Here is a 230,686-nt window from a genome sequence, read left to right on the forward strand (position 1 = left end):
ACAGAATTTCTTGACGACCATAGAGCATTGGAACCACCTGATCCCATCCCGAACTCAGCAGTGAAACGATGCATCGCCGATGGTAGTGTGGGGTTTCCCCATGTGAGAGTAGGTCATCGTCAAGATTAAATTCCGAAACCCCCATCTGCGAAGGCAGGTGGGGGTTTTGTCTTTAAGTAGAAGCTTCAAGTTTTTCGCTGATACGTCACCTGTTGACGGATCGGCTACAGAATTTCTTGACGACCATAGAGCATTGGAACCACCTGATCCCATCCCGAACTCAGCAGTGAAACGATGCATCGCCGATGGTAGTGTGGGGTTTCCCCATGTGAGAGTAGGTCATCGTCAAGATTGAATTCCGAAACCCCCGTCTGCTAGCGCAGGCGGGGGTTTTGTCTTTCTGGCTCCCGCCAGGTCTCAAGCCCTAAAGCTCACCCCCTGCGCAGCCGATAAAGGTCGGTAGAACGATACAAGAGTGATTGCAAGGTGCCATTGTCTTTTAGCCATCGACCCTGCACCATGCCGTTCCTGACCCCTGCCTTCTCGGACTGAACGCATTGGCGAGCCGTATGAACCTGCGCTGGATGCTGCGCCGCCTTGGGCTCGCCGTGCTGCTCGGTACGCTGCTGCTCGGCGGACTGCATGCCGATTGGGACTTCTCCCTGATCAGCCGCCGCGCCGAAGCCCTGTACGGGCCACTGGGGCAGGGCAAGCAACGTATCGATGCCTGGCAGCAATTGCTGGCCACCCAGAAGCAGCTGAGCGAAGTACAGCGCCTGCAGGTGGTCAATCTGTTCTTCAACCACCAGATACGCTACGCCGAAGACATCGACGTCTGGCATGTGGACGATTACTGGGCGACGCCCATCGAGGCCCTGTGGAAAGGTGCCGGCGATTGCGAAGACTACGCCATCGCCAAGTACTTCAGCCTCCGTCACCTGGGCATCCCCAGCGACAAGCTGCGCATCACCTACGTCAAGGCACTGCAGCAGAACCGCGCGCACATGGTACTGACCTATTATTCCAGTCCCACCGCGATGCCGTTGGTACTCGACAGCCTGATGGACGATATCAAGTTCGCCAACCAGCGGCCCGACCTGCTGCCGGTTTATTCCTTCAACGCCGAAGGCTTATGGCTGACCGGTGCGGCGGGTGATAAAAAGGTCGGTGATGCCAAGCGCCTGTCCCGCTGGCAGGATGTACTGAAAAAGATGACCGCAGAAGGCTTCCCCGTTGAACCCGAAAATTAATCAGGAGCACTGATGTCTCTGTTCAAACAATTGCTCATCGCCATTTGCCTGTTCCTGATTGTCGCCTTCAGTGGCAGCTTCATGGTCAGCCTCGAGAGCTCGCGCGCCCAGTACGTCAACCAGTTGCGGTCTCATGCCCAGGATGCCGCCACGGCCCTGGCGTTATCGTTGACGCCCAATATCGATGACCCGGCCATGGTCGAGTTGATGGTCAGCTCGATCTTCGACAGCGGTTATTATGCCAACATCAAGGTGGTCGACCTGAGCAACAACAAGGTCATGGTCGAACGCCATGCCGAACCGGGAGAGGGCGGTGTGCCCCACTGGTTCGTCAAGCTAATCGGCCTCGACCCCGCTGGTGGCGACGCCATCGTCAGCCGCGGCTGGCAGCAGGCCGCTCGGGTCGAGGTGGTCAGCCATCCGATGTTCGCCCTCGCCAAGTTATGGGACAGCGCCCTGGGCAGCCTGGGCTGGCTGCTACTGTGTGGTGCCGTCAGCGCCGTGCTGGGCGCTCTGCTGCTGCGTCGCCAGCTCAAGCCATTGGACTACATGGTCGAGCAATCCCATGCCATCGCCCGGCGCGAATTCCTCAGCCTGCAAGAGCTGCCGCGCACGCCGGAACTGGCCCGCGTCGTACAGGCCATGAACCAGATGGTCGAGAAACTCAAGGCGCTGTTTCGCGAAGAAAGCGAGCGTAGCGAGAAGCTGCGCATCGAGTCCTATCAGGACGGCCTCACGGGCCTCGCCAACCGCCGCTATTTCGACATGCAGCTCACCGCCCACGTCAGCAATATTGAAGAGGCCCGTGCGGGTTATCTGCTATTGCTGCGCGTCACTGACCTGGCCGGGCTCAACCAGCGCCTGGGTGGCCAGCGCACCGACGAATTGATCAAGGCCGTTGGCGAGCATCTGTCTCGCGCCTGTGCCAAGTACCCTGAGACACAGAATCTGGTGGCCCGCAGCCGCGGTGGCGAGTTCGCTGTGCTGGCCCCGGGCATGGTCCGCGCTGAAGCTCGGCAGTTCGCGCAACTGGTCGATGCCTCGCTCACCAGCCTGCACGAAACTGGCGCTACCGACATGGCCAGAGTGGCGTCCCTCGGTCTGGCCCCGTACAACCCCGGCGATTCGATCCAGGAGCTGCTGACACTGGCAGATCAGGCCCTTTCGCAGGCCGAAGCTCAAGGTGACAGCAACTGGGTGTGCCTGGCGCAAGACAGCTTGCCGGCCGTCATCGAAGACCATCACGCCTGGCACAGCTTGCTGGATCACGCCCTGGAACATGGCCGCTTCGAGCTGTACTTCCAGCCGGTGGTAGGTAGCAATGATCCGCAGCAGGTGATGCATCACAAGGTCATGTCGCGCCTGCGCGACGGCAAAGGCGGCACCGTTGCTGCGGGGCGCTTCCTGCCCTGGGTCGAACGCTTTGGCTGGTCGGCGCGTCTGGATCGCATGATGATCGAACTGGTGTTCAAGCACCTGCAGGAGCACGACCACCCACTCGCACTCAATCTCTCCGGTGCGACCCTGGCCGATCCGCACTCGCTCAACCGCGTCTATGACCTGCTGGCCCACTATCCCGCTCTGGGCAAGCGCCTGACCCTGGAAGTCGGTGAAGAACAGGTGCCGGAACAAGCGGCGCTCGAGCAGATCACCAAGCGCCTGCGCAGCCTCGGCTACAGCCTGAGCCTGCAGCGCTTTGGTGGCCGCTTCAGCATGATCGGCAACCTGGCCAACCTCGGCCTGGCGTACCTGAAAATCGACGGCAGCTACATCCGCGCGATTGATGAAGAAAGCCACAAGCGTCTGTTCATCGAAGCCATCCAGCGCGCTGCCCACAGCATCGATCTGCCGTTGATTGCCGAGCGCGTGGAGACGGAAGGGGAGATGCAGGTGATTCGCGAGATGGGCATCCAGGGTGTACAGGGCCGCCTGATCGGCGAGCCTGCGCCCTGGCAGTGAGACCGCGTCGCCTGCTTCGCTAGCAAGCTACACTCCCACAGCGTGAATCAATCCTGTGGGAGCACAGCTTGCTGGCGAAGAGGGCTGCACGGCTAGCGCATATTTCAGCGCTGCATGCCCCAGCGCTTCACCGTGACGCGTTCGAGGGTAGCGAACACCAGGTTCTCCACCAGCAGCCCGATCAAAATCACCACCGCCAGCCCAGCGAACACCTTGTCGGTGTACAGCTCGTTGCGGTTCTGGAAGATGTACCACCCCAGCCCGCCTTTACCGCCCGTGGCACCGAATACCAGCTCCGCCGCCACCAGCGTGCGCCAGGCAAATGCCCAGCCGATCTTGAGCCCTGACAGAATCGACGGCAACGCCGCCGGCACCAGGATCAGCGCCACGAAACGCACGCCCTTGAGCCCATAGTTGCGGCCGGCCATGCGCAGCGTATCGGACACGCCCAGGAAGCCCGTGTAGGTGTTCAGCGCCATGGTCCACAGCACCGAGTGCACGAGCACGAAAATCAGGCTGTTGTCGCCCAGGCCGAACCAAAGCAGCGCTAACGGCAGCAAGGCAATGGCAGGCAGTGGGTTGAACATCGACGTCAGGGTGCCCAGCAGATCACGGCCGAACTGGGTCGACACAGCCAGCGTCGTCAAGCCGAAGGCCAGCACGATACCAATCAGATAGCCCTTGATCAGCACCACCAGCGATACCGCCACCTTGGCCGGCAGCTCACCGCTCCACATGCCCTCGGCCAAGGCCTTGGCCGTCTGCAGAAAGCTCGGCAGCAGCAGATCGTTATCGGTATAGCGCGCGGCAACTTCCCAGGCGATGGCCAGCAGCACCAGGATCAGGCTCTTGCGCAACCAGCCTTGTTGCCAGAGGCGCTGCCACACGCTGATTTCTCGTTCCAGGGCGATGCCGCTCAGCGGCTCCAGAACGACCTCGTATTCCTGTCTCAGGGGATGGGTCATGGTCAGGTCTCCCCTGTCAGTAAGCGATACGGATGTCGGCGAAGTGCTCGATGGTTTCCGGCACGGGGGCCTGATCCTCATCGAACAGCAACCGGTGAATGCGCCGAGCGGTCGCCTGGAAGCCATCGCCACCCAGGCTGTGCATGTTGTACTGATGACTGTGCACCTCGGCACGCACGCGGCCGGGATGGGGCGACAGCAGCAGGATGCGATTACCCACCACCAGCGCCTCCTCGATCGAGTGCGTGACGAACAGCAGCGTGAAGCGCACTTCTTCCCACAACAGCAGCAGCTCTTCCTGCATCTTGCGCCGGGTCAGGGCATCCAGTGCAGCGAAAGGCTCGTCCATCAGCAGGATCTTGGGCTGCATGGCCAACGCGCGGGCAATGGCGACCCGTGCCTTCATACCGCCCGACAGCGTGTGCGGATAGGCATCGGCGAATCCGCCCAGGCCGACTTTGTCGAGATAGTGCAGGGCACGCTCTTCGGCTTCCATGCGCTTGAGGGTGCGCGATGCCAGGAGCGGAAACATGACGTTCTGCTTGACCGTTTTCCACGGCGGCAGCTGGTCGAATTCCTGAAAGACCACGATGCGGTCCGGGCCAGGTCCCTCGACTCGCTGGCCGTCGAGGCTGATCTGGCCTTCGGTGGGGCTATGAAAGCCGGCCACTGCCTTGAGCAGCGTCGACTTGCCACAACCCGAAGGGCCGAGCAGTACGAAACGGTCGCTGCGGTCGACTTCGAAACTGACCTGGTGGGTCGCCTGCACCACGCTGTGAGCAGTGCGGTATTGCAGACTGACGTTGTCGACTTGCAGCAGCGCTTGCGCGCGGGTATCAGGCGCGATGCTGGCCTCGTGGCCTTGCACAGGTGCGTTCATGGCGGATCAGCTCCCCTGCAGCGGTTTTTCATCCTGGAAGAAGTAATCTTTCCAGGACTCGGGCTTGTTCTTGATCGCACCGATGCGGTACATGAACTCGGCCAGTGGGTAAGTGCCCTTAGGCGTGATGCTGAATTCGAACTGCGGGTTGTCGATGATCTTCAGCAGTGCAGCGCGGTCGATCTTGGCGCCGGTCACGCGGATATAGGTATCGGCTGCTGCACCTTTGTCCTTCTGGGCGAAATCGGCGGCTTCAGCGAGCGCCTCGATGAACGCCTTGTAGGTCTTGGGATTCTTCTCGCGGAATTTCTCGGTGGCGAACAGTACGGTCGGCGAGTTCGGGCCCAGCAGATCGTTGGTGTTGAGCACCACATGCACGTTAGGGTTGGCCAGCTCTTGATCCTGGAACGGCGGGTTGGAGAAGTGGCCCGACAGTTCGGTGCCACCGGCGATCAGCGCGGCACTGGCGTCCGGGTGCGGCAGGGCGATGGTGTACTTGTCGAGTCGATCGAACGACTTGTCACCCCACTGCTTGGCGGCAGCGTATTGCAGGAAGCGCGACTGCACCGAGACACCCACGGCCGGAACAGCGATGCGGTCTTTCTCGGTGAAGTCGGCGATGGTCTTGACGTTGGGGTTGTTGCTTAACAGGTAGTAAGGGAAGTTGCCCAGCGACGCCACGGCCTTGACGTTCTGGCGGCCGTGGGTGCGGTCCCAGATGGTCAGCAGCGGGCCGACGCCGGCACCGGCGATATCGATGGAGCCGGACAGCAGCGCGTCGTTGACCGCCGAGCCGCCGGACAGCTGCATCCAGTCGACCTTGATGTCGATGCCTTCCTGCTTGCCGTACTTCTCGATCAGGTGCTGATCGCGCACCACGTTGAGCAGCAGATAGACGATGCCGAACTGTTCAGCGATGCGGATTTCGCCTTCAGCCTGCGCGGCGGCGGGGGCTACCAGGCTGCCGGCCACCAGGCTGACACCCAGGCCGATGGTCGCTGCCAGGCGATTGATACGTTTGAACATGGTTCAGCTCCTGAACGGGACAACCCCGGCGTAACGGCCGGGGTACAAAATAATGACGTGTGCTCGAGGGTCGCGAATCAGAACGGCGCGTCGCCCTGGATGGTGGTGCGCAGCAGCTTGCGGCGCATATGGCTCGGGCAGCCAGCGGCCAGGTGGATCAGGGAGCGGTTGTCCCAGAACACCATGTCGCCGTCCTGCCACTGATGGCGATGGATGTTTTCCGGACGCACGCTGTGGGCGTACAGCTCAGTGAGGATCTGCTGGCTCTCGTCTACCGGCAAGCCGACGATATTGGTCGTGAAACCCTCGCTGACGAACAGCGCCTTGCGCCCGGTTTCAGGATGGGTGCGCACGATCGGGTGGTCGACCACCTGCACCTGAGCCAGTTGCTCGGGGGTGAGGGTCGGACGCCAGTTGCCTTCGAATTTGGTCTCGCTGTAACGCGCGGTGTAGGAATGTGACGCTTTGCGTCCATCGATGGCCTCGCGCAATGCTTGCGGCAAGCCGTCGTAGGCTTTGTGCATATCGGCAAACAGCGTGTCGCCGCCTTCGGCTGGGAGCTCTTGGGCGTAGAGCATCGAGCCCAGGCTCGGCAGCTCTTTATAGGAAAGATCCGAGTGCCAGAATTTACCCGCATCGCCCAGGCCGATGGCTTGGCCGTTCTCGATGATGTTCGAGACGATGAGGATTTCCGGGTGATTGGCCAGCAGGAACTGCTTGAGCACGTGGATCTGCAGCACGCCGAAACGACGGCTGAAGTCGATCTGTTGCTGCGGGGTGATGTGCAGCCCGCGGAACACCACCACGTGATAGTCGAGGTGGGCGCGATGAATGCGCGCGAAGTCCTGGTCATTGACCGGCAGACTTAGGTCCAGGCCAATGATCTCGGCGCCGACGTTGCCGGCCAGGGGGCGGATTTCAAACGCTTGCTGGGCGCCTTGGAAGGCTGGCGCAGCGACAGAAGCCGAAGACATGATCGTTCTCCAAAAAACTTGCGCGACCCGGGGCAAGGTACGCTACGTGAGGAGAACTATAACGATCTAAAAAAAGGAAACTAAATACCGATTGGCGCTAAGCATAAAACCAAAAACAACGCGCAACCGCCGTGGGAGCGCGCAGCCCGCTCCCACCAGAAGCCCTGCCATCACCGCTCGTGCAGCGCCTCGGCCCGGGCACGGATGATCGGCTTGAGCAGATAGCTCAGCACGCTCTTCTTGCCGGTGATGATATCCACCGACGCCACCATCCCGGGGATGATCAGCAGCGGCTTTTCATCGGTGCCCAGGTGGCTCTTCTCGGTGCGCAAGGTGATCACGTAATAAGTGTTCTTCTTGTCCTCGTCCTGAATGGTGTCGGCGCCGATCTGTTCGAGCTTGGCCTTCAGGCCGCCATAGATGGTGTAGTCATAGGCGCTGAACTTGACGATCGCTTCCTGGCCCGGGTGCAGGAAGGCGATGTCCTGCGGACGAATACGCGCCTCCACCAGCAAGGTGTCGTCCAATGGCACCACTTCCACCAGGTCGCTGCCCGGCTGGATCACGCCGCCGACGGTGTTCACCAGCAACTGCTTGATGATGCCGCGCACGGGTGAGGTGACCATGGTCCGGCTGACCCGGTCTTCCAGGCCCTTGGATGTGGCCTGGGCCTTGTTGAGGTTGGTACGTGCTTCGTTGAGCTGGGTCAGGGCGTCACTGCGGAACTTGCCACGGGTCTCGTCGACCTTGCGCTGCACTTCATTGATAGCCGCCTGAGCGCGCGGAATCGCCAGCCCGGTGGAATCCATCTGCCCACGCGTCTCGACTTCCGAGCGCTTGAGCCGCAGCATTTCGACCGGCGACACCGCACCCTGAGCGACCAGCGGTTCGGACATGCCGATCTCCTGGCGCAACAGGCCGAGGCTGTTGCGGTACTGCTCCTGCTTGGACTGGTATTCGCGCAGTTCTTGCTGGCGCTGCACCAACTGCTGTTGCAGGCCGCCGATTTCATCGCCCAATTGCTGGCGACGGCTCTGGTACAGCGACTCTTCGTCGGCCGTCTGCTTGGGCGCACGCTGGCGCACATCAGCGGTGAAGTTCAGCGGCCGGCCGTCGACCTCGGCGCTCAGGCGCTCGACCCGCAGCTCGGCGGCCACGCGGTCGGCATCGGTCTCGCCGACGTTGGACTTGAAGCGCGTGTCATCGAGGCGGATCAACGGCGCACCGGCGTCGACGATCTCGCCTTCGTGCACGTAGATCTGCGCGACGATGCCGCCTTCCAGGTTCTGGATCTTCTGGACCTTCGACGAGGGGATGGCCTTGCCTTCGCCCTTGGTCACTTCATCGATCACCGCGAAGTGCGCCCACAGCACCAGGAAGGTAAAGAAGGCGATCACCGCCCAGATGGTCAGGCGCACGATGCGCGGGGCGTCATCGATGAGCGCCTTGTTGACCTCGGGCATCGGCTGGCCTTCGAGCGAAGGTTTGCCTTTGAAGTAGGCGCCAATACCGCCGGACTTAAGCAACATTGATCTGCCCCTTCTTCAGTGCTTCCATGACGGCGGCTTTCGGGCCGTCGGCAACGATTTGTCCGCGGTCGATCACCAACAGGCGGTCGACCAGCGACAGCAGCGAAGCACGGTGGGTCACCAGAACGACGGTCTTGTGTTCAACCACGGCTTGCAGGCGGGCCTTGAGGCGCTCCTCGCCAGTGTTGTCCATGGCGCTGGTGGGTTCGTCCAGCAGCAGGATCGGCGGATTGAGCAACAGTGCCCGCGCCAGCGCGACGTTCTGCCGCTGGCCGCCGGAAAGGTTCTGGCCGCGCTCGCCGACTTGCAGTTCATAGCCTTGCGGGTGCAGCCGGGCGAATTCATGTACGCCCGACAGCTCCGCTGCCTGTAGCACCTGCTCGTCCTCGACGTAGCGCGCACCGGTCACCAGGTTGTCGCGAAGGGTGCCGGCCAGCAGTTGGATGTCCTGCGGTACGTAACCGATGTTGTGGCGCAACTCGCTGATATCGATCTGCCGTACATCGACACCGTCCACCAGCAACTCGCCGCTGTCCGCTTCATACAAACCGACGATCAGTTTGGCCAGCGAGCTCTTGCCCGAGCCGCTGCGGCCGATGATGCCGATGCGCTCGCCCGGGCGAATCGACAGGTTGAGGCCGCGCAGCGCCTGGTTCTGCTGATTCGGATAGGTGAAGTCGAGATTGCGAAATTCGATAGCGCCCTGCAGCACCTGACGGCTCAATGGGCGCTCTTCGAAGTTGCGCTCCTGGGGCAGGTCCATCATCTGGTTGATCGAAACCATGGTCACCTTGGCTTGCTGATAACGGGTCAGCAGGCCGGACAGTTGGCTCAACGGGGTCAGGGCGCGAGTATTGAGCATGTAGCAGGCAATCAGGCCGCCCATGCTGAGGTTGCCAGCGATAATTTGATACACACCAAAGCAGATCAATACCACGCCGGCCAGTTGCTGAATCAGAAACGTCAGGTTCATTGCCAGTCCTGACAACACTTTGACGCGCAATTCCAGGCGGCTCATGGTGCCGATCGTCTGCTCCCAGTGGTACTGGCGCTCGCTTTCGGCGTTATTGACCTTGATGCCATCCAGACCCGACAAGGTTTCGATGACACTTGATTGACGCTCGGCGCCCAAGGCCATGGTGCGTTGCAGGGTTTCGGTGAGCGGTTTCTGTAGGAGATGACCGATTCCCAACGCCAGCGGGAAGGCCACGACCGGGATCCACACCAGATTGCCGCCCAGAATACCGATTACCAGCAGGATAAGCAGGGTGAAGGGCAGGTCGATCAGGCTGGTGAGGGTCAGCGACGTCAAAAAATCGCGCATGCCCTGGAATTCATGGATGTTCTGCGCATAGCTGCCGACCCGCGCCGGGCGGAATTTCATCGACATGCCGACGATGCGCTCGAACAGCGTGGCGGAGATGATCAGGTCGGTCTTCTTGCCGGCCAGGTCCAGGCACAGGCTGCGCATGCCCTTGAGCAGCAAGTCGAACAGATAGGCGCCACTGATGCCGATCGCCAGCACGAACAGCGTCGAGGTGGCCTGGTTGGGCACCACGCGGTCGTACACGTTCATCACGAACAGCGGTGCCGCCATCGCGATGATGTTGATGATCAGGCTGGCGGCGATCGCGTCTATATAGAGCCAGCGCGAGCGCTTGAGGGTGTCCTTGAACCACGATTTGGCGCGCGGGATGAGCGAGCCGTGGTTGACGTCGAATTTGTGCTGCGGCTGAGCGAAAAATACCCGACCGCTGTAGTCCTCGAGCAGCACGGCACGATCGACGCGCACCTCGCCACCGTCACTTTCTGACAATAAGAGACGCGCAGTGTCACCTTCCCAGCCCAGCAAGGTGGCGCAACGACCGTCGCGCAACAGCAGCAGGGCGGGCAGTGCAATAGAGGGGATTTGCTCGAGCTTGCGCACCAGCAACCGGCCCTGCAGGCCCGCGCGCGAGGCGGCGCGGTTCAGCAGGTCGGGGCTCAGACGCTGATTGGGCAGCGGCAGGCCAGTGGTCAGCATCGCCCGACTGGCCGGCTTTTGATGCAGGTAGCAGAGCGTCAGCAGACCATCGAGCAACGGATCGTCGTGCTGGCTGCGCGGATCATGACTGAGTTGAACTCGACTGGCTTCTGATTCCACGCGGCACGCTCACTTATACAAATTAACTAGCTGATTCCGTCAAGAATCAGTTCATGCCCGGCAGTTTTACTGTCGGTTTTGTTTCGTTTTGCACAACTGATGCCATCGGCGCCACGACGCCTTCACTTTGCAGCAATTGGCCCATTACAGCCTTGATGCGGTACTGGCTGAAATCCTTGAGGTTTTGCACTTCAGCCAGGCGGCGCTCGGCGGTGAAGGTTTCGTTTTCGCTGTCGAGCAAGTCGAGCAGGGTACGTTCACCCAGGCTGAACTGCTGCTGATAAGCGGTACGCACGCGGTTGCTGCGCTCGGCGTAGGACTTGGCGATCGGCAACTGCTGGGTGGCGTTGTTGTAAGCGTTCCAGGCCAGGCCCAGCTCTTCGTTCAGCTGACGCAGTGCGTTGTTGCGAATATCCAGGGCCTGGTTGGACAGGTACGACTTGGATTCCAGGTCCGCCTTGTTGGCGCCACCCGAGTACAGGTTGAAGCTCATGCGAACCATGGCCTGCCAGCCGTTGTAGTGGCCGTTTTCGCCGCTCACGTTGTTGTCGGCGTTTTTTTCCAGCTCTGCAGTGAAGCGCGGATAGAAGGTCGACTTGGCCGACGAGAACTGCTTCTCGGTGGCGGAAATATCGGCTTCGGCGGAGCGCAGTACCGGGCTGTTTTCGATCAACTGGTGACGGGCTTCGTCCAGCGTGGCGGGCATCTGCGCAAACGGTGCAGGCGCGGACAGCTGATCAGCTGGGGTGCCCACAGCGCTCAAGTAGTTGGTTTCGGCGTCGGCCAGGTTGGTCTGTTCTGTGATCAGGTTGTTGCGAGCCTGAGCCAGACGCGCGTCGGCCTGGTCGAGGTCGGCGGTACGGCCCACGCCACGGGAGGTGCGCAACTGGATCTGATCGTAAATGCGCTGGTGGTTGTCGAGGTTCAACTGCGCCAGGCGCACATATTCGCGGCGTACCAATACATCCAGGTAGACCTGGGCAACTGTAAGGCCGGTGCGTTCGCTCGTGCCCAGCAAAGAATAAGCACGAGAGTTGACGGTGGCTTGTTGACGCCCAACTTCGTTCTGCGTCGCAAAACCGTCGAATATCATTTGAGTGAGTCTAACGCTGGCTTCACCCCGATTGAGTGTGGTGTTGCCATCCCTGCCAGTTTCGGCACGGGTGGTCGGGGTGTCGGAACCCTCGCGACCATAGCCTGCCAGTACGTCAACCTTCGGCAAGTAGCCACCTTTGGCAGCCCGTAATTGGTAGTCGGCAGCGATGCGCGCGTTAACGCCGGCCTGGATTTCTGGATGGACCTCAATCGCCTGCTGCATGGCTTCTGGCAGGGTTTGTGCTTGAGCGTAGCCGGCCGCCAGAACAAAAGGGATGGCGGTGAAAAGGATGTTCGCGCGCATGAATGATTACTTCCCGAAGACGACGTATGCACCCCCGGGAAAAACCCACAGGGATTGGTAAATGGCGACCTTGCAATTCGTATATCGGAGATTCCACGCGGAACTTGATCACGAATTCTGGAAGCCGGTAATGCCACTTAAATATCAATGTGACATTACGCGGCGGATTGTTTAGGATGGCGCGACGAAGGTCAATAGATTGTCACAAAGTTAATCACGTTAAATTACCGACAATGTCTTGACGCCATTAAATTTCATACCTTTAGCATCGCTCATTGAAGAAACGACAAAAAATGTCGATAAGTTCACCGAGCAAATAGAACGGCATCCCCGGAGAGTTCCCCAATGAGCAGTGTTGTTGCCATCGTCAAAAGCATTGTTGGTCAAGTCATTGCAATTTCCCCAGAAGGGATCAAGCGCGTACTCATCGAGGGCGATCATCTGCTCGCCGGCGAGCGCATTGAGACCGGGGCTTCGGGTGCCGTATCGCTGCAACTGGCCGACGGCCGGGTGCTGGACGTTGGCCGTGACAGCCAATGGAGTGCCGCCAACCCGCAGATCAGCACGCAGGTAGGCGAAGGCGAGCAGGTCGCCGCTACGCAAGCGCCTTCGGCTGCCGAGCTGCAGCAAGCCATCGCTGACGGCGTCGACCCGACCAAAGCGTTCGAAGCGCCGGCGGCCGGTGTGACCCAGGTGACTGATGTCGGCCCTGGCGGCGAAGCCGGCGGCGGCCACTCGTTCGTGGTACTGGATGCGACGGCTGCGACCGTGGCGCCGACCATCGGCTTCAATACTGCGGGCCTGGACAATGGCGCCGCTGCCGGCAACGAGCAGGCCGAGGCGTTGCCGCTGCGCGCCTCGACCCTGACCCTGAGCGCGACCAGCTCAGTCGCTGAAACCGGCGGTGTGGTGACTTACACCGCGACCCTGACCCAGGCCCCGGTCAGCCCGCTGACCATTACCCTGTCCAACGGTCAGGTGATCACTATCGCGGCTGGCCAGCTGACCGGCTCGGTCAACGTGACCTTCGCCGATACCAACGATGTCTACCTCGACGCCCATACCGTCGCCGTGACCGTGACGGGTACGACTGGCGGTCAAGGTCTGGTGGTCACCACCGACCCTACCCCGGCCACCACCCTGGTCACCGATACCATCGATCCGACCCAGGTCAGCATCACCGCACCGAACGGCACCGTGACCGAAGGCACCTCGGTGACCTACACCATCAGCGTCGCCAACGCGCCGCAGACCAACCTGGTGCTGACGCTGTCCGATGGCAACACCGTGACCATCGCCGCCGGCAAGACCTCTGTCGATTACACCGTCAACGTCGGTGATGCCAACCATGGCGGCCGCGCTGATGACATCTATGCCCAAGGTACGACCACCACGACCCTGACCGTCACCGGTGTGGCCAATGGCGCCGAAGGTAATCTGGAGTCGGTCGTGACGACCGGCGCCACCGTGACCACCTCGATCGTCGACAACACTACCCCGACCCTGATCGGTTTCAGCGACCACACCGCCTCTGTCAACGAAGGCTCGGCCGCCACCTATACCGTCAACGTGCCGACCACCACCGCGCCGCTGACCCTGACCCTGAGCTACAGCGGCACCGCTGTTCCAGGCTCGGCCACTACCGATGGCACCGACGTCACGCCTGGCGGATCGAACATCACCTTCAGCAACATCGTCACCAACGCCGAGACCGGCATCACCACGGCGACCGTGACCGTCGTGCTGCCTGCCGGCCAGAACAGCTTCACGCTCGGCACCCTGACCGACAACCTGCTCGAAGGCACCGAAGGCGTGACCCTGACGCTGACCGGCGTCACCGGTGGCGGCCTGGAAAACCCGACGGTCGACAGCGCGCTGAGCACTGTCAATACCGATATCGTCGACCAGACCGTACCGACTGCCACCGGCACGGGCGGCAATACCACCACGGGCGCGGGCGGCGATTCGGTGGTCGGCTCTGAAGACACTCCAGTCAACCTGACCTGGGGCAACTTCAACGTCCAGCAGGCCGCCCCTGGCGAGACGCCGGATCTGGGCGTCAAGATCACCAGCATTCCTAGCGGCACCCTGGTGCTGACGGTCAACGGCGTTTCGACCACCGTTGCCGCAGGCGACATCATCACCAAGGCCGAGCTCGACAACGGCACCCTGGTCTTCACCCCGGCGGCCAACGCCGCGAGCACCGGTGCCGGTGCGGGTAGCGTGCAGGACCTGTACGGCGCGATCGACTTCCAGCCGGTCAACAATGCTTCTTCCGCCACACCGCTGCTGGGCGCGCAGGCCAGCATCGGCCTGGTGATCAACGCGGTGGCTGATACGCCTACGGTCACGGTCCCTGCCACGATCAGTGGCGCTGAAGATTCGGCGATCGCCATCACTGGCGTCAGCACCGCACTGGTCGACACCGACGGCTCGGAAACCCTGACCACCACCGTCAGCGGCCTGCCTGCCGGTTCGGTCATCACGTACCAGAACGCTGCTGGCGTCACCGTCACCAAGCCAGTCGCCACCGACGGCGCTACCACCGACATCACTGACGCCAACCTGGCGACTCTGGCCGTGACGCCGCCGCTGAACTACAACAGCCAGGCGAACGGCGACATCCAGCTGACCATCAGTTCGTACACTACTGAAAGCAGCAACGGCGCGACGTCCACCCCGAATACCCAGACGGTCACCCTGGTGGTGACGCCGGTCAACGACGCCCCGACTATCGACGCCCCGATCGCTCAGACCACAGCCGAAGACACGCCGCTGATCTTCTCGACGGCCAATGGCAATGCCATTACCGTGGCTGATGTGGACTCCGCCACCAGCCCGATCAAGGTCGACGTGACCGTCTCGGGCGGTGTTTTGGTCCTTGCCGATGGCACCACCAGCACGACTAACAGCGGTGTCGTGACCCTGACCGGCACCCCTGCACAGATCAATGCGCAGCTGGAAGGCGCGACCTTCACCCCGACCCTGAATTCGAACGACACCAACGGTTCTACCGCCGGCCTGTCGATCACGGTCAACGATCAAGGCAACACCGGCGCTGGCGGCCCGCTGACGGCTACCCAGGCCATCGCCATCGACGTCACCCCGGTCAACGATGCGCCGACCATCAGCGCGCCGACCACCCAGACAGTCGCTGAAGACACCCCGCTGATCTTCTCGGCAGCCAATGGCAACGCCATTACCGTCGCTGACGTGGACTCCGGCACCAGCCCGATCAAGGTCGACGTGACCGTGGCGGGCGGTACTTTGGTCCTGGCCGACGGCACCACCAGCGCTACCACCAACGGTGTGGTGACCCTTACTGGCACCCCTGCCGAGATCAACACCGCGCTGGAAGGGGCGACCTTCACCCCGATCCTGAACTCGAACGACACCAACGGTTCTACCGCCGGCCTGACGGTCTCGGTCAACGACCAAGGCAACACCGGTGCTGGCGGCCCGCTGACGGCTACCCAGCCCATCGCAATCGACGTCACCCCAGTCAACGACCCACCGGTCGCCAACAACGACATCGCCACTACGATTTCCGGCAGCCTGCAAGGTAACTACTACGGTTACCAGGAAGGTACCAATGGCCCCAACCTGGGTACCATCGAGCAAGCGCTGAATTTCATCGGCTCGCACGCGGCCAATGCCAGCTTCTCTTCGACGAACGTCAATTACGGTGGCCCTTACGCTGCCGAGACCTTCAGCACCAACTTGGGTACCACCACCAATTTGGGCAAGTTCCTGGGTACGGACAGCAGCTCGCTGACTTACGCCAATGGCACCACTCAAGCCACTACCTCGGACGCTATCGTCGAGCTGACCGGTAAAGTGACCATGGCCGCTGGCGACTACTCGCTGCGTGTCACTGCGGACGATGGTTACGTTGTCTATATCGATGGCAAGCAAGTGGCGGCCGTTGACGCCAACCAGCCCTCGACTACCGATACCTTCACTTTCGCGATCGCTACCAGCGGCGCACATGACATCCAGATCGTCTATTGGGATCAGGGCACCTTTGCGCAGCTCACTGTCGAGGTTGCATCTGTAACCGGTGGCGTCACTGGCGCTTATGGCGTTTTGGGTCAAACCGATGCTGCTTCGCTGTCGCACGAAACCCTGACTACCCTGGAAGATCAGCCACTGGTCATCAAGGCCGCGACCCTGCTGGCCAACGACACCGATGTCGATGGCGACGCATTGACTATCAACACCCTGCAGGGCACTGATGGGAAAACCCCTTCTGCGGTGACGGATGCCGCAGGCAACGTCGTGGGCACCGTGGTACTGGATGGCAACGGCGACGTGATCTTCACGCCGGCCAAGAACATCAATGGTCTGGTGACCTTCAGCTACACCGTCACCGATGGCCAGGCGACCTCCAACACCGCGATCGTCACGGTCAACGTGGTGGCGGTCAACGATGCGCCAACCATCAGCGCACCGGCTACTCAAACTGTCGCGGAAGACACCCCGCTGACCTTCTCGACGGCCAATGGCAACGCCATTACCGTCGCTGACGTGGATTCGGCCACTAGCCCGATCAAAGTCGATGTGACGGCAACGGGCGGTACTTTGGTCCTGGCGGACGGCACCTCCAGCGTGACCAACAATGGCGTGGTGACCCTGACCGGTACCCCTGCTCAGATCAACGCCCAGCTCGAAGGCGCGACCTTCACGCCAGCGCCGAACTTGAACGACGCCAACGGCACCGCTGGCCTGTCGATCTCGGTCAACGACCAAGGCAACACCGGCATCGGCGGCGCACTGACGACCACCCAAGGCATCACCATCGAAGTGACCCCGGTCAACGATGCGCCGACCGTCAGCATCGGTGGCGATGGCGTGACCGACAGCAGCGTGCGCTTCACCGAAAACGGTGGCGCCGTCGCGTTGGTGCAGAACGTACAGATCAGCGATGCCGCCGACCAGAACGTCAACATGAGCAAGGCCACCGTGGTGGTCGATGGCACCAAGGCCGGCGATGTCGTCACCTCGAGCCAGTTCAGCATCACCAGCTCCGACGCCAACGGCGTGATCTCCGGCACCAGTGCCGAAGGCATCACCATCACCCGGACCGGCTCGCTGGCAGATGGCTTCACCTACACCCTCAGCGGTGCCGGGACCATCACCGACTACAAAGCGCTGATCGAGTCGCTGACCTTCAACAACACCGTGGCCAACCCGGATTCGTCCGACCGCACCGTGTCGATCACCCTGACCGATGCGGGTGGTACCAACGTTACCGACGTCGCTCTGGATTCCAACACCGCTACCAGCACGATCAGCATCAACGATGCGCCGATCGCTGTCGCCGCACCGGCCGACGGCGCCAATGAAGACAATCTGGTCACCGTGCACCTGAGCGGTAGCGACAGCAACGCCGGCGGCTCGGTGGCCAGCTTCACCATCACCAGCGCGGCGGCCCACGGCACCTTCTATAGCGATGCCGCCGGCGCTCACGCCCTCGACCTGAGCCAGGCCATCGCCGCCACCAGCAACAGCGCAACGGTGTACTTCAAGCCGGACGCCAACTGGAGCGGTGACACCACCTTCAGCTACACCGCCACCGACAACGAAGGCGTGGTCAGCACCGTGCCGGCCACTCCGACCATTTCCGTGATTGCCGTGGCCGACGCCGCGATCATCACGGTGTTGCCGGCAGTGACCAGCCAGACTTTCAGCGGTGACGCAGTCGCTACGCTGTTGGGCGGCGGCAGCGGTGCTTCCGCGCAAGCCTTGGTCGATGCGCTGAACAAGGCCTCAGCCGCAGGCTCGGGCACTACCTCCCTGCCTGCCACCGCCAGCTTTGCTCAAGGCGATGTTGCGCCAGGTGTGGCCACCAAGATCGACTCCCAGGTCTACCTGGAGGCCGGCAAGACCTACACCTTCAGCGGCACCGCCGATGACAGCTTCGCGCTGACCATCAACGGCCAGCTCGTTGCCACCAGCCAATCCGGTACCTGGCAGATCAGCGGCAGCTACACGCCGGCCACCTCGGGCTACTACGACCTGAGCGCCTACCACTTCAACCAGGACGGTCCGGGCTACTACGGCGTGCAGGTCTCCGATGGCTCCAGCGCGCCTGTGGATCTGGGCAGCAGCGGCCTGGTGGTCGAGCCGGCCGCACTGAACACCGGTAACGAAGATTCGATCATCAAGCTCGCGCCGATGACCATCACGTTCCCGGACACTGACGGCTCGGAAACTCACGTCGTGACGCTGAAGGGCTTGCCGGAAGGCACCCTGGTCACCGACAGCCACGGCAACACCGGCACCGCGGACGCCAACGGCAACCTGGTCATCACCGGTTGGGACAGCTCTGCCCTGAGCTTGCAGACGCCGGCCAGCTACAACGGCAGCTTCACCGTGACCGTGCTGGCCGAGGCGACCGAACTCAGCAACGGCAGCTACGCGCCAAGCTCGGCCACGCTCAACGTCACCGTGGCACCGGTCAACGACGCCCCCGTGGTCGACCTGAACGGCACCGCCGTCGATGGCATCAATTACACCGCCGTTACCTTCGTCGAGAATGGCGGGCCGGTCAGCATCAGCAATAACCTGAGCATCACCGACCCGGATACCGGCACCAACCACGATGCCAATGGCAACGTGATCGTCAGCAACCTGCAGTCGGCCACCATCACCCTGACCGGCTACGTTGCTGGCGACGAGCTGACCGGCGTGCCAAGCAGCACCAACAGCATGCAGGTCAAGACCGAAGTCGTGCAGGTGGATGGCAAGGACGCGCTGCAGGTGACCATCACGGCCACCCTGACGCCGGCCGAATACCAGACGATCATTTCCCAGATCGGCTACCAGAGCACCAGCGAAACCCCAACCGCCGGCGTGCGCACCGTGACCGTTTCGGTCGTGGACGATGGCGGCCTGTCTTCTGCTGCGGCCCAGACCACCATCAACGTCACCCCGGTGAACGATGGCCTGAACGCTGTGACCAGCACCGTGACGGGCGCGGAAGACACCCCGCAAACCCTCAAGTGGGCCAGCTTCAGCACCGACGACAGCGACTTCAGCAATGCCAACATGGGCATCACCATCACCAAGCTGCCGGTCGCCGGTAGCCTGACTCTGGACGGCAACGCCGTTACCGTGGGCGAAGTGGTCAGCCGGGCCGATATCGAGGCCGGCAAGCTGGTCTTCACCCCGGCTGCCAACGAGTCGAGCGGTGGCACCGCTGGCGCCCTGGGCAACATGGGCACCGACTACGCGACCCTCGAGTTCGCGCCGACGCAAAGCACTACAGTCAATGGCGCCACCACCGTGCAGGTCGGCACCGCGGGCGTCTTGACCCTGGACGTCACGCCCGTAGCCGATACGCCGATCATCACCTTCGGCAGCGCTCGCGACGGGATCACCACGCACCTGTCCGATGTGCAGCTGGACGGCCAGAGCTGGAGCGGCAGCGTCCTCGTCGGCAGCTTGACCAACGACACCACCCCGACCGCCAACGGTTCGATTTTCGGCGGTGGCACCAGCGTCTGGAGCACCGGCAACTCGGTCAATGGCTCGGGCCAGGTCGAAGTCGGCCAGGTCGGCGTGTATGGCGCTGGCAACGGCACCACTCAGGTCATCGAGCTGGAGCGCAACGCGGGCGACCAGTCCAACCTGTACACCACCATCGACGCCAAGAACGGCGCGCTGTACACGGTGACGGTGGACTACGCACCGCGCGGCAGCGATTTCGCCGGCTCGCTGATCAACGTGATGTGGGGCAATACTGTCGTCGGTACGCTGAGCGCTACCACGGGCGGCCTGCAGTCCTACACCTTCAATATCCCGTCTTCGAGCACGGGCGATCAGGTGCTGAGCTTCCAGGCTGTCAATGCCGACGGCTCGAACGGCAGCGACAGCTACGGCGGCCTGTTGTCCAACATCACCGTCAGCGAAGTACTGAACCAGGGCCTGGAGGATCACGCGATCCTGCTGTCCAGCATCAATGCGGCGACCGTCGACACCGACGGCTCCGAAACCATGAAGATCACCCTCAAGGGTGCACCGGTAGGCTCGGTGATCACCGATGGCACCGCGGCCCACACGGTGACCATCACGGCCGCCAACGTTGGCAACGAGATCGACATCAGCGACTGGTCGCGCTCGACCATCACCCTGACCCCGCCGGCCAACTACAACAGCACTGACAACGGCGACATCAAGCTGATCGTCACCGCAACCTCCACCGACGGCGCGTCGGTGAGTGCACCCGTGACCGCCGAGCTGGACGTCAACGTCATCTCGGTCAACGATGCACCTGTGGTCGATCTCAACGGCGCGGCGGCGGGCACCGATACCGCTGCGGCCTACACCGAACATCAGGCCGCGATCAACATCGCTGGCGCCGACTTCACCATCACCGACGTCGACCAGGGCAGCACCGTCGGCTCGGCCACCATCAAGGTGACCAACATCGTCGCTGGCGATCTGTTGGCGCTCGACACCAACAGCGACGTGGCCAAGGCAGCTATCGCCGCCGGCCTGACCATCGCTCAGAATGCTACTACCGGTGTGATCACCATCACCGGCACCGCCACCCACGAAGTGTATGAAGACCTGATCAAGTCGATCACCTTCAGCAGCAACGGCGCGACGGTTTCGGGCACTCGCGACATCACCGTTTCGGTAAATGACGGCACCGGCGCAACGAACTCCGAATCCAATGTGGCGACCCTGGCGGTCAACGTGACCGCGGTCAACGATGCACCGACCATCACTGTCGTCGCCAACCCGATCACGGAAAACAGCGCCCACGGCAACGATGTGGCCGCGACCTTCACGACTGCCGATCCGGACAGCCCGAACCTGACCGTGAACTTCACCACCGGCACCAACGTCGATCAGTACTACGCCATCAGCGGCAACACCGTGGTGCTGACCGACAAAGGCGCGGCCTTCGTCAACGCGGGCAATGCACTGCCTGCTGTAGACCTGACCGTAAGCGACGGCACCCTGACCGGCAACGGCTCGGCAACTCCGCCAGTGACCTTCGTCAACGACGCCCCGGTTGTGGCCGATACCGGCAGTTCCTACACCGAAGGCGGCGCTGCCGTTGCCTTGGTCAACGGCTTCACCATCACCGACGAAGACAACAGCGTTGCTGGCAAGCAGATCCACGGCGCGACCATCACCCTGAGCAACTACCAGGGCACCGATGTACTGACCTCGAGCCACGTGGTGGGCGCAGTCGGCACCAGCGGCAGCACTGATGTCGCGGGCGTGACGTACAGCACCTCGATCAACGGCACCACGCTGACCATCACCCTGAGCGGCGATGCCAGCCACGCTGACTACCAGACGCTGATCAACTCGCTGCAATACAGCAGCACCAGCCAGAACCCGGACACCACGCCACGTACCGTGACCGTGCAAGTGACCGATACCGGCTTGAACAGCGACAACGTAGGTGATGCAGCGTCCAACGTCGCGACCAGCACCCTGAACATCACGGCAGTGGACAACGCGCCAGTCGTGACCGGCAGCAACGTCACCTTCACCGAAGGCGATGCAGCCAAATCGGCCGTGGGTACCTTGGCGATCACTGACGCCGATGACAGCACGCTGAGCAAGGTCGTCGTGACCCTGAGCAGCCTGCAGGCTGGCGACGTCGTCGCCATCGGCGCGCAGAACGGCATCAATGTCGCGGCCACCGGTTCGGTAGCCCAAGGCACCGTGACTTACACCTTGACCGGCACCGCCGATATCGCCGCCTACAAAGCGCTGATCTCGTCGATCACCTTCGCTGCACCGGGCGACAACCCAGTCGCGGGCACCCGTGACGTCTCGGTCGTCGCTACCGATAACGGCGGCAACACCACCACGCTGCTGACTGGTTCGGAAAGCAACAGCATCACCGTGGTGGCGGTCAACGATGCACCTATCGCGGTAAACGACGTTCCGGCCCTTAACATTGCCGGCCTGCAAGCCAACTACTACGGCTACGCGCAGAACAACACTACGCAACCGAACCTGGGCACGATCAAGCAGGCCACGGACTACATCGCCGCGCACACGCCGGATGTGACCTTCTCGGCGACCCAGCTGAACTATGCCGTCAATGGTCCATTGGGCAGCAGCGGCGACCTCGCGACGTTCCTTGGCACCAACGGGACTAACGCCACCAACGTTGTCGGCACTCAGCCGAACACCTCGGATGCGATCGTCGAACTGTTCGGCAAGGTCAACCTGAACGCCAACACCACCTACACCTTCAAAGTCACTGCGGATGACGGCTACACCGTCCTCATCGACGGCAAGGCGGTGGTTTCGGTCAGCCAGAACCAGAGCGCCACGTCGAATATCGGCACCTTCACGACCGGTAGCACCGCTGGCGCGCACGACATCCAGATCGTCTACTGGGATCAAGGTGGCGTCGCCAAACTGTTGGTGCAGGTGAGCACCGATGGCGGCAATACCTACAGCACCCTGGGCTCCACTGCGGGCACGCTGACGCACTCGACCCTGACCACGCTGGAAGAAACCCCGTTGGTGATCAAGGGCGCCGACTTGCTGAGCAACGACAGCGATCCTGATCATGACGTCATCAAGATCGACAGTGTGACTGCCACCAGCGACACCCATGGCACCGTGGTCTACAACGCTGCCACCGGCAACGTCGTGTACACGCCAGAGACCAACTACCAAGGCGCCGCGAGCTTCAGCTACACCATCAGCGATCCGAGTGGTTTGACCTCGACGGCGACCGTTACCGTCAATGTCGTCAACGTCAACGATGCGCCTGTGTTGGACTTGAGCCCGAGCAACACCACCACGGCCGATACCACCACCGGCTTCACCGAGAAAGGCGGTGCGGTTGCCATCGTGGCTAACGCTCTGATCACCGATGTCGACAGTGACAACCTGAGTGGCGCTACCGTCACCCTGACCAACGCCAAAGCATCTGATGTCCTGAACATTGGCAGCTCGACTTCGACCTCAGGTACCACCAACGGCATCACCTGGAACATCGTCAGCACACCGGCTACCGGCACTGCCAGCAGCATCGCCGTTACCCTGACCGGTACTGCAACCAAGGCGACGTATCAGAACCTGATCGACTCGATCACCTACAACAACACCAGCGCCAACCCTGACACCACGGCACGTTCGGTGACGGTTGTCGTGAAAGACGATGATGGCCTGGCGTCGAACACCGCGACTTCGGTGATCAGCGTCAGTGCGGTCAACGATGCACCGGTCGTGGCCGGCAGCAACGTGACCTTTACCGAAGGCGATGCCGCCAAATCGGCTGTCGGCGCCCTGGCGATCACCGATGCTGATGACAGCACCTTGAGCAAGGTCGTCGTGACCTTGACCAACCTGCAGGTTGGCGACGTTGTGGCCATCGGTGCGCAAAACGGCATCGCGGTCGCGGCTACCGGTTCGATCGCTAACGGCACCGTGACCTACACCCTGACCGGCACCGCTGATGTCGCCGCCTACAAAGCGCTGATCTCGTCGATCACCTTCGCGGCACCGGGTGATACGCCAGTTGCGGGTACTCGTAACGTCTCCGTGGTCGCTACTGACAATGGCGGCAACACCACTACCCTGCTGACTGGCTCGGAAAGCAACAGCATCACCGTGGTTGCAGTCAACGATGCACCCACCGCAGTCAACAGCACCATCACCGGTACTGAAGACACCGCCAAGGCCATCGCCTGGTCGACCTTCGGCGTCGCCGATGTCGACAGCCCGGCTTCGAGCCTGGGTATCGTCTTCACCGCGTTGCCAGCCAACGGCTCGGTGCAGTATCTGGTCGGTACCACCTGGGTCACCCTGACCGCTGCCGATCTGCAGGGTGGTTCAGCCGCCAAGGTGTTCACCTCGGCCAGCAGCCTGCAGTTCGTCCCGGCCCTCAACGAGTCGAGCAACGGCAACGTCGCCAATGGTGTGGGCAACAACCAGCATGACTACGCCCAGCTGAGCTTCCAGGCCACCGATGGCAGCGGTGCTGCCAACAATGGCCTCAGTGCGGTCAAGACCGTGACCATCGACCTCAATGCCGTGGCCGATGCGCCGACCTTGTCGGTCGCGCTGCCAACGCAGACGTCGACTGGCCTGCTATTGAGCACTTATGTGCTCGACAGCGCCGGCAAGACCACCTTCGGCACCAACGGTAACGGCATCACCGGTACCACGTTGACTGGCGACATCAACACCTACGCGGCCAGCCACACGGCGACCACGTCCGGCACGGTGGTGAAGGACTTCAACTCCACGCACACCACCGGTACCACTACCAGCAACAGCGTCACTGCGGGCACTGCGACCGAAGCCACCGGCCTGGTGTACCTGACCGCCGGCAAGGTCTACACCTTCAGCGGCACGGCGGATGACAGCTTCGCCGTGACCTTGGGTGGCAAGCTGGCCGCCACGGCGACCTGGGGCAACAATTCAGGTGCGATCACCGGCAGCTTCACGCCGACGGTATCGGGCTACTACACCCTGGATATCTACCACTACAATCAATCCGGCCCAGGCAACTACAACCTGCAGGTCTCGGTCGACGGTGCCGCCGCTACCAGCCTGTCCGGCAGCGGCCTGATCACCTACACCAGCACCGCCGATGCCGCGGCCAACGGTGTGACCTTGTCGGCGCTCAACGGCTCGAACGGCGAGGGCTTCTACACCGCCTCGTCGATCAACCACGGGATGGAAAACACCCTGATCAAGCTCAGCGCGATCACGGCGACCTTCTCCGACAACGATGGCTCGGAAACCCACAGCGTGACCTTGAGCGGCCTGCCAACAGGTACTCAGATCTACTCGGGTGCCACGGCGCTGACCGCGAACACGGACGGCACTTACACCGTGACCAACGCGGACCTGAGCAACCTGTCCCTGAAGGCTCCGACCAACTACGTCGGGACCATCACCGTAGTGGTCACCGGGACGTCGATCGAAGGCAGCAACAACAGCACCGCGTCGAGCCAGACCTCGTTCGTGGTCACCGTCGACCAGGCCAACTTCGCGCCGGCCATCGATCTCGACCTCAACAACAGCAGCGGTGCGACCAACAACGATTACGCCGTTGCCTACGCCACACCAGGCACGGCGGTATCGATCGCTGACACCGATGCGACCATTACCGATACCCAAGGTACCGGCACCGTCGCAGGCGCAACGATCACCTTGAACAGTGCGACGGCGGGCGACTCGCTGGCGTTCGGCACCTTGCCGAGCGGCATCACTGGCACCGTAGCGACGTCGGGCAGCAGCATCGTCGTGACCCTGAGCGGGACCGGGACTTACGCGGACTACCAGGCAGCCATCAAGGCGGTGACCTATAGCAACAACGGCTATGACACCACCAGCACTGGCACGCCAGCCGCGCAAAGCACCCGCACCGTCACCGTGACGGTCGATGACGGCACCGGTGCTCTGAATGCCAAGTCGGCGGCGGCAACTACCACTATTACCGTGGCGGCCGAGACCTTCGCCACGCAAACCGGTGGGGCGGGTACCGACACCCAGACGGCCTCCAGCGGCGCCAATACCATCATGGTCGGCGACGTCAGCGGCACCCAGTTGGTCAAGGGTGCCAGCTACAACCTGGCATTCATCGTCGATACCTCGGGGTCGATGAGCGGTACCGTTTCGGGCACGGGCAAGAGCGCACTCAGCGTCGCGATTTCCCAACTCACTCAAGTCTTCAATGATCTGAAGAGCAGCCTGACCGGCGACCATGCCGGTACGGTGAACGTGTTCCTGGAAAACTTCAGCACCAAGGTCGTCTCCACCGTCAGCGTCAACCTGGCGGATGCCAACGCGCTGGATACCTTGATCAATACGATGAAGAGCTATTCGGCCAGCGGTCGGACCGACTACGAAGCTGCGTTCCAGTCTGCCAATACCTGGTTCTCGACGCACACGACTACCGGTGTGACTAACCTGACCTACTTCATCACTGACGGTCAGCCCAACGAGTACCTGTCCAATGGGAATGCGGTTTCGGGCACCACCAGTGCAGCCGTGACCGCTGCGGCTGACGATTTCGCGACGCTCAAGGCCTCGTCTACGGTCTACGCCATTGGTCTGGGCAGCAGTGTCGATGGCACGACGCTGGCCAAGTTCGACACTGACGGCGTGATCCAGAACAACGTCAGCGCCAGCGACCTGGGCACTGCCATCCACAGCAGCACGGCGGCCGTACCCGCAGGTGATGACAGCGTGACGGGTTCGACCGGCAACGACATTCTGTTCGGCGACATGGTGACCTTCACCCCAACCAGCGGTACCGCGGTGGAAGGCGCAGAAGCACTGCGCGCCTATGTGACCTCGGCCACGAACAGCACCTCCAGCGTCAGTGATGAAACGCTGCACCAGTACATCACCAACCACATCACCGAGTTCAACGGTTCCATCGCCACCACGGCGGGCACCCTGAACGTCTCGACAACCGGTGGCAACGACACCCTGCTGGGCGGCGATGGCAATGACATCCTGTTCGGTCAGGGCGGTAACGACACGCTGCAGGGCGGCGCCGGCAACGACATCCTGCTCCCTGGCTCGGGTAACAATATCCTGTCGGGCGGCACTGGCGCAGACACCTTCATGTGGCTCAAAGGCGATACCGGTACCAACGTGATCAAGGACTTCAGCACCACCGAGGGCGATAAACTCGACCTGAGCGACCTGCTGCAGACCGCGACCGTCACCAACATCTCCGACTACATCAAGGCGACCACCGACAGCACGGGCACCACCCTGAGCATCAACAGTTCAGGCAAGATCGCCACGGCCGCGGCGGATGTCACCATCCACGTCGACAATGTGAGCTGGAGCAACGACACCATCAAGTCGCTGGTTGCCGGTACCGATCCGACTATCAAGGTCGATCACCACTGATAGACCAGACACCGCCCGCCCCGTCACAGGGGAGGGCGGCATCGGTAGCCGTAACTTTTGGGCCGGCTCCCACAGCCTCTGCCTTGCGCGGTGGCTGCGGGAGCCGGCTCTTTGGATTTTTACCCACCGGGCGCAGCGGCTTTGCGACCGTCCCAGAAACACCTATGCTGGTCAGCAGTTTCTTCCCGAGGTGAGCCATGTTCTACGTTCAGCGCGACGCAAACGGGCAGTTGTTGCGTGTGGAGGCGGCAGCCTATGCCGAAGCCAACGAGACGCTGCCAGCCGATAATCATGAGATCCAGACATGGTTCGCCAACGCGGCCATCGAGGGCAGCCTCAAGCAGCTCAAGCAGTCCGACCTGGACATGATCCGGGTACTGGACGACTTGATCCAGGTGCTCACCAGCAAGGGCGTGATCCGCGTCACCGACCTGCCGGAAGCGGCCCAGGCCAAGCTCACCGACCGCACCAATGCTCGGGAAGCGCTGGGTGGGTTGAGCCATTTGATCAATGATGAAGAGACTGGGTTGATCTGACCCTGCCTCAGCGACCTGTGCGTTAAACATATTGCAATACAAGGGGCGCAATGCCCCTTGGTTTCCTTGCCTAAACTCGGTTTCCCAGCCCTGAGTGCTTACAGGAATCCAGTAGATGCAATTGGATAAAAACAACGAAATCTCCCTTCAGCGCACGCTCATCGCCCCGTATCCCGATGCGACAGCCATCACCCTCGCGGTGGGCAGCGGCCAAGCGACCGCCAGTACCATCGCTGAGAGCTTTCTGGCGCGCATCGCCGAACACGAACCCCATGTGCAGGCCTTCGCCAGCTTTTCTGCGGACCGCGTGCGTCAGCAGGCAGCGCAATCGACCGGCGGGCCGCTGGCCGGGCTGACGGTGGGGGTCAAGGACATGTTCGATACCGTCGACTACCCCACAGAGTACTTTTCTCCCCTGTACCAAGGCCATCGTCCGGCGCGTGACGCCCATGTGGTGACGCTGCTGCGTCAAGCCGGTGCGGTCGTGATGGGCAAGACCCACACCACCGAGTTCGCCTATATGCACACCGGCCCGACCCGCAACCCTCATGATCTGCGCTGCACGCCTGGCAGTTCCAGTGCGGGATCGGCGGCCGGTATGGCGGCGGGCTTCTTTCCCGTGGCGCTGGGCACGCAGACGGCGGGTTCGTTGATCAAGCCGGCAGCCTTCTGTGGCGTGCATGCCTTCAAACCGTCTTTCGGGCTGGTATCTCTAGAGGGCATCAAGCCGCTGGCTCCCAGCTTCGACACGGTCGGCTGGTATGGCCGCTCGGTACGCGACCTGGCGCTGCTCGGGCGGGTATTGATCCCTGGCCTGCCGTCCGCGCCGACCGTGCGGTCCACGCTACACCTGGGTTTTTGTCGCACTTCGCGCTGGGACAGCGTCTCCCCTGACGTCCGCGAGGCTGCGCGGCAAGCCATGGCGCGATTGCGCGATGCGGGCAATCGCATTTCGGAAGTGGTGCTGCCTCCGCTGTTCGACACCGTCTTCACTGACCACGCATTGATCAACGACTGCGAAGGCGCCCGCTCGTTGGCCAAGGAATACGCCACCGACGCCTCGCGCATTAGCGCCTCCACTCGGGAAATGATCGAGCACGGACAGTCGATCGCCTGGGCCGCCGAGGCCGAAGCGAAGGCGCGCCTGGCCAAGCAGGCACCCGTGCTGGCGGATATCATTGGCGAGTACGACGCGTTGCTGTGTGTCAGTTGCCCAACGGTCGCGCTGGCGGGACTGGGCAGCACCGGGCCCTCGGACCTGATCAAGCTGTGGACCGCGTTTGGTCTGCCTCAGGTCAATCTGCCGCTGGACCGGGCGGCGGGGGAGTTGCCCGTTGGTCTGCAAGTCATCGGGGCCTTGCGCGACGATGCACAGCTGCTGGCGGCCGCCGCTGCTTTAGCACGAGACCTGACGTGGGTCAGGCCGTGATGGCGGGTTCGCCGGCGAGATAAAGCACCATTGCCGATAAGTGATGCAGGCAAATTGTAACTATTGACTACAAGCGCACCTTGCCGGAATATAGATAGTTAGCAAACTATGAATATCCATAGTCAACTCTCTGCCCATGACGCTCGGTCCATGAACCTCGACAAGCTCCATCTCAACATCAGCAGTGGCATGGTGGTCGCCGCGCGGCATTGGCGGCGGATCTGCCAGACCACGCTCGCCAACTATGGCATCTCCGAAGCCTGCGCCGTGCCGTTGCTGATCATCGTGCGGCTCGGCGACGGTGTGCGTCAGGTGGCCGTGGCCCAGGCGGCCGGCCTCGAAAGCCCATCGCTGGTGCGCCTGCTCGATCAGTTGTGCGGCTCGGGCTTCGTGGTGCGTACCGAAGATCCGACCGATCGTCGCGCCAAGGCCCTGAGCCTGACCGCCACGGGTCGCGAATTGGCCGAATCCATCGAGTCGGAGCTGGTACGCCTGCGTCGCGATGTACTCAAGGATATTGCCCCCGCCGATCTCGAGGCGGCCCTGCGCGTCGTTCGCGCCTTTGAAGAGGCCAGCCCGGGCCCGTTGGCGGATCTGTCTTGAAAGGATTCATGAGCGACATTCCGCCCCTCAAGGATTGGTTTTACGGCCTGCGCACCTTCATTGCCTCAATGCTGGCGCTGTACATCGGCATGCGCCTGGAAATGCCTCGGCCCTACTGGGCCATGGCGACCGTCTACATTGTCTCCAGCCCCTTCGTCGGGCCGACCAGTTCCAAGGCCGTGTACCGTGCAGTCGGGACCTTCCTCGGCGCGGCTGCGGCGGTGGTCTGTGTGCCGCTGTTCGGCCAGAGCCCCATATTGTTGTCGTGCATCGTGGCGTTCTGGACCGGGACGCTGCTGTTCATCTCGCTGCACGTGCGCACCGCCAACAGCTATGCGTTCATGCTCGCCGGTTACACCATGCCGCTGATCGCCTTTCCGGTGGTGGATAACCCCACAGCCGTATTCGATATCGCCTCGGCGCGCTTTCAGGAAATCTGCCTGGGCATCGTCTGTGCGGCGGTGGTGGGGGCGGTGTTCTGGCCCAGGCGCCTGGCGCCCGTGGTCGAAGGGGCAATCGGCAAGTGGTTCACCGAGGCCACGGCCTACAGCGCCCGCTTCCTTTCCCGCACCGTGAAGGCCGATGAGGTCGGCAGCCTGCGCGCCTCCATGGTGCCGACCTTCAATTCGCTGGAACTGATGATCGGCCAGTTGCCCCACGAAGGCTCTCGCCCGCAGTTGCTGCGTAATATCCAGGAATTGCGCGGACGCATGATTCACCTGCTGCCGGTCATCGATGCGCTGGACGATGCGCTGGTCGCCATCGAGCGGCGTACCCCTGAACTGGTCGACGCCATGGCGCCGTTGCTCGAACACTGCCTGCAATGGCTGGAGCAGACGGCCATCCGGCCCGACGAAACCGCCTGGCAGCAATTGCATGCGCGCATCGATGCGCTGCAGCCCGATGAGCAGGCGCTGGACGATCGTCGCCAGTTGCTGCTGTCCAATGCGCTGTTCCGGCTGACCGAATGGATCGACCTGTGGCAGGACTGCCGGTCGCTGGAGTTCGCCATTCGCACCGACAGTCGCGTGCCATGGCGGGCGGTCTACCGGCACTGGCGGCTGGGCCGCCTGAAGCCGTTCTACGATCGTGGCCTGATGCTCTATTCGGCGTCCACGGCCATTTCGGCAATCATCGTCGGCTCGCTGATATGGATTTACATGGGCTGGCAGGACGGCGGCAGCGCGGTGATTCTGGCGGGCGTTTCGTGCAGTTTTTTCGCAGCGATGGACGACCCTGCACCGCAGATCTATCGGTTCATGACCTGGACCGCCGTATCGGTCATCGCGGCCAGCCTTTATCTGTTTCTCATCTTGCCCATGGTTCACGATTTCCCGATGCTGGTGCTGGTGTTCGCGGTGCCGATGATCGCGGTGGGTACCCTGACGCTGCAGCCCAAGTTCTACCTGCCGACCTTGCTGTCGCTGGTGAATACCGCGACCTTCATCAGTTTGCAGGAAACCTACTCGGCGGATTTCTTCACCTTCATCAACTCCAACCTGGCAGGGCCGGTGGGGCTGGCGTTCGCCTTTGGCTGGACCATGATCATGCGCCCGTTCGGCACCGAGCTGGCGGCCAAGCGCTTGACCTATTTCAGCTGGAAGGACATCGCCGGCCTCAGCGAGCGCTCGACCCTGGCCAAGCAACGACGCACCGGCATCCGCATGCTCGATCGCCTGATGCAGCAGCTGCCGCGTCTGGCACAGACGGGGCAGGACACCGGTGCCGCCCTGCGTGACGTGCGCGTGGCGCTCAATCTGCTGGATATCCTGGCCTATGCGCCGCGAGTGCCGAACGAGTCGCGGCTGCTGTTGCGCCAGGTGTTGAAAGAGGTCGGCCGGTACTTCTCGGCGTGCCTCAAGGCGCGTGAACGAGTCCCGGCCCCCATGGGTCTGTTGATGACCATGGACCGTGCCCGCCGCGCGCTGAACGTGCAAGGTGTCGGCGTAGAGGGCGCGCAGGCGCGCGTTCATTTGTTGCACGCATTGAGTGGTTTGCGCCTGGCACTGTTACCTGGCGTGGAAGTCGTGATCGATGCAACGGAGGCCGAACAACATCCGCCGCACGGCCTCGATGGAGCCCCCCTATGATTGGTGAACTGGATGTCGGCGGGGTGTTCCTGCCAACGCTGCTGGTGATCATGGCGATCACCTACGGTGTGTTTCTGGTGGTACACGGCGTCTTGAACCGTGCCCATTTCTATCGCCTGGTCTGGCACCGGGCTTTATTCAACGTCGCTCTCTACGCTGTGCTGCTCGGCGCAGTGGATGCCATCTGCCGAAGCCTCATGACATGAAAAAACCCCTGCTGACCCTTGGCCGTCTGATTCTTACCTTGCTCGTCGTCGCCTTTGCCTGCGTGGTGGTATGGCGCATGGTCATGTACTACATGTACGCCCCCTGGACGCGCGACGGTCACATCCGTGCCGACGTGATCCAGGTCGCCCCGGACGTGTCCGGGCTGATCCAGGAAGTCGATGTGCGCGACAACCAGGTGGTCAAGCGCGGCGACGTGCTGTTCACCATCGACCAGGATCGCTTCAAGCTGGCCCTGCGCCAGGCCCAGGCCAGCCTGGCCGACCGCAAGGAAACCCTGGCCCAGGCACAACGCGAGAACAAGCGTAACCATGGCCTCGGCAATCTGGTGGCGCGCGAGCAACTGGAAGAAAGCCAGTCCCGCGAGTTGCGTGCGCAATCGGCGGTCAACGAAGCGCAGGTGGCGGTGGACGCCGCGCAGCTCAACCTCGACCGCTCGGTGATCCGCAGCCCGGTCGACGGCTTCCTCAACGACCGTGCGCCACGCGCCCACGAATTCGTCAGTGCCGGCCGCGCGGTGCTCTCGGTCGTGGACAGCGCCTCGTTCCACATCGAAGGCTATTTCGAAGAGACCAAGCTGTCGCAGATCCATGTCGGGCAGCAGGTCGATATCCGCATGATGGGCGATAACACGCGCCTGACAGGCCACGTGCAGAGCATCGTCGCCGGCATCGAAGACCGCGACCGCAGCGCTGGCAGCAACCTGCTGCCCAACGTCAACCCGGCGTTCAGCTGGGTGCGCCTGGCGCAGCGGATTCCGGTGCGCATCGCCTTCGACGACCTGCCCAAGGACTTCCGCATGATCGCGGGCCGTACGGCGACCGTGTCGATCATTGCCGATGGCGACGGCCATGGCGATGCGCACCCGGCAGGAGCGGCCCAATGAAAGCCGCTGGCAGTCTGAGTGTCTTGTGCCTGAGCTTGATGCTGGCCGCGTGTTCGACCGTCGGCCCCGATTACACGCTGCCCAAGAATGCCGCGATCAACCGCGCCGACCTGCAAGGCGATCTGGCCGGGGAAGACAGCAATGTGGTGTCGGCGCCGGTGCCGGCGGATTGGTGGCGGATGTACAACGATCCGCGCCTCGACGAGTTGGTGCACCAGGCAATGGCCTCCAACACCAATTTGCGCGTGGCGGCGGCGAACCTGAGCCGGGCGCAGTTTCAGGTCGATGAGGCCAATGCCGAAGGGGGCTTTACCACCTCCGCCAGTGGCGAAGTGCAGCGCGTGCAGGAATCGGGACAGGCGTTTCTGTTGACCGAAAAAGTACCGGTGGGCAACCTCGGTGCGTTCTCGATCAAGACCTCCTATCAGTTCGACCTGTGGGGCACGCTCAAGCGTGGCGTCGAGGCAGCCAATGCCAATGCCGATGCGGCGCAGGCAGCGGCCGATACCGCGCGCATTACCGTGGTCGCCGACGTGGTGCGGGCTTACACGCAGATCTGCGCGGCGAACGAGGAGCGCAATATCGCCCAGCAGTCGCTGGATCTGCAGCAAGAAGGTGTGCGCCTGGCGACGCGCCTGCGGGATGCCGGCCGCGGCGACGAAACCCAGGTGACACGCACGCAGACGCAATTCAAGTCCTTGCGCGCTGACCTGCCCAAGTATGAAGCCGCCCGCCAGACGGGGATGTTCCAGCTGTCGATGCTGCTGGCCAAGCCGCTGGCGCAACTGCCGGCCGGCACCGCCGATTGCGCCGAGCTGCCGCACATCGCGCAGGTGCTGCCGGTGGGCCAGGGTGCCGAGTTGCTCAAGCGTCGCCCAGACGTCCGCCAGGCCGAGCGCAAGCTGGCGGCGGCCACGGCGACTATCGGCGTGGCGACGGGGCAGTTGTATCCGGACATCAGTTTCGGCGCGACGGTGGGCACCGTGGGCCTGCTCGATTCGCTCAACGAGCCGTCGAGCAATCGCTGGGGCTTCGGCCCGCTGATCAACTGGACTGTACCGAGCAACGGCGCGCGTGCGCGGATTCACCTGGCCGAGGCCAACACCCAATTAGCCTTGGCGAACTTCGATAACACCGTGCTCAACGCCATCCGCGAAACCCAGACCGGCCTGGCGCAGTACACCGCTTTGCTGGACCGCCGCGACGCGTTGGCCGATGCGGCGACGTCGGCAAAACAGGCGGCCGACCAGACGCACCAGTTCTATATGTCCGGGCGTGAATCGTTCCTGGCGGATCTGCAGGCGACCCGGACTTACACCGACGTGCGCGCCCAGTTGGCGGCGGCGAACACTCAGGTGGCGATGCAGCAGATCAATCTGTTCCTGGCGCTGGGCGGAGGATGGCAGCAGCAGGGCAAGCCCTAGGATCTGCGTTGATTGAACTGACGCCGCCGGATGCGCAACCTTGTTCCCACAGGTGTACGACATTGGCTCTGTACACCGTGGGAGCAAGGTTGCGCGTTCGGCGGCGAAGAGGCCGGTAAATGCGCCGTGATTCTCAGCTCTGCCAAAGACTGAACAACCCCTTCGCCGCCTTTTGCACCCGCTCCGCTTCCCGCCCCACCGAAAACTCTCCGGCTTCGCGCCGCCGCCGATTCAGCTGCACATTCGCCGCGCTGTTGTAGCCCTCCAGCAGCAACCGCTGCAACGCTTGCAGATTCACCGGCGCCGGCAGCACCGACACTGCCACCACCTGCGGCAACCCCAACAGTTCGCGATTGAACGCCACCGCCTCGGCGATCACCGGCGCCTGCGGATCAGGGCTCAGCTTGTCGATCTGACTCAACACCCCGATCACCGTCGGCGGACGGTGATCGACATTCTTCGCCAAGGCAAACCAGTCATCCAATCGACGCCGCAGCTGTTGGTCCAGCGCTCGGGCCGGTTGATTGGCCTTGAGCACCCACAGCAACAGATCGCAGTCGCGGACCTGCTCAAACAGCAGCTTTTCGGTCTTGACCTCACCATTGAGCCCCGGCAGATCCACCAGCCGCAGCGCGGTATCGCCGTCGATACGGCAGTCATACACCTGCACCCCATCGGTGGCCGGCAGCGCGCTGACCTCGGCGCGCATGCCGCCGGTCAAGGCATTGATCAGCGATGACTTGCCCGCGCCCACCTGGCCAATGAAGCCGATCCGGATCGGCTCCAGTGGCGCGGCCAGCCGTTCGGCATCCTCGCGCCCGGCCTCGCTGGTTTTCAATTCGTCCTCGTCGAAGCGGAAATGCCCGCCGTACAAATCGATGGAGGCGCGCAACACCTCAAGCATCAACAGGTACTTGAGGCGTCCTTGCAGTTCATCACTCAGGCCGTGGAACACCTCGCCACGCAGCTGGCTGAGCACTTCGGCCATCAGCCCGTCCGGGGTGACCATGCGCAGCGCGCGGTAGGTGTTGAAGGCCTTCATGGCCCAGGGCCCGAAGCGGTCGAGGTGCTCGTTGACGGTCATCAAGGTCGACAGGCGCAGATGGTCGACCCCCGGCACATGGGTCTTGAGCACGCGCCGATAACGCCGGCTGACCTGCTCCACGATAGCCAGCAGCTCCGGAGCAGTAAACGCCCAGTGCGCGCGCTTGGAACCGCTGCGATACAGCTCGGCGACCCGGCGTATCACCTTCAAACCGTTGTCCGGCAGCTGTTGCCAGTCGGGGCTGGCGTTAAGGATGTCGAGCAGTTCGGGCAGCATCTGCTGGTGTATCTGTTGATCCCGCGCCAACCAGTAATCGGGGATTTTCGGCGCCTTTTGCGCGGCCTGTTCCACGGCTGGGGCGACCCGCGCGGTCATGCGCCGCCGGGCGATCCACAGGCCGACGCTGACCAACAGCGTGCTCACCAGCAGCGCCAGCAAAAACGCCAGCCAGTAGCCATAGCGAAACAGCCCATACAGCCCGAAGCCGGCCAGCAGCAACAGCGGAATGCCCAGCGACAGCAGAGCGAAGGGCATCAACCGATCGGACATCCGCGCCATGGCGGCCAAGCCGTTGACGGTTCTCTTCATGAAGGCTTCTCGTTGTTAGGCGTGTCAGTGGGTGGCTGTTCATCCCGGGCAACCGGCAAGATGTGCTCGAACGCCTGCTTGAACTGCGCGTTGATGACCTCGGATGACACCGTCTCGCCGCGCTTGGCCCGATAGAAGTACAGGCACGCCGCCCGCCCCAGCGCGTAGGTGTAGCAATAGCTGGCAACCGCCGCCGAAGCGCCCCCCACCGTTTGCCCATACACCGGGATCAACTTGACCAGCTGCCGCAGGCCCAGGCGCGAGGCGTATTGCAGGCCGAAGCCAGCGCCCATGGCGGTGCCGAATTCGGCCAGCAAGCGCTTGCTCCACACCAGGCCGTAGCGGTTGGCCAGGCTGTGGAGCATTTTCAGTTGCAGCGCCGGCACCGACACCAACCCCAGCGCAGGTACCGCATCGGTGGCCCCGGCCGCCCCGGCGTACCACATGATTTCACGCTTGAGCTGCTGGAAGTTCTGCTCCTCGACGTTGGCGTGGCCGCGATCGTCGAACAGTTCGGTGATGATCGGCAGGCGCTCGCCGAGTTTCTCAGTCAGGGCCGCCAAGCCATAGGGCTGACCGTCGATGCCGACGAAATCCACCGCTACGCTGTCGACCTCGCCCCACACCGCCTCGACCTGCTGCTGATTGTGGCAAATGCAGCGCTGGCGCTCGTCGCCATCCGCCACCTGCTGGATGCCGGTGTGCACCAGCAGCAAATCGCGGATCTTGCCCGAGCGGCGAATCTGCTTGAGCGCGCGCAGCACCTGGGATTGTTCAGGGTCTTCGGCTTTCATCACCACGATCAGGGCGTGGCTGGCGGCCTCGCAGTTGGCGATGTCTGCGCTGGCGTCGTAGTCGGCCTCGGCCAGGCCGCGGGTGTCCATGAACGCCAGCACCGGGGTCTGCGCCGGGAAGCGGTACTGCGCCGAGGTCAGGGTGCAGGGGCGAAAGCCCGAGCCCACTTCGATGCGGTCCAGGCCAGTGAGGGCGCGGATCAGCGAGGACTTGCCGGCGCCGGTCTTGCCCAGCAGCCACAGGGTCGGCAGGTGGTCGTCGCTGTGCGCGAAGGCGGCGCTCAGGTTCGGATCCCTGGCGGGGTTAAGGGTCCGGTAGAGGCGGTCGATCAAGCTCATCGGTTATCGGTCCTGTCTCGGCGGTCGAGGGGCATTCTAGCGCGCGGCACCCCCCGGAGCGGTGATGCCTGTGGCGCCATGCCGCAGTGGGGTGCGCAGTGGCCTTTTGACTTGGATCAACAGAAGCGCCCAAGGGTTGCTCGAAGATGCAACTACCTCATCGAGTATCTGTCATGGCAAGCCATTTCGCTTTTCTAAAAACCCCGCTGGCCCGCGAAATCGCTGTGATTGTGCTGGTCAAGCTGGCACTGCTCATGGGCATTCACACGCTGTGGTTCGCCACCCCGGCACCGCTCATGGACGAACGCGCTTCTGTTGCCCAGCACTTGCTGGGCGCTCCCACCGTCTTACCTGAGAAGAACCCGCAATGATCTCTGAATCAGTCGTCGACCTGTCTCGGCTGCAATTCGCCATGACTGCGCTCTATCACTTCCTGTTTGTGCCCCTGACCATCGGCATGGCGTTTTTGCTGGCGATCATGGAGTCGGTCTACGTCATGACCGGCAAGCAGGTGTACAAGGACATGACCCAGTTCTGGGGCAAATTGTTCGGCATCAATTTCGCCCTCGGGGTCACCACGGGGCTGACCATGGAGTTCCAGTTCGGCACCAACTGGGCCTACTACAGCCACTACGTAGGCGACATTTTCGGTGCACCGCTGGCAATCGAAGGGATGATGGCGTTCTTCCTCGAGTCGACCTTCATCGGCCTGTTCTTCTTCGGCTGGGAGCGCCTGAGCAAGGTCCAGCACCTGGGCGTGACCTGGCTGGTAGCGCTGGGCTCGAACCTGTCGGCGTTGTGGATTCTGATCGCCAATGGCTGGATGCAGAACCCGGTGGGCGCGGAGTTCAACTTCGTCACCCTGCGCATGGAGCTCACCAGCTTCAGCGCGCTGATCTTCAACCCGGTGGCCCAGGTGAAGTTCGTCCACACCGTGGCGTCGGGCTACGTGACCGGCGCGGTGTTCGTGCTGGCGATCTCCAGCTTCTACCTGCTGCGCGGGCGCGATGTCGGCTTTGCGCGGCGCTCGTTCGCCATCGCCTCGGCGTTCGGCATGGCCTCGATCCTGTCGGTGATCATCCTCGGTGACGAATCCGGCTACGAGATCGGCGACGTGCAGCAGACCAAGCTGGCAGCCATCGAGGCCGAGTGGGACACCGAGCCGGCTCCGGCTGCCTTTACCCTGTTCGGCTTGCCCAACCAGGCCGAGCAGCGCACCGACTATGCGGTCAAGATCCCCTACGTGATGGGCATTATCGCCACGCGCTCGGTGGACAAACAGGTCACCGGCATCAAGGACCTGGTGGTCGAGCACGAGCAACGGGTGCGCAACGGCATGCAGGCTTATGCACTGCTGACCCGACTGCGTGGCGGTGACCATAGCGGCCCGACCATAGCGGCCTTCGACGCGGTGAAGAGGGACCTGGGCTACGGCCTGCTGCTGAAGAAATACACCGACAAGGTGGTGGACGCCAGCGACGCGCAGATCAAGCAGGCAGCGCTGGATACCATCCCCGGCGTGGCGTCGATTTTCTGGACTTTCCGCCTGATGGTGCTGAGCGGCCTGTTGATGCTGGCGCTGTTCACCTGTGCCTTCTACGCCTCGGCGCGCAAAAACGAGCACCGCAAGCGCTGGCTGCTGAGATGGGCGGTGATCAGCCTGCCGCTGCCGTGGGTTGCTACTCAGACCGGCTGGTTCGTGGCCGAGCATGGGCGCCAGCCGTGGTCGATCGGCGAAGTGCTGCCTACGCATCTGTCGGCGTCCAGTTTGTCCGCCGGGGACATCTGGGGCTCGCTGCTGGCGCTGGTGGCGTTCTACACCGTGCTGCTGGTGATCGAGATGTACCTGATGATCAAGTTCGCGCGCCTGGGGCCGAGCAGCCTGCATACCGGTCGCTATCACTATGAGCAAGACGTCGCTGCCAAGCCTGCCGTGATCCTCAAGGGAGTTCCTCAACATGTTTGATTACCAGACACTCAAGCTGATCTGGTGGGTGCTGGTCGGCGTTCTGCTGATCGGTTTCGCCGTGACCGATGGCTTCGACCTCGGCGCCGCCATCCTCATGCCGCTGGTGGGCCGTAGCGACAAGGAGCGCCGCGTGGTGATCAACACCATCGCCCCGCACTGGGACGGCAACCAGGTCTGGCTGATTACCGCTGGGGCCGGCTTGTTCGCCGCCTGGCCGCTGGTGTATGGCGCGGCCTTCTCGGGGTTCTACTGGGCGTTGTTGCTGGTGCTGTTCGCGCTGTTCGTGCGGCCGGTGGGCTTCGACTACCGCAGTAAACTCGACAATACTCGCTGGCGCCAGAGCTGGGACTGGGGGCTGTTCGTCGGTGGCCTGGTGCCGTCGCTGGTGTTCGGCGTGGCCTTCGGCAACCTGCTGCTGGGCGTGCCGCTGGAGCTCGATGACAGCCTGCGTTCCAGCTATCACGGCAGCTTCTGGCAGTTGCTCGCACCGTTCGCGCTGCTGTGCGGCGTGGTCAGCCTGAGCATGCTGGCGATGCACGGCGGCAGCTGGCTGATGCTGCGCACCGAAGGCGCCATCGCCCAGCGCGCGCGGCGGGCGGTGCAGGTATTGGCGTTGGTGTTTCTCATCACCTTTCTGGGCGCAGGGCTGTGGCTGGCGCTGGGCGGTATCGATGGCATGGTGATTACCTCCAGCTTCGATCCATCGGCCGCACTCAATCCCTTGGACAAGACCGTAGTGACAGGCAATCCGGGCTGGCTGGGCAATTATCAACGTTACCCGATCACCGCCGTGGCGCCGCTGCTGGGCGTGCTGGGTGGCGTTTTGGCCTTGCTGGCCGCCAGTGGTCGTTCGTCACGGCTGGCGTTTCTGGGCAGCAGCCTGGCCATCGTTGGCGCGATCTGCACCGCGGGCTTCGCGCTGTTCCCGTTCATCATGCCGTCGACCTTCAACCCGGCCGCGAGCCTGACGATCTGGGACGCGGTGTCGAGCCGCCTGACGCTGACCATCATGCTGGTGGTGGCCGCCGTGTTCGTGCCGATCATCCTCTGCTACACCACCTGGTGTTACGTGAAAATGTGGGGCCGCACCACCACCGCGCATATCGAAGAAAACCCCTACGGACTTTATTGAGGAGCATTTGCCATGTGGTATTTCGCCTGGATTCTCGGCGTGTTGCTGGCTTGCAGCTTCGGCATCATCAACGCCCTGTGGCTGGAGGCGTCCAACTGCCTGGACGCGGGGCCTGATCATGCTGACTGAGGCGCGGTGTGCATGGCGCGGCGCCTGGAGTCGGGCGCTGTCGCTGCTGCTGTGCGTGCCGCTCAGCGTGGTGCTGCTGGTGCAGCCCACGCTGTTGCTGGACAGGCAGGGCGGCTATAGCCATGGCAGCCTGATGCTGGTGTTGTGGGGGGTGTCCATCGGCTATGTGCACGGCATGGGGTTCGACCCGCTGGCGTGGGCGTGGCGGTTGGCGTTTCAGCCGATACTGGGGTGGTGCCTGATGCTCCTCGGCTTTGCCCTGTTGCTGGCGCACTGATCCCTGTCTGGACTGGGGACGCACCACATTCCCCGATCCCAACCCCCCCATCCGCGCAGCCCGGGTGCCAGCCATTTATGCTATAGCTACGCCATCCCCCAATACCTCCACCCCCCAGGAGCCCCCATGTCCCAGGAAAAACCGCGCAGCGCCGCCACCGACCTCGTCCAGGCAGGCCGCTTTGCCGGCAGCGGTGACTGGCTGCCGGTCAACCCGCCCATCACCCGTGTCAGCACCGTGCTGTTCAAGGACCTGGAGGCCATACGCGCGGCCGAGCGCGCCGTCGGCGGCCCCACCCGTTCGCTCACCTATGGCGCCAACGGCAACCCCACCGCCTTCGCCCTGGAAGACGTGATCAACCGCCTCGAAGGCGCCCACGGCACCTGCCTGTACGCGACCGGCCTGGCCGCCGTGGCACAAATGTTCCAGTCCTTTCTGCGCCCCGGCGAGCACGTACTGATCACCGATGCCGTGTACACCCCGGTCCGGCGCCTGGCGCGCACCCTGCTCGACGCCTTCGACATCGAGTACGACTACTACGCCGCCGACGGCAGCGACATCGAATCGTTGATCAAACCCAACACCCGCATGATCTACGCCGAAGTACCGGGCTCCCTGGCCTTCGAGATGTGCGACCTGCCGGCGCTCTCGACGCTGTGCAAGGCCCGCGGCCTGCTGCTGGCGGTGGATAACTCCTGGGGCTCGGGCGTGCTGTACCGGCCACTGGAACTGGGTGCGGACATCTCGCTCATGGCCCTGACCAAATACGTCGGCGGCCATTCCGACGTGATGATGGGCAGCGTCAGCGTCACCGAGGCCCACTGGCCGGCGTTGAAAAAGATGTGCACCGCCGTCGGCAACACCGTCAGCCCCGACGACGCCTACCTCATCCTGCGCGGCGCCCGCTCCCTCTCAGCCCGCCTGGCGATGCATCAGGCAAACGCCATGCACGTGGCGTTGTGGTTGCAGCAACACCCGCAGGTCGCGCGGGTGATGTACCCTGCACTGCCTGAAGACCCTGGGCATGCCCTGTGGAAGCGCGACTGCCATGGCTGTAACGGATTGCTGAGTTTCGAATTCAAGGCCGTCGATCAAGCGCAGGTAGACGATTTCGTGAAAGCGCTGACGCTGTTTGGCGTGGGCTATTCGTGGGGTGGGTACGAGAGCCTGGTGACCCAGGTGGACCAACACGGCACGCGTTCGGTGGCGGATTGGTCAAAGGCTGGGCTGATGTTGCGGTTGCATGTGGGGCTGGAGGATCCGGATGAGTTGATTGCGGACCTGAGCAACGGCTTCGCCGCACTCGGGTAAGCCCAGCGCCTGCTCCGCAGGGGCCGACACGGCGCCACCGGCGCCGCGCGTCTCAACTCACCGCGTAATACTTGCGCACATACACCGTGCTTTTCCACGCACACGGCGTGCCTTGCGGCACAAACGCCGTGTCCCCTGGGCGCACTTGCACGATCGCGCCGTTATCGCCCGTCAGCGTGACCTCGCCTTCGATCACGTGCATCAATTCATGCACTTTGTGCGGCCGCGCGCTGCGCTGGTAAGGCGTCGAATCCCAGACACCGATGCGCAAGGTGCTGGCGCTGTCTTCGAACAGGTTGTGGGTTCGGCACTGGGGCTCGGGGCCGATCAGCACGCTGGCATCCGGCGGCGCCGAGGGGGTCAGGTGGGTCTGGGCAGCGAGTGCCACAACGCCAGGCTGGTCGACGCCAGTGGCCAAGGTGGCGACACAAAAGGCCCATTGGCTATCGACTGTCGCCTCCACCTGCACGGCCGTGCCGCGGCCGATCACGGCACTTTGGCCAACGCCTACTTCCAGGCGTTGGTCTGCGCTGCGCAGCACCACCACGCCTTGGTGGACCACCAGCATTTCGGTGAACGGATAGACCTCGATCAGCGCCGAGCCGTTGAACTGAACAGTACCGGCGGCGAATCCGCTATCGTCGACGAACACCGTCTTGCGCCCCTCGACGAAGGGATCCAGAGCGCTCAGGCGACCCGACAACGCCGGGGTTTCGACCGCGACGCCGTCGCCCCGTGCCAACAGCAAAACAGAGGGATGGGACATACACATGCTCCTGAAACGAAATCAGCCAATGGCCTGGGTAACCAAGGCGAATTGCTCGACGCCCTGAGTGGCGGCGGGGATCGCGCCCTTGCTCATCTGGGTGACGGTATCGACCTGCTTCAGCCCGGCCGCTTCCAGCCACGGCGCCAGGCCGCTGGCGGCGGGAATATCGATGCGCACGAAGGCATAAGGCACCTTGTGCAGCAGGGTTTCGATCAGGTGCTTGGCCTGCTCGGCATCCTGCGCGATCACCGGGCCGAGGCACAGGCCACGCCCGAAAGGGCGCAACAGGGCGAAGCCTTGCAGCTGGCCGGCCGCTTCGATACCCACGCCGTACTCGACGTCGGGCAGCAGGTCGTCCAGCACGGCGGCGCGGTCCAGGCCGCTGCCGGCATTGGCCAGCTCGATCAGCCGTGGCGCATCGCTGGCGCTCAGCGCGCGGCAGTGTTCGCCCGTCTTCAGTGCGGTGCTCGGCCCGGCGCCAGCGCTCGCTTGGCCCTGGCGTTGCTCGATCTGGCCGAAATCCTTGAAGCCCATTTTCGTGTACAACGGCGCGCCGGCCACGGTCGCATTGAGCACCGCCGTGCGCGGGCCGACGGTCTCGAGCGCCAGGTCCATCAAGCGTCGACCGATGCCTTGGCCTTGGTAGTCATCGCTGACGATCACCAGCCCGATAGTGGTGAAGTCGCCTTGATGGCAAGCGAACGAGCTGCCGATCAACCGGCCGTTGTCCTCAGCGACGAAACCCTGCGCCACGCGTTGCAGCATGGCCCAGTCTTCGAGTCGATGCGGCCACTTGAGCGCCACCGACAAGGCGTGAGCATTGGCCACATCGGCGGCGGTCATGGGGCGATAGTGAATAGCGCGACGTTGCGAAACCGACATGGCGGGTCTCCGTTCACAGATGGGCATAAGCGTTGAAAAGGCCTTCACGTGGTGCCTGTATCCCACCTGTTGCCAAGGGTGACAAGAGGCGCAAGGCGATTCGGCAGATTCCCCGATCCGCAGCCGACCAGACCACAGTAACTGCTTAAATGGACCGCAACGTCGGCAGCAAATGCTCTGGGTTTTTTTCTAGGATGGTGGCCTCGCTTTTCACCCGGCTGGAGTCCTTCATGGATAGCTTCGATCCTCGTCTTATCGCTGTGCGCAGCGCCCATTTCATTGGTGGGCAGTATCGCGAGGGGCCCGCGGGCATGGACGTCTCGCGGCCTTCCGATGGTCAGGTCTATGCCGAGCTGCCGGTGGCTGATGCGGCGCTGGTGGACGAGGCCGTGAGCACTGCCTGGCAGGCGTTCAAGACCAGCGACTGGGCCACCCGGCCACCCCGTGAGCGCGCCCGCGTGATGCGCCGCTGGGCCGATTTGATCGATGCGGACGGCGCCGTGCTCGGGCCGCTGGAAGCCGTGGGGTCGACCCGCCCGCACAAAGATGTGCTGGGCTGGGACATTCCCTATGTGGCCGAAGGCATCCGTTTTTTCGCCGAGCTGGCCGACAAGCACGGCGGTGAAGTCGCGGCCACGCAGACCGACCGCCTGGGCATGCAGATCGCCGAGCCTTACGGAGTGATTGCGGCGATCGCGCCGTGGAATTTCCCATTGAGCATGGCCTCCTGGAAGGTCGCCCCGGCGTTGGCCGCCGGTAACGCGGTGGTACTCAAGCCCTCCGAGCTGACGCCGTTCTCCAGCCTGCGCTTCGCCGAACTGGCGCTTCAGGCGGGCATCCCCGCCGGGATCTTCAACGTCGTGCAGGGCGATGGCCGCGTTACCGGCGATGCCCTGTGCCGCCATCCGCGAGTCGCCAAAGTCACCTTCACCGGCTCGACAGCCACGGGGTCGAGCATCATGTCCACCTGCGCGCTGGTCGGCCCCAAGCCGGTCACGCTGGAGTTGGGCGGCAAGAGCCCGCAATTGGTGTTCGCCGATGTGCCGGACCTCGCCAAGACCGCCCGCACCGTGGCCCTGGCCATTACCGGCAATGCCGGGCAGGTGTGCGTGTCTGGCTCGCGGCTGATCATCGAACGCTCGATCATGGCGCCCTTCGTCGAGCACCTGCAGGGTTATTTCAATGCACTCAAGCCAGGGCCGACCTGGTCACCGGACGCCACCTTGGCGCCGATCATTTCGCGCCTGCAGGCCACACGCATCGACGGCATCGTCCAGCGTGCGCGCCAGGCAGGCGCCGAAGTACTCAGCGGCGGCGGCCTGTTCGACGGCCTGGGCGGCGCCTATTACCAACCCACCCTGCTGGCCGGGGTGGACAACCACAACCCGGCGGTGTGTGAAGAGATCTTCGGCCCGGTGCTGACCCTTCAAGCGTTCGACAGCGAAGAACAAGCACTACAGCTGGCCGCCCACGACACCTACGGCCTGGCGGCCGGTGTGCACACCGCCGACCTTAACCGTGCTCTGCGCCTGATCCGCCAGCTCGAAGTCGGTACCGTGTGGGTCAACCGCTATGGGCGCAGCAACGACTACATCCTGCCCACGGGCGGCTACAAGCGCTCGGGCATCGGCAAGGATCTGGGCCGCGAAGCGTTCGAAGCCAACCTGCGATTCAAGAGCGTGCTGATCGATATCGGCTAAACATCCACAGGCTTTGCCCAAGCCTGCGTGGCCACGATTGACCCTACGGGTGCCTTGTTCGCAAGGCGCCCGTTTTTTCTTTCAGGCTGAAGCAGGTTCTGCGGTGAAACCGTCGCGTGCGCACAAAAAACGCCCCGAAAAGCGCCACAAAGGCGCATGAAACGTGGCGTTGCCCAAGCCTGGAGCGCCCCGCAAAGTCTGCTGAGGCCGGGCCGCAAAACGGTGGTTTCTATCAAGCAGCCAGCGCTTTCAACGCCATATGCTGATTTCACGGTGGTGTAATGAAGATGTGTTGCAGGGTGGCCATGGCCGCTCTGACCACGGCGCAGATGCTTGTCATGCCTTGACCTAAACGAACTTTCGGGACCGCACAACATGAGCTTTCTTCGACCTAAATTCATTACGTTCGACTGCTACGGTACGCTGACCAACTTCCACATGGGCACCATGACCCGCGAGCTGTTCGCCGACCGCGTACCGGCTGAGCAGATGGACCAGTTCGTCAAGGATTTCTCGGCGTATCGCCTGGATCAGGTCAAAGGCGACTGGATGCCCTACGACGAAATCATCAAGACCGCGCTGGCGCGGACCTGCAAGCGCTGGGGTGTGGCCTATCGCGACGAAGGCCAGCTCTACTACGACGCCGTTCCGACCTGGGGCCCGCACCCTGATGTGCCGGCAGGCCTGTCGAAAATCGCCGACAAGATCCCCTTGGTGATTTTCTCCAACGCCAGCGACAGCCAGATCATGTCCAACGTCGACATGCTCGGCGCACCGTTTCACAAGGTCTTCACGGCCGAGCAGGCACAAGCCTACAAGCCGCGTCTGGCAGCGTTCGAGTTCATGCTCGACAACCTTGGCTGCGGCCCGGAAGACATCTTGCATGTGTCCTCCAGCTTCCGTTACGACCTGTTCCCGGCCCACGACATGAAAATCAAGAACAAAGCCTTCGTCGCCCGCGGCCATGACGTACCGGCCAACGAGTTCTACGGCTACCGGCAGATCCCGGACATCGGTGGCCTGGCGGCTCTGGTCGGCCTCTGACAGCGTTGGCATCCGGCACTTTTCCGGGCTCCAGGCGAGCCACCCGAGGGAATGACATGCGAAGTGAATCCTACTGGCTCGATACCGCAGCGCCCTTTGTCGGCGCGCAAAGCGCAGCGGTCGAAGGGCAGGTCGATGTGGTGATCGTCGGCGGCGGGTTCACCGGCCTCTCGGCGGCGCGCGCCCTGGCCATGAAGGGCGCCAGTGTGGCGGTGCTCGAAGCCGGGCGCGTGATCGGCGAGGCGTCGGGGCGCAATGGCGGGCAGTGCAACACCGGCGTCGCGCAGGACTACGCGGCCCTGACCGCCAGCCTGGGCGCGGACCAAGCCCGTGCTTACTACAAGGCGTACGAAAGCGCAGTGCAAAGCGTCGTCACGGTGGTCGAGCAGGAGCACATTGCCTGCGACCTCAAGCGTAACGGCAAGCTGAAGCTGGCGGCCAAGGCCATGCATTACGACGGCATGGCGCGCACTTGCGAGCTGATTCGCCGTGAAGTGGATGCCGATGTCGAATTGCTGAGCGCCGAGCAGGCGCGCGCCGAGGTCGATTCCGCTGAATTTCATGGCGGCCTGTTGCAGCGCAATGGCGTGCAGATGCACGTTGGGCGCTTCGGTGTCGGTCTGGCCGAGGCGGCTGTACGCCACGGCGCTCAGGTGTACCAGGATGCCGCCGTCACTGGCTGGAAGGCCAACCCGGCGGGCTTCAAGGTCAATACCGCCAGGGGCTCGATCCAGGCGCGGCAGATTCTGCTTGCCACCGGGGCGTGCCAGCACGGCGGCCCAGGCTGGTATCGCCGGCGCATTGTCCCGGTCGGCAGCTTTGTGGTTGCCACCGAGGTACTGCCGCAAGCGCTGATCGATCAGTTGTTCGCCCATCAGCGCTCGTACGTCACCAGCCGTTTGATCGGCAATTATTTTCGCATCACCCCCGACAACCGCTTGCTGTTCGGCGGCCGGGCGCGGTTCGCCATGTCCAACAGCACCTCCGACGCCAAGAGCGGCAAGGTGCTGCGATCAGCCATGGTGCAGATGTTCCCGGCACTGGCCAACGTCAAGGTCGACTACTGCTGGGGCGGGCTGGTGGACATGACCTCCGACCGCCTGCCGCGGGCCGGCGAGCATGACGGCGTCTTCTACTCCATGGGTTACAGCGGCCACGGGGTACAGATGTCGGTGCACATGGGCCAGGTCATGGCTGATGTTCTGGACGGCAATCCAGCGGCCAATCCCTGGCGCGAACTCGACTGGCCAGCGGTGCCCGGCCACTTCGGCACACCCTGGTTCCTGCCGCTGGTGGGCGCGTACTACCGCTACCAGGACAGCCGCCACTGATCCCTGTTTGTTGCTTCACCGTCGTCGTTTGCGTTTCACGGACGCTCCGGTCAACCGAGAGCCACTCGGACAACCCCATTTTCGACAGGTAGAACTGATATGACTGACAACAAAGTCGACTCCCCACTGATCAGCGGCGAACACAGCCTGCGCGTCTTCGAAGGCCTCAATCGCGGCATGTCACGCCGCGATGCGTTGCGCATGCTGGGTGTCGCAGGCGTCGCGGCAGCGGGCGCCGGCAGCCTGTTCGGCGGCGCGGGCAATGTATTCGCCGACGAGTCGGCCACGCCAGTCAAGGGCAAACCCGGTGGGCGTATCCGGGTGGCCGGGATGTCCAGTTCCACTGCCGACACGCTGGACCCGGCCAAGGGCGCGCTGTCGACCGACTACGTGCGCCACTTCATGTTCTACAACGGCCTGACGCGGTTCGACAGTCATCTGGTGCCGCAACTGGAACTGGCCGAGCGCATCGACAATACCGACGCCACGGTGTGGATCATTACCCTGCGCAAGGACGTCACCTTCCATAACGGCAAGGCCCTGAGCGCCGCTGACGTGGTGTTCTCGCTGACCCGCCACAAAGACCCGGCCACCGGCTCCAAGGTCCTGCCGCTGATGGCGCAGATTACCGACGTCAAGGCCACCGGCCCGCTGGAGGTGCAGATCACCCTGAGCGCACCCAATGCCGAGTTGCCGTCGATCCTCGCGGTGTCGCACCTGCTGATCGTGCCCGAGGGCACCAGCGATTTCAGCCAGGGCATCGGCACCGGGCCGTTCAAGGTCAAGGAGTTCAAGCCGGGCGTGCGTTCCATCAGTGTGCGCAACCCCAACTACTGGAAGCCCGGCCTGCCGTATCTGGACGAGATCGAATTCATCGCCATCGCCGATGAGCCGTCGCGGGTCAACGCCCTGCTCTCGGGCGACGTGCACATGATCAACGAGGTCAACCCGCGCTCCACCCAGCGCATCGCGGCCAGCGCCAAACACCGCGTGGTCGATGCGCCATCGGGCAACTACACCGACCTGATCATTCGCCAGGACCAGATGCCTGGCCAGAACGCCGATTTCACCCAGGCCATGAAGTACCTGCTGGACCGCGAGCAGGTCAAATCCGCGGTGTTCCGAGGCTACGCGGTGGTCGGCAACGATCACCCGATCGCCCCAGGCTCGCGCTACCACAACGCCGATTTGCCCCAGCGCCCCTACGACCCGGACAAAGCCAAATTCCTCCTGAAAAAGGCCGGCATGGAAAGCATCACCATGCCGCTGGTCTGTTCGCCGGCCGCCACGGGCTCGGTCGACATCGCCGTGCTGCTCCAGCAGTCGGCCAAGGCGGCGGGCCTGACCCTCAACGTGAATCGCGTGCCGAGCGATGGGTATTGGTCCAACCACTGGATGAAGCACCCGCTCAGCTTCGGCAACATCAACCCGCGCCCGAACGCTGATGTGATCTTTTCGCAGTTTTTCCAGTCCTCCGCGCCGTGGAACGAGTCGGGTTGGAAAAACGACCAGTTCGACCAGTTGCTGATGCTCGCCCGCGGTGAAACCGACGACGCCAAGCGCACCAGGATGTACGCCGACATGCAGACACTGGTCAGCGACAACTGCGGCATCGGCATCCCGGTGTTCATCAGCAACATCGATGGCGTCGACCAGCGCATCAAGGGCTACAGTAGCAATCCGCTGGGCGGCTTCATGGGCTACATGTTCAGCGAGCAGGTGTGGCTGGACGCGTAATTGCAGCGGTGAACCGACGCGGAGGGCAAGCTCATGAATAGCAACACGCTGTGGCTGATCGGCAGGCGCTTCGGCGCCGCAATCGTGACGTTGTTGATCGTGTCGATGGTGGTGTTCGCCATCACTGCGGTATTGCCTGGGGACGCGGCGCAACAGTCCCTGGGGCAGTTCGCGACACCGGAGCAGGTGGCCGCGCTGCGGCTCAAGCTCGGGTTGGATCAGCCCGGTGTGGTGCGTTACCTGCATTGGCTGATGGGGTTGCTGAGTGGCGACCTGGGGCTGTCGGTGTCGAGCTCCACGCCCGTCAGTGAACTGATGGCCGGGCGCGTCCCCAATACCCTGATGCTGGCGGCGGTCACCGCGGTGGTTTCGGTGCCGGTGGCGCTGACCCTGGGCATCGGTTCGGCCATGGGCCGCGGCGGCCGCATCGACAGCTTTTTGAGCTTCGTCACCCTGGCGCTGGTGGCGGTGCCGGAGTTTCTGGTGGCCACGCTGGCGGTGCTGGTGTTTGCGGTCAACCTCGGCTGGTTGTCGGCGTTGTCCTACGCCAGCGAGATCACCTCGCCGTGGCAGTTCATGCGCACCTACGCCCTGCCGGTGATGACCCTGTGCTTTGTGATCGTCGCGCAAATGGCGCGCATGACCCGTGCAGCGGTCATCGATCAGCTGGACAGCCCCTACGTTGAAATGGCCCGCCTCAAGGGCGTCGGCCCCATCCGCATCGTGTTGCGCCATGCCTTGCCCAATGCCATCGGCCCGATTGCCAATGCGGTGGCGCTGAGCCTGTCGTACCTGCTGGGCGGGGTGGTGATCGTCGAGACCATTTTCAACTACCCCGGCATCGCCAGCCTGATGGTCGACGCGGTCACCAACCGCGACATGGCGCTGGTTCAGGCCTGCACCATGTTGTTCTGCACGGCGTACCTGGGGTTGGTGCTGCTGGCCGACCTGTGCGCGATTCTGTCCAACCCGAGGCTGAGAACCCAATGAACGAAGTCATTGTGAAATCGACGTCAGGTGGCCCTGGCACCCCAGACCTGGCCACCGGCAAAGTGGCGCGCAGCCCCTCGTGGCTGGGGTTGGTCGGTGCGTTGGTGTGCCTGGGCTGGCTGCTGGTGGCGATCTTCGGTCCCTGGCTGGCCCCGCACCCGGTGGGCGAAGTGGTGTCGGACACCATCTTCGATGTGCTCAGCCGCGCGCATCCCTTCGGCACCGATTACCTGGGGCGCGACATGCTCAGCCGGGTGTTGGTGGGGGCGCGCTTCACGGTCGGCCTGGCCTTGATCTCGGCCGTGCTTGCCAGCGGCCTTGGGACTATTTGCGCGTTGCTGTCGGTGGTCGCGCCTAAATGGCTGGACGAAATCATCAGCCGGTTGATGGACGCCTTTATCTCGATCCCCAGCAAGATGCTGGCGCTGATCATGGTGTCGGCATTCGGCTCTTCGGTGCTGTTGCTGATCTGCACGGCGGTGTTGAGTTTCTGCCCTGGCGCCTTTCGCATCGCCCGCAGCCTGGCGGTCAATATCGAGGCGCTGGAGTACGTTCAGGTGGCCCGCACCCGTGGCGAGCGGCGCTTGTACATTGCCTGTGTGGAGATCCTGCCGAACATGCTCAACCCGGTCCTCACCGACCTGGGCCTGCGCTTCGGCTTTATCGTGCTGTTGCTCAGCGGCATGAGCTTTCTGGGCTTGGGCGTACAACCGCCCGATGCCGATCTAGGCTCGCTGGTGCGCGAAAACATCGGCGGCCTCAATCAGGGCGCGCCGGCGTTGGTGATCCCGGCACTGGCCATCGGCACCCTGACGATTGGCGTCAACCTGTTCATCGACCGCATCTCGTCGCGCCGCAGCCGCCGTAGTGCAGGACACTGACATGACTGAACTGATCCGAGTGCAAGACCTGCGCGTGGTCGCCAGTGGCGAACGCGGCGAGGTCGAGATCGTCAAGGGCGTCAGCTTCGCCCTGGAGCAGGGCGAGGTGCTGGCGCTGATCGGCGAGTCCGGTTCCGGCAAGACCACCATCGCCCTGGCGCTGCTGGGGTATGCGCGGCGCGGCTGTCGGCTGGCCGGCGGCGTGGTGCAGGTAGGCGAACACAACATGCTCGGCCTGGGCGAAAGCACCCTGCAGCGTCTGCGCGGCAATCGCGTGTCGTATATCGCGCAAAGCGCGGCGGCGGCGTTCAATCCGGCCAAGAAGCTCATCGATCAAGTGATCGAGGGCGCGCTGATCCACGGCCTGGGCTCTCGCGACCAGTTGCAGGCCAAAGCCATCGGCTTGTTCCGCGACCTGGCCCTGCCCAACCCCGAGGGGATCGGCCAGCGCTATCCGCACCAGGTCTCGGGTGGGCAGTTGCAGCGCGTCATGGCGGCCATGGCGCTGATCAGCGATCCGCTGCTGGTGGTGCTCGACGAGCCCACCACGGCGTTGGACGTGACCACCCAGATTGATGTGCTGCTGGCGTTCAAGCGCGTGGTGCGCGAGCGTGGCGCCACGGCGGTGTACGTGTCACACGACCTGGCGGTAGTGGCGCAGATGGCCGACCAGATTGTAGTGCTCAACGGTGGCCGGATTGTCGAGCAGAGCGCCACCGCAACGCTGCTCAAGGCGCCCGCCGAGCCATACACCCGCAGCCTGCTGGCGGCGGCGCGCCCGGATGCGGTGCTGTCGCCCGGTAGCGAAAGGCCCCAGGACCGGCCGTTGCTGACCATCAAGGGCATGACCGCAGGCTACGGCAAGGCTGACCTGCAAGGCATGCCGATGATCCGCGTACTCGAAGACATCGACCTGACCATCCACCGTGGCCAGGCTATCGGTGTGATCGGCGAGTCGGGCTCCGGTAAATCGACCTTGGCGCGGGTGGTCGCCGGTTTGCTCAGCCCGGCCCGCGGCCAGTTGGCGTTTGACGGCGCGCCGCTGTCGGGCACCCTGGCCGGGCGCACTGACGATCAGTTCCGGCGCATCCAGATGGTGTTCCAGAACGCCGACACTGCGCTCAACCCGATGCACAGCATCAGCACCATTCTGTCGCGGCCATTGAAGATGTATTTCGGCCTCAAGGGTGCGCCGTTGCGCCAGCGCATCGATGAATTGCTCGACCTGGTGCGCTTGCCGCGGGACATCGCCGAGCGCCGCCCCAACGAGCTGTCCGGCGGTCAGAAGCAGCGCATCAATCTGGCCCGGGCGCTGGCGGCCAAGCCGGACCTGATCCTGTGCGACGAGGTCACCTCGGCCCTCGACACCGTGGTCGGTGCCGCGATCCTCGAGCTGTTGCGCGATCTGCGCCGCGAGCTGGGGGTGTCCTATCTGTTCATCAGTCACGACATCTCTACGGTGCGTGCGCTGTGCGATGACATCGTGGTGATGTACAGCGGCCACAAGGTCGAACAGGGCCGCCGCGAAGCGTTCAGCCGCCCGCCGTTCCATCCTTACACCGATCTGCTGGTGCATTCGGTGCCCGAGCTGCGCCAGGGCTGGCTGGAGCACTGCGGTACCCAGTGCGGTCCGTTGCCGAGCATAGGCGCGCCGGCCAACGTGCCCGAGCTGTGCACCTTCCTCAACCGCTGCCCGCAGCGCATCGACGGCCTGTGCAACAAGACCGCACCCGGCCGCCGGGTGATCGAGGGCGGCAGCGAAATCCTCTGCCACCGCGACAGCGTCGAACTGCAGGACACACAAGAACCTTTGAACAGCATGATCGTGGGAGCCTACGCATGAAAGGGCGATTCGCAAGACTCGGCGAGCGCGACCGCGCCACCGTCAGCCTGCTGGTCGATGGCATGCCCATCGAGGCGTTGCAGGGCGACACGCTGATGGTCGCACTCCTGACCCAGGGCGTCGCGCTGCGCGAGTCGGAGTTCGATTCCGGGCGCCGCGCCGGTTTCTGCCTGATGGGCGCCTGCCAGGACTGCTGGGTCTGGACCCGCAGCGGTGAACGCTTGCGTGCCTGCTCCAACGAAGTCCGCGAAGGGCAAGACATCATCACCACGCAACCGGAGGCGGTATGGCCACTGCACGGGTAGTCATCGTCGGCGCAGGGCCGGCCGGCACACGCTGCGCCGAAACCCTGCTGGCGGCCGGTATCACGCCCATCGTGGTGGACGAAAATCGCCGCGATGGCGGGCAGATCTATCGTCGTCAGCCCGAGGGCTTCACCCGCGATTACCAGGCGTTGTATGGCAGCGAGGCAGCCAAGGCCGAGGCGCTGCATCAGAGTTTCGACCGCCTGCGCGACCGCATCGATTATCGGCCGGACACCCTGGTGTGGAACCTCACGCCGGGGCAGTTGCATTGCCAGAGCCAGGGCCGGCATTCGGTCATCGAGTATGACGCGCTGATTTTATGCACCGGCGCGACTGACCGGCTGATGCCGCTGCCGGGCTGGCAACTGGCGGGCACCTACAGCCTCGGCGGGGCGCAGATCGCGCTCAAGGCGCAGTCGGTGTCCATCGGCCACAACGTGGTGTTCATGGGCAGCGGGCCGCTGTTGTATCTGGTCGCCAGCCAGTACCTCAAGGCCGGCGCACAGGTGGCGGCGGTGCTCGATACCTCGCCGCTGAGCAAGCGCATCAAGGCGTTGCCCAAGCTGCTGGCGCGTCCAACCGTGCTGCTCGAAGGTGCCCGGCTGCTGGCGCGCTTGTACCGGGGCAAGGTGCCGGTGCACTTGGGTGTGGCGCCGCAACAGGTGCTGGGCGATGCTCGCACCGGGGTCAGCGGCGTGCAATTCAAGACGGCCGACGGCCGCGAGGTGCAGCTGGACTGCGACGCCGTGGCCCTGGGATATCACTTGCGCCCGGAAACCCAGCTGGCCGATCTGGCGGGCTGCGATCTGCGTTTCGATGACGTGTCGGGGCAGTGGTTGCTGGCGGTCGATGACGAAGGGCGGACCTCGGTGAGCGGCGTTTATGCGGCCGGCGACGGTGCCAGGATTCGCGGCGCCGATGCCGCCGAACAGGCCGGGCGGCTGGCGGCGATGGCGCTGCTGCACGATCTGCAGCAGCCGGTGGACGCCACCGCCCGGCAAGCCTGCAGTCAGTCGCTGGCGGTGATGGAGCGCTTCCGAGTGGGGCTGGCTGAAGCCTTCCCCTGGCCCCAGGCGCAGGCCAAGGCGTTGCCTGATGACGCGATCGTTTGTCGCTGCGAGATGATCACCGCCGGTGAGCTGCGCGGCGTGGTGCGCGAAAAGGGCGCGTGCGAAGTGAATCGCGCCAAGGCCTTCAGCCGGGTGGGCATGGGCCGTTGCCAAGGCCGTTACTGCGCGCAGGGTGGGGCGGAAATCATCGCCGCCGAGGCCGGTGTGGCCGTCGAATCGGTCGGCCGCCAGCGTGGCCAGGCACCGGTCAAGCCGCTGTCGATGCGCATCGAAGAGGAGGTGTCATGAGCCCGCAAAAAAGTGATGTGTTGATTGTCGGCGGCGGCTTTATGGGCGCGGCGTCGGCGTTTTTCCTGCGCCAGCGCGGGCGCTCCGTGACCCTGCTGGAGCGCGATCAGATCGGCCAATACGCCAGCGGCGTGAACTTCGGCAACGTCAGGCGCCAAGGGCGGCACCTGGGCCAGCTCGACCTTGCCAATCGTTCGCTGGCCTTGTGGAAGCGCCTGCCGGAGCTGATCGGTGAAGACCTGGAGTTTCTCCCCAGCGGCCATATGCGGGTGTGTTACGACGAGGCCCACATTGAAGAATTGCATGCCTATGCCGCAGCCCCCGAAGCGCGCGAGCTGGACCTCGAGGTGATTGCCGGCAAGGCCCTGCATGAGCGTTTTCCCTTCCTGGGGCCAGAGGTCAAAGGCGGCTCTTATGCTCCCCACGATGGCCACGCCAACCCGCGTCTGGCCGCACCAGCCTTTGCCCGCGCCGCCGTCCGTGCCGGTGCTCGGGTCGAGGAACGTACCGAAGTGGCCGAGGTGCAGAAAGTCGGCGGCCAGTTCCACGTCACCACCACCGATGGGCAGGTGTTCATCGCCGAGCAACTGTTGATCACCGCCGGTGCCTGGGGCGCAAAGCTATCCCAACAGTTCGATGAGCCGGTACCGCTGGAAACCCACGGGCCGCAGATGGCGGTGACGGAACCGGTGCCCTATTCATTGCCGACGGTCATCGGCGTGTACACCCGAATCCCCGAAGAAGTGATCTATTTTCGCCAGATCGCCCGCGGCAACATTGTCATCGGTGGGGGCTATCGCAGCCGCCCCGACATGCTCAATCGGCGCGCCCTGGTCGAGCCGCGCAGCACCATCAATCAGATCGAACAGATGCGCAGGCTGCTGCCCGGGGCGGTGAACCTCAACATCATTCGGGTCTGGAGTGGTATCGAAAGCTACACGCCGGATTCGTTGCCGGTCATCAGCGCCAGCGGCAAGGTCGACGGCCTGTTCTATGCGTTTGGCTTCTGCGGCCATGGCTTTCAGCTCGGCCCTGCGGTGGGTGACGTGATGGCCGAGTTGATGAGCACTGGCCAGACCACCACCTCGATCGCGCCCTTCGACGTTCGTCGTTTCTCCACGGCCCGTGTGGGAGCGGGCTGCGTGTCCGGCGGCGAAGCCCTCCAGCCCCCCGCACCGCCCATACCTCTGGCCGGCGACCTGGCCAGCCTGCAACCGAGGAGCACCCTGTCATGAAAGCCCGTGTGAGCGACATCCTGAAACGCCTGATCGCCTTCGATACCGTGTCGAGCGAGTCGAACATGGCGCTCATCGAGTACGTGCGTGATGTGCTGGCCAGCAAAGGCATCGACGCGCTGATCGTCAAGGACGAGACCGGCCGCAAGGCCAACCTGTTCGCCAGCGTCGGGCCTCAGGGCACGCCGGGCATCGTGCTGTCGGGGCACACCGATGTGGTGCCCGCCGCAGGGCAGGCCTGGACCGTGCCGCCCTTCGAGGCCACCTTCAAGGATGGCCGGGTATACGGCCGCGGTACCTGCGACATGAAAGGCTTCATTGCCCTGGCCATCGACACGATGCTCGAGGCGGCTGACCTCGACCTGAACCGACCGCTGCAGCTGGCACTGTCTTACGACGAGGAAATCGGCTGCGTCGGCGTGCGGCGCCTGCTCGACGTGCTGGAAATGGCGCCGCTGCGCCCGTTCCTCTGCGTGGTGGGCGAGCCGACGCTGATGCAGTTCGCCGTCGGCCACAAGGGCAAGGCGTCGTACCGCACCTACTGCCGCGGCCAGGAGGCGCATTCCTCACTGGCGCCACGGGCGATCAATGCGATTCACCTGGCCAGCGATTTCATCTCGACGTTGCGCGACAGCCAGCGGCGCATCGAACAGCACGGCCAGCGCGACGAAGGCTACGACATCCCCTACAGCACCGTGCACATCGGCCGGATCGACGGCGGTAAAGCGCTGAATATCGTGCCCAACCTGTGCACGCTGGAATTCGAGTTCCGCAACCTGCCGGCCGATGATCCGCAGTTGCTGCTGGAGGAGTTGCGCGAGCGCGCCGAAGCGCTGGTCAGCGAAGCCCGGCAAGTGTCCAGCGTTGCCGCCATCGACATCGAGCTGATGAACGAGTACCCCGCGCTCGAGACCCACCCCAGCGTCGAGGCCGTACGGCTGCTGCACCGCTTTGCCGCGCCGGGCACCGAGCACATCAAGGTCTCGTTCGGCACCGAGGGCGGCTTGTTCGCCAATCGCCTCAACGTGCCGGTGGTGGTCTGCGGCCCGGGCTCGATCGAGCAGGCGCACAAGCCTGACGAATATATCGAGGACAGCCAGCTCGAAGCCGGCGAGCGATTCCTGCACACCCTGCTCGGCTCGTTGAAGCAGTAGAGCCTGCCGTGGGCGCGTGAATTTCAGCATCCCGCGCTGCTGGCGCACCGCTTTCAGCATCCTGCACCGAGGCGCCTGCATAGACTGGCAGTTGTCTCGGATCAGGACTCGATCATGCTCAAACATCAATTGAAAGATGCCAGCCTGCTGGTAGAACGCGCCTACGTGAACGGTCAGTGGATCAGCGCGCAGGACGGCGCCACGCTGGCGGTGATCGACCCCGCCACCGGCGAGTGCCTGGCCCATGTGCCGGCCATGCAGGGCGACGACACCCGCCTGGCCATCGCCGCTGCCGAGCGCGCCTGGCCGGCCTGGCGCGCCAAACCTGCGGCCGAGCGCGCGGCGCTGCTCGAGCGTTGGCATCAGGCCATGCTGGATAACGTCGACGATCTAGCCCTGATCATGACCCTAGAGCAAGGCAAGCCGCTCAACGAGGCCAAGGGCGAAATCCGCTATGGCGCCAGCTTCGTCAAATGGTTCGCCGAAGAAGCCCGCCGCAGCTACGGCCAAACCATCCCGTCGCCTGCCGCCGACCGCCGCCTGATGACCCTCAAGCAGCCGGTGGGCGTGTGCGCGGCCATCACCCCATGGAACTTCCCCAACGCCATGATCACGCGCAAATGCGCGCCGGCGCTGGCGGCGGGTTGCCCGATCATCGTCAAGCCCTCGGAACTGACCCCGCTGTCGGCGCTGGCGCTGGCAGTGCTGGCCGAGCGTGTCGGTATTCCCGCTGGCGTCTTCAACGTGATCACCGGCTTGCCCGCCGGAATCGGCGAGGAGCTCACCGGCAACCCCGCCGTGCGAAAGATTTCGTTCACCGGTTCGACCGCGGTCGGGCGTTTGTTGATGCGCCAGAGCGCCGAGCACATCAAGCGCTTGAGCCTGGAGCTGGGCGGCAATGCGCCGTTTATCGTGTTCGACGACGCCGACCTGGAGCAGGCCGTGGCCGGCATCATGCTCAGCAAGTTTCGCAACGCCGGCCAGACCTGCGTGTGTGCCAACCGCATCTTGGTGCAGAACGGCATCTATGAACGGTTCGCCCAGCGGCTGGTGGAGGAGGTCGGCAAGCTCAAGGTCGGCAACGGCCTGGAAGACGGCGTGACCATCGGCCCGCTGATCAACCCCGCCGCCGTCAGCAAGGTCGCGCGGCACATCGACGATGCCCTGAGCCAGGGCGCCAAGCTGCTGTGGGGCGGCATCCCGAGCGGCGACAGCCAATTCGTGCAGCCCACGGTGCTGGGCGATACCCACGCCGGCATGCTGTTGGCCAACGAAGAGACCTTCGGCCCGGTGGCGCCGCTGATGCGCTTTACCGACGAGGCCGAGGCGCTGGCGCTGGCCAATGCCACGCCTTACGGGCTGGGTGCCTATTATTTCACTCAGGACCTGCGTCGCTCGTGGCGCTTCGGTGAGGCGCTGGAGTTCGGCATGGTCGGGCTCAACACCGGAATCATCTCCATGGAAGTCGCACCGTTCGGCGGCATCAAACAGTCGGGCCTGGGCCGAGAAGGGTCGAGCCACGGGCTGGACGAGTACCTGGAGGTCAAGGCCTTCCACGTGGGTGGTCTATAACCTATTGCACGCTTCGATCGATTGGCTGAGGGCACAACAATAATGAGCAAGGTATTCAGGATCGCCGCAATCGCCGGCGATGGGATCGGCAAGGAAGTCATGCCCGAAGGGCTGCGCGTGCTTGATGCCGCAGTGCGCAAGTGGGGCCTGGCGCTGGAGGTCGAGGTGTTCGAGTGGGCGGACTGCGATTATTACCTCGCCCACGGGAAGATGATGCCGGATGACTGGTTCGCTCAGCTCAAGGGCTTCGACGCGATTTTCTTCGGCGCGGTCGGCTGGCCGGACAAGGTCCCGGACCACATCTCCCTGTGGGGGTCGCTGCTCAAATTCCGCCGCGACTTCGACCAGTACGTGAACATCCGCCCGGTGCGCTTGTTCCCTGGTGTGCCGTGCCCGTTGGCGGGGCGCGAGCCGGGCGACATCGACTTTGTGGTGGTGCGCGAAAACACCGAGGGCGAGTACTCGTCGGTCGGCGGCAAGATGTTCGAAGGCACCGAACACGAGTTCGTGCTGCAGGAGTCGGTGTTCACCCGGCGTGGCGTTGACCGCATCCTCAAGTTCGCCTTCGAGCTGGCGCAAACCCGGCCGCGCAAGCGTCTGACTTCGGCGACCAAATCCAATGGCATCTCCATCAGCATGCCGTATTGGGATGAGCGCACGGCGCTGATGGCCGCCAATTACCCCGAAATCACCTGGGACAAACAGCACATCGACATCCTCTGCGCGCGCTTCGTGTTGCAGCCGGATCGTTTCGATGTGGTAGTGGCCTCCAACCTGTTCGGCGATATCCTCTCCGACCTCGGGCCCGCCTGCGCCGGCACCATCGGTATCGCGCCGTCGGCCAACCTCGACCCGGAGCGGCGTTTCCCTTCGCTGTTCGAGCCGGTGCACGGCTCGGCGCCGGATATTTATGGGCGCAATATCGCCAACCCGATCGCGATGATCTGGTCGGCAGCGTTGATGCTGGATTTTCTCGGGCAGGACGACGCGCGTTATCGTGCGGCCCACGACGGCATTCTCGCGGCCATCGAGCAGGTCATCGCCAATGGGCCGACCACGCCTGATTTGGGCGGCACGGGGTCGACCCAGGCCGTGGGCGAGGCCATCGCGCAGGCGCTGTGACGCTCTGCGCCCGACGCGGCAATGGCCGACTCAGTAGCCGCGGATGCGGTCGACCTGGCCTTGCATCCGCTCGCCGCGTTCGAAGCGGCGGATGTTTTTCAGCAGCTCGGGGAAGGCGCTGTCGGGTTGCGTCATGGCGGCGATGTGTGGGGTGAGCAGGATGTTCGGGTGGCCCCAGAAGGGGTGATCCGGCGCCGCTGGCTCGTGCTGCAGCACGTCGAGTACGGCGGCGCTGAGCTGGCCGCTGTCGAGCGCGTCCAGCAAGTCGGCTTCGACCAGATGCTTGCCGCGGCCCATATTGATCAACGCCGCGCCGGGAGGCAGTTGCGCGAACAAGGCGCGGTCGAGGATGCCCTCGGTCTGCTCGGTCAACGGCAGGACGCACAGCAAGATATCGCACTGGCCAAGAAAGGCGGGCAACTGCTCGACGCCCGCGTGGCAGGTGACCCCTTCGATCTGATGCACGCTGCGCGCCCAGCCTGAGAGCTCAAAGCCGAAGGGCTTGAGGCTCGACAAAATATGCTGCGCCTGCAAACCCAGGCCCATGACCCCGATCCGGCGTTTGGCGGCCGGCACCAGCCGATGTGCTTGCCACTGGTGCTGCTGTTGCTGCTGGCGATACCGCAGCAAGTCGCGGTGCAGGCTCAGTACGGCCAGGCAGGCGTATTCGCACATGCCCTGGCTGATGCCCGGATCGAGCAGCCGTACCACCGGCAGGCTGACCGGCAGACGGCCCAGGTCCAATTGGTCGACCCCCGCGGACAAGGCAAACAGCACCTTGAGATTGGGCAGTCGTTGCTCCAGGTCTTCGGGCGCCTGCCAGGCGGCGAGGTAGTGAATGTCTTCAGGGTTGCCGATATCCGGCCACGCGCGCCATTCGATATCCGGGGCATGCTGGGCGAACAGCGCTCGCCACTGTTCACCGCGCACGGGGTCAGCTTTATAGAGGAGCGCCATGGGCATTTCCTGAGTCGAGAAAGAGTGCGCTTCATGATGCCCGAGTGGCAAAGCAGGATCGCCTGAATGGATGATCCAGGCGGCGCGCGAAGGCCCGTATTCGGGCCCGCTGCAGCAGATTCGACGGGCCCGATGGTGGCTGAAGGATTCTGCCGTTTGCCAGGGGTAAAACAGTGGATGTGGACGTCTGGGCGGGCAAGTTCGGCGTAGTCGATTGTGCCGAAGCTTTAACCTGAACAGCATCGCCACCCCCTGCCGATTGTCAGGACCCTTATGGAAATCGCCATGAACAGCAAAGTCGACGAAGCACCTCATTTTCTGCGCCTGCGTGATCAGTATGTTCCACGCGGCATTGTCACGGCCCACCCGTTGGTCATCGATCGCGCCCAAGGCTCCGAGTTGTGGGACGTGGACGGCAAGCGTTATCTGGACTTCGTCGGCGGCATCGGCGTGCTGAATATCGGGCACAACCACCCGAATGTGGTCAAAGCGGTGCAAACCCAGCTGACCAAGGTCTCTCACGCTTGTTTTCAGGTAGTTGCCTATCAGCCCTATATCGACCTGGCCAAGCGCCTGTCGCAGCTGATCGGGGGCGCACAACCGTACAAGGCGGTGCTGTTCACCTCCGGTGCCGAAGCGGTAGAAAATGCCGTCAAGATTGCCCGCGCCCACACGCAGCGCAGTGCGGTCATCGCCTTTCGAGGTGGCTTCCATGGCCGCACCTTGCTGGGCACCACGCTGACCGGCATGAGCCAGCCCTACAAGCAGAACTTCGGGCCGTTCGCGCCGGAGATCTTCCATACCCCGTACCCCAATGCGTATCGCGGGTTCAGCAGCGACATGGCCCTCGCCGCGCTGGATGAACTGCTGGCGACCCAGGTGGCGGCCGAGCGCGTGGCCGCGATCATCATCGAGCCGGTGCAGGGCGATGGCGGCTTCCTGCCCGCGCCCGTGGAGTTCCTGCAGGCCTTGCGCGCCTTGACCACCAAGCACGGCATCGTGCTGATTGTGGATGAAATCCAGACCGGCTTCGGCCGCACCGGCAAGATGTTCGGCTTCGAGCACGCGGGCATCGAGCCGGATCTGGTCACCGTCGCCAAGAGCCTGGCCGGTGGCTTGCCGCTCTCCGGGGTGGTCGGCCGCGCGCAGATCATGGATGCACCGCTGCCCGGCGGCTTGGGCGGCACCTATGGCGGCAACGCGCTGGCCTGCGCCGCAGCGTTGGCGGTGCTCGACACCTTTGAGCAAGAGCAACTGGTCGAGCGCGGCCAGCAACTCGGCGCTCGCTTGCGCGATGGCCTGCTGGCGTTGCAGGGGCGTTACCCGCAGATCGGCGACGTGCGCGCGACGGGCTTCATGGTCGCCATCGAGCTGATCAAGGACGACGATCAACGCAGCGCCGACGCCGATCTGACGCAGCGCTTGATCGACCAGGCCCGCGTGGGCGGGCTGCTGGTGATCAAGTGCGGGGTCTACCGCAACGTCCTGCGCTTCCTGGCGCCGTTGGTGACCACCGAAGCGCAGATCGACGAAGCCCTGCAGATTCTGTCGGCGGCCTTGGCACGCGTCTTGATCACCAAGTAGCCATCACTGCGCTGGCGCGGGGAGTGTTCTTCGCGCCGACGTGCACGCATTGAATGTTGGGCTGTATCGGAGGTTTGACTTGCCATGGGGCTGACTGAATATCGCGCACTGCTGATCGACTGCGATGAAGTATTGGTAGACCGCGACTCCGGGGTCTGGAGCGCCTTGCAGCCCTTGCTCGAAAGCCGCAGTGGCGCGTCTGACCGGGCGCAGATCCTGGCCGAGTACAAGACCGTGATCGGCGCACTTTATCCACGGTTCGACGAACTGGGCTTCAGCGGCTTGCTGTGCTTTGCCCACCGCCAGATGGCCGAACGCCTGGGCATCAAGGCCAGCTGGGAGGAGGGCATGACCTTCGCCCGCTCGGTGCCGACCTGGAGCGTGTTCGAGGATGCACCGGGGGCCATGCTGTACCTGCGCAAGTTCTACCGGCTGCTGGTGTTCGTGGACCGCGATGCCGAAGACCGCGGCGTGCTGTGCGAGCGCCTCGGCTTGATGCCTGACGACCTGCTGTCGCCCGCAGCCTACCCGATCGAGCGCACCGATTGGCTCAGCGCGCTGGACATCGATCCGCGCCATACCCTGCGCCTGTCTCGGCCACCGGCCAGCGCCATGGCCGACGGCGGCCTGTGCCTGATCCGCCGCGACCGCGCCGACCACCGCCAACCGTGCCCGGCCGACGTGTGCATCAGCAGCATGGCGGACCTTGTCCGACAACATCAGCTGTCTTTACGGCGCTGATTTTGCTAGAAGATTGACCACAACGAACGGCAGTGCAGAGGCGCGTAATGGAAGGCTTGGTCAAACTGGATCGCATTGACATCAATATCCTGGTCGAGCTGCAAAAGGATGGACGCATGACTAACGTCAGCCTCGCTGACGCGGTCGGGTTGTCCGCCAGCCCGTGCCTGCAACGGGTCAAACGCCTCGAGTCGGCCGGCTATATTTCCAGCTACAAGGCGCATCTGAACCTGGCGAAGATCACCGAATCGGTGACGGTGTTTACCGAAGTCTCGCTGAGCGATCATAAACGCGAGGATTTTGCCAAGTTCGAAGCGAATATCCGCCTGGTGGACGAGGTGCTGGAGTGTCATTTGATCAGCGGTGGGTATGACTATCTGGTGCGGTTCATGACCCGTAGCATTCAGCATTATCAGGATGTGATCGAGGAGTTGCTGGACAAGAATATCGGGATTTCGAAGTACTTCAGTTACATCGTGATCAAGTCGCCGGTGATGAAGGATGGGGTGCCGTTGAGGAAGTTGTTGCGGCATTGAAGGGGGGATTCGATCGAGGCTGCTTTAGCATTGGTCGAAGCCGTTCAAGATGGGGATGCTGCAGATGACAATACGCTGATCCGGTCGATGCCTGTAGCCTGTGAAGTTAGTGGTGAGCCTCAGCCTTTCGATGCTTGTGGGGGGGTGGTCGGATGGCCCACGACAAACGCGCTGAAACAAGCGCTGCCTCAAATTAAAAACTCAAAGATTGATAATAGCTTCACGGTCTCGGGCAGCTTTTGTTGAAGCAACTTATCGAGGTACTGCCTTGCGCTCAGTGGTGGCATTTTCAATGATGCACGCTGGCGCCTGGCAGCTTCCAGTACGGCTGCTTGATCTAGATCCCACAGATCGGCAATGAAGTCGTCAGGGTGCAAAGACTCTATATCGAAGGCTTCAAGGGTATTCTTGGGGAAATCCTTGAGGTTGAAAGTCACGATGACGGAAGCGTTGCACTTGATCGCTGCGGCTAGGACATGTCTGTCGTCTACATCGGGTAGCTTCAGGCCTTCGATCAGCTGTTCGTAGTCAGTGACCAAGCCGTCAGGCACAGCTGCATCCATCAGTGAGGACGTCCTGTCCAACTGTTCCCGGTTGAGCTCAGGGCGATTCACTAAAAGATTACGCTTCCACTCCTCATGGATTTGCTCTGACCACCGTGCGCGATACACACCGGTTAGCGCCAGATGCATCAGGAAATCACGCAGCGGGGCAGGGTAAAGCACGTTCGCATCATAAACCGCTGTGAACGGCGAACACCTCATTCGTATCCCATCCCCAGTTCCTGGGCTTGCGCCGCCAACTCGTCCATTGCCGAACGACTTGCGTGATCGCGCTTTTCCTTATACGCCATCAAGTCAGCGAATTTGACCCTGCGGTGGCGGCCCGTCTTCGTGTGGGGCAACGCACCTTCATCCAGCAGCTTCACCAGGTGTGGCCGGGAAACATTAAGGATGTCCGCGCCTTCCTGAGTGGTCAGCTCGGCATGAATCGGCACGACCTTGACGGCATTGCCTAGCGCCAGTTCGCTGAGGATTTCGCCGAGCAAGCGCAGAGCGAATGTCGGCAGTTCGACGATTTCACGATGCTGGCTCTCACCCACCAGTTCAATCTGTTGAGTTTCAAGCTTAGTGGACAGGAACGCGGCCAACTGGCGGCTTGACTCCACGGCGGCAGCAATTTCCTTCGCGTCAGGAAGCGCAGTGCGGGTGAGGTCGGCGGTGAACATGATCATCTCCATAAAGGCTGTATTGAGCTGTGACCGAGTGCACGTTCGCCAGCTACGAGGCCTTTATATTCGAAATCAAAGATAATCGCAATAAACGAAACGATCCTGTCATCAGAACCAGCCGCCCACAAAAAAGCCCTGACTCTTGCGAGCCAGGGCTTTTTTGTTTGCAATCAATGGTGCACCAGGCGGGATTCGAACCCACGACCCCTGCCTTCGGAGGGCAGTACTCTATCCAGCTGAGCTACTGGTGCAGCGCGGGCGCCATCATACCCATCTCGATACCCGTCGTCCATGGCGACGAACTGCACATCATTTCAGGATGTATGTGGTCAAACCCCACACAGTGAGTGGAAAAACCCACACCTGCCGCTACAATTGTTCTTTTTTTCGAACGGCCTATTGTCCTTTGGCCCCATAGATCCTAGGATTCGTTTGAGATTTCAAACGCTATTGTCTGGTCGCTGACGCCCTGCACCCACCTGTGCAAACCGTCGCTTCAGCCTGGGCACCTTTTCATATTTATCCTCGCGCCCGCCAACGGGTGCCGTTAAGGAAGCCGACATGCAGCTCAAAGATTCGTCCTTGTTCCGCCAGCAAGCCTATGTCGATGGTGCCTGGCTCGATGCGGACAGCGGTCAGACCATCAAGGTCAACAACCCAGCCACCAATGAAATCATCGGCACCGTGCCAAAAATGGGCGCCGCCGAGACTCGCCGTGCCATCGAGGCTGCCGACAAGGCGCTGCCGGCCTGGCGTGCTCTTACCGCTAAAGAGCGCTCGGGCAAGCTGCGTCGCTGGTACGAACTGATGCTCGAGAACCAGGACGACCTCGGCCGCCTGATGACACTGGAGCAGGGCAAGCCGCTGGCTGAGGCCAAGGGCGAGATCGCCTATGCCGCGTCGTTTATCGAGTGGTTTGCCGAGGAGGCCAAGCGCGTCTATGGCGACACCATTCCGGGCCACCAGCCGGACAAGCGCCTGATCGTGATCAAGCAGCCGATTGGCGTGACCGCGGCCATCACACCGTGGAACTTCCCGGCGGCGATGATCACCCGTAAAGCCGGCCCGGCGCTGGCCGCCGGTTGCACCATGGTGCTCAAGCCCGCGTCGCAAACGCCGTTCTCGGCGTTGGCTCTGGCTGAGCTGGCTGAGCGTGCCGGCATCCCTAAAGGTGTGTTCAGCGTAGTCACCGGCAGCGCCGGCGACATCGGCAGCGAGCTGACCAGCAACCCGATCGTGCGCAAACTGAGCTTCACCGGCTCGACCGAAATCGGTCGTCAGTTGATGGCCGAGTGCGCCAAGGACATCAAGAAAGTCTCGCTGGAGCTGGGTGGCAACGCGCCCTTCATCGTGTTCGACGACGCGGACCTGGATAAGGCCGTCGAAGGCGCGATTATCTCCAAGTACCGCAACAACGGCCAGACCTGCGTGTGCGCCAACCGCCTGTACGTGCAGGACGGCGTGTACGAAGCGTTCGCCGAGAAGCTCAAGGTTGCGGTGTCCAAGCTCAAGATCGGTAACGGCCTGGAAGACGGCATCACCACCGGCCCGCTGATCGACGACAAAGCCGTCGCCAAGGTCAAGGAACACATCGCCGACGCCCTGAGCAAAGGCGCCAAGGTGCTGACCGGTGGCAACGCGCTGGAAGGCAGTTTCTTCGAGCCGACCGTGCTGGTCAACGTCTCCAAGGACGCCGCCGTGGCCAAGGAAGAGACCTTCGGCCCACTGGCGCCGCTGTTCCGCTTTACCGATGAAGCCGAAGTCATCGCCATGGCCAACGATACCGAGTTCGGCCTGGCGTCGTACTTCTATGCCCGCGACCTGAGCCGCGTGTTCCGTGTGGCTGAAGCGCTGGAATACGGCATGGTTGGCATCAACACCGGCTTGATCTCCAACGAGGTCGCGCCGTTTGGTGGGATCAAGGCGTCGGGCCTGGGCCGTGAAGGCTCCAAGTACGGCATCGAGGACTATCTGGAAATCAAATACCTCTGCATTTCGGTCTGACCGGCAGCGGTAGTACCCACCCTTGGGGCGCGAGAGCGACGCTCCAAGGGCGTTTGGCCCGCACTATCATTTTCCAGTCGGGAGGCCGTGGCAGTCGATCATCGTATGCTGCCACCGTTGACCCTGGCTGTTTTCTCCTTGAACCACGCCGACCGATGAGCGGCGAATGAGGACATCATGAGCAAGACCAACGAATCCCTGATGCAGCGCCGCGTCGCTGCCGTACCCCGCGGCGTGGGCCAGATTCACCCGATCTTCGCCGAGTCGGCGCAGAACGCTACCGTGACTGACGTCGAAGGCCGCGAGTTCATCGACTTCGCCGGCGGTATTGCGGTGCTCAACACCGGCCACGTGCATCCAAAAGTGATCGCCGCCGTTGAGGCGCAACTGCACAAGCTCACCCACACCTGCTTTCAGGTGCTGGCGTACGAGCCGTACGTTGAAGTGTGCGAAAAAATCAACGCCAAGGTGCCGGGCGACTTCGCCAAGAAGACCCTGCTGGTGACCACCGGTTCGGAAGCGGTCGAGAACGCCGTCAAGATCGCCCGTGCCGCTACCGGCCGTGCTGGCGTGATCGCCTTCACCGGCGCTTACCACGGCCGCACCATGATGACCTTGGGCCTGACCGGTAAAGTCGTGCCGTACTCGGCCGGCATGGGCCTGATGCCCGGCGGTGTGTTCCGCGCCCTGTACCCGTGCGAGCTGCATGGCGTCAGCGTCGACGACTCCATCGCCAGCATCGAGCGCATCTTCAAAAACGATGCCGAGCCCAAGGACATCGCCGCGATCATCATCGAGCCGGTTCAGGGCGAGGGTGGTTTCTATGTGGCGCCGAAGGCGTTCATGACCCGCTTGCGCGCGCTGTGCGACCAGCACGGCATTCTGCTGATCGCCGACGAAGTACAGACCGGCGCTGGCCGTACGGGCACCTTCTTCGCCATGGAGCAAATGGGCGTGGTTGCTGACCTGACCACTTTCGCCAAGTCGATCGCGGGCGGCTTCCCGCTGGCCGGCGTGTGTGGCAAGGCCGAGTACATGGATGCCATCGCTCCAGGTGGCCTGGGCGGCACCTACGCTGGTAGCCCGATCGCCTGTGCGGCGGCGTTGGCGGTGATGGAGGTGTTCGAAGAAGAGCACCTGCTGGATCGCAGCAAGTCGGTGGGCGAGCTGATCGTCACCGAGCTCAAGGCGATTCAGGCCAAGTACCCGGTCATCGGCGATGTCCGTGCTCTGGGCGCGATGATCGCCATCGAGCTGTTCGAAGGCGGTGACAGCCACAAGCCGAACGCTGCAGCGGTGGCGCAGGTGGTCTCCAAGGCTCGCGACAAGGGCCTGATCCTGCTGTCCTGCGGCACTTACGGCAACGTGTTGCGCATTCTGGTGCCGCTGACCGCACCGGACGAGCAACTGAAGCAAGGCCTGGCCATCATCGAAGAGTGCTTCGCCGAACTGGCGTGAGTTCTCATCGTTGAATGAAAAAACCCGCTTCGGCGGGTTTTTTTTTGCACAAACGGCAATACCGGCCGTTAATAAGTAGATCAATAGCCTTTTGATTGCAGGGAGCGACTGAAGATGAGCGAAGAGTCGGTGACGGCGCCGCGAATACTGATTGCGGAGACCGACCCTTGGACCCGTGACCTCTTGACCCAGATTATCCTGACCGTGCGCTGCGACGCTGTGGTGGACATCTGCGAGAACGGTTTGCAGGCGGTGGCCAGGCTGGCGCAGCATCCCGATCTGGTGCTGGCCTCGCGCGAGCTTTCGGGCGTGGATGGGCTGGACCTGTTGCGCCACGCGCGGCGGACCCGGTCGGATCGCATCCTGCCGTTCATCCTGATCAGCAGCCGCAGCGACGCCGCCAGCGTGCGCGAGGCCTTGCCACTGGCGCCTACGGCGTATCTGACCAAACCCCTGAATGTCGAGTCACTGCGCCAACGCCTCGAAACCTTGCTGCTCAGCGGCGGCGCCCCGGTATTTTGTGAAGTGCCGGCGATCATGCCGGGGATGGTCCTCAATCGGTTTCTGGACAGCCGCCGCGAGCAGTCCGACGGTGCGCCGTTGTTGGCGGACGTGCAGGTGGCGGTCAAGCGCAGCCTGCAGGCTGATGGCTTGAACCTCAAGTTGCTGGAAGAAGAGGTGCGCGCCGATCCGCAGATCACTGCCGTGCTAATCGCTGCCGCCAACAGTGCCGCGCAGCACCGCGAAGGCCCGGCGCAAACCCTGTTGCAGGCCATGAACCGACTGGGCGCGACCCAGAGCATGAACCTGATCCTGGGCCTGACGCTCAAGCGGGCCGCACGGCTCACCGACCCGCGCCTGGCCGAGCCTGCCGAGCACTATTGGGACTTGTCGTTGCACACCGCTGAATACGGGCGCACGTTGGCGCGTTTGATGGGCCTCGACCAGGAACGTTGTTACTGCGCGGGGCTGCTGCACTGCCTAGGCGACCTGGCGCTGCTGCGCTGTCTGCAGGAATGGACCCTGGCCGGCGGTAGCCTTTCGGAAGAAGACATCCCCAACTCCCTGAAGCAATACGGTGCGGGTTTTGGCTCGGCGCTGCGCACGCGCTGGCGGCTGCCGCTGGAACTGCGCGAGCTGATCGCGGCGATCTACCAGTTGGGCGGCGGGGTGTATTCGCGTGATGCCTTGGCGATGAATCTGGCGGCGCAGATGGCTCGGCTCAAGCCGGGCGAGGATCTGGACGCGGTGATTAAAGGCAAGACCGCGCGGTTACTGAAGATCAGCCCGGTGGAGTTGCAGCGGATGCGACGTAGCTGAGCGCGTAGTGGCCTGATGGGCTGTGCGTCCCCAATGCTGTTCACTTTGCTTGCACAGGTAAACGACTGTGGGAGCAAGGCTTGCCCGCGAAGAGGCCGGGCACTGCCAGCCCGTCTCGATAAAGACTACGCCAGCACGATCTGATTCTTGCCCTGACGTTTGGCTTGGTACATTGCCGTATCCGCGCGAGAAAACAACGCGTCGAGCATCTCGTCTTCCGGGCTCAGATTGGTCAGGCCCTGGCTCACCGTCACGCCGTATTGCTTGCCGTTGTGGTTGAAGCTCAGACGCTGAATTTCGCGCTGCAGGCGTTCGGCAATCTGCTTGGCCATCTCTGGCGCACAGCCTGGGAATACCGCCGCGAACTCTTCGCCACCGATGCGCCCGAATAGATCGCCGCGGCGCAACGCGCCTTTGCCGCTCTCAGCGATACGCTGCAGCACCTGATCGCCCGCAGGGTGGCCGTAGGAGTCGTTGATGATCTTGAAGTCATCGATGTCCAGCAGCAGAAAGCCCATGGGCGTGCCGTCCAGCCTGGCCTGCTCGAACTCGCGATGGGCACACTCGAAGAAGTGCCGGCGGTTGCTGCTCTGGGTCAGCACGTCGGTGGTGGCCAGGCGTTGCAGCTCGCCTTCGAGGTGCTTCTTTTCGGTGATGTCCTCGGCGATTCCGACAACGATGACCTTGCTTGCATCCACTTGCTGATTGACGAAGCACTTGTCGCTGATCCAGCGCACTTGCCCGTCGGCGCGGATGATGCGGTATTCGCGGTCGACGACCGAGCCTTTCTCCAGCACCTCGGCCAGGGTACGTTCGGCGTAATCCAGGTCGTCAGGGTAGATGCTGTCGCGCCACTCGTTGTAGTCCGCCAGCAATAGTCCGGCCGAGCGCCCGAAAATGCGCTCGTAGGCCGGGCTGACATAGATCATCTGCTGGGTTTCCCAGTCGAACGCCCAGAGCACCGCATTGACGCTCACCAAGAGCGAGCTGAACAATTGCTCGCGCTCGCTCAGGCGTGCCACTTCCCCCTGAGCATGCATCAACGCCATCAATGTCTCAGCGGCTTCGGGCATCTGCTTGAACGGAATCGAATGCGGTTTTTTTATACCCATCATGGGTGCATCTCAAAAGGCGTGGGGTCTATGGCGAAATGCGCAAGCGATAGGCAGCCACGGCACTGCCCGCTGACACGGCGAGTATGTCCTGAGAGTAAAAAATTGTTACGAAGTTCCGACAGACGCCCCCTATTTACGGGGGCGTACCGATGGACGGCTCACGCCAGGGCAGGGCGCAGCGAGTAGGTTTTAAGCTGGGCGGCGAACTCGTGCAGCGATTGGATACCGCTGGTTTCAGCGTCCTGTACCCACTCCTTGATGGCGGCCAGCATGTCATGGCCGTTCGCGCTGGTTCGCGCCCAGATCAGCTGCAGTGCCAGGCGCTTCTCATAGATCACCTTGAGCGCGTGGCTGTGCTCCAGCATGCCCTGTATGCGCTGCTGGTGCCGATCATCGAGCAGGCTGGTTTCGCGCGACAGCAGGCGCTTGGCCCGGCGGAATTGGTGGCGCACCGACTGGTCGACGCGATCGAGTTCCTGTTGCACCAGCGGCGCGATCACCAGCTTGCGGTACTGCGCCATGATCTGGAATCGGTTGTTGAGGATGGCCATGGCGGTGTCCATGTCCAGGTGGCCCTTGCCTTCGACGCGGTGGGCGATCGGTGCCACGCGCTGCACCTTGGCCAGGCGCAGGGCGCTGAAGATGCGGATCCACATCCAGCCCATGTCGAATTCCCACTTGCGCACCGACAGCTTGGCCGAGTTCGGGTAGGTATGGTGGTTGTTGTGCAGCTCCTCGCCGCCCACGATGATGCCCCAGGGCACCAGATTGGTGGCGGCGTCACGGCACTCGAAGTTGCGATAGCCCATTGCGTGGCCCAGGCCGTTGATGACGCCGGCAGCCCAGAAGGGGATCCACATCATCTGCACGGCCCAGACGGTCAGGCCGAGCGCGCCGAACAAGGCGATATCGATGACCGCCATGATGGCGATGCCGCCCAGCTTGTAGCGGCTGTACAGGTTGCGTTCGATCCAGTCCTCGGGGCAGTTCTTGCCGTAGATACGCAGTGTTTCCGGGTTCTGCGCCTCGGCGCGATACAGCTCGGCGCCGGTGCGCAGAACCGTGCCCAGGCCCTTGATGACGGGGCTGTGCGGATCGTCGACGGTCTCGCACTTGGCGTGGTGCTTGCGGTGGATGGCAGTCCACTCGCGGGTATTCTGGCCCGTGGTCAACCACAGCCAGAAACGAAAGAAGTGCTTGAGCCCGGCATTGAGCTCCAACGAGCGGTGCGCCGAATAGCGATGCAGGTAGATCGTGACGCTGAGGATGGTCACGTGAGTCAGCAACAGGGTGATGGCCACCAGTTGCCAAGGCGATAAATCGAGAAAACCGTTGTACCACATAGGCAAGAAAGCCCTCGGTAGAAAGTGAAACCGTGACCGGCATTATCAACATGCGCCGGGATAAAACCAGTCGCGATTTTAAAGAATGGTGGCAGAATGTACGCTGCTTATAATCGCCGTTTCAGTGTAAGGGTTTTGCAACACAATGGCCGTACCCTCCCGAAATGCGCTGCGTGTAGCGCTGTCTTACCTTGCACTGTCGGTGCTCTGGTATGTGCTCACTGATCAAATATTGAGCAGATTTTTCGATGATTCCGTCCAAATTGCCCATGGGCAAATGATTAGCGGATATTTCTGGATCGTGCTCAGCGCCTTGGTGCTGCTGTTTGCGCGTTCCAGGCTGCTGCGTGACCTGGCTGCCGAGGGCTCCCAGCGTCGTGCCGAGCAAGACCGCCTGCGCATGGCCGCTGCGGTGTTCGACAGCACCCTTGAAGGCGTGCTGGTGACCAACGCTCAAGGCCAGATCGTGCACGTCAACCGAGCGTTCATGGACATCACCGGTTACTGCGCTGAAGAGGTTATCGGCTGCAATCCGAGCAAGTTCAAGTCCGGTCGTCATGATCCTGCCTTCTACCATCAACTGTTCGCCGATCTCGATGCCAAGGGCGAATGGCATGGCGAGATCTGGAATCGGCGCAAAAGCGGCGAAGTGTACCCGCAATGGCAGACCATCCGCGTCATCCGCACCCCGCGCGGCGCCATTACCCATTATGTCGCAGTGTTTTCCGATGTCAGCGCCAGCAAGCGCTCGGCGCAAGAGCTGACCCGCCTGGCGCATCACGACCCACTCACCGAGTTGCCCAATCGCCTGTTGTTCAGCGACCGCGTCGAGCAATCGTTGAGCGCGGCGCGGGCGCACAAGCGTGTTTGCGCGCTGTTGTTCATCGATCTCGATCATTTCCAGAGCGTCAACGATGGCCTCGGCCATGCGGCGGGTGATCGCCTGCTCAAGGCCGTCGCCCAGCGCCTGGAGGCGTTGATGGGTGAGAGCATGACCTTGGCGCGGCTGGGCGGCGACGAGTTTGCCGTGCTGATCGAGAGCTGTGTGCAGGTCGCCCAGGCCGCCGAAGTGGCGCAGCGCCTGGCAAACGCGCTCAAGGAGCCGTTCACGCTCGACCAGCAAACGCTGTTCGTGGGCGCCAGTGTGGGTATCAGCCTGTTCCCCGATGATGCCAGCAGCGCCGAGCAACTGCTGCGCAACGCCGATTCAGCACTGTTCAAGGCCAAGAACAGCGGCCGCGGCGGCTACGCCCTATATACCGAAGCGCTCACGGCCCACGCCCGCCAGCGTCTGGAGGTGGGCGCCGAACTGCGCCGGGCCTTGCAGCAGGAAGAACTGCGCGTCTATTACCAGCCGGTGCACGACCTCGGCAGCGGGGCCATGGTCGGCGTCGAGGCGCTGGTGCGCTGGATGCACCCGCAGCGCGGCCTGGTGCCGCCGATCGAGTTCATTCCGGTGGCCGAAGACAGCGGCTTGATCGTCGATATCGATCGTTGGGTCACGCGCCAGGCCTGCGAGCAGATGGTCGCCTGGCAGGCCCAAGGGCGAGCGCTGGCATTCGTTGCGGTCAATCTGTCGAGCCGGCTGTTCGGACACGCTGACCTGAATGCCGGGTTTGCCCAGGTCCTCGACAGCACCGGGCTGGACCCGGCGCTGCTGGAAGTGGAAGTGACGGAGAGCGCGGTCATGGACGACCCGGACCGTGCACTGGAGCAGTTGCACAGCTTGCGCGCGCTGGGCCTGCGCCTGGCGATCGATGATTTCGGCACCGGTTATTCGTCGTTGCTGCGCCTCAAGCGCCTGCCCGTGCACAAGCTGAAGATCGACCAGGGCTTCGTGGCCGGTCTTCCAGATGACGAAGACGATATCGCCATCGTCCGCGCCATCATCGCTCTGGCCCACAGCATGGGCTTACAGGTGCATGCCGAGGGCATCGAGCAGCCCGAGCAGGGCGAGTTCCTGCGCCGCCATGGCTGCGAACTTGGCCAGGGCTATGGCTTCGGTCGTCCTGTGCCTCCCGAGCAGCTTCAGTGGGCGCAGGCCTTGTAGCGACAGTAGCTGGCGGGCAGATTGAACAATGTTTATTTGGTTATATAAGCATTCTTAAATAGTCTTTTTAAGAATATCCCGCCTCTTTTATAGTTCGCTCAAGCCCTGCCTCAGCAGAGCACCCCTTGCCATAGGAGCATGATCATGAGCGCACCTCTGCGTAGTGTCGACGGACAGGACGAAGCCACCATCCTGCGTGAAATTCAAAGCGCGTTGCGCGATCTGCGCTTCGGTGCCGTGGAAATCACCGTGCACAACGCTCAGGTCGTGCAAATCGAGCGCAAGGAAAAATTCCGGCTTCAGCATCAGGGCAACAAGCCCAGCTGAGCCAATCGACTACCGTTTCACCCAAAGCGCCCATCAGAAGCGTGAACCACACTCCAGGAGCATCATTCATGTCGATTCGCCGTTATGCGTTGGCCGCCATCGCCAGCGCCGTATTTGCCGGTTCCGCCGTCGCCAAAGACTACGAGCTGCTGAACGTGTCCTATGACCCGACCCGCGAGCTGTACCAGGACTACAACGCCGAATTCACAAGCTTCTGGACCAAGGATCATCCTGGCGACACCGTCAAGATCCAGCAATCCCACGGTGGTTCGGGCAAGCAAGGGCGTTCGGTGATCGATGGTTTGCGCGCTGACGTGGTGACTTTGGCCCTGGCCGGTGACATCGACGAAATCGCCAAGCTCGGCAAGACCCTGCCCGAAAACTGGCAGACCCGCCTGCCGGATGCCAGCACCCCGTACACATCGACCATCGTGTTCCTGGTGCGCAAGGGCAACCCCAAAGGCATCAAGGACTGGGGCGATCTGACCAAGGACGGCGTTTCGGTCATCACGCCTAATCCAAAAACCTCGGGTGGCGCGCGCTGGAACTTCCTGGCGGCCTACGCCTACGGCCTGAAAGCCAACGGCGGTGACGAAACCAAGGCCAAGGAATACCTCAAGACCCTGTTCAAGCACGTCCCGGTGCTGGACACCGGTGCGCGTGGCTCGACCATCACTTTCGTCAACAACGGTCAGGGCGACGTCTTGCTGGCCTGGGAAAACGAAGCGCACCTGGCGCTGAAAGAAGACGGCGGCGACGCCAAGTTCGACATCGTCACCCCGTCGCTGTCGATCCTGGCCGAACCACCGGTCGCCGTGGTCGACAAGAACGCCGAGAAGAAGGGCAACGAAGAGATCGCCAAGGCGTACCTCGAGCACCTGTACAGCCCGGCCGGCCAGGAGATCGCAGCGAAGAACTTCTACCGCCCGCGTGACGAGAAGGTCGCGGCCAAATACGCTGCGCAATTCCCGAAACTCAACCTGGTGACTATCGACAAGGACTTCGGCGGCTGGAAAACTGCACAGCCGAAATTCTTCAACGATGGCGGGATTTTCGACCAGATCTATCAGGCGCAGTAATCAGCGCTTAGGCGGCTGGCCCCTTCGCGGTCAGAGACTGCTCCCACAGGCGTGTGCGTATCCTGTGGGAGCGGGCTCTCCCCCGCGAAGGGGCCAACGCGTAGCTGCAATCTGCCAAACCAAGGACCACTATGTCGCGTCGTATCTCCCCCGTCATACCCGGCTTCGGGCTGACGCTGGGCTACACCATCGTGTACCTCAGTCTGATTGTGTTGATTCCTCTGGCGGCGATGTTCATCCATGCCGCCCAGCTGACCTGGGACCAGTTCTGGACCATCGTCACCGCACCACGGGTGCTGGCGGCGCTCAAGTTGAGCTTTGGCACGGCGCTGGCCGCCGCCATCATCAACGGCATCATCGGCACCTTGCTGGCCTGGGTGCTGGTGCGTTACACCTTCCCCGGTCGCAAGATCATCGACGCCATGATCGACCTGCCATTCGCCCTGCCCACGGCCGTGGCCGGCATCGCGCTCACCGCGCTGTATTCGCCCAACGGCCTGGTCGGCCGCTTCGCCACCGACCTGGGCTTCAAGATCGCCTACTCGCCGCTCGGCATCACCCTTGCGCTCACTTTCGTGACCCTGCCGTTCGTGGTCCGCACCGTGCAACCAGTGCTCGCCGACATCCCCCGTGAAGTCGAAGAAGCCGCCGCCTGCCTGGGCGCCAAGCCGCTGCAGGTATTTCGCCACATCCTCGTGCCGGCCTTGCTGCCCGCCTGGCTGACCGGCTTCGCGCTGGCGTTGGCCCGGGGCGTGGGCGAGTACGGATCGGTGATCTTCATCGCCGGCAACATGCCGATGAAGACCGAGATCCTGCCGCTGCTGATCATGGTCAAGCTCGATCAATACGACTACACCGGCGCCACCGCCATCGGCGTGATGATGCTGGTGGTTTCCTTCATCATGTTGCTGCTGATCAACCTGCTGCAGCGGCGTATCGAAACCCCTTGAAGGAGCGCTGAACATGTCTTCGTCCACTACTTCGGCGGCCAATGCCGCGCGGCGTGGCAGCGTACTTTCACGGCGCATCCTGATCACCCTGGGCTGGCTGGTGTTCGCGCTGTTCCTGTTGCTGCCGCTGTTTATCGTGGTGTCCCAGGGGCTGAGTTCCGGCCTGGGCGCCTTCTTCACCGCTATCTTCGAGCCGGACGCGCTGTCGGCGCTGAAGCTGACCGTGCTGGCGGTGGTCATTTCGGTGCCGCTCAACTTGCTGTTCGGCGTGTGCGCGGCCTGGTGCGTGAGCAAGTACAGCTTCCGCGGCAAGACCATCCTGGTCACCCTGATCGACCTGCCGTTCTCGGTCTCGCCGGTGATCGCCGGCCTGGTCTACGTGTTGATGTTCGGCGCTCAGGGGTTGCTTGGGCCGTGGTTGCAGGATCACGACATCCAGATCGTCTTCGCCCTGCCGGGGATCGTGCTGGCGACCATCTTCGTCACTGTGCCCTTCGTCGCCCGCGAGCTGATCCCGCTGATGCAGGAGCAGGGCACTCAGGAAGAAGAGGCCGCGCGCCTGCTCGGTGCCAACGGCCTGCAGATGTTCTGGTACGTGACGGTGCCCAATATCAAGTGGGGCCTGATCTACGGCGTGGTGCTCTGCACGGCGCGGGCGATGGGCGAGTTCGGCGCGGTGTCGGTGGTGTCCGGGCACATCCGCGGGGTGACCAACACCTTGCCGCTGCACGTCGAGATCCTCTACAACGAATACAACCACGTGGCTGCGTTTGCAGTGGCCAGCCTGCTGCTGATCCTGGCGCTCTTCATCCTGCTGCTCAAGCAGTGGAGCGAGTCCCGTATTAACCGCCTGCGCAATAGCGCCGCGGAGGAATAAATCATGTCGATCGAAGTGCGTAACGTCAGCAAACGATTCAATGCCTTTCAGGCCCTCGACCGCATCGATCTGGACATCCAGAGCGGCGAGTTGGTGGCGCTGCTGGGGCCGTCGGGATGTGGCAAGACCACCCTGCTGCGTATCATCGCCGGGCTGGAGACGCCGGATCAGGGCAATATCGTCTTCCATGGCGAAGACGTCTCGGGCCATGACGTGCGCGATCGCAACGTCGGCTTCGTGTTCCAGCACTACGCCTTGTTCCGCCATATGACAGTGTTCGACAACGTCGCCTTCGGCCTGCGCATGAAGCCCAAGGCCGAGCGCCCCAACGAGACCCGCATTGCCGAGAAGGTCCACGAGCTGCTGAACATGGTGCAGCTCGACTGGCTGGCCGATCGATATCCCGAGCAATTGTCCGGTGGCCAACGCCAGCGTATCGCCCTGGCCCGCGCGCTGGCGGTGGAGCCCAAGGTACTGCTGCTCGACGAGCCCTTCGGCGCACTGGATGCCAAGGTGCGCAAGGAGCTGCGCCGCTGGCTGGCGCGCCTGCACGAAGACATCAACCTGACCTCGGTGTTCGTGACCCACGACCAGGAAGAAGCCATGGAAGTGGCGGACCGCATCGTGGTGATGAACAAGGGCAAGATCGAGCAGATCGGCTCGCCGGGGCAGGTCTACGAGAACCCGGCCAGCGATTTTGTCTATCACTTCCTCGGCGACTCCAACCGTCTGCATCTGGGCGGTGAAGAGCACGTGCTGTTCCGCCCCCACGAGGTGTCGCTGTCGCGCAGCGAGCTGGAAGACCACCACGCCGCCGAAGTACGCGATATCCGCCCACTGGGTGCGACGACGCGAGTGACGTTGAAGGTGGAAGGCCAGCCGGACTTGATCGAGGCTGAGGTGGTCAAGGATCACGACAGCCTGGTGGGCTTGGCGCGCGGCGAGACGTTGTTCTTCAAGCCGAAGGTGTGGCAGAAGGTTTCGGGTATCTAGGCAGGTTTGGTGGCGCCTGTGATGGCCACCTCGCCGCCGGAGCTGCGAGCCTGCTCCCACGGGTCTACAAGAAGCCTGTGGGGGCGGGCTATGCCCGCATGCCGTTATAACGGCTGATAAACTTTTTTATGTGATTTTTGGTTATTAATAAATAGCCTCTTATTCCTTAGAGAATATAAAACTCGCCCCTATACTAAGCCTCTGACAACGTATTTTTTTGGCAGGAGGCTCCCTCTCATGCGCAACGACTCCATCCGCTACCTGATCGTGCCGGGCTGGCAAGGCTCTGCCGATGATCATTGGCAGAGCCATTGGCAGCGCAGCCTGCCGAACAGCAGCCGTGTCGAGCAGGCCGACTGGATGACGCCGTCGTGCGCGGATTGGGTCGCGGCGCTCGAGCAGTCGATCATCGCCGCCGCCGGCCCGGTCATCCTCATCGCTCACAGCCTGGGCTGCATGGCCGTGGTGCACTGGGCTGCGCAGGCGCCTCGCGCACTGTTGCAGCAAGTCCAGGGTGTGCTGCTGGTGGCGCCGGCCGATGTCGAGCGTCCCAACTGCCCGCCAGCGCTGCAAAATTTCGCACCTATCCCACGGCACTTGCTGCCGTTCCCGAGCCAGGTGGTGAGCTCCGACAACGATGCGGCCATCAGCGCTACGCGGGCGATGGAACTTGCCCGTGACTGGGGTGCCGAAATCGGCATCCTCACCGGTGCCGGCCACATCAATGTCAAGTCCGGACATCAGCGCTGGGAGCAGGGGTTCGCCTACCTGTATCGCCTGCAAAGCCGTCTGGAGCAAGGGTCGCTGCGCCGCGCCTGACGCCACAAGGTTTTTCCAAAATTCGTTCTTATAACGCTGCCACCCCCATTGGGTGACGGCGGGAGTTTCCCATGAGTGTGCAAGACCTTTTCGCCCAGCCATTGCTGACCTTCCCCGATGCCGAAAAGAGCCCGTTGAGCATTCGTGCCAAGGCGCTGGTGTTTGTCGATCCACGCTCGCGGCAGCTGCGCGAGCAGCTCGAGACCCTGGCGCCGAAGTCGGTGCCGGTGCTCATCCACGGTGAAACAGGCACGGGCAAGGAACTGCTGGCCCGGCACATTCACCGTGGCAGCGATCGTGCCGGTCTGTTCGTGTCGGTCAATTGCGGGGCGATCAGCCCGACCTACGCCGATGCCGAATTGTTCGGGTATGCCGCCGGCGCCCACAGCGGCTCGGTCAGCAGCCGTGCCGGGTGGTTTGGTTCGGCCAACGGCGGCACCCTGTATCTGGACGAGATCGGTGATTTGCCGCTGGCCATCCAGACCAAACTGCTGGCCGCGCTGGAGAACCACGAAGTGACGCGGGTCGGTGCCCATCAGCCTAGCCCCGTGGACGTGCGCCTGGTGGCGGCCACCAGCATCGACCTGTCCAAGGCTGTGGCGGCGGGTAAATTCCACGAGCGCCTGCTTCGTTATCTGCACGAAGGTGTACTGGAGCTGCCGCCCTTGCGTGATCGCCCGGGCGACATCCCTTCGCTGGCCGAATATTTCCTCGGTATCTACAGCCAGCGCCTGGGCCTGGCGGTGCCGTTGATCAGCGATGCTGCGCAGCAATTGCTCGACCAGCACCCGTGGCCGGGGAACACTCGCGAGCTGGAGAACGTCATACATTTTGCCCTGCTGGTGAGCAGTGCCGACGTGATCCTGCCCGAGCACCTCAATCTGCCGATCGGGCTTGCTACAAAATAGATATAAGTACCTGATTAAAAGGTATTTCTGCATCGCTACCAGAGTCGGTATCGTCGCGCGCAAGCCAGCTCGCTGGCGCCCTTATAAAATCGAGATCATCCATGAAAAAGACTTTGTTGTTGACCGCTTTCGCCGCCGCTCTGTCCCTGGCAGGCTTCGCCCATGCCGGCGAAAAACTGGTGGTCGCGGCCACGCCGATCCCGCACGCCGAGATCCTCGAGCTGATCAAGCCGACCCTGGCCAAAGAAGGCGTGGACCTGGAAATCAAAGTCTTCACCGACTATGTGCAGCCGAACGTGCAGGTCGCCGAGAAGCATCTGGACGCCAACTACTTCCAGACCAAACCGTACCTGGACAACTTCAACAAAGGCAAAGGCACCAACCTGATCACCGTTGTCGGCGTGCACGTCGAACCCTTTGGCGGTTACTCGAAGAAGGTCACCAAACTGGCTGATCTGAAAGACGGCGCCACCGTGGCCATCCCTAACGAGGGCAGCAACAGCGGCCGCGCCTTGCTGCTGCTGCAAAAATCCGGCTTGATCACCCTGAAGGATCCGACCAACGCCCTGGCCACGCCGAAAGACATCGTCAAGAACGACAAGCACCTGAAGTTCAAGGAGCTTGAGTCGGCCATGCTGCCGCGCGTACTGGACCAGGTCGATCTGGACATGATCAACACCAACTACGCGCTGGAAGCGGGCCTGAACCCGGCCAAGGATGCGCTGGTGATCGAAGGCGCCGATTCGCCGTACGTGAACTTCCTGGTGGCACGTCCTGACAACCAGAACAGTGACGCCATCCAGAAGCTGGCCAAGGCGCTGACCAGCCCTGAGGTCAAAGCCTTCATCGCGGAAAAATACAAAGGCGCCGTACTGCCTGCGTTCTAAGCCTTTAGCCTGAACCCATATAGCGAGGGGGCTTGCCCCCGAAAGATCTTCGCCCTCCTCGGATTTTTGCAGGGAGGCGAGATTTTTCGGGGCAAGCCCCCTCGCTGCATCTGTATGGCGGATCCGCCAAAATTGGGTTCGTGCGTGTCATGCGTGCATAGCAAATGCTATAAGGAACCCTTTCAGCCCGCTCGCAGTCGCATAGTCACTGCGCGTCCCCCTCTCGATCATTTCAGCGCACGCAAAGGAGCCTGCATGGCTGTCTCTTTCTCACGGTGGCGGCTCGGCCTGTGCCTGGTCAGCCTCCTGGCCCTGTCTGCTTGCGACGATGCCCCGCCAGCGGCGCCCGAGCTGGTCCGCGTGCGGGTACAGCCGGTACAACCCGCCGATTTTGCCAGCACCGCCAACATGACCGGTGATATTCAGGCCCGCGTGCAGACTGAGCTGTCGTTCCGCGTGGGCGGCAAGATCGTCCAGCGCAAGGTCGATGTCGGCGATCGAGTCACCGCCAAGCAGGTGCTGGCGCAGCTCGACCCCAAGGACCTGCAGGTCAATGTCGATTCCGCCAAGGCCGAGGTCGGCGCCGAGCAGGCACGGGTCACGCAGGCCCAGGCCGCCTTCGAGCGTCAGGCCAAGTTGCTGCCCAAGGGCTACACCAGCCGCAGTGAATACGATTCCGCCCAGGCGTCGCTGCGCAGCAGCCAGAGCGCCCTGGCCGCTGCCAACGCGCAGCTGGCCAACGCCCGCGAGCAGCTGGGTTATACGGCGCTGGTGGCCGATGCGCCGGGCGTCATCACGGCACGCAAAGCCGAGGTCGGGCAGGTGGTGCAGGCTACCGCGCCGATCTTCAGCCTGGCCCGTGATGGCGAGCGCGATGCGGTCTTCAACGTTTACGAATCGCTGTTCGTGCAGCCACCCACCGATCAGCCCGTCACGGTCAGCTTGCTCGACAATCCGGCGATCAAAGCCACCGGCCGCATTCGTGAAATCACCCCAGCGGTCTCGGCCGACACCGGCACGCTGCAGGTCAAGGTGGCACTGTCGCAGGTGCCCGCGCAAATGCCACTGGGCGCGGTGGTCAGCGGCGCGCTGGTAGGCCAGGGCAAATCCAGCGTCTCGCTGCCGTGGGCGGCGTTGACCAAGGACGCCAAGGACCCTGCCGTGTGGCTGGTCGACAACGACAGCAAGGTCGCCCTGCAGCGGGTCACGGTGGGCCGTTACCTCACCGGCCAGGTGATCATCAGCGATGGCCTGGATCAAGGCCAGCGAGTGGTAGTCGCCGGGGGCCAGTTGCTGCACCCCGGCATGCAGGTTGAAGTGGCTGATGAGGTCAAGCAATGAAGCGGGCTCTACTGACCGGTTGTCTGTTGCTGTGCGCCTGCTCCAAGGAACAACCGCCACCCGAACCCGTGCGTCCGGTGCTGTCGATGCTGGTCAGCGCGCAGGATCAGGCTCAGCTGGGGCGCTTCGCTGGCACTATCGAGGCGCGCTATCAAAGTACCTTGGGCTTTCGCGTGGCCGGGCGCATCGCCCGCCGCGAAGTCGATGTCGGCGCTCAGGTGCAGGCCGATCAACTGCTGGCCGTGCTTGACCCCACCGACCAACAGAATCGCCTGCGCTCCAACCAAGGCGACCTGGCTCGGGTCGAGGCGCAATACATCAATGCCCAGGCCAATGCCCGTCGTCAGCAAGAGCTGTTCGACCGTGGCGTCGGCGCACAGGCCGGGCTGGACATCGCCCTGACCGACCTGAAAACCGCCAAGGCCTCCCGCGATCAAGCCCAGGCCGCCGTTAGCCAAGGCCGCGATCAGCTCAACTACAGCGAATTGCGCGCCGATCATGCGGCCATCGTCACCCAATGGCAGGCCGAGGCCGGGCAGACTGTCGCCGCGGGCCAGCAGATCGTCACCCTGGCGCGGCCGGACATCAAGGAAGCGGTCATCGACCTGCCTTCCGAGCTAGCCTCGCGCTTGCCGCTCGGCGTGCAGATGCAGGTCTCGGCGCAACTCGATCCCAGCCAGCAGACCACCGGCGTGGTGCGAGAAATCGAACCCCAGGCCGACAGCAGCACTCGCACCCGCCGTGCGCGGCTGACGCTGGCCGACACGCCCGCAGGCTTTCGCCTCGGCACGGCCATCAGTGTGACCCTCAGCTCGGCGATCGCGCCGCAGATCGAACTGCCGCTCAGCACCCTGCTCGAAACCGACGGCAAGACCCAGGTGTGGGTAATCGATCCGCAGGCCAGTACCGTGTCAGTGCGTGACGTTCAGGTGCTCTCGCGCAGTGCCGGCCTGGCGTTGATCGGCAACGGCGTCAAGCCCGGCGAGCGCGTGGTGACCGCCGGCGTCCACAGCCTCAAACCGGGCCAGAAAATAAAAATAGATGAGGAAGGCCCGCAATGAAAGGGAGCTTCAACCTGTCCGACTGGGCCATCAAGCACCAGTCGTTCGTGTGGTATCTGATGTTCGTCGGCCTGCTGATGGGGGTCTTCTCGTACCTCAATCTGGGCCGCGAGGAAGACCCGTCCTTCACCATCAAGACCATGGTCATCCAGACCCGCTGGCCCGGTGCGACTCAGGAAGAAACCCTCAAGCAGGTCACCGACCGCATCGAGAAGAAACTCGAAGAGCTGGACTCCCTCGACTACACCAAAAGCTATACCCGCCCTGGTGAGTCGACGGTGTTCGTGTATCTGCGCGACACCACCAACGCCAAGGCGATTCCGCAGATCTGGTACGAAGTGCGCAAGAAGATCGACGATATTCGCGGCGACTTCCCCCAAGGCCTGCAAGGGCCGGCCTTCAACGATGAATTCGGTGACGTGTTCGGTTCCATCTACGCCTTCACCGCCGACGGCATGAGCATGCGCCAGCTGCGCGATTACGTGGAGCAAGTGCGCAGCGACATCCGCTCGGTGCCCAACCTGGGCAAGGTGCAGATGATCGGCGCCCAGGACGAGGTGATCTACCTCAACTTCTCGACCCGCAAGCTGGCTGCGCTGGGCCTGGATCAGAACCAGGTCGTGCAGGCTCTGCAGGCGCAGAATGCGGTGACGCCGGCAGGGGTGATCGAGGCTGGACCGGAGCGCATCAGCGTGCGCACCTCGGGGCAGTTCAAGTCGGAAAAGGACCTGGAGAACGTCAACCTGCGGGTCAACGATCGCTTCTATCGTCTTGCCGATGTGGCCGAGATCGTGCGCGGCTACACCGATCCGCCCAAGCCGCTGTTCCGCTACAACGGCCAGCCAGCGATCGGCCTGGCCATCGCCATGCGCAAAGGTGGCAATATCCAGTCGTTCGGCAAGTCGCTGCACGAACGCATGACCGCGTCCACCGCCGACTTGCCGGTGGGCGTGGGCGTGCATGTGGTGTCCGATCAGGCCGAGGTGGTGGAGAAAGCCGTCGGCGGCTTTACCAGTGCGCTGTTCGAAGCGGTGGTCATCGTGCTGATCGTGAGTTTCATCAGCCTGGGCATGCGCGCCGGATTGGTGGTGGCCTGCTCGATCCCGCTGGTGCTGGCGATGGTGTTCGTGTTCATGGAATACAGCGGCATCACCATGCAGCGGATTTCCCTCGGAGCGCTGATCATTGCCCTCGGCCTGCTGGTGGACGACGCCATGATCACCGTGGAGATGATGGTCACTCGCCTCGAGAAGGGCGACACCCGTGAACAGGCGGCCACCTACGCCTATCACTCGACCGCCTTCCCGATGCTCACCGGCACGCTGGTGACGGTGGCGGGCTTCGTGCCCATCGGCCTCAACAACAGTTCCGCCGGGGAATACACCTTCACCCTGTTTGCGGTGATCGCCGTAGCGATGCTGGTGTCCTGGGCGGTGGCCGTGGTGTTTGCGCCGGTGATCGGCGTGCACATCCTCAGCAGCAAGAACGTCAAGCCCCATAGCGATGAGCCCGGGCGCATCGGCCGCGGTTTGAATCACGGCCTGCTGTTCGCCATGCGCCACCGCTGGCTGACGATCGGCTTCACCATCCTGTTGTTCGCCGTGGCGCTGTTTTGCATGCGCTTCGTGCAGAACCAGTTCTTCCCGTCGTCCGATCGGCCGGAAGTGCTGGTGGACCTCAATCTGCCGCAGAACGCCTCGATCAACGAGACCCGGCGCACCGTCGACCGGCTCGAAGCCACGCTCAAGGACGACCCGGACATCGCGCGCTGGAGCACCTACATCGGCCAGGGCGCGATTCGTTTCTATCTGCCGCTCGACCAGCAGCTTGAGAACCCCTATTACGCGCAGCTGATCATCGTCAGCAAGGGCCTGGAGGAGCGCGGCGCGTTGATGACCCGGTTGCGCGAGCGCCTGCGCAAGGATTTCGTCGGCATCGGCAGCTATGTGCAAACGCTGGAGATGGGCCCGCCGGTGGGCCGGCCGATCCAGTATCGGGTCAGCGGCAAGGACCTCGATCAGGTGCGCAAGCATGCTATTGAGTTGGGGGCCTTGCTGGACACCAATCAGCATGTCGCGGACACCATCTACGACTGGAACGAGCCCGGCAAGGTACTGCGCATTGATATCGCTCAGGACAAGGCCCGGCAACTGGGGCTGTCGTCCGAGGACGTGGCCAAGCTGATGAACAGCATCGTCAGCGGTGCGGCAGTCACTCAGGTCAACGACGATATCTACTTGGTCAACGTGGTCGGCCGCGCCGAGGATGCCGAGCGCAACTCGCCGGAAACCCTGCAGAACCTGCAGATCGTCACCCCCCGTGGCGTGTCGATCCCGCTGCTGGCGTTCGCGACCGTGCGCTACGAACTGGAGCAGCCGTTGGTGTGGCGCCGTGATCGGCACCCGACCATCACCCTCAAGGCAGCCGTGCGCGATCAGATCCAGCCGACCGACCTGGTGAACCAGCTCAAGCCGCAGATCGACAAGTTCGCCGCCGGCCTGCCGCCAGGCTACAAGGTGGCCACGGGCGGTACGGTGGAGGAGAGCGGCAAGGCGCAGGGCCCGATCGCCAGCGTGGTGCCGTTGATGCTGTTTTTGATGGCGACTTTCCTGATGATCCAACTGCACAGTGTGCAGAAGATGTTCCTGGTGGCCAGCGTGGCACCGCTGGGGCTGATCGGCGTGGTGCTTGCGCTGGTGCCGACCGGCACGCCCATGGGCTTCGTGGCGATTCTGGGGATCCTGGCGCTGATCGGCATCATCATCCGCAACTCGGTGATCCTGGTAACGCAGATCGACGAGTATGAGCGTGACGGCTACCTGCCTTGGGACGCGGTGCTGGAGGCAACCCAACACCGGCGCCGGCCGATCCTGCTGACGGCCGCAGCGGCCAGCCTGGGCATGATCCCTATCGCCCGCGAAGTGTTCTGGGGGCCGATGGCCTACGCGATGATCGGCGGCATTATCATCGCCACGCTACTGACGTTGCTGTTCCTGCCGGCGCTGTATGTGGCTTGGTATCGGATCAAGGAGCCGACAGAAGGCGAGCGTAAAGAGCAGCATCCAGCTAACGCCTGATCGCCTGCTGCCCCCGCTAACGGGGGCTTGCGCCCGATCCGGTGTCGATGCCGAGGTTGCTGGCACGATTGTTCGGCGCCGGACGCGCAGGCCCCTCGCTACAGGTCATGGCGGGTAATCAGCGGCGCCACACACTCGCCAGCCATGGCTGCTGCTCGCGCGGCAGCCCGGCGGGTCGGTAGTAGTGCTCCAGCTCGCTGAAACCGGCCGCGGTCAGCAGCGCGGTCCAGCTGGCCAGATCGTGATATGCGCCGTAGCGCTGGCCTTTCCAGCCTTCCTGATTGTCGCCCCGGGGGTTGGAGCTGAACAACGCTCCGCCTGGCTTGAGGGTGGCATGCAGCTGACGCAGGACCCTCGGCAGCTCCTGAGCCGGCACGTGGAACAGCGAGGCATTGGCGAAGATGCCGTCGAAACGCGCTTCAGGCAGATCCAGCTGCAAAAAATCCTGATGCCAGACCTCGCAGCCGCTGTCGGCGCGGGCCATTTCGGCGAAGCGCTCGGTGCCGTCGAGGCCGACGGCAACCTGGCCCAGGCGGGTGAAGGTCTGCAGGTCACGGCCAGGGCCGCAGCCGAAATCGAGGATGTGCCACGGGGCGGGGCCCTGCAGGTGACGCAACAGCGCCTCGATGTTCTGGCTGACGTCGTGGTCGCGCGTGCCTTGGCGGAAGTCTTCGGCAACCGCCTCGTAGTTGCTCAGGGTCGTGGTGGTGATGTGTTCGAGGTCTTGCGAGTCGAGTTTCATGGCGCTGTCGATGGCTGGGTGAAGTGGGGTAGATCATAGGGCAACAGACGTATACCGGGTGATTTCCTGTCGTGACATCGGGGGGATGTTCTGATGGCTTTGCGCAAGCTGTACCGGCCTCTTCGCGGGCAAGCCTCGCTCCCACAAGGATGCGTTGGCAGGGCAGCTTTGTGCCCGCAGGCTTTTGTGGCGTAATGTGTCATCCCCGTCGTGAGCACAGGAGTAGTCAACGTGAGTGATTCCCCTCAAGGCCGTGCTGGCCATTGGCACCTGAACGACATCGTCGCGCAACTGCGCAGCGCCCGCGAGCAGTGGCGCGGCCAGAACGGCCGTAGCTGTGGCGCCCAGGGTGGCCGCGAACTGCCCTCGCGCGATGCCATGGCAACGCTCCTCGAGCAGCTCTGCGGCGCGCTGTTCCCCATGCGCCTGGGGCCGGTGGACCTGCGCGAGGAGAGTGAAGACTTCTACGTCGGCCATACCCTGGATGCGGCCCTCAACGCCCTACTGGTGCAAGCGCGGCTCGAGTTGCGCTACGCCACCCGTCAGGAGCCTTGCAACAACGACGCGGTGGATGCCCAGGCGGTTAGCCTGGTCCAGGCTTTCGCGGCGGCGTTGCCAGGCTTGCGGCGCTTGCTCGACAGCGATGTGCTGGCGGCCTACCACGGTGATCCGGCGGCGCGCAGCGTCGACGAGGTACTGCTGTGCTATCCGGGGATACTGGCAGTGATTCATCATCGCGTGGCCCACCACCTGTACCGTGCGGGCTTGCCGTTGCTGGCGCGGATCAGTTCCGAGATCGCCCATTCCTCCACGGGTATCGACATCCACCCCGGCGCGCAGATCGGCGGCAGCTTCTTCATCGACCACGGTACGGGCGTAGTCATCGGCGAAACCGCCATCATCGGCGAGCGGGTGCGGATCTATCAGGCGGTGACCCTGGGCGCCAAGCGCTTCCCGGCCGACGAGTCGGGGCAGTTGCAGAAAGGCTGGCCGCGTCACCCGATCGTCGAAGATGACGTGGTGATCTACGCCGGCGCGACCATTCTGGGGCGCATCACCATCGGCAAGGGCTCGACCATCGGCGGCAACGTCTGGCTGACCCGCAGCGTGCCGGCGGGGAGCAACCTGACCCAGGCCAATCTGCAACATGACGATGGGACGCAGAGGTAGATTTGAGTTGAATGTACCGGCCTTATTGCGGGCCAGCTTTGCCTCCACGGTGTGAGCAGTTCGATTGCGCACCTGTGGGAGCAAGGCTGCGCGCTCGGCGGCGAAAAGGCTCTTGAAAACGGCGCAAATATCCGCCCGATACCTCACCACTCGGCCCGTCAATTAGGCCCTTGACCCCCTTTCATGTTTTAATTGAACGCTCGTTCAATATAAACATTGGTTCGCGATCCGCGTTCAACAGGAGGCCAACCCCGCAATGAGTGTTTCTTCTGCGCCCGCAAGCACCACCGTCCGCATGAACCCACCGGTGTTCTTTTTCGCCGCCAGTTTCATTCTGCTCTTCGGCATCATCGTCATCGCCTTCCCGCAAACTGCCGGGGCCTGGCTGGCCGCTGCGCAGAGCTGGGCGGCCAATACCGTTGGCTGGTATTACATGACCGCCATGACCCTGTACCTGATCTTCGTGGTCGGTACGGCGTTGTCCGGGTACGGCAAGCTCAAGCTGGGCGCCGATCATGACGAGCCCGAATTCAGCTATCTGTCCTGGGCCGGCATGTTGTTCGCTGCCGGTATCAGCATCACGCTGTTCTTCTTTTGTGTGTCCGAACCGCTGACCCACATGATGCACCCACCCCAAGGCGAGGGTGGCACCCAGGCTGCGGCGCGCCAGGCCATGCAGTTGGTTTTCCTGCACTGGGGCCTGCACGGCTGGGGTGTGTTCGCCTTCGTCGGCATGGCCCTGGCGTTTTTCGCCTATCGCCACAACCTGCCTTTGGCGCTGCGTTCGGCCCTGTATCCGCTGATCGGCAAGCGCATCAACGGTCCGATCGGCTATGCGGTCGACGGCTTCGCGATCATCGCCACGGTGTTCGGCCTGGGCGCCGACATGGGCTTCGGCGTGTTGCACCTCAACGCCGGGCTCGACTACCTGTTCGGCGTCGCCCACACCCATTGGGTGCAGTTGATCCTCATCACCTTGATGATGGGCGCGGCGATCATCGTCGCGGTGTCCGGCGTCGACAAGGGCGTGCGGGTGATGTCCGACATCAACATGCTGCTGGCCGTCGCGCTGCTGCTGTTCGTACTGTTCGCCGGACCAACCCAGCATCTGCTGACCACCTTGATTCAGAACGTCGGTGACTACCTGTCGGTGTTGCCAGCCAAGAGTTTCGACCTGTACGCCTACGACAAACCCAGCGAGTGGCTGGGCAACTGGACGGTGTTCTATTGGGCCTGGTGGATTGCGTGGGCGCCGTTCGTGGGGCTGTTCATCGCGCGGATCTCGCGCGGACGGACCATTCGCGAATTCGTCTTCGGGGTGCTGCTGATTCCGCTGGGCTTCACCTTGGCGTGGATGTCGATATTCGGTAACAGCGCCATCGAACTGGTACTTGGCCATGGCATGGCGGCGCTCGGTGACTCGGCGTTGGCGGATCCATCGAAGACCCTTTACCTGCTGCTTGAAACCTATCCGTGGAGCAAAACGGTGATCGCCGTCACGGTCTTCATCAGCTTCGTGTTCTTCGTTACTTCGGCCGACTCCGGCACCGTGGTGCTCTCGACCCTGTCGGCGCATGGCGGCAGCCCTGACGAAGACGGGCCGAAATGGCTGCGAGTGTTCTGGGGCGTGATGACTGCGCTGATCACCAGCGGCTTGCTGTTCGCCGGCAGTATCGATTCGCTCAAGTCCGCGGTTGTGCTGACCTCGCTACCGTTCTCGTTGATCCTGCTGGCGATGATGTGGGGGCTGCACAAGGCGTTTTATCTGGAGTCGCAGCGCAAGATCGCGCAGCTGTACTCGCTGGCGCCGGTGTCGACTTCGCGGCGTGCCAGTGGTGGCTGGCGTCAGCGCTTGAGCCAGGCCGTGCACTTCCCCTCGCGGGACGAGGTGTACCGGGTGATGGACACTCTGGTGCGGCCGGCGATTGCCGACGTGTCGGCGGTGTTCGTCGAGAAGGGCCTGAGCGTGGTGACCCAGGAAGACCCGAGTGCCGACAGCGTGATGCTGGAGGTGGGCCATGGCGAGGAACGGCCGTTCATCTATCAGGTGCTGATGCGCGGTTACTTCACGCCGTCGTTCGCCCGTGGCGGCATGGGTACGCGTGAGTTGAAGAACCGCCGCTACTATCGCGCCGAGGTGCATCTGAGCGAAGGCAGCCAGGATTACGATCTGGTGGGCTACAGCAAGGAGCAGGTGATCAACGATATTCTTGATCAGTACGAACGGCATTTGCAGTTCTTGCATCTTGTGCGCTGATCACTGCGGGTAACGATATTGCTGCGTGCCAGTGCCGGCCTCTTCGCGAGCAAGCTCGGCTCCCACAGGTGTACGACTCAAGGCCAGTCGCCGCTGTGGGAGCAAGGCTTGGCTCCCCCAGATGTACGGCTCAAGGCCCGCCGCCGCAGTGGGTGCAAGGCTGGCTCCCACAGTTGTACGGCTCAAGGCCAGCCGCCGCTGTGGGAGCAAGGCTTGCTCCCACAGGTGTACGGATCAAGGCCAGTCGCCGCAGTGGGAGCAAGGCTTGCTCCCACAGGTGCACGACTCAAGGCCAGCCGCCGCAGTGGGTTCAAGGCTGGCTCCCACAGTTGTGCGGCTCAAGGCCAGTCGCCGCTGTGGGAGCAAGGCTTGCTCCCACAGGTGTACGGCTCAAGGCCAGCCGCCGCAGTGGGAGCAAGGCTTGGCTCCCACAGGTGTACGGCTCAAGGCCAATCGCCGCTTTGGGAGCAAGGCTGGCTCCCACAGGTGTACGGCTCAAGGCAAGTCGCCGCTGTGGGAGCAAGGCTTGGCTCCCACAGGTGTACGGCTTAAGGCCAGTCGCCGCTGTGGGAGCAAGGCTTGCCCGCGAAGAGGCCGTGCGTTGCAGCGCATAGCCCACGGCGACCCGCTCTATTGGAGGCGACGCTGGTTAAACCAAGCCGCCATTGGCCCGCAGGATCTGCCCATTGATCCAGCCGCTGTCCGGGCCGGTCAAAAAGGCCACCACACCGGCGATGTCGTCCGGCTGGCCCAGGCGCTCCAGCGGTGGCATCTTCGCCAGGTTCTGGATCTGCTCCTCGCTCTTGCCGTTGAAGAACAAGTCCGTCGCCACCGGCCCCGGGGCGACCGCGTTGACCGTGATCCCGCGACCGCGCAGTTCCTTGGCGAATACCTGAGTCAGGGATTCCACCGCCGCCTTGCTGGCGATGTACACCGAGTAATTGGGCAGGTTCATGCCCACGGTGCTGCTGGAAAAATTGATGATCCGCCCGCCATCGTTCATTCGCGACGCTGCTTCACGCAGGGTGTTGAAGGTGCCGCGGGTGTTGATCGCGAAGGTCCTTTCATACAGCTCGTCGTCGGTTTCGGCCAATGCCACCATTTTCAGAATGCCGGCGTTGTTGACCAGCACATCGACCTTGCCCAACTGTTGCTCGGTCGTGTCGAACAGCGCCCGCACATCGCCGGCGCTGGCCACATCGGCCTTGACCGCAATCGCCTTGCCGCCCTTGGCCTGAACACTGGCCACCAGGGCTTCGGCCTCTGCCGCGCTGCTGGCGTAGTTGATCACTACAGCCAAACCTTCGCCGGCCAGGCGTTCGGCAATCACTGCGCCGATGCCACGGGAGGCGCCGGTCACAATCGCAACTTTCTGAGTCATGGAATATTCCTCGCGGTAAATGTGCGTTCAGCATCCCAGCTTTGGCGCCTTCGATAAACAGCCAGTGCGCTGGGTCGTCGTGGGAGAGGTGAAAATCCCATGACGACCTTTTCACAAATCGTTAGCTTGATAATGAAAAGTTCAACCCCTCCGTTTTTCTCAACTTTTCTGGGGAACTTTCAAGCTCTCGGCTGTCTCGGGGAAAAATCCTTTCAGCGGCAAAAAAAACAGGGTTTCGGCCCGCAAAATGGGAGATTGTCATATTGCTGCCATGAAGATGGCTTATTGAGCGTTCTATTTTTATGCGGCTAAAGCGCTAAAAATTATTCCTTTATTCTAAAATGATCTAATTTTTCAAAAACAGTCCTATGGTGAATTGTGAAAAATTCATTAGTCTGCATCCCCGGAGACCCGAACTTAGACGCGGGCCCGAGTTCGCCGCAAGGCTGACCACACATTTGAGTTTTGGTGGACATTGCGCGGGTGCAAACGATCACAGGGCACAAGACCCTGCCGCCAAAAACAAAAAAAATAGCAATTTCGAGGAGCAACACATGCGTAAGTCGAGTCTGGCCCTGGCCATTGCAGTAGGCGCACTGGCACAACAAGCAAGTGCAGCAGGTTTTCTTGAGGACAGCCACGCGTCGGTCAGTTCGCGTACCTTCTTTTTCCAGAACGACAACCGTGAAGCAGCTCCTGGCTCCAACGCGGACCAGCGCGAACTGGCTACCATCCTGCGTGCCGACTTCATCTCCGGCTACACCCAAGGCCTCGTAGGCTTCGGTCTGGACGTGACTGGCTTCCAGGCGTTCTACCTGGGCGGCGATAACAAGCACACTGCCAACAACAGCTTCTTCCCTGGCAAGGCTCAAGACGCAGACGACGCGTTCAGCGGTGCTGGCGCCAACGCCAAGGTCAAAATCTCGAAAACCGAGCTGAAACTGGGTAATGCCCTGGCACCTAACCTGCCAATCCTCGTGGCCAACGATGGTCGCGTAGCACCACAGATGTTCTCGGGTGGCCAAATCACTTCCAAGGACATCGATAACGTGACGCTGACTGCTGGTCAGTTGGGTCAGCAGCGCGGTCGTGCGTCCAGCAACTGGACTGGCATGAGCGTTAGTGGTGCGACCAAGGACAGCAACAAGTTCACCTTCGCCGGTGCTGACTGGAAAGTCACCAAAGACCTGACGCTGCAGTACTATTTCGCCAATCTGGAAGACTTCTACAAACAGAACTTCCTGGGTTTGCTGCACGTTTATCAGATCGACAAAGACCAGTCCTTCAAGACTGACCTGCGCTGGTTCAATACCACTGCCGATGGTGCGAACGCCGACCACACATCCGGCTATGCCTTCAACGGCAACGGTGGCTATCGTCGCGCCGATGGCGAGATCGACAACACCATGGGCATCGCCATGTTCACCTACACCATTGGTGGCCATTCGATCATGCTGGGTCACCAGCGTATTTCGGACAGCGGTGGCTTCTCGTACATGAACTCCGGCAGCATGACCGAAGGCACCGGCGCCACTACCGGTAACGGCGGCGTCAGCTTCTACTCGTTCACTGACTCCCTGATCAGCGGCTTCAACAAAGCTGGCGAGAACACCACTTTCGGTCAGTACAGCTATGACTTCGCTCGCCTGGGCGTCCCTGGCCTGAAAGCGTCCGCTGCCTACCTGTCCGGCAAGAACGCTCGTGAACTGCGCAATACCAATACCGGTGATGGCTCCGAGCACGAAACCGACCTGCGTGTGGACTACGTCGTACAGTCCGGTCCTCTCAAAGGCTTCGGTACCACGCTGCGTCAAGGCTACTTCAACAGCAACGAGAAGGCCGGTACCGCCGTCAAGCAAAACCAGACTCGCCTGATCTTCAACTACACCTACAACTTCTTCTAAGTCGTAGCGCGTAGCGAAAAACCCGCCCGGAGCGTGCTCCTGGCGGGTTTTTTTATTTCTGGCTGATGGTAAAGGTCGCGTGCGGGCAAGGGCTTTGCCCGCGAAAGCGCCAGTGGATCCACCGCGTGGGCTCAGATATGCCAGCGGGGTGGCGGAGATTCACGAGCAGAGCCCGCCCCGCAGAGATCACGGCATCGATCTCCACTTATGTTTTTCAGGAATATCCAAGGCACTATCCATTCCTTTTAAACCGCGCGGCTGCGAGGCACAGTGTCTCCACCCACTCAGGAGCCACGTTCATGACCATCCGCCTTGGCGACATCGCCCCCGACTTCCAGCAAGACTCAAGCGTTGGCCCGATCCAGTTCCACGAGTGGCTTGGCGACCAGTGGGGCGTGCTGTTTTCTCATCCTGCCGACTACACCCCCGTGTGCACCACCGAACTGGGCCTTACCGCCAAGCTCAAGGACGAATTCGCCCAGCGTGGCGTCAAGGCCATCGCCCTGTCCGTCGATCCGGTGGAGTCGCACCACGGCTGGATCAAGGACATCAACGAAACCCAGAACACCGTGGTCAACTTTCCGATCCTGGCCGACGCCGATCGCAAGGTGTCCGAGCTCTATGACCTGATCCATCCCAATGCCAGCGAGACCCTGACTGTGCGCTCGCTGTTCGTGATCGATCCGAACAAAAAGGTGCGTCTGATCATCACCTACCCGGCCAGTACCGGGCGCAACTTCAACGAAATTCTGCGCGTCATCGACTCGTTGCAGTTGACCGACAGCCACAAGGTGGCGACCCCGGCCAACTGGCAGGACGGCGATGAAGTGGTCATCGTGCCGTCGCTCAAAGACGAGGCCGAAATCGCCAAGCGCTTCCCTAAAGGCTATCGCGCCGTCAAACCGTATCTGCGTTTGACGCCGCAACCGAACCGTTGACAGGTAGGGTCTTCAGGGCGCTTCGGCGCCCTTTTTTTTATTCCGTTTTAGCGTGAGGCAGTGGATAAACATCGCATATAGCGTTAACGAATAACTAAATGAATAAATATGATTTATGGATATATATATTCAGCTGTTAAGGTTTCGTCCATCACAGCGTGTTCACAGAACCGCGGCAATTTGAAGGAAGCCTAGCGATGTTGGTTGTAGCGATCGGTGGTAGCCCAAGTCAACGTTCACGCTCCGGCGTATTGCTCGAGCGTGCCAAGCACACCCTGCAAGGCAAGGGCGTCGAAGTGGTGACCTTTCAAGTACGCGACTTCAATGCAGAAGACCTGTTGCACGCGCGTTTCGACAGCCCGCAAGTGCTCGACTTTCTGCAACTGGTCGAGAAGGCGGACGGCGTGATCGTCGCCACGCCGATCTACAAGGCCGCCTACTCCGGTGCCCTCAAGACGCTGCTGGACCTGCTGCCCGAACGTGCCTTGAGCGGCAAGGTGGTGTTGCCGATTGCCACCGGTGGCAGCATCGCTCACCTGCTGGCCGTCGACTATGCGCTCAAGCCGGTGCTGTCGGCGCTCAAGGCCCAGGAAACCCTGCAAGGCATTTTCGCCGACGACAGCCAGATCACTTACGGCGAGGGCACTGCCGCCGCCCAGTTGGAAGAACGCCTGGCAGAACGCTTTGAAGCGGTACTGACCGAATTTCACCAGACTATCGCCAGCCGCCCGAAACCCCTGGACCCTGGCTTGCTCAATGAACGTCTGCTCAGTGCTCGCTGGAGCATCTGAGCCGCCACACCCCTTGTAGCCATTGATGTACTCGCCGCTACGGTATCGCGGCGATCGGACCTCTACACCTGAAGGAAAGCAAAATGCGTAAAGTCTTGTTGCGTCGTGGTCTGGTCGCGCTGTTTGCCACGGCGGTGGCGCTGGGTGCAATAACCGAGGCCCAGGCCGAAACCCTGCGTATCGGTTATCAGAAATACGGCACCCTGGTGCTGCTCAAGGCCCGTGGCACTCTGGAGAAGCGTCTTGCCGATCAGGGTGTGGACGTCAAGTGGACCGAGTTCCCAGGTGGCCCACAGCTGCTCGAGGGCCTCAACGTCGGTTCCATCGATTTCGGCGTGACCGGCGAAACCCCGCCCGTGTTCGCCCAGGCGGCCAAGGCCGATCTGGTCTACGTCGCCAACGAGCCGCCCGCGCCAACCAGCGAAGCGATTCTGGTGCCCAAGGATTCGACCGTTAAATCGGTCGCCGACCTCAAGGGTAAAAAGGTCGCCCTCAATAAAGGCTCCAACGTCCACTACCTGCTGGTGCGTGCGCTGGAAGATGCCGGCCTGAAATACACCGATATCCAAACCGTGTATCTGGCGCCCGCCGATGCCCGCGCCGCGTTCGAGAAGGGCGCCGTGGATGCCTGGGTGATCTGGGACCCCTACCAGGCGGCCGCCGAGAAGCAACTGCAAGCGCGCACCCTCAAGGATGGCACCGGCCTGGTGGACAACAACCAGTTCTACCTGGCCACCCGCACCTTCGCCAAGGATCATCCGAAAGTGATCGAAGCCCTGGTGGACGAAGTGCGCAAGACCGGCGAATGGTCCAAGGCCAACCCCGAGCAAGTGACTGACGAGGTCGCGCCGCTGCTGGGCCTGCCGAAGGACATCACCCTGACCTCGGTCAAGCGCCAAGGCTTCGGTGCCCAGTACCTGACGCCGGCAGTGGTCGAGGCGCAGCAGAAAATCGCCGATACCTTTTACCAGCTCAAACTGATTCCTCAGCCTTTGGTGATCAAGGACGTGGTGTGGACGCCGCCGGTTGGCGTGGCCGCTGCCGGACAGTAATGCCTGCGCCGGAGCAGGTTCCGGCTTGAGCCCATCTATAAGGAGACAACTTCAATGAGCCTCAACATTTTCTGGTTCCTGCCCACCCACGGCGACGGTCATTATCTGGGTACCGCCGAAGGCGCTCGCGCCGTCGACCATGGTTATCTGCAACAGATCGCTCAAGCGGCCGATCGCCTTGGCTTCGGGGGTGTGCTGATCCCCACTGGCCGCTCGTGTGAAGATTCCTGGCTGGTGGCCGCTTCGCTGATTCCGGTGACTCAGCGCTTGAAATTCCTGGTGGCGCTGCGCCCCGGGATCATCTCGCCCACCGTGGCTGCGCGTCAGGCGGCGACCCTGGATCGCCTGTCCAATGGCCGCGCGCTGTTCAACCTGGTGACCGGGGGTGACCCTGAAGAATTGTCCGGTGACGGCCTGTTCCTGACCCACGAAGAACGCTACGAAGCCTCGGTGGAATTCACCCGCATCTGGCGCCGCGTGCTCGAAGGCGAAACCGTCGACTACGATGGCAAGCACATCACTGTCAAAGGCGCCAAGCTGCTCTATCAACCGGTGCAGCAACCACGTCCGCCGCTGTATTTCGGAGGTTCTTCGGACGCCGCTCAGGATCTCGCGGCCGAGCAGGTCGAGATGTACCTGACCTGGGGCGAGCCGCCGGCCGCCGTTGCCGAAAAAATCGCCCAGGTCCGGGAAAAGGCGGCGCGTCAGGGCCGTACCGTGCGCTTCGGCATTCGCTTGCACGTGATCGTGCGCGAGACCACCGAGGAGGCGTGGCGTGCCGCCGACAAACTGATCTCCCACGTCGATGACGCAACCATCGAGCGGGCGCAGAAGTCCCTCGCCCGTTACGACTCCGTGGGCCAGCAGCGTATGGCCGCCCTGCACGGCGGCGACCGCACCAAGCTGGAGGTCAGCCCCAACCTGTGGGCCGGCGTCGGCCTAGTGCGCACCGGTGCCGGCACTGCCCTGGTGGGCGATGGCCCGACCGTCGCGGCGCGGGTCAAGGAATACGCGGCATTGGGCATCGATACCTTTATTTTCTCCGGCTATCCGCACCTCGAAGAGTCCTACCGGGTTGCCGAGTTGCTGTTCCCCCATCTCGACGTGGCACCCTCCGAGCTGCCAGCGGGTGGGCGCGCTGTAACCGCCGCCGGTGAAGTGGTGGCCAACGATTACGCACCTGCTACCGCAAACGCGGCGCAGGGCTGAGGAATAGATAATGAGCAAGCCTGTTCATCCCTGGGTGCACCGTGTGGCGCCCTGGATCCTGCCGATATTGCTGCTCGGCAGCTGGCAACTGGCAGTCAGCGTCGGCTGGTTGTCGACGCGCATCCTGCCGGCCCCCAGCGCGGTCATCGAAGCCGGCGTTGCGCTGGTGCGCAGCGGTGAAATCTGGACCCATCTGGCAATCAGCGGCTATCGCGCCGGTGTCGGCTTTGTGATCGGTGGCACCATCGGTCTCGCCTTGGGCTTCATCACCGGCCTGTCGAAGTGGGGCGAACGCCTGCTCGACAGTTCGGTGCAGATGATTCGTAACGTCCCGCACTTGGCGCTGATTCCGCTGGTGATTCTGTGGTTCGGCATCGACGAGTCGGCGAAAATATTCCTCGTGGCGTTGGGCACGGTGTTTCCGATCTACCTCAACACCTATCACGGGATCCGCAACGTCGATCCGGCGCTGGTGGAGATGTCACGCAGCTACGGCCTGTCCGGCTTCAGCCTGTTCCGCCAGGTGATTCTGCCGGGTGCGCTGCCATCGATTCTGGTGGGTGTGCGCTTTGCGCTAGGCTTCATGTGGCTGACGCTGATCGTTGCCGAAACCATCTCGGCCAGTTCGGGTATCGGTTATCTGGCGATGAATGCCCGTGAATTTCTGCAGACCGACGTGGTGGTGCTGGCGATCGTCATGTACGCCATCCTCGGCAAGCTGGCTGATCTCGCGGCCCGCGGTCTGGAACGGGTGTGGCTGCGCTGGCACCCGGCTTATCAAGTCAAGGGAGGTGCGGCATGACCGTTCTCGCCGAACATTCCACGCAGTTGCTCAAGGGCATTCCCCTGGCGGTGCGCAAGTTGCGCAAGTCGTTTGGTCCGCGTCAGGTGCTCAAGGACATCGAGCTGCGTATTCCGGCCGGGCAGTTCGTGGCTATCGTCGGGCGCAGCGGTTGTGGCAAGAGCACCTTGCTGCGCCTGCTGGCCGGGCTCGACCAGCCGACCGAAGGCGAGTTGCTGGCCGGCAAGGCGCCGTTGAGCGATGCGCGTGAAGACACCCGATTGATGTTCCAGGAAGCACGTCTGCTGCCGTGGAAAAAGGTCATCGACAACGTCGGTCTGGGCCTTAAAGGCGACTGGCGGCCGAAGGCGCTGCAAGCGCTGGAAGCGGTGGGCCTGAGTGACCGGGCCAATGAGTGGCCAGCAGGGCTGTCCGGTGGACAGAAGCAGCGCGTGGCCTTGGCCCGTGCCCTGATTCACAAGCCGCGCCTGCTGTTGCTCGATGAGCCGCTGGGTGCACTGGATGCCCTGACCCGCATTGAAATGCAGCAGTTGATCGAGCGTCTGTGGCAAGAGCATGGTTTTACCGTGCTGCTGGTCACCCATGACGTCAGTGAAGCCGTAGCCGTAGCCGACCGGGTGATCTTGATCGAGGAGGGTGAAATCGGCCTCGATCTGCTGGTCGACTTGCCCCGTCCGCGCGCCCGGGGCGCCTATGCCTTGGCGGCGCTGGAAGCTGAAGTGCTTAAACGCGTGTTGTCGTTGCCCGGCACCCCGCCTGAACCCGAACCCCCTTCGCCCCTGCCTACGCAATTGCGTTGGGCTTATTGATCCAAACCTCAAATACAGGAAATACGCTCATGACTATCAAGGCAATCAACGTCCGTAACCAGTTCAAAGGCACCATCAAGGAAATCGTCGAAGGCGACGTGCTGTCCGAAATCGACGTCCAGACCGCATCGGGCATCGTGACTTCGGTGATCACCACTCGCTCGGTCAAAGAGCTGGAGCTGGTGGTAGGCAGCGAAGTGATCGCGTTCGTGAAGTCGACTGAAGTGTCTATCGCCAAATTGTGATGATGTGGTGATGTTGCTGGCCTCTTCGCGGGCAAGCCTTGCTCCCACAGGTGTAAGACTCACCACTGTGGGGGCATTGCTGTTGCCATGGATGTAAGACTCACCACTGTGGGTGCATTGCTGTTGCCATGGATGTAAGACTCACCACCGTGGGAGCAAAGCTTGCTCGCGAAGGGTCCTTCTGCCGCGCCATCATCTTCAAGCCCGCTTAGGCAGATAAGGCGGCAGATACAATCCCAGATACGCCTCGAATACCCGCATGCCTTCTTCGGCCATGCGCGGGGTTATTTCGCCATGCAACTGCACCGAGCGCGCGTACACCCGGTCCCCCAACTCCATTGCCAGCGCGAACACGTCGACTTCGTCGGTGAGCCGTGGCAGTTCGAAGTGACGATCGAACAGCTGCTGCATCAGGGCGCCCAGCTCCAGATCATGCTGCCGATCGGCCTGCATCACCTCGCTGAGTCCGTGCTGCGCCAGGATCAACTGCCGTGCGGCAGAGTCCTGGCTGTAGATAACCAGCATGCGCTGCTCCACCACTCGCGACAGATCCCGCCAGGTGCCCAGCGCCTGATGATCGATCGGTGCCTGCAGGCACGCGCGAAAGGCGGCGTGGATATCGGCGGTCAGCGCTTCGAGCAGCGCGGGCACGCTGGCGAAAAAGTGATAGACCGATGACGGCGGTATCTGCGCGCGCTCCGCGACGCCGTAGATCGACAGGCTGGCGACCCCTTCGCTGGCCAACAAGGCACGCGCCGCCGCCAGTATCGACTCGATCCGCGCCTGGCTGCGGGCGCGCGGCTTGCGGGGGGTAGCGGGGCGATTCATGGCGGCTCTCCTGGGCATGGCGGCTGCATTGTAGCGTCAAGCCGGGAGGATTCGGCGCTTTCCCTGCGGCGCTGGACGCTGAACGAACACGGCATCCAGGTCGCTGGTCTGTCCCAGCAGTGAGGCGCCCCAATGGTGCGAATGATGAATGTAGCGGCGGTACAGCAATGCCTGTTCGCTGGCGCTGAGGCTCGGCGCCGTGGCGTTGCCGCAGGCACTGGCCAGCAGTTTGGCGACGATGGGCTGCAGTTCCTCAGGGTACGCGGGCTGCGCCAGCGGTTCGAAGGGCACGCCCTCGGCCACTGCCAACTGGTGCATGGCCTGCAGATACAGGCGCGAGAGATCGTTGCGTACGCTGCGCCGGCCTTCGAGGGCCGCATGTACCTGGACCGCGTCGATACGGTCACCGCGCGTGCTGCTGTAGGTGTTTTTGGTCCAGGTGCGGATCTGCAGCTCGAAGCCATAGTCCGGCGGGTGGGTCGCGGGCTGGTCGAGCAGTGCGGCGGTGCGCAAATAGCTGGGTGCGCTTTCCAACGGCCGTTGGGGTGCGATGCAGCTGCCATCGGGGCGGGTCAGAATGAGCCGTTCTTCCATCAGCGGCGGATAGCCACCGCCGATATCGCCGTGGGCGCCGGGCACGGGCAGGTCATAGGCACCAGCGCTCGACAGCGCAAAGTTGTGCCGATGCTCATCGGCGGCCACCAGATGCACGATGCGTCGGGCCATGTTGTCGCGCAGTTGCAGGCACGGTTGAGCGCCAGGGCCCATGATCGCCGCGACGGTGTCGAACAGGCCCATGAAGCCGATGCGCAGGGGCGCGCGTTGCAGCGCCGGGGCAATGATCTTGCTCTTGTGTAGCGCTCGCCCCAGTGCGCCTTCGGGCCCGGCACACAGATCGTTGGCGAAATGCCGGGCGCAGGCGGCGCCACGGCTGAAGCCGAAGAGGTCGAGGGTCAGGCTGTCGATCTGACGGCCCGGGTGTTGGCTGGTCCAGGCTCGAAGCAGCTCGAGGGTGCCTTTGTGCGCTCGACCGATGGCCGCCTCCCAGCCCAGGCTGCCTTTGCCGGTCGCCATCGCGAAGAGCGAAGACTCCTCGTCCTCAGCGGTACCGATCCCTTCGATGTACAGGCGCAACTGGTGTTGCTCGGGCGCATGCGGGTACCGCGCGAACAGCTTGGCAACATTGCTGGCATCGTCGTTATGGGCGTGGGCGAGGTGGTTGCCGGTGCCGTCGAAGAAGACGCCCAGCTGCACGTGTGCGGGGGGAATAGTGTGGGACATGATGCGCTTCCATCAGGTGAGATGGCCGCATCGTAAAAGCTGGGGGAGCATGACAGAGGCGGCTGGGTCGCCGGCCACTGTAGGACGATTCGGTAGTGCTCTGTACTCTCGGAAATGATAGGTATTGCACTGGCTCTCTGTGGGAGTGAGCAGAGCCACTCCCACAGAGAGATTTGCAAGCAATCAAACCGTATGCAGGTACCAGTTGTACTCGAGGTCGGAGATCGAGTGCTCGAATTCTTCCAGCTCGCTCTCCTTGCAGGCGACGAAGATATCGATGTACTTCGGATCGATATAGCGCGCCATCACTTCGCTGTCGTCCAACTCGCGCAGTGCATCACGCAAGTTGTTGGGCAGGCTTTGCTCGTTCTGTTCGTACGAGTTGCCTTCGACCGGCGCGTTGGGCTCGATCTTGTTGGTCAGGCCATGGTGGATGCCCGCCAGCACGCCTGCCATCAGCAAGTACGGGTTGGCGTCGGCGCCCGCTACGCGATGCTCGATACGCACGGCATCGGCGCTGCCCGTCGGTACACGGATGGCTACGGTACGGTTGTCCAGGCCCCAGCAAGGCGAGTTGGGCACGTAGAACTGCGAGCCGAAGCGCCGGTACGAATTGACGTTCGGGCACAGGAAGGCCATTTGCGCCGGGAGGGTCTCGAGCACACCGCCGATCGCGTGACGCAATGCGGCGTTCTGCTCGGGATCCTCACTGGTGAAGATATTCTTGCCGTCCTTGTCGAGAATCGAAATGTGCACGTGCAGACCGTTGCCCGCCTGGCCAGGGTAAGGCTTGGCCATGAAGGTGGTGTCCATTTCATGGTCGTAGGCGATGTTCTTGATCAACCGCTTGAGCAACACCGCATAGTCGCAGGCCTTGATCGGGTCGGCCACGTGATGCAGGTTGACTTCGAATTGGGCCGGGGCGCTTTCCTTGACGATGGCGTCCGCTGGAATGCCTTGCTCCTTGGCACCTTCGAGGATGTCCTGAAGGCAATCGACGTACTCGTCGAGGTCATCGATCAAATAAACCTGAGTCGAATGTGGGCGCTTGCCGGAGATCGGCGAGCGAGGCGGCTGTGGACGGCCGTTCACGTTCTCCTGGTCGATCAGGTAGAACTCCAGCTCGAACGCGGCGCAGATGGTCATGCCCATTTCGTCGAACTTGGCCACTACCTGGCGCAACACTTCACGCGGATCGGCGAAAAAGGGCTCGCCTTCGAGCTCGTGCATGGTCATCAGCAGTTGCGCGGTGGGGCGCTTCTGCCAAGGCTCGTTGGACAGGGTGTCCGGGATCGGATAGCAGATGCGGTCCGCATCGCCGATGTCCAGGCCCAGGCCAGTGCTTTCGACCGTGGAACCGTTGATGTCCAGCGCGAAGAGCGACGCCGGCAGATTGATGCCTTTCTCGTAAACCTTGTGGAGACTGGTGCGCTCAATGCGCTTGCCGCGCACCACACCATTCATATCTGCAATCAGAAGGTCGACGTACAGAACCTCAGGATGTTCCTTAAGGAATGCGTTCGCTTCATTCAGCTGAACGGCACGCGGGGGTACCGACATGATGCAACACCTTTGTTGTTAAAAATATCAATCATTGGGCTACAGCTGGTTCAGTCAATCCGAAAGGACTGTTGAAGTCAAGCAAGCCCACTTTTGCCCTAAAAAAGCGCTGATTAGCCGATTTTGCCGCAATTCAGGGCGCGTATGACGCGTTTTATAACGATATAACCGGGATCGCGAACAGGGTCATTTACATTTGTAGCCGGGGTGTTGTGGAAAAAAATGAACAAGGCTAAGCTCGGCGGCAACCCATAACAGCAAGAATAACGGGGGATACCATGTCGCATCGGCCGTCGAACGGCGTCAACGGTTGCACTCTGCAGTTCAAATCTTTCTACCGTCACGCCCAGTGCGTTCGCCATCGGCGCACGACACCGCGATTCGCCCGGCAATGCGCTTGGGTGCGGGCATCGACCGCCTCTGCGGCCGATATCATTGACAGCCCGCTCAAGCCCGCCACTTTCACTCTAGAACCCTATCGCTGGATTGGCCAAGTCTGCATGACTGGCGCAGCGAATATTCGTGTCGCAGACCATACTACCCTATCCCCGGGCATCCGCGTGGCCCGTGCCAGAGCCGCTCGCGGCCGGCTCGCGGCGGCCTCGGGCCTGGGTTTTGCACTGTTCATGCAACAGCTGGTCACACAAAACACGCGGTAATGACGTATTTTTCAGCGCAGGGCTAATAGCCTTGAGCGTTAAGCAGAAGTTCTGCAGCACCCACCGACGCATCTGCGTCGAACAGCGCCCGCGCCGCCCATGGCCGGGCTTCTTGAAGTCCTGAGGTCTTTATGAGCGCCAACCTCGACCAGCTCACCGATTGGTTGAAACAGCACAAGATTACCGAAGTCGAATGCCTGATCAGCGACCTGACCGGTATCACCCGCGGCAAGATATCGCCGACCAACAAGTTCATCGCCGAGAAGGGCATGCGCTTGCCGGAGAGCGTACTGCTGCAGACGGTCACCGGTGATTACGTCGAAGACGACATCTACTACGAACTGCTCGACCCGGCCGATATCGACATGATCTGCCGCCCTGACGAGAACGCGGTGTTTCTCGTGCCCTGGGCCATCGAGCCGACGGCTCAGGTGATCCATGACACTTACGACAAGCAGGGCAACCCTATCGAGCTGTCGCCGCGCAACGTGCTCAAGAAAGTTCTCAAGCTCTATACCGACCGAGGCTGGCAGCCCATCGTCGCGCCGGAAATGGAGTTTTACCTGACCAAGCGCTGTGACGATCCGGACTTCCCGCTGCAGCCGCCAATCGGCCGTTCCGGGCGCCCCGAGACCGGCCGCCAGTCGTTCTCCATCGAGGCCGCCAACGAATTCGATCCGCTGTTCGAGGACGTCTACGACTGGTGCGAAGCCCAGAACCTGGACCTCGACACGCTGATTCACGAAGACGGCACGGCGCAGATGGAGATCAACTTCCGTCACGGCAATGCCCTGGCGCTGGCCGACCAGATTCTGGTGTTCAAGCGCACCATGCGCGAGGCCGCGCTCAAGCACAACGTCGCCGCCACCTTCATGGCCAAGCCCATGACCGGCGAGCCCGGCAGTGCCATGCATCTGCACCAGAGCATCGTCGACCTGAACACCGGCAAGAACATCTTCGCCAATGAAGACGGCAGCATGAGCGAGCTGTTCCTGCACCACATCGGCGGCCTGCAAAAATTCATCCCCGAGCTGCTGCCGCTGTTCGCCCCCAACGTCAACTCGTTCCGCCGCTTCCTGCCCGACACCTCGGCGCCGGTCAACGTCGAATGGGGCGTCGAAAACCGCACCGTGGGCTTGCGCGTCCCGGATGCCGTGCCGCAGAACCGTCGCGTCGAAAACCGCCTGCCGGGCGCCGATGCCAATCCCTACCTGGCCATCGCCGCCAGCTTGCTGTGTGGCTACATCGGCATGGTCGAAGGCCTCGCGCCGAGCGCACCGGTGCATGGCCGTGGCTACGAACGGCGCAACCTGCGCCTGCCGTTGACCATCGAAGACGCGCTGGAACGCATGGAAAACAGCAAGACCATCGAGAAATACCTCGGGCGCAAATTCATCATCGGCTACGTCGCCGCCAAGCGCGCCGAGCACGAAAACTTCAAGCGCGTGATCAGTTCGTGGGAACGCGAGTTCCTGCTGTTCGCCGTCTGATCGCAGCGGGCCCGCCTTGGCTGGCGGGCCTTTCACAAGGAGCCTGCAATGAGCGTCACCAGCAACCCGCAAACCCGTCAGTGGCAGGAGCTCAGCAGCGACCACCATCTGGCACCCTTCAGCGATTACCAGCAGCTCAAGGAGAAAGGCCCGAGGATCATCACCCACGCCAAGGGCGTGCACCTCTGGGACAGCGAAGGCCACAAGATTCTCGACGGCATGGCCGGGCTCTGGTGCGTGGCCATCGGCTACGGGCGTGACGAGCTGGCAGATGTCGCCGCCAGACAGATGCGCGAGCTGCCGTACTACAACCTGTTTTTCCAGACCGCTCACCCGCCGGTGCTGGAACTGGCCAAGGTGGTGGCCGAGCTGGCGCCTGCCGGCATGAGCCACGTGTTCTTTACCGGCTCCGGTTCCGAAGGCAACGATACTGTGCTGCGCCTGGTTCGCCATTACTGGGCGCTCAAGGGCCAGCCGCAGAAAAAAGTCATCATCAGCCGCATCAACGGTTACCACGGCTCCACCGTGGCTGGCGCCAGCCTGGGCGGCATGGTGGGCATGCATGAACAGGGCGACCTGCCGATCCCCGGCATCGTCCATATCGCGCAGCCGTACTGGTTTGGCGAAGGCGGCGACATGACCCCCGAGGCTTTCGGCATCTGGGCCGCGGAAGAGCTGGAAAAGAAAATCCTCGAGGTCGGCGAAGCAAACGTCGCGGCGTTCATCGCCGAGCCGATTCAGGGCGCCGGCGGCGTGATCATCCCGCCGGACAGCTACTGGCCGAAGATCAAGGAAATCCTCGCCAAGTACGACATCCTCTTCGTGGCCGACGAAGTGATCTGCGGTTTCGGCCGCACCGGCGAGTGGTTCGGCAGCGACTACTACGACCTGCAACCCGATCTCATGACCATCGCCAAGGGCCTGACCTCGGGCTATATCCCCATGGGCGGGGTGATCGTGCGCGACTTGGTGGTCAAGGTCATCAGCGAGGGCGGTGACTTCAACCACGGCTTCACCTATTCCGGGCATCCGGTAGCGGCGGCCGTGGCGCTGGAGAACATCCGCATCCTGCGCGACGAACAAATAGTCACCCGTGTCAAAGAAGAAACGGCACCCTATTTGCAAAAGCGTTTGCGCGAACTTGCTGACCACCCATTGGTGGGCGAAGTCCGCGGCCTGGGGCTGCTGGGGGCGATCGAACTGGTCCGTGACAAGGCCACTCGGGCCCGTTACGAAGGCTTGGGGGTCGGCATGATCTGCCGCCAGTTCTGCTTCGACAACGGCCTGATCATGCGGGCTGTCGGTGACACGATGATCATCGCGCCGTCGCTGGTGATTACCAAGGCTGAAATTGACGAGCTGCTCGACAAGGCACGCAAATGCCTCGACCTGACGCTCGAAGCGGTGAATGGCTAAATGCTAGGCTTGCCGGCGGGGCGCAAGGGTTGTTGGGGGCTCCCCGCTCGAACACACGTGATCGACCTAAAAGAATCTGGAGCATTACGCATGAAGAAATTTGGCAAGTCCCTCCTCGCCGTGTCCCTGCTGGGTGTGGTCGCTGGTGTCGCGCACGCTGACGATAAAATCCTGCACGTCTACAACTGGTCCGATTACATCGCGCCGGACACCACCAAGAAATTCGAGGCGGCGACAGGGATCAAGGTTGTCTACGACGTGTATGACAGCAACGAAACCCTTGAAGCCAAGTTGCTGGCCGGCAAATCCGGTTACGACATCGTCGTGCCGTCGAACAACTTCCTGGCCAAGCAGATCAAGGCCGGCGTGTACCTCGAACTGGACAAGTCCAAGCTGAGCAACTACGGCAACCTCAACAAGAACCTGCTCAAGGCCGTGGCCGTCAGCGACCCGGACAACAAGCACGCCTTCCCGTACCTGTGGGGCACCATCGGCATCGGCTACAACCCGGACAAGGTCAAGGCTGCGCTGGGCGACAACGCGCCGACCAATTCCTGGGACCTGCTGTTCAAGCCTGAATACGCCGACAAGCTCAAGGGCTGCGGCATCAGCTTCCTCGATTCACCCACCGAGATGCTGCCGATCGCGCTCAAGTACCTGGGCTACCCGACCGATTCCCAGGACAAGAAGCAGATCGAAGAAGCGAAGAACCTCTACATCAAGAACGTTCGCAAGGACGTCGCCTACTTCCACTCCTCCAAGTACATCTCTGACCTGGCCAACGGCAACATCTGCGTAGCCGTCGGTTATTCGGGTGACATCTTCCAGGCCAAGTCCCGTGCCGCCGAAGCCGGTGGCAAGGTCAAGATCAACTACAGCATTCCGAAAGAAGGTGCGGGCAGCTTCTATGACATGGTCGCCATTCCCAAGGATGCCGAAAACGTCGAGGGCGCCTACAAGTTCATGAACTTCCTGCTGCAGCCGGAAGTCATGGCGGAAATCTCCAACGCCGTTTCCTACCCGAACGGTAACGAGGCTGCGACTCCACTGGTCAACGAGGACATCCGCGAAGACAAGGGCATCTATCCACCGGCCGACGTGCAAGCCAAGCTGTACGCCATCGCCGACCTGCCTGCCGCTACCCAGCGCGAAATGACGCGTGCCTGGACGGCGATCAAGACCGGTAAATAAACCGGATTCGATCAATGGCCAGGCGCTTCGGTGCCTGGTCATTCAGGGTAAACAAGCAATTTTTTTTGCTGGAAGAGTTTTTCAAATGTACGGTACGCCGATTTTTGCAGTTCGGCCGGCCGAATGGCGCCTGACAACAGCACATTGAGAGGATCTCCCACTTGGCTATTTCTTTATTTCGCAAGGCATTGCTGGCAAGTGCCGGTCTGACGCTGGCCCTGAGCACCCAGGCCGCGCCCACCGTGCATATTTATAATTGGTCCGATTACATCGGCGAAACCACCCTGAGCGATTTTGAAAAAGCCACCGGCATCAAGCCGATCCAGGATGTGTTCGACTCCAACGAAACCCTCGAAGGCAAGCTGCTCGCCGGGCGTACCGGCTATGACGTGGTGGTGCCGTCCAACCACTTCCTGGGCAAGCAGATCAAGGCAGGGGCGTTCCAGAAGCTCGACCGCGCGCAGTTGCCCAACTGGCAGAACCTCGACCCGGCACTGATGAAGCGCCTCGAGGCCAACGACCCTGGCAACCAATATGCGGTGCCGTACCTGTGGGGCACCAACGGCATCGGCTATAACATCGACAAGGTCAAAAAGGCCCTGGGCGTCGACCACATCGATTCCTGGGCCGTGCTGTTCGAGCCTGAGAACATCAAGAAGCTCTCCAAGTGCGGCGTGGCCTTCCTCGATTCCGCCGACGAAATGATCCCGACGGTCCTCAACTACATGGGTCTGGATCCCAACAGCACCAACCCCGAAGACTACAAGAAGGTTGAAGCCAAGCTGATGGCCGTACGCCCGTACGTCACCTACTTCAACTCGTCCAAATACATCACCGACCTTGCCAATGGTGATATCTGCGTGGCTGCGGGCTTCTCGGGCGACGTATTTCAGGCCCGCGCACGTGCCAAGGAGGCCGGAAAGAACGTCAACATCGCCTACGCCATCCCCAAAGAGGGCGGTGCGCTGTGGTTCGACATGCTGGCCATCCCGGCGGACTCGCAAAACGTCAAGGAGGCCCACGCCTACATCAACTACATCCTGCAACCTGAGGTGATCGCCAAGGTCAGTGACTATGTGGGCTATGCCAACCCGACGCCGAAATCCATCGAGTTCATGGACGCCAAGGTGCACAGCGATCCGACCGTGTACCCGTCTCAGGCGGTGCTCGACAAGATGTACGTGAGCACTGAGTTGCCACCCAAGATTCAACGCGTCATGACCCGCAGCTGGACCAAGGTCAAGACCGGCAAGTAATAGCTATCGGCCTGCGCCAGGGCGCAGGCCACCCATTTGTGGAGAATCTCGTTAATGGCCGTTGCCTCCAGCGCCTATAAGAAAGCCCTCGAAGGCGACCGGACACCCAAGCAGGTGTTGGTCAAGATCGATCGGGTAACGAAGAAGTTCGATGAGACGATCGCCGTGGACGACGTGTCGCTGGAAATCAAAAAGGGCGAGATATTCGCCTTGCTCGGTGGATCGGGTTCCGGCAAGTCGACGCTGCTGCGCATGCTCGCCGGCTTCGAGCGGCCCACCGAAGGGCGGATCTTCCTCGACGGCGTCGATATCACCGACATGCCGCCGTACGAGCGTCCGATCAACATGATGTTTCAGTCCTACGCGCTGTTCCCGCACATGACCGTGGCGCAGAACATCGCCTTCGGCCTCAAGCAGGACAAGATCTCTTCCGCCGAAATCGACGCCCGGGTCGCGGAAATGCTGAAGCTGGTGCAGATGAGCCAGTACGCCAAGCGCAAACCCCATCAGCTATCGGGTGGCCAGCGTCAGCGCGTGGCCCTGGCCCGCTCGTTGGCCAAGCGCCCGAAACTGCTGCTGCTCGACGAGCCCATGGGCGCACTGGACAAGAAACTGCGTTCGCAGATGCAACTCGAACTGGTCGAGATCATCGAGCGCGTCGGCGTGACCTGCGTCATGGTGACCCACGACCAGGAAGAGGCCATGACCATGGCCCAACGCATCGCCATCATGCACTTGGGCTGGATCGCCCAGATCGGCAGCCCCATCGATATCTATGAAACCCCCACCAGCCGCCTGGTGTGCGAGTTCATCGGCAACGTCAACCTGTTCGACGGCGAAGTGATCGAGGACATGGAAGGCCACGCGCTGATCGCCAGCCCGGAGCTGGAACGCAGCATCTACGTAGGCCACGGCGTCAGCACCTCGGTGCAGGACAAGCGTGTGACCTACGCCATTCGCCCGGAAAAACTGCTGGTCACCACCACTCAGCCGGCCCACGAATACAACTGGTCGCGCGGCAAGGTCCACGACATCGCCTACCTGGGCGGTCATTCGGTTTTCCACGTGCAATTGCCCTGCGGCAAGCTGGTGCAGTCTTTCGTCGCCAACGCCGAGCGTCTGAGCGCACGACCGACCTGGGACGATGAAGTGTTCGTCTGGTGGGAGGATGACAGCGGCGTGGTACTGCGCTCATGACAGACCACTCCACTCTTAAGCGCCGCCTCGGCCGCCTGCTGCCCAACGGGCGTCAGGCGGTCATCGGCGTGCCGTTCATCTGGCTGTTCCTGTTCTTCATGCTGCCGTTCTTCATCGTCCTGAAGATCAGCTTCGCCGAAGCCGACGTGGCGATTCCGCCCTACACCGAAATCCTCACCTACCTCGACGACAAGCTGCAGATCGCCCTGAACATGGGCAACTACCTGCTGCTGAGCGGCGACGATCTGTACATCGATGCCTATCTGGGCTCGTTGAAGATGGCCTTTATCAGCACGCTGCTGTGCCTGTTGATCGGCTACCCGATGGCCTATGCCATGTCGACGGCCAAGAAGGAAAGCCAGACGGTCCTGTTGCTGTTGATCATGATGCCGACCTGGACCGCCATCCTCATTCGCGTCTACGCCTGGATGGGTATCCTCAGCAACAACGGTTTGCTCAACGGCTTTTTGATGTGGACAGGCATCACCAGCCAGCCGATCGAGATCCTCAACACCAACCTGGCGGTGTACATCGGCATTGTCTATTCGTACCTGCCTTTCATGATTCTGCCGCTGTTTGCCAACCTGGTGAAGCACGATCAAAGCTTGCTGGAGGCGGCCTCGGACCTGGGCTCGAGCACCTTCAACAGTTTCTGGAAGATTACCGTGCCGCTGTCCAAGAACGGCATCATCGCCGGCTGCATGCTGGTGTTCATTCCGGTGGTCGGCGAGTTCGTCATTCCTGAGCTGCTAGGCGGCCCGGAAACCCTGATGATCGGCCGCGTGCTGTGGCAAGAGTTCTTCAACAACCGCGACTGGCCGGTGGCGTCGGCGCTGGCGGTGGTGATGCTGGCGATCCTGATCATCCCGATCGTGCTGTTCAACCGCAGTCAGGCTAAGGAACTGGAGGGCAAGATATGAAAGGCTTCAAGTTCTCGCGGTTCATGCTGGTAGTGGGGCTGCTGTTCATCTATCTGCCCATGCTGATTCTGGTGATCTATTCGTTCAATGCCTCGCGGCTGGTGACGGTGTGGGGCGGCTGGTCGGTGAGCTGGTACACCGGTTTGCTCGACAACACGCAGTTGATCAGCTCGGTGGGCCGTTCGTTGCAGATCGCCGCGTGCACGGCGGTGTCGGCGGTCATCCTCGGCACCCTGGCGGCCTTTGTGCTGACGCGGGTGCCGCACTTCAAGGGGCGTACGCTGTTCGGCGGTATGGTCACCGCGCCGCTGGTGATGCCGGACGTGATCACCGGTCTTTCGTTGTTGCTGCTGTTCGTGGCGATGGCGCAGTGGATCGGCTGGCCGCAAGAGCGCGGGCTGATGACCATCTGGATCGCCCACACCACGTTTTGCACCGCGTATGTGGCGGTAGTGGTGTCGTCGCGCCTGCGCGAGCTGGACCTGTCCATCGAAGAGGCGGCCATGGACCTCGGCGCGCGGCCGTGGAAGGTGTTCCTGCTGATCACCATCCCGATGATCGCGCCGTCGCTGGCGGCGGGGGCGATGATGTCGTTCGCCTTGTCCCTCGACGACCTGGTACTGGCCAGTTTCGTCTCGGGGCCGGGCTCGACCACGTTGCCGATGGAAGTGTTCTCGGCGGTGCGCCTGGGCGTGAAGCCGGAGATCAACGCGGTCGCCAGCTTGATTTTGCTGGTGGTGTCGACTTTCACCTTTATCGTCTGGTATTTCACCCGCCGCTCCGAGCAGCAGAAACGCAAGGCGATCCAGCTGGCGATCGAGGAGAGCGCTGCAGGCGGCGATCTGAAACGCGATTCGCGGCGTGATCCATCGCAAAACACCGCTTGATTCCTGTCGCGAGGGGCTTGCCGCCGAATCGGGCGCAAGCCCCTCGCTACAGTGTTCGTTACGCTCTGGAAGCTTTTTATGCCCCCCGCTGCATTCGATCCCTACGCCTTGCGCACCCGTCTCAAGCCTTTACTGGAGCGCAGCTCGCTGTCGAGCCAGGCGCGCTATTACCAGCAGTTCTATGGACTGGATCTGGCCCATCGCGGCGACACGGTGGAGCGCCTGCTCGGGCAGATGAGGGTAGGGGCGTTCGACATCGTCACTCAGCTGTGGCTACCCGCTCGGCCGGTGGCGACGGTGTTTCTGCTGCATGGCTTCTACGACCATATGGGTTTGTACCGGCATGTGATCGACTGGGCGCTGGGGCAGCAATTCGCGGTGATCGCGTGCGATTTGCCGGGGCACGGTTTGTCCAGCGGGCCGCGTGCGAGCATCGATGACTTCGCCCACTACCAGCAGGTGTTGCACGCGCTGTTCGCCGAGGCCGAGCAGTTGCAACTGCCGCAGCCTTGGCATCTGTGTGGGCAGAGCACCGGTGGCGCCATCGCAATCGATCACTTGCTGCACTGCGGCTCGGACACGCCGATTGGCGGCCAGACTATATTGTTGGCGCCACTGGTGCGGCCGCGCGCATGGGGGTGGTCGAAGCTGAGCTACCGGCTGCTCAAGCCTTTCGTCTCGGGCATCGATCGGCGTTTCAGCGAGAACAGCAACGATCCGGCGTTCATGCCGTTTCTGCAGGCCGATCCGCTGCAGCCCTTGCGCCTGCCGACGGCCTGGGTGGGGGCGCTGGTGAAGTGGGTGGAGAGGATCGAAGCGGCACCGGTGTGTCATCGCTCGCCGCTGATTGTTCAGGGCGATGCCGATATGACCGTCGATTGGCAGCACAACCTGAAGGTGCTGAGCAGCAAGTTCGATCAGCCACGGGTGCTGATGCTGGCGAAGGCGAAGCATCACTTGGCCAATGAGTTGCCGCAGTTCAGGGAGGAGTATTTTCGGTTTCTTGGAGATGCGTTGGGCGGTAGGTGAACCAACGGCATCGATGTTGGCAATACCGGCCTCTTCGCGGGCAAGCCCTGCTTCCACAGGTGTACGGCTATCGAACTGTTAACACTGTGAGAGCAAGGCTTGCCCGCGAAGAGGCCGGTGCACGCCATGCAACTATCAGCCGCCAGTACCCGTTTGCCCCACCGCCAGCCCTGCACGAACCGCCGCCAGCGCGGCCTGGTAATAAGCCTTGCCCTCGGCCGATTCGGCAAAGGTCACGAACTCCTCCAGCTCCAGATCGCTCAGATCGCGATACACGTAGAGCAAGGTGTTGGGCAGTTCGGTACTGATCTGCTCCATCAGCCTTTGCCGCTGCCCATCGAGCATGCCCTGCGCCTGCCCGGCACCCAGCAGGCCAGGGATCATCTGGCTCAGGCTGTCGGCCGCCACGCCAGCGATGGCCAGGCTGACTTCGGCGCCGGCTTCGCGGGCGGGCAGGGCGGTGGCCAAGTGGCCGATGAGCAGCACGCGATCGTCGCTGGCCTGGATGTGCGGCAGGCCCTGAGCGTTCTTGGCCAATTGGTCCTTACGAGTCGCCAGCAGCTCGGCCGCCACGATCTTGTGCCCCAGCGGCGAATCGAAAAACGTCAGGGCGGGCAGCGGATCGACCAGCGTCTGGCGTAATTTGCCTTCGGCGCGGTTGTCCATGGCCTGGGCGGCGAAGCGCTTGTTGCTGTTGTTGACCAGTGCCTGGAACACCGCTGGCGGCAGGCTGTTGCTGTAGCGTTGCTGGGCAGCGGTGAGGGCATCGTTGAAATGCGCGCGTTGTTCTGGCCAGCCGGCGACCTTGTACAACTGGTCGTGGTTGTCTGCCCAGGCGGGCACGGTGCAGAACATGATGAGCAACAAACACAAACGACGCATAAAGACTCCTGTCGGCAGGCCGCTATTGTCCTTGGGCCGGCGTGGCTTTGTCGAGATTTGCAGGCAATCGATGCCCATGAAACATGTGCAGAACGTCGCCAGCCAAGTGGCGCTGTCTGTTTTGCGGGGTTGTGGATACTATGCGCGCCATGCCCATATCCCTTGATGCCCCTGTGCTGTTGCGCGTTGTCGATGACCTGGCCGAGCGTGGCTGGTCGCAGCAGAACCTCTTCCTGCCCCAGGGTCTGACCCTGGAACTGGCGGCTGAGTGCCGTAAACGTTCGCGTGCGGGTGAGTTGGCGCCCGCCGCGGTAGGACGCGGTGTCAGCCAGGAGGTGCGTGAAGGCATCCGCGGTGATCGCATCCAGTGGATCGAGCCCGGCGAATCCGCCCCGTGCGATGCATATCTGCACATCATGGACAGCCTGCGCGAGGTGCTCAATCGCAGCCTGTTCATGGGGCTGGAAGAGTTCGAGTGCCATTTTGCGCTTTATCCGCCGGGGGCGTTCTATCGTCGGCACGTGGACCGGTTTCGCGACGATGACAGCCGCATGGTGTCGGTGGTGCTGTACCTCAACACCGCCTGGGTACCAGGGGACGGTGGCGAATTGCGCCTCTATCTCAAGGGCGATGTTGCTCACGATGTAGCCCCCATTGGCGGCAGCCTGGTGGTGTTCCTGTCTGGGGACATGCCCCATGAAGTCCTCCCGGCCGAGCGAGATCGGCTGTCACTCACGGGCTGGTTCCGACGCCGCCCCAACGAGCCCTTTTGAGATGCACAAGATCCTCGTCAGTCGTTGCTTGCTAGGCCACCCGGTGCGTTATGACGGTGGCTCCAGCGGGCCATTCGATCGCTTGGCGGCCTGGCAGGCCGAAGGTCGGGTGGTGGGCCTGTGTCCTGAAGTGGCGGGCGGTTTGCCGACGCCGCGCCCCCCGGCCGAGATCCCCGGGGGCCAAGGCACGGCGGTGCTGGCCGGGGAGGCGCAGGTGTTGACCGTGCAGGGTGAGGATTTCACTGCAGCCTTTGTACGCGGCGCCGAGATCGCCTTGCGCCAGGTACGCGAGCAGGGCATTCGCATTGCCATCCTCAAGGCCAACAGCCCTTCGTGTGGCAATCGCGAGACTTACGATGGCTCTTTCAGTGGCGTGCGGGTGAGTGGCGAAGGGGTGACGGCGGCGCTGCTGCGCCGCGAGGGGGTGCAAGTGTTCAACGAGCATGAGCTTGAGGCGGCGCAATTGGCGCTGGCGCAATTGCTGTAATGGAGGGTGGCCTTTCGGGCCCCTTCACGAGCAAGCTTCGCTCCCGCAGGTCTATGAACGCTGTGGAGCAAGGCCTGCCCGCGAAAGGGCCGGCCCTGTTTGCACACATCACCGATGCTGACGATGGAAGCTGTCCATGAACTCCGTCAACTTCTGCGCCGCCTGCACTGACAGCGCGTTATAGATCGACGCCCGGACTCCGCCAATCGCCCGGTGTCCTTCCAGCCCCGAAAACCCTAGCGCCCGGCTCTGTTCAAAAAAAGCCTGCTGCAGTTGCGCATTGGGCAGATTGAACGCCACGTTCATGGTCGAGCGATCCGCGCGTGCCGCCCAGCCGCGATAGAAACCGTCGGCGTTGTCCAGGGCGCTGTACAGCAGCTCGGCCTTGCTGCGGTTGATCTGCGCCATTTTCTCCAGGCCGCCGACATCGTTGAGCAGCCAGCGGGTCACCAGCAGCACCACGTAAATGGCGAACACCGGTGGCGTATTAAGGTTCGAACGGGCCTCGATATGCTTGCGATAGTTAAGGAACGATGGCAAGTCATCCGACGCCTGCTGGGCGATCTCATCCTTGACCAGCACCACGGTCACGCCGGCCGGGCCGATGTTTTTCTGTGCGTGGGCGTAGATCACCGAAAACTTCTCGGCGTCGCAGGGCTTGGAGAGAAAGTCCGAAGACATGTCGCAGATACGCGGCACGTCATCGCGGCCCAGCACCCGATGAAACTGCAGACCTTCGACCGTTTCGTTGGCGACGTAATGCAGATAGGGCGCGTCAGCCGAAAAGCTCAGCTCGTCGTCGGTAGGCAGGCGATTGAAGCCGCAGGATTCGCCGCTCCAGATGGTCTTGACCGGACCTTCGCGGCGCGCTTCGGCAATCACCTTGCGGCTCCAGTAGCCCGAATCGATGTACTCGGCAGGGTGCTCCTTGCCGCGTAGCAAGGTCATGGGCACCATCGAAAACTGCTGAGTGGCGCCGCCCTGCAAGAACAGCACGTGATAGTTCTCGGACAGCCCCAGCAGCGTGCGGATATTGCGCTCGGCTTCGTCGACGACGGCGGCGAACCAGTCTGAGCGATGGCTGATGCCCAGAATCGAAAGCCCGGTTTCCGGCACCTCGACGATGGACTGTTGAACCTCTGCCAGCACACTCTCCGGCAAGGCCCCAGGGCCGCCGGAGAAATTCAGGGCATTGCGCGGATTCGTAGACATAACCAAGGGGGCTTCCAGATCAGGTAGTGATCCCCCTGGCATGATCTGCGGCGCGGCGCATGAGCAGGTCCCGGAGGGCGTTCTTTACTTTTTGCATGTGGTACTGCTTGTTCGGGAACACGCTCTCCAGGTCCATGGCGTGGATCACCATGGCTGGATCGATCTCGAACACCAACAACTCGCCGTCACGGGTCTCTGCGCAATCGATGCCGAGGTAGTCGAGCCCGGTACGCTCGGCAATCGCCTTCAGCGCGGCGCCGTGACGTGCCGCAAACGCCGGAAAATCGTCGAGGAACCGCGCTTCTTCCGCTCTGCGCTGCGGGTCTTCGTACATCCGGGCGTTGAGGTAGTGAATCATCCAATTTTCTGACGTTGCCATATGGCAGGCATAAGGTGTGCCATCAATGAGAAACACCCGGGCTTTTCTGAACAGGCCGTCGGCTTTGCTGTAGTCGACGAAGCGCGCGAGGAAGTATTCCTCGGCCTGTACACGGCCCAGGTAGCCATGCACGGCCTCGGCCGATTCGATGCGCTCCAGACCGTGCCCGCCGTGGGTGCCGACCGGGCGCAGGATGATCGGGAAATTGACACCTTGAGTCGCGGTGGCCAGTTCCACGGTGCCGGTGGCGATGGCCCGCAAGGTGTCCGGGGCGATGCGTTGCACCGGGCACATCACCAGGCCGGGTACACCTTGCATCAGCAGACTGGCGGTCTGGCGCTCCGATTGGGGGACGTGTTCGGGTGGATTGATGATCGGTCGCGGCCAGTTGGCCAGGGGCGACTCGAGCTGGGCAAGGGCCTCGAAAGTGCTGTCAGCGGCGCTGATGCCGACCAGCAGCACATCGTGCTCGGGAATCGGCGCCGTCAACGGGGTGCCGGGGCTGATGTAATAGTAGATGAGCTCGATATCGCTGTTTTCCAGCAGGCAGTCGATCGGCACGTTGGCCGACAGCTCGCCGGGGACCATCAGCATCAGCAGGGTCAGGCGCCGCGGTTGCTTGGGGGCAATGCGGTAGACCCGCTGCATTTCCAGCGCCCGGGCCTGAATCTGCAAGCCGAGCTCCTGCTCGTTCAGGCACAGCAGAATGGTCGAAAGATTCAGCCACAGCTCGGGATCGTCGGGGTGCAGTTGCGCCAGATCGAGCATTTCAGCGGCCTGCAGGCTGAAATCGATGCCGGCGATGCTCATGCGCAGGAACGGCGCCAGGCCGATGAAAGCGGTGGCCGGCGGGTGTTCCGGGGTCGGGGTGAAGGTGGTCAGGTGCAAAGTGATATCCCCGCAGCGGGCAGCGTTGGAAAAATGAAATGACTTTAGCATGTCGGCCGGACGGTACGGTTGCCGGGCTATTCGGAAGAGTCCTACGCTTTGCTCGGCGTTCTCTGACATCCATTCTTTGCGCATCGGACTACTCTCGCCGATTTGCGGGAGGCTGGCGATGCGCTGGATAGCAGCAATAGTGATTGGCGTACTGGTGAGTGGATGCGCGGGGGCGCAGCCGCCGGGACAGCATCAGTCGATCAATCGGCAGGGCAAGCCCGACCCTGGCGTCGATGCATGGGGTTCGGGTTCGGCCGACTGGTATCGCTGCCACTTCGAGCCGCACCTGAGCTGGTGCCCCACCGCCGGCGGCGAGGAATAAAAAAAGGAGGCCACCCGGGCCTCCCTTCTTCAACGCTGCAGAACAATCAGAACAGTACGCGGCAACGAATGGTGCCGTTGACCTGTTGCAGTTTTTCCTGCGCCAGATCGGAGTATTCGGCATCGACGTCGATGACGACGTAGCCGACTTTCTCGTTGGTCTGCAGGAACTGACTGGAGATGTTGATGCCGTTTTCGGCGAACACCTTGTTGATCTCGCTCAGCACGCCCGGGACGTTCTCGTGGATGTGCAGCAGGCGGTGCTTGCCAGGGTGAGCGGGCAGGGCCACTTCCGGGAAGTTGACCGACGACACCGACGTACCGTTGTCGCTGTACTTGACCAGTTTTTCCGCCACTTCCAGACCGATGTTGGCTTGGGCCTCAGCGGTGGAACCGCCGATGTGCGGGGTCAGGATGACGTTGTCGAGGCCACGCAGCGGGCTTTCGAAAATGTCATCGTTGGAGCGTGGCTCGACCGGGAACACGTCGATGGCGGCGCCGATCAGGTGCTTGTCCTTGATCGCGTCGGCCAGGGCGTTCAGCTCGACCACGGTGCCGCGGGCGGCGTTGATCAGGATCGCGCCTTTCTTCATCGAGCGGATTTCTTTCTCGCCGATCATCCATTGGGTCGATGGCAGTTCTGGCACGTGCAGCGAGACGATGTCGGCCAGGCCCAGCAACTCGGTCAGGCTGGCGACCTGGGTCGCGTTGCCCAGTGGCAGCTTGGTCAGCGGGTCGAAGAAGAACACTTGCATGCCCAGGCCTTCAGCCAGGACCGACAGTTGTGTGCCGATCGAGCCGTAGCCGACGATGCCCAGCTTCTTGCCGCGGATTTCGAAGGAGTTGGCCGCGCTTTTGATCCAACCGCCACGGTGGCAGGAAGCGTTTTTCTCGGGGATGCCGCGCAGCAGCAGGATGGCCTCGGCCAGCACCAACTCGGCCACCGAACGGGTGTTGGAGTACGGCGCGTTGAACACGGCGATGCCACGCTCGCGGGCGGCGTTCAGGTCCACCTGGTTGGTGCCGATGCAGAAGCAACCGACGGCCACCAGTTTTTTGGCGGCGTCGAACATTTCTTCGGTCAGCTGCGTGCGCGAGCGGATACCGATGAAATGAGCGTCAGCGATCTTTTCCTTGAGCTCGGCTTCAGGCAGCGACTTGGTGTGATATTCGATGCTGGAATAACCGGCGGCCTTGAGGACGTCGACGGCGGATTGATGGACGCCTTCGAGAAGAAGGAACTTGATCTTGCTCTTGTCGAGGGAAGTCTTGCTCATCTGCGTAAACCTGTGTCCCGGAGAAATTGGCAGTAAGTAAAGCGCGGCGCCAACGGCTCGAAGCTCGATTGGCGGGGGGCGTATGCTAGCATATGCACCCCGCAGAACGCCCATCCCTGGCACGTGAATACGGCTCAGGCTGACCATGAATCGTTTGAGAGTTCTATCGATGACCCATCCTGCCCTGATCGATGAGTTGATGAACCTGGTGGAGCCCGGCAAGGTCCTGACCGACGCTGCGTCTCTGGAAACATTCGGCAAGGACTGGACCAAACACTTTCCCCCGGCGCCCCTGGCTATCGTCTTCCCCAAGACCATCGACCAGGTCCAGGCGGTGGTGCGCTGGGCCAACGAGCGCAAGGTCGCCTTGGTGCCCTCGGGCGGTCGCACGGGGTTGTCAGCGGCGGCCGTGGCGGCCAACGGTGAAGTGGTGGTGTCGTTCGACTATATGAACCAGGTACTGGACTTCAATACCGTCGACCGCACCGTGGTCTGCCAGCCGGGGGTGGTTACCGAGCATCTGCAGAACCTCGCGCAAGAGCACAACCTTTATTACCCGGTAGATTTCGCCTCGGCGGGCTCCAGCCAGATTGGCGGCAATATCGGCACCAATGCCGGTGGTATCAAGGTCATTCGCTACGGCATGACCCGCAACTGGGTGGCGGGCATGAAGGTGGTGACCGGCAAGGGCGACCTGCTCGAACTGAACAAGGACCTGATCAAGAACGCCACCGGTTACGACCTTCGGCAGCTGTTCATCGGTGCCGAGGGCACTTTGGGCTTTGTGGTCGAGGCCACAATGCGCCTGGATCGCGCGCCCAAGAACCTCACCGCCATGGTGCTGGGGACCGCCGACTTCGATTCGATCATGCCGGTATTGCATGCGTTCCAGAACAAGCTGGATTTGACCGCGTTCGAGTTCTTTTCCGACAAGGCCCTGGCCAAGGTGCTGGGCCGCGGCGACGTGCCCAAGCCGTTCGAGTCCGACTGCCCGTTCTATGCGCTGCTGGAATTCGAAGCCACCACCGAAGAAGTTGCCAACGACGCGCTCGCCACGTTCGAGCATTGCGTGGAGCAGGGCTGGGTGGTCGATGGGGTGATGAGCCAGAGCGAGCAGCAGTTGCAGAATCTCTGGAAACTGCGCGAATACATCTCCGAAACCATCTCGCATTGGACGCCCTATAAGAACGACATTTCAGTGACTGTTTCAAAAGTCCCGGCGTTCTTGAAGGAGATTGACGCGATCGTCGGCGAATTCTATCCCGACTTCGAGATTGTCTGGTTCGGCCACATCGGCGACGGCAACCTGCACTTGAATATTCTCAAGCCAGACGGTTTGTCGAAGGACGAATTCTTCGCCAAGTGTGCCACGGTCAACAAGTGGGTATTCGAGACGGTGCAGAAGTACAACGGTTCGATATCCGCCGAACATGGCGTGGGCATGACCAAGCGCGATTATCTGACCTACAGCCGGTCGCCAATCGAAATCGAGTACATGAAGGCCATGAAAGCGGTGTTCGACCCCAACGGGATCATGAACCCCGGCAAGATTTTTGCTGTGCAAGACCACTAAGCGCATTGCTTCCAAGCATATTCCAGCAGGCAGAGGAGTCGTTCATGAGCTATCAACACCAGTACGCTGACGGGACCCGGATTCACTATCCGGTCGGGAAAGTGGTCTGCATCGGGCGCAACTACGCCGAACATGCCAAGGAACTGGATAACCCGGTACCTACCGAGCCGCTGCTGTTCATCAAGCCTGGCAGCTGTGTGGTGCCGTCGGAGGGTGGCTTCAAGGTGCCGACCGATCGTGGTTCAGTGCACTACGAAACCGAGATCGCCGTATTGCTGGGCAAGTCGCTGTCGACCAAACCCAGCGAAGAGGAAGTCCTGGACGCCATCAGTGGTTATGCCCCGGCGCTGGATCTGACCTTGCGCGATGTGCAATCGAAGCTCAAAGAAAAGGGCTTGCCGTGGGAAATCGCCAAGTCGTTTGACGGAGCCTGCGTGATTGCGCCGTTCGTGGCGGCCAGCACCTATAGTGATCTGACCGATATTCCGGTACGCCTGACCCTTAATGGCGCAGTGCGCCAGGACGGCAACAGCAGCCTGATGCTCAACCCGATCGTGCCGATGATCCAGTACATGGCGGCATGTTTTTCGCTGCAGGCCGGGGATGTGATCATGACCGGTACGCCAGCGGGCGTGGGGCCGTTGAATCCGGGGGATGAACTCGTCCTTGAGTTGCCAGGTGCCAGCAGCTTCGCTACGACGGTTTTGTAAGAACGACAGATTTGCGGGTCTCTTCGCCGCCAAACGCGCACCCCTGCTTCCACAGGTATCGGCACAGCCTGTGGGAGCAAAGCTTGCTCGCGAAGAGGCCAGTGGCGGGCGCTTACTTCTTCAGGGTTCTCACGCCCTCGGCAGTCCCTAGCAACAGCAGGTCCGCCGAACGTGCCGCAAAGAGGCCGTTGGTCACTACCCCGACGATCGCGTTGATCTGGCTTTCCAGCAGCACCGGATCGGTGATCTGCAGGTTGTGCACGTCAATGATGATATTGCCGTTGTCGGTCAGCACGCCGTCGCGATAGACCGGGTCGCCGCCCAGTTTGACCAGTTGGCGCGCCACGTGGCTGCGGGCCATGGGGATCACTTCGACCGGCAGCGGGAAGTTGCCCAGCACGGGCACCAGCTTGCTGGCATCGGCGATGCAGATAAAAGTCTTGGCCACGGCCGCGACGATCTTCTCGCGGGTCAGTGCAGCGCCGCCCCCCTTGATCAGGTTCAGGCCTTCATCGCTCTCGTCGGCGCCGTCGACATAGAACTCCAGGTCGCTCACCGTATTCAACTCGTATACCGGGATCCCGTGGCCCTTGAGACGCGCAGCGGTGGCTTCGGAGCTGGCCACGGCGCCGTCGAAAGCACCCTTGTGCAGCGCCAGGGCGTCGATGAAGCAGTTGGCGGTGGAGCCAGTGCCAACGCCCACGACGCTCTTGTCGTCGAGCTTGGGCAGAATGAAATCGACGGCGGCCTGGGCGACGGCCTGTTTGAGTTGGTCCTGGGTCATGCGGGCTCCGGAAGCGGGCAGGGTCTATCTGAGGGGGCGCATTATAGCCGTATCCGTTGGCTAAAACCCGGGCGCGTGTGGTCGTTACGCCAGGCGCTGGGTTAGACTCGCCGTCCTTGCAACCACCGCCAGCAGTGATTTTTTCCGATGCTCGAACAGTACGTAAAGAAAATCCTCACCTCGCGCGTCTACGATGTCGCCGTCGAAACTCCGTTGCAGCCGGCCGATCAGCTGTCCCGGCGCCTGGGCAATACGGTGCTGCTCAAGCGCGAAGACCTGCAGCCGGTGTTTTCTTTCAAGGTGCGCGGTGCGTACAACAAGTTGGCGCATCTGACTGATGCCGAGCGCGCCCGGGGCGTCGTTACCGCGTCGGCTGGCAACCACGCCCAGGGTCTGGCTCTGGCGGCGAAGAAGATGGGGGTCAAAGCCACTATCGTGATGCCGCGCACCACGCCGGAGATCAAGGTCGAGGGCGTGCGCTCGCGGGGCGGCAAAGTGGTGCTGCACGGCGATTCCTTCCCTGAGGCGCTGGCTTATTCGCTCAAGTTGGTGGACGAGAAGGGCTATGTCTATGTGCATCCCTATGACGACCCGGACACCATCGCCGGCCAAGGCACCGTGGCCATGGAGATTCTGCGCCAGCACCCGGCACCGCTCAATGCGATCTTCGTGCCGGTCGGTGGTGGCGGGCTGATTGCTGGCATCGCCGCCTATGTGAAGTATCTGCGTCCGGACATCAAGGTCATCGGTGTCGAGCCCGATGATTCCAACTGTCTGCAAGCGGCCATGGCGGCGGGCGAGCGTGTGGTGCTGTCGCAGGTGGGGCTGTTCGCTGATGGCGTGGCGGTGGCGCAGATTGGCCAGCACACCTTCGATATCTGCAAGCATCATGTCGATGAAGTGGTGACGGTCAGCACCGATGAGATCTGCGCGGCCATCAAGGATATCTACGACGATACCCGCTCGATCACCGAGCCTGCCGGTGCGCTGGGTGTCGCTGGCATCAAGAAGTACATCGAACTGTACGGCGTGACCGGGCAGACCCTGGTGGCGATCGACTCCGGTGCCAACGTCAACTTCGACCGCCTGCGCCATGTGGCCGAGCGTGCCGAGCTGGGTGAGGGGCGTGAAGCCATCATCGCCGTGACCATTCCGGAGCAGCCGGGCAGCTTCAAGGCGTTCTGCCAGGCCATAGGCAAGCGCCAGATCACCGAATTCAACTATCGTTTCCACAGCGGCCGTGAGGCGCACATCTTCGTTGGCGTGCAGACCCACCCGGAAAACGATCCGCGCGATGCGCTGCTGGCCAACCTGCGCGAGCAGGGTTTCCCGGTGCTGGACCTGACCGACAACGAATTGGCCAAGCTGCATATTCGCCATATGGTGGGTGGGCATGCCGAGAAGGTCAGCGACGAGCGGGTCATGCGTTTCGAATTCCCGGAACGGCCGGGGGCGCTGTTCAATTTCCTCAGCAAGCTGGGCGGGCGCTGGAATATCTCGATGTTCCACTACCGCAACCACGGCGCGGCGGATGGTCGGGTGGTAGCGGGGCTGCAGGTACCGGAGGATGAGCGTCATCTGGTGGCCGCAGCCCTGGATGCCATCGGCTATCCCTATTGGGATGAGACGGATAATCCGGCGTACCAGTTGTTTTTGGGCTGAACCTGACGACCCCTCCGCCCGCTCCCACAGGATTGCGCGTACACCTGTGGGAGCGGGCTCTGCCCGTGAAGGGGCCTTCGGCATCACGCCATATTTCAGCGCCATAAGGAGCCGAACGCTATGCAAAGCTACAGCGCATTCAAGCTTGGATTTTTTGTTGCGATGGTGCTTTTCGTGGTCAGTGCTGGGGTCATTGCCTGGCGGGCCATGCGCGCCGGCGACGACAGTGCCGCACTGGGCCGCAGCCTGCAGCGGCCATGGGTGTTCGCCTGGGGGTTGATGGCCCTGAGCCTCGCCAGCTTGCCGTTCAGTGGCTGGTGGCTGGCCCACCTAGGCGCCTGGCCGCTCGGGCAGTTGTGGATGCTGGGTGCGGAGCTGCTGTACGTGCTGGTGTGGCTGTTCTGGCTGCTGGCGGTACGCCGCGTCAATCGTCTGCGCCGCGCGCAGGTTTACTCCCGCGCTGCGGACAAGAAAGACGTGGGGGTGCAGCGTAAGCGGGCCTATATCTACGGTGGCGCCTCGGCGTTGTGTTTTGCGGTGATTGTGGTGTTGGTGGCCGTCAAGCCGGTGTAAGACCGGCTATTCGTTGGTGGCCTTGCGGGCCTCTTCACGAGCAAGCTCGGCTCCCAATGTGATGAGTCGTGCATTTTGTGGGAGCAAGGCTTGCCCGCGAAGGGGCCATCAGCCACGCCGCATAATCACTCGCCGCGCAGCGAAATCTCTTTCCAGCCACGGCGCTTGGCTTCTTCGTGCAGTTTCGGGTCCGGGTCGACCACGATCGGGTGGGCGACTTCTTCAAGCAGCGGCAGATCGTTCATCGAATCGCTGTAGAAGTAGCTGTCGTCGAGATTCAGCCCCTGCTCCTGCAACCAGCGGTTCAGGCGCGTCACCTTGCCTTCGCGGAAGCACGGGACGTCGAAACTGCGGCCAGTGTAGCGGCCGTCCTTCATCTCGCACTCGGTGGCCAGCAGGGTGTCGACGCCCAGTCGCTCGGCAATCGGCCCAGTGACGAAGCGGTTGGTGGCGGTGATGATCACAAGCTTGTCGCCGGCCGCGCGGTGCTGTTCGAGCAGTGCGATGGCCTTGGGCAGAATGATCGGCTCGATGCAGTCGCGCATGAAATCACGGTGCCATTCGTCCAGCTGCGCCAGATCGGTAGCGGCGAGAATTTCCAGGCTGAATTCCAGGTAAGCGCCCTGATCGAGCTGGCCGGCCAGGTAATCCTCATAGAATGCATCGTTGCGGGCTTTGTATTCGACCTTGTCGAGAATCCCGCGCTCGCACAGGTAATCGCCCCAGGCATGGTCGCTGTCGCCGCCGAGCAGGGTGTTGTCGAGATCGAATAATGCCAAACGCATGGAATTTCTCACCTACCTATTGATAAACGCCTCACAGAATACGGACTTTTGACAACTGTGCACATAAGGTATGCGGGCGCGTTGCCGCCTTGACAGGCTTTGTGGAACAATGCGGAAACATGCGTTTACGAGGTTGTTGCCGTGATCGACCCCGATGGTTTCCGTCCCAACGTCGGCATCATTCTGACCAATGACGCCGGACAGGTGCTGTGGGCTCGTCGTATCAACCAGGATGCCTGGCAGTTTCCGCAGGGCGGTATCAACCCCCAGGAGACGCCGGAAGAGGCCTTGTACCGCGAGTTGAATGAAGAAGTAGGGCTCGAGCGGCAGGATGTTGAAATTCTTGCCTGCACGCGCGGCTGGTTGCGTTATCGTTTGCCGCAACGCCTGGTCCGTACACACAGCCAACCGCTGTGCATCGGCCAGAAGCAAAAATGGTTTCTGTTGCGCCTGATTTCCAACGAGCAGCGCGTAAGAATGGATTTGACGCCCAAGCCCGAGTTCGATGGCTGGCGCTGGGTCAGTTATTGGTACCCGCTGGGCCAGGTGGTGACATTCAAGCGCGAAGTTTATCGTCGCGCGCTCAAAGAGCTTGCCCCGCGCCTTTTATCGCGCGACTGACGACGGAGTTCGACCCCGAGCCATGCTCAATACGCTGCGCAAGATCGTCCAGGAAGTCAACTCCGCCAAGGATCTCAAGACGGCGTTGGGGATCATTGTGCTGCGCGTCCGGGAAGCCATGGGCAGCCAGGTGTGCTCGGTCTATCTGCTCGACCCTGAGACCAACCGTTTCGTGCTGATGGCCACCGAAGGCCTCAACAAACGTTCCATCGGCAAAGTCAGCATGGCCCCTAATGAAGGTCTGGTGGGCCTGGTGGGCACCCGCGAAGAACCCCTGAACCTCGAGAACGCCGCCGATCACCCGCGTTATCGCTACTTCGCCGAGACCGGTGAAGAGCGCTTCGCGTCGTTCCTGGGCGCACCGATCATCCACCACCGTCGGGTGGTCGGCGTGGTGGTGATCCAGCAGAAGGAACGCCGCCAGTTCGACGAGGGTGAAGAAGCCTTCCTGGTCACCATGAGCGCACAGCTCGCCGGCGTCATCGCCCATGCCGAGGCAACGGGCTCGATTCGCGGCCTGGGCCGTCAAGGCAAGGGCATCCAGGAAGCACGTTTCGTCGGCGTACCGGGTTCGCCGGGTGCTGCGGTCGGTACCGCCGTGGTCATGTTGCCGCCGGCGGATCTCGATGTGGTGCCGGACAAGGTAGTCACCGACATCAAGGCCGAGCTGGGCTTGTTCCAGAATGCGTTGGAGGGCGTACGCGGTGACATGCGCACCCTTTCGGCGAAATTGGCCACACAATTGCGCCCGGAAGAGCGGGCGTTGTTCGATGTCTACCTGATGATGCTCGACGATGCTTCACTGGGCAGTGAAGTCACCAATATCATCAAGACCGGGCAATGGGCGCAGGGCGCGTTACGCAATGTCGTGGCCGAGCACGTCGCTCGCTTCGAGTTGATGGACGACGCCTATCTGCGCGAGCGCGCTTCCGACGTCAAGGACCTGGGCCGGCGCCTGCTGGCCTATCTGCAGGAAGCCCGCTCGCAGACCATGGTGTATCCGGACAACACCATCCTGATCAGCGAAGAGCTGTCGCCGGCCATGCTTGGCGAGGTGCCCGAGGGCAAGCTGGTGGGCCTGGTCTCGGTGCTCGGCTCCGGCAACTCCCACGTGGCGATCCTGGCGCGTGCCATGGGCATCCCCACGGTGATGGGCGTGGTCGATCTGCCGTACTCCAAGGTCGACGGCATCCGCATGATCCTCGACGGCTATCACGGCGAGGTGTTCACCAACCCCAGCGAGATCCTGATCAAGCAGTACAGTGCGGTCATGGAGGAAGAGCGCGAGCTCTCCAAAGGCCTCGATGCGCTGCGCGAGCTGCCGTGCGTGACGCTCGACGGGCATCGCATGCCGTTGCTGGTCAACACCGGCCTGCTGGCCGATGTGGCGCGGGCGCAGGAACGTGGCGCCGAAGGCGTAGGCCTGTATCGCACTGAAGTCCCGTTCATGATCAACCAGCGGTTCCCCAGCGAAAAGGAACAGTTAGCCATTTACCGCGAGCAACTGGCGGCTTTCCATCCGCTGCCGGTGACCATGCGCAGCCTCGACATCGGTGGTGACAAATCGCTGTCGTACTTCCCGATCAAGGAAGACAACCCGTTTCTGGGCTGGCGTGGCATCCGCGTGACCCTCGACCACCCGGAGATCTTCCTGGTGCAGTGCCGGGCCATGCTCAAGGCCAGCGAGGGCTTGAACAACCTGCGCATCCTGCTGCCGATGATCTCGGGCACGCACGAACTCGAAGAGGCGCTGCATCTGATCCACCGCGCCTGGGGCGAGGTGCGCGACGAAGGCACCGACGTGCCGATGCCGCCCGTGGGCGTGATGGTGGAGATTCCGGCGGCGGTCTATCAGGCGCGCGAGCTGGCGCGTCAGGTGGACTTCCTGTCCGTGGGTTCGAACGACCTGACCCAGTACCTGCTGGCGGTCGACCGCAACAACCCGCGGGTGGCCGACCTGTATGATTACCTGCACCCGGCGGTGCTGATGGCCTTGCAGCATGTGGTCAACGAAGCTCATGCCGAGGGCAAGCCGGTGAGCATTTGTGGCGAGATGGCCGGTGATCCGGCGGCGGCGGTGCTGTTGATGGCGATGGGGTACGACAGTCTGTCGATGAACGCCACCAACTTGCCGAAAGTGAAGTGGATGTTGCGTCAGGTCAGCATGAGCAAGTCCAAGGAATTGCTTGCGCAGTTGATGAAAATCGACAACCCGCAAGTTATCCACAGCTCATTGCAGCTGGCGCTGAAGAATCAGGGCTTGTCGCGGATGATCAACCCGGCCGCGCCGAAGACGCTTTGAATGTCAGCGTTTTGCTGATGCTACTGGCCTCTTCGCGAGCAAGCTTTGCTCCCACAGTGGTGAGTCGTACTGTGGGAGCAAGGCTTGCCCGCGAGAGTCCTTGGAGGACGCCTCAATCCTCCAGGGCCACCTCGCCCAGATGCCCGCCATAGGGCCCATAACTGCGCTCGACAATCCGCCGTCCGCCATCCGCCCGCAGTTTCACCAGCGTACTGGCCCGCGTGCCATAGCTCGGGCTGGCAATAAACACGCTCGACAGCAGCCTTTCCGTCGCCAGCCCCACGCCGGTGTCTGGCAAATCGGCATCGGTGGCCGGTTCCGGATCGTTGAGCACGCCAAGTAATTTGTCCTCCATGGCATCATCCAATTCAACGGCCAAGGCCTCACGAGCCTTGATCAGCTTGGGCCAAGGCGAATTCAGCGCGGCATTCGACAACCCATACACCCCAGCCGCAAGCGCAACCGGCTCGCCTTCGCGCGCATTGAAATACATCAGGCGCGGCAACTGCCCGGGCGTTACCGTGCCCAATAGCAGATTGAACCCGGCGTACTCCGCCGAACGACCACGAACCTCGCGCAAATAGTCATCCAGATCGATTCCGCTGGTCAGAAACCGCGCAACCAGGTCACCCCGCGAACGGTGCCCCGTCGGTTGATCAGGATCACGGATATTGGTCAGCGCCGCAAAACGTCCGCCGGGTCCGAGGCCCAGCCAGGTACCACCCGCCTCCAGATCGCGCCCGGCAAGCACGTGCGGCGCATCCTCCCAGGCGGCCAGCGGCAGGGTCGGGCGGGCATAGAATTCATCCCGGTTGGCCGCCAGCAGCAGCGGCACGTCGTGCTCGGGGCGCCAGGCGAAAACGATCAGGCACATGGGCGGGTTTCCTTGTCTTTGTCGCTACTGTACCCACGCCGCCCAGCACTATCCATCCTCATTGGCTGGAGCCGCAGGGGCTGTTTCCGCTACCATGCCGGTCCTGATTCGACAGCGCATGGCCGCAGGCCTGGTTAGTCGGCGCGTTCAGGCCTCTGTCACGGGCCTCGGCGTCCGTGTCACAAAATTTCATCATTTCCGGGTGGTCAGTGCCTCGACCCTCCGGGCATAGTTCCCGTTTTATCAAGGCGCAGCCCCAGTTGGCGCGGCCTTGAACCCACAGCTTTATCGAGGAGTCGCAATGCTGGCTTATCCGCAGATCGATCCCGTCGCCCTGGCGATCGGTCCCCTGAAAATCCACTGGTACGGTCTGATGTACCTGATCGGCATCGGCGGCGCATGGCTGCTGGCGCTGAGCCGCATGCAGCGCTTCGACCCGACCTGGACCAAAGAAAAACTCTCGGACATGATCTTCTGGGTGGCCATGGGCGTGATAGTCGGCGGCAGGCTGGGCTACGTCTTGTTCTACGATCTGGACGTCTACCTGGCCAATCCATTGCTGATTTTCGAAGTCTGGAAAGGCGGCATGGCGTTCCACGGCGGCTTGCTGGGCGTAATGATCGCGACCTGGTGGTTCGGCAAGCGCAATGGCAAGTCGTTCTTCCAACTGATGGACTTTATTGCGCCGATGGTGCCGATCGGCCTGGGCGCCGGACGTATCGGCAACTTCATCAATGCCGAGCTGTGGGGCAAGCCGACCGATCTGCCGTGGGCCATGGTGTTCCCGCCGTTCAGCGATCCGGCGCAATTGCCGCGCCACCCGTCCCAGCTGTATCAGTTCGCACTGGAAGGCGTGGCGTTGTTCGCTATCCTTTGGCTTTATTCGCGCAAGCCGCGCCCGACCATGGCCGTGTCCGGCATGTTCGCGCTGTTCTATGGCATCTTCCGCTTTTTGGTGGAATTCGTGCGGGTGCCGGACGCGCAGCTGGGCTATCTGGCCTGGGGCTGGGTCACCATGGGGCAGGTCTTGTGTGTACCGATGATCATCGGTGGCCTGGCGCTGATCTGGCTGGCCTATCACCGCAAGCCGGCAGAGCAGAGCGCCGCACTTTAATACTCGTCAGGCAGGGTTCGGCCCTGCCGGCATCGATGCAGGTAAGTCATGAAGCAATATCTCGATCTGGTCGCCGACGTCATCAAGCGTGGCTCCCTTCAGTCCAACCGTACCGGGGTGAAGACCATCAGCCTGCCGGGCGCCATGCTGCGTTTCGACCTGCAGGAAGGCTTTCCGGCAATCACCACGCGCAAGCTGGCGTTCAAGTCGGCCATCGGCGAGATGGTCGGCTTTTTGCGCGGGGTCAACAACGCCGCCGAGTTCCGCGCCTTGGGTTGCAAGGTCTGGGACCAGAATGCCAACGAGAACCAGCAGTGGCTCGACAACCCGTTCCGCAAGGGCGCCGACGACCTGGGTGAAATCTACGGCGTGCAATGGCGCCAGTGGCCGGCCTACAAGCGTATTGCGCTGAGCAATCCGGCGGCCATCGAATTGGCGCTCGGCCAGGGCTACACGCAGTTGGCCCAGGCCGAGGAAGACGGTGAGGCCTACGTGGTGCTGTACAAGGCCATCGATCAGATTCGCCAGTGCGTCGATACCATCATCAAGGATCCGGGCAGCCGGCGTATCCTGTTCCACGGCTGGAACTGCGCGCAGCTGGACGAGATGGCGTTGCCGCCGTGTCATCTGCTGTATCAGTTCCACCCCAATGCCGAGACGCGGGAAATCTCCCTGACCCTGTACATCCGCTCCAACGACCTGGGCCTGGGCACGCCATTCAACCTCACCGAAGGCGCGGCGTTGCTGTCGCTGATCGGCCGCCTGACCGGTTACACACCGCGCTGGTTCACCTATTTCATCGGCGATGCGCACGTCTATGAAAACCACCTGAGCATGCTCACCGAGCAACTCGACCGCGAACCCCTGCCAGCGCCCAGGTTGGTGATCTCCGATCGCGTCCCGGAATTCGCCAAGACCGGCCTGTACCAGCCGGAGTGGCTGGAGCTGATCGAGCCGAGCGATTTTTCGCTGGAAGGGTATGAGCACCACCCGCCGATGACGGCGCCGATGGCGGTTTAGTTCCTGGTAAGGATTTTTCCGGGCTACACAGAACCTCCACTGAGACTGACTTCACGGGCCGCTCTCAATGCCCGTGACTGCGTCCCACATGTGAATGCTCTGCCTCCGGCACGGTGACCGCGCCGGTCACTTCCAGGCGCTGGAGGATGCCGCATGGGTCGTGATCAGCCTCGCTGCCGCAGCGCTGGCGTAGCTCCACAAGCTGCTGTTGCAGGGCCATGAGGCCTTCGATGCGGGCGCTGACGTGCTGGATGTGGTCGTCGATCAGGTGGTTGACGCTTTCGCAGCGGTCTTGAGGGCTGTCGCGCAAGTTGAGCAGGCTGCGGATTTCCTCGAGGGTCATGTCGAGGATGCGGCAGTTGCGGATGAACGTCAGGCGCTCGACGTGGGCCTGGGTGTATACCCGATAGTTGCCGTCGCTGCGGGCGGGCTCGGGCAACAGGCCTTCGCGTTCGTAATAGCGGATGGTTTCTACCGGGCAGTCGGTGGCCTTGGCCAGTTCGCCGATTTTCATCTCATGTCCCTCGATCTGCAAAAGTCTCTTGACCCTATAGTCGCTACAGGGTGTTCACTTGGCAACAAGCATTTCAGAGACCGGACCCATGAGCCGTCAGCACAGCGACCATCCTAACGAGCACGAGCACGAGCACGAGCACGAGCATTCTCATGACCATAATGAGCACGCCTCGGCGCCTGCAGCTTCCTGCTGCGAGCAAAAAACTGCGCCGTTCGTATCCCTCAAGCCCGTCGTGCGCGAGGCTGGCCATGCCAGCCATGCCAGCCATGCCAGCCATGCCAGCCACGCTGGCCATGATTGCAGCACTCATGGCCATGGCCACGATCACGCCCCGGCTCCCGCGCAGGTCCAGCTCAGCGACGCCACCAGCCCCGACGCCCAGCTCAGCCAGTTCCGCATCGCCGAGATGGACTGCCCGACCGAGCAAACCCTGATCCATAACCGTCTGGGCAAGCTCGACGGTATCGAACAGCTGGATTTCAACCTGATCAACCGCGTGCTTGGCGTTCGCCATACGCTGGGCAGCACCGAGCCCATCATCCAGGCGATCGCCTCGCTGGGCATGAGTGCCGAGCCGCTGAGCGTCGACGCGCAAGGCAAACCCGTGGAAACGCTGCCGCCCGCCAACAAGCCGTGGTGGCCGTTGGCGTTGTCCGGCGTCGCGGCGTTTGGCGCCGAAGTGCTGCATTTCTCGGGGGCAGCGCCCACCTGGGTCATTGCTATTGTTGCACTGGTGGCGATCTTCAGCGGTGGTCTGAGCACCTATAAAAAGGGCTGGATTGCGCTCAAGAACTTCAACCTCAATATCAATGCCTTGATGAGCATCGCGGTCACCGGCGCGGTATTGATCGGGCAATGGCCGGAAGCGGCGATGGTGATGTTCCTGTTCACCGTGGCCGAGTTGATCGAGGCCAAGTCGCTGGACCGGGCCCGCAACGCCATTGGCGGGCTGATGCAGTTGACGCCAGAGACCGCCACCGTGCAGCAGGCCGATGGCGCGTGGCTGGACCAACCGGCCAGCGCGATCGCCTTGGGTGCGCTGGTGCGGGTCAAGCCCGGCGAGCGCATCGCCCTCGATGGCACCGTGCGCACCGGGCAATCGAGCGTCGACCAGTCGCCTATTACCGGCGAAAGCCTGCCGGTGGAAAAGACCACCGGCGACAAACTGTTCGCCGGCACCATCAACCAGGCCGGCTCGCTGGAGTATGAAGTCACCGCTGCAGCTGGCGATTCCACCTTGGCGCGCATCATTCATGCGGTCGAGCAGGCTCAGGGCGCCAAGGCGCCCACGCAACGTTTCGTCGACAGTTTCTCGCGCATCTACACCCCGGCGGTGTTCATTCTGGCGGTGCTGGTGGCGGTGGTGCCGCCGCTGTTGATGGCCGCGCCCTGGTTCGACTGGCTGTACCGGGCGCTGGTATTGCTGGTCGTGGCCTGCCCCTGCGCGCTGGTGATCTCCACCCCGGTGACCATCGTCAGCGGCCTGGCCGCCGCGGCGCGCAAGGGCATCCTCGTAAAGGGCGGGGTCTACCTCGAAGGCGGTCATCGCCTGCAAGTGCTGGCGCTGGACAAGACCGGCACGCTGACCCACGGCAAACCGGTGCAGACCGACATGCAACTGCTGGTTTCTGCTGTCGCCGATGCGCCCCTGATCGCTGCCAGCCTGGCGCGGCGTTCGGACCACCCGGTGTCGCTGGCCATCGCCCGCGAGGCGCAGAGCCAATCGGCGCAATGGCTGGACGTGCAAACGTTCACGGCATTGCCGGGGCGTGGCGTGAAAGGCGAGGTCAACGGCCAGCTGTATCATCTGGGCAACCACCGTTTGGTGGAAGACCTCGGCCTGTGTTCGACCGAGCTGGAGGCCAAGCTGGACGTGCTGGAGCGTCAAGGCAAAAGCGTTATTGTGCTGTGTGACAGCCAGCGGCCGTTGGTGCTGTTCGCCGTGGCCGATACCGTCAAGGACAGCAGCCGCGAAGCCATCGAGCAGTTGCACGCCTTGGGTATCAAGACCCTGATGCTCACTGGCGACAATAGCCACACTGCCGCCGCGATCGCCCGCGAGGTCGGCATTGACGAGGCCCGTGGCGACCTGCTGCCCGAGGACAAGCTGCAGGTCATCGAGAGTTTGAGCGGCGAAGGTCGCCAGGTCGGCATGGTCGGTGACGGCATCAACGATGCCCCCGCCCTGGCGCGCGCCGACATCGGGTTCGCCATGGCGGCAGCCGGTACGGATACCGCCATCGAAACTGCGGATGTCGCGCTGATGGACGACGATCTGCGCAAGATTCCGGCGTTTATCCGCCTCTCGCGCCAGACCCGCAGCGTGCTGGTGCAGAACATCGTGCTGGCGCTGGTGATCAAGGCAGTGTTCCTGGTGATCACTTTCGCCGGCATGGCCACGTTGTGGATGGCCGTGTTCGCCGACATGGGGGTCAGCTTGCTGGTGGTATTCAACGGGCTGCGCCTGCTGCGGCGGTAGTTATAATTTCGGGGGCCAGCCCCCTCGCTACAATTACCAACCCTGTAGTGAGGGGGCTTGCCCCCGAAAATAACCGCGCTGTAGGAACGTTCCTACTGTTAGGCCGACCTTCTCAGACTTCCCCTACGCCCCTGTCAGACTTGCCCGCTATTCCCCTCCCACCCCGATCGAGATAATCACCCCCGCCACTGAGCGAGTTCATCCGGCTTGCCCAAGGGCGGCGTTGTCGAGCCTTGCTGTTCGGAGCACTGCTCGAACGCGTCTGCCGTCTCGGCGGCAATTCCTATCAATAACAATAAATCGAGGTATCGCCATGTCTACACAAGCCCAGCTGGAAATCGCCAACGCTCCCCAGGAAATGACGCTCGAAGACACTCACGAAGTACGCGGTGCCGGTATTTTCGCCGACATCGGCGGGGTGATCGATGCGGCCATTCCGGTGATTGCTGCCGTGGTTGCCAAAGTAAGCTGATGCCTGCGGCCTGCAAGGGCTCAAGGATGTAAAGGGGGGAGTGGCGCCGCTCCCCTCTGCGGGCTGCATGAAGGTATGACGCGATGTTGGAACTCGGAAAGGTTGCTCTGCGGGCGCCCGTTCGGACCTTGGTGTTCGGCTGGTTGATCTGCCTGTTTTTTTTCATGCTGGTCGCGTTGTTGGTCGCCGGCGAGTATGCCCGCAAGGAAGAAGTACAGGGCCGGGTACTGACCCGCGATGTGGTGCGCATCGCCAGTGAAGGCAACGCTCACGTACAGGAAGTGCTGGTGGTGGCCGGGCAATCGGTGCGCAAGGACCAGCCGCTGCTGAGGATTCGCCCTCAGGAGCCAGAAAATTTCAGTGATGGCAGTGGCCAGACCACTGCCACCCAAAGTGCCGAGCGACTGGACAGCCTGCTCGCCGACACTCACAGCGATGAAGCCCAGGCACACGACGTGTACCGCACGCAGCGTGAATCCTTGAGCCTGCAGATCGACCAGTTACAGGCCGATCTGGATCTCAACGCCCGGATCGAACAATCGATCCAGCGCCGCGTCGCCATCGCCGCCGGTCTGCAGCAGCGCCATGAGCGTCTGGCCCGCGAGGGTGCGGTGTCCGAAGCGGCCCTCAACGAGGCCATCGTGCGCCACGAAACCGCTCAGCAGAATCTCGCCAGCAACCAACAGGGGCGAGCGGCGGCGCGCCAGCGGCTGCTCGAATTGCAGCAGCGCGGCAGCGACGCCGAACATCAGTTGACCTTGCGCCTCAGCGACATCGCCCGCCAGCGTCACGAACTGCTCGAACGCCGCGAAACCCTGCGCAAGCACCAGCAGTATGTATTGCTGTCACCGGTAGATGGCGTGGTCGATGGGGTCTCGGTATTCGCCGGCGGTCGGGCCCAGGCCGGTCAACCGATGCTGTTGCTGCGCATCGACCAGCCCGAGCGGGCGATGCCCACCGTGATGCTTGATGTCAGCCCCTCCAGCATCGGTTTCGCCAGCCCTGGCACGCCGGTGATCGTGCGCATCGACGCCTATCCCTATGAGCGTTATGGCGTGGTCAAGGGCCGCATCGTCCGCAGTACCGCGAGCACTTACCGCGATGTGCCGCTGGGCGCTTCGGCCGACACACCGACGGAGGGCGCAGTGTATCTGGTGGAAGTGGCGCTGGATTTCAGCGATCCCCGCACGCGCATTCGTGAACACTGGCTCAAGGACGGCATGACCCTGCGCGGCTCGTTGCGTCTCGAATCGCTAAGCCTCATGGAGTGGCTGTTCCTGCCCGTACTCAAAGGCAGCCAGCGTAACCCCGACTATCTCCCGGCGCTGATGCCGAATGCTGCGGGGCAGGCGACATGATCGATGCAACGCTGAGCCGCGTCCGCCGCGCCTTGGGCAAATCCGTACCGGTGATCCTTCAGGACGAGATGTCCGAATGCGGCATGGCGGCCATCGCCATGATCGCCGGGTATCACGGTCATGTCCTCAGTCTGCGCCAGATGCGCCACCGCTGCAGCGTCGCCCGCGATGGCATGTCGCTGTTTCAGATCATCAAGGTCAGCGAAACCCTGGGGTTCGCCTGCCGGCCGCTGAAGGTCATGCTCGACGGCCTGCGCCAGGTGCGTACGCCGTCCATTCTGTTCTGGAACAAGATGCACTTCGTGGTGCTGGAAGCGGTCGAGCGCCGCGGCCTGCGCATCATCGACCCGGCACTGGGTCGGCGCTTTTACACCTGGGAGGAGGCGCTGCCGTTGTTCAGTGGCGTGGCCCTTGAGCTGGTACCGGGCCTGCACTTTACCCTCCAGCGCAGTATGCCGGCGCGCCAGGCCCTGAGCTTCACCCAGGTGCTGTCGCGCAATCCCTGGCTGCTGCGCTACCTGATCCCCATGGGGTTGCTGGCCATCGTCATGTACCTGGGGGCCATTGCCGCGCCCAAGCTGTTTTCCTTGACCATCGATGAGGTCGTCGCCAAGAACGACGAGGACTTCCTCTACCTGATCCTCTACGTGTTCGGCGCCATCTTCCTGTTCAAGACCATCGCCGCCTGGCTGCGCACCTGGCTCGACGCACAATTGCGCATTGCATTGAGCCAGGACCTGGGCATCGGCGTGATGGCCTGGTTGCTGCGCTTGCCGGTCGGTTGGTTCGAGCGCCGCGCGCCGGGGGATATTCTACGGCGCACACAAGCCACCGATCGTGCCTACACGCAGTTCACCGCAGGCTGGATGGACATGACCATCGACGCGGTATTCGGCCTCGCCTTCCTGTGCCTGATGGCGCTGATCAACCTGCCCCTGGCGGGCCTGTCACTGGTGTTGTGCCTGCTGTTCTTCGGCTTTCGGCTGTTGACCCTGCCGATCATGGAGCGCACCCACAAGGTCGCCATCGAGGCCGAAACCGCCCGCAACGTCAGCCTGCTTGGCACCGTCAACGCCATTGAGTCGATGAAGCTCTACCACTACGAGGCCGCCAAACTGGCGCGCTGGAGCAATCAGCACGTCGACACCGAAGTGGCCCGCGCCAAGGTGCAACGCCTGCAATCGATGAATGGGGTGGTGCATGAAGGGCTGTCCCATGGGCATTCCCTGCTGGTCAGCGCCCTGGGGGCCTTTGCGGTATTGCAGGGCAACAACAGCATCGGCGATCTGTTTGCCTTCGTGCTCTACAAGGACATGTTCATGGGCTGCATGCTCAACCTGCTGGATCGCTATGCCAGCCTGCGCCTGGTGCAGGTGGAACTGCGCCGCGTCGAAGACATCATCGACGAGCCGGCCGAATGGGCTGAAACCGAGACCTACCTCGCCCGCGCCGACGAGCAGCACGCCCCGTTGCTGTCGCTGCAGGTGCGGGGCGGCCTGTTTCGCTACAGCAGCTTCGAGCGGCCGGTGTTCATGGACGTCGATCTGCGTTTGACGGCGGGCAGCAAGGTGGCGATCTTCGGGCCGTCGGGCTGCGGCAAGAGCACCCTGCTCAAGGTGCTGGCGGGATTCTATCGGCTCGAGGCCGGGCAGTTCGAGGTCAACGGCGTCGAGCTGCAACGGTTCGGCTTGCAGCGCTATCGGCAAAACCTCGCTTACGTGACCGCCCACGACGAGATCATTGCCGGCAGCGTGATGGACAACATCACTCTGGATGCCGAGCGCGGTGATGGCATCTGGCTGCAGACGTGCATCGAGCAGGCGGGCCTGCTGGCTGCGGTGCAGGGGCTGGCCAATGGCTTTAACACCTTGCTGGGGCCGACCGGCGTGCAGTTGTCGACCGGGCAGAAGCAACGGCTGTTGATCGCCCGCGCGCTGTACCGACGCCCGCAAGTGCTGCTGCTCGACGAGCCCACTTCCCATCTGGATGCCGAGGCCCGGGACGTGATCATCGCCACCCTCGGGCTGCTGTCGATGCTCTGTGTGGTGGTCACCCATGATCGACACGTCGCCCAGGCCTGCGATGTGGTCCTGCAGATGCGCCAGGGGCGCTTGCTGCCGATGCCGGCTGGAGGTTTGGATGACTGATCGAAGCAGCACGCGAGTGCGCTATTGGATGCTGTGCATGATCTGCAAGGCGCGGCTGGGTCAGTGGCTGATCAAGGGGCTCGCACTGATGTCGCGCGTCGTGCCCATGGGCCGCCTGTTTATCGGCTTGCCGAAGGTGCTGAGGCGCTTGCCGTCCGGGTGTCGAGGGCGTGACTACAGCTTGTGTCGGCAGAACCTGACCGCGCTCGGGTATGAATCGACCTTGGCCAAGAAGCTCAGTTGCCGCTTTGGCGTATTGCAATGGCAGCGCGCCCTGCACGAGCAGCTCTATCCGCGCCAGCGGCCTTTCGACCTGCGTGCCTGGATTGCCGACATCCCGTGGGTCGATCCGCAGCGTTTGGCAGAGGTCGAGCGGCCCACGCTCTATCTGCTGACCCACACGGGGGAGTACTGGATGGCGGTCGCCAGCCTGATGGCGCGGCAGGTGCGGCCGACCCGTTTCGTCATCCCGATCTGGAATTTCTCCGACCCCTTTACCCGTCATTCCCTGCAGCAGCTTGAAGGGCTGGGGCACTGGGTCGACGTGCTGGATGTCGCCGATCCGGGCACGGCGCTGAGCATGGCGCGGGCGTTGAAGCGTGGCGACAGCGTGGTGGTGTTCTGCGACCTGCCGGTGAGTCTGGGGGCGCTGCGTTTCGGCGAGCCGCTGCCGGGGCACCTGTTCCATCGCCCGGCGCAGTTTGTCAAAGGGCCGCTGTTTCTGGCCGCGAAACTGGGCTGTGACGCCTTGCTCATTGGCCATCAGGCGCAGTTGGGCGGCAAAGGCCGGGTACAAGTGCTGGAGCGGATAGCGGCGGCGCCGCTGCCCGCCATGCAAGCGCAGTGGATGGCCGCGCTGGATCGCTTTTTGGCGGCCGCGCCGGAGCAATGGTTCTACCTGCCCAGGCTCGAGGCGTTCTATCACCGGCAGCGGTCGACGGCCAAGCGGCGGCCCGCAGTGGCCCAGCCAGGGGCGTTGCGGTGAGCGGCTGGGGCGCTGCGGGTTTGCTGGCATGTATGGCCCTGAGTGCCTGTTCGTTTATCCCGACCTATGTGCGCCCAGCGGCGCCGGTGCCTGCCCAGTGGCGCGATCAGGCTGTCGAACAGGCCGTCACGCCCTTGCCCGCGTGGGAGCAGGTATTCAATGACCCACAGTTGCGCGAGCTGATCGGTCAGGCGCTGGAGCACAATCGGGATCTGCGCATCGCCGTGCAGCGTATCGACGAAGCGCGGGCGGTGTTTGGCGTGGCGCGTGCCGATCTGTTCCCCACCTTGGGTGTTCAGGGGGCGACCCAGCGTCAGCAGCTGTCGGCACTGGATTCACCCACCGGTGAGCGGGTGATCGGCGAGCAGGGGCGCTTTCGCCTGGGCGTGGGCATTACGGCCTACGAGGTCGACCTGTGGGGGCGCGTGCAGGCCTTGCGCGACAGTGCCGGCCAGCAATTGCTGGCCAGCGAGGAGAATGCCCGGGCGGTGCAGATCAGCTTGGTGGGTGAGGTCGCGGCTACCTATTACGAGGCTCTGACCTACCTCGGCCTGCAGACGCAGCACGGCGATCTGCTCAGCGCTGGCGAGCGTTCGTTGCAACTCATCGAAAAACGCCACGGGCAGGGCCTGGCCAGCGAACTGGAAGTGCGTCAGGCGCGCTCGCTGGTGTTGGGCCTGGCAGCCGAGCAGGCGAGCGCCGAGCGTGGCTACGAGCTGGCGCTCAATCGCCTGGAGCTGCTGACGGGCACCGATTTGCAAGCATCGCGATTGCAAGTGGCGGCGCTCGAGGTGGACCAGCCGGTAGCGCCGGTCGCCGCCGGGCTGACGTCGACGCTGCTGACGCGCCGCCCTGATATCCGCGCCGCCGAAGCCCGGCTCAAGTCCTTCAATGCCAACATCGGTGTGGCACGGGCGGCCTATCTGCCGCGGATCTCGCTGACCGGCGTGCTGGGTTTCAGCAGCCCGCAACTCAATCGGTTGTTTCGCGGTGGCGCGCGGGCGTGGTCGTTTTCACCGGAGGTGACGGTGCCACTGTTCGATCTGGGGCGGCGCGAGTCCAATCTGGCCTTGGCCCGGGCGCAGCGGGATATCGCCGTGTCGCAGTATGAGCGCGCGATTCAGCAGGCGTTCCGCGAGGTGGCGGATGCGCTGGGGGCGCGGGGGCCGTTGCAGCGCGAACTGGCAACCCAGCGGCTGCGAGTCGCCAATGAAGCGCGGCGCGTAGAGTTGGCGACCCTGCTGTACGAGGAGGGGTTGGACAGTTATCTGGAGGTGCTGGATGCGCAACGCAGCCTGAGCGCCGCGCAGCAGGGGTTGGTTCGCACGCGGCTGGCAGGGTTGACCAATGCGGTGTCGCTGTACAAGGCGCTGGGCGGTGGGTGGTCAGCGATATAAGGGGGCTGGTTTCAAGCGCGAGCCTCTTCATCGCCGAACGCGCAAGCCCGCACGGCGGCGAAGCAGACCACACTGACTACAAATGCTGCAGCAGAGTCTCCAGCGCCTCCAACCGCTCCCCATCACTGAGCCGAGCCCGAGGATTGAGCGACGACCATTGCGGATGCGCCCGAGCCTTGTTCAACGATTCCGGCAATTTACCCTCACGCCACTGCGTCTGTTCGGCGGGCAGGCTCACTTCGATACGTTCGAGGGCCGCATGGCCGCGACGCGTCAGCACAGCCAGAAGCTGCTGCTGACGCAGGGCGAGCAAGCGCAACACGTTGTCGTCCACGGTCAGTTCGCGCTGCCCCTTGAGCTTGCCCATCAGTCGTGTGCCATAACCGCGCATGGTTTGCAGCGCGCCGCCTGCCACCGCGCCGGCGATGGTTGCCAGGCCCAGCGTCAGGCCACCCACCAGCAGATCGATGCCCGCCCCGGCGGCTGCCCCGGCCGCAACACCGCTGCCCAGTTGGATCCCCAGTCGCTTGAGGGTTTGCGGGTTGAACAAATCGTCGCCCCAGCGTCCGTCGGTCAACGGCAAATCAGCGCTGGTGGCGTCGTCCAGCCTGAAGGCATACAGCGCCAGCAACTGCGCCACGCAGCGTTGTTCACGTTGGCGCACGGCCTGACGCAGCGCCTCGATGGCCGCCGGGCCTTGCTCCTGGGTGGCACTGCGTCGGCAGGCGGCGCAGTCGATCAGCAGTTCGGCGATCAAGCGCGTGGCACTGGCCTGCCGGGCCACGCGTTGTGCCTGCTGATCGTCGATCAGCCGTTGCAGGGCCGGGCGCGAGTGCTCCAGCAGCAGCGCCAGGCTTTCATACAAACGCCGCTCGCCGTCTTCCGGTGGCGCCACACTGTCGAAACGCACCAACGCGTGCAAGCCAAGGCGGGCCAAGGCCTCGCGCCAATCGGCTTCGCGATGGTCCGCCGCGCTGACGAAATTGAGCACCGGCAACAGCGGCTTGCCGCAGCCTGCCAGCACCTGTAATTCGTCGCGGTATTTGGCCAGCACCGGCTCGCGGGCGTCGATCACGTACAGGCCGGCGTCCGAGGCCAGCAACTGGCGCAACACCTTGGCTTCTTGCTCGAATCGCTGGCGCGCCTCGCTGCCTTGCAAAAAGCGCTCGGTGCGCGCGGGGCCATCCAGGCGTTCGCCTGGGCGGTCGAGGCGTTCGAGGTAGTCGAGCAGGGCGATGGCATCTTCCAGCCCCGGCGTATCGTACAGCTCCAGCAGCGCTTCGCCGTCCACCGACAGGCGTGCGCCCTCGACATGGCGGGTGGTGCTGGGGCGATGGGAGACTTCGCCGAAGCCGACATCGCGGGTGAGGGTGCGCAGCAGCGAGGTCTTGCCGACGTTGGTGTGGCCGACCACGGCGAGGCGCAGGGGTCTTGGTGCTCGATCAGTCATCGCCGTGCTCCAGCCAGGCCAGTGGTGGTTGTGGGCTGTGGGGAAGGTGCAGCGCATTCAGGGCGACGTGCCAATCATCCAGGCGTTCGGGGTCGAGTGTTTGCGCCATTGGTGCGGGCAGCAGCCAGACGCGTGTGGCTGCGGCGCAACGCGCCAGCTCGGCCACCAGTGCCAGGCTGCCGCGATCTGGCGAGCGGCGCGGGTCGCAGGCAATCAACAGGCGCGCAGGTGGGAAGCGGGTCAATTGATCGAGCAGGTGTTGACGCGATTCACGGCTGTCGAGGATGCCGGCGTCCTGCACCGTAGCGGGCAATACCGGCGGCCAGGGATGTTGATCGTCGAGCTCGATCGCCACGACCAGTGCGCCTTGGTTGCCGACTTGTCCGCTGGGCGCTTTAGCCTCGGGCCAGACGGCAGGCGCGGCGTCGCTGATCCCCAGGCGTTCACTGCTGGGCATCAATACCTCGCGCAGTCGTGCGTAACCGGGCAGGTCGAGGTCGACGCGCAACTGGCTGCAGCCGCGCCGCCAACGCCATAGGCACAGCCCCCACAGCAGCAGGCGCGGCAACACGCCGTAGACCACCAACACGCCCACTAGCCAGGCGGCCCAGGCTTGTCGGGTGGCTTCCAGATTGACCGCTGCATCGCCGCTGGCGCGGATCATGTCGGTATCAGGAACGTTGAAGCCCAGCAGCCCGGGCAGCGTGCCCACCGCCTGGGTCAGGGCCACGAAGGTATCGGCACTCAACAGGGTGGTTTCCCAGACGAAACCGTAGCGCCGCGTCGCCAGCAGCAACAGGGCGATGACCAGAGCGCTGAGCATGGCCAGCAGCCACAGGCCGTGGATCAATGTGCCCAGCAGCCAGCGATTGAGGCGATGGCGCTGCAGCAATAGCACCAGCGCCGGGCCCAGGTGCGCGGCCTTGGCATCGCGGGCGAGTTTGTCGCTGAGCCACAGCCACAGGCGGCCCAGGCTGGCGCCATGCTCGCCGCTGAGCAGCAAGCCCAGCACCCAGCTCAGCAGCAACAGCACGTTCAGGCCGAGCAGGCTGCCCAGGGCCCAGAACACGTTGACCGGGCGCAGGCCATCGCCCAGAGCGGTAAAGGCCAGGCCGGAGCCGCTGAGCAGAGCCATCACCGCCAGGGCGATCAGGGCCAGCCGTGCGCCTTGTTGCCAATGGCGCAGGGCCGTGTCGACGCCGTCACGTTGAGCCAAGCGAGTAGCGCGGTGCTCGATGCGGGTGGCCAGCGAGCCGCCGCCATGGCGGGCCAGGCGGTTGGCTTCGAGGTCTTCAAGGGGGCCGGCCTGCTCTTCGCGCAGACGGATGGCTTCGGTGAGCCAGGATGTTTCCAGCAGGGAGGGTTGGGTCACGCAAGGTTCCAGTACTGTTCGATCTGCCAAGAGCATACCCCAGCCGAGCTGATCCGGCGTCCTGGCTCTGCTATGCTCGCCGCCATGAAAACATCTCTCCCTCTCAGCCTGATCGCCGCGCTCGCGCAGAACCGCGTGATCGGCATCGACAACCGCATGCCCTGGCATCTGCCGGGGGATTTCAAATACTTCAAGGCCACCACCCTCGGCAAGCCGATCATCATGGGCCGCAAGACCTGGGATTCGCTGGGGCGGCCGTTGCCCGGACGCTTGAATCTGGTGGTCAGTCGTCAGACCGATCTGCAGCTCGAAGGTGCCGAGGTTTATCCGACGCTGGATGCCGCTATCGTGCGTGCCGAGGCCTGGGCACTGGAGCAGGGCAGCGACGAGGTGATGCTGATTGGGGGCGCGCAGCTGTATGAATCAGGCATGGCCCGCGCTGATCGCTTGTACCTGACCCGCGTGGCGCTGACGCCTGAAGGCGATGCCTGGTTTCCGGCGTTCGATGAGGCGCAGTGGAAGCGGGTGTCGACTGTCGAAAATCCGGCTGTCGACGACAAGCCGGCGTACGACTTTGAGGTGTGGGAGCGGGTTTGATTCCGGGGCCGACTCTAGGGCCTCTTCGCCAGCAAGCGGTGCTCCCGCAGGTGTACGACTCAGGGTCTGCTTGCAGTTCGGGAGCAGGGCTTGCCCGCGAAGAGGCCGGCCCTGCCCCCCACTTTCACTGAAAACTGAACGTCACCCCTGCGCCAACCGTGCATGCTCATCGGCCTGCATTACCGCCTGATCCGTCTGCTTGAGGATCTGGCTGGTGAGGGTCCCGGCGGTCATCGAGCCACTGACGTTCAACGCTGTACGGCCCATGTCGATCAACGGCTCGATCGAAATCAGCAGCGCCACCAGGGTCACCGGCAGGCCCATCGCCGGCAGCACGATCAGCGCCGCGAAGGTCGCACCGCCGCCAACACCTGCCACGCCCGCCGAACTCAGGGTGACGATGCCCACCAGCGTCACGATCCACAGCGGATCCAGCGGATTGATGCCCACCGTCGGCGCAACCATGACCGCCAGCATCGCCGGGTAAAGGCCCGCGCAACCGTTCTGGCCGATGGTCGCACCAAACGAAGCGGCGAAACTGGCGATCGATGACGGAATACCCAAACGCAGCGTTTGCGCCTCGATGCTCAGCGGGATGGTCGCGGCACTCGAGCGGCTGGTGAAGGCGAACGTCAGCACCGGCCAGACCTTGCGGAAAAACCGCAGCGGATTGACGCCGGCCAGCGCCAGCAACAGGCCGTGCACGCCGAACATCAGCGCCAGGCCGATGTAGGACACCACCACGAAGCTGCCCAGTTTGATGATGTCCTGCAGGTTCGAGCCGGCTACCACCTTGGTCATCAGGGCCAGCACGCCGTAGGGGGTCAGTTTCATGACCAGGCGTACCAGGCGCATGACCCAGGCCTGCAGCACGTCGATGGCCGCCAGCGCGCGATTGCCTTTTTCGGCGTCGTCCTTGAGCAGTTGCAAGGCGGCGACGCCGAGGAAGGCGGCAAAGATCACCACGCTGATGATGGACGTCGGCTTGGCGCGGGCCAGATCGGCCACCGGGTTCTGCGGAATGAACGACAGCAGCAACTGCGGCACGTTGATTTCGGCGACCTTGTCGACGTAGTTGTTCTGCAGCGCCTGCATGCGCGCCACTTCCTGGGTGCCGGCCACGAGGCCCTCGGCGGTCAGGCCGAACAGGTTGGTCAGCCCCACACCGATCAGCGCTGCGATCAGGGTAGTGAACAACAGCGTGCCGATGGTCAGAAAGCTGATCTTGCCCAGAGACGAGGCGTTATGCAGGCGCGCCACGGCGCTGAGAATGGACGCGAAGATCAGCGGCATGACGATCATTTGCAGCAGCTGTACGTAGCCATTGCCCACCAGATCGAGCCAGCCGATGGTGCTTTTCAGTACAGGGCTGTTGTCGCCGTAGATAGCATGCAGCGCGCCACCGAACACCACGCCGAGAATCAGCGCCACCAGGACCTTTTTGGCCAGGCTCCAATCGGTGCGGCGGGTTTGCAGCAGGCCCAGCAGCAGGGCTGCGAATACCAGCAGGTTGAAGAACAAGGGCAGATTCATGATGGCTCCAAGGGGATGGTCAAGCGCCTCTGCGGGCGCTCTGGCTAGCGGGAAATGCTAACAGAGTCGGGGAGCGGGGTCAGGAATCGGATTTGGCGGTGCCACGAAGATACCCAACACCAACCCCCAGACATGAAAATGCCCCGACCTGCGGGGCATTTTCCACACCTTCAGCGCTTACAAACCGTCAAGCATCGCCTTGTTGCGTACTGCACCCTTGTCGGCGCTGGTAGCCAGCAGGGCATAGGCCTTGAGGGCGGTGGTGACTTTGCGCGGACGCTTCTCCACCGGCTTCCAGCCCTTTTTGTCCTGCTCGACCCGGCGCGCGGCCAGTTCTTCGTCGCTGATCAACAGGTTGATCGAACGATTCGGGATGTCGATCAGCACCTTGTCGCCGTCCTGCACCAGGCCGATGGCACCGCCCGCTGCGGCTTCCGGCGAGGCATGGCCGATGGACAGGCCCGAGGTCCCGCCCGAGAAACGTCCGTCGGTCAGCAAGGCGCAGGCTTTGCCCAGGCCCTTGGACTTCAGGTACGACGTTGGGTAAAGCATTTCCTGCATGCCCGGGCCGCCTTTCGGGCCTTCGTAGCGAATGATGACGATGTCACCGGCCTTCACTTCGTCGGCCAGAATGCCGCGCACGGCGCTGTCCTGGCTTTCGAAGATCTTGGCGTTGCCTTCGAATACGTGGATCGACTCGTCGACGCCCGCGGTTTTGACCACGCAGCCATCCAGCGCGATGTTGCCGTACAGCACGGCCAGGCCGCCTTCTTGCGAATAGGCGTGCTCGACGCTGCGGATGCAGCCGTTTTCACGGTCGTCGTCCAGGGTGTCCCAGCGGGTCGACTGGCTGAACGCCGTCTGGGTCGGGATGCCTGCCGGGCCAGCCTTGAAGAAGTGGTGCACGGCTTCATCGTCGGTCTGGGTGATGTCCCATTTGGCGATGGCTTCTTCCATGCTGCGGCTGTGCACGGTCGGCAGGTCGGTGTGCAGCAGGCCGCCACGGGCCAGCGAGCCGAGGATCGAGAAGATCCCGCCGGCGCGGTGCACGTCTTCCATGTGGTACTTCTGGATGTTCGGCGCCACCTTGCACAGTTGCGGCACGCCGCGGGACAGACGGTCGATGTCGCGCAGGTCGAAGTCGATCTCGGCTTCCTGGGCGGCAGCGAGCAAGTGCAGGATGGTGTTGGTCGAGCCGCCCATGGCGATGTCCAGCGTCATGGCGTTCTCGAACGCCTTGAAGTTGGCGATATTGCGCGGCAGCACCGATTCGTCGTTTTCGGTGTAGTAACGCTTGCACAGCTCGACGATGGTACGGCCGGCCTGCAGGAACAGCTGTTCGCGGTCGCTGTGGGTGGCCAGCGTCGAGCCGTTGCCCGGCAGTGCCAGGCCCAGCGCTTCGACCAGGCAGTTCATCGAGTTGGCGGTGAACATGCCGGAGCACGAACCGCAGGTCGGGCACGCACTGCGCTCGTACTCGGCGACTTTTTCGTCGGAGGCGGTGGAGTCGGCGGCGATGACCATGGCGTCGACCAGGTCCAGGCCGTGGCTGGCAAGCTTGGTCTTGCCGGCTTCCATCGGGCCGCCGGAGACGAAGATCACCGGGACGTTCAGGCGCAGAGCGGCCATCAGCATGCCGGGGGTGATCTTGTCGCAGTTGGAGATGCACACAATGGCGTCGGCGCAGTGGGCGTTGACCATGTATTCGACGGAATCGGCGATGATCTCGCGGCTCGGCAGCGAATAGAGCATGCCGTCATGGCCCATGGCGATGCCGTCGTCGACCGCGATGGTGTTGAATTCCTTGGCCACACCGCCGGCGCGTTCGATCTCGCGAGCCACCAGTTGGCCGAGGTCCTTAAGGTGCACGTGGCCGGGCACGAACTGGGTAAACGAGTTGGCGATGGCGATGATCGGTTTTTTGAAATCGTCGTCCTTCATTCCGGTAGCGCGCCACAGGGCACGGGCGCCGGCCATGTTGCGGCCGTGGGTGGAGGTCTTGGAACGATAGTCAGGCATGGGGCACTCCGGTCGGCTAATCAGGTATGAACAAGGGAGTGAGCTTCTCTTGGTCCTTGATCGCCTGGCAGATGGCCACGATCCGGATGAGGCCGGTGACACTGCGGGATCGCCGCGTGCTCGGCCAGAGCTCATAAACCCGCCGGGGGATGATTGGCGATGAATAGCTCGATTCTACACCGCTGGCCGCGGGAAGGAACGCTCCCGTCGCCGTCTCTCATGGCAGCTCCCGATTGGCAGGTACATTCGCCAACACATCGCGCAATACCTTTGCGGTTGGTGATGCCCGCTATCTCCCCTAATATTCCGCCGCCGCATGTGCGGTTCAAGAGCCAACAGCACCCATGGACCTTCCCAGTTTTAGTTCGCCCAGAACCAAGACACCGACCGCCCCCGCGGCAGGTTTGCCTGTGAGCTGACCCGGCTTTGCCGTGCCTCTCCAGGCTGCCGCGGGCGCTTGGAGACACAACAATGATCAATGCCCTCAACTTTACCCAACTGCTGCGCACCGCCCTGCAAGACGAGAAATATTCCCGCCCCAAGGAGGTCGCTGGCCAACTGCTGTCCGCCGATATCGCTCGCTATCTCGACCAGCTCGAGGTCGAGCAGATCCTGCCGATCCTCCAGCAATTGCCACTCGAAAAGCGTGCCGAAGCCTTCGGTTACTTCCCGCTGGAACGCCAGTTCGAACTCACCCAGGACATGCCTCGCGCGGCCTTGGCCGCCCTGATCGGCGCCATGTCGGCAGATGAGCGTGCCGATTTGTACAACCGCTTCGATTTGCCACGCCGCGCAACGCTGCTGCCGGCCCTGGCCCAGGCAGAGCGCGACGACCTGTGCCGGCTGGCCAGTTATCCACAGGGCAGCGCTGGCGCAGTGATGACCAGCGAGTACTCCACCGTGGCGGCCCACCTGACGGCCGCCCAAGCCATCGAGGCCCTGCGCCGCGAAGCGGCCGACGCCGAGACCATCTATCAGACTTATGTGCTGGACGCCGAGCGCCGCCTGCTCGGCACCCTGTCATTGCGTGAGCTGGTGCTCGCGACGCCAGACAGGGCCGTGATGCAACTGATGAACACCGAGATCATCAGCGCTCAGGTCAACGTCACCCAGGAGGAAGTGGCACGGCTGATCAACCAGTACGACCTGCTGGCGTTACCCATCGTCAACTCGCAGCGGCAACTGGTCGGTATCGTCACCTGCGACGACGCCATGGACGTGGTGGTCGAGGAGGCCACCGAAGACTTCCACAAAGGCGCCCTGATCGGCACCCACATCGGCAACATGAAAAATGCCACGGTCAGCCTGCTCTACCGCAAACGCGTGCTGTGGTTGGTGCTGCTGGTGTTCGGCAACCTGTTCTCGGGGGCGGGCATCGCCGCGTTCGAGGATGTGATCGCGTCGAACATTGCGTTGGTGTTCTTCCTGCCATTGCTGGTGGACAGCGGTGGCAACGCCGGGGCGCAGTCGGCAACCTTGATGGTGCGGGCGCTGGCTACCGGGGAAGTGCTGATGCGTGACTGGGCGCGCCTGCTGTGGCGCGAATGTGCCGTGGCCCTGGGGTTGGGCGTGACCATGGCCGTGGCGGTGGCTTCGCTGGGTATTCTGCGCGGTGGGGTAGACATCGCTGTGATTGTGGCCAGCAGCATGATGATCATTGTGCTGCTGGGGAGTTTGATTGGCATGAGCCTGCCGTTTTTGCTCAGCCGACTGCGGTTGGATCCGGCCACGGCGAGCGGGCCGTTGATTACTTCGATCGCGGATGCGGCGGGGGTGCTGGTTTATTTTGGGATTGCTTCGTACGTGTTGGAGCTTTGAGGCTTTGATCTCACAGCAAGGGGGCTGTGTGGTGATTAGCGAGCGCGACGGCCCCCGCGACAAATCTCTTTTACATGTTACTGTCAGTTCCAGGGAAGTAGTTCCTGACGTGTAGTTCCAATGCATTTGTCTTAAGATCGACGCGTCATCTCAAGTTATCTGAATTCAGTCTGGCTGCTTAAGTAAAAGTCTATCAACGAATATCGCTGCCTACTCTCAGGTGTATTCGTGACTTTTAGTTTGTCTGGATTTTATGGGTTTTTCGGATTTGAATTTAGCTGACGAAATAAATTGAATAAATATTGTTAGTGGCCATTGGACTCGTCCCTCCGACATCTATTTGTCGTGGTTCGATATACCGATCTAAAGGGATTTATTGCCGGATAAAAGGAAAAGGCTATGAGCGATAACAAACCGCCACCGATCTATCTTGATAATACTCATATCACTGGTAAACCAGATAATCCGTCACCCAATGGCAAGCCCGGAGGGGCCAGCGGCAGCTGGACCATAGGATTCGGTTCTGGGGGTGGCAGTGGTTTCTTCAGCGGCGGGTTCGGAGGTTCCAGCAGCAAGAAAGCGAAGCGACGAGCAAGGGCCAGGAAGCGGGCTGCGGCCCAGCAACGTGCAGAGGCCGCGCGAGCTCTAGCGCAAGCGCAGGCAGAAGCCCAGGCAAAAGCACAGGCCGAGGCCGAGGCGCAAGCGCAGGCAGAGCGAGAGGCCGCTCACAGAGAGCTTATTCAGACGCTGAGTCAAAAATATTCTCTGAAAAGAGGCGAGCTGGACCAGGTATACGCATCCAGATTGTCAACATTGACTCAATTGCTTACCTCAGAGATGCTCGCTGAGAAGAAGCCGCCTAACTCTCCTGGCGTTGAGCGTTGGCAGCTCTATCTGATTTCGAAGGAGAAAATCGAGATCGATAGGTTGACTACCCGCAAGCATGGGGAATTGCAGATCAGGAGCATGCAAGCTCTTTCATTTAATGGTCGCGATCCATTTGCATTGGATGTTGAGGCCTATCGGGATGCGCTTGCGCTGTCGAGCAACAATAATGCAGAGCTGGCACATGATGCTCATAGTAAATGGGAGGCTGCGTATGTGTCTGCCCACGAAGCTAAATTGCTTTCTGAGTCTGTTGGGATACTGGCTGAAAAGAATCAGAAGCTGTCAGCGTATTATATTGAACAAGAGAAACTTTGGCGCGAAAGAGAAGTTCGATTCCAGAAGCAGCTTGAGTATGCTGAGCAGCGTGAAGAACAAGCGCAATATAAACTTCGCGTTGACGAGTCATCACGCCGCGATTTAGTCACAGCATCCAACACGCTAAGTGCGTCTAGCGCCTCAATGGCCGCCGGCGCTGTGGTATGGGGAAGGGGCGGTACGCTCGTGGCTGAGGGGGTTGCGGCCGCGTTAGAAAAGTCGATCGTCGGCGGGCTTCAGGAACTCGCGCGAATTGTGGCCCTCCGCGCAGGCCAGACTTTAACTATCACATTGTCTTCATTGTTGTATTCCGAGCCGCTCGGAAACGCAGAACTTACCGCAGAGCAGCGTCGTCGCTTGTTTCAGGGTGTAAGTGTGGACGCTAACGCCATTGGGGTTTCCCCCGACGTAGATCTGCCTGCCATCGCGGTAGCGGGAGGTACGGCTGAACTGGCCGCGAGGATTAAACCGGTACCTGTTGCACGAGGCATTGAGCTAAGAGGCGTTACTACCGGCGGCGCAGTATCGGCCAACGTTCCGGTGATCAGTGCTATTTTCGAACCCTTGAGCGGTACCTATCAAGCGCAAATTTCGGGTGCGTTGCCAAAACATCTTGTGATTGGTGGAGCGGGTCCTGCACCCACCCCAATGGGACCAGCTGGTTTGTTTAACAGTGAACCGCAGATCAGTGAACTCCCTACCGGCGTTGACGCCGGTATCAACGATTGCATCGTTTGCTTTCCTGCCGAGTCTGGTTTGGCACCCCGGTATTTCTCATTTGGGAACCAGACACCGGGCACAGGGATTGTCGTCGGCAGCGGTGAGGTTGCGACGGCTGATTGGTGGAAGCAGGCAACCCAGGGGCGGGGCGTGGCCATCGCGGCGCAGATCGGGGAGCGCGTCCGATATCGTGAATTCAGCTCAGTTGAAGCGTTCGATAAAACGGCTTGGCGTGCCCTCGCGGAGGATCCGGTACTCGGCAAGCAGTACGACGATATCAACCGCAAGCGCATGGCACGAGGGTTTGCCCCCTATGCCCCGAAAGCGAGTTGGGCAGGCGAGCGCAGAGTGTTCGAGATTCGTAATAAAGAAGCGGCTAATGACGCCGCTCACTTGTTCGATCTCGATCGACTGAGTATCGCCCGACCCAATAGTGACTACGGCGTAAACCGCGTCACGCCAACCTATCTGCCTTGGCCTGTATCGGGCGGCAGCACGTGGACGCCTCTGTTGCCGCCTGGCAGTGAATCCTTGGGCCCGACTGACCTGCCGGCTGCACCGGAAAAACCTGTGGTCTATCCCGGCGGGCCGACAGAGCAAGTGGGACCAAAGGATGAAACACTTCCGATTGCGGATCCGGACGATATTAATGCGAGTATTCCGGGTTATGGTGATGACGATGAACTGCCGTCACCGGGGTTGATCATTGCAGGGCCGCCGGTCGAGCCGTTGGAGGTGGGGGCCTATAATGACCTGAGTAAACGGAGCGTGCGGGATGGGCTGGATATTGATCATATTGTTTCTAGGGCGGCACTCAAAAAACATATTTTAAGGAATCTAGAGGATGAGATTTCTCCACGCGAAATATTTCGTATGTTAGACCGAGCGCCTAGTCTCGCGATACCGACATCGGTACATCGGAAATATAGTGAAACCTATGGGGGAAGGAATACACAGGCGAAACAAGATCTCGATGCATCCGATTTGAGGGCGGCAGTTGATAGTAACTTTAATTCGTTGAGGCACGGATTGCTAGAGGAGGGATTCACAGATGCTGCAATTGAGTCCGCTCGTGACAGCCTTCACAAATCTCATACTGATCAAGGGTGGTATAAATGACCGCAGTTAAAATTGAGGCTTGGATAGCTTGTCTAGGACAGACATATGAGGAGTTGTTGAAGAAGTCGTTACTTCCGGATGAGGATTTCATCGAGTTGTTTCCGGGGGATGATAGTTTATACTTGGAACCATTGGTGGGTGTTGCGATGAGTTTCTGGGCAAAAACAGAGCGACTCGAAACAATTTTTGTTACGTTAAAAGAATCGATGCCCGGTATTCCTATATATACCGGCGATTTACCAGCCCTGTATTCGTCATGCATGAATCAGGCGGATGTACGCGCGCGCTTTGGTACGCCGTTGGAATCCTCCGGTCCAATTCGTATGCCTGAGCCGATGGGCTGGACTGGAGGATGGGACACCTTTGATCTAGAGCCAGAAAATTATCCGAATATGAAGGTTAAATTTCAGTATCTGGCGTCCATGGATTTAAAATGCATTGTATTCACTCTCGTCGATAAAGGTCGAGAGTAATCGGCGCCTTGCAACCGTCCATGATCGCCTGGACGGTCTAAATCTATATGTATATTTCAGAGGTTTAAGATGGAGCTTAAAGAAAGACTGCAGGATTACACACGCGCCGAATTCAGAATCCTCATCGAAAAAATTATGCGTGTTGATGCTTCTGAGCAAGAGCATAACAATCTGGTTAGGCACTTCGATCTGGTTTCAGCTCATCCCCAAGGAGCGGATTTATTATTCTATCCGGACCTGCAGGATGATACAGGCCATACCGGCGCCGATCGCGTAATCTATGCCATACAAGAGTGGCACATGGATAACGGTCAATCAGCTTTCATGGATGACAAACCACGGCAGCCACCGCCACCCGGACCTCAGCTACCGCTAAGTGCTGCAGATCGCGCTGTACAGGCATCAACGGCAAATCTGGCCAAAGTCCAAGCAATCGCCGCTCGGATAATCGAGGCCCAACAGAATACCGAAATGGCCTTTACTAGTCTGGTGGCGGTGCTGTTTGCCACGGAAGCTGAACCTGTGACGCAGCCATCGACGTCGGATGCGCGAACAGAATTTGCGCGCCTCGAAGGCGTTCTTACCAACCTTGAACATGCGCTGCGCGGCGTCACTCGAAGCGTTTATAACTTCGACTCTCTAAAAATGACCATACAATTTGCCAAAGATGAAGCGACGCGATCGACAACGTATCGCCACCTCGATGGCGCTTTACAAACATCCATTCTTCAGCAAATCACCCACACCAGTGATCAATACCTCGCACAGCACGCCGTAGTTTCAAGTCGTCATCGGGAGCTTCATGCGCGGTCGCAGGCGCTGATTTCAACAGTAGAGTCGCGCTTGATCCGCTTGGCTAGCGAGAATCGTATGGGTCCATTGAAGGATGCCAGCTATTTCAACGCGGTGTTAAATGACTTTGACACCCTGCCACAGGTACTTACAACGTACTCAAACATTTCGGACTCATTTACCCGGATCATCCCCGACCTGAAAAACGCAATACGTTCTGCCGTCAGTGGTCTCTCTTGGAGTGCGACACGTGAAACAGGTGATGGCTCTGCGATTTATGCGAGCATCCTGTCGTTCCAATTCGACAGGCCCGGCTGCGGCGAGCCATTTGCCGTGAGCGTTCCGTTATCAGAGCTTGCAGCCACTGAGGGGCGAGATTGGCAGGACCTGGCTGCTACAAACGCAGAGGTCGACTTGCCCTTCAGAATAACGTCAGGAATAGCAAAGGTCGGCGCTGGAAAACTCTTTGAAGGGTTGAAGGAGATTACCGAGCGGGCTGACGTCCGGGTGGTTGCTACGAATAGTCAGCACGTGGCATCTAGCGTAAAAGTTCTGGCTGCCGCTTGGGATGCCGATTCAGGCGAATATCGCTTTTCACGTCCGGGCAATCCTACGAATACCGTGCGGTGGGTTCCGCCATCGTCCTCAAATCGTGCCCAGAGCCTGGATGTGCTGCGCGAACGCCTGACCGGGCCTGGTTTTATTAACGCGATCAATGTCCCGTTGATAGAGCCGGTCCCATCTTATGATGATTGGATTTTCGACGACTGTATTGTCATCTTCCCGGAAAGCTCTGAAATACAGCCGGTCTACATCATGTTCAAAAATGCTTTGGAATACGCGGGTGCTGCGAGCGGCGCTGGTCGCTCTGCGGGGAGCGATTGGCTAAGCGAAGCGAGCGCTTCTGTCCCCTCTCAAATCGCCGATCAACTGCGCGGCAGGATATTCAAACGATTCAGTTCGTTCACAGAGGCATTCTGGCAAGCCATTGGGAGCAACATGGAGCTTTCTTCACAGCTTGCAGCTGAAGATCTCATTGCGGTCAAAGAGGGTAAGGCACCGTTTCCACTCGCTCGTACAGGCCATTTGCAGGATGGAAGGCTGGAAATATGCCACACGCTCACTTTTGTCGAGGGAGGCGATATATATGATATGGATAACATGCAAATAAAGCAGCGTACGGCAGCTCGGCGCACAGGGGGATTCGACGCATAAGCCAAGCGCACGAGCCTGAACCAGCACGCAGCCCCATTGCAGGGCTGCACGCTTAATCTCACTCAGCTATTAGGCAACAACCGGCAAGTAATGCTCTTGATATACCGCGTCTCCGGGATCGCTGGATGCACCGGGTGATCCGGGCCCTGGCCGCCCCTTTCGAGTATCTGGATGTTGCGGTCCAGATGGCGGGCGCTGGTCAGGAGGATGTTTTGCAAGTCGTCTTCAGGCAGATGCATGGAGCACGAGGCGCTGACCAGGATGCCGTCTTTGCTGAGCAGGCGCATGGCTTGCTCGTTGAGGCGACGGTAGGCGCCTTCGCCATTCTTCAGGTCTTTCTTGCGTTTTATGAAGGCGGGCGGATCGGCGACGATCACGTCGAAGCGTTCTTCGCCGGCTTTCAGTTCGCGCAAGGCTTCGAAGACATCGCCTTCCATGCAAGTGACTTTTTCGGCGAAGCCGTTGAGGGCGGCGTTGCGCTCGACGCCGTCGAGGGCGGAGCTCGAAGCATCCACACAGAAAACTTCACTGGCGCCAAAGGCACCGGCTTGGATGCCCCAGCCGCCGATGTAGCTGAACAGGTCGAGGACGCGCTTGCCTTTGACGTAGGGGGCCAGGCGCGCGCGGTTCATGCGGTGGTCATAGAACCAGCCGGTTTTCTGGCCTGTCATGACCGGCGCTTCGAACTTCACGCCGTTTTCTTCCAGGGCGACCCACTCCGGCACCACGCCGAACACGGTTTCGACGTAACGCGGCAGGTCTTCGGCGTCGCGGGCGGCTGAGTCGTTCTTGAACAGCACGCCGCTCGGCTTGAGCACCTGTATCAGGGCGGCCAGGACGTCGTCCTTGTGGCGTTCCATGGTCGGCGAGGCCAACTGGACCACCAGGATGTCGCCGAAGCGGTCGACCACCAAGCCCGGCAGCAAGTCGGAATCGCCGTAGACCAGGCGGTAGAACGGCTTGTCGAACAAGCGATCGCGCAACGACAGGGCAACGTTGAGGCGGTGGACCAGCAGTGACTTGTCGAGCGGCAGCTTGGCATCGCGGGACAGCACGCGGGCGCAGATGAGGTTTTTGGGGCTCATTGCGACCACGGCGATCGGTTTGCCGGTCGCCGATTCGAGGATGGCCTGGTCGCCGGCGACGAAACCTTGCAGGGGTGTGGCGGCGACGTCGATCTCGTTGCTGTAGATCCACAGGTGACCGTTGCGCAGCCGGCGATCGGCGTTGACTTTGAGGCGAAGGCTGGGCAGGGACATGACGTCGCTCCGGAAAAAAGAGCGGGAGTATACCTTGTAGGGCGAGGCGGGGGATGACCATTCATGCGTCGGCCCTCCGTTGTCTGTGCGGGCCTCTTCGTGGGCAAGCCTTGCTCCCGCTTGCCTACGTTTCAATCTGTGGGAGCGAGCTTGCGCGCAAAAGGGCCCGAGTAGTTGGCACGGAACCCGCAAGTATAGTTGCAGAGATGAAATTTTGACGCCGATTGCCCGGCGGTTGCCCGATCCGCCTTCGGCGGGAGTAGAATCTTTACTCAGCCCAGAGTACGTACCAATGTCCCAAGAGCTTTCCGCCGAGCAGATCCAGCAGGCCCTGCAAGGCATCAGCGTGCCGCCACAACCGCAGATCATGGTCGACCTGCAGATGGAGCAGTACATGCCCGACCCGGATCTCGAAGCGATCGCTCGTCTGATCGCTCAGGACCCTGGCTTGTCCGGCGCGCTGCTCAAAATCGTCAATTCGCCGCATTACGGGCTGACCAACAAGATCGCTTCGATCCAGCGTGCGGTGAATCTGCTCGGCAGTCGTTCGGTCATCAACCTGATCAATGCGCAATCGATCAAGGGCGAGATGAGCGACGAGACCATCGTGACCCTCAACCGTTTCTGGGATACCGCCCAGGACGTCGCCATGACCTGCCTCACCCTGGCCAAGCGTATCGGCTCCCAGGCGGTGGACGAGGCCTATGCGCTGGGGCTGTTCCACGATTGCGGGATTCCGCTGATGCTCAAGCGTTTTCCGGATTACATGAGCGTGTTGGAGCAGGCCTATGCCAGCACCAACGGCGAGTTCCGCGTGGTCGACACCGAGAACCAGGTGTTCAATACCAACCACTCGGTGGTCGGTTACTACACGGCCAAGTCCTGGCGCCTGCCGGAGCATGTCAGTGATGCCATCGCCAATCACCACAACGCCCTGGCGATTTTCCGCGATCAATCACCACGTGACATTCCACTCAAGAACCTCCTTGCCGTGCTGAAAATGGCCGAGCATATCTGCGCGTCCCACCGGGTGCTGGGCAACCAGGCGGAGGACCATGAATGGAATGCCATCTCGGCGCTGGTCCTGGACTACGTCGGCCTGTCAGACTACGACTTCGAGAACCTCAAGGAGTCGATCCGCGAGCTCGGTGTGCGCTAAGTCTTTTTCGAGTCGAACATGCCTGAACTACCCGAAGTCGAAACTACCCGTCGCGGTATTACCCCGCATCTGCAAGGCCAGCGCGTCAGCCAGGTGATCGTGCGCGATCGGCGCTTGCGCTGGCCGATCCCCGAAGATCTTGACGTGCGCCTGTCCGGGCAACGGATCGTCGGTGTCGATCGGCGCGCCAAGTACCTGCTGATCAACGCCGAGGAAGGTACCTTGATCAGCCATCTGGGCATGTCGGGCAATTTGCGCCTGGTGGATGCCGGGCTGGCACCGCTCAAGCACGAGCATGTGGACATCGTGCTGGAATCCGGGCTGGCGCTGCGCTATACCGATCCGCGCCGCTTTGGTGCCATGCTCTGGAGCCATGACCCACATAACCACGAGCTGCTAAGACGACTGGGCCCCGAGCCGCTGACCGATCTGTTCGACGGCGATCGGCTGTTCAGCCTGTCGCGCAACAAGACCATGGCGGTCAAGCCGTTCATCATGGATAACGCCGTGGTGGTCGGGGTGGGCAATATCTACGCGACCGAGGCGCTGTTTGCTGCCGGGATCGATCCGCGGCGCGAGGCCGGGGGCATCTCTCGAGCCCGCTATCTGAAACTTGCCGTCGAAATCAAGCGCATCCTCGCCCACGCCATCGAACGCGGCGGCACCACCTTGCGTGACTTCATCGGTGGCGATGGCCAGCCCGGTTATTTCCAGCAGGAACTGTTCGCCTACGGGCGCGGCGGCGAACTGTGCAAGGTGTGCGGTACGACCTTGCGCGAGGTCAAGCTGGGCCAGCGTGCCAGTGTGTTCTGCCCGCGCTGCCAGCGCTGATTCACATCCTGTTCAACACCCGTGGTCGCGGGCACGCTGACAAGTGCCCGGACGCTGATATAGTTGAATAGTGGGCTGTCGCCTTATCCCGTGTTGTCGCCCTTATCGAGCAGAAGGACTGTGTCATGAATGTTTTGCGCGTCTTATCGATTGCCTTGGCGCTGTGCCTGGGCTTGTCCGCCATGCCAGCCGTCGCCGGGATGACAGAAACCACGCAATCGAACGCCAGTGGCGATCCGACCTATCGAATCCAGAACCCTCCCGCCTTCGCGATGATCGCCGATCTGATCATCGCCCGGCCGCTGCTGATCGCGGCGACAGTGGTGGGCGGGGCGGTGTTCGTGGTGTCGCTGCCGTTTACCGCAGCGGGTGGCAATATGGGCGCAGCAGGCAAGGCGCTGGTAGTGGACCCGGGCAAGGCCGCGTTCGTGCGCTGCCTGGGATGCACCACGTCGGGCTACGGCAAGACTAACGAAGACTGATCAACCTGCCGATTGCGGCGATCTTTTTGGCTCCTTCGCGGGCAAGCCTTGCTCTCACAGGGGTACGGCGCTGGAACTCTTTGCACCGTGGGAGCAGGGCTTGCTCGCGAAGAGGTCGGCACGGTTAGACGCAGAGTCAACCCTTGCCAGTGATCTTGCGGTACTTGTCCATCAACTGCTCTTCGGTTTCCGGATGCGCCTCATCCAGGGGAATGCAGTCAACCGGGCAGACCTGCTGGCACTGTGGCTCGTCGTAGTGACCTACGCACTGGGTGCACAGGTTCGGGTCGATCACGTAGATCTCCTCGCCCTGGGAGATGGCAGCGTTCGGGCACTCGGGTTCGCAGACGTCGCAGTTGATGCAATCGTCGGTGATGATCAGGGACATGGATACTCCAGCCCGGGCCAGACGCTCGGGCGTAACAAATCGAATGCGCGCAATTGTGCCGTATTAGCGCCCGCAGTGCACGCGGGCGCGGATTCGTCGGTCGGATATCAGTTGGCGAAGCGCTGTTTGAGGGCGTCTGCGACGGCTGGATGGACGAATTTGGTGATGTCGCCACCCAGCGCGGCAATTTCTCGAACCAGCGTCGACGATATGAACGAGTAGCGCTCCGAAGGCGTCAAGAAAAGGCTCTCGACGTCGGGCGCCAATTGGCGATTCATGTTCGCCAGCTGGAATTCATATTCGAAATCCGACACGGCACGCAGGCCACGCAGCAGCACGTTCGCGCCTTGTTCCTTGGCGAAATGCGCTAAAAGCGTCGAAAAGCCGACCACTTCGACGTTAGGCAAGTGTCTTGTCACTTCCTGAGCCAAGGCGACCCGCTGGTCCAACGGGAACAGTGGATTTTTTTTCGGGCTCGCGGCGACCGCGATGACCACGTGGTCGAACAGCCGCGAGGCTCGCTCGACCAAGTCGCCATGGCCCTTGGTAATAGGGTCGAAGGTACCTGGGTACAACACTCGGTTCATCGCGTCGTCCTGGCGGGAGTCCGTTGGGGATTCGGATGGTATCGCAGCACGTGCAGTCGGCCAAGTCGGCATGCGTGCAAGTGAAACGTTCAGTCCTTGCGCACATGGCCCAGAAAGTCCACTGCCACGGTGTCGCAGGCCGTGGGAGGCCCAATTTCGCTAGCTTTCGGCTAGCCTAAGGTCGGCCTTGGGCTGCGGATGGCAAAATCGTACTATGCGGGTACAAATCTGGGCGCTAGGGCCCGCAGGATGAGAGATCAGAGTCAATGAAAACCCGCCAACGCATCGTGCAGGCCACTCTGGAGCTGTTCAATCAGCAAGGCGAGCGGACCGTCAGCACCAATCACATCGCCGCCTATATGGAAATTTCCCCTGGCAATCTTTACTACCACTTTGCCAACAAGCAGGAAATCATTGCCGAGTTGTTCGCTGAATACGAGCAAGGGGTCGATACTTACCTGCAGCTGCCGAAAGGTGTCAGTGTAGGCGTCGATGACATGCGTTTTTATTTGCAACGGCTGTTCGAGAGCAACTGGAGCTACCGGTTCTTTTATCGGGACCTGGAGCACCTGCTCGAAAGCGATCCGCAATTGGCACTGCGCTATCGACAGTTCTCCCGGCGTTGCCTGCGCCAGGGGCAGGTGATCTTCGAGGCGTTCGCGCAGGCCGGGTTGTTGCGTTTGCATGCTGGGCAAGCCGAAGCACTGGCCCTGAACGCCTGGATTATCCTGACGTCGTGGACGCGTTTCCTTACCACTTCCCAGGCTGCGACGGCGCAGCTCAGCGAGGAAGTCGTCAAACGCGGGATTTTCCAGGTGCTGACTATGGTATCCGGCCTGGTCGCGGAACCTTGGCGGGCCGCCGTGAATACGTTGTTCGAAGAATTCAATACGCCACTGACGCTGGCAGAGGAATAGGCCGGGAACTTCGTTCCGGGCCATGAATCCACTGCATTTCCCAGGGAGGTTTACATGCCTATCGCGCAATTGATCAGCCCTCAAGGGCTGCACGCTCGTCTCGACGAGCCGGGGCTGGTGATACTGGATTGTCGCTTTGCGCTTGAAGACACCGACTACGGCCAGCGCAGTTACGCCGAGGGCCACTTGGCCGGCGCGCGCTTTGCCGATTTGGACAAGGACCTCAGCGGCGCGGTGGTCAAGCAGGTGACCGGGCGTCATCCGCTGCCGGCTCCCGGGGAGTTGATCGAGCGCTTGCAAGGCTGGGGCGTCAGTGCCGACAGCGATGTGGTGCTTTACGACGATGGCCCCGGTGCCTTCGCAGCCCATGCCTGGTGGTTGCTGATGTGGTTGGGCAAACGCGAGGGTGTCTACCTGCTCGATGGCGGCCTCAAGGCCTGGCATGCGGCCGGGTTGCCGCTCAGCCTCGATCCCCCGGCACACGAAGCCGGGCATTTTTCTGGCAAGCCTGATAACAGTCTGGTGGTCAGCGCACAGCAATTGCAGGCGCAGCTGGAATCACCAGACCTGACCTTGATCGACGCCCGGGCTCCCGCACGCTTTCGCGGTGAGGTCGAGCCGATCGATCCTGTGGCGGGGCATATTCCCGGTGCGCGTTGTGCGGTGTTTACTGACAATCTGGCAGCCGATGGGCGGTTTTTGCCGGCCGATCAACTCAAGGCGCGTTTCGAAAAAATTCTGGCGGGGCGCCCGGCCAGCACGCTGGTGTCCTACTGCGGGTCCGGGGTGACGGCCTGTCACAACCTGTTTGCACTGTGCTTGGCGGGTTACCCACTGGTACCGCTATATGCGGGCTCCTGGAGCGAGTGGATCACCGATCCACAGCGGCCGCGGGCGACGGGAGACTGAACGCGCAGTCTTTCGCCAACCACTGCGGGATGCGGCGTTCGAGGTAATAGGTCGGACTTCGCAGTGTGCCATCCACAAACCCCACATGTCCGCCTCGTGCATGGCGCTCGAAGGTGGTGCCGGGCGCCAGTTCGTTCGGCGTCGGCAGGCTGTGGGGGAACACGAAGGGATCGTCCAGCGCCTGGATGATCAGCGTGCGGGTGCGGATATCTCCGAGGAAATAACGGCTGGATGACTTGCGGTAGTAATCCCGAGCATCGGCGAAGCCATGCAGGGGCGCCGTCACCCGCCCGTCGAAATCCCAGAAGGTGCGCATCTTTTCCAGCGACCCGAGCCCTGCCAGCTTCGCCAGCCCTTCTTTTTGCCCCTCGCGCTGGAATCGCGCCTGCTTGTCCCGCACATAGGCCAGCATTGCGCGCATGAAGTGCGCCTGATAGACCTTCGAAAACCCCTGGCCGATACGGTCGGCGCACTGATCGAGGCGAAAGGGCACCGATACTGCCACCGCGCCTTGCAACTGTGAGTGAGGGCCGGTCTCGCCCAGATACTTGAGCAACACGTTGCCGCCCAGAGAGTAGCCGACGGCGTAGAGCGGTGCCGACGGCCGTCGGGCGCGCAGTAGCCCGATGACTTCGGCCAGATCGTCGCTGGCACCGGAATGGTAACTGCGCACCTGCAGATTGGGCTCGCCCGAGCAGCCCCGCCAGTTGATGGCGACGCTGGCCCAGCCTTGGGCTGCCAAGGCGCGCTGCAAGCCCGCGACGTAGGGCGAATTGGACGAGCCGGTGAGGCCGTGCAGGACCAAGACCAGTGGCGCGTCGGTGGTGTGCGGACCGTACCAGTCGACGTCGAGAAAATCGCCGTCGGCCAGCCACAGGCGCTCCCTGGGCCGTGTCAGATGCACGGTGGGGCGCCACAGCGGGCCCCATAGCGTCTGCAGGTGCGGGTTGCCCAGCCCGAGCGCTGGCAGGAAAGCCTCGGGTGCCGCCACTGGCGCGTCAGCCACGATGGCTTTTTATCCCCGCTGCCACAGCGCGTAGTACACCTGACCGGCCTTTTTTTCGCGGTGCAGACGCCAGTTGGCGGGTAGCTCCAGGGTCGAAGGGGGTGTTTCGCTTTCGGTGTAGATCCAGGCGCGCTCCGCCAGCCACTGGCGCTCTTCGAGCAAGGTGCAGGCGCTGGCCAGCAATTGCTGATGGAAGGGTGGGTCGAGAAATACCAGGTCGAACGGCGTTGCAGGCTGGGTTTCCAGATGGCGCAAAGCGTCAGCCTGGTGCAACTGGCCAACGCTGCACTCCAGTAGATCAAGGTTCTTGCGCAGCGCGGCGATGGCGGCGGCGTTGTTGTCCAGCGCCAGCCCCAGGCCAGCACCGCGCGACAGAGCCTCGAGGTACAGGGCGCCGCTGCCTGCGAACGGGTCCAGCACCTTGGCGCCTTCGATATAGGGCGCGAGCCAGTTGAACAGCGTCTCGCGCACGCGATCCGGCGTCGGGCGCAGGCCGGGCGCATCCGGGAAGCTCAGGCGGCGGCTGCGCCACTGGCCACCGATGATACGCAACTGGCCCAGGCCGCCATGGACGGCCTTGGGTGTTTTGGGGGATGGACTTGCCATTAATGCTCCGGGACCCCGAGCGGTTGCTCGGTGGGCCTTTCAGTAGGGGGCGGCAGCGGCTTTTGCGCGAGCGTCGGGCCTGCCGTGACGATGACTAGTTTGTCGGCGTCCAGGTGCTTGTTCAATGCCGTTTTCACTTGATCGATGGTCAGTGCCTGGGATTGCTGCATGAAATCTTCGATAAAGGTCAGCGGCAGGTCGTAGAAGCCAATGGCACCCAGTTGCCCGACGATGCTGCCATTGCTGGCGTTGGACAGCGGGAAGCTGCCGGCCAGTTCGCGTTTGGCGTCGTCGAGCTCCTTTTGCGTCGGCCCCGTCTTCAGGTAGTCGCGCAGGATGTCCTGCACCAGTTTCAGGGTGCCTTCGCTCAGTTCGGCGCGGGTTTGCAGGCTGATCATGAACGGTCCGCGGGCTTGCATGGCGGTGAACGCGGAGTACACGCCGTAGGTCAGGCCGCGTTTTTCCCGGACCTCGCTCATCAGCCGGGTGCCGAAGGCGCCGCCGCCAAGGATCTGGTTACCCATCGACAGCGCGGCGTAGTCCGGATCGTTACGGTCGATGCCCAGCTCGGCGAGCAGCAGGTGTGTCTGCTTGGAGGGGAACTCCAGATGGGTCAGGCCGGGTTTGGGTTCGCTCGGCTCGGCGACCACCGCCAGATGCGGGCCCTTGGGTAGCGCCGACGACACTTGCTCGGCGATCGCGTGGGCGTCGTCCATAGACAGGTCGCCGACCAAAGCGATCACCGCGTTGCCAGCGGCGTAGGCGCGTTTGTGGAAGGCTTGAAGCTGCGCCAGGCTGATCGGCGCAATGGTCTGCGCTGTGCCGTCGGTGGCATGAGCATAGGGGTGCGTGCCGTAAAGCCCCTTGTACAAGGCCTGGCTCGCTTGCGCACCGGGGTTCTGCTTCTGGTACTCAAGGCCGGCGAGGATCTGATTCTTGATGCGCGCCAGCGAGTCGGCCGGGAATGTCGGATGGCCGACCACTTCGGCGAACAGCTTGAGCGCCGGGTCGCGCTTGTCGGGAGCGCTCAGGCTGCGCAGCGAAGCCACGGCCATGTCGCGATACGCGCCGTTGCTGAAGTCCGCCCCCAACCCTTCGAAGCCCTGAGCGATGGCTTCGACATTCTTGCCCTTGACGCCTTCGTTGAGCATGGCGTTAGTCAGCAGCGCCAGGCCGCCGGCGTTGCCGTCCTGGCTGCTGCCAGCGGCGAAGGTTACGCGCAGGTCGAACATCGGTAGCTGCGGGGCTGCGACGAACAGCACCTTGCTGCCGTCTTTGGTCTGCCAGGTCTTGATGTCCAGCTTGCGGTGTTCCGGCGCCTTGCTGTCCAACTCCTTGAGGGTCTGGAGGCCATTGACGGGTGCAGGGGCGGATGCCGGCGCGGGTGCGGCCGCGGGCGTCGCGTCGTCGGCTTGGGCCGGCAGGGCGGCGAATGAAGCGAGCAGGCTGGCGATCAGGGCGGTGCCCAGGCGGCGTGCGTGATGGGGCGTGATGCGCTCAATCATGAGCCTTTTCCTCGGGCAATACGTGGGCGACGCTCAAGCGTTCGCGGGTGAAATAGGTACGTGCGGCGGTCTGGATGTCGGCTGGCGTGACGCTGTTGAGGTCATCCAGCTCGCTGTCCATGAGCTTCCACGACAGGCCGACGGTTTCGAGCTGGCCGATGGTGGTGGCCTGGCGGCTGATGGAATCGCGACCGAAGACCAGTCCGGCGATGACTTCGGCACGTACACGCTCAAGCTCCGCAGCGGTGGGCGGTTTGTCCTTGAGCTGATCGAGTACGCCCCAGAGGCCCTTCTCGACGTCGGTCAGGGTCTTTTTCTTTTGCGTGTTGGGTGTGGCAGGCAGCATGAACAGCGTGTCGCCGCGGGTGAACGCGTCGTAGCTGGCCGAAGCGCCGGACACCAGCTCGCTGCCGCGCTCGAGCTGGGTGGACAGCCTCGCGCTGTAGCCGCCGTCTAGCAGGGCGGCGATCAGGCGCAGGGCCTGCACGCCGCGCGGGTCTTTGGCGGTAGCGAGGCTGGGCACGTTGAAGGCCAGCATCAGGCTGGGCAATTCGGTGCGCACATGCAGGGTGATCTGCCGCTCGCCCGGCTCGGCGACCTCCAGCGGAATTTTCGCCGGTGGCGTCGGGCGCCGTGCGATACCGCCGAAGAAGCGCTGAGCCAGGACCTTGACGTCATCGGGCTTGACGTCGCCGACCACCACCAGTGTCGCGTTGTTGGGCACGTACCAGGACTCGTACCAATGACGCAGCTCTTCGACCTTCATGCGTTCGAGGTCGGCCATCCAGCCAATGGTCGGGGTGTGGTAGCCGCTGGCGGGGTACGCCATGGCCTTGAAGGCTTCGAAGGCCTTGGCGCTAGGCTGGTCATCGGTGCGCAGGCGGCGCTCTTCCTTGATGACTTCGATTTCCTTGGTGAATTCTTCCGGCGGCAGGCGCAGGGTGGCCATGCGATCGGCTTCGAGCTCGAAGGCCACCGGCAGCCGGTCCTTGGCCATCACCTGGTAATAGGCGGTGTAGTCGTCGCTGGTGAAGGCGTTCTCTTCGGCGCCCAGGTCGCGCAGCACGCGGGAAGATTCGCCCGGGCCCATTTTGCTGCTGCCCTTGAACATCATGTGCTCGAGGGCGTGGGAGAGGCCGGTCTGGCCGGGGGTTTCGTAGCTCGAACCGACCTTGTACCAGATCTGCGAGACCACCACGGGGGCACGGTGGTCTTCGCGTACGACGACCTTGAGGCCGTTGTCGAGCGTAAACTCGGTGGTGGGTTGGGGATCGGCGGCAAAGGCGGCGAGTGGCAGGCAAAAAGTACCGAGCAGCAGACCGGCAGCGCGGCGGGCAAGATCATTCATTCGATTTTGAACCTGTAAGGCTGCCCGCTTGGCCTTAGCGTCAGTGGGCGAGGAGGTGCTAGGATACTGATCCGGCTCGCTGGCGACCATGCCTGATGTGAAAGCGGGCCTGCGATCATCTTGTCAGGATGTAACGCGTGAACGAGCCGGGTAAAAAGCAGTCTGTTCTGCGATATCAGAATTTTCAGAGGCGCCGCTTTGGCGCGTCGCTACCGTGAGATAGCCGTCCTCCATGTTTGGTTCCAACGACGACAAGAAGACTCCGCCACCGGCTGGAGAGAAGAAAGGCCTGTTCGGGTGGCTGCGCAAAAAACCGCAGGAAACCCCTCCCGAGCCGCCGCAAGCCCCTGTGATTGCTGAGGCTCCCGAGACGCCCGAGACGCCTGAACTGGCCGTCGAGGTAGCGCCAGAGCCCGCGTTGTCGGCGGCCCCGCCTGCTGCCGAGCCCGTTGCGCCGATTGTCCCGGCCGAGCCCGCGGCGAGCGGCCTGGTGCTCCCGGTACCCGAGGAGCCCGTGGCGTTGGTGCCTGATGTCGAGGCCGAGCCCGTCGCGCCCTCCATTCCGCCCGCTACCGTGCCCGCGTTGCCAGAAACCACGGCGGCGCCGCTGGCCGAACTCGCGCCGACGCCGAGCGACCTGACGCCGACACCGGTCGCCGAGCCGGCTGCTCCGGTGCAGCCAGTGGTGCCCGCCGCTCCCGTAGTGGTCGAGCGCCCTGCGCCGGCGGTCGAGCACGTTGCACCGATCGCCGCCCCGCCTGCACCCGAGTCTGCAAACGTGCCCGCTGTACACGCTGGTACAGTGGCCGAGCCCCTTGTAGCGCCCGCTGCAGTTCCGGTCCCGGCGCCTGCCGCCCCAGCGTCTGCGGAGCCTACCAAAGCCGGTTTCTTCGCCCGCCTCAAGCAGGGGCTGAGCAAGACCAGCGCCAGCCTTGGCGAGGGCATGGCCAGTCTGTTCCTCGGCAAGAAGGCCATCGACGACGACCTGCTCGACGAGCTCGAAACTCGTTTGCTGACCGCAGACGTCGGCGTCGAAGCCACCAATCTGATTATCGGCAACCTGACGCAGAAGGTCGCGCGCAAGCAGCTGACCGACAGCGACGCCCTGTACGCGTCTTTGCAGGCCGAGCTGTCGGCCTTGCTCAAGCCCGTCGAGCAACCGCTGGTGATCCCTGCGCAGCAAAAGCCTTTCGTGATTCTGGTGGTGGGCGTCAACGGCGCCGGCAAGACTACGACCATCGGCAAACTGGCGAAAAAACTTCAGGGTGAAGGCAAGAAGGTCATGCTGGCCGCCGGCGATACCTTCCGCGCCGCTGCCGTCGAGCAATTGCAAGTGTGGGGCGAGCGTAACCGCATCCCGGTGATCGCCCAGCACACGGGTGCCGACTCTGCCTCGGTGATTTTCGACGCCGTACAGGCCGCCACGGCTCGGGGGATCGACGTGCTGATCGCCGATACCGCCGGACGCCTGCACACCAAAGACAATCTGATGGAAGAGCTGAAGAAGGTGCGCCGCGTAATCGGCAAGCTGGACGAGACAGCGCCTCACGAGGTGTTGCTGGTGCTGGACGCCGGCACGGGCCAGAACGCCATCAATCAGGCCAAGCAGTTCAACCAGACGGTGTCCCTGACCGGTCTGGCGCTGACCAAGCTCGACGGCACCGCCAAAGGTGGGGTGATCTTCGCCCTGGCCAAGCAGTTCGGTTTGCCGATCCGGTACATCGGTGTCGGCGAAGGCATCGATGACCTGCGGACCTTCGAAGCCGAGCCCTTCGTCCAGGCGCTCTTCGCAGAACGGGAACGCTCATGATTCGATTCGAACAGGTTGCCAAGCGCTATCCCAATGGCCATGTCGGCCTGCACGAGCTGAGTTTTCGCGTTCGTCGTGGCGAGTTTCTGTTTGTGACCGGTCACTCCGGCGCCGGCAAGAGCACGCTGCTGCGCCTCCTGTTGGCCATGGAGCGGCCGACCAGTGGAAAATTGCTGCTGGCCGGGCAGGATCTGGGGCAGATCACCAACGCGCAGATTCCATTCCTGCGCCGGCAGATTGGCGTGGTGTTCCAGAATCACCAGCTCCTGTTCGATCGCACCGTGTTCAACAACATTGCCTTGCCGCTGCAGATTCTCGGCCTGTCCAAGCCCGAGATCGCCAAGCGGGTCGATTCAGCGCTGGAGCGCGTAGCCCTGGCCGACAAGGCCGAGCTGTACCCTGGCGATCTGTCCACCGGGCAGCAGCAGCGCGTCGGCATCGCCCGCGCTATCGTCCACCGCCCAGCCTTGCTGCTGGCGGATGAACCGACCGGTAACCTCGACCCGCGGCTGGCCGCGGAGATCATGGGCGTGTTCGAAGACATCAACCGCTTGGGCACCAGTGTGCTGATCGCCAGTCACGACCTGGCCCTGATCGCACGCATGCGCCATCGCATGCTGACCTTGCAGCGCGGCCGTTTGATCGGTGACGGGGAGGCCGGCCAATGAGTGCGACACGTAGCCCTAAAGTCTCGGATCGTGTGGCGCCCAAGCCTGTCGATCAGGAACCACAGAAGAAAAAGCCGCACAACGACGATGACGGCCCGGCGTTCAGCCAGCTGTTTCACGCCTGGATCGAAAATCACCGTGCCAGCCTGCTGGACAGCCTGCGACGTTTGGCCAAGCAGCCCATTGGCAGTTTTTTCACCTGTCTGGTGATGGCAGTGGCGTTGAGCCTGCCCATGGGGCTGTCGTTGCTGCTCAAGAACGTCGAGCGACTGGGTGGCTCCTGGCAGCGTGCGGCGCAGATATCTTTGTATATGGACCTCAATGCCAGCGACAGCGATGGTCAGGCGCTGGTGGCGAAGGCCAAGGCCCTGGGCGGGGTGGCGGATGCCGAGTACATCGACAAGAAGCGCGCCCTTGATGAGTTCCAGCAGCAATCCGGGCTGGGCGAGGCGATCAAGGAGCTGCCGCAGAACCCCTTGCCTGGGGTCGTGGTGGTGACGCCGCTCGAGGTCGACAAGGCCGCGCTGGAGTCGTTGCGCCAGACGCTGTCGGAACTGCCCAGCGTCCAGCAGGCGCAGCTGGACCTGGTGTGGGTCGAGCGGTTGGCGGCGATCCTCAAGCTCGGGGACCGTTTCGTCTTCGGCTTGACGGTTTTGCTGGTAGCGGCTTTGCTGTTAGTGATTGGTAACACTATTCGTCTGCACATCGAAAACCGTCGCGTCGAGATCGAAGTGATCAAGCTGGTAGGCGGCACCGACAGCTATGTGCGCAGGCCTTTCCTGTACATGGGCGCGTTGTATGGGCTGGGCGCAGGAATTCTTTCATGGGGCATACTGGCATTTGGCCTTGACTGGCTGAACGGCGCGGTAATCGGGCTCTCCGGCCTCTATGGAAGTGATTTTGCCCTAGGTGGGGTACCCCCCTCGGACGGCCTTTCCCTATTGCTAGGAGCGGTGCTGTTAGGGTATATCGGTGCATGGATTGCGGTGGCGCGTCATTTGCGAGAACTCGCGCCTCGCTAATTATTTTGACAGTACGTACGTCCCTTCAGCATGTGGGAACTTGGTTCTCGGTTCCCTGTCTTATACGCAGTGCTGAACTGCACGAGTCACGTGAGTCGGAGGTTTGTGTATGACCACTTCGTTGCAACCTGCTTATGCCTTGGTCCCGGGTGCGAACCTGGAGGCCTATGTGCACACGGTGAACAGCATTCCACTGCTGACACCCGAGCAGGAGCGTTCACTGGCCGAGAGTCTCTTTTACGAACAGGATCTAGGGGCGGCTCGGCAGATGGTGCTCGCCCACCTGCGTTTTGTTGTCCATATCGCTCGTAGCTACTCTGGTTATGGCCTGGCGCAAGCCGACCTGATCCAGGAGGGCAATGTCGGTCTGATGAAGGCGGTCAAGCGCTTCAACCCCGAGATGGGCGTGCGCCTGGTTTCGTTCGCCGTGCACTGGATCAAGGCTGAAATCCACGAGTTCATCCTGCGCAACTGGCGGATCGTCAAGGTCGCGACCACAAAGGCGCAGCGCAAGCTGTTCTTCAACCTGCGCAGCCAGAAGAAGCGTCTGGCCTGGCTGAACAATGAAGAAGTGCATCGCGTGGCTGAAAGCCTGGGCGTCGAGCCCCGTGAAGTGCGCGAGATGGAAAGCCGTCTGACGGGCCAGGACATGGCCTTCGACCCGGCTGCGGAAGCGGACGACGACAGCGCCTTTCAGTCGCCTGCCAACTACCTTGAAGACCACCGCTACGACCCGGCGCGTCAACTGGAGGATGCTGACTGGAGCGACAATTCCAACAGCAATCTGCATGAAGCCCTGGAAGTACTGGATGACCGTAGCCGCGACATTCTCTACCAACGCTGGTTGGCTGAAGAGAAAGCGACGCTGCACGAGTTGGCCGAAAAGTACAACGTGTCCGCCGAACGGATTCGTCAGTTAGAAAAAAGCGCGATGAACAAGCTTAAGGTCTCGATCGCTGCATAAGCGTTGAGCTTGAACTGTAAAAAGCCCTGACATTGCTCAGGGCTTTTTTATGGTCGGGCAGACGGGAAGTGGCGTGTGGTCCTTGACTGCGGGCTTGTGCAGACCGCACAGGCCCGCAGCAAAAACCTCTCCCATCGCAAAAGCCGGCTACTGCGCCCAAGGCGCCTTGCGCGAGTCGTTCAGCCGCAGCAGGTAATCATCGCCACCCAATTGCCCCATCTGCTGGCGGATCCAGCCGGCTCGACGCTGCACATAGGCGCTGGGGCGGCTGGCGCTCCAGTTGCGCGGGTTGGGCAATACGGCGGCCAGATAGCTGGCCTGCTGGCGCGACAAGTTGGCCGCATTCACACCAAAGTGATGCTGCGCTGCGGCCTGAGCGCCGAACACGCCGTCGTCCCATTCCGCGCTGTTGAGGTACACCTCGAGGATCCGCTGTTTGGGCCACAGCATCTCGATCAATACCGTGAACCAGGCTTCCAGGCCCTTGCGCACATAGCTGCGTCCGGACCACAGGAACACGTTCTTGGCCACTTGCTGGCTGATGGTACTGGCGCCGCGGATCGAGCCGCCCTGCTCGTTGTGCAGGAAAGCCGCTTGAATGGCCGGGAGATCGAAGCCCCAGTGCTCGGCGAAGCGCTGGTCTTCGCCGGCGATGACGGCAACCTTGAGGTCATCGGAGATCTTTGCCCAAGGCTGCCAGCTGCGTTGCAGATCGATGGGCTGGCCATCGGTCAAGGATTCGATCTTGCGCTCGACCATCAACATGGTGCCGGGCGGCGGGATCCAGCGGAACGCCAAGACCAGCAGGGCGCTGCCGACCGCGAACCAGAGCAGGGCTTTTTTGAGGCGATGCAGAAAGGTACGCAGCATGGATAGGCTTGGCCAAAGCGGGTGAGCGGGCCATTATACAGACCCTGTGCCTGAACACCTGTCCACGGAGTTTCCAGATGCTTCGCAGTTTTTTGCTGTTGGCGGCCTTTTTCGGCTTTACCGGTGTGGGCCTCGGCGCCTTTGCCGCCCACGGGCTCAAGGATCGCCTGAGCACCGATTACCTGGCGGTGTTCCACACTGGCGTCACTTATCAGTTGATCCACGCCCTGGCTTTGCTGGCGGTCGCCATCCTCTGCACCCTGGTGCCCGGGCGCCTGATGAACTGGGCGGGGGTGTTGTTCTGCGTCGGTATCGTGCTGTTCTCGGGTAGCCTCTATGCGTTGACCCTGACCGGTATCGGCAAGCTGGGCATCATCACCCCATTCGGCGGCCTGGCGTTTCTTGCAGGCTGGGTGTGTCTGGGCCTGGCGGCGTGGCGTTTGGGCTGAGCGGGACTGGATCCCTTTGGTGGCAATGATGGCCCCTTCGCGAGCAGAGCTCGCTCCCATAGGGGGATGCGTATTGCCTGTAGGCCAGGCCTGCGCCTCCAGCGGCGAAGGGGCCCAAGACGAATGGTGCCCCTGCATCTTGGTCATCGCCAGTGATCGGGCTAGAATGCCCCCCCTTGAAAATAATGGCTGCCTTTCGCATGCGTATCCAGCTGAACGGTGAACCCTACGAATTGCCCGATGGCGAGACCGTCGCCGCGCTGCTTGTGCGTCTGGACTTGACCGGACGCCGCGTGGCCGTCGAGCTCAACCTGGACATCGTGCCGCGCAGCCAGCATGCCGCGACTTCCCTCAGTGAAGGCGATCAGGTCGAAGTGGTGCACGCCATCGGTGGCGGCTAGGCTGTCCCTTCGCTCGCTACACCCTTACACCTCAACCGCAAGAGGATGACCGATGAGCAACGCTCGCACTGACAAGCCTTTCACCCTGGCCGGCCGCACCTACGGGTCGCGCCTGCTGGTCGGTACCGGCAAATACCGCGACATGGAGCAGACCCGCCTGGCCATCGAGGCCTCGGGCGCCGAAATCGTCACCGTCGCCGTGCGCCGGACCAACATCGGGCAAAATCCGGGTGAGCCGAACCTGCTGGATATCCTCCCGCCCGATCGCTATACCATTCTGCCCAACACCGCAGGTTGCTATGACGCGATCGAGGCCGTGCGCACCTGTCGCCTGGCCCGTGAGCTGCTCGATGGCCACAAGCTGGTCAAGCTCGAAGTGCTGGCCGACCAGAAAACCCTGTTCCCCAACGTGATCGAAACCCTCAAGGCCGCCGAAGTGCTGGTCAAAGATGGTTTCGACGTCATGGTGTACACCAGCGACGACCCGATCATCGCGCGCCAGCTGGCAGAAATCGGCTGCATCGCCGTGATGCCACTGGCAGGCCTGATCGGTACCGGCCTGGGGATCTGCAATCCGTACAACCTGCAGATCATCCTCGAAGAGGCCAAAGTTCCGGTACTGGTCGACGCTGGCGTCGGCACTGCCTCCGATGCCACCATCGCCATGGAGCTGGGCTGTGAAGGCGTGCTGATGAACTCGGCGATCGCCCATGCCCAGGATCCGATCCTGATGGGCGAAGCCATGAAGCACGCGATCATCGCCGGGCGCATGGCCTACCTCGCCGGCCGTATGCCGAAAAAACTCTATGCCAGCGCATCCTCGCCGCTGGATGGTCTGATCAAGTAAGAGCCGTTGATGACTGAATCAAACGAAACGCCGAACACCGTGGAAGATGCAGACGAGTCCAAGCACCGCCGTATCAAAAGTTTCGTGATGCGCGCCGGGCGCATGACTGAAGGCCAGCAAAAGGGCCTGGACCAAGGCGCACCACGGTTCGTTCTGCCCTTGACCGATGCGCCTGTGGACTATGACCAGGTGTTCGGTCGTTCGGCCCCACGCTCCCTCGAAATCGGCTTCGGCATGGGCCACTCGCTGCTGGAGATGGCGGCGGCCGCACCGGAACAGGACTTTATCGGTGTGGAAGTGCACCGCCCGGGCGTCGGTGCGCTGCTCAATGGCGTGCTGACCCAAGGCCTGACCAACCTGCGCGTGTATGATTGCGATGCCATCGAAGTGCTCAACCGCTGCATTGCCGACAACAGTCTCGACCGCTTGATGCTGTTCTTCCCGGACCCATGGCACAAGAGCCGCCATCACAAACGCCGCATCGTTCAGGCGTCATTCGCCGAACTGGTGCGCAGCAAGCTCAAGCCAGGTGGCGTGCTGCACATGGCCACCGACTGGGAACCCTACGCCGAGTACATGCTGGAAGTGATGAGCGTGGCGCCTGGTTATCGCAATCTGGCCGAAGACGGCAAGTGCGTGCCACGCCCGGCCGAGCGTCCGGTGACCAAGTTCGAACGCCGCGGCGAGCGCTTGGGGCATGGGGTGTGGGATTTGAAGTTCGAGAAGGTTGACTGAAATCGTTCAAGGCTTGCTGGCCGCTTTCGCGGGCAAGCCTTGCCCCCACATGGGTTGTGTGGGGTGCCTTGGGCCTTCAGCGTCTATCGGCAACCACACCGATCAACACCAGCACCACCAACAGCACCGGCGCCAGGCTGTAGTTGTTGAACTGGCTCAGCCCGCGGATCACCCAGGGCGTCACGTAGATCAGCGCCGCGCCGCTGCCCACTGCACACACCAGCGCCATCACTGGCACCCGTAGCGCCCCGGCCAGTGCGCCCAGGCGGCCTTCGATCCAGCCTTTGAAATCGGCACCGAACAGCACCAGCAGGCATCCCACCAGCGCCAAGGCGATTTCCGAGATGTGGCTGCGGCTCCAGCGAGACATGGACGCCAGCAGGTCGAGAACAAAATCCATGGGTAATCCTTAGGTCAAGAAATACTGCAGCAGATCGTTGAGGAACAGCTGTCCCCGCGGGGTCGCAGCCAGGCGCGACGGTTCGACCTGCAAAAGGCCTTTTTGTTCGGCCTCGCGGCGCGCATCGGCCAGGCTGTGCAACGCCAGGCCGGTGCGCTGATGATAAAGCTCGGCCTCCACGCCATCGGTCAGGCGCAAGGCGTTCATCAGGAATTCGAACGGCAACTCGTCGTCGCTCAGCGCCTTGTTGCCCGCCTGAAACGGCTTGGCCGGATTCAGATAGTCCTTGGGCAGCCGGGTTTTCCAGGTGCGCAGGATGCGGCCGTCGGGGTGGCTGAGCTTGCCATGGGCGCCGGCACCGATCCCGATGAAATCACCGAAGCTCCAGTAATTGAGGTTGTGCCGCGCTGGGCGCCCTGGCTGCGCGTAGGCGGAGACTTCGTACTGGGCGAAGCCATGGCTGGCCAACAGCGCCTGGCCGGCCTCCTGGATGTCCCAGAGGGTGTCGTCTTCGGGCAGTAATGGCGGCTGATTCCAGAACACCGTGTTCGGCTCCAGGGTCAGCTGATACCAGGACAGATGAGTCGGCGCCATGGCGATGGCTTGGCGCAGGTCGCTCAAGGCGTCGTCGAGTGACTGATCGGGCAACCCGTGCATGAGGTCGAGGTTAAAATTGTCGAAGCCGGCCTTGCGCGCCATGTCAGCGGCGCGGATCGCTTCGTCACCGTTGTGGATGCGGCCCAGCGCCTGCAGCTTGGCTTCCTGAAAGCTCTGGATGCCGATCGACAGGCGATTGATGCCCAACCCCCGATAAGCGACGAACTTGTCCTGCTCGAAGGTGCCCGGGTTGGCCTCCAGGGTGATCTCGATGTCTGGCGCGAAGGGGATACGCTGCTCGACCCCGGCCAACAGGCGCCCCAATGCTCTGGCGCTGAACAGGCTGGGGGTGCCGCCGCCGAAGAAGATCGATGTCAGCGGCCGCCCGTAGACGGCCGGCAGGTCCTGATCGAGATCGGCCAGCAACGCATCCACGTATTCTTCCTCGGGCAACACCGCACTGGCCGTGTGCGAGTTGAAATCGCAATACGGGCATTTGCGCACACACCAAGGGATGTGGATGTACAGCGACAACGGCGGCAACTGTGCCAGCCCCGGACGCGGTGCCAGCGAGGAAAACCCGCCGGCGCTGGGGTGCAGGGTCTGGCTGTGGCCGGTCATTCGTGTTCCAGGCTCAAGCGCTGACGCAGGATGGCCATGGCCCGAGCACGGTGGCTCAGCAGGTTTTTCTCGCTGGGGCTCAGCTCGGCGCTCGAGCAATCGCGCTCGGGTACCCAGAACAACGGGTCATAGCCGAAGCCGTGGTCGCCGCTGGCCGCGTGCAGGATGCGGCCGTGCCACAAGCCTTCGCAGAGGATCGGCAGCGGGTCGTCGGCATGGCGCACCAGCGCCAGCACGCAGACGAACTGAGCGCCGCGTTCGGCCTCGGGCACGGCCTTGAGGGCGTCCAGCAACTTGGCGTTATTGGCCGCGTCGCCTTTGCCGTTGGCGTAACGCGCGGAATAGATGCCCGGCGCGCCACCGAGGTAGTCCACCGCCAGTCCGGAGTCGTCGGCCAGTGCCGGCAGCCCGGAAATACGCGCGGCGTTGCGGGCCTTGAGGATGGCGTTTTCGACGAACGACAGGCCGGTTTCGTCGGGTTCTACCTGGCTGAACTCGCCGATCGAGCGCAATTGCACTGCGTCGCCGAGCATGGCCTGGAGTTCCTTGAGCTTGCCGGCGTTGTGGCTGGCCAGTACGAGTTGCTTGAATTTCATGGGGTTGCCTGTAGCGAGGGGGCTTGCCCCCGAAAAATATTACAGACGATCAGTGCGCTAGACCGCGACCTGATGGGCCTGCAGCCCAGGGCTCTGGACCCGATAGATACCGATCTCCCCCAACAGATTAGGCCATAGCTTGCTGGCCCACCCGTGGCGATGCTGCTGATCGACGGCCAGGCGGTCGAGGACCTGCGCTGTGCGCTCCTGGCACAGCGCCTCGAAATCCTTGAAGGTGCAGAAGTGAATATTCGGCGTGTTGTACCAGGTGTACGGCAAGAATTCCGACACTGGCATCCTGCCCTTGCTTGCCAGATACCAGCGGCAGCGCCAGTGGCCGAAATTGGGGAAGGTGATGATGCACTGGCGGCCGACACGCAGCATTTCGTCGAGAATCCGGTCCGGATACTCCACCGCCTGCAGCGCCTGGGTCATGACCACCACGTCGAAGCTGTTGCTGGCAAAGTTGCCCAGGCCCTTGTCGAGGTCCTGTTCGATGACGTTGATGCCTTTGCGTACGCATTCGCTGATGTTGTCGGCATCGATCTCCAGGCCGTAGCCGCTGACCTGCTTGTGGTCGCGCAGCCAGGCCAGCAGTTCGCCGTCGCCGCAGCCCAGGTCGAGCACGCGGCTGCCGGCAGGGATCCAGTCCTGGATGATTTCTAGATCAGCTCGCATGGCAGCCTCAGAGTTCGATTCGGTTCATGTAGCGGGTGAACGCCTGCAGATAGCGCGGGATCGGAATCAGAAAGGCGTCATGGCCTTGCGGTGCATCGATCTCCAGATAGCAGACGTTCTTTTTCGCCGCCATCAGCGCATCCACCAGTTCCCGCGAGCGGGCCGGCGAGAAGCGCCAGTCGGTGGTGAACGACATCACGCAGAAATCCGCGGTGACATTGGCGAAGGTCTTGGCGAGGTTGTCGTTATGGGCCGCTGCTGGGTCGAAGTAATCCAGCGCTTTGGTCATCAGCAGGTAGGTGTTGGCGTCGAAGCGCCCGGAAAACTCTTCACCCTGATAACGCAGGTAGCTCTCGACCTGGAACTCGACGCTGTGAAAGTCGTAGTTGAGTTTTTCGCTCTTGAGCCCGCGGCCGAATTTCTCGCCCATGGAATCATCCGACAGGTAGGTGATATGCCCGACCATGCGCGCCAGCATCAAGCCGCGCTTGGGAATCACACCCAGTTCCTGGAACGACCCGCCGTGGAACTCTGGGTCTGTGAGGATCGCCTGGCGGGCGACCTCGTTGAACGCGATGTTCTGCGCCGAGAGCTTGGGCGCGGAGGCGATAGCCAGGCAGTGGCGAACACGATCCGGGTAGCTGATGGTCCATTGCAGCGCCTGCATGCCGCCCAGGCTGCCACCCACCACGGCGGCCCATTGGCGCACGCCCAGCAAGTCGGCCAGGCGCGCCTGGCTGTGAACCCAGTCTTCGACGGTGAGCACCGGAAAATCGGCGCCGAAGGGCTTGCCGATTTCCGGGTTGAGGCTGCTGGGGCCTGTTGAGCCGTTGCAGCCGCCCAGGTTATTGAGGCTGACCACGAAGAACTTTGTGGTGTCGATCGGCTTGCCCGGCCCGATGCAGCTGTCCCACCAGCCCGGTTTGCGGTCTTCGCTGGAATGAAAACCGGCCGCGTGATGATGGCCCGACAGCGCGTGGCAGATGAGCACGGCGTTGCTGGCAGCGGCGTTGAGCGTGCCATAGGTTTCGTAGATGAGGTCGTAGGCGGGCAGCGAACGGCCGCAGGCCAAGGCCAGGGGCTCGCTGAAGTGAGCCAGCTGAGGTGTGACTAATCCGACGGAATCTTCGGGGAAGACAGTGGGCATCGACCCTGCTCTCGCATAAATGAGGCGTAAGTCTAAAGACCGCTGCCCTTAGCGGCAAGCGATGCCGGTGGCCTGAGTGGCGACCCCATCTCCCTGTGGGAGCGGGCTCTGTCCGCGAAGCCTTTAACCGCTTCGCGGGCAGAGCCTGCTCTTACTGGGAGATGGGTGCTCGTCAAACCAGCAGGCGCAGGATATCCGGCATGCCGCTCATGGCCGCCAGGTTGTTGATCACCAGCATGTCCAGCAGCTTGAGCACCATGAATGCCAGGATCGGCGAGATATCCAGGCCACCAAGGCTCGGCACGACGCGGCGAAACGGCGCCAGCGCGGGCTCGCAGATCTGGTTGACCAGCTCGGCACCGGGGTTGTGGCTACCTTGAGCGACCCAGGAGAGGATCACGCTGATGATCATTGCCCAGAAGAAGATCTTCAAGAACAGCGCGGTCACGCCGATGATCGACCACACCAGCATCTGCACGGCCAGAGCGCCTGCCGACGGCGCGTAGGGAGGGCCGAAGGTACCGCCGGCCAGTAGATAGGTCAGGCTCATCAACAAGTATTGGACGACCAGCGCCAGGACCAGTGAGGACATGTCCAGGCCGAACAGGCTGGGGATTACCTTGCGCAGTGGCCGCAGCAGAGGCTGGGTGGCACGCACGATGAACTGGCTGAGCGGGTTGTAGAAGTCCGCTCGCACCAGTTGCAGGACGAAGCGCAGCAGCACGATCAGCAGGTAAAGGCTGCCAATGGTCTGAATTACGTAAATTGCAGCGGTGTTCAATCCAATCATCATCGACTCCTCAGTTGCCCAACTGCTCGGCGAGCTCTGCCGATCGGTGTGCGGCGGCGCTCAGCGCCTTTTCGACCAGTGCTTCGAAGCCATCGGCCTGGAAACTCTTGATAGCGGCTTCGGTGGTACCGTTTGGTGAGGTCACCCGGCGGCGCAGCTCGGCGGCGTCGACATCGCTGTTGATGGCCATATGCGCAGCGCCAAGGGCGGTCTGCAGGGTCAGCCTGGCGGCTGTTTCTGCCGGCAGGCCGAGCTTGACGCCGGCGGCGGTCATGGCTTCGATCAGCAGAAAGAAATACGCCGGACCGCTACCGGACACCGCAGTGACGGCGTCCAATTGCTGTTCTTCATCCAGCCACAAGGCCACGCCGACGGCCGACAGTAGCTCCTCGGCCTGCTGGCGTTGCTCTGCGGTCACCTGGGCGGTGGCGTACAGGCCGCTGACGCCCTGGCGTACCAACGCCGGCGTGTTGGGCATGCAGCGCACGATGGGGTGCTCGCCGAGCCAGCGGGTCATGCTGGCGCAGTTGATGCCCGCGGCCACAGAGACCAGTAGTTGGCCAGGCTGCAAGTGTGGGCGCAGGCTTTCGCACACGGCCTTCATTACCTGCGGCTTGACGGCAATCAGCACCACGTCGGCGCCGTCGATGGCCTGGGCGCTGTCGGCGAAAGTTTCAATGCCGTGCTCGGCGCTGATCCGCGCGCGGGTTTCCGCGCCCGGGTCGCAGGCGCGGATCTGCGTTGCTTCGACGCCTTGGGCACGCATGCCGCCAATCAGGCTGGCAGCCATGTTGCCGGCGCCAATAAACGCAATACGAGTCTTGCTCATGACTGATCCTTGAAAAGAAGGGGGGAGCGCATCATCAGGGCTGGCCATAGTCGCGGGCACCAAACAGCGCGGTGCCGACGCGCACCCAGGTCGCGCCTTGGGCAACGGCGGATTCCAGGTCGTGGCTCATGCCCATGGAAAGCGTATCTAGAGGTAGATCCAGTTCTTGCTGCAAGCGTCGGACCGTCGCGAAGGCCGCATCTTGTGCTGCGCGGTCCTCGGTGGGCTCGGGGATCGCCATGAGTCCACGTAGACGCAGGTTCGGCAGCGCCGCGATAGCGGCAGCGAGCGCAGGCAAGTCGGCCGCGCTACAGCCGGACTTGCTGGCCTCGCCACTGACGTTTACCTGAATGCAGATATTCAGAGGTGCCAAGCCGGCGGGGCGTTGTTCGGACAGGCGTTGGGCAATTTTCAGGCGATCCACGGAGTGCACCCAGTCGAAATGTTCGGCGATGGGCCGCGTCTTGTTTGACTGAATGGGGCCGATGAAATGCCAACTCAAGGGCAGGTCGGTCAATTGCGCCTGTTTTTCGAGGGCTTCCTGCAGATAATTTTCGCCAAAATCCTTGATGCCGGCGGCGTAGGCTTCGCGCACCGCCTCAGCGGGCTTGGTCTTGCTCACTGCCAGCAGGCCGACGGCGGCAGTTTCACGACCGGCTGCCTGGGCGGCTGCATAAATTCGCGCGCTTACCGATAAAACGTTGTCTGCTATCGTGGACATTGATTTTTGCCAGTGGATCCGAGGGTCTGCGGCATTCTACCTGCTTGTCCGTATTTGGGGAGTCTCATGGACATTACCGAGCTGTTGGCTTTCAGTGCGAAACAAGGTGCTTCCGACCTCCACCTGTCGGCCGGCTTGCCGCCGATGATCCGTGTGGATGGCGATGTGCGCCGCATCAACCTGCCGGCGCTGGACAAGAAAGCCGTCACCGACCTTATCTACGACATCATGAACGATCGCCAGCGCAAGGACTTCGAGGAGTTCATGGAGACGGACTTCTCCTTCGAGGTGCCGGGCGTGGCGCGCTTTCGGGTCAACGCGTTCAATCACAATCGTGGCGCGGGTGCGGTGTTCCGAACGATTCCGTCCAAAGTACTGAGTATGGAAGACTTGGGCATGGGGGATGTGTTTCGGCGTATTGCCGATGTCCCTCGTGGTCTGGTGCTGGTGACCGGCCCGACCGGTTCGGGCAAATCGACCACCCTGGCGGCAATCATTGACTACCTCAATGCCAACAAGCATCACCACATCCTCACCGTGGAAGACCCAATCGAGTTCGTCCACGAGTCGAAGAAGTGCCTGGTCAACCAGCGCGAAGTGCACCGCGACACCCTGGGCTTCTCCAATGCCCTGCGCTCGGCGTTGCGTGAAGACCCGGACGTGATCCTGGTGGGCGAGATGCGCGACCTGGAGACCATACGTCTGGCCCTGACAGCCGCGGAGACCGGTCACCTGGTGTTTGGCACCTTGCACACCACCTCGGCGGCGAAAACCATTGACCGGGTGGTCGACGTATTCCCGGCCGAAGAAAAGTCCATGGTTCGCTCGATGCTGTCGGAATCGTTGCAAGCGGTGATCTCCCAGACTCTTCTGAAGAAGATCGGTGGCGGGCGGGTAGCTGCGCACGAAATCATGATCGGCACTCCGGCCATCCGTAATTTGATCCGCGAGGACAAGGTGGCGCAGATGTATTCGGCCATTCAGACCGGTGGTTCGATCGGCATGCAGACGCTGGACGCCTGCCTGAAGGATCTGCTGAGCAAAGGGATCATCGCGCGTGAGAGTGCGCGGGAGAAGGCGAAGACGCCGGATAATTTCTAGAGGCAAAAAGCGAAAAGCTTCGCGGGCAAGGCTTGCTCCCACAGGTGTCTGACTCAGGACCAGTCAACGCTGTGGGAGCAAGGCTTGCCCGCGAAGCTTTTGATTTCAGCGTTGGCTCAGGCGCAACACGGGGGCTTGTTTCTGCTTGGGCAATACGCGCTTGGCGACGACGTAATGCTCATCCCAATACGGCTTGTCGAGCGTGTCGATGGACACGTTCTTGCCCGTGCGCGGGGCATGGATGAAGCGGTCGTTGCCCAGGTAGATGGCAACGTGGTTGACCTGGCGCCCTTCGATGTTGAAGAACAGCAGATCACCCGGTTTCAAGTCTTTGCGATCGACCTTCTGGCCGTGACCTTCGGCCATGGCGTTGGAGGTGCGCGGCAAGTCCACCGAACGTACATCCTTGAAGGCATATTTGACCAGCCCGCTGCAGTCGAAGCCTTTCTTCGGGGTGGTGCCACCATACACATACGGGGTACCGAGCATGTTCACGGCGCGGCTGAGGACTTCGCTGCTCTGCTTGGTGGACATCTGTGCGGCGGTGTTACGGGCCGACACCAGCGATTCGCTGTGCTTGCCGCGACGGATAGGCTGACTTGGGCCGTTCAACTGTGCAGAGAGTTCGGCAACCTTGGCGTCGATCGCCTCGTTGGCGGCCTGGGCTTCGGCAGCAGCCTCCAGTTTGTGCAGTTCTTTGTCTTTTACGCTGTTCTTCGCCAGAACAGGGGCCTTGTGCTTGGTGTTGCGAGCTTCGGTAGGTGTCTTGTGCTTGGCGGCTGCCGATGGCTTGGCAGTCTTGGTAGCGGTTTCGGTTTTAGCCAGCTTGATGTTCGGTTTGGTTTTCTCGTTTTTGGCCGTGTGACCGGCTGGTTCAGGAAGTCGTTGCTCACGGTTGGTGGCGTGGGCGGCCAGGGGCAATAATAGGCAGATGGTTAGCCATGTCTTGAAAAAAGGACGCATTTGGCAAGGCTCGTTTGGTTAGGCGCGAAACTTTATAACAGGTTTTTTTTCTGAATTAACCCCTTCATTCAGCGTCGAGGCTGTGTCAAAGACGTGCCATCACGGTGAAAAAGCTAACTGCGTGACCAGAGAGTCAGGTAAAACGCGGGTTTGACCGGGGTGTACGAGAAAATGACCACACGTCGGGGCAGGACAAAAAAGTCACAGAAATAATGAAAAAATTTAACTATCAGCTGTCTGGAGGTCTCCTATGAGTAGCTATCGTTCTTACCCGGTCACCCAGGATACCCATAGCAAGCTGCTCGGGTACCTGTTGTGGATTTTTGGTTTTACCGGTGCCCATCGCTTCTATTACGGCAAGCCAGTGACGGGCACGATCTGGTTCTTCACGTTGGGCCTGCTCGGAATCGGCTGGATCATCGACTTCTTCCTGATCCCGTCCATGGACCGGGAAGCGGACCTGCGCTTTACCCCTGGGCCGACGGATTACAGCGTGGCCTGGCTGCTACTGGCGTTTCTGGGTTTGTTCGGCGTGCACCGGATGTATCAGGGCAAATGGATCAGCGGGATAATTTATCTACTGACCGGCGGGTTGTTCTTTCTAGGGGTGCTGTATGACTTCTGGACGTTGAATGATCAAGTGTCGCTTTCCAATGCCCGGTCCGGGCGCTGAATAATGGGCGACCCCTCACCCCTGCGGGATCGAGCTCTGTCCGCGAAGCCGTTAAACGCTTCACGGGTAGAGCTCGAACCCACCGGGGAGTGGTGAATTATTGAGGACGGTCTCAGCCGCCGTGGCTGATATGCCCATCCACCAGGGTGTAACGCACCGCCCCCGGCAGGCAGTGGCCCAGAAACGGGCTGTTCTCGCCCTTCGACAACCAACGCTCGCCGGCCACGGTAGAGGCGTCCAGATCGAACAACACCAAGTCCGCCGCCGCGCCTGCTTTCAACTCGCCCGCTGGCAGGCGCAAGGCCTTGGCTGGGCCGGCGCTCAAGCGCGTCAGCAGTGTCGGCAAGTCCAGCAGGCCGTCGGCCACCAGCGTCATTGCCAACGGCAACAGCAGCTCGACGCTGCTGATGCCTGGCTCGGTCGCCCCGAACGGCGCCAGCTTGGCATCGCGTTCGTGGGGCTGGTGATGGCTGGAGATCGCTTGAATCACCCCGGCCTTTACCGCTTCGCGCAGGCCATCGCGGTCCTTGCGGGTGCGTAGCGGCGGTTGCACGTGGTAGAGGCTGGAGAAGTCGATCAGCGCCTCGTCAGTAAGGATCAGCTGATACAGCGCCACATCGGCCGTGACCGGCAAGCCGCGCGCCTGGGCATCGGCAATCAGCTGCACGCCGCGAGCGGTGGTCAGCTGGCTGAAGTGCGCACGCACACCGCTTTGCTCGACCAGCAGCAGGTCCCGGGCCAGGGCCACGGTCTCGGCGGTTTCGGGAATCCCCGGCAGGCCGAGGAAGCTGGCGGTCGGGCCTTCGTGGGCGAGGCCGCCCTGAGCCAGATCACGGTCCTGGGAATGGAAGATCACGGTCAGGTCGAAGGTGGCGGCATATTCCAGCGCCCGGCACAGCGTGCGGGTGTTGTGGAAGCTTTGCAGGCCGTTGCCGAAGGCGACGCAACCGGCATCGCGCAGGGCGACCAGCTCGGCCAGTTGCTCGCCTTCCAGCCCCTTGCTCAGCGCACCGATGGGGAACACCTTGCAGTGCCCGGCCTCGCGAGCGCGGTCGAGGATCAGCTCGGTCACTGCCGAGGTGTCCAGCACCGGGCGCGTATGCGGTGGGCAGCACAGGCTGGTCACGCCGCCAGCCGCCGCGGCGCGGGTTTCACTGGCAATAGTGCCCTTGCGGCTGTAACCCGGCTCGCGCAGGGCGACGCTGAGGTCGACCAGGCCAGGGGCGGCTACCAGGCCCTTGGCGTCGAGTTGCTGGCTGGCGTTGAAACCGGCCGGCGCGGCGCCGATGGCGACTATCTTGCCTTCGCTGATGTGCAGATCGCTGATGCTGTCCAGGCCGCTGGTGGGGTCGATGACACGGGCCCCGAGGATGCTGAGACTCACTGCACGTTCTCCTGCTCGAATTGACGCTGGGCGGTTTGCCCGCTCATGGCCATGGACAGCACCGCCATGCGCACCGCGATGCCATAGGTGACTTGGTTGAGAATGACCGAATGGGGACCGTCGGCCACCGCCGATTCGATCTCGACACCGCGGTTGATCGGCCCTGGGTGCATGACGATGGCATCCGGCTTGGCGCCGGCGAGGCGCGCGGTGGTCAGGCCGAACAGGCGGTAGAACTCGCCCTCGCTCGGTAGCAGGCCACCCTGCATGCGTTCGCGCTGCAGGCGCAGCATGATCACCACGTCGACGTCCTTGAGGCCTTCCTCGAGGTTGGTGTAGACCTTGACGCCGTACTGCTCGATGCCGATCGGCAGCAGCGTCTTGGGGGCGACCACGCGGATGTCCGGGCAGCCCAGCGCCTTGAGGGCGAGCATGTTGGAGCGGGCGACGCGCGAGTGCAGGATATCGCCGACGATGGCTACCGAGAGGTTCTCGAAGCTGCCCTTGTGACGGCGAATGGTGAGCATGTCGAGCATGCCCTGGGTCGGGTGCGAATGGCGGCCGTCGCCACCGTTGATGATCGCTACCTCGGGGCACACGTGCTCGGCGATGAAGTGCGCGGCACCGGAATCGCCATGGCGGACCACGAACATGTCGGCGGCCATGGCTTCGAGGTTGCGCAGGGTATCGAACAGCGTCTCGCCCTTGCTGGTCGAGGAGGTCGACACGTTCAGGGTGATGACATCGGCCGACAGGCGCTGGGCGGCCAGTTCAAAGGTGGTACGGGTGCGCGTGGAGTTCTCGAAGAACACGTTGCACACCGTTTTGCCGCGCAGCAGCGGGACCTTCTTGACCGCCCGCGCGCCGACTTCGAGGAACGAGTCGGCGGTGTCGAGGATTTCGGTCAGCAAGGCCTTGGGCAAACCGTCGAGCGAAAGAAAATGCCGCAGCTGACCGTGGTCGTTGAGCTGCAGCGGGCGCTTGGCGTCAATGGGCGTCATCGCGTGGGGACCCTTAAAGGCTGGAGGCGGAGGCGAGGTCCTGGCGCTCGAGGGCGAGCGGTGAGGGGCCGGACAATTTTACCCGTTCGTGGGCGGCCAGCGACAGTGTCGCGCCGACGATATTGGGCCGAATAGGCAACTCGCCAGCATCAAGGTCAAGCAGCGATACCAGGGTCACGCTGGCGGGGCGGCCATAATCGAACAGCTCGTTGAGGGCCGCGCGGATAGTGCGACCGCTCATCAAGACATCGTCGATCAGCACCAGATGCTGGCCTTCGATCTCGAACGGCAGCTCAGAGGGGCGCACTTGCGGGTGAAGGCCGTTCTGGCTGAAGTCGTCGCGATAGAACGACACGTCGAGGGTGCCCAGCGGCGCCTCGCTGTGCAGCTCGGCCAAAAGCGCCTGGGCAACCCAGACGCCGCCGGTGCGGATGCCGATGTACCGTGGCTCGCTGATCTCGCGCTTGGCCAGATGGGCCTGCAGGTCGATGGCCATCTGACGGATCAGATCGGCGGGGTTGGGAAGGCTCATGGGTACTCCTGAAAGGCGCCGGGCATCGATTCACACCGGGCGAAATATTTTCACTCCTGAGCCGGCCCCCAGGTTCAGGGGAGCACGGCCGCAGGAAGTGTGGCTTCTGAAAATAGCGCTCAGGCGCCTAGCTGATCGGCGTTGGCCTCGAGCCAGCCTTGCAAGAGCAGGGCGGCGGCGATGGCGTCCACCGGATTGTCGCGGTAACTGCCGCGCTGCCCGCCGCGGGCCATACGCTCGCCCTTGGCCTCGAAGGTGGTCAGGCGTTCATCGTGGGTGTGCACGGGAATGTTGTAGCGGCCGTTGATGCGCCTGCCGAATTTTTCGGCGCGTTCGCTCATGTCGCTGGGGCTGCCGTCCATGTTCAACGGCAAGCCGACGACAATTGCATCGGGCTTCCATTCCTTGATCAGTGCTTCGACCTGGTTCCAGTCCGGCACGCCGTTCTGCGCCTTGAGCGTGCACAGTTCGCGGGCCTGGCCGGTGATGACCTGGCCGACCGCGACGCCGATCTGTTTGGTGCCGTAGTCGAAACCCAGTAGCAGACGAATGGCCATCAGGCGTGCCCTGCCTGTGAGGTCAGCAGGCTGAGGTTGATCCCCAGGCTGCGCGCCGCCGCATCCAGACGCAGCTCGCTGGTGGTGCCGAACAGGATATCGGCGTCGAAAGGGCAGGTCAGCCAGGCGTTGTCGGTCAGCTCGGCTTCCAGCTGCCCGGCTTCCCAGCCGGCATAGCCAAGGGTGATCAGGCTTTGCTTGGGGCCCACGCCGTCAGCGATGGCGAACAGCACGTCCTGAGAGGTGGACAGGGCAATATCGCCCAGATCGACGGTCGCCTGGTACTTGGGCCCCAGGCTGTGCAGCACGAAGCCGCGGTCGGTCTGCACCGGGCCGCCCATATAGATAGGCACGTACTGGCAGCTCACCGGCGGATCGATTTCCGGTCGCAGCTGCTCGAGGATGTCCGCCAGATTGAGCGACTGCGGGCGGTTGATCACCAGGCCCATGGCGCCATTGGCGCTGTGCTCGACGATGTAGGTCAAGGTGTGGGCAAAGTTCGAGTCGGCCATGTGCGGCATGGCGATCAGGAACTGATGCTTGAGGTAACTGGGTTCGACTTTTTTCATGGCATGTAGTGTGGCGTTGACCCGACCACCTGACAAGCTGGCAGATGCTTCAGCGTGTGAGGGGTTCAGTTGCTGGAAAGACGATCACCCTTGGCGAAACGCCAGGTACGTATGATTTCGAGCCGGTCGACGTCGGAAAGGTCCCCAGTGAACGGTTGGAAAGGTGCCGCCAGGCGCACGATGCGCTGCGCGGCCTGATCCAGCAGCGGTTGCCCGGACGACTCCAGCACCAGCACTTCATACAGCGAGCCGTCGCTGTTGATCGAGACCATCAGCCGCAGGCTGCCGTAGATCTGCTGGCGACGTGCCTCTTCAGGGTAGTTGAGGTTGCCGATGCGCTCGACCTTCTTGCGCCATTCGTCTTTATACCAGGCACCCTTGTCATGCATGGTCGAGGCAGCGCTCAGGCGATGGATGCGCGGGCGCTTGGCGTAGGCCTGCTGCTCCTGGGCCAGTTCGGCCTCGAGGCTGGCGATTTCGTTGGACTGCTCGGTATTCTCGAAATCCGGGGTGTTGGTCTTCGGCGTCTCCTGCGGTTTGACCTGATCGGGCCGCGCTTCGGTCTTTTGTGGCTGCTGCGCGCGGGTGGCCACGGCCTTGCGGGCTTGCGGGGTGTCCGGGTTGACCAGCGGTTTGGGCGTGGGCGGCGGCGTGACCTTGTTGATGGCTTCGTCCTGGAACGGCGCGATCTCGGTGGTCTTGGGCAGCGCTTTGGCGTCGAGCGTGCCGCTGCCTTCCTGATTGTCCTGGGCGAGGTAATCGGCCTTGTCCGGCGCCTTGGCGCTCTTGAACGGTGCCAGGGTGATTTCCAGCGTGCGTGAAATCTCGCTCGGCGGGGTAACGGCAAAGCTCACGCCGAGGATCACCGCCACGTGCAGCAAGGCCGCCACCATCAGGGTGAACCCCAGACGGTCGGCCGGACGTACGCGCGAACGCGGGGCCTTGGCTGACGCAGGTGCAGGATTGGCAGGCACGGGGGCAACGCGTTTCATCGGTTATCCATTATCCACCGCTCCTGTGGGAGTGGGCTGTGCCCACGAATGGCGCGGTGCGGTGTCATGTCGGGCCTCTTCGCGGGCAAAGCCCGCTCCCACAGAAGCGGTGTTCCTTGAAGGGTTCAGCGAGCCTTCAGCTTTTGATCAATGGCGTCCATCAACTGCACGCCGATGCGGGTGCCGAAGGCATTGTCGATCTCGCGGATGCAGGTCGGGCTGGTGACGTTGATTTCGGTCAGGTGCTCACCGATCACATCGAGGCCGACGAACAGCAAGCCTTTCTCGCGCAACGTCGGGCCGACCTGGGCGGCGATCCAGCGATCACGGTCGGTCAGCGGCCGTGCTTCACCCCGTCCGCCAGCCGCCAGGTTGCCGCGGGTCTCGCCGGCCGCCGGAATGCGCGCCAGGCAGTAGGGCACGGGCTCGCCGTCGATCATCAGGATGCGTTTGTCGCCGTCCTTGATCGCCGGCAGATAGGCTTGGCCCATGGTCTGCTGCGTGCCGTTGACGGTCAGGGTTTCGAGGATCACCGAGAGGTTCGGATCGCCTGAGCGGTGACGGAAGATCGAGGTGCCGCCCATGCCGTCCAGCGGCTTGAGGATCACATCGCCATGCTTGGCCACGAACTCGCGCAGCACATCCGCGCGGCGGCTGACCACCGTGGGCGGCGTGCACTGCGGGAACAGCGTGGCGAACAGCTTCTCGTTGCAATCGCGCAGGCTCTGTGGACGGTTGACCACCAGCACACCCTCGCGCTCGGCTTGTTCGAGCAGGTAGGTGGAGTAGACGAATTCGAGATCGAAGGGCGGGTCCTTGCGCATCAGGATGACGTTGAGGTCGGCCAGCGGCGCGTCGGATTCGGCGTCGAGCTCGAACCATTTGTCCGGGTTGGCGAACACTTTCAGGGGGCGCATCCGCGCGCGGGCCTGGCCGTCGCCCTGATAGAGGTCCTGGATCTCCATATAGAACAGCTCCCAGCCGCGCTCCTGGGCGGCCAGCAGCATGGCCAGCGAGCTGTCCTTCTTGTAGGAGATCTCGGCGATCGGGTCCATGACAATTCCGAGGCGAACGCTCATGGGTAATTCCTCTTGTCGGCAATGCCTGAATAGGGCGTGAAAAGTGGCGTCAGGGTGGCGCTGACGGCCGCTGCGGTCAAGGGAAAACCGCAGGCCAGCGTGGTTGATGGAATGCCTTCCCCGAGTGTGTTAAAAATGCTGGCAATACACACAGGCCCCTTGTGGACTCAGGTCCGCGGCCCGGCCTGGCTCGCCAGCATGCTGGCCATCACCGTCGAGCACTCATGGAACAGCATCAGGGCACCTTGAATCCGGGCGTGAAGGTCATGGTGATCGATGACTCCAAGACCATTCGCCGTTCTGCACAGGCATTGCTCAAGGACACCGGTGTCGAGGTCATCACTGCGGTGGACGGCTTCGACGCCCTGGTCAAGATCATCGATAATGCCGTGCATATCATTTTCGTCGACGTCATGATGCCGCGCCTCGACGGCTACCAGACCTGCGCCTTGATCAAGCACCACAGTGCCTTGATGGCGACGCCGGTCGTGATGCTGTCGTCGCGCGACGGGGTGTTCGACAAAGCCCGGGGGCGCAGCGTCGGCTCCGAGCAGTTTTTGACCAAGCCTTTCAGCAAGGAAACCCTGCTGGGTGCGATCCAGGCCCATGTGCCCGGCTTCACCGTTGCAGCGCAACCCGCGCCCTGACAGGGGCTGAACGTGTCACGACGTCTTATCAAGTATGGGGAACAGCATGGCTCGAATTCTGATCGTCGATGACTCGCCGACCGAGATGTACAAACTCACCAGTATCCTGGAAAAGCACGGCCACACCGTGCTCAAGGCCGAGCACGGCGCCGATGGCGTGGCCCTGGCCCGCCAGGAAAAACCCGATGCGGTGCTGATGGACATCGTCATGCCCGGCCTCAACGGTTTTCAGGCGACCCGGCAACTGACCAAGGACCCGGAAACCAGCCACATTCCGGTGATCATCATCACCACCAAGGATCAGGAAACCGACAAGGTCTGGGGCACGCGCCAGGGCGCCCGTGACTACCTGACCAAGCCGGTCGATGAAGACAGTCTGATCAGGACCCTGAACGCCGTCCTCGCAGGCTGATGGGTGTCGAAGTTGCAAGCGCGTACCGCGTTCGACCTGCTGCTGGCCATCGATCAGCGTTGTCGCGCCCACGCTGCCGGGCTGCCGTCCCAGAATGCGCCTGCGCGGAGCTGGAGCGGTATCGGTTTCCGCCTGGCCGGGCACTGGCTGGTGGCGCCCATGCAGGACATCGCCGAGGTCCTGCGTGAGCCGCAGCTCACCCGCCTGCCCGGGGTCAAGCCCTGGGTCCTGGGCATGACCAACCTGCGCGGCCGCTTGCTGCCGGTCATGGACCTGTGCGAGCTGCTCGATGTCGAGCCCTCCGGTGCGCGGCGGCGCCGGGTGCTGGTGGTCGACCACGCCGAGGTGTTCGCGGGCCTGGTGGTCGATGAAGTCCTGGGTCTGCAGCATTTTCCTCGGGAGAGCCTCGAGCCCGCCGCGCCCTTGCAGATCCGTGCGGCCATGGCCCCCTTCGTCCAGGGGCATTTTCAGCGTGAACAGGTGTGGAGCGTCTTCAGCCTCCAGGCCTTGGTGCAGTCAGTGGAGTTTCGTGATGTCGCGCTTTGAGCCGATCGCCAACCGTCGACGCCGGAGGTTGCCATGATGGCGGCCGTGACCGGCAACTCGCTTCAGGGCTCGCGCAGCAGTGCGCAGATCGCCGGGCTGTTCGTGGCCCTGATCATCTTCATCATGTTGCTGTTCGCCAACTTCGCCTACCTCAACACCCAGTCCAATTACGACAAGCAGTACATCGGCCATGCCGGCGAGCTGCGGGTGCTGTCCCAGCGCATCGCCAAGAACGCCGGGGAAGCGGCGGCAGGCAAGGCTGATGCGTTCAAGCAATTGGGCGACGCGCGCAATGAATTCGATCGGCGTTGGGGCTATCTCAAAGAAGGCGACAAGCGCACCGGCCTGCCCTCGGCGCCGCCGGAAGTGCGCGACGAGATGAAAACCGTCCAGCACGACTGGGAGAGCCTGCGCAAGAACACCGATACCATCCTCGCCAGCGAGCAGACCGTGCTGTCGTTGCATCAGGTCGCCGCGACCCTGGCCGAAACCGTGCCGCAACTGCAGCGCGAGTCCGAGCGAGTGGTGGAGATCCTCCTCCAGCGCGGCGCGCCGGCCAGTCAGGTGGCACTGGCGCAGCGTCAGTCGCTGCTGGCCCAGCGCATCCTCGGCTCGGTCAATACCGTGCTGGGTGGCGACGAGAACGCCGCCCAGGCCGCAGAATCCTTCGGCCGCGATGCCACGCGCTTCGGCGTGGTGCTCAATGGCATGCTCAGCGGCAATGTTGGCCAGCGCATCGCTCAAGTGCAGGATGCCGATGCTCGCGCGCGTCTGCAGGAAATCTCCGAGTTGTTCGAGTTCATCTCCGGCTCCGTGGATGAAATCCTCGCCACCTCGCCCGAGCTGTTCAAAGTGCGGGTGGCCGCCAACAATATCTTCACGATGTCCCAGACCCTGCTGGACGAAGCCTCGCGGCTGGCCACCGGCTTCGAGCACCTGGCCGGGCGGCGTTCGCTGGACACCATCGGCGGTTACATCCTCGGCCTGCTGGCCTTGCTCTCGATCATCTTCATCGGCCTGGTGATGGTGCGCGAGACCAACCGCCAGCTGCGTGAAACGGCGCAGAAGAACGAGCGCAACCAGAACGCGATCATGCGCCTGCTGGACGAGATCGAAGACCTGGCCGACGGCGACCTCACCGTCACCGCGTCGGTGACCGAGGACTTCACCGGTACCATCGCCGATTCGATCAACTATTCCATCGATCAACTGCGCGACCTGGTGGCGACCATCAACCACATCGCCGAATCGGTGGCCAGCGCCGTGCAGGACACCCAGACCACCGCCAAGCAGCTGGCCAAGGCCTCCGAACACCAGGCCGCGCAAATCACCGACGCCTCCATGGCCATCAGTGACATGGCGCAGTCCATCGATCACGTATCGACCAACGCCTACGAGTCGGCCAAGGTCGCCGAGCGTTCGGTAGCCATCGCCAACAAGGGCAACGAGGTGGTGCACAACACCATCCACGGCATGGACAACATTCGCGAGCAGATCCAGGACACTTCCAAGCGGATCAAGCGTCTGGGCGAGTCTTCCCAGGAAATCGGCGACATCGTCAACCTGATCGACGACATTGCCGACCAGACCAACATCCTCGCCCTCAACGCCGCCATCCAGGCGTCCATGGCCGGTGAGGCCGGGCGCGGGTTTGCGGTGGTCGCCGACGAGGTGCAGCGCCTGGCCGAGCGCTCGTCCTCGGCCACGCGACAGATCGAGACTCTGGTGCGGGCGATCCAGGCCGACACCAACGAGGCGGTCATCTCCATGGAGCAGACCACCGCCGAGGTGGTACGCGGTGCGCGCCTGGCGCAAGATGCCGGGGTAGCGCTGGAAGAAATCGAGAACGTCTCCCAAGACCTCGCCGCCTTGATTCAAGGGATTTCCAACGCGGCGCAGCAGCAGACGTCGTCGGCGGGGCAGATATCCCATACCATGGCGGTGATCCAGCAGATCACCAGCCAGACCTCGGCGGATTCCACCACCACCGCCGAAAGCATCGGCAATCTGGCCCGCATGGCCAGCGAGATGCGCCGTTCGGTCTCGGGTTTCACTTTGCCGCCGCCCTCCGATGCACGTTGATGCAGGCGTGTGGGTCGAGAGGAGCAGGCAGGCGCTGAACTTTGATCGGAGTCGTTATGGTTGATCGGCAGGATGACGGCACGGCGCCACTGCTCAGGGGCGCCATGGCCGAATCGCTGAAACAGGCCAGCCAGGCCCTGCTTGGCCCGCAACTGCCGCCTTTGGCAGGCCCGGACCGCGATGCGTTGCGCTCGGTGGTCAGCGCCGTGTGCGACGAACTGCGCCACAGCAAGCAGCGCCTCGACCAGTTCGTGCAAAGCGATCGCCAGCACGTCGACGCCTTGAACGGCCTGCTGCCGGCCTTGCGCCAGGTCGCCGACACCCTGGCCGTGCTCGGCTTTGGCCAGCCGCGCAAGGTCATCATCGATCAGGTCTCGGTGATCCAGGGCCTCAGCCAGGGCCAGCGCGAACCTGGCGACGCGGTGCTGATGGATGTGGCCGGTGCGCTGCTGTATGTAGAGGCGACCCTGGCCGGCATGATCGGTGCTGGCGACGGCGCCGAGCGCGAGGTGATCAGCCCGCAGGCGCCAGATCAGGACGCCGACATGGTGCAGATCCACCGCGTGGTGCTGATCGAATCGCGCGCCTGCCTGCAGGAAGCGCTGGATCTGATCGACGATTGCCTCGACAGTGTTCCTGGCCCTGAACGTGGCGTTGAGCACGGCCCCGAAAGCGGCCCGGCACAGCAGCAGGTGCTGAACGCCGTGCCGACGTTGCTCGATCAAGTGCGCGGCGCCCTGGAGATGATCGGCCTGCAGCGCGCCGCCAACCTGCTGCGCCGCTGCCGCACCCACGCCTTGCACTATTGGCAGGGCGCTGACGGTCTGAGCCAGGACCCGCATGTCGAGGCCCTGGCCTCGGCGCTCACGGCGATCGATTTCTATCTCGGCCGGCGCGTGGATAATCCGCAATCACCGGTGGACACCGCGCTGGGGGTCGCCGAGGAAAACCTCGCGCGCCTGAGCCTGCTGCCTGCGCCGACACCCACGCCGGTCGTTGAAGCCGACCCCCTGCCCGTGGCCGCTGCGGAGCCTGTGGCTGTGCCGGTCGTGCACGCGGCGGACAGCGACCCGATCGACGACGAATTGCGCGCGATTTTCCTTGAAGAGGCCATCGAACTGAGCGCCCAGGCCCGCGACAGTCTGGCCGAGTGGCGGCAGGACCCGGCCGCCCATGGCCCGGCCCTGATCGAGCTGCGCCGCTGCCTGCACACGCTCAAGGGCAGCGGGCGGATGGTCGAGGCCAGCATCGCCAGCGAGATGTGCTGGGCCGCCGAGCACCTGCTCAACCGTATTGTCGACCACTGCGTTCAGCCGGGTGCCGCGGTATTTCAGGCCCTGGAACAAGTACTCGCCCAGTTGCCCGCGTTGCTTGACGATTTCGCTCACGACACCCAGCGCCGGCACCCGGCCGTCGATCCACTGGTGCAACGACTGGTCGCACTGAGCGAAGGGCAATTGGCGCCGGACAGCCAGCTCGAAGCCATCACCCTGAGTGCTGCAGGTGTATTCGATGCCGATGGTTTCGACCGCCAGTTGCTGGAAATCTTCCGTCACGAGGCCTTGACCCATCTCGCGACCCTCGAGGGCTTTTTGCGCACAGCGGCCGACAACGGTGCGCTGCCGGTCAGCGATGCCGCGCAGCGCGCGGTGCACACCCTCAAGGGCAGCGCCTGGATGGCCGGGGTGTTGCCGATTGCCGCGCTGGCCACCGCCATGGACCGCATGGTGCGCGAGTTCAAGAGCCATCGCTGGCCCATCGAGGCTGCGCAGGTGCAGCTGTTGCGCCGGGTGGTCGAGGCGTTCAAGGCCAGCGTCCAGCGTTTGCCGGCCGAGCCGCTGGCGGTCATCGAGGGCGCCGAGGCGCTGATCGGCGAGTTCGTCCAACAGGTGCTGGAGCGTCTGGAGCAGGGCGACGAAGCCAGCGATGCGCCGCAACGGCTCACCCGTGAGCCGCAGTTGATCAGCCGTTTTCTCGAGCAAGGCATGGATATTCTGCTGGATGCCGACAACCGCCTCGACCACTGGCAGCAGCATCCTGCCCAACGCGACGACTTGACCGCGCTGCTGGACGGCCTGACCACGCTGGAGCAGGGCGCGCACCTGGCCGATTTGATGGACATGGATGAGTTGTGCGAGGCGCTGCTGGACGTCTACGGCGCCGTTGAAGAAAGCAGCGTGGCGATCAGCGAGGAATTCTTTGCCACAGTCCGCCAGGCGCACGAGGCGCTGATCAATATGCTCGATCAGGTGGCCGCCGGCCAGGAGATCGATCCACAACCGGAGCAGATCAGCGGCTTGCGCGCGCTGCTCGAAGGTGGACTGGCGCCGGATGCTACCGGGCTGGTGGAGCACGGCACTGGGCGGATTACCGAGCTGGCCAGCGCGATCAGCGCCCTCGATAGCGCCACCGCCACCGCCACCGACCTCGCCGACGCCAAGGATCTCGCTGCCCCCACCGCATCTGTAGCGAGGGGGCTTGTTCGGGAAAATCGTCCCAGCCCCTCGTCAGGGTCTGACGTGCCCAATCGGGGGCAAGCCCCTTCGTTACAGGGTTCGACCGCGCTGGACGAGGTCGCCGAGCTGTTCGTCGAGGAAGCCCGGGACATCCTCGGCAGCGCCGACCAGGCCCTGCAACGCTGGCTCGCCGAGCCCGACAACCTCACGCCGCTGACCGCCCTGCGTCACGATCTGGAAACCCTCGACGGCGGCGCGCAAATGGCCGAAGTCGCCCCGGTCAGTGCCTTGGCCGAAGCCCTGTTGCCGTTGTACCTGGGCGTGCAGGACAAACGTTTGCAGGCCGACGAGCGCCTGGGCGCGCTGCTGTCCGAGGCCCACGCGACCCTTGCGGCGTTGTTGCGCCAATACCAGGCAGGCGAAGCGCTGAGCGATCCCCAGGCACTGGTGCTGGCGCTTGCGGCCTGGCGTCAGGGCGCCTCCAGTGCCATCAGCGAAAGCCTGCAGAGTGCCAGTCGCCAGGCCGCGCAGGAAATCGCCGACCCGGACAACGAACTGCTGGAGATTTTCCTCGAAGAGGCCAGCGACATCCTCGAAAGTGCCGGCGAGGCCCTGCTGCGCTGGCGCGGCGAACCGCAAAACAGCCTGGAGGTAGAAAACCTCCTGCGCGATCTGCACACCCTCAAGGGCGGCGCGCGCATGGTCGAGATCGCCGCCATCGGCGACCTCACCCACGAGCTCGAATTCCTCTATGAAAGCGCTTCGGCCGGCACTCTGCAGCCCGGCAGTGCGCTGTTCAAGCTGTTGCAGAAAGGCCAGGACCGCCTGGCGCAGATGCTCGACCTGGTGCGCAGTGGCCAGCCTGTACCGCAGGCGAGCACGCTGATCGAGGCCATTCGCACCTTCAGCAGCCCGCCCGAGCCAGTGCCCGCAGCGGTTGTTGCGCCCATCGTGGCCGGTGCGCCTGAGGGCGCCGTCAGCGGCACCGAGCGCGGCCAGGCCGATATGGTCAAGGTGCCCGCCGAGGTGCTCGACACCCTGGGCAATCTGGCGGGTGAAGCCTCAATCATTCGCAGCCGGGTCGAACAGCAGGTCAACGACAGCCAAAGCGCGCTGCTGGAAATGGACATCACCCTGGAGCGCATGCGCGAGCAGTTGCGCCGCCTCGACACCGAAGCCCAGGCGCGGGTGCTCAGCCGCCGCGCCAGCGAGCCGGATCGTCTGGGGTATGAAGACTTCGACCCACTGGAGATGGACCGTCATTCCCAGTTGCAGCAGCTGTCGCGTTCGTTGTTCGAAGCGGCATCTGACCTGTCCGAACTCAGGGACACCCTCAGCGCCCGCGCCCACGACGCGCAGACGCTGCTCGGCCATCAGGCACGGGTCAACACCGATCTGCAGGAAGGCCTGATGCGCACCCGCATGGTGCCCTTCGGCCGCCTGCTGCCGCGCTTGCAGCGAATCGTCCGGCAGGTCGCGGACGAACTGGGCAAGCAGGTGGAATTCGATATCGGCAACCCCGACGGCGAGATGGACCGCAGCGTCCTCGAACGGATGATCGCGCCGCTGGAGCACATGCTGCGCAATGCCGTCGACCATGGGCTGGAGTCCACCGCAGTGCGCCTGGCGGCGGGCAAGCCGGCGCAAGGGCGGATCAGCCTGCAACTGGTGCACGAAGGCAGCGAAGTGGTGCTGGAGATGAGCGACGACGGCGCCGGCGTGCCCCTAGCGGCGGTGCGCCACAAGGCTATCAAGCGCGGCCTGCTGGACCCGGCCAGTGATGTCAGCGATCACGACATCCTGCAATTCATCCTGCAGCCGGGCTTTTCCACGGCGGCCAAGGTCACGCAGATTTCCGGGCGCGGGCTGGGCATGGACGTGGTCCATGAAGAGGTCAAGCAGCTTGGCGGCTCGATGACCATTCATTCCAGTACGGGCAGCGGCGCGACCTTCCGGATTCGTCTGCCTTTCAGTGTGTCGGTCAACCGCGCCTTGATGGTGCAATGCGCTGATGAGCTGTATGCGGTGCCGCTCAATACCATCGAAGGCATCGTGCGGGTGCCACCAGCCGAACTGGCGGCGCGCTATAACGCGGCCGATCCGCACTACGTCTACGGCGGCCAGGATTTCGAGCTGCGCTATCTGGGCGATCTGCTGCATTGCAATGAGCGCCCGCCGCTGTTGGGCCAGACATTACCGGTGCCGCTGTTGCTGATCCGCTCTCACGACCATCAGGTGGCGGTGCAGGTCGATGCGCTGGCGGGCTCGCGGGAGATCGTGGTCAAGAGCCTCGGGGTGCAGATGGCGGCGGTGCAGGGGTTGTCTGGTGCGACCATCCAGGGCGACGGGCGGGTGGTGTTGATCCTTGACCTGCTAGCGCAGATTCGCGCCCATCAGGCCCGGCAGATTCATGGTGCATTGCATAGCGAAGAACGCGTTTATGGGCCCGTCGAGCAGGCGCAGCCAAGGCCGCTGCTGGTGATGGTGGTGGACGACTCGGTGACGGTGCGCAAGGTCACCAGCCGCTTGCTCGAACGCCACGGCATGCAGGTGCTCACGGCCCGCGACGGGGTCGAGGCGCTGGCGCTGCTGCGTGAGCAGCGCCCGGATGTGTTGCTGCTGGATATCGAAATGCCGCGTATGGACGGCTTCGAAGTGGCCACGCAGATCCGTCGCGACCCGCGTCTGCGCGATCTGCCGATTATCATGATTACCTCGCGTACCGGCGCCAAGCACCGCGACCGCGCCCTGGCGATCGGCGTCAACGACTACCTCGGCAAGCCTTATCAGGAGACGCAATTGCTCGACAGCATCGCCCAGTGGAGTGGCCAGCATGCCTGATTTCACCAGCGCGCCGCGCACCACCCTGACCACGCTGATGTTGCCGCTAGCCGACCGCAGCCTGGTGCTGCCCAACGTGGCGGTGGCCGAGCTGATCGACTACCAACTGCGTCAACCGGTGCGGGGCGCCCCGGTGTGGCACTTGGGGATGATCGTGTGGCGCGAGCTGCAGATTCCGCTGGTGAGCTTCGAGGCCGCCTGCGGTGCGCCGGTAGTGGTCGGCGAGGATGCGCGGATCGTGGTGCTTAACTGCCTGAGCGATGGGCCGCTGCAGTTCATGGCGATCCTGATCCAGGCTGTGCCGCGGTCATGCAAGGTCGACAGCCAGTTGAGTTATGTCGATGTGCCTTTGGCTGAGCTGGAGTTGGCGGCGGTGCAGATCAGTGATCGGGTGGCGAAGATTCCTGATCTCGATGGGCTGGAGCGGTTGTTGTTGAGTTATTGAACGTTGCGGTGCAGGTGATGGCGTCTTCGCGGGCACGCCTTGGCCCCACAATGGTGAGTCGTACGCATATGGGCGCAAGACGTGCCCGCGAAGCGGCCAGTGAGGCCACCCCAACGCCCAAGCCATCAGATTTTTTTCACATCGCCTGTGTAGCATGGGCCCTGAATTCTGGCCATGGAGATTCAACTGCATGTATCACGGCGAAAAGCTCAACGCCTGGACTCATCTGGTCGGCGCAGTGGCAGCAAGCGTCGGCGCCATCTGGTTATTGGTGCTGGCCAGCCTGCAAGGCAATCCCTGGAAGATCGTCAGCGTGGCCATCTACGGCGTCACGCTGATGGTGCTCTATAGCGTCTCCACCGTGTATCACAGCGTCCGCGGGCGGACGAAGGTGGTGATGCAAAAGCTCGATCACCTGTCCATCTATCTGTTGATCGCCGGCAGCTACACACCCTTCTGTCTGGTGAGCTTGCACGGGCCCTGGGGCTGGAGCCTGTTCGGGGTGGTCTGGGGGCTGGCGGTGATCGGCATGCTGCAGGAGATCAAGCCCCGTAGCGAGGCGCGGATCCTGTCCATCGTCATCTATGCGGTAATGGGCTGGATCGTGCTGGTGGCGGTCAAGCCGTTGCTGGCGACGCTGGGGGTGGCGGGCTTCGCCTGGCTGGCGGGGGGAGGGGTGTTCTATACCCTGGGCATTATCTTTTTTGCCCTGGATCACCGTATGCGCCACGCTCACGGCATCTGGCATCTGTTTGTGATTGCTGGGAGCGTGATGCACTTCATTGCGGTGTTTTTCTATGTGATTTAGGAGGCCTGGAAATCACCCCACAGCTGCTGGGCCACCGCTAGCGCCACCACAGGCGCGGTCTCGGTACGCAGCACCCGCGGGCCCAGGCGTGCGGAGTGGAAGCCGCTGACTTGGGCCTGCTCGACTTCAGCATCCGACAAGCCGCCTTCCGGCCCGATCAGAAACGCCAGGGTCGCCGGCGCTGGATGATTGGTGAGCGGTTCGGCCACTGGATGCAGTACCAGCTTGAGCGCTGCTTCGGTGCCGGCCAGCCAGTCCGCCAGCAATTGTGGTGGATGAATCACCGGCACGGTCGAGCGGCCGCATTGCTCGCAGGCGCTGACTGCGATCTGCCGCCAGTGCTGCAGGCGTTTGTCGGCGCGCTCGTCCTTGAGGCGCACCTCGCAGCGTTCGCTGACAATCGGCGTGATCTCGTCGACGCCCAGTTCGGTGGCCTTCTGTATGGCCCAGTCCATGCGCTCGCCCCGGGACAGGCCCTGGCCCAGATGGATAGGCAAGGACGATGCGGGCTGGCCGGCGATTGCCTGGTTCAGGCGCACGCTGACGCGCTTCTTGCCGACTTCCAGCAGCGCGCCAAGAAACTCCTGGCCGGAGCCGTCGAATAGTTGCACAGCATCGCCCTCGGCCATGCGCAGTACGCGGCTGATGTAATGGGCCTGGGCCTCTGGCAGTTCGTGTTCGCCGAGGCTCAGGGGGGCGTCGATGAAGAAGCGGGAAAGTCGCATTTGCGGTGTCTCTTTGAATATTGTGGTGTTTCTTCGGGCCTCTTCGCGAGCAAGCTTTGCTCCTACAGCCGTACACCTGTAAGAGCAGCTTTTTGTCCGACAGCCGTACACCTGTGGGAGCAAGGCTTGCCTGCGAGGAGGTCCATCAGCATCAATGCAAAAGCTGCGGTGTGCGACTAACCCGGATCACGGAAATCCGGATGAAAGTTCGCCGGCACCGCCACGCTGACATCGCTGCGGGTGGCGATATCGATGCCTTCGCTGGCCACTTCGGCGAGGAAGTCGATCTGCTCGGGGGTGACGATATACGGCGGCAAGAAGTACACCACGCTGCCGAGCGGGCGCAGCAGTGCGCCGCGGCTCAAGGCGTGCTGGAATACCTTGAGGCCGCGGCGTTCCTGCCAGGCGTAAGGGGTCTTGCTGGCTTTGTCCTGGACCATTTCGATCGCCAGCACCATGCCGGTCTGGCGCACTTCGGCAACGTGCGGATGATCCGCCAGATGCGCCGTGGCCGTGGCCATGCGTTGCGCCAAGCCCCGGTTGTTGGCGATCACGTCGTCTTCTTCGAAGATATCCAAGGTGGCCAGCGCCGCAGCACAGGCCAGTGGGTTGCCGGTGTAGCTGTGGGAATGCAGGAACGCGCGCAGGGTCGGGTAGTCGTCGTAGAAGGCGCTGTACACCTCCTCGGTAGTCACGCAGGCCGCCAGCGGCAGGTAGCCGCCGGTGAGGGCCTTGGACAGGCACAGGAAGTCCGGACGGATGCCGGCCTGCTCACAGGCGAACATGGTGCCAGTGCGGCCGAAGCCGACGGCGATTTCGTCATGGATCAGGTGCACGCCATACCGGTCACAGGCCTCGCGCAGCAGCTTGAGATACACCGGGTGGTACATGCGCATGCCGCCCGCGCCCTGAATCAACGGCTCGACGATCACCGCCGCGACCGTGTCGTGATGCTCGGCCAGCGTCTGCTCCATGGCCGCGAACATGTTTCGCGAATGCTCCTCCCAGCTCATGCCTTCAGGGCGGTGGTAGCAATCCGGGCTGGGTACTTTGAGGGTGTCGAGCAGCAGCGCCTTGTAGGTTTCGGTGAACAGCGGCACATCGCCCACGGCCATGGCGGCGATGGTCTCACCGTGATAGCTGTTGGTGAGGGTAACGAAGCGCTTCTTGTTCGGCTGGCCGCGGTTGATCCAGTAATGAAAGCTCATTTTGAGCGCGACTTCGATGCACGATGAGCCGTTATCGGCGTAAAAGCACCGCGTCAGGCCCTCTGGTGTCATTGCCACCAGGCGCTCCGACAGCTCGATCACCGGTTGGTGGCTGAAGCCCGCGAGGATCACGTGCTCCAGCTGGTCGACCTGATCCTTGATGCGCTGATTGATGCGCGGGTTGGCATGCCCGAACACGTTGACCCACCAGGAGCTGACGGCGTCGAGGTAGCGCTTGCCTTCGAAGTCTTCGAGCCACACGCCCTCGCCGCGCTTGATAGGGATGAGGGGCAGCTGTTCGTGGTCTTTCATCTGGGTGCAGGGGTGCCAAAGGACCTTGAGGTCACGTTGCATCCACTGGTCATTGAGGCCCATTTTTTCTCTCCTGGCAGCGACCGCATTGGCGCGCTCGGCAAACAATCGCGCAAGCCTATGCAATGCCCGCCTGCGGGACAACCCGTGGCGGCCATTGATTTGCATTCGGGCGACGAGAGATGACGGCAAAAGGCGGCGCTGGCGGGGCTATCGGCGCTCGCGTATCCTTCGCTGCACTTGGCCATCATTGGCGTGTGTTGCCCCTTCTACTGCCCTGTTTCCGGAGTTCGCTGAATGTCTGCTGGTTGGCTGCGCGCCTTTGCGCTGGTAATGATTGGACTGTTCTGCGCGCAAGCGTTCGGGCAGGAGAAACAACCCACGGCGATCGTCGTCGGCGCGGGGATGGCGGGCCTGACAGCCGCCTATGAACTGCAGAGCAAAGGCTGGCAGGTAACCGTGCTTGAATCGCGCCCGAGCGTAGGCGGGCGTTCCGGCCTTGCCTCCAGCGAGTGGATCGGTGACGGCAAGGCCCAGCCGGTGCTGAACAAATACTTGCAGACCTTCAAGCTGGCGACCGTGCCAGCACCGGAGTATGTGCGCACGCCCAGTTACCTGATCGATGGCGAGTATTTCACCGCCGCCGACCTGGCGACCAAGCAGCCCGACGTCGCGCAAGCCTTGCAACGTTACGAGAAGACCCGTGACGATCTGGCACGCTCCATCGCCGACCCGCTCAACCCGGCCGCCAACCCGACGTTGTTCGCCCTCGACCAGATCAACGTGTCCAACTGGCTCGACAGGCTCAACCTGCCGCCCACTGCGCGGCAACTGGTCAATCAGCAGATTCGTACCCGTTATGACGAGCCTTCGCGCCTGTCGTTGCTGTATTTCGCCCAGCAGACCCGCGTCTATCAGGACGTCGACGATCGTGACATGCGCGCCTCGCGCCTGCCTGGCGGCAGCGTGGTGCTGGCCCAGGCTCTGCTCAAGCAGATCAAGGTGCTCAAGACCGGCGCTGAAGTGTCGTCGATCAATCAGGACAAGGATGGCGTCACCGTCAAGGTCGGCAGCGTCGGCTACCAGGCCGATTACGTGGTGTTGGCCGTGCCACTGCGCGCCCTCAATCACATCCAGCTGACTCCGGCGCTGGATGCTCAGCATCTGGCGGCCATCAAGGGCACCAACTACGGCTGGCGCGACCAGATCATGCTCAAGTTCAAGACCCCGGTGTGGGAGAGCAAGGCGCGGCTGTCCGGCGAGATCTACAGCAACGCGGGCCTGGGCATGATGTGGATCGAGCCCGCGCTCAAGGGGGGTGCCAACGTCATCATCAACGTGTCGGGCGACAATGCACGCCTGTTGCAGACCTTCGGCGACAAGCAGATGGTCGATCAGGTGCTGATTCGTCTGCACGGTTATTACCCTCAGGCGCGTGGGGCCTTCACCGGCTATGAAATCCGCCGCTACAGCACCGATCCGTCCACAGGTGGCGCCTACCTGGCGTTCGGCCCGGGGCAGATCAGTAAATTCTGGCGCCTGTGGGAGCGTCCGCTGCAGCGGGTGATCTTTGCTGGCGAGCATACCGATGCTTTGTATCCGGGCACGCTGGAAGGGGCCTTGCGCAGCGGTGAGCGTGCGGCCAGCCAGGCGCAGGATCTGCTGGCGGGTAAATCCTTCGAGCCTGTGGTGAAAAAACCCGAGCCTGTGGTGGCACCTGTCGCCAAGCCGGCTGAAGGCGGATTCTTCTCCAATCTGTTTGGTGGCAAGCCTGCGGCGCCTGCGCCTGTCCCGGCTCCGGTTGCCCCCGCTCCTGCGCCCGTCGCGCCCGCTCCGGCTGTGGTGCCTACGGTGGTCGCACCTGTGGTTGCTCCAGTGCCTGCCAAGGTCGAGCCTGCGGCCAAGGCACCGGTGAAGAAAGCGACTCATCCGGCGCCGAAGAAGCCTGCGCCTAAAAAAGCAGTCGAGAAAAAGCCGGTCGCCAAGAAGCCTGCTGTCAAGACTGACACCCCTGCTGCGCAATGATCCGCTAAACCCGGTGAGAGCAGGCTCTGCCCGCAAAGCTTTTAAAAGCTTCGCGGGCCGAGTCTGCGTCTGCACAATCAAAAGCGGTAGCTGTAGTGCTTTTTCGATTTGTGACTATTCTGTCATTCGACCCGCTTAATATTGTCTTAATGAGCCTGTATCACACTTTAAGTATCGAATATATCGATCGTTTAAAGCGATTTTTTCCGCTTTCATTCGATAGATAAAACGATAATCTTGAGCGCAGTTCTTACAGGATGGCAGCGATGCAGATACGTAACTCCACCTCTCGATATGGTGCGCTCAGTGTGTTTCTGCACTGGGGCGTCGCTATCACCGTGTTCGGCATGTTCGCCCTCGGCCTGTGGATGGTTGGCCTGGGTTACTACGATCCTTGGCGCAAGGAAGGCCCGGACTTGCACAAGAGCATCGGCCTTGTGCTGTTTGCTTTCATGGTCCTGCGGGTAGTCTGGCGCTGGATCAGTCCACCGCCGCCTCCGACGCCTAACCAAGGGCGCCTGACCCGCATCGCCGCCCATCTGGGGCACATGTTCCTCTACGTGGCGCTGTTCGCGCTGATGATTGCCGGTTACCTGATTTCCACCGCTGAAGGTGTCGGTATCTCGGTGTTTGGCCTGTTCGACGTACCCGCGCTGGTATCCAACCTGCCTAATCAGGCGGACACTGCCGGGGAAATCCATCTGTATATTGCCTGGACCGTGGTGATCTTCGCCGTACTGCACGGCCTGGCAGCCCTGAAACACCATTTTATCGACCGTGATGCGACCCTGATCCGCATGCTGGGTCGTAAAGCCTGAAGCCACACTTAACTTTCCAAGGAATAGACCGCAATGTTGAAAAAGACTCTCGCTGCTCTGGCTATCGGTACCGCACTGCTGACCGCAGGTCAGGCCATGGCTGCCGATTACACGATCGACAAGGAAGGCCAGCACGCTTTCGTCGACTTCACCATCAGCCACTTGGGCTACAGCTTCATCAAAGGTACTTTCAAAGACTGGAAAGGTACTTTCAGCTGGGATGCCGCCAAGCCTGAAGAAACCAAGATCGACGTGACCCTGCAAACTGCCAGCGTGTTCACCAACCAGGCTGAACGCGACAAGCACATCAGCAGCGACGCTTTCCTGGACGTGGCCAAGTATCCGACCGCTACCTTCAAGTCCACTAGCGTCAAGCCAACCGGTAAAGACGCCGCTGGCCATCTGACCGCTGACGTGACTGGCGACCTGACCCTGCATGGCACCACCAAGCCAGTGGTGATCAAGGCGACTTTCAACGGTGAAGGCAAGGATCCGTGGGGCGGCTACCGTGCTGGCTTCAACGGCACCACCACCATCAACCGTCAGGACTTCGGCAAGATGATGGACCTGGGCCCAGCGTCCAACGAGCTGACTCTGGACTTCACCTTTGAAGGTGTTCGCGCCAAGTAATTTGTCGCTGGCATAAAAAACGCCGCACTCCTGAACAAGGGGTGCGGCGTTTTTTTGTGCTCTCAGTGCGGGCCTCTTCGCGAGCAAGCTTTGCTCCCACAGTGATAAGGCATACATCTGTGCAAGGAAGCTACTCCCACAGTGTTGAATCATGCTGCTGTGGGAGCAAGGCTTGCCCGCGAAGGGGCCCCTGAGGCTAGCCTCAGCCTTCGCGGTTACGCGTCAGCAGCGCAGGCTTTTCACCACGCGGACGGCTCGGCAAGTCTTCCAGTTGCTCGGGCGTGGGGAAACGATCAATCTTCGATTCCTTGTGCACGATCTTCGGCGCAGTGCCGCTGGGGTTTCTTACCGCTGGCTCTTCGCGGGTGACCATCGGCTGCTCATCGCGCGCCGGACGACGGTCCCGACCGCCGCCGCCTTCACGACGGGCCTGGCCATTGCGAGCACCGCCCGCATTGCCAGCCCCACCGCTACGGGCGCCGCCGCTGCCATTACGTGGACCGCCGCCGGTGCGCTTGGCACCTTCGCCGCCAGCCGGGGCGCCAGTGCGCGGCGCGCTCGGACGACCTTGACGTGCAGCCGGTGCAGCACCAGTGGCTGCGGCCGGAGCGCCTGGGCGACGACCGCGGTTCTGGTCCTTCTTGCCCTGGTAAGGGCTCACGTAGTCGGCGCGGTTGCCGAAGTTATCGACTTCATCGTCGCGGAACTCGTCCGGTGCACGGTCAGCCGGTGCCCGAGGGGCAGCTGCCTGTGCAGGCTGCTGAGCCTGACGAGGTTTCGAGTCACGGGGTTGGCGTTCAGAACGCGCCCCGGCGGGCTTTTCCTTGCCTTTATCCTTGCCTTTGTCTTTACGACCGCCGCCAGCATTGTTGTTGGCGCCGTTGGCTGCCGTGCCTTCGCGTGGAGCACGAGGGGCATTGCGTGGCTTGTTGGCTTGTGGACGTTCACGAACTTCAGGCTTTTCGGCCTCGACGGTGCTGGAATCGAAGCCCATCAGGTCGCCGTCGGCGATTTTCTGCTTGGTCATGCGTTCGATGCTTTTCAGCAGTTTTTCTTCGTCTGGCGCAACCAGCGAGATCGCTTCGCCCGAGCGACCGGCACGGCCAGTACGGCCGATACGGTGCACGTAGTCTTCATCGACGTTGGGCAGCTCGAAGTTGACCACATGGGGCAACTGATCGATGTCCAGGCCGCGAGCGGCGATGTCGGTGGCGACCAGGATGCGAACTTCGCCAGCCTTGAAGTCGGCCAGGGCCTTGGTGCGCGCGTTCTGGCTCTTGTTACCGTGGATGGCCACGGCGCTCAGGCCGTGCTTGTCCAGGTACTCGGCCAGGCGGTTGGCGCCGTGCTTGGTACGAGTGAACACCAGCACTTGCTCCCAGGCCCCTTTGGTGATCAGGTGCGCGAGCAGCGAGCGCTTGTGGCTGGCCGGCAGGCGGAACACGCGCTGTTCGATACGCTCGACCGTGGTGTTCGGCGGAGTGACTTCGATGCGCTCGGGGTTGTGCAACAACTTGCCCGCCAAAGCGGTGATGTCGTTGGAGAACGTGGCCGAGAACAGCAGGTTCTGGCGCTTGGCCGGGAGTCGGGCGAGGACCTTTTTCACGTCATGGACAAAACCCATGTCGAGCATGCGGTCGGCTTCGTCGAGGACAAGGATCTCAACATGGGAAAGATCGACGCTGCCCTGGCCAGCCAGGTCCAGCAGTCGACCGGGGCAGGCGACCAGCACGTCGACGCCGCGGGCCATGGCCTGCACCTGCGGGTTCATGCCGACACCGCCGAAGATCACGGCGCTGACGAACTTGAGATCGCGGGCGTAGAGTTTGAAGCTGTCGTGCACCTGAGCGGCGAGTTCGCGCGTCGGGGTCAGGACGAGTACGCGCGGTTGGCGCGGGCCGTGACGCTGGGACTTGTCTGGGTGACCGTTGGGGAACAGACGTTCGAGGATCGGCAGGGCGAAACCACCTGTCTTACCTGTACCTGTCTGTGCTGCCACCATCAGGTCGCGACCTTGCAACACGGCGGGGATGGCCCGCTGTTGCACCGGAGTGGGCTGGGTATAGCCCGCTGCCTCGATGGCGCGGACTAGAGCCTCGGAGAGACCGAGGGAAGCAAAGGACATGAGTAATCCTGTCTAAGTGAGGGCTGTGCCCGAGGGATAATCGTGCCTGGCGCGACGGGGGCTCTCTGGCGCGGTCGCGTCCGGTCCTGCTGGGCCTCCAATGCGCATTCCAAGGCCGCCTTACCTGGCGAGAAGCCGAGGTGGAGAGCGAATCAGGAGCCTTTTGCGAGGTCGAGCGTCCGGGCGTAAGCCTGGCGGGAAGGCCCGAGTATAACAGAGCAATCCCTTTGCGCCGCTTTCCTACTGCTCAACGGCTGCACTTTTGTCAGAGAATTCCGAGGATGTGTCAGGTTTCGCCCCGAAATGGCTGGTGTTGGCTGGCGTCTTGGTGGGCTCGGGCACGATGTTGGCGTAGCGAGTAATCAGCTCGGCGTAGGCTGGCTCCTGCTTGAAGCGGCGCAGTTCGGCGGCAAAACGCTGCACCAGCAGGTCCATGCCGGCGTTTCGGCGTACCGCCAGGTACTGCGGGTCACGGCTGACCATGATCGGCAACTCCTCGACCTGATCCTGCAGGCCTAGCGCCTTGACGGCATAGCGGCCTACCCGGCGATCAGTAATCACCATGTCGACGCGCCCCAGTAGCAGCTTGCCGAAATTGGCTTCGAGCGTCGGTGCGGTTTCGCGTTCGAACAGCTGCGAGTCACGAAATGCCTGGTCGTAGATAAAGCCCGGCGAGGTGCCGATCTTCAGGCCTTTGAGGTCGTTCAGGCTGGCGAACAGGTGCGGGCGGGCCTTGGCCTGGAATAGCACGAACTCCACTTGCGATAGCGGTTCGGTGGGGTAAAGCAGCTGGCTGTCGCGCTCGGTGGACTCGAAAATATCCAGCGCGCCATCAGCCTTGCCTTCATCGAGCATCATCAGGCAACGCCGCCACGGCAGAAATTGCCACTCCACATCGATGCCCAGGCGTTTGAACACCAGCGCGGTTATCTCGTAATCGATGCCGGTGGGTTTGCCGTCTTGCAGATAGACGTAAGGTGCCCAAGGTTCGGTGACAATACGCAGGCTTTCACCGTGGGCGCTTAGGCTCAGGCAAGTGATCAGCAAAGCAGACAGTAGGAGGGCGTATGCAGGCATGTCGTGGAGATTACGACGCGCGGAGGTCGCTGGCTAGAGGCTTTGCGCGGCAAGTGTCTGTAGCGCAAAGATTTCGTGGCGCACAACGATGTGCCGATCAGTACCGGCCCCTTTGCGGGTAAGCCTTGCTCTCACAAGCGTATCGCTCTGTGGGAGCAGCGCTTGCTCGCGAAGGGGCCGGCAAGCCAAGTGCAATCTATCAGCGCGGCAGCTTGAGGTTGTTCCACACTGCCAGGCTCGGCTCGGCCTGGTTAAGGGTGTAGAAGTGCAGCCCCGGCGCGCCGCCTTGCAGCAGTTGCTCGCACATCTGCGTGATGACCTGTTCGCCGAACGCCTGGATGCTGCGGGCGTCGTCGCCGTAGGCTTCCAGTTGCTTGCGGATCCAGCGCGGAATTTCGGCACCGCAGGCGTCCGAGAAGCGCGCCAGCTTGCTGTAGTTGGTGATCGGCATGATGCCTGGCACGATCGGGATGTTCACGCCCAGTTTCTGCACGCGCTCGACGAAATAGAAGTAGCTGTCGGCGTTGAAGAAGTATTGGGTGATCGCGCTGTCGGCACCGGCATTGGCCTTGCGCACGAAGTTCTGCAGATCGTCTTCGAAGTTGCGCGCTTGCGGGTGCATCTCCGGATAGGCAGCCACTTCGATATGAAAATACTCGGCGGTTTCGGCGCGAATGAACTCGACCAGATCATTGGCGTGACGCAGCTCGCCGCTGGCCATGCCCATACCGGATGGCAGGTCGCCACGCAGGGCAACGATGCGCTTGATACCGGCATCCTTGTATTGGCCGAGCAGGCTGCGCAAGTCGGCCTTGCTGTCGCCCACGCACGACAAGTGCGGCGCGGCCGGTACCTTCACTTCGTGCTCGAGTTGCAGCACGGTGTTCAGGGTGCGATCGCGAGTGGAGCCCCCGGCACCGTAAGTGCAGGAGAAGAAATCGGGGTTGTAGCCGGCCAGTTGACGGGCAACGGTCAGCAGTTTTTCGTGTCCAGCATCGGTCTTGGTAGGGAAGAACTCGAAGCTGAAGCGGCGTTCCTGGGACATGGTCGTTCCTTAGCTGCAAGCTTCAAGCTGCAAGAGGGACTTTTTAAGCTTCAAGGAGCAAGCTGCAAGCTGCAACCTCAAGGCGTGGCCCGCCTTGACTTGCCGCTTGCAGCTCACAACTTGCCGCTGCTTTTAGTAACGGTAGGCGTGCGGCTTGAATGGGCCTTCGGCGTCGACGCCGATGTAATCAGCCTGTTGCTTGGTCAGTTTGGTGACCACGCCGCCGAAGCCGCGCACCATTTCCAGGGCCACTTCTTCGTCGAGTTTCTTCGGCAGTACTTCAACGGTCAGACGCTCGGCTTTCTGCGCTGGGCTGAGGTCGGCGTACTTTTGACCGAACAGGAAGATCTGCGCCAGGACCTGGTTGGCGAACGAACCGTCCATGATGCGGCTCGGGTGACCAGTGGCGTTGCCCAGGTTCACCAGACGGCCTTCGGCCAGCAGGATCAGGTAGTCGTCATTCTGAGCGTCGAACCCGCCAGGACCGGTGCGGTGAATCTTGTGCACCTGCGGCTTGACCTCTTCCCATGCCCAGTTCTTGCGCATGAAGGCGGTGTCGATTTCGTTGTCGAAGTGACCGATGTTGCAGACCACGGCACGCTTTTTCAGAGCCTTGAGCATGTTCGAGTCGCAGACGTTGACGTTACCGGTGGTGGTGACGATCAGGTCGATCTTGCCCAGCAGGGCCTTGTCGATGCTGGCTTCGGAACCATCGTTGATACCGTCGATGAACGGCGACACCAGTTCGAAACCGTCCATGCACGCTTGCATGGCGCAGATCGGGTCGACTTCGGTGACCTTGACGATCATGCCTTCCTGACGCAGCGACTGAGCCGAGCCTTTGCCCACGTCACCGTAGCCGATCACCAGGGCTTGCTTGCCCGACAGCAGGTGGTCGGTACCGCGTTTGATGGCATCGTTGAGGCTGTGACGGCAACCGTATTTGTTGTCGTTCTTGCTCTTGGTCACCGAGTCGTTGACGTTGATGGCCGGGATTTTCAGCTCGCCTTTGGCCAGCATGTCCAGCAGGCGGTGCACGCCAGTCGTGGTTTCTTCGGTGACGCCGTGTACGCGGTCGAGTATGGCCGGGTATTTCTTGTGCAGCAGCTCAGTCAGATCGCCGCCGTCGTCGAGGATCATGTTGGCGTCCCATGGCGCGCCATCCTTGAGGATGGTTTGCTCCAGGCACCACTCGTACTCTTCTTCGGTTTCGCCTTTCCAGGCGTAGACAGCGATGCCGGCAGCAGCGATTGCGGCAGCGGCCTGATCCTGGGTGGAGAAAATGTTGCAAGAGGACCAGCGCACTTCGGCACCCAGGGCGACCAGGGTTTCGATCAGCACGGCGGTCTGGATGGTCATGTGGATGCAGCCGAGGATTTTTGCGCCCTTGAGAGGCTGCTCGCCGGCATATTTGCGGCGCAGGCCCATCAGTGCTGGCATTTCCGATTCAGCGATGATGGTTTCACGACGGCCCCAGGCAGCGAGGGACATGTCGGCCACTTTGTAGTCGGAAAAATCTGCAGGCGTGATTACAGCGCTCATAGAGAGCCTCCATTCGTAGTGTGCGAATGGGCGCCGTTGTGCGTTTGTGCCGGCAAGTCCGGCGATCAACGCCCCATCCGAGCCTGACAGGATAGACCTGCTGCAGCGCCCCTCGGACAGGTGGCGGGAACGGCCCGGTTGAAGAGAGGGCCGTCGAAGTGAAGCGAGGGGGATTATATATGGGCTGGCGGTGCTTCCCAAGGGTTATGTGCGAATCCTGCCGGGTGGTGGGTCGCCTCGGCTGGCCTCTTCGCGGGCAAGCCTTGCTCCTACAGATCTACGGCCCGCTATTGTGGGAGCAAGGCTTGCCCGCGAAGAGGCCAGCGCCGGCTATATCATCCCCATAGACAAACGCCATATAGAGTCACGCCGCTGTGTCTGCGATGATAATGGCCTTCCAGTCGAACAGTCAGGAGCGAGCATGAATTTCCACACGCGCAAATGGGTCAAGCCCGAAGACCTCAACCCCAATGGCACCCTGTTCGGCGGCAGTCTGCTGCGCTGGATCGACGAAGAAGCGGCGATCTACGCCATTGTCCAGCTGGGCAACCAGCGAGTGGTGACCAAGTACATTTCAGAGATCAACTTCGTCAGTGCCTCGCGCCAAGGCGACATCATCGAATTGGGGATCACTGCCAGCGAGTTTGGTCGCACGTCCATCACCCTGACCTGCGAAGTGCGCAACAAGATCACCCGCAAGAGCATCCTCACGGTCGACAAGCTGGTGTTCGTCAACCTCGGTGAAGATGGCTTGCCGGCGCCGCACGGGCGTACGGAAATTCGCTATATCAAGGATCAGTTCGAAGCGGGTGCATGATGTTGTCTGTATGGGCCTCTTCGCGAGCAAGGGCGCGCGTTCGGCGGCGAAGAGGCCCTCGTTGTCAGTGATCAGCTTGCTTTGACACTGGCTCCCGCGTCACCGACTTCACCAGCGGCCCGATCGTCAAACCCTGTAGCAGGATCGACGAAAGCACCACGATGTAGGTGATACTCAGCACCAGGTCGCGCTCCGGACCCAGTGGCAGGGCCAGTGCCAGCGCGACCGACACCCCGCCGCGCAAGCCACCCCAGGTCAGCACGCGGATGGTCCCGCGCGGCACCGTGCGCCAGCGACGCAGCAACGCAATGGCCGGCGCCACGGTCAGCCAGCGCGACAGCAAAATCGCCACTGCCAGCAAGCCAGCGGCACTCAAGTGCAGCCACGAGAACGGCAACAGCAGCAACTCCATGCCGATCAACGCGAACAGCAAGGCATTAAGGATATCGTCCAGCAGCTCCCAGAAACCGTCCATGTAACGGCGAGTCATGTCGTTCATCGCCAGGTTGCGTCCCAGGTTGCCGATGATCAGGCCCGCGACCACCATCGCGATCGGCGCTGACACGTGCAACTCCGCGGACATGGCCGAGCCGCCGATCACCAGCGCCAGGGTCAGCATGACCTCGACCTGATATTGCTCGATGCTTTTGATCATGCGGTACACCACATAACCAATCAGGCCGCCGAATACCACGCCGCCCACGGCTTCGTGCACGAACAGCATCACGGTCGCGCCAACGGTCGGTGTCTCGCCCAGTTGCGCGATGCCCAGCAGCACGGTGAACACCACCACTGCGGTGCCGTCGTTGAACAACGATTCGCCGACGATGGTGGTCTTCAGGGGCTTGGAGGCATTAGCCGTACGCAACACGCCGAGCACCGCGATGGGGTCGGTGGGCGAGATCAGCGCGCCGAACAGCAGGCAATAAAGGAAGCTCACGTGCCAGCCGAACAGCCCGAAAATCCAGAACGCCAGGGTGCCGATCACGAAAGTGGCGATGAGTACGCCGAACGTCGCCAGCAATCCGATCGGCCACCGATAGCTTTTCAGGTCGGCGAGGTTGACGTGCAGGGCGCCGGCGAACAGCAGGAACGACAGCATCCAGTTCATCAGCAGATCACCGAAATCGATCTGGCCGATCAAGGCCCGCACCTGGTCTTCCAGGCCGGGGAAGCCGAGAAAACTCAGCACCTGCAGAATCAATGAAAACAGCATGGCCGTGACCATGACCCCGATGGTCGGTGGCAGACCTATAAAGCGGAAATTCACGTAAGTCAGCAGGGTGGTCAAACAGATAAACGCAGCGACAAGCTCAAGCATCAGACATCCTGTAACAGTTGCAGAAAACGCGTATGAAAGCACAACTGGCCGGGCAGTGCGTCAGCCGCGCCCCTGGTGGGGGCGGGTCTGCCGCGAATTGGGTGGTGCTACTGGCCGGTACAGACGCGCCAAATTGAGTGCCATGGCCAGTGCTTTTGCGGGCAAGCCTTGCTCCCACAGATGTATGACTCAAGGCCGGCTTGCACTGTGGGAGCAAGGCTTGCCCGCGAAGACGCCAGGCGCACCCATGCACATTCCCACAGGTGCGACGCTGCGCGCCTGCCGCTACAGGCTCAAGGCGCCGTCGCTGCCTCGGCAGCCCAATGCGGCTGGCGATAGATGAAATACGCCGCCGTCAGCAACGTCATCAAGCCGCTCGCAGCACCCACCCAAGGCAGTTGCGCCAGATTCGCACCGCTGGCCACCACCGCCCCGCCAAGGCCGGCGCCCAGCGCGTTGCCGAGGTTGAATGCGCTCTGGTTCAGGGTCGAACCCAGATTGGGCGCATCTACCGCCTGGTCGATGATCAGCAGTTGCAGGATCGGACACAGCGCGAACGCCGCCACGCCCCACAGCACCAGCGAAATCGCCGCCGGGATCACAGAACGGCTGGTCTGAGTAAACAGCACCATGACCACCACCACGGCAATTGCCATGGCAATCAGCGCCGGCAGCAATTTGGTGTCGGCCAGGCGCCCACCCAGCAGGCTGCCACCGGTGAGGCCTACGCCGAACAGCAACAGCATGATGGTCACGGCATGCGGGCCGATACCGGTGACGTCGGTCAGGATTGGCGCGATGTAGGTGAACACGCTGAACAAGCTGGTCGACGCCATGACGCTCATGGTCAGCGGCAATAGCACGTTGGGCTTGCCCAGCACTTTGAACTCGCTCATCAGGTTGCCGCGCTCCATGGTAATGAAGCGTGGCAGCCAGATGGCCTGAGCGATCAGCGCAACGATGCCGATGACCGACACCGCCCAGAAGGTCGCGCGCCACCCGGCGACTTGGCCCAAGGCAGTCCCCAGCGGCACGCCGAGCACACTGGCGAGGGTCAAGCCAGTGAACATCAAGGCAATTGCCTGTGCCCGCTTGTTCGGCGCCACGAGCCCGGCGGCGACCACCGAGCCGATGCCGAAGAAGGCGCCGTGGCACAGCGCCGTGACCACTCGCGCCGCCATCAACGAGATGTAATTGGGCGCAATGGCGCACAGCACGTTGCCGAGGATGAACATCCCGGTCATGCCCAGCAGCGTCGCCTTGCGCGGCATATTGGCGGTGGCGACGGCGAGGATCGGCGCACCGAACACCACGCCCAAGGCATAGCCGGTGATCAACAGACCCGCACTGGGAATGCTGACGCCCAGGTCGGCCGAGACTTGAGGCAACAGCCCCATGATGACGAATTCCGTAGTGCCGATGCCGAACGCGGCAATGGCCAATGCATACAAAGCGAGTGGCATGCGGAGTGATCCCTGTGGTTGGTTCGAACGAACTCGGTTCGATCAGGCGTGCGCATGCCGACGGCCCGACAGGGCGAAGGACTTATTGGAATTGTTGCGAAGCGCTTCTGAATGTGACGAATTAAGGCCTAGTATATCGAGCCGATAAAAGGGGGCGACCTCAGGAACGCCTCATGCGCTCACACAACAACAAGGAACATTGCGTGCTCGCGACAACGCTTGTACTGATTGCCGCCGTCCTTCATGCGACATGGAACACCTTGGTCAAGTTCAGTGCCGAACGGGTGCTGGTGATTGCAAGCATGGATGCCGTGGCGCTGGTCTGTGCATTGTTGCTGATGCCCTTCGTACACATCCCCCCCGCCGAGATCTGGCCCTGGATGCTTGCATCGGCCGGTTTCGAGCTGCTTTACCGCTATCTATTGATCAAGGCTTATCGCGTCGGTGACCTGGGCTTGGTGTACCCGTTGATGCGCGGACTGTCACCAGTGGTGGTGTTGGGGCTGACCCTGCTGTTCGCCGCCGAACCGCTGACGCATCGGCAGGTGATCGGTATATTGCTGATCCCCTGCGGCATGGCAGCGCTATTGTGGCAGGGTGGCGGTGGCGCTCGCTTGCCATGGAAGCTGCTGCCGGTGGTGGGGCTGATCGGCCTGAGCATCGGTTGTTACACTTGGCTCGACGGCCAGGCGCTGGCCCGCTGGGGGCATACCCTGGATTACCTCGGCTGGCTGACCTTGATCAGCGCGTGGCCGTTTCCGCTGTTTGCCGTGGTGCAGCGGCGCTCGGCTTTTCGGCACTTCTGGCAGACCCAGTGGCGTCTGGGCTTGGCCGTGGGTTTGTGCGTGCTGGCCAGCTATGCACTGGTGCTGTGGGCGATGGCGCTGGGGTCGGTAGCCGAAGCGGCGGCTTTGCGCGAGGTCAGTGTGATTCTGGTGGTGCTGTTCGGCATGCGATACTTGCGCGAACCTTTCGGTGGGCCACGCCTCTTGGCCTGTGCTCTGGTGCTGGCGGGCATGCTGGTCATGAAGCTTTGATTATCCAACTACAGACAAGGAAACCCCGATGACTGTCGCCTTCTGGTGTGTATTGATTGCGATTGTGTTGCCGATCGTTTGTTCGGGAATCGCCAAATACGGCGGTGGCAAATTCAAGCTGGGCAATAATCACGACCCGCGCAAATTCCTCGAGAATCTGCAGGGCTTGCCCAAGCGTGCCCACGCTGCCCAGCTCAACAGCTTTGAAGCGATACCAGCGTTCGCCGCAGCGGTGATCATTGCCGATATCGTCGGCAATGCCGCGCAAACCACTATGGACGTGCTGGCGGTGGCTTATATCACCAGTCGGCTGTTGTACATCATCTTCTATCTGGCTGATCTGCCGGCGCTGCGCTCGCTGGTGTGGTTTGTGGGGTTGGGGATTGTGGTGAGCTTTTTCTTCGTCTCGATCTGATGGATCGGTCGACTGTACCGGCCTCTTCGCGAGCAAGCTTTGCTCCTACAGGTACAGGCCGTTGCTGAGTCGTGCGTCTGTGGGAGCAAGGGGGCGCGTTCGGCGGCGAAGCCGGCCTCAAGATCAGCGCTGATTACTTGTTCAGCTCGCTCATCGCGTCCTGCAACTCCTTCTGCGATTCAGCCAGCTTTGCCTGACGCTTGCTGATCTTGTCGGCATCGCCCTTCTTGTTAGCCTCTGCCAGATCCGCTTGCCGCTCGGCCACTTCATGCTTGGCTTCGATGATCTTCTTCTCCCGCTCCTGACGCAGCGAAGCGTCGGTGCAATGTGCGTTCACTTCATCCAGCGCCTTCTGCAAGCCCGCTTGCTGATGACTGTTGTTGTGGGCCTTGGCGTAGTCGATCTGGGTTTGCAGATTGGCTTTCTTGGCGTCGCAGCCTTTGAGCGCGGTGGCATCGGCGGCCAGGGCGAGAGGTGTGAACAGGCCACAGGCGGCAAGCAGTGCTACAAAAGACAGGGTTTTCATCTTGATTCCTCGGGTGAAAGTGTCCCTATTGAAGACCATGAGGCACTGGTCGTCTTTAGGACAAGACTGAAAAGGCCGTTTCTCAGTAAAACCCCTCGACCTTCGCCTCATTCAGTTGTAGGGCCAATCGCTGAACCTCGGGATGCTTGAAAAAATCCGTCAGCTGTTGTGCCCTTAAGGCGCCGATCCCTGGAACTGCCTGCCACTGTTCCGGGCTATAGGCGACCAGCTGCTGCCAGCGGCTATCGCTCGCAGGTTCATCGATCGGGCCAGGCAAGGCTTTCACCGACGGCACGCCGAGTGCCTTGAGCCACTGCGTAAACGGCTGCTCGCGAGCTTGAGCAAAGGCGTTCAGCAAACGCCGACGGCTGGCGTCCTTGATGCCAGGTATGTCCTGCAAACCGTCGGCATCCAGTGTCAGCCAGTCCAGCAGCCCTTCCACCCTGCCGCTGGCGATCAAGGTGTCCCAGGCGCCGGGGCCGATGTGCGCCATTTTCAAGCCCTGCTTGCCGCTGAGCCAAGTGAGTCGCGCGCGAAATTGCTGAGTGCACTCGGCGGTAGCGCGCCAGCAACTGAGCGGATGATACTGGTCCGGATCAGGTGCACTGACGGCCGCGCGTGCGGGACTGCGCCACACCACCCCCGCGAACCGCGGAATGGTCAGCCCGGCGAGATCGACGGCGACGTGATCGCCGGGCTGCACATCGTGCGTTTGCCAGCGTTGCAGCGAGGCCATGCTCACACGGCGGACCTGGCGATCATCCAGTTGTACCGCCTGCAACTCCAGCACCGGGGTAATCCGGCCGGTCCGGCCAATGCTGAAAGTGACATCGCGCACTGTCGCCAAGGCCTGCGCGACCGGGTATTTCCATGCCGCGATCCAATAAGGCACCTTGGCCTCCCAGCGCTCGGCGGGCGGCCGCCGACCCTGACGCAGAATCAGCCCGTCGCTGGCGAAGGGCAGGGTGGCGGTGTGCCAATGGTTGTACCAGCGGGCGGCATCCTCGAAATGCTTTACCGGTTCGGTATAGGCCCCAGACTCAGGAAATCCCAGCGCCTTGAGCCCAGCGAGGCGTTCCGGCAATTGGGCCGGACCCGCTGGCCAGTCCCACACGAACAGCCCCACGACCGAGCCTTGCTCCTTGCTCAGCACCTTGCGGGCCATCAACCCGGCAACTTTGCCCCGAGCATTGCTGCTGCCTGCATTGGCCTGAACATGCTCGTCCAGCCGCCAGTACAACTCGCCTTGCAGCACCAGATCGATCGACTGTGGCAGCACCGCAGGGATAGCCGCGATGGATTTGGCTGGCCGTGTCCAATCGTGCCCATGGCTGCCGTTGCCCCGACTCAACACCTGATGCAGGTGACCTTTGCGGTACTCCACCGTCACCGCTACACCATCGATCTTGGGTTGCGCCCAGATATCTTCCCGGCCCTTGAGCCAGCGACGCACCGCCGCTTCGTTGGCAAGCTTGTCGACACCGGTATGGGGGATGGGATGCTTGATCGGCCCGACTGCAGTTGCCAGCGGCGATTTCTCCGGCCCGCTGCTGGCGGGGAAGCACTGTTGCCAAGCGTTCAACTGCAGGCGAGATTGGTCGTAGAGCTCGTCGGGAATGGGCGATTCGCCGAGGCGATGGTAGCGGTCGTCCCAGTCGGCCAGGCGGGCCTGGAGAGTGAGGATTTCGGTGGCGGCGCGGGTTGCTTCCCACTCGGGGCAAGGGCTGGCCTGTACGTGGGGAATGATAGTCAGAAGGCAGGCGGCAAGCCCTATGCGTAGAAGCGTCAACATGGAGGAGCATCCTTGCTCAAGAATGGGCGGCCTCGAAGCATACGAAAAATCAGTGAGGTAGATGCTTGAAGAAAGTGATGCTCGATATTTCAAGTTTTCTAATATCAAGTTACAAGTTTTGAGTTTGTTTCGAAGTGCTACGGAGCCGTTCTTGAAAACCCCGCGCCATGTTGATCTGGCTGTTTCGTGGCCGCTGCTTGACCAGGGCGGCTTGCGCCGCCAAGTTTTCCAGCGTTTCTGATATTGCTTTCACCAGCCTTTCGCTGGTCATCCCCGTTGGATTGATCAGTCGCGGGTCTCGGGGCGAACTAAGCCCTGACCGGATCAAGCCGGTCGGGGCTTCAATGACAACCGTTACCCTTACAACCCAGCAGAAGCCCGCAGCGCTTCAGCGCGATCCGTCTTCTCCCAAGTGAACGCAGTGAACGTGTCATCACCCACGGTCATCTCCACGGGCGTACGCCCGAAGTGGCCATACGCAGCGGTTGCCTGATACATCGGGTGCAGCAGATCCAACATGGTGGTGATCGCATATGGACGCAGATCGAAGTGCTCGCGCACCAGTTGCACGATCTTGCTGTCGCTGATCTTGCCGGTGCCGAAGGTGTTGATCGAGATCGAGGTCGGCTGGGCCACGCCGATGGCGTAGGAGACCTGGATTTCGCAACGTTCGGCCAGGCCGGCGGCGACGATGTTCTTGGCTACGTAACGACCCGCGTAGGCGGCGGAACGGTCGACCTTGGAAGGATCCTTACCCGAGAACGCCCCGCCGCCGTGACGGGCCATGCCGCCGTAGCTGTCGACGATGATCTTGCGGCCGGTCAGGCCGCAGTCGCCTACCGGGCCACCGATGATGAAGTTGCCGGTGGGGTTGATGTGGAACTGGGTGTCCTTGTGCAGCAGCTCGGCAGGCAGCACGTGCTTGACGATCAGCTCCATGACGCCTTCGCGCAGGTCGGCGTAGGAAACGTCTGGGTTGTGCTGGGTCGACAGCACCACGGCGTCGATGCCGACGACCTTGCCGCCCTCGTACTGGCAGGTGACCTGGGACTTCGCGTCCGGGCGCAGCCACGGCAGCAGGCCGCTCTTGCGGGCTTCGGCCTGGCGCTCGACCAAACGGTGCGAGAAGCAGATTGGCGCGGGCATCAGTACGTCGGTTTCGTTGCTGGCGTAGCCAAACATCAGGCCCTGGTCGCCGGCGCCCTGGTCTTCAGGGCGGCTGCGGTCGACGCCTTGGGCGATGTCGATGGACTGTTTGCCGATGATGTTCATCACCGCGCAGGTGGCGCCGTCGAAGCCGACGTCGGAGCTGTTGTAGCCGATGCCGATGATAACGTTGCGCACGATGTCTTCGAGGTCGACCCAGGCCGAGGTGCTGACTTCGCCGGCGATGATGGCGACACCAGTCTTGACCATGGTTTCGCAGGCCACCCGGGCAAACTTGTCTTCAGCGATGATGGCGTCCAGTACCGCGTCGGAAATCTGGTCGGCGATCTTGTCCGGATGTCCTTCAGACACGGACTCGGAGGTGAAAAGGGAGTATTCGCTCATCTGGACTATTTCCTGAATTTACCGATGGTGAGTGTCGCCAGCCGGTCGCTGAAAATGGCGGACCTGGATCTGGAAACCATTACGTAAGCCCACATAGAGGCTTTCCCCGGGCACGAGGCCCGCAGCGGTGGCCCAACGGGCCAGATCTTCCTGTTCAAACCCTAGCCAGAGATCACCGCAGGCCTCCCTGGCCCATCCCTGGTTGTGGCTGCACAACTCGGTTACCAGCAAGCTACCGCCGGGTTTTACGCGCTCGCTCAGTTGCACGAAGGCGTGGGCGGGGTCGCTGAAATGGTGCAGCACCATGTTCAGCACCACGCAGTCGGCCGCGAGGGCCAGTGCGCTCAAGGCATCCGCCAGGCGCAGTTCAACGTTATTCAGGTGTTCGCGGGTGCAGACCTCGCGCGCCAGCTCGAGCATCTCGGCGCTGTTGTCCAACGCGGTGACGTGGGCGAAGCGGCTGGCCAGCTCGGGCAGGAAGCCGCCATCGCCCGGCCCGACTTCCAGCGCGCTGGCAGTGGGTGCGAAGTTGAGCTTGTCGAGCAGCGCCAGCAGGCTGTCGCGGTACTGCGGCAAGCCGGCGATAAGGTCTTGCTGGGCACGGAATTTTTCTTCCATACGCGAGAAAAAGTTTTTGCTGGCCGTGGCGCGCTGGCGCTGGACCAGGGCCATGCGCGCCTGCACGTCGCTGGGCAGGTCGAGATCGTCGACCTCGATCAAGAGCGCCGCGTGGATGCGCCCGCCAGTGGCCGCGAGGTCGGGCAGGGCACGGCGGTAGAAAATCGCATTGGCTTCGCGGCGCGTGGCCACCAGGTCGGCCTGGGCCAGCACCTTGAGGTGGTGGCTCATGCCCGACTGGCCGATGGCGAAAATCTGCGCCAGCTCCAGTACCCCGAACGAATCACAGGCCAGTGCCCGCAAGACATTCAGCCGCAAGGGATCGTTGCCGGCTTTGCACAGGGCAGCCAGGTCATCGAAGGGCTCGGGGCCAAGGGCGGGGATTTGTAGGCTCATGGGATCGCAGTCTAGAGTCGCGTCGCGCGGCTCGCAAGGGCAATATCAAAAAGTTTTGATATTGCCCGATCAGTCGCGTTCACTGGCCCCCGCCGCGTAAATCCGCAAAAAATCCAAGGGAATCGTTATCTCCGATTGCCCCGCGGCCTCTGCCTAGGGGAAAATGGCGCTCTTTTTCGTTCTTCCTTACAACACCCTAGGAGATCAGCGATGCCCAGCCGTCGTGAGCGCGCCAACGCCATTCGTGCCCTCAGCATGGATGCCGTGCAAAAAGCCAACAGCGGCCACCCCGGTGCGCCGATGGGGATGGCCGACATCGCCGAAGTCCTGTGGCGCGACTATCTCAAGCACAACCCGGCGAACCCCTCGTTTGCCGACCGTGACCGCTTCATTCTCTCCAACGGCCACGGTTCGATGCTCATCTACTCGTTGTTGCACCTGACCGGCTACGACCTGTCGATCGACGACCTGAAGAACTTCCGCCAGTTGCACAGCCGTACCCCGGGCCACCCGGAGTTCGGCTACACCCCAGGCGTCGAGACCACTACCGGCCCGCTGGGTCAGGGTCTGGCCAATGCCGTGGGCTTCGCCCTGGCCGAAAAAGTCATGGGCGCGCAGTTCAACCGCCCTGGTCACAGCATCGTCGATCACCACACCTATGTGTTCCTGGGTGATGGCTGCATGATGGAAGGCATTTCCCACGAAGTCGCTTCACTGGCCGGCACCTTGGGCCTGGGCAAGCTGATCGCTTTCTACGACGACAACGGTATCTCCATCGACGGCGAAGTCGAAGGCTGGTTCACCGACGATACCCCGAAGCGTTTCGAAGCCTATAACTGGCAGGTAATCCGCAACGTCGACGGTCACGACCCGGAAGAAATCAAGACCGCCATCGACACCGCCCGCAAGAGTGAGCAGCCGACCCTGATCTGCTGCAAGACCACCATCGGTTTCGGTTCGCCGAACAAGCAAGGCAAGGAAGACTGCCATGGCGCTCCGCTGGGTGACGCGGAAATCGCCCTGACCCGTGAAGCGCTGAAGTGGACCCACGGCCCGTTCGAAATCCCGGCGGATATCTACGCCGAATGGAACGCCAAGGAATCCGGCCTGGCCGTCGAAGCCGAGTGGGACCAGCGTTTCGCTGCCTACTCCGCTGCATTCCCTGAGCTGGCCAACGAGCTGGTGCGCCGCCTGGCCGGCGACCTGCCTGACGATTTCGCTGAAAAATCCGCTGCCTATATCGCTGAAGTCGCGGCCAAAGGCGAAACCATCGCCAGCCGTAAAGCCAGCCAGAACACCCTCAACGCGTTCGGTCCGCTGCTGCCTGAGTTCCTCGGCGGTTCGGCTGACCTGGCCGGTTCCAACCTGACCCTGTGGAAAGGTTGCAAAGGTGTCTCGGCCGAAGACGCCAGCGGCAACTATATGTACTACGGTGTGCGCGAGTTCGGTATGAGCGCCATCATGAACGGCGTCGCCCTGCACGGCGGCCTGGTGCCTTACGGCGCGACCTTCCTGATGTTCATGGAATACGCCCGCAACGCCGTGCGCATGGCGTCGCTGATGAAGAAGCGCGTGATCTTCGTCTACACCCACGACTCCATCGGCCTGGGCGAAGACGGCCCGACTCACCAGCCGATCGAACAGCTGACCAGCCTGCGCACCACGCCGAATCTGGACACCTGGCGCCCTTCGGATGCGGTCGAATCGGCCGTGGCCTGGAAGCACGCGATCGAGCGCAAGGACGGCCCTTCGGCGCTGATCTTCTCGCGCCAGAACCTGCAGCATCAGGTGCGTACCGATGCGCAGATCGCTGACATCGGCCGTGGCGGCTACGTGCTCAAGGATTGCGAAGGCGAGCCGGAGCTGATCCTGATTTCCACCGGTTCCGAAGTGGGCTTGGCGGTTCAGGCGTACGACAAGCTGATCGAGCAAGGCCGCAAGGTGCGTGTGGTATCGATGCCTTGCACCAGCCTGTTCGAAGCACAGGACGCGGGCTACAAACAGGCGGTGCTGCCATTGCAGGTCAGCGCGCGGATCGCTATCGAAGCGGCCCATGCGGACTACTGGTACAAATACGTGGGCCTCGAAGGTCGCGTGATCGGCATGACCACCTACGGTGAATCGGCGCCGGCGCCAGCGTTGTTCGAAGAATTCGGCTTTACCCTGGAGAACATTCTAGGTACCGCTGAAGAACTGCTGGAAGACTGATTGTCGTTGCTTGCCTGTATGGCTTGCCGGTGATGGTGCCTTCTCGGGCCTCTTCACGGGCAAGCCTTGTTCCCACAGGTGCACGCCGCAGGATCGCCGGACTCTGTGGGAGCAAGGCTTGCTCGCGAAGAGGCCGGCACTGACAACGCACTACCCAGCTCCCCCTCGAATTCCTATACGAGCTCGACCATGCCTCAGCCACGCCCTTTCAAAGTTGCTCTCAACGGTTACGGTCGCATTGGCCGCTGTGTGTTGCGAGCGCTGTACGAACGCGGCAGCGAAGCGGGCTTCGAAGTCGTGGCAATCAACGACCTGGCCGACATGGCCAGCCTCGAATACCTGACGCGCTTCGATTCCACCCACGGCCGTTTCCCTGGCAAGGTGGCGATCGACGGCGATTGTCTGCAAATCAATGGCGATAACATTCAGGTGCTGCGTAGCGCCACTCCGGAAGGCATCGACTGGCGCGCGCTGGGTATCGATCTGGTGCTTGAGTGCTCAGGCGCCTATCACACCCGCGCAGACGGCGAGCGCTTCCTTGAGGCCGGCGCTCCGCGAGTGCTGTTTTCCCAGCCCATGGCCAGCGAGTCCGATGTCGACGCCACCGTGGTGTTCGGCGTCAACCAGGCTTGCCTGACCGGCACCGAGCGCCTGGTGAGCAACGCCTCGTGCACCACCAACTGCGGCGTACCGCTGTTGCGTCTGCTCGATCAGGCGCTGGGGCTGGAGTACGTGTCCATCACCACCATCCACTCGGCGATGAACGACCAGCCGGTGATCGACGCCTACCATCACGAAGACCTGCGCCGCACCCGTTCGGCGTTTCAGTCGGTGATCCCGGTGTCCACTGGCCTGGCACGCGGTATCGAGCGCCTGCTTCCGGAACTTGCTGGCCGAATTCAGGCCAAAGCAGTGCGCGTGCCGACGGTCAATGTATCGTGCCTGGATATCACCTTGCAGACCGCTCGGGACACTGACGCCGTGGAGGTCAACCGGATCCTGCGCGAGGCCGCCACCAGCGGCCCGCTGCACGGGCTGCTGGCCTACACTGAGCTGCCCCACGCCAGTTGTGATTTCAACCATGATCCGCACTCGGCCATCGTCGATGCCAGCCAGACCCGCGTGTCGGGGCCTCGGTTGGTCAATCTGTTGGCCTGGTTCGACAACGAATGGGGTTTCGCCAATCGCATGCTCGACGTTGCAGAGCATTATCTGCACGTCATAAACCAACAATCTCCAAAGGCATGAAGGACTGACTCAATGACCGTGTTGAAGATGAGCGACCTCGATCTGCAAGGTAAGCGCGTACTGATCCGCGAAGATCTCAACGTGCCCGTCAAGGACGGCAAGGTCACCAGTGATGCGCGCATCGTCGCGTCGCTGCCGACCATCAAGCTGGCCCTGGAAAAAGGCGCCGCGGTGATGGTCTGCTCGCACTTGGGGCGTCCCACCGAAGGTGAGTTCTCTGCCGAAAATAGCCTCAAGCCGGTGGCCGAGTACCTGAGCAAGGCGTTGGGCCGTGACGTGCCGCTGGTGGCCGATTACCTGGGCGGCGTCGACGTCAAGCCTGGCGATGTGGTGCTGTTCGAGAACGTGCGCTTCAACAAGGGCGAGAAAAAGAACGCCGACGAGTTGGCCCAGCAATACGCTGCCCTGTGCGACGTGTTCGTGATGGACGCCTTCGGCACCGCCCACCGCGCCGAGGGCTCGACCCATGGCGTGGCCAAGTTCGCCAAGGTCGCAGCGGCTGGCCCGTTGCTGGCTGCCGAGCTCGAAGCGCTGGGCAAGGCGCTGGGTGCGCCGGCCAAGCCGATGGCTGCCATCGTCGCGGGCTCGAAGGTGTCGACCAAGCTCGACGTGCTCAATAGCCTGAGCACCATTTGCGACCAGTTGATCGTCGGTGGCGGCATCGCCAACACCTTCCTCGCCGCGGCGGGCCACAATGTCGGCAAGTCGCTGTACGAACCAGATCTGCTCGACACCGCTCGCGCCATCGCCGCCAAGGTCAGCGTGCCATTACCCGTTGACGTGGTGGTCGCGAAGCAGTTCGCCGAAGACGCCGAAGCCACCGTCAAGGACATCGCCGATGTCGCTGACGATGACATGATTCTGGATATCGGGCCGAAAACTGCCGAGAACTTCGCCCAGCTGCTGAAAACCTCTAAAACTATTCTGTGGAATGGCCCGGTCGGCGTATTCGAATTCGACCAGTTCGGCAACGGTACCAAGGTGCTGGCCAAGGCCATCGCCGAGAGCTCGGCGTTCTCCATCGCAGGCGGTGGCGACACCTTGGCGGCGATCGACAAGTACGGCATCGGCAGCGATATTTCGTACATCTCCACCGGCGGCGGCGCTTTCCTCGAGTTCGTCGAAGGCAAGGTGCTGCCTGCGGTGGAAATGCTCGAACAGCGCGCCAAGTCCTGATTGGCATGAACATTGGAACAGGGGCTCTCCCGATGTTCAAAACCCTGCCGGCGGTGATGTTGATGGCGCTGCTGGCGGGTTGCTCCAGCACGTCGGCCGATAACGCCGTAACGCCCGCCAAGGCCGAAGTGGCCAAGCCGCATGGTGGCTGCGCGCAGTCCGAATGGCAGGCGCAGACCGCTCCGGTGATCAGCAAGCGCCAAGGCAACGAAGCGTTGGAGAAGTACAACAGCGAAGATCTCGGTAACGGCTGTCACTAGGCAACCACGGGCGGCGAATACGGTCCTACCCTACAGGTGCTGTTTCCCGTCATGGATGTGTACGAGGCAATCGTTATGAAGACGTCGACTGGTGTGCTGGCAAGTGGTGTGGTGTTGGCTGTACTGATGGTGACCGGATGCGCCGGGACGAATGGCGCGAAAAGTGCGTGCGAAGTCTTTAGCCCGGCGACGGTCACGGTACCGACCTCGCAGAACGATCAGCGCGTGGCGACCAATGCCACGGGTGTCCAGAGCGAAGCCGGCGGCAGGGAGCAGAACTGTAACTAGGCGCCACCGTCCGGTGGCTACCCGCGAGGAGTGGCAATGAAAGGATCTATCGCCCCGGCGATGTGTGCAGTGCTGGGGATGACCCTGTTGGCAGGTTGCAGTACGTCGTGGTGGCCTTCGTGGCCGTCGTCTGCGCCCGTATCGACGCCCACGCCGACCCATTGGGTGTGTGACAGTCAGCTCGATGTGTTCTGGCACTACACCGATGCTGCCCGCAGCAAGGTTGATGTGAGTCTGGGTGGCAAGGATCAGGTCTATCACCTGAAGACCGAGCCCGGCGCCGATGGCCAGATGTTCAGCGATGGCGTGCTGGCATTCAACGTCAAGGATGATCAGGGCCTGGTGTATTGGGTCGCTACCAATGATCTGATTGGGCGGGGCTGCAAGGCTCAGTGAAAAAAGCTCCGTGGGCAGCGGTCTAGCGTTACTGGTCGAGCGTCGCTGCGCGGTGACCGCACGGTGTTAACCGCAACATTGCAATGTGAATATTGAACAGCAGCCGCCAATACGGCAGGCTTGCACGATTAACGACCCTGGATCGGGAGATACAAATACAATGGCACTCATCAGCATGCGCCAGATGCTGGACCACGCAGCCGAGTTCGGCTACGGAGTCCCCGCTTTCAACGTCAACAACCTTGAACAAATGCGCGCAATCATGGAGGCCGCGGACAAGACCGATTCGCCGGTTATCGTTCAGGCCTCGGCGGGTGCGCGCAAATACGCGGGTGCTCCATTCCTGCGCCACCTGATCCTTGCTGCCATCGAAGAATTCCCGCACATCCCCGTGTGCATGCACCAGGACCACGGCACCAGCCCTGACATCTGCCAGCGGTCGATCCAGCTGGGCTTCAGCTCGGTGATGATGGACGGCTCCCTGGGCGTCGACGGCAAGACCCCCACCGACTACGACTACAACGTTCGTGTGACTTCGCAGACCGTCTCTTTCGCTCACGCCTGCGGTGTGTCGGTTGAAGGCGAGCTGGGCTGCCTGGGTTCACTGGAAACCGGTCAGGCCGGTGAAGAAGACGGTGTCGGCGCCGAGGGTATCCTCGACCATAGCCAGATGCTGACCGATCCGGAAGAGGCGGCCGACTTCGTCAAGAAGACCCAGGTCGATGCCCTGGCTATCGCCATCGGCACCAGCCACGGCGCCTACAAGTTCACCAAGCCGCCTACCGGTGACATTCTGGCGATCGACCGCATCAAGGAAATTCACAAGCGTATCCCCAATACTCACTTGGTGATGCACGGTTCGTCCTCGGTGCCTCAGGATTGGCTGGCGATCATCAACGAGTACGGCGGCCAGATCAAAGAGACCTACGGCGTGCCGGTCGAAGAAATCGTCGAAGGCATCAAGCACGGCGTGCGCAAGGTCAACATCGACACCGACCTGCGTCTGGCCTCCACCGGTGCGATCCGCCGTTTCATGGCGCAGAACCCGGGCGAGTTCGACCCGCGCAAATATTTCGCTGAAACCGTCAAGGCCATGCGTGACGTGTGTATCGCGCGTTATGAAGCCTTCGGCACTGCCGGCAATGCCTCGAAGATCAAGCCGATCTCCCTGGAAGGCATGTTCCAGCGCTACGCTTCAGGTGAGCTGGCCGCCAAGGTCAGCTGATTCCTGCAGGCATTAAAAAACCCCGCCGAGTGCGGGGTTTTTTATTTGAAACTTCCATGCCTCGATTTTCCTTAACCCTGGGTATGACCGATCACAAGTTTGGTGAAGGTGGTCGAACCGCCTTCGGTGGCGTATCCAGTGTTGTCCTGAACGTAAACGCCTGCCTTGAAGTACAGCGGCTTGGTCGCCCACTGAGGATCGACCTTGGTGCTCCACTTGAAGCTATAGGCGGTGACGCTCAATGTGCCGGCTTTGGTCAGGTGGATCATGTAGTTGATGTTCTTGTTCATCGGCACGCCGGTGGCGATGGTGATGACGGTCGGATCATCCTGGCCGGGCGTCTGGCGCAACTTGGCGACGATATTGCCGTTGCCGAGTTTCTCTTTGTATTGGTATTCGACTTTCAGCAGCGGCTCGTTGCTGCCGTTGACGTGGATCTGGCCGATCACCACTTTGCCCGACGAAGGGACCTGATTGACCATCATGGTGGCGGTCAGGGTGTTGTCGGCTGCGGTGTACAGCCAGTTGTGCACGGAGCCATCGGGGTTGGTTTCGCGCAATTCACTGCGAGGATAGATCGCGCTGGCGGTCTTGCTGCCGGTGACGGGGGCCCAGAAGAACAGCGTGCCGGTGTCGGCATGAAAGTATTCGTCCTTGAAGCCCTTGACCAGAGTCGGGGTATCAATGGTGGTGGCAACGCTGCCGACGGGAATGCTGAGGTTCCAGGTGGATAAATCGATCATTGGACTACCTATATAGTTAGTTTATGGCGGCACGGACGCCACAAATAAATTACGAACTTGCCGCTTTGAACGTTGTCGAAGGCGGCTGCCTTTGCACAGGGCTAGAATATCCATTTTCCAATCATCCGCCATTATGGTGGCGCCAGCCGTTTGTCGACCTCGTGTAAGCCTTTGATTACAGAGTGTCAATCGACTGACCGTTTATCGGCCGTCAGTTTTTGAGCGCCAATGATGGCACTATTTGGCAGACGCGCCGGTCCATAAGGGTCTAGAGTCAGAGAAAGCTTTAACCCGCGAAAACGCCTCCTCGGGGGTGCCTTTGGCGGTTTGCGTGGTACGGAATCATGCTTTTTATCAACGTTGTGCTCACTGTTGCGGCTCAAACCGTAATAAAGCGGATACTTTAGATAGATGGCGCCGATGTAAGCCGACAGGCCCTCAACACAAGAGAAGCAGCATGGAAGCGCAACCCAAGCACACTGAAGGTGGATCGACACTGCTCGTCGTCGACGACTACCCGGAAAACCTCATCAGCATGCGGGCGCTGCTCGAACGCCAGGACTGGCAGGTCGTCACTGCCGCTTCCGGTGTCGAGGCGCTGGGCGTGCTGCTCGAACAGGAAGTCGACCTGGTGCTGCTGGACGTGCAGATGCCCGGCATGGATGGCTTCGAGGTGGCGCGCCTGATGCGTGGCAGTCAGCGGACCAAGCTGACTCCGATCATCTTCCTGACTGCCAACGAGCAATCCCAGGCGGCCGTCCTCAAAGGCTATGCCAACGGCGCGATCGACTATCTGTTCAAGCCTTTCGATCCGCAGATCCTGCGCCCCAAGGTCCAGGCCCTGCTCGAGCAGCAGCGCAATCGCCGCGACTTGCAGCGCCTGACGCGTGATCTCGAGGCCGAGCGGGCGTTCAACCATTCAGTGCTGGAAAACGCTGCAGAAGGCATCCTGGTGGTGTCCGACAGCGGCGAGATCCGGTTTGCCAATCCGGCAATTTCCAGGTTGCTGGGCGCCACGCTAGCGGAGCTGCAAGGCAGTTCCCTGCTGGAGTACGTACAAAAGCCGACGCCGTTGGCCTGGGAGGAGTCGGAGTTTTTCCGCGCATACAGCCTGCGCGACACCTTGCGCATCCATGACGCGTTTTTGCGTAATCACGCCGGACAGCAGATACCTGTCGCGCTCTCTTGTGCGCCGTTGCCCATCGAGCAGAAAGCCATGGTCGTGACGGTTCAGGACATGTCTGTAGTGCGCAATCTGCACCAGCAACTGGAATATCAGGCGGTGACCGACCCGTTGACCGGGCTGCTCAATCGCCGCGGCTTCTATCAGACGGTCGACAGTGCGCTGGTGCGCAACGAGCGCCAAGAAAAGACCCAAGCGCTGCTGTATCTCGATCTGGACGGTTTCAAGCGCATCAACGATACCCATGGCCATGACGCCGGGGACCGGGTGCTGCGCTGGGTTGCCGAGCAACTCAAGGAATGCTTGCGACCTTACGACATCATTGCGCGGATGGGCGGCGACGAGTTCACCGCGCTGCTCGATACCCTCGAATACCCCGAGCAGGCCGCCAAGGTCGCGGAAAAGATCATGGAGCGGGTGGCGACCCTCCAGGAAATCGACGGCATCGAGATATCTCTGGGCGTCAGTATCGGCATTGCTACGTATCCCGAGTGTGGTCATCACCTTGACGGCTTGCTGCGCGCGGCCGATATCGCCATGTACGCGGCCAAGCAGGCCGGGCGCCAGCAATACCGTTATTACGATCAGGACATGAACGTGCGTGCGCGTTCGCGGATGATGCTCGAAGAAAGCGTGGCCATGGCCATCGAGCATGAAGATTTTTCCCTCGTCTACCAGCCGCAGGTCTCGATCGCCGATGGCCGTTTGCGCGGTTTCGAAGCGCTGCTGCGTTGGCAGCACCCCAGTGTCGGGGATGTGCCACCGGGTCTGTTCATCCCCTTGCTGGAAGAGGCGCGGCTGATCAGCCGACTGACCAGCTGGATCTATCATCAAGGTGCGGCGCAGCGTAGCGCCTGGAATGCCACGTTCCGCAAGGAACTGGTGCTGAGCATCAGCCTCAGCAATGCGCAGTTCAGCATGCCCAATCTGGTAGCCGAATTGCAGCGAGCGATCGTGGACAACCACC

General features: G+C 62.3%; 191 protein-coding genes, 1 tRNA gene, 2 rRNA genes, 2 pseudogenes and 1 riboswitch (1 of these 197 cut by a window edge). Of the genes and pseudogenes, 125 read left to right on the forward strand and 71 right to left on the reverse strand.

The window, feature by feature from the left end:
• Positions 1-9 precede the first annotated feature (9 nt).
• The 4 genes from rrf (LIX93_RS17640) to lapD all read left to right on the forward strand — a co-directional run bounded on the left by rrf (LIX93_RS17640) (position 10) and on the right by lapD (position 3,209).
• Positions 10-125 (forward strand): 5S ribosomal RNA (gene rrf / locus LIX93_RS17640).
• 110 nt (positions 126-235) lie between these two features.
• Positions 236-351: ribosomal RNA gene (rrf, locus tag LIX93_RS17645) — 5S ribosomal RNA — on the forward strand.
• A gap of 218 nt (positions 352-569) precedes the next feature.
• Positions 570-1,250, forward strand: a complete 681-nt coding sequence (lapG, locus tag LIX93_RS17650; protein ID WP_226505342.1) for a cysteine protease LapG — start codon at positions 570-572, stop codon at positions 1,248-1,250.
• A 12-nt stretch (positions 1,251-1,262) separates the two neighbouring features.
• Complete coding sequence (gene lapD, locus LIX93_RS17655) at positions 1,263-3,209, forward strand: cyclic di-GMP receptor LapD (protein WP_226505343.1); 1,947 nt, start codon at positions 1,263-1,265, stop codon at positions 3,207-3,209.
• Between the two features lie 104 nt (positions 3,210-3,313).
• Here the strand turns inward: lapD and LIX93_RS17660 are convergent, their stop codons facing one another.
• The 7 genes from LIX93_RS17660 to LIX93_RS17690 form a co-directional block, all read right to left on the reverse strand.
• On the reverse strand, positions 3,314-4,174 hold the full coding sequence (locus LIX93_RS17660; protein ID WP_226505344.1) for an ABC transporter permease: 861 nt from the start codon (positions 4,172-4,174) through the stop codon (positions 3,314-3,316).
• A gap of 16 nt (positions 4,175-4,190) precedes the next feature.
• Positions 4,191-5,054, reverse strand: coding sequence for an ABC transporter ATP-binding protein (locus tag LIX93_RS17665; RefSeq protein ID WP_226505345.1), 864 nt, complete (start codon positions 5,052-5,054; stop codon positions 4,191-4,193).
• Between the two features lie 6 nt (positions 5,055-5,060).
• The gene (locus LIX93_RS17670; RefSeq protein ID WP_226505346.1) at positions 5,061-6,080 is read right to left on the reverse strand and encodes an ABC transporter substrate-binding protein; all 1,020 of its coding nucleotides are present in this window, start codon (positions 6,078-6,080) and stop codon (positions 5,061-5,063) included.
• Between the two features lie 77 nt (positions 6,081-6,157).
• On the reverse strand, positions 6,158-7,054 hold the full coding sequence (locus LIX93_RS17675) for a TauD/TfdA family dioxygenase (RefSeq protein ID WP_226505347.1): 897 nt from the start codon (positions 7,052-7,054) through the stop codon (positions 6,158-6,160).
• A 170-nt stretch (positions 7,055-7,224) separates the two neighbouring features.
• Positions 7,225-8,583 (reverse strand): HlyD family type I secretion periplasmic adaptor subunit, encoded by a 1,359-nt coding sequence (locus LIX93_RS17680; RefSeq protein ID WP_226505348.1) that lies wholly within the window; start codon positions 8,581-8,583, stop codon positions 7,225-7,227.
• Positions 8,573-10,726, reverse strand: a complete 2,154-nt coding sequence (locus tag LIX93_RS17685) for a type I secretion system permease/ATPase (RefSeq protein WP_226505349.1) — start codon at positions 10,724-10,726, stop codon at positions 8,573-8,575. Before LIX93_RS17685 ends, LIX93_RS17680 begins: the two co-directional genes overlap by 11 nt.
• A 46-nt stretch (positions 10,727-10,772) precedes the next feature.
• On the reverse strand, positions 10,773-12,125 hold the full coding sequence (locus LIX93_RS17690; protein ID WP_226505350.1) for a TolC family outer membrane protein: 1,353 nt from the start codon (positions 12,123-12,125) through the stop codon (positions 10,773-10,775).
• 345 nt (positions 12,126-12,470) lie between these two features.
• Between LIX93_RS17690 and LIX93_RS17695 the strand changes: the two genes are divergently transcribed.
• The 8 genes from LIX93_RS17695 to LIX93_RS17730 all read left to right on the forward strand — a co-directional run bounded on the left by LIX93_RS17695 (position 12,471) and on the right by LIX93_RS17730 (position 34,186).
• The gene (locus LIX93_RS17695; protein ID WP_226505351.1) at positions 12,471-26,993 is read left to right on the forward strand and encodes a tandem-95 repeat protein; all 14,523 of its coding nucleotides are present in this window, start codon (positions 12,471-12,473) and stop codon (positions 26,991-26,993) included.
• 197 nt (positions 26,994-27,190) lie between these two features.
• Complete coding sequence (locus LIX93_RS17700; RefSeq protein WP_226505352.1) at positions 27,191-27,529, forward strand: tryptophan synthase subunit beta; 339 nt, start codon at positions 27,191-27,193, stop codon at positions 27,527-27,529.
• A gap of 115 nt (positions 27,530-27,644) precedes the next feature.
• Complete coding sequence (locus LIX93_RS17705; RefSeq protein ID WP_226505353.1) at positions 27,645-28,958, forward strand: amidase; 1,314 nt, start codon at positions 27,645-27,647, stop codon at positions 28,956-28,958.
• A 150-nt stretch (positions 28,959-29,108) separates the two neighbouring features.
• Positions 29,109-29,561: a MarR family transcriptional regulator gene (locus LIX93_RS17710; RefSeq protein WP_226505354.1), complete on the forward strand. Its 453-nt coding sequence runs from the start codon at positions 29,109-29,111 to the stop codon at positions 29,559-29,561.
• Positions 29,558-31,651: an FUSC family protein gene (locus tag LIX93_RS17715; protein WP_226505355.1), complete on the forward strand. Its 2,094-nt coding sequence runs from the start codon at positions 29,558-29,560 to the stop codon at positions 31,649-31,651. Before LIX93_RS17710 ends, LIX93_RS17715 begins: the two co-directional genes overlap by 4 nt.
• Positions 31,648-31,857, forward strand: a complete 210-nt coding sequence (locus LIX93_RS17720) for a DUF1656 domain-containing protein (protein ID WP_226505356.1) — start codon at positions 31,648-31,650, stop codon at positions 31,855-31,857. The genes LIX93_RS17715 and LIX93_RS17720 overlap by 4 nt, the downstream gene beginning before the upstream one ends.
• A complete protein-coding gene (locus LIX93_RS17725) occupies positions 31,854-32,762 on the forward strand; it encodes an HlyD family secretion protein (protein WP_226505357.1) in 909 nt (302 codons plus the stop codon). The genes LIX93_RS17720 and LIX93_RS17725 overlap by 4 nt, the downstream gene beginning before the upstream one ends.
• Entirely contained in the window at positions 32,759-34,186 is a 1,428-nt protein-coding gene (locus LIX93_RS17730) for an efflux transporter outer membrane subunit (RefSeq protein ID WP_226505358.1), read from the forward strand. Before LIX93_RS17725 ends, LIX93_RS17730 begins: the two co-directional genes overlap by 4 nt.
• Before the next feature lie 133 nt (positions 34,187-34,319).
• Here LIX93_RS17730 and LIX93_RS17735 read toward each other — a convergent pair whose 3' ends face one another.
• Both LIX93_RS17735 and LIX93_RS17740 read right to left on the reverse strand, forming a co-directional pair.
• Positions 34,320-35,819, reverse strand: a complete 1,500-nt coding sequence (locus LIX93_RS17735; protein WP_226505359.1) for a GTPase domain-containing protein — start codon at positions 35,817-35,819, stop codon at positions 34,320-34,322.
• A complete protein-coding gene (locus LIX93_RS17740) occupies positions 35,816-36,952 on the reverse strand; it encodes a GTPase (protein ID WP_226505360.1) in 1,137 nt (378 codons plus the stop codon). The genes LIX93_RS17735 and LIX93_RS17740 overlap by 4 nt, the downstream gene beginning before the upstream one ends.
• Before the next feature lie 173 nt (positions 36,953-37,125).
• Between LIX93_RS17740 and cydP the strand changes: the two genes are divergently transcribed.
• From cydP to metC, 6 genes are all read left to right on the forward strand, one after another.
• Positions 37,126-37,323, forward strand: coding sequence for a cytochrome oxidase putative small subunit CydP (gene cydP / locus LIX93_RS17745; protein ID WP_226505361.1), 198 nt, complete (start codon positions 37,126-37,128; stop codon positions 37,321-37,323).
• Positions 37,320-38,918 (forward strand): cytochrome ubiquinol oxidase subunit I, encoded by a 1,599-nt coding sequence (locus LIX93_RS17750; protein WP_226505362.1) that lies wholly within the window; start codon positions 37,320-37,322, stop codon positions 38,916-38,918. The genes cydP and LIX93_RS17750 overlap by 4 nt, the downstream gene beginning before the upstream one ends.
• The gene (gene cydB / locus LIX93_RS17755) at positions 38,911-40,053 is read left to right on the forward strand and encodes a cytochrome d ubiquinol oxidase subunit II (protein WP_226505363.1); all 1,143 of its coding nucleotides are present in this window, start codon (positions 38,911-38,913) and stop codon (positions 40,051-40,053) included. The genes LIX93_RS17750 and cydB overlap by 8 nt, the downstream gene beginning before the upstream one ends.
• 12 nt (positions 40,054-40,065) lie before the next feature.
• Positions 40,066-40,182: a cytochrome bd-I oxidase subunit CydX gene (cydX, locus tag LIX93_RS17760; protein ID WP_226505364.1), complete on the forward strand. Its 117-nt coding sequence runs from the start codon at positions 40,066-40,068 to the stop codon at positions 40,180-40,182.
• On the forward strand, positions 40,172-40,459 hold the full coding sequence (locus tag LIX93_RS17765) for a cyd operon YbgE family protein (RefSeq protein ID WP_226505365.1): 288 nt from the start codon (positions 40,172-40,174) through the stop codon (positions 40,457-40,459). Before cydX ends, LIX93_RS17765 begins: the two co-directional genes overlap by 11 nt.
• A gap of 126 nt (positions 40,460-40,585) precedes the next feature.
• On the forward strand, positions 40,586-41,770 hold the full coding sequence (gene metC, locus LIX93_RS17770) for a cystathionine beta-lyase (protein ID WP_226505366.1): 1,185 nt from the start codon (positions 40,586-40,588) through the stop codon (positions 41,768-41,770).
• A gap of 52 nt (positions 41,771-41,822) precedes the next feature.
• On the opposite strand, the gene LIX93_RS17775 is transcribed toward metC, so the two are convergent.
• Together LIX93_RS17775 and LIX93_RS17780 are read right to left on the reverse strand one after the other, a co-directional pair.
• Positions 41,823-42,536 (reverse strand): cupin domain-containing protein, encoded by a 714-nt coding sequence (locus LIX93_RS17775; protein WP_226505367.1) that lies wholly within the window; start codon positions 42,534-42,536, stop codon positions 41,823-41,825.
• 21 nt (positions 42,537-42,557) lie between these two features.
• Positions 42,558-43,421 carry a GNAT family N-acetyltransferase gene (locus LIX93_RS17780; protein ID WP_226505368.1) on the reverse strand — a complete coding sequence of 288 codons (864 nt, stop codon included), beginning with the start codon at positions 43,419-43,421 and terminating at the stop codon, positions 42,558-42,560.
• Between the two features lie 230 nt (positions 43,422-43,651).
• Between LIX93_RS17780 and LIX93_RS17785 the strand changes: the two genes are divergently transcribed.
• From LIX93_RS17785 to LIX93_RS17845, 13 genes are all read left to right on the forward strand, one after another.
• On the forward strand, positions 43,652-45,121 hold the full coding sequence (locus LIX93_RS17785) for an aldehyde dehydrogenase family protein (protein WP_226505369.1): 1,470 nt from the start codon (positions 43,652-43,654) through the stop codon (positions 45,119-45,121).
• Positions 45,122-45,496: 375 nt separating this feature from the next.
• On the forward strand, positions 45,497-46,165 hold the full coding sequence (locus LIX93_RS17790; RefSeq protein ID WP_226505370.1) for a haloacid dehalogenase type II: 669 nt from the start codon (positions 45,497-45,499) through the stop codon (positions 46,163-46,165).
• Positions 46,166-46,221: 56 nt separating this feature from the next.
• Positions 46,222-47,496, forward strand: coding sequence for an FAD-binding oxidoreductase (locus tag LIX93_RS17795; RefSeq protein WP_226505371.1), 1,275 nt, complete (start codon positions 46,222-46,224; stop codon positions 47,494-47,496).
• A 99-nt stretch (positions 47,497-47,595) separates the two neighbouring features.
• A complete protein-coding gene (locus LIX93_RS17800; RefSeq protein WP_226505372.1) occupies positions 47,596-49,233 on the forward strand; it encodes an ABC transporter substrate-binding protein in 1,638 nt (545 codons plus the stop codon).
• A 33-nt stretch (positions 49,234-49,266) separates the two neighbouring features.
• Positions 49,267-50,223: an ABC transporter permease gene (locus LIX93_RS17805; protein ID WP_226505373.1), complete on the forward strand. Its 957-nt coding sequence runs from the start codon at positions 49,267-49,269 to the stop codon at positions 50,221-50,223.
• A complete protein-coding gene (locus LIX93_RS17810) occupies positions 50,220-51,104 on the forward strand; it encodes an ABC transporter permease (protein WP_226505374.1) in 885 nt (294 codons plus the stop codon). Before LIX93_RS17805 ends, LIX93_RS17810 begins: the two co-directional genes overlap by 4 nt.
• A 1-nt stretch (position 51,105) precedes the next feature.
• The gene (locus tag LIX93_RS17815) at positions 51,106-52,947 is read left to right on the forward strand and encodes an ABC transporter ATP-binding protein (RefSeq protein WP_226505375.1); all 1,842 of its coding nucleotides are present in this window, start codon (positions 51,106-51,108) and stop codon (positions 52,945-52,947) included.
• Positions 52,944-53,252, forward strand: a complete 309-nt coding sequence (locus LIX93_RS17820; RefSeq protein ID WP_226505376.1) for a (2Fe-2S)-binding protein — start codon at positions 52,944-52,946, stop codon at positions 53,250-53,252. Before LIX93_RS17815 ends, LIX93_RS17820 begins: the two co-directional genes overlap by 4 nt.
• Complete coding sequence (locus LIX93_RS17825) at positions 53,234-54,610, forward strand: FAD-dependent oxidoreductase (RefSeq protein WP_226505377.1); 1,377 nt, start codon at positions 53,234-53,236, stop codon at positions 54,608-54,610. The genes LIX93_RS17820 and LIX93_RS17825 overlap by 19 nt, the downstream gene beginning before the upstream one ends.
• The gene (locus tag LIX93_RS17830) at positions 54,607-55,845 is read left to right on the forward strand and encodes an FAD-binding oxidoreductase (RefSeq protein WP_226505378.1); all 1,239 of its coding nucleotides are present in this window, start codon (positions 54,607-54,609) and stop codon (positions 55,843-55,845) included. The genes LIX93_RS17825 and LIX93_RS17830 overlap by 4 nt, the downstream gene beginning before the upstream one ends.
• Positions 55,842-56,999, forward strand: coding sequence for an acetylornithine deacetylase (argE, locus tag LIX93_RS17835; protein ID WP_226505379.1), 1,158 nt, complete (start codon positions 55,842-55,844; stop codon positions 56,997-56,999). Before LIX93_RS17830 ends, argE begins: the two co-directional genes overlap by 4 nt.
• 114 nt (positions 57,000-57,113) lie before the next feature.
• Positions 57,114-58,571 carry an NAD-dependent succinate-semialdehyde dehydrogenase gene (locus LIX93_RS17840; protein WP_226505380.1) on the forward strand — a complete coding sequence of 486 codons (1,458 nt, stop codon included), beginning with the start codon at positions 57,114-57,116 and terminating at the stop codon, positions 58,569-58,571.
• Positions 58,572-58,613: 42 nt separating this feature from the next.
• Positions 58,614-59,693, forward strand: a complete 1,080-nt coding sequence (locus LIX93_RS17845; protein WP_226505381.1) for a tartrate dehydrogenase — start codon at positions 58,614-58,616, stop codon at positions 59,691-59,693.
• Positions 59,694-59,723: 30 nt separating this feature from the next.
• Here LIX93_RS17845 and LIX93_RS17850 read toward each other — a convergent pair whose 3' ends face one another.
• Positions 59,724-60,656 (reverse strand): glyoxylate/hydroxypyruvate reductase A, encoded by a 933-nt coding sequence (locus LIX93_RS17850; protein ID WP_226505382.1) that lies wholly within the window; start codon positions 60,654-60,656, stop codon positions 59,724-59,726.
• 279 nt (positions 60,657-60,935) lie between these two features.
• Between LIX93_RS17850 and gabT (LIX93_RS17855) the strand changes: the two genes are divergently transcribed.
• From gabT (LIX93_RS17855) to LIX93_RS17865, 3 genes are all read left to right on the forward strand, one after another.
• A complete protein-coding gene (gene gabT / locus LIX93_RS17855) occupies positions 60,936-62,234 on the forward strand; it encodes a 4-aminobutyrate--2-oxoglutarate transaminase (RefSeq protein WP_226505383.1) in 1,299 nt (432 codons plus the stop codon).
• 84 nt (positions 62,235-62,318) lie between these two features.
• A complete protein-coding gene (locus tag LIX93_RS17860; protein WP_226505384.1) occupies positions 62,319-62,975 on the forward strand; it encodes a 2-haloalkanoic acid dehalogenase in 657 nt (218 codons plus the stop codon).
• 47 nt (positions 62,976-63,022) lie between these two features.
• Entirely contained in the window at positions 63,023-63,511 is a 489-nt protein-coding gene (locus tag LIX93_RS17865; RefSeq protein ID WP_226505385.1) for an Lrp/AsnC family transcriptional regulator, read from the forward strand.
• Between the two features lie 188 nt (positions 63,512-63,699).
• On the opposite strand, the gene LIX93_RS17870 is transcribed toward LIX93_RS17865, so the two are convergent.
• The 3 genes from LIX93_RS17870 to LIX93_RS17880 all read right to left on the reverse strand — a co-directional run bounded on the left by LIX93_RS17870 (position 63,700) and on the right by LIX93_RS17880 (position 64,993).
• On the reverse strand, positions 63,700-64,275 hold the full coding sequence (locus LIX93_RS17870) for a PIN domain-containing protein (RefSeq protein ID WP_226505386.1): 576 nt from the start codon (positions 64,273-64,275) through the stop codon (positions 63,700-63,702).
• The gene (locus tag LIX93_RS17875; protein ID WP_226505387.1) at positions 64,272-64,739 is read right to left on the reverse strand and encodes a helix-turn-helix domain-containing protein; all 468 of its coding nucleotides are present in this window, start codon (positions 64,737-64,739) and stop codon (positions 64,272-64,274) included. The genes LIX93_RS17870 and LIX93_RS17875 overlap by 4 nt, the downstream gene beginning before the upstream one ends.
• A 177-nt stretch (positions 64,740-64,916) precedes the next feature.
• A tRNA-Arg gene (locus LIX93_RS17880) sits at positions 64,917-64,993 on the reverse strand.
• Positions 64,994-65,303: 310 nt separating this feature from the next.
• Between LIX93_RS17880 and gabD the strand changes: the two genes are divergently transcribed.
• The 3 genes from gabD to LIX93_RS17895 all read left to right on the forward strand — a co-directional run bounded on the left by gabD (position 65,304) and on the right by LIX93_RS17895 (position 69,524).
• Complete coding sequence (gene gabD / locus LIX93_RS17885) at positions 65,304-66,746, forward strand: NADP-dependent succinate-semialdehyde dehydrogenase (protein ID WP_226505388.1); 1,443 nt, start codon at positions 65,304-65,306, stop codon at positions 66,744-66,746.
• Between the two features lie 177 nt (positions 66,747-66,923).
• Positions 66,924-68,204, forward strand: coding sequence for a 4-aminobutyrate--2-oxoglutarate transaminase (gabT, locus tag LIX93_RS17890; RefSeq protein WP_226505389.1), 1,281 nt, complete (start codon positions 66,924-66,926; stop codon positions 68,202-68,204).
• A 114-nt stretch (positions 68,205-68,318) separates the two neighbouring features.
• Positions 68,319-69,524 (forward strand): response regulator, encoded by a 1,206-nt coding sequence (locus tag LIX93_RS17895; protein WP_226505390.1) that lies wholly within the window; start codon positions 68,319-68,321, stop codon positions 69,522-69,524.
• Between the two features lie 125 nt (positions 69,525-69,649).
• Here LIX93_RS17895 and LIX93_RS17900 read toward each other — a convergent pair whose 3' ends face one another.
• Positions 69,650-70,639 (reverse strand): sensor domain-containing diguanylate cyclase, encoded by a 990-nt coding sequence (locus tag LIX93_RS17900; RefSeq protein WP_226505391.1) that lies wholly within the window; start codon positions 70,637-70,639, stop codon positions 69,650-69,652.
• 158 nt (positions 70,640-70,797) lie between these two features.
• The gene (desA, locus tag LIX93_RS17905; protein ID WP_226505651.1) at positions 70,798-71,982 is read right to left on the reverse strand and encodes a delta-9 fatty acid desaturase DesA; all 1,185 of its coding nucleotides are present in this window, start codon (positions 71,980-71,982) and stop codon (positions 70,798-70,800) included.
• A gap of 145 nt (positions 71,983-72,127) precedes the next feature.
• Here desA and dibA point away from each other — a divergent pair, with 145 nt between their 5' ends.
• The 12 genes and pseudogenes from dibA (at position 72,128) to LIX93_RS17965 (ending at position 86,351) form a co-directional block, all read left to right on the forward strand.
• The gene (gene dibA, locus LIX93_RS17910) at positions 72,128-74,032 is read left to right on the forward strand and encodes a phosphodiesterase DibA (protein ID WP_226505392.1); all 1,905 of its coding nucleotides are present in this window, start codon (positions 72,128-72,130) and stop codon (positions 74,030-74,032) included.
• Positions 74,033-74,176: 144 nt separating this feature from the next.
• A complete protein-coding gene (oscA, locus tag LIX93_RS17915; RefSeq protein WP_226505393.1) occupies positions 74,177-74,359 on the forward strand; it encodes a sulfur starvation response protein OscA in 183 nt (60 codons plus the stop codon).
• A 68-nt stretch (positions 74,360-74,427) separates the two neighbouring features.
• Positions 74,428-75,438, forward strand: a complete 1,011-nt coding sequence (locus LIX93_RS17920) for a sulfate ABC transporter substrate-binding protein (protein ID WP_226505394.1) — start codon at positions 74,428-74,430, stop codon at positions 75,436-75,438.
• Positions 75,439-75,569: 131 nt separating this feature from the next.
• Positions 75,570-76,388, forward strand: coding sequence for a sulfate ABC transporter permease subunit CysT (cysT, locus tag LIX93_RS17925; RefSeq protein WP_226505395.1), 819 nt, complete (start codon positions 75,570-75,572; stop codon positions 76,386-76,388).
• Positions 76,389-76,401: 13 nt separating this feature from the next.
• On the forward strand, positions 76,402-77,265 hold the full coding sequence (gene cysW, locus LIX93_RS17930; protein ID WP_226505396.1) for a sulfate ABC transporter permease subunit CysW: 864 nt from the start codon (positions 76,402-76,404) through the stop codon (positions 77,263-77,265).
• A gap of 3 nt (positions 77,266-77,268) precedes the next feature.
• A complete protein-coding gene (locus LIX93_RS17935; RefSeq protein ID WP_226505397.1) occupies positions 77,269-78,258 on the forward strand; it encodes a sulfate ABC transporter ATP-binding protein in 990 nt (329 codons plus the stop codon).
• A gap of 237 nt (positions 78,259-78,495) precedes the next feature.
• Entirely contained in the window at positions 78,496-79,077 is a 582-nt protein-coding gene (locus LIX93_RS17940) for an alpha/beta hydrolase (RefSeq protein WP_226505398.1), read from the forward strand.
• A gap of 71 nt (positions 79,078-79,148) precedes the next feature.
• Positions 79,149-79,967 (forward strand): annotated as a pseudogene (locus tag LIX93_RS17945) (sigma 54-interacting transcriptional regulator); the annotation flags it as partial.
• 119 nt (positions 79,968-80,086) lie between these two features.
• Positions 80,087-80,872 (forward strand): MetQ/NlpA family ABC transporter substrate-binding protein, encoded by a 786-nt coding sequence (locus LIX93_RS17950; RefSeq protein WP_226505399.1) that lies wholly within the window; start codon positions 80,087-80,089, stop codon positions 80,870-80,872.
• A gap of 255 nt (positions 80,873-81,127) precedes the next feature.
• Positions 81,128-82,213, forward strand: a complete 1,086-nt coding sequence (locus LIX93_RS17955; protein ID WP_226505400.1) for an efflux RND transporter periplasmic adaptor subunit — start codon at positions 81,128-81,130, stop codon at positions 82,211-82,213.
• Positions 82,210-83,274, forward strand: a complete 1,065-nt coding sequence (locus LIX93_RS17960) for an efflux RND transporter periplasmic adaptor subunit (protein WP_226505401.1) — start codon at positions 82,210-82,212, stop codon at positions 83,272-83,274. The genes LIX93_RS17955 and LIX93_RS17960 overlap by 4 nt, the downstream gene beginning before the upstream one ends.
• Positions 83,271-86,351, forward strand: a complete 3,081-nt coding sequence (locus LIX93_RS17965) for an efflux RND transporter permease subunit (RefSeq protein WP_226505402.1) — start codon at positions 83,271-83,273, stop codon at positions 86,349-86,351. The genes LIX93_RS17960 and LIX93_RS17965 overlap by 4 nt, the downstream gene beginning before the upstream one ends.
• A gap of 118 nt (positions 86,352-86,469) precedes the next feature.
• On the opposite strand, the gene LIX93_RS17970 is transcribed toward LIX93_RS17965, so the two are convergent.
• A complete protein-coding gene (locus LIX93_RS17970) occupies positions 86,470-87,093 on the reverse strand; it encodes a class I SAM-dependent methyltransferase (RefSeq protein WP_226505403.1) in 624 nt (207 codons plus the stop codon).
• A gap of 231 nt (positions 87,094-87,324) precedes the next feature.
• On the opposite strand from LIX93_RS17970, the gene epsC reads away from it, so the two are divergent.
• Together epsC and betT are read left to right on the forward strand one after the other, a co-directional pair.
• A complete protein-coding gene (gene epsC / locus LIX93_RS17975; RefSeq protein ID WP_226505404.1) occupies positions 87,325-88,263 on the forward strand; it encodes a serine O-acetyltransferase EpsC in 939 nt (312 codons plus the stop codon).
• A 295-nt stretch (positions 88,264-88,558) separates the two neighbouring features.
• Positions 88,559-90,520: a choline transporter BetT gene (gene betT / locus LIX93_RS17980; protein ID WP_226505652.1), complete on the forward strand. Its 1,962-nt coding sequence runs from the start codon at positions 88,559-88,561 to the stop codon at positions 90,518-90,520.
• Positions 90,521-91,169: 649 nt separating this feature from the next.
• On the opposite strand, the gene LIX93_RS17985 is transcribed toward betT, so the two are convergent.
• The gene (locus tag LIX93_RS17985) at positions 91,170-91,901 is read right to left on the reverse strand and encodes an SDR family oxidoreductase (RefSeq protein WP_226505405.1); all 732 of its coding nucleotides are present in this window, start codon (positions 91,899-91,901) and stop codon (positions 91,170-91,172) included.
• Between the two features lie 554 nt (positions 91,902-92,455).
• Here LIX93_RS17985 and LIX93_RS17990 point away from each other — a divergent pair.
• From LIX93_RS17990 to LIX93_RS18025, 8 genes are all read left to right on the forward strand, one after another.
• Positions 92,456-93,805 carry an OprD family outer membrane porin gene (locus tag LIX93_RS17990; RefSeq protein WP_226505406.1) on the forward strand — a complete coding sequence of 450 codons (1,350 nt, stop codon included), beginning with the start codon at positions 92,456-92,458 and terminating at the stop codon, positions 93,803-93,805.
• 299 nt (positions 93,806-94,104) lie between these two features.
• Entirely contained in the window at positions 94,105-94,743 is a 639-nt protein-coding gene (locus LIX93_RS17995) for a peroxiredoxin (protein ID WP_226505407.1), read from the forward strand.
• Positions 94,744-94,940: 197 nt separating this feature from the next.
• Entirely contained in the window at positions 94,941-95,534 is a 594-nt protein-coding gene (gene ssuE / locus LIX93_RS18000; protein WP_226505408.1) for an NADPH-dependent FMN reductase, read from the forward strand.
• A gap of 83 nt (positions 95,535-95,617) precedes the next feature.
• On the forward strand, positions 95,618-96,586 hold the full coding sequence (locus LIX93_RS18005) for a sulfonate ABC transporter substrate-binding protein (RefSeq protein WP_226505409.1): 969 nt from the start codon (positions 95,618-95,620) through the stop codon (positions 96,584-96,586).
• Positions 96,587-96,640: 54 nt separating this feature from the next.
• Positions 96,641-97,795, forward strand: coding sequence for an FMNH2-dependent alkanesulfonate monooxygenase (gene ssuD, locus LIX93_RS18010; RefSeq protein WP_226505410.1), 1,155 nt, complete (start codon positions 96,641-96,643; stop codon positions 97,793-97,795).
• 10 nt (positions 97,796-97,805) lie between these two features.
• Complete coding sequence (ssuC, locus tag LIX93_RS18015; RefSeq protein ID WP_226505411.1) at positions 97,806-98,597, forward strand: aliphatic sulfonate ABC transporter permease SsuC; 792 nt, start codon at positions 97,806-97,808, stop codon at positions 98,595-98,597.
• Positions 98,594-99,406, forward strand: coding sequence for an aliphatic sulfonates ABC transporter ATP-binding protein (gene ssuB / locus LIX93_RS18020; RefSeq protein WP_226505412.1), 813 nt, complete (start codon positions 98,594-98,596; stop codon positions 99,404-99,406). The genes ssuC and ssuB overlap by 4 nt, the downstream gene beginning before the upstream one ends.
• 29 nt (positions 99,407-99,435) lie before the next feature.
• Positions 99,436-99,651 (forward strand): TOBE domain-containing protein, encoded by a 216-nt coding sequence (locus LIX93_RS18025; protein WP_020291765.1) that lies wholly within the window; start codon positions 99,436-99,438, stop codon positions 99,649-99,651.
• A 198-nt stretch (positions 99,652-99,849) separates the two neighbouring features.
• Here the strand turns inward: LIX93_RS18025 and LIX93_RS18030 are convergent, their stop codons facing one another.
• The 3 genes from LIX93_RS18030 to LIX93_RS18040 form a co-directional block, all read right to left on the reverse strand.
• A complete protein-coding gene (locus LIX93_RS18030) occupies positions 99,850-100,479 on the reverse strand; it encodes a TetR/AcrR family transcriptional regulator (protein ID WP_226505413.1) in 630 nt (209 codons plus the stop codon).
• A gap of 36 nt (positions 100,480-100,515) precedes the next feature.
• On the reverse strand, positions 100,516-101,760 hold the full coding sequence (locus LIX93_RS18035; protein ID WP_226505414.1) for a DUF2235 domain-containing protein: 1,245 nt from the start codon (positions 101,758-101,760) through the stop codon (positions 100,516-100,518).
• Positions 101,761-101,943: 183 nt separating this feature from the next.
• Positions 101,944-103,320, reverse strand: coding sequence for a glutamine synthetase family protein (locus LIX93_RS18040; RefSeq protein ID WP_226505415.1), 1,377 nt, complete (start codon positions 103,318-103,320; stop codon positions 101,944-101,946).
• Between the two features lie 790 nt (positions 103,321-104,110).
• Here LIX93_RS18040 and LIX93_RS18045 point away from each other — a divergent pair.
• The 8 genes from LIX93_RS18045 to LIX93_RS18080 all read left to right on the forward strand — a co-directional run bounded on the left by LIX93_RS18045 (position 104,111) and on the right by LIX93_RS18080 (position 113,365).
• A complete protein-coding gene (locus LIX93_RS18045) occupies positions 104,111-105,469 on the forward strand; it encodes a glutamine synthetase family protein (RefSeq protein ID WP_226505416.1) in 1,359 nt (452 codons plus the stop codon).
• 48 nt (positions 105,470-105,517) lie between these two features.
• The gene (locus LIX93_RS18050) at positions 105,518-106,885 is read left to right on the forward strand and encodes an aspartate aminotransferase family protein (protein ID WP_226505417.1); all 1,368 of its coding nucleotides are present in this window, start codon (positions 105,518-105,520) and stop codon (positions 106,883-106,885) included.
• A gap of 90 nt (positions 106,886-106,975) precedes the next feature.
• Positions 106,976-108,076, forward strand: a complete 1,101-nt coding sequence (locus LIX93_RS18055; protein ID WP_226505418.1) for a polyamine ABC transporter substrate-binding protein — start codon at positions 106,976-106,978, stop codon at positions 108,074-108,076.
• A 161-nt stretch (positions 108,077-108,237) separates the two neighbouring features.
• Positions 108,238-109,332, forward strand: coding sequence for a polyamine ABC transporter substrate-binding protein (locus LIX93_RS18060; RefSeq protein WP_226505419.1), 1,095 nt, complete (start codon positions 108,238-108,240; stop codon positions 109,330-109,332).
• Between the two features lie 54 nt (positions 109,333-109,386).
• Complete coding sequence (potA, locus tag LIX93_RS18065; RefSeq protein WP_226505420.1) at positions 109,387-110,529, forward strand: polyamine ABC transporter ATP-binding protein; 1,143 nt, start codon at positions 109,387-109,389, stop codon at positions 110,527-110,529.
• 38 nt (positions 110,530-110,567) lie between these two features.
• On the forward strand, positions 110,568-111,449 hold the full coding sequence (locus LIX93_RS18070; protein WP_226505653.1) for an ABC transporter permease subunit: 882 nt from the start codon (positions 110,568-110,570) through the stop codon (positions 111,447-111,449).
• Entirely contained in the window at positions 111,446-112,336 is an 891-nt protein-coding gene (locus tag LIX93_RS18075; RefSeq protein WP_226505421.1) for an ABC transporter permease subunit, read from the forward strand. Before LIX93_RS18070 ends, LIX93_RS18075 begins: the two co-directional genes overlap by 4 nt.
• Before the next feature lie 78 nt (positions 112,337-112,414).
• Positions 112,415-113,365 (forward strand): alpha/beta hydrolase, encoded by a 951-nt coding sequence (locus LIX93_RS18080; protein ID WP_226505422.1) that lies wholly within the window; start codon positions 112,415-112,417, stop codon positions 113,363-113,365.
• 135 nt (positions 113,366-113,500) lie between these two features.
• Here LIX93_RS18080 and LIX93_RS18085 read toward each other — a convergent pair whose 3' ends face one another.
• The gene (locus tag LIX93_RS18085) at positions 113,501-114,247 is read right to left on the reverse strand and encodes a hypothetical protein (RefSeq protein WP_226505423.1); all 747 of its coding nucleotides are present in this window, start codon (positions 114,245-114,247) and stop codon (positions 113,501-113,503) included.
• A 140-nt stretch (positions 114,248-114,387) separates the two neighbouring features.
• Between LIX93_RS18085 and LIX93_RS18090 the strand changes: the two genes are divergently transcribed.
• Together LIX93_RS18090 and LIX93_RS18095 are read left to right on the forward strand one after the other, a co-directional pair.
• Positions 114,388-115,020, forward strand: a complete 633-nt coding sequence (locus LIX93_RS18090) for a 2OG-Fe(II) oxygenase (RefSeq protein WP_226505424.1) — start codon at positions 114,388-114,390, stop codon at positions 115,018-115,020.
• 1 nt (position 115,021) lies between these two features.
• Entirely contained in the window at positions 115,022-115,507 is a 486-nt protein-coding gene (locus LIX93_RS18095; RefSeq protein WP_226505425.1) for a DUF523 domain-containing protein, read from the forward strand.
• A 108-nt stretch (positions 115,508-115,615) separates the two neighbouring features.
• Here the strand turns inward: LIX93_RS18095 and LIX93_RS18100 are convergent, their stop codons facing one another.
• Complete coding sequence (locus tag LIX93_RS18100; RefSeq protein WP_226505426.1) at positions 115,616-116,719, reverse strand: phosphoserine transaminase; 1,104 nt, start codon at positions 116,717-116,719, stop codon at positions 115,616-115,618.
• A 19-nt stretch (positions 116,720-116,738) separates the two neighbouring features.
• Complete coding sequence (locus LIX93_RS18105) at positions 116,739-118,037, reverse strand: hypothetical protein (protein ID WP_226505427.1); 1,299 nt, start codon at positions 118,035-118,037, stop codon at positions 116,739-116,741.
• A gap of 118 nt (positions 118,038-118,155) precedes the next feature.
• On the opposite strand from LIX93_RS18105, the gene LIX93_RS18110 reads away from it, so the two are divergent.
• Positions 118,156-118,359 (forward strand): hypothetical protein, encoded by a 204-nt coding sequence (locus tag LIX93_RS18110; RefSeq protein ID WP_226505428.1) that lies wholly within the window; start codon positions 118,156-118,158, stop codon positions 118,357-118,359.
• Positions 118,360-118,405: 46 nt separating this feature from the next.
• On the opposite strand, the gene serA is transcribed toward LIX93_RS18110, so the two are convergent.
• Positions 118,406-119,635, reverse strand: coding sequence for a phosphoglycerate dehydrogenase (serA, locus tag LIX93_RS18115; RefSeq protein ID WP_226505429.1), 1,230 nt, complete (start codon positions 119,633-119,635; stop codon positions 118,406-118,408).
• A 169-nt stretch (positions 119,636-119,804) separates the two neighbouring features.
• Here serA and LIX93_RS18120 point away from each other — a divergent pair, with 169 nt between their 5' ends.
• Together LIX93_RS18120 and LIX93_RS18125 are read left to right on the forward strand one after the other, a co-directional pair.
• Entirely contained in the window at positions 119,805-121,208 is a 1,404-nt protein-coding gene (locus LIX93_RS18120; RefSeq protein WP_226505430.1) for an FAD-binding oxidoreductase, read from the forward strand.
• A 44-nt stretch (positions 121,209-121,252) separates the two neighbouring features.
• The gene (locus LIX93_RS18125; protein WP_226505431.1) at positions 121,253-121,918 is read left to right on the forward strand and encodes a fumarylacetoacetate hydrolase family protein; all 666 of its coding nucleotides are present in this window, start codon (positions 121,253-121,255) and stop codon (positions 121,916-121,918) included.
• 112 nt (positions 121,919-122,030) lie between these two features.
• Here the strand turns inward: LIX93_RS18125 and rpiA are convergent, their stop codons facing one another.
• Positions 122,031-122,702: a ribose-5-phosphate isomerase RpiA gene (rpiA, locus tag LIX93_RS18130; protein ID WP_226505432.1), complete on the reverse strand. Its 672-nt coding sequence runs from the start codon at positions 122,700-122,702 to the stop codon at positions 122,031-122,033.
• A 147-nt stretch (positions 122,703-122,849) separates the two neighbouring features.
• On the opposite strand from rpiA, the gene ilvA reads away from it, so the two are divergent.
• Both ilvA and LIX93_RS18140 read left to right on the forward strand, forming a co-directional pair.
• A complete protein-coding gene (gene ilvA / locus LIX93_RS18135; protein ID WP_226505433.1) occupies positions 122,850-124,364 on the forward strand; it encodes a threonine ammonia-lyase, biosynthetic in 1,515 nt (504 codons plus the stop codon).
• A 120-nt stretch (positions 124,365-124,484) separates the two neighbouring features.
• Positions 124,485-124,937 (forward strand): DUF2269 family protein, encoded by a 453-nt coding sequence (locus LIX93_RS18140; RefSeq protein ID WP_226505434.1) that lies wholly within the window; start codon positions 124,485-124,487, stop codon positions 124,935-124,937.
• A 125-nt stretch (positions 124,938-125,062) separates the two neighbouring features.
• Here LIX93_RS18140 and LIX93_RS18145 read toward each other — a convergent pair whose 3' ends face one another.
• A complete protein-coding gene (locus tag LIX93_RS18145) occupies positions 125,063-125,722 on the reverse strand; it encodes an HAD family hydrolase (RefSeq protein WP_226505435.1) in 660 nt (219 codons plus the stop codon).
• A 141-nt stretch (positions 125,723-125,863) separates the two neighbouring features.
• Here LIX93_RS18145 and LIX93_RS18150 point away from each other — a divergent pair, with 141 nt between their 5' ends.
• Entirely contained in the window at positions 125,864-126,343 is a 480-nt protein-coding gene (locus LIX93_RS18150; protein WP_226505654.1) for an RNA pyrophosphohydrolase, read from the forward strand.
• 22 nt (positions 126,344-126,365) lie between these two features.
• Entirely contained in the window at positions 126,366-128,645 is a 2,280-nt protein-coding gene (gene ptsP / locus LIX93_RS18155; RefSeq protein WP_226505436.1) for a phosphoenolpyruvate--protein phosphotransferase, read from the forward strand.
• 112 nt (positions 128,646-128,757) lie between these two features.
• Here the strand turns inward: ptsP and LIX93_RS18160 are convergent, their stop codons facing one another.
• On the reverse strand, positions 128,758-129,519 hold the full coding sequence (locus tag LIX93_RS18160) for an NRDE family protein (protein WP_226505437.1): 762 nt from the start codon (positions 129,517-129,519) through the stop codon (positions 128,758-128,760).
• Positions 129,520-129,820: 301 nt separating this feature from the next.
• Here LIX93_RS18160 and lgt point away from each other — a divergent pair, with 301 nt between their 5' ends.
• Both lgt and LIX93_RS18170 read left to right on the forward strand, forming a co-directional pair.
• The gene (gene lgt / locus LIX93_RS18165) at positions 129,821-130,633 is read left to right on the forward strand and encodes a prolipoprotein diacylglyceryl transferase (RefSeq protein WP_226505438.1); all 813 of its coding nucleotides are present in this window, start codon (positions 129,821-129,823) and stop codon (positions 130,631-130,633) included.
• 48 nt (positions 130,634-130,681) lie between these two features.
• Positions 130,682-131,653: a thymidylate synthase gene (locus tag LIX93_RS18170; protein WP_226505439.1), complete on the forward strand. Its 972-nt coding sequence runs from the start codon at positions 130,682-130,684 to the stop codon at positions 131,651-131,653.
• Positions 131,654-131,717: 64 nt separating this feature from the next.
• Here the strand turns inward: LIX93_RS18170 and cadR are convergent, their stop codons facing one another.
• A complete protein-coding gene (gene cadR, locus LIX93_RS18175; protein WP_226505440.1) occupies positions 131,718-132,167 on the reverse strand; it encodes a Cd(II)/Pb(II)-responsive transcriptional regulator in 450 nt (149 codons plus the stop codon).
• An 88-nt stretch (positions 132,168-132,255) separates the two neighbouring features.
• Between cadR and LIX93_RS18180 the strand changes: the two genes are divergently transcribed.
• The 6 genes from LIX93_RS18180 to LIX93_RS18205 all read left to right on the forward strand — a co-directional run bounded on the left by LIX93_RS18180 (position 132,256) and on the right by LIX93_RS18205 (position 141,008).
• A complete protein-coding gene (locus LIX93_RS18180) occupies positions 132,256-134,649 on the forward strand; it encodes a heavy metal translocating P-type ATPase (RefSeq protein ID WP_226505441.1) in 2,394 nt (797 codons plus the stop codon).
• Between the two features lie 313 nt (positions 134,650-134,962).
• A complete protein-coding gene (locus LIX93_RS18185; protein ID WP_226505442.1) occupies positions 134,963-135,121 on the forward strand; it encodes a hypothetical protein in 159 nt (52 codons plus the stop codon).
• Between the two features lie 83 nt (positions 135,122-135,204).
• On the forward strand, positions 135,205-136,479 hold the full coding sequence (locus tag LIX93_RS18190) for an HlyD family efflux transporter periplasmic adaptor subunit (protein ID WP_226505443.1): 1,275 nt from the start codon (positions 135,205-135,207) through the stop codon (positions 136,477-136,479).
• The gene (locus LIX93_RS18195) at positions 136,476-138,626 is read left to right on the forward strand and encodes a peptidase domain-containing ABC transporter (RefSeq protein WP_226505444.1); all 2,151 of its coding nucleotides are present in this window, start codon (positions 136,476-136,478) and stop codon (positions 138,624-138,626) included. Before LIX93_RS18190 ends, LIX93_RS18195 begins: the two co-directional genes overlap by 4 nt.
• Entirely contained in the window at positions 138,619-139,611 is a 993-nt protein-coding gene (locus LIX93_RS18200) for a hypothetical protein (protein ID WP_226505445.1), read from the forward strand. The genes LIX93_RS18195 and LIX93_RS18200 overlap by 8 nt, the downstream gene beginning before the upstream one ends.
• Positions 139,608-141,008 carry an efflux transporter outer membrane subunit gene (locus LIX93_RS18205; protein ID WP_226505446.1) on the forward strand — a complete coding sequence of 467 codons (1,401 nt, stop codon included), beginning with the start codon at positions 139,608-139,610 and terminating at the stop codon, positions 141,006-141,008. The genes LIX93_RS18200 and LIX93_RS18205 overlap by 4 nt, the downstream gene beginning before the upstream one ends.
• A 76-nt stretch (positions 141,009-141,084) precedes the next feature.
• On the opposite strand, the gene LIX93_RS18210 is transcribed toward LIX93_RS18205, so the two are convergent.
• Positions 141,085-142,458 (reverse strand): DUF3482 domain-containing protein, encoded by a 1,374-nt coding sequence (locus LIX93_RS18210; RefSeq protein ID WP_226505447.1) that lies wholly within the window; start codon positions 142,456-142,458, stop codon positions 141,085-141,087.
• Positions 142,451-143,842 carry a DUF2868 domain-containing protein gene (locus tag LIX93_RS18215; protein ID WP_226505655.1) on the reverse strand — a complete coding sequence of 464 codons (1,392 nt, stop codon included), beginning with the start codon at positions 143,840-143,842 and terminating at the stop codon, positions 142,451-142,453. Before LIX93_RS18215 ends, LIX93_RS18210 begins: the two co-directional genes overlap by 8 nt.
• A gap of 72 nt (positions 143,843-143,914) precedes the next feature.
• On the opposite strand from LIX93_RS18215, the gene LIX93_RS18220 reads away from it, so the two are divergent.
• On the forward strand, positions 143,915-144,427 hold the full coding sequence (locus LIX93_RS18220) for a dihydrofolate reductase (protein WP_226505448.1): 513 nt from the start codon (positions 143,915-143,917) through the stop codon (positions 144,425-144,427).
• A gap of 141 nt (positions 144,428-144,568) precedes the next feature.
• Here LIX93_RS18220 and LIX93_RS18225 read toward each other — a convergent pair whose 3' ends face one another.
• Complete coding sequence (locus LIX93_RS18225; protein WP_226505449.1) at positions 144,569-145,960, reverse strand: L-cystine transporter; 1,392 nt, start codon at positions 145,958-145,960, stop codon at positions 144,569-144,571.
• A gap of 177 nt (positions 145,961-146,137) precedes the next feature.
• Positions 146,138-147,979, reverse strand: a complete 1,842-nt coding sequence (ilvD, locus tag LIX93_RS18230; RefSeq protein WP_226505450.1) for a dihydroxy-acid dehydratase — start codon at positions 147,977-147,979, stop codon at positions 146,138-146,140.
• A 471-nt stretch (positions 147,980-148,450) separates the two neighbouring features.
• Here ilvD and mgtE point away from each other — a divergent pair, with 471 nt between their 5' ends.
• The 4 genes from mgtE (at position 148,451) to LIX93_RS18250 (ending at position 155,319) form a co-directional block, all read left to right on the forward strand.
• On the forward strand, positions 148,451-149,797 hold the full coding sequence (gene mgtE, locus LIX93_RS18235) for a magnesium transporter (protein ID WP_226505451.1): 1,347 nt from the start codon (positions 148,451-148,453) through the stop codon (positions 149,795-149,797).
• A gap of 399 nt (positions 149,798-150,196) precedes the next feature.
• Positions 150,197-152,839: an S-type pyocin domain-containing protein gene (locus LIX93_RS18240; RefSeq protein ID WP_226505452.1), complete on the forward strand. Its 2,643-nt coding sequence runs from the start codon at positions 150,197-150,199 to the stop codon at positions 152,837-152,839.
• Entirely contained in the window at positions 152,836-153,312 is a 477-nt protein-coding gene (locus tag LIX93_RS18245; protein ID WP_226505453.1) for a DUF6392 family protein, read from the forward strand. Before LIX93_RS18240 ends, LIX93_RS18245 begins: the two co-directional genes overlap by 4 nt.
• A 69-nt stretch (positions 153,313-153,381) precedes the next feature.
• Positions 153,382-155,319, forward strand: a complete 1,938-nt coding sequence (locus LIX93_RS18250) for an S-type pyocin domain-containing protein (RefSeq protein WP_226505454.1) — start codon at positions 153,382-153,384, stop codon at positions 155,317-155,319.
• 62 nt (positions 155,320-155,381) lie between these two features.
• Here LIX93_RS18250 and LIX93_RS18255 read toward each other — a convergent pair whose 3' ends face one another.
• Positions 155,382-156,578, reverse strand: a complete 1,197-nt coding sequence (locus LIX93_RS18255) for a class I SAM-dependent rRNA methyltransferase (RefSeq protein ID WP_226505455.1) — start codon at positions 156,576-156,578, stop codon at positions 155,382-155,384.
• A gap of 346 nt (positions 156,579-156,924) precedes the next feature.
• Between LIX93_RS18255 and LIX93_RS18260 the strand changes: the two genes are divergently transcribed.
• From LIX93_RS18260 to LIX93_RS18270, 3 genes are all read left to right on the forward strand, one after another.
• Positions 156,925-157,737 (forward strand): HDOD domain-containing protein, encoded by an 813-nt coding sequence (locus LIX93_RS18260; protein ID WP_226505656.1) that lies wholly within the window; start codon positions 156,925-156,927, stop codon positions 157,735-157,737.
• An 18-nt stretch (positions 157,738-157,755) separates the two neighbouring features.
• On the forward strand, positions 157,756-158,568 hold the full coding sequence (gene mutM / locus LIX93_RS18265) for a bifunctional DNA-formamidopyrimidine glycosylase/DNA-(apurinic or apyrimidinic site) lyase (protein WP_226505456.1): 813 nt from the start codon (positions 157,756-157,758) through the stop codon (positions 158,566-158,568).
• 125 nt (positions 158,569-158,693) lie between these two features.
• Positions 158,694-159,050 carry a multidrug transporter gene (locus LIX93_RS18270; protein ID WP_226505457.1) on the forward strand — a complete coding sequence of 119 codons (357 nt, stop codon included), beginning with the start codon at positions 158,694-158,696 and terminating at the stop codon, positions 159,048-159,050.
• A gap of 136 nt (positions 159,051-159,186) precedes the next feature.
• Here the strand turns inward: LIX93_RS18270 and LIX93_RS18275 are convergent, their stop codons facing one another.
• Positions 159,187-159,438 carry a YfhL family 4Fe-4S dicluster ferredoxin gene (locus LIX93_RS18275; RefSeq protein ID WP_226505458.1) on the reverse strand — a complete coding sequence of 84 codons (252 nt, stop codon included), beginning with the start codon at positions 159,436-159,438 and terminating at the stop codon, positions 159,187-159,189.
• A gap of 107 nt (positions 159,439-159,545) precedes the next feature.
• Positions 159,546-160,025 (reverse strand): pantetheine-phosphate adenylyltransferase, encoded by a 480-nt coding sequence (gene coaD / locus LIX93_RS18280; RefSeq protein WP_226505459.1) that lies wholly within the window; start codon positions 160,023-160,025, stop codon positions 159,546-159,548.
• A 266-nt stretch (positions 160,026-160,291) separates the two neighbouring features.
• On the opposite strand from coaD, the gene LIX93_RS18285 reads away from it, so the two are divergent.
• Entirely contained in the window at positions 160,292-160,942 is a 651-nt protein-coding gene (locus LIX93_RS18285) for a TetR/AcrR family transcriptional regulator (protein WP_226505460.1), read from the forward strand.
• Between the two features lie 54 nt (positions 160,943-160,996).
• On the forward strand, positions 160,997-161,851 hold the full coding sequence (locus LIX93_RS18290; RefSeq protein WP_226505461.1) for a sulfurtransferase: 855 nt from the start codon (positions 160,997-160,999) through the stop codon (positions 161,849-161,851).
• Here LIX93_RS18290 and LIX93_RS18295 read toward each other — a convergent pair.
• From LIX93_RS18295 to LIX93_RS18310, 4 genes are read right to left on the reverse strand one after another with little or no spacing between them, the layout of a single operon-like run.
• The gene (locus LIX93_RS18295) at positions 161,814-162,857 is read right to left on the reverse strand and encodes a hydrolase (RefSeq protein WP_226505462.1); all 1,044 of its coding nucleotides are present in this window, start codon (positions 162,855-162,857) and stop codon (positions 161,814-161,816) included. The two genes, LIX93_RS18290 and LIX93_RS18295, sit on opposite strands and share 38 nt — an antisense overlap.
• A 9-nt stretch (positions 162,858-162,866) precedes the next feature.
• Positions 162,867-163,463: a 16S rRNA (guanine(966)-N(2))-methyltransferase RsmD gene (gene rsmD, locus LIX93_RS18300; RefSeq protein WP_226505463.1), complete on the reverse strand. Its 597-nt coding sequence runs from the start codon at positions 163,461-163,463 to the stop codon at positions 162,867-162,869.
• The gene (locus tag LIX93_RS18305; protein WP_226505464.1) at positions 163,463-164,968 is read right to left on the reverse strand and encodes a pitrilysin family protein; all 1,506 of its coding nucleotides are present in this window, start codon (positions 164,966-164,968) and stop codon (positions 163,463-163,465) included. Before LIX93_RS18305 ends, rsmD begins: the two co-directional genes overlap by 1 nt.
• Positions 164,961-166,316, reverse strand: a complete 1,356-nt coding sequence (locus LIX93_RS18310; protein ID WP_226505465.1) for a pitrilysin family protein — start codon at positions 166,314-166,316, stop codon at positions 164,961-164,963. The genes LIX93_RS18305 and LIX93_RS18310 overlap by 8 nt, the downstream gene beginning before the upstream one ends.
• 232 nt (positions 166,317-166,548) lie before the next feature.
• On the opposite strand from LIX93_RS18310, the gene ftsY reads away from it, so the two are divergent.
• The 4 genes from ftsY to rpoH all read left to right on the forward strand — a co-directional run bounded on the left by ftsY (position 166,549) and on the right by rpoH (position 170,780).
• Positions 166,549-168,126 (forward strand): signal recognition particle-docking protein FtsY, encoded by a 1,578-nt coding sequence (ftsY, locus tag LIX93_RS18315; RefSeq protein WP_226505466.1) that lies wholly within the window; start codon positions 166,549-166,551, stop codon positions 168,124-168,126.
• Positions 168,123-168,794 carry a cell division ATP-binding protein FtsE gene (gene ftsE, locus LIX93_RS18320; RefSeq protein WP_226505467.1) on the forward strand — a complete coding sequence of 224 codons (672 nt, stop codon included), beginning with the start codon at positions 168,123-168,125 and terminating at the stop codon, positions 168,792-168,794. Before ftsY ends, ftsE begins: the two co-directional genes overlap by 4 nt.
• Entirely contained in the window at positions 168,791-169,816 is a 1,026-nt protein-coding gene (gene ftsX / locus LIX93_RS18325) for a permease-like cell division protein FtsX (protein WP_226505468.1), read from the forward strand. Before ftsE ends, ftsX begins: the two co-directional genes overlap by 4 nt.
• A gap of 109 nt (positions 169,817-169,925) precedes the next feature.
• Positions 169,926-170,780 (forward strand): RNA polymerase sigma factor RpoH, encoded by an 855-nt coding sequence (rpoH, locus tag LIX93_RS18330; protein ID WP_226505469.1) that lies wholly within the window; start codon positions 169,926-169,928, stop codon positions 170,778-170,780.
• Between the two features lie 147 nt (positions 170,781-170,927).
• Here rpoH and mtgA read toward each other — a convergent pair whose 3' ends face one another.
• On the reverse strand, positions 170,928-171,650 hold the full coding sequence (gene mtgA, locus LIX93_RS18335; protein WP_226505470.1) for a monofunctional biosynthetic peptidoglycan transglycosylase: 723 nt from the start codon (positions 171,648-171,650) through the stop codon (positions 170,928-170,930).
• Positions 171,651-171,727: 77 nt separating this feature from the next.
• On the opposite strand from mtgA, the gene LIX93_RS18340 reads away from it, so the two are divergent.
• The 4 genes from LIX93_RS18340 (at position 171,728) to trmB (ending at position 174,082) form a co-directional block, all read left to right on the forward strand.
• Positions 171,728-172,099 carry a DUF423 domain-containing protein gene (locus tag LIX93_RS18340; RefSeq protein WP_226505471.1) on the forward strand — a complete coding sequence of 124 codons (372 nt, stop codon included), beginning with the start codon at positions 171,728-171,730 and terminating at the stop codon, positions 172,097-172,099.
• A 200-nt stretch (positions 172,100-172,299) separates the two neighbouring features.
• Positions 172,300-172,500 carry a sulfur carrier protein ThiS gene (gene thiS / locus LIX93_RS18345; protein ID WP_226505472.1) on the forward strand — a complete coding sequence of 67 codons (201 nt, stop codon included), beginning with the start codon at positions 172,300-172,302 and terminating at the stop codon, positions 172,498-172,500.
• Between the two features lie 52 nt (positions 172,501-172,552).
• Complete coding sequence (locus LIX93_RS18350; protein WP_226505473.1) at positions 172,553-173,347, forward strand: thiazole synthase; 795 nt, start codon at positions 172,553-172,555, stop codon at positions 173,345-173,347.
• A 9-nt stretch (positions 173,348-173,356) separates the two neighbouring features.
• On the forward strand, positions 173,357-174,082 hold the full coding sequence (trmB, locus tag LIX93_RS18355) for a tRNA (guanosine(46)-N7)-methyltransferase TrmB (protein ID WP_226505474.1): 726 nt from the start codon (positions 173,357-173,359) through the stop codon (positions 174,080-174,082).
• Positions 174,083-174,158: 76 nt separating this feature from the next.
• Here the strand turns inward: trmB and LIX93_RS18360 are convergent, their stop codons facing one another.
• The 8 genes from LIX93_RS18360 to LIX93_RS18395 form a co-directional block, all read right to left on the reverse strand.
• Positions 174,159-174,482: a DUF3392 domain-containing protein gene (locus LIX93_RS18360; protein ID WP_226505475.1), complete on the reverse strand. Its 324-nt coding sequence runs from the start codon at positions 174,480-174,482 to the stop codon at positions 174,159-174,161.
• Between the two features lie 9 nt (positions 174,483-174,491).
• On the reverse strand, positions 174,492-175,700 hold the full coding sequence (hemW, locus tag LIX93_RS18365) for a radical SAM family heme chaperone HemW (RefSeq protein ID WP_226505476.1): 1,209 nt from the start codon (positions 175,698-175,700) through the stop codon (positions 174,492-174,494).
• Complete coding sequence (rdgB, locus tag LIX93_RS18370; protein WP_226505477.1) at positions 175,697-176,296, reverse strand: RdgB/HAM1 family non-canonical purine NTP pyrophosphatase; 600 nt, start codon at positions 176,294-176,296, stop codon at positions 175,697-175,699. Before rdgB ends, hemW begins: the two co-directional genes overlap by 4 nt.
• 57 nt (positions 176,297-176,353) lie before the next feature.
• Positions 176,354-176,974: a methionine biosynthesis protein MetW gene (metW, locus tag LIX93_RS18375; RefSeq protein ID WP_226505478.1), complete on the reverse strand. Its 621-nt coding sequence runs from the start codon at positions 176,972-176,974 to the stop codon at positions 176,354-176,356.
• A 7-nt stretch (positions 176,975-176,981) separates the two neighbouring features.
• Positions 176,982-178,121: a homoserine O-acetyltransferase gene (locus LIX93_RS18380; RefSeq protein WP_226505479.1), complete on the reverse strand. Its 1,140-nt coding sequence runs from the start codon at positions 178,119-178,121 to the stop codon at positions 176,982-176,984.
• Positions 178,122-178,293: 172 nt separating this feature from the next.
• A complete protein-coding gene (locus LIX93_RS18385; RefSeq protein ID WP_226505480.1) occupies positions 178,294-178,911 on the reverse strand; it encodes a YggT family protein in 618 nt (205 codons plus the stop codon).
• A gap of 10 nt (positions 178,912-178,921) precedes the next feature.
• On the reverse strand, positions 178,922-179,740 hold the full coding sequence (gene proC, locus LIX93_RS18390) for a pyrroline-5-carboxylate reductase (RefSeq protein WP_226505481.1): 819 nt from the start codon (positions 179,738-179,740) through the stop codon (positions 178,922-178,924).
• A 34-nt stretch (positions 179,741-179,774) separates the two neighbouring features.
• Positions 179,775-180,461, reverse strand: coding sequence for a YggS family pyridoxal phosphate-dependent enzyme (locus LIX93_RS18395; protein WP_226505482.1), 687 nt, complete (start codon positions 180,459-180,461; stop codon positions 179,775-179,777).
• A 66-nt stretch (positions 180,462-180,527) separates the two neighbouring features.
• On the opposite strand from LIX93_RS18395, the gene LIX93_RS18400 reads away from it, so the two are divergent.
• On the forward strand, positions 180,528-181,562 hold the full coding sequence (locus LIX93_RS18400; protein WP_226505483.1) for a type IV pilus twitching motility protein PilT: 1,035 nt from the start codon (positions 180,528-180,530) through the stop codon (positions 181,560-181,562).
• 105 nt (positions 181,563-181,667) lie between these two features.
• Here the strand turns inward: LIX93_RS18400 and LIX93_RS18405 are convergent.
• A pseudogene (locus tag LIX93_RS18405) lies at positions 181,668-182,096 on the reverse strand (C40 family peptidase); the annotation flags it as partial.
• Between the two features lie 679 nt (positions 182,097-182,775).
• Here LIX93_RS18405 and LIX93_RS18410 point away from each other — a divergent pair.
• Positions 182,776-183,198 carry an NINE protein gene (locus tag LIX93_RS18410; RefSeq protein ID WP_226505484.1) on the forward strand — a complete coding sequence of 141 codons (423 nt, stop codon included), beginning with the start codon at positions 182,776-182,778 and terminating at the stop codon, positions 183,196-183,198.
• Between the two features lie 112 nt (positions 183,199-183,310).
• Here LIX93_RS18410 and LIX93_RS18415 read toward each other — a convergent pair whose 3' ends face one another.
• The 7 genes from LIX93_RS18415 to gshB form a co-directional block, all read right to left on the reverse strand.
• Positions 183,311-184,582: a dihydroorotase gene (locus tag LIX93_RS18415; RefSeq protein WP_226505485.1), complete on the reverse strand. Its 1,272-nt coding sequence runs from the start codon at positions 184,580-184,582 to the stop codon at positions 183,311-183,313.
• A complete protein-coding gene (locus LIX93_RS18420; protein ID WP_226505486.1) occupies positions 184,579-185,583 on the reverse strand; it encodes an aspartate carbamoyltransferase catalytic subunit in 1,005 nt (334 codons plus the stop codon). Before LIX93_RS18420 ends, LIX93_RS18415 begins: the two co-directional genes overlap by 4 nt.
• Before the next feature lie 13 nt (positions 185,584-185,596).
• Positions 185,597-186,115, reverse strand: coding sequence for a bifunctional pyr operon transcriptional regulator/uracil phosphoribosyltransferase PyrR (gene pyrR / locus LIX93_RS18425; RefSeq protein WP_226505487.1), 519 nt, complete (start codon positions 186,113-186,115; stop codon positions 185,597-185,599).
• Positions 186,116-186,234: 119 nt separating this feature from the next.
• Complete coding sequence (gene ruvX, locus LIX93_RS18430) at positions 186,235-186,672, reverse strand: Holliday junction resolvase RuvX (protein WP_226505488.1); 438 nt, start codon at positions 186,670-186,672, stop codon at positions 186,235-186,237.
• Positions 186,672-187,241: a YqgE/AlgH family protein gene (locus LIX93_RS18435; protein ID WP_226505489.1), complete on the reverse strand. Its 570-nt coding sequence runs from the start codon at positions 187,239-187,241 to the stop codon at positions 186,672-186,674. Before LIX93_RS18435 ends, ruvX begins: the two co-directional genes overlap by 1 nt.
• Positions 187,242-187,306: 65 nt before the next feature.
• On the reverse strand, positions 187,307-188,233 hold the full coding sequence (locus LIX93_RS18440) for an energy transducer TonB (protein WP_346015229.1): 927 nt from the start codon (positions 188,231-188,233) through the stop codon (positions 187,307-187,309).
• 125 nt (positions 188,234-188,358) lie between these two features.
• Positions 188,359-189,312: a glutathione synthase gene (gene gshB, locus LIX93_RS18445; RefSeq protein ID WP_226505490.1), complete on the reverse strand. Its 954-nt coding sequence runs from the start codon at positions 189,310-189,312 to the stop codon at positions 188,359-188,361.
• A 224-nt stretch (positions 189,313-189,536) separates the two neighbouring features.
• On the opposite strand from gshB, the gene LIX93_RS18450 reads away from it, so the two are divergent.
• From LIX93_RS18450 to LIX93_RS18480, 7 genes are all read left to right on the forward strand, one after another.
• Positions 189,537-189,959: a response regulator gene (locus LIX93_RS18450; RefSeq protein WP_226505491.1), complete on the forward strand. Its 423-nt coding sequence runs from the start codon at positions 189,537-189,539 to the stop codon at positions 189,957-189,959.
• A 46-nt stretch (positions 189,960-190,005) separates the two neighbouring features.
• Complete coding sequence (gene pilH / locus LIX93_RS18455; protein ID WP_226505492.1) at positions 190,006-190,371, forward strand: twitching motility response regulator PilH; 366 nt, start codon at positions 190,006-190,008, stop codon at positions 190,369-190,371.
• A 3-nt stretch (positions 190,372-190,374) separates the two neighbouring features.
• The gene (locus tag LIX93_RS18460; protein WP_226505493.1) at positions 190,375-190,917 is read left to right on the forward strand and encodes a chemotaxis protein CheW; all 543 of its coding nucleotides are present in this window, start codon (positions 190,375-190,377) and stop codon (positions 190,915-190,917) included.
• A 33-nt stretch (positions 190,918-190,950) separates the two neighbouring features.
• On the forward strand, positions 190,951-192,999 hold the full coding sequence (locus LIX93_RS18465; protein WP_226505494.1) for a methyl-accepting chemotaxis protein: 2,049 nt from the start codon (positions 190,951-190,953) through the stop codon (positions 192,997-192,999).
• A gap of 56 nt (positions 193,000-193,055) precedes the next feature.
• The gene (locus LIX93_RS18470) at positions 193,056-198,296 is read left to right on the forward strand and encodes an Hpt domain-containing protein (RefSeq protein WP_226505495.1); all 5,241 of its coding nucleotides are present in this window, start codon (positions 193,056-193,058) and stop codon (positions 198,294-198,296) included.
• Positions 198,289-198,741, forward strand: coding sequence for a chemotaxis protein CheW (locus LIX93_RS18475; RefSeq protein ID WP_226505496.1), 453 nt, complete (start codon positions 198,289-198,291; stop codon positions 198,739-198,741). The genes LIX93_RS18470 and LIX93_RS18475 overlap by 8 nt, the downstream gene beginning before the upstream one ends.
• Positions 198,742-198,931: 190 nt before the next feature.
• Complete coding sequence (locus LIX93_RS18480) at positions 198,932-199,549, forward strand: hemolysin III family protein (protein ID WP_226505497.1); 618 nt, start codon at positions 198,932-198,934, stop codon at positions 199,547-199,549.
• On the opposite strand, the gene LIX93_RS18485 is transcribed toward LIX93_RS18480, so the two are convergent.
• Positions 199,546-200,274 carry a 16S rRNA (uracil(1498)-N(3))-methyltransferase gene (locus tag LIX93_RS18485; RefSeq protein ID WP_226505498.1) on the reverse strand — a complete coding sequence of 243 codons (729 nt, stop codon included), beginning with the start codon at positions 200,272-200,274 and terminating at the stop codon, positions 199,546-199,548. The genes LIX93_RS18480 and LIX93_RS18485 overlap by 4 nt on opposite strands.
• A gap of 176 nt (positions 200,275-200,450) precedes the next feature.
• Positions 200,451-201,857 carry an adenosylmethionine--8-amino-7-oxononanoate transaminase gene (locus tag LIX93_RS18490; RefSeq protein WP_226505499.1) on the reverse strand — a complete coding sequence of 469 codons (1,407 nt, stop codon included), beginning with the start codon at positions 201,855-201,857 and terminating at the stop codon, positions 200,451-200,453.
• A 234-nt stretch (positions 201,858-202,091) separates the two neighbouring features.
• On the opposite strand from LIX93_RS18490, the gene LIX93_RS18495 reads away from it, so the two are divergent.
• The 3 genes from LIX93_RS18495 to LIX93_RS18505 all read left to right on the forward strand — a co-directional run bounded on the left by LIX93_RS18495 (position 202,092) and on the right by LIX93_RS18505 (position 205,267).
• Positions 202,092-203,819 (forward strand): flavin monoamine oxidase family protein, encoded by a 1,728-nt coding sequence (locus LIX93_RS18495; RefSeq protein ID WP_226505500.1) that lies wholly within the window; start codon positions 202,092-202,094, stop codon positions 203,817-203,819.
• A 266-nt stretch (positions 203,820-204,085) separates the two neighbouring features.
• Positions 204,086-204,637, forward strand: coding sequence for a cytochrome b (locus LIX93_RS18500; RefSeq protein WP_226505501.1), 552 nt, complete (start codon positions 204,086-204,088; stop codon positions 204,635-204,637).
• Between the two features lie 33 nt (positions 204,638-204,670).
• Positions 204,671-205,267: a YceI family protein gene (locus LIX93_RS18505; RefSeq protein WP_226505502.1), complete on the forward strand. Its 597-nt coding sequence runs from the start codon at positions 204,671-204,673 to the stop codon at positions 205,265-205,267.
• A 202-nt stretch (positions 205,268-205,469) separates the two neighbouring features.
• On the opposite strand, the gene LIX93_RS18510 is transcribed toward LIX93_RS18505, so the two are convergent.
• The 4 genes from LIX93_RS18510 to ahcY all read right to left on the reverse strand — a co-directional run bounded on the left by LIX93_RS18510 (position 205,470) and on the right by ahcY (position 211,056).
• The gene (locus LIX93_RS18510) at positions 205,470-207,392 is read right to left on the reverse strand and encodes a DEAD/DEAH box helicase (protein ID WP_226505503.1); all 1,923 of its coding nucleotides are present in this window, start codon (positions 207,390-207,392) and stop codon (positions 205,470-205,472) included.
• Positions 207,393-207,632: 240 nt separating this feature from the next.
• The gene (locus tag LIX93_RS18515; protein WP_226505504.1) at positions 207,633-208,469 is read right to left on the reverse strand and encodes a transporter substrate-binding domain-containing protein; all 837 of its coding nucleotides are present in this window, start codon (positions 208,467-208,469) and stop codon (positions 207,633-207,635) included.
• Between the two features lie 199 nt (positions 208,470-208,668).
• Positions 208,669-209,514, reverse strand: a complete 846-nt coding sequence (metF, locus tag LIX93_RS18520; RefSeq protein ID WP_226505505.1) for a methylenetetrahydrofolate reductase [NAD(P)H] — start codon at positions 209,512-209,514, stop codon at positions 208,669-208,671.
• 132 nt (positions 209,515-209,646) lie between these two features.
• Complete coding sequence (gene ahcY, locus LIX93_RS18525) at positions 209,647-211,056, reverse strand: adenosylhomocysteinase (protein ID WP_226505506.1); 1,410 nt, start codon at positions 211,054-211,056, stop codon at positions 209,647-209,649.
• 21 nt (positions 211,057-211,077) lie between these two features.
• Positions 211,078-211,176: riboswitch (S-adenosyl-L-homocysteine riboswitch) on the reverse strand.
• A gap of 301 nt (positions 211,177-211,477) precedes the next feature.
• Here ahcY and LIX93_RS18530 point away from each other — a divergent pair.
• The gene (locus LIX93_RS18530) at positions 211,478-211,873 is read left to right on the forward strand and encodes a hotdog domain-containing protein (RefSeq protein WP_275948755.1); all 396 of its coding nucleotides are present in this window, start codon (positions 211,478-211,480) and stop codon (positions 211,871-211,873) included.
• Between the two features lie 64 nt (positions 211,874-211,937).
• On the opposite strand, the gene LIX93_RS18535 is transcribed toward LIX93_RS18530, so the two are convergent.
• Both LIX93_RS18535 and LIX93_RS18540 read right to left on the reverse strand, forming a co-directional pair.
• Complete coding sequence (locus LIX93_RS18535) at positions 211,938-213,194, reverse strand: sodium:proton antiporter (protein ID WP_226505507.1); 1,257 nt, start codon at positions 213,192-213,194, stop codon at positions 211,938-211,940.
• A gap of 293 nt (positions 213,195-213,487) precedes the next feature.
• Positions 213,488-214,657, reverse strand: a complete 1,170-nt coding sequence (locus LIX93_RS18540; RefSeq protein WP_226505508.1) for an MFS transporter — start codon at positions 214,655-214,657, stop codon at positions 213,488-213,490.
• Between the two features lie 203 nt (positions 214,658-214,860).
• Between LIX93_RS18540 and LIX93_RS18545 the strand changes: the two genes are divergently transcribed.
• Together LIX93_RS18545 and LIX93_RS18550 are read left to right on the forward strand one after the other, a co-directional pair.
• On the forward strand, positions 214,861-215,694 hold the full coding sequence (locus LIX93_RS18545; RefSeq protein WP_226505658.1) for a DMT family transporter: 834 nt from the start codon (positions 214,861-214,863) through the stop codon (positions 215,692-215,694).
• A gap of 28 nt (positions 215,695-215,722) precedes the next feature.
• Positions 215,723-216,109 (forward strand): MAPEG family protein, encoded by a 387-nt coding sequence (locus tag LIX93_RS18550; protein ID WP_226505509.1) that lies wholly within the window; start codon positions 215,723-215,725, stop codon positions 216,107-216,109.
• A gap of 133 nt (positions 216,110-216,242) precedes the next feature.
• Here the strand turns inward: LIX93_RS18550 and LIX93_RS18555 are convergent, their stop codons facing one another.
• The 4 genes from LIX93_RS18555 to LIX93_RS18570 all read right to left on the reverse strand — a co-directional run bounded on the left by LIX93_RS18555 (position 216,243) and on the right by LIX93_RS18570 (position 220,992).
• Positions 216,243-216,635: a DUF1090 domain-containing protein gene (locus LIX93_RS18555; protein WP_226505510.1), complete on the reverse strand. Its 393-nt coding sequence runs from the start codon at positions 216,633-216,635 to the stop codon at positions 216,243-216,245.
• 82 nt (positions 216,636-216,717) lie between these two features.
• The gene (gene ligB / locus LIX93_RS18560; RefSeq protein ID WP_226505511.1) at positions 216,718-218,427 is read right to left on the reverse strand and encodes an NAD-dependent DNA ligase LigB; all 1,710 of its coding nucleotides are present in this window, start codon (positions 218,425-218,427) and stop codon (positions 216,718-216,720) included.
• Between the two features lie 360 nt (positions 218,428-218,787).
• A complete protein-coding gene (gene metK, locus LIX93_RS18565; RefSeq protein ID WP_226505512.1) occupies positions 218,788-219,978 on the reverse strand; it encodes a methionine adenosyltransferase in 1,191 nt (396 codons plus the stop codon).
• An 18-nt stretch (positions 219,979-219,996) separates the two neighbouring features.
• Positions 219,997-220,992 carry a metalloregulator ArsR/SmtB family transcription factor gene (locus LIX93_RS18570; protein ID WP_226505513.1) on the reverse strand — a complete coding sequence of 332 codons (996 nt, stop codon included), beginning with the start codon at positions 220,990-220,992 and terminating at the stop codon, positions 219,997-219,999.
• Positions 220,993-221,202: 210 nt separating this feature from the next.
• Between LIX93_RS18570 and tkt the strand changes: the two genes are divergently transcribed.
• From tkt to fba, 7 genes are all read left to right on the forward strand, one after another.
• Positions 221,203-223,200, forward strand: coding sequence for a transketolase (gene tkt, locus LIX93_RS18575; protein WP_226505514.1), 1,998 nt, complete (start codon positions 221,203-221,205; stop codon positions 223,198-223,200).
• 189 nt (positions 223,201-223,389) lie between these two features.
• Positions 223,390-224,448, forward strand: a complete 1,059-nt coding sequence (gene epd / locus LIX93_RS18580) for an erythrose-4-phosphate dehydrogenase (protein WP_226505515.1) — start codon at positions 223,390-223,392, stop codon at positions 224,446-224,448.
• A gap of 12 nt (positions 224,449-224,460) precedes the next feature.
• The gene (locus tag LIX93_RS18585; protein ID WP_226505516.1) at positions 224,461-225,624 is read left to right on the forward strand and encodes a phosphoglycerate kinase; all 1,164 of its coding nucleotides are present in this window, start codon (positions 224,461-224,463) and stop codon (positions 225,622-225,624) included.
• A gap of 32 nt (positions 225,625-225,656) precedes the next feature.
• Positions 225,657-225,884 (forward strand): hypothetical protein, encoded by a 228-nt coding sequence (locus tag LIX93_RS18590; protein ID WP_226505517.1) that lies wholly within the window; start codon positions 225,657-225,659, stop codon positions 225,882-225,884.
• 51 nt (positions 225,885-225,935) lie between these two features.
• Positions 225,936-226,172, forward strand: a complete 237-nt coding sequence (locus LIX93_RS18595) for a hypothetical protein (RefSeq protein ID WP_226505518.1) — start codon at positions 225,936-225,938, stop codon at positions 226,170-226,172.
• A 36-nt stretch (positions 226,173-226,208) separates the two neighbouring features.
• Complete coding sequence (locus LIX93_RS18600) at positions 226,209-226,568, forward strand: MliC family protein (RefSeq protein WP_226505519.1); 360 nt, start codon at positions 226,209-226,211, stop codon at positions 226,566-226,568.
• Positions 226,569-226,728: 160 nt separating this feature from the next.
• Positions 226,729-227,793 (forward strand): class II fructose-bisphosphate aldolase, encoded by a 1,065-nt coding sequence (fba, locus tag LIX93_RS18605; RefSeq protein ID WP_226505520.1) that lies wholly within the window; start codon positions 226,729-226,731, stop codon positions 227,791-227,793.
• Positions 227,794-227,864: 71 nt separating this feature from the next.
• Here the strand turns inward: fba and LIX93_RS18610 are convergent, their stop codons facing one another.
• On the reverse strand, positions 227,865-228,536 hold the full coding sequence (locus tag LIX93_RS18610; protein WP_226505521.1) for a polysaccharide lyase family 7 protein: 672 nt from the start codon (positions 228,534-228,536) through the stop codon (positions 227,865-227,867).
• A 457-nt stretch (positions 228,537-228,993) separates the two neighbouring features.
• Here LIX93_RS18610 and LIX93_RS18615 point away from each other — a divergent pair, with 457 nt between their 5' ends.
• Positions 228,994-230,686, forward strand: the 5' portion of a protein-coding gene (locus tag LIX93_RS18615; protein ID WP_226505522.1) for an EAL domain-containing protein. 425 nt of this gene lie beyond the right edge of the window; the window shows 1,693 of its 2,118 coding nt (coding positions 1-1,693); its start codon is at positions 228,994-228,996; the stop codon falls past the right edge of the window.

Origin of the sequence: Pseudomonas sp. MWU16-30317 (assembly GCF_020515695.1) — a bacterium.
Lineage (GTDB): Bacteria > Pseudomonadota > Gammaproteobacteria > Pseudomonadales > Pseudomonadaceae > Aquipseudomonas.

What these genes read in the sequence shown, in the direction of transcription:
- LIX93_RS18395 (WP_226505482.1), bottom strand. Translation starts at nt 180,461, where the DNA reads ATGTCCACGATAGCAGACAACGTTTTATCGGTAAGCGCGCGAATTTAT.
- LIX93_RS18535 (WP_226505507.1), bottom strand. Translation starts at nt 213,194, where the DNA reads ATGCTTGAGCTTGTCGCTGCGTTTATCTGTTTGACCACCCTGCTGACT.
- LIX93_RS17690 (WP_226505350.1), bottom strand. Translation starts at nt 12,125, where the DNA reads ATGCGCGCGAACATCCTTTTCACCGCCATCCCTTTTGTTCTGGCGGCC.
- LIX93_RS18145 (WP_226505435.1), bottom strand. Translation starts at nt 125,722, where the DNA reads ATGCGTTTGGCATTATTCGATCTCGACAACACCCTGCTCGGCGGCGAC.
- LIX93_RS18340 (WP_226505471.1), top strand. Translation starts at nt 171,728, where the DNA reads ATGCTTCGCAGTTTTTTGCTGTTGGCGGCCTTTTTCGGCTTTACCGGT.
- serA (WP_226505429.1), bottom strand. Translation starts at nt 119,635, where the DNA reads ATGAGCAAGACTTCCCTCGACAAGAGCAAGATCAAGTTCCTTCTTCTC.
- LIX93_RS18540 (WP_226505508.1), bottom strand. Translation starts at nt 214,657, where the DNA reads ATGCCACTCGCTTTGTATGCATTGGCCATTGCCGCGTTCGGCATCGGC.
- trmB (WP_226505474.1), top strand. Translation starts at nt 173,357, where the DNA reads ATGACTGAATCAAACGAAACGCCGAACACCGTGGAAGATGCAGACGAG.
- mutM (WP_226505456.1), top strand. Translation starts at nt 157,756, where the DNA reads ATGCCTGAACTACCCGAAGTCGAAACTACCCGTCGCGGTATTACCCCG.
- LIX93_RS17785 (WP_226505369.1), top strand. Translation starts at nt 43,652, where the DNA reads ATGGATAGCTTCGATCCTCGTCTTATCGCTGTGCGCAGCGCCCATTTC.
- LIX93_RS18410 (WP_226505484.1), top strand. Translation starts at nt 182,776, where the DNA reads ATGAGTAGCTATCGTTCTTACCCGGTCACCCAGGATACCCATAGCAAG.
- LIX93_RS17750 (WP_226505362.1), top strand. Translation starts at nt 37,320, where the DNA reads ATGATCTCTGAATCAGTCGTCGACCTGTCTCGGCTGCAATTCGCCATG.
- LIX93_RS17940 (WP_226505398.1), top strand. Translation starts at nt 78,496, where the DNA reads ATGCGCAACGACTCCATCCGCTACCTGATCGTGCCGGGCTGGCAAGGC.
- LIX93_RS17920 (WP_226505394.1), top strand. Translation starts at nt 74,428, where the DNA reads ATGTCGATTCGCCGTTATGCGTTGGCCGCCATCGCCAGCGCCGTATTT.
- LIX93_RS18125 (WP_226505431.1), top strand. Translation starts at nt 121,253, where the DNA reads ATGAGCTATCAACACCAGTACGCTGACGGGACCCGGATTCACTATCCG.
- ftsE (WP_226505467.1), top strand. Translation starts at nt 168,123, where the DNA reads ATGATTCGATTCGAACAGGTTGCCAAGCGCTATCCCAATGGCCATGTC.
- LIX93_RS18610 (WP_226505521.1), bottom strand. Translation starts at nt 228,536, where the DNA reads ATGATCGATTTATCCACCTGGAACCTCAGCATTCCCGTCGGCAGCGTT.
- LIX93_RS18245 (WP_226505453.1), top strand. Translation starts at nt 152,836, where the DNA reads ATGACCGCAGTTAAAATTGAGGCTTGGATAGCTTGTCTAGGACAGACA.
- LIX93_RS18085 (WP_226505423.1), bottom strand. Translation starts at nt 114,247, where the DNA reads ATGCGTCGTTTGTGTTTGTTGCTCATCATGTTCTGCACCGTGCCCGCC.
- LIX93_RS17895 (WP_226505390.1), top strand. Translation starts at nt 68,319, where the DNA reads ATGAGCGAAGAGTCGGTGACGGCGCCGCGAATACTGATTGCGGAGACC.
- LIX93_RS18285 (WP_226505460.1), top strand. Translation starts at nt 160,292, where the DNA reads ATGAAAACCCGCCAACGCATCGTGCAGGCCACTCTGGAGCTGTTCAAT.
- cysT (WP_226505395.1), top strand. Translation starts at nt 75,570, where the DNA reads ATGTCGCGTCGTATCTCCCCCGTCATACCCGGCTTCGGGCTGACGCTG.
- LIX93_RS18590 (WP_226505517.1), top strand. Translation starts at nt 225,657, where the DNA reads ATGTTCAAAACCCTGCCGGCGGTGATGTTGATGGCGCTGCTGGCGGGT.
- LIX93_RS18250 (WP_226505454.1), top strand. Translation starts at nt 153,382, where the DNA reads ATGGAGCTTAAAGAAAGACTGCAGGATTACACACGCGCCGAATTCAGA.
- LIX93_RS18275 (WP_226505458.1), bottom strand. Translation starts at nt 159,438, where the DNA reads ATGTCCCTGATCATCACCGACGATTGCATCAACTGCGACGTCTGCGAA.
- gabD (WP_226505388.1), top strand. Translation starts at nt 65,304, where the DNA reads ATGCAGCTCAAAGATTCGTCCTTGTTCCGCCAGCAAGCCTATGTCGAT.
- lapD (WP_226505343.1), top strand. Translation starts at nt 1,263, where the DNA reads ATGTCTCTGTTCAAACAATTGCTCATCGCCATTTGCCTGTTCCTGATT.
- LIX93_RS17850 (WP_226505382.1), bottom strand. Translation starts at nt 60,656, where the DNA reads ATGCCCATGGCGCTCCTCTATAAAGCTGACCCCGTGCGCGGTGAACAG.
- mtgA (WP_226505470.1), bottom strand. Translation starts at nt 171,650, where the DNA reads ATGCTGCGTACCTTTCTGCATCGCCTCAAAAAAGCCCTGCTCTGGTTC.
- ftsX (WP_226505468.1), top strand. Translation starts at nt 168,791, where the DNA reads ATGAGTGCGACACGTAGCCCTAAAGTCTCGGATCGTGTGGCGCCCAAG.
- proC (WP_226505481.1), bottom strand. Translation starts at nt 179,740, where the DNA reads ATGAGCAAGACTCGTATTGCGTTTATTGGCGCCGGCAACATGGCTGCC.
- LIX93_RS18600 (WP_226505519.1), top strand. Translation starts at nt 226,209, where the DNA reads ATGAAAGGATCTATCGCCCCGGCGATGTGTGCAGTGCTGGGGATGACC.
- LIX93_RS17950 (WP_226505399.1), top strand. Translation starts at nt 80,087, where the DNA reads ATGAAAAAGACTTTGTTGTTGACCGCTTTCGCCGCCGCTCTGTCCCTG.
- LIX93_RS18100 (WP_226505426.1), bottom strand. Translation starts at nt 116,719, where the DNA reads ATGTCTACGAATCCGCGCAATGCCCTGAATTTCTCCGGCGGCCCTGGG.
- LIX93_RS18050 (WP_226505417.1), top strand. Translation starts at nt 105,518, where the DNA reads ATGAGCGTCACCAGCAACCCGCAAACCCGTCAGTGGCAGGAGCTCAGC.
- LIX93_RS17990 (WP_226505406.1), top strand. Translation starts at nt 92,456, where the DNA reads ATGCGTAAGTCGAGTCTGGCCCTGGCCATTGCAGTAGGCGCACTGGCA.
- LIX93_RS18555 (WP_226505510.1), bottom strand. Translation starts at nt 216,635, where the DNA reads ATGAAAACCCTGTCTTTTGTAGCACTGCTTGCCGCCTGTGGCCTGTTC.
- metC (WP_226505366.1), top strand. Translation starts at nt 40,586, where the DNA reads ATGTCCCAGGAAAAACCGCGCAGCGCCGCCACCGACCTCGTCCAGGCA.
- LIX93_RS17730 (WP_226505358.1), top strand. Translation starts at nt 32,759, where the DNA reads ATGAAAGCCGCTGGCAGTCTGAGTGTCTTGTGCCTGAGCTTGATGCTG.
- LIX93_RS18305 (WP_226505464.1), bottom strand. Translation starts at nt 164,968, where the DNA reads ATGATTGAGCGCATCACGCCCCATCACGCACGCCGCCTGGGCACCGCC.
- ssuE (WP_226505408.1), top strand. Translation starts at nt 94,941, where the DNA reads ATGTTGGTTGTAGCGATCGGTGGTAGCCCAAGTCAACGTTCACGCTCC.
- coaD (WP_226505459.1), bottom strand. Translation starts at nt 160,025, where the DNA reads ATGAACCGAGTGTTGTACCCAGGTACCTTCGACCCTATTACCAAGGGC.
- cadR (WP_226505440.1), bottom strand. Translation starts at nt 132,167, where the DNA reads ATGAAAATCGGCGAACTGGCCAAGGCCACCGACTGCCCGGTAGAAACC.
- LIX93_RS18400 (WP_226505483.1), top strand. Translation starts at nt 180,528, where the DNA reads ATGGACATTACCGAGCTGTTGGCTTTCAGTGCGAAACAAGGTGCTTCC.
- ftsY (WP_226505466.1), top strand. Translation starts at nt 166,549, where the DNA reads ATGTTTGGTTCCAACGACGACAAGAAGACTCCGCCACCGGCTGGAGAG.
- LIX93_RS17860 (WP_226505384.1), top strand. Translation starts at nt 62,319, where the DNA reads ATGGGGCTGACTGAATATCGCGCACTGCTGATCGACTGCGATGAAGTA.
- ptsP (WP_226505436.1), top strand. Translation starts at nt 126,366, where the DNA reads ATGCTCAATACGCTGCGCAAGATCGTCCAGGAAGTCAACTCCGCCAAG.
- LIX93_RS18075 (WP_226505421.1), top strand. Translation starts at nt 111,446, where the DNA reads ATGAAAGGCTTCAAGTTCTCGCGGTTCATGCTGGTAGTGGGGCTGCTG.
- LIX93_RS18465 (WP_226505494.1), top strand. Translation starts at nt 190,951, where the DNA reads ATGATGGCGGCCGTGACCGGCAACTCGCTTCAGGGCTCGCGCAGCAGT.
- argE (WP_226505379.1), top strand. Translation starts at nt 55,842, where the DNA reads ATGAAAGCCCGTGTGAGCGACATCCTGAAACGCCTGATCGCCTTCGAT.
- LIX93_RS17955 (WP_226505400.1), top strand. Translation starts at nt 81,128, where the DNA reads ATGGCTGTCTCTTTCTCACGGTGGCGGCTCGGCCTGTGCCTGGTCAGC.
- LIX93_RS17670 (WP_226505346.1), bottom strand. Translation starts at nt 6,080, where the DNA reads ATGTTCAAACGTATCAATCGCCTGGCAGCGACCATCGGCCTGGGTGTC.
- ilvA (WP_226505433.1), top strand. Translation starts at nt 122,850, where the DNA reads ATGCTCGAACAGTACGTAAAGAAAATCCTCACCTCGCGCGTCTACGAT.
- LIX93_RS17960 (WP_226505401.1), top strand. Translation starts at nt 82,210, where the DNA reads ATGAAGCGGGCTCTACTGACCGGTTGTCTGTTGCTGTGCGCCTGCTCC.
- LIX93_RS18240 (WP_226505452.1), top strand. Translation starts at nt 150,197, where the DNA reads ATGAGCGATAACAAACCGCCACCGATCTATCTTGATAATACTCATATC.
- LIX93_RS17875 (WP_226505387.1), bottom strand. Translation starts at nt 64,739, where the DNA reads ATGTTCACCGCCGACCTCACCCGCACTGCGCTTCCTGACGCGAAGGAA.
- ilvD (WP_226505450.1), bottom strand. Translation starts at nt 147,979, where the DNA reads ATGCCTGACTATCGTTCCAAGACCTCCACCCACGGCCGCAACATGGCC.
- LIX93_RS18385 (WP_226505480.1), bottom strand. Translation starts at nt 178,911, where the DNA reads ATGATTGGATTGAACACCGCTGCAATTTACGTAATTCAGACCATTGGC.
- gabT (WP_226505389.1), top strand. Translation starts at nt 66,924, where the DNA reads ATGAGCAAGACCAACGAATCCCTGATGCAGCGCCGCGTCGCTGCCGTA.
- lgt (WP_226505438.1), top strand. Translation starts at nt 129,821, where the DNA reads ATGCTGGCTTATCCGCAGATCGATCCCGTCGCCCTGGCGATCGGTCCC.
- pyrR (WP_226505487.1), bottom strand. Translation starts at nt 186,115, where the DNA reads ATGAGCCTTCCCAACCCCGCCGATCTGATCCGTCAGATGGCCATCGAC.
- LIX93_RS18210 (WP_226505447.1), bottom strand. Translation starts at nt 142,458, where the DNA reads ATGACTGATCGAGCACCAAGACCCCTGCGCCTCGCCGTGGTCGGCCAC.
- LIX93_RS18495 (WP_226505500.1), top strand. Translation starts at nt 202,092, where the DNA reads ATGTCTGCTGGTTGGCTGCGCGCCTTTGCGCTGGTAATGATTGGACTG.
- gshB (WP_226505490.1), bottom strand. Translation starts at nt 189,312, where the DNA reads ATGAGCGTTCGCCTCGGAATTGTCATGGACCCGATCGCCGAGATCTCC.
- LIX93_RS17700 (WP_226505352.1), top strand. Translation starts at nt 27,191, where the DNA reads ATGTTCTACGTTCAGCGCGACGCAAACGGGCAGTTGTTGCGTGTGGAG.
- LIX93_RS17845 (WP_226505381.1), top strand. Translation starts at nt 58,614, where the DNA reads ATGAGCAAGGTATTCAGGATCGCCGCAATCGCCGGCGATGGGATCGGC.
- LIX93_RS18550 (WP_226505509.1), top strand. Translation starts at nt 215,723, where the DNA reads ATGACTGTCGCCTTCTGGTGTGTATTGATTGCGATTGTGTTGCCGATC.
- LIX93_RS17870 (WP_226505386.1), bottom strand. Translation starts at nt 64,275, where the DNA reads ATGAGGTGTTCGCCGTTCACAGCGGTTTATGATGCGAACGTGCTTTAC.
- LIX93_RS17735 (WP_226505359.1), bottom strand. Translation starts at nt 35,819, where the DNA reads ATGAAGAGAACCGTCAACGGCTTGGCCGCCATGGCGCGGATGTCCGAT.
- LIX93_RS17800 (WP_226505372.1), top strand. Translation starts at nt 47,596, where the DNA reads ATGACTGACAACAAAGTCGACTCCCCACTGATCAGCGGCGAACACAGC.
- LIX93_RS18485 (WP_226505498.1), bottom strand. Translation starts at nt 200,274, where the DNA reads ATGCGACTTTCCCGCTTCTTCATCGACGCCCCCCTGAGCCTCGGCGAA.
- thiS (WP_226505472.1), top strand. Translation starts at nt 172,300, where the DNA reads ATGCGTATCCAGCTGAACGGTGAACCCTACGAATTGCCCGATGGCGAG.
- potA (WP_226505420.1), top strand. Translation starts at nt 109,387, where the DNA reads ATGGCCGTTGCCTCCAGCGCCTATAAGAAAGCCCTCGAAGGCGACCGG.
- LIX93_RS18470 (WP_226505495.1), top strand. Translation starts at nt 193,056, where the DNA reads ATGGTTGATCGGCAGGATGACGGCACGGCGCCACTGCTCAGGGGCGCC.
- LIX93_RS17900 (WP_226505391.1), bottom strand. Translation starts at nt 70,639, where the DNA reads ATGATGGGTATAAAAAAACCGCATTCGATTCCGTTCAAGCAGATGCCC.
- LIX93_RS18080 (WP_226505422.1), top strand. Translation starts at nt 112,415, where the DNA reads ATGCCCCCCGCTGCATTCGATCCCTACGCCTTGCGCACCCGTCTCAAG.
- LIX93_RS18270 (WP_226505457.1), top strand. Translation starts at nt 158,694, where the DNA reads ATGAATGTTTTGCGCGTCTTATCGATTGCCTTGGCGCTGTGCCTGGGC.
- LIX93_RS18490 (WP_226505499.1), bottom strand. Translation starts at nt 201,857, where the DNA reads ATGGGCCTCAATGACCAGTGGATGCAACGTGACCTCAAGGTCCTTTGG.
- LIX93_RS17660 (WP_226505344.1), bottom strand. Translation starts at nt 4,174, where the DNA reads ATGACCCATCCCCTGAGACAGGAATACGAGGTCGTTCTGGAGCCGCTG.
- ligB (WP_226505511.1), bottom strand. Translation starts at nt 218,427, where the DNA reads ATGTTGACGCTTCTACGCATAGGGCTTGCCGCCTGCCTTCTGACTATC.
- LIX93_RS18090 (WP_226505424.1), top strand. Translation starts at nt 114,388, where the DNA reads ATGCGCGCCATGCCCATATCCCTTGATGCCCCTGTGCTGTTGCGCGTT.
- rdgB (WP_226505477.1), bottom strand. Translation starts at nt 176,296, where the DNA reads ATGAAATTCAAGCAACTCGTACTGGCCAGCCACAACGCCGGCAAGCTC.
- cysW (WP_226505396.1), top strand. Translation starts at nt 76,402, where the DNA reads ATGTCTTCGTCCACTACTTCGGCGGCCAATGCCGCGCGGCGTGGCAGC.
- metW (WP_226505478.1), bottom strand. Translation starts at nt 176,974, where the DNA reads ATGCGAGCTGATCTAGAAATCATCCAGGACTGGATCCCTGCCGGCAGC.
- metK (WP_226505512.1), bottom strand. Translation starts at nt 219,978, where the DNA reads ATGAGCGAATACTCCCTTTTCACCTCCGAGTCCGTGTCTGAAGGACAT.
- tkt (WP_226505514.1), top strand. Translation starts at nt 221,203, where the DNA reads ATGCCCAGCCGTCGTGAGCGCGCCAACGCCATTCGTGCCCTCAGCATG.
- lapG (WP_226505342.1), top strand. Translation starts at nt 570, where the DNA reads ATGAACCTGCGCTGGATGCTGCGCCGCCTTGGGCTCGCCGTGCTGCTC.
- LIX93_RS18435 (WP_226505489.1), bottom strand. Translation starts at nt 187,241, where the DNA reads ATGAAAAAAGTCGAACCCAGTTACCTCAAGCATCAGTTCCTGATCGCC.
- pilH (WP_226505492.1), top strand. Translation starts at nt 190,006, where the DNA reads ATGGCTCGAATTCTGATCGTCGATGACTCGCCGACCGAGATGTACAAA.
- rsmD (WP_226505463.1), bottom strand. Translation starts at nt 163,463, where the DNA reads ATGGCAAGTCCATCCCCCAAAACACCCAAGGCCGTCCATGGCGGCCTG.
- LIX93_RS18255 (WP_226505455.1), bottom strand. Translation starts at nt 156,578, where the DNA reads ATGTCCCTGCCCAGCCTTCGCCTCAAAGTCAACGCCGATCGCCGGCTG.
- LIX93_RS17740 (WP_226505360.1), bottom strand. Translation starts at nt 36,952, where the DNA reads ATGAGCTTGATCGACCGCCTCTACCGGACCCTTAACCCCGCCAGGGAT.
- LIX93_RS18120 (WP_226505430.1), top strand. Translation starts at nt 119,805, where the DNA reads ATGACCCATCCTGCCCTGATCGATGAGTTGATGAACCTGGTGGAGCCC.
- LIX93_RS17810 (WP_226505374.1), top strand. Translation starts at nt 50,220, where the DNA reads ATGAACGAAGTCATTGTGAAATCGACGTCAGGTGGCCCTGGCACCCCA.
- LIX93_RS18530 (WP_275948755.1), top strand. Translation starts at nt 211,478, where the DNA reads ATGAATTTCCACACGCGCAAATGGGTCAAGCCCGAAGACCTCAACCCC.
- LIX93_RS17710 (WP_226505354.1), top strand. Translation starts at nt 29,109, where the DNA reads ATGAACCTCGACAAGCTCCATCTCAACATCAGCAGTGGCATGGTGGTC.
- LIX93_RS18035 (WP_226505414.1), bottom strand. Translation starts at nt 101,760, where the DNA reads ATGTCCCACACTATTCCCCCCGCACACGTGCAGCTGGGCGTCTTCTTC.
- ssuB (WP_226505412.1), top strand. Translation starts at nt 98,594, where the DNA reads ATGACCGTTCTCGCCGAACATTCCACGCAGTTGCTCAAGGGCATTCCC.
- LIX93_RS17865 (WP_226505385.1), top strand. Translation starts at nt 63,023, where the DNA reads ATGGAAGGCTTGGTCAAACTGGATCGCATTGACATCAATATCCTGGTC.
- LIX93_RS17820 (WP_226505376.1), top strand. Translation starts at nt 52,944, where the DNA reads ATGAAAGGGCGATTCGCAAGACTCGGCGAGCGCGACCGCGCCACCGTC.
- desA (WP_226505651.1), bottom strand. Translation starts at nt 71,982, where the DNA reads ATGTGGTACAACGGTTTTCTCGATTTATCGCCTTGGCAACTGGTGGCC.
- LIX93_RS18140 (WP_226505434.1), top strand. Translation starts at nt 124,485, where the DNA reads ATGCAAAGCTACAGCGCATTCAAGCTTGGATTTTTTGTTGCGATGGTG.
- LIX93_RS18185 (WP_226505442.1), top strand. Translation starts at nt 134,963, where the DNA reads ATGTCTACACAAGCCCAGCTGGAAATCGCCAACGCTCCCCAGGAAATG.
- epd (WP_226505515.1), top strand. Translation starts at nt 223,390, where the DNA reads ATGCCTCAGCCACGCCCTTTCAAAGTTGCTCTCAACGGTTACGGTCGC.
- LIX93_RS18350 (WP_226505473.1), top strand. Translation starts at nt 172,553, where the DNA reads ATGAGCAACGCTCGCACTGACAAGCCTTTCACCCTGGCCGGCCGCACC.
- LIX93_RS17795 (WP_226505371.1), top strand. Translation starts at nt 46,222, where the DNA reads ATGCGAAGTGAATCCTACTGGCTCGATACCGCAGCGCCCTTTGTCGGC.
- LIX93_RS17695 (WP_226505351.1), top strand. Translation starts at nt 12,471, where the DNA reads ATGAGCAGTGTTGTTGCCATCGTCAAAAGCATTGTTGGTCAAGTCATT.
- LIX93_RS18475 (WP_226505496.1), top strand. Translation starts at nt 198,289, where the DNA reads ATGCCTGATTTCACCAGCGCGCCGCGCACCACCCTGACCACGCTGATG.
- LIX93_RS18450 (WP_226505491.1), top strand. Translation starts at nt 189,537, where the DNA reads ATGGAACAGCATCAGGGCACCTTGAATCCGGGCGTGAAGGTCATGGTG.
- LIX93_RS17805 (WP_226505373.1), top strand. Translation starts at nt 49,267, where the DNA reads ATGAATAGCAACACGCTGTGGCTGATCGGCAGGCGCTTCGGCGCCGCA.
- LIX93_RS17815 (WP_226505375.1), top strand. Translation starts at nt 51,106, where the DNA reads ATGACTGAACTGATCCGAGTGCAAGACCTGCGCGTGGTCGCCAGTGGC.
- LIX93_RS17825 (WP_226505377.1), top strand. Translation starts at nt 53,234, where the DNA reads ATGGCCACTGCACGGGTAGTCATCGTCGGCGCAGGGCCGGCCGGCACA.
- betT (WP_226505652.1), top strand. Translation starts at nt 88,559, where the DNA reads ATGAACCCACCGGTGTTCTTTTTCGCCGCCAGTTTCATTCTGCTCTTC.
- LIX93_RS17765 (WP_226505365.1), top strand. Translation starts at nt 40,172, where the DNA reads ATGCTGACTGAGGCGCGGTGTGCATGGCGCGGCGCCTGGAGTCGGGCG.
- ahcY (WP_226505506.1), bottom strand. Translation starts at nt 211,056, where the DNA reads ATGAGCGCTGTAATCACGCCTGCAGATTTTTCCGACTACAAAGTGGCC.
- LIX93_RS17720 (WP_226505356.1), top strand. Translation starts at nt 31,648, where the DNA reads ATGATTGGTGAACTGGATGTCGGCGGGGTGTTCCTGCCAACGCTGCTG.
- oscA (WP_226505393.1), top strand. Translation starts at nt 74,177, where the DNA reads ATGAGCGCACCTCTGCGTAGTGTCGACGGACAGGACGAAGCCACCATC.
- LIX93_RS18160 (WP_226505437.1), bottom strand. Translation starts at nt 129,519, where the DNA reads ATGTGCCTGATCGTTTTCGCCTGGCGCCCCGAGCACGACGTGCCGCTG.
- LIX93_RS18360 (WP_226505475.1), bottom strand. Translation starts at nt 174,482, where the DNA reads ATGGATTTTGTTCTCGACCTGCTGGCGTCCATGTCTCGCTGGAGCCGC.
- LIX93_RS17665 (WP_226505345.1), bottom strand. Translation starts at nt 5,054, where the DNA reads ATGAACGCACCTGTGCAAGGCCACGAGGCCAGCATCGCGCCTGATACC.
- LIX93_RS18025 (WP_020291765.1), top strand. Translation starts at nt 99,436, where the DNA reads ATGACTATCAAGGCAATCAACGTCCGTAACCAGTTCAAAGGCACCATC.
- LIX93_RS17995 (WP_226505407.1), top strand. Translation starts at nt 94,105, where the DNA reads ATGACCATCCGCCTTGGCGACATCGCCCCCGACTTCCAGCAAGACTCA.
- cydP (WP_226505361.1), top strand. Translation starts at nt 37,126, where the DNA reads ATGGCAAGCCATTTCGCTTTTCTAAAAACCCCGCTGGCCCGCGAAATC.
- LIX93_RS17965 (WP_226505402.1), top strand. Translation starts at nt 83,271, where the DNA reads ATGAAAGGGAGCTTCAACCTGTCCGACTGGGCCATCAAGCACCAGTCG.
- LIX93_RS17705 (WP_226505353.1), top strand. Translation starts at nt 27,645, where the DNA reads ATGCAATTGGATAAAAACAACGAAATCTCCCTTCAGCGCACGCTCATC.
- LIX93_RS17840 (WP_226505380.1), top strand. Translation starts at nt 57,114, where the DNA reads ATGCTCAAACATCAATTGAAAGATGCCAGCCTGCTGGTAGAACGCGCC.
- LIX93_RS18595 (WP_226505518.1), top strand. Translation starts at nt 225,936, where the DNA reads ATGGATGTGTACGAGGCAATCGTTATGAAGACGTCGACTGGTGTGCTG.
- LIX93_RS18515 (WP_226505504.1), bottom strand. Translation starts at nt 208,469, where the DNA reads ATGCCTGCATACGCCCTCCTACTGTCTGCTTTGCTGATCACTTGCCTG.
- LIX93_RS17780 (WP_226505368.1), bottom strand. Translation starts at nt 43,421, where the DNA reads ATGTCGGTTTCGCAACGTCGCGCTATTCACTATCGCCCCATGACCGCC.
- LIX93_RS18170 (WP_226505439.1), top strand. Translation starts at nt 130,682, where the DNA reads ATGAAGCAATATCTCGATCTGGTCGCCGACGTCATCAAGCGTGGCTCC.
- LIX93_RS18585 (WP_226505516.1), top strand. Translation starts at nt 224,461, where the DNA reads ATGACCGTGTTGAAGATGAGCGACCTCGATCTGCAAGGTAAGCGCGTA.
- mgtE (WP_226505451.1), top strand. Translation starts at nt 148,451, where the DNA reads ATGATCAATGCCCTCAACTTTACCCAACTGCTGCGCACCGCCCTGCAA.
- dibA (WP_226505392.1), top strand. Translation starts at nt 72,128, where the DNA reads ATGGCCGTACCCTCCCGAAATGCGCTGCGTGTAGCGCTGTCTTACCTT.
- LIX93_RS18190 (WP_226505443.1), top strand. Translation starts at nt 135,205, where the DNA reads ATGTTGGAACTCGGAAAGGTTGCTCTGCGGGCGCCCGTTCGGACCTTG.
- LIX93_RS18110 (WP_226505428.1), top strand. Translation starts at nt 118,156, where the DNA reads ATGCGCTGGATAGCAGCAATAGTGATTGGCGTACTGGTGAGTGGATGC.
- LIX93_RS18095 (WP_226505425.1), top strand. Translation starts at nt 115,022, where the DNA reads ATGCACAAGATCCTCGTCAGTCGTTGCTTGCTAGGCCACCCGGTGCGT.
- LIX93_RS18380 (WP_226505479.1), bottom strand. Translation starts at nt 178,121, where the DNA reads ATGCCCACTGTCTTCCCCGAAGATTCCGTCGGATTAGTCACACCTCAG.
- cydB (WP_226505363.1), top strand. Translation starts at nt 38,911, where the DNA reads ATGTTTGATTACCAGACACTCAAGCTGATCTGGTGGGTGCTGGTCGGC.
- LIX93_RS18505 (WP_226505502.1), top strand. Translation starts at nt 204,671, where the DNA reads ATGTTGAAAAAGACTCTCGCTGCTCTGGCTATCGGTACCGCACTGCTG.
- rpiA (WP_226505432.1), bottom strand. Translation starts at nt 122,702, where the DNA reads ATGACCCAGGACCAACTCAAACAGGCCGTCGCCCAGGCCGCCGTCGAT.
- LIX93_RS17985 (WP_226505405.1), bottom strand. Translation starts at nt 91,901, where the DNA reads ATGACTCAGAAAGTTGCGATTGTGACCGGCGCCTCCCGTGGCATCGGC.
- LIX93_RS17675 (WP_226505347.1), bottom strand. Translation starts at nt 7,054, where the DNA reads ATGTCTTCGGCTTCTGTCGCTGCGCCAGCCTTCCAAGGCGCCCAGCAA.
- LIX93_RS17935 (WP_226505397.1), top strand. Translation starts at nt 77,269, where the DNA reads ATGTCGATCGAAGTGCGTAACGTCAGCAAACGATTCAATGCCTTTCAG.
- rpoH (WP_226505469.1), top strand. Translation starts at nt 169,926, where the DNA reads ATGACCACTTCGTTGCAACCTGCTTATGCCTTGGTCCCGGGTGCGAAC.
- LIX93_RS18040 (WP_226505415.1), bottom strand. Translation starts at nt 103,320, where the DNA reads ATGTCGGTACCCCCGCGTGCCGTTCAGCTGAATGAAGCGAACGCATTC.
- LIX93_RS17680 (WP_226505348.1), bottom strand. Translation starts at nt 8,583, where the DNA reads ATGTTGCTTAAGTCCGGCGGTATTGGCGCCTACTTCAAAGGCAAACCT.
- gabT (WP_226505383.1), top strand. Translation starts at nt 60,936, where the DNA reads ATGAACAGCAAAGTCGACGAAGCACCTCATTTTCTGCGCCTGCGTGAT.
- LIX93_RS18310 (WP_226505465.1), bottom strand. Translation starts at nt 166,316, where the DNA reads ATGAATGATCTTGCCCGCCGCGCTGCCGGTCTGCTGCTCGGTACTTTT.
- cydX (WP_226505364.1), top strand. Translation starts at nt 40,066, where the DNA reads ATGTGGTATTTCGCCTGGATTCTCGGCGTGTTGCTGGCTTGCAGCTTC.
- LIX93_RS18045 (WP_226505416.1), top strand. Translation starts at nt 104,111, where the DNA reads ATGAGCGCCAACCTCGACCAGCTCACCGATTGGTTGAAACAGCACAAG.
- LIX93_RS17775 (WP_226505367.1), bottom strand. Translation starts at nt 42,536, where the DNA reads ATGTCCCATCCCTCTGTTTTGCTGTTGGCACGGGGCGACGGCGTCGCG.
- LIX93_RS18005 (WP_226505409.1), top strand. Translation starts at nt 95,618, where the DNA reads ATGCGTAAAGTCTTGTTGCGTCGTGGTCTGGTCGCGCTGTTTGCCACG.
- LIX93_RS18420 (WP_226505486.1), bottom strand. Translation starts at nt 185,583, where the DNA reads ATGACGCCCATTGACGCCAAGCGCCCGCTGCAGCTCAACGACCACGGT.
- LIX93_RS18225 (WP_226505449.1), bottom strand. Translation starts at nt 145,960, where the DNA reads ATGAATCTGCCCTTGTTCTTCAACCTGCTGGTATTCGCAGCCCTGCTG.
- LIX93_RS17970 (WP_226505403.1), bottom strand. Translation starts at nt 87,093, where the DNA reads ATGAAACTCGACTCGCAAGACCTCGAACACATCACCACCACGACCCTG.
- ssuC (WP_226505411.1), top strand. Translation starts at nt 97,806, where the DNA reads ATGAGCAAGCCTGTTCATCCCTGGGTGCACCGTGTGGCGCCCTGGATC.
- LIX93_RS18055 (WP_226505418.1), top strand. Translation starts at nt 106,976, where the DNA reads ATGAAGAAATTTGGCAAGTCCCTCCTCGCCGTGTCCCTGCTGGGTGTG.
- LIX93_RS17725 (WP_226505357.1), top strand. Translation starts at nt 31,854, where the DNA reads ATGAAAAAACCCCTGCTGACCCTTGGCCGTCTGATTCTTACCTTGCTC.
- LIX93_RS18200 (WP_226505445.1), top strand. Translation starts at nt 138,619, where the DNA reads ATGACTGATCGAAGCAGCACGCGAGTGCGCTATTGGATGCTGTGCATG.
- hemW (WP_226505476.1), bottom strand. Translation starts at nt 175,700, where the DNA reads ATGACCGGCCACAGCCAGACCCTGCACCCCAGCGCCGGCGGGTTTTCC.
- ssuD (WP_226505410.1), top strand. Translation starts at nt 96,641, where the DNA reads ATGAGCCTCAACATTTTCTGGTTCCTGCCCACCCACGGCGACGGTCAT.
- LIX93_RS18570 (WP_226505513.1), bottom strand. Translation starts at nt 220,992, where the DNA reads ATGAGCCTACAAATCCCCGCCCTTGGCCCCGAGCCCTTCGATGACCTG.
- metF (WP_226505505.1), bottom strand. Translation starts at nt 209,514, where the DNA reads ATGTCCCAGGAACGCCGCTTCAGCTTCGAGTTCTTCCCTACCAAGACC.
- LIX93_RS18105 (WP_226505427.1), bottom strand. Translation starts at nt 118,037, where the DNA reads ATGCTAAAGTCATTTCATTTTTCCAACGCTGCCCGCTGCGGGGATATC.
- LIX93_RS17830 (WP_226505378.1), top strand. Translation starts at nt 54,607, where the DNA reads ATGAGCCCGCAAAAAAGTGATGTGTTGATTGTCGGCGGCGGCTTTATG.
- LIX93_RS17790 (WP_226505370.1), top strand. Translation starts at nt 45,497, where the DNA reads ATGAGCTTTCTTCGACCTAAATTCATTACGTTCGACTGCTACGGTACG.
- LIX93_RS18510 (WP_226505503.1), bottom strand. Translation starts at nt 207,392, where the DNA reads ATGTCCTTTGCTTCCCTCGGTCTCTCCGAGGCTCTAGTCCGCGCCATC.
- LIX93_RS18220 (WP_226505448.1), top strand. Translation starts at nt 143,915, where the DNA reads ATGAAAACATCTCTCCCTCTCAGCCTGATCGCCGCGCTCGCGCAGAAC.
- LIX93_RS18195 (WP_226505444.1), top strand. Translation starts at nt 136,476, where the DNA reads ATGATCGATGCAACGCTGAGCCGCGTCCGCCGCGCCTTGGGCAAATCC.
- LIX93_RS18440 (WP_346015229.1), bottom strand. Translation starts at nt 188,233, where the DNA reads ATGAAACGCGTTGCCCCCGTGCCTGCCAATCCTGCACCTGCGTCAGCC.
- LIX93_RS18030 (WP_226505413.1), bottom strand. Translation starts at nt 100,479, where the DNA reads ATGAATCGCCCCGCTACCCCCCGCAAGCCGCGCGCCCGCAGCCAGGCG.
- ruvX (WP_226505488.1), bottom strand. Translation starts at nt 186,672, where the DNA reads ATGGCCATTCGTCTGCTACTGGGTTTCGACTACGGCACCAAACAGATC.
- fba (WP_226505520.1), top strand. Translation starts at nt 226,729, where the DNA reads ATGGCACTCATCAGCATGCGCCAGATGCTGGACCACGCAGCCGAGTTC.
- LIX93_RS18500 (WP_226505501.1), top strand. Translation starts at nt 204,086, where the DNA reads ATGCAGATACGTAACTCCACCTCTCGATATGGTGCGCTCAGTGTGTTT.
- LIX93_RS18180 (WP_226505441.1), top strand. Translation starts at nt 132,256, where the DNA reads ATGAGCCGTCAGCACAGCGACCATCCTAACGAGCACGAGCACGAGCAC.
- LIX93_RS18290 (WP_226505461.1), top strand. Translation starts at nt 160,997, where the DNA reads ATGCCTATCGCGCAATTGATCAGCCCTCAAGGGCTGCACGCTCGTCTC.
- LIX93_RS18480 (WP_226505497.1), top strand. Translation starts at nt 198,932, where the DNA reads ATGTATCACGGCGAAAAGCTCAACGCCTGGACTCATCTGGTCGGCGCA.